The 225,248-nt window shown below is 61.6% G+C and carries 188 protein-coding genes and 7 pseudogenes (1 of these 195 only partly in view); 108 read left to right on the top strand and 87 right to left on the bottom strand.

Annotation, left to right across the window (positions count from 1 at the left end; translation table 11 throughout):
* Positions 1-530: 530 nt before the first annotated feature.
* Positions 531-872, top strand: coding sequence for a hypothetical protein (locus JQ558_RS16215; protein ID WP_212294199.1), 342 nt, complete (start codon positions 531-533; stop codon positions 870-872).
* 723 nt (positions 873-1,595) lie between these two features.
* Here the strand turns inward: JQ558_RS16215 and JQ558_RS16210 are convergent.
* Positions 1,596-1,985 carry a hypothetical protein gene (locus JQ558_RS16210; protein ID WP_212294198.1) on the bottom strand — a complete coding sequence of 130 codons (390 nt, stop codon included), beginning with the start codon at positions 1,983-1,985 and terminating at the stop codon, positions 1,596-1,598.
* A 163-nt stretch (positions 1,986-2,148) separates the two neighbouring features.
* Positions 2,149-2,313, bottom strand: coding sequence for a hypothetical protein (locus JQ558_RS16205; protein ID WP_212294197.1), 165 nt, complete (start codon positions 2,311-2,313; stop codon positions 2,149-2,151).
* A gap of 307 nt (positions 2,314-2,620) precedes the next feature.
* Here JQ558_RS16205 and JQ558_RS16200 point away from each other — a divergent pair, with 307 nt between their 5' ends.
* From JQ558_RS16200 to JQ558_RS16170, 7 genes are all read left to right on the top strand, one after another.
* Positions 2,621-3,052 carry a hypothetical protein gene (locus tag JQ558_RS16200; protein WP_212294196.1) on the top strand — a complete coding sequence of 144 codons (432 nt, stop codon included), beginning with the start codon at positions 2,621-2,623 and terminating at the stop codon, positions 3,050-3,052.
* Between the two features lie 61 nt (positions 3,053-3,113).
* The gene (locus JQ558_RS16195; protein ID WP_212294195.1) at positions 3,114-4,739 is read left to right on the top strand and encodes an arylsulfatase; all 1,626 of its coding nucleotides are present in this window, start codon (positions 3,114-3,116) and stop codon (positions 4,737-4,739) included.
* Between the two features lie 97 nt (positions 4,740-4,836).
* The gene (locus JQ558_RS16190) at positions 4,837-5,865 is read left to right on the top strand and encodes a MoxR family ATPase (protein ID WP_212294194.1); all 1,029 of its coding nucleotides are present in this window, start codon (positions 4,837-4,839) and stop codon (positions 5,863-5,865) included.
* Entirely contained in the window at positions 5,849-7,345 is a 1,497-nt protein-coding gene (locus JQ558_RS16185; protein ID WP_212294193.1) for a DUF4381 family protein, read from the top strand. Before JQ558_RS16190 ends, JQ558_RS16185 begins: the two co-directional genes overlap by 17 nt.
* Positions 7,338-8,336 (top strand): VWA domain-containing protein, encoded by a 999-nt coding sequence (locus JQ558_RS16180; protein ID WP_212294192.1) that lies wholly within the window; start codon positions 7,338-7,340, stop codon positions 8,334-8,336. The genes JQ558_RS16185 and JQ558_RS16180 overlap by 8 nt, the downstream gene beginning before the upstream one ends.
* Positions 8,329-8,481 (top strand): hypothetical protein, encoded by a 153-nt coding sequence (locus JQ558_RS16175; protein ID WP_212294191.1) that lies wholly within the window; start codon positions 8,329-8,331, stop codon positions 8,479-8,481. The genes JQ558_RS16180 and JQ558_RS16175 overlap by 8 nt, the downstream gene beginning before the upstream one ends.
* Positions 8,482-9,758: 1,277 nt before the next feature.
* The gene (locus JQ558_RS16170) at positions 9,759-11,306 is read left to right on the top strand and encodes a porin (protein ID WP_212294190.1); all 1,548 of its coding nucleotides are present in this window, start codon (positions 9,759-9,761) and stop codon (positions 11,304-11,306) included.
* A gap of 1,981 nt (positions 11,307-13,287) precedes the next feature.
* On the opposite strand, the gene JQ558_RS16165 is transcribed toward JQ558_RS16170, so the two are convergent.
* The 3 genes from JQ558_RS16165 to JQ558_RS16155 form a co-directional block, all read right to left on the bottom strand.
* On the bottom strand, positions 13,288-13,632 hold the full coding sequence (locus tag JQ558_RS16165) for an addiction module antidote protein (RefSeq protein ID WP_212294189.1): 345 nt from the start codon (positions 13,630-13,632) through the stop codon (positions 13,288-13,290).
* 299 nt (positions 13,633-13,931) lie between these two features.
* The gene (locus tag JQ558_RS16160; RefSeq protein WP_212294188.1) at positions 13,932-15,464 is read right to left on the bottom strand and encodes a porin; all 1,533 of its coding nucleotides are present in this window, start codon (positions 15,462-15,464) and stop codon (positions 13,932-13,934) included.
* Positions 15,465-16,088: 624 nt separating this feature from the next.
* A complete protein-coding gene (locus JQ558_RS16155) occupies positions 16,089-16,688 on the bottom strand; it encodes an NYN domain-containing protein (RefSeq protein WP_212294187.1) in 600 nt (199 codons plus the stop codon).
* 920 nt (positions 16,689-17,608) lie between these two features.
* Here JQ558_RS16155 and JQ558_RS16150 point away from each other — a divergent pair.
* From JQ558_RS16150 to JQ558_RS16140, 3 genes and pseudogenes are all read left to right on the top strand, one after another.
* Positions 17,609-18,796 (top strand): FIST signal transduction protein, encoded by a 1,188-nt coding sequence (locus JQ558_RS16150; RefSeq protein WP_211996076.1) that lies wholly within the window; start codon positions 17,609-17,611, stop codon positions 18,794-18,796.
* A gap of 699 nt (positions 18,797-19,495) precedes the next feature.
* Positions 19,496-20,395: pseudogene (locus tag JQ558_RS37250) on the top strand (sensor histidine kinase); the annotation flags it as partial.
* Positions 20,392-20,775 carry a response regulator gene (locus tag JQ558_RS16140; RefSeq protein WP_211996078.1) on the top strand — a complete coding sequence of 128 codons (384 nt, stop codon included), beginning with the start codon at positions 20,392-20,394 and terminating at the stop codon, positions 20,773-20,775. The pseudogene JQ558_RS37250 and the gene JQ558_RS16140, both read left to right, overlap by 4 nt.
* A 1,362-nt stretch (positions 20,776-22,137) precedes the next feature.
* Here JQ558_RS16140 and JQ558_RS16135 read toward each other — a convergent pair.
* From JQ558_RS16135 to JQ558_RS16115, 5 genes are all read right to left on the bottom strand, one after another.
* Complete coding sequence (locus tag JQ558_RS16135; protein ID WP_212294186.1) at positions 22,138-23,166, bottom strand: HAD family phosphatase; 1,029 nt, start codon at positions 23,164-23,166, stop codon at positions 22,138-22,140.
* 247 nt (positions 23,167-23,413) lie between these two features.
* Positions 23,414-23,761 carry a hypothetical protein gene (locus JQ558_RS16130; protein ID WP_212294185.1) on the bottom strand — a complete coding sequence of 116 codons (348 nt, stop codon included), beginning with the start codon at positions 23,759-23,761 and terminating at the stop codon, positions 23,414-23,416.
* A gap of 23 nt (positions 23,762-23,784) precedes the next feature.
* Positions 23,785-24,162 carry a response regulator transcription factor gene (locus tag JQ558_RS16125; RefSeq protein WP_212294184.1) on the bottom strand — a complete coding sequence of 126 codons (378 nt, stop codon included), beginning with the start codon at positions 24,160-24,162 and terminating at the stop codon, positions 23,785-23,787.
* 65 nt (positions 24,163-24,227) lie between these two features.
* Entirely contained in the window at positions 24,228-24,842 is a 615-nt protein-coding gene (locus tag JQ558_RS16120) for a response regulator transcription factor (RefSeq protein ID WP_212294183.1), read from the bottom strand.
* On the bottom strand, positions 24,839-27,064 hold the full coding sequence (locus tag JQ558_RS16115) for an ABC transporter substrate binding protein (protein WP_212294182.1): 2,226 nt from the start codon (positions 27,062-27,064) through the stop codon (positions 24,839-24,841). The genes JQ558_RS16120 and JQ558_RS16115 overlap by 4 nt, the downstream gene beginning before the upstream one ends.
* Positions 27,065-27,591: 527 nt before the next feature.
* Here JQ558_RS16115 and JQ558_RS16110 point away from each other — a divergent pair.
* From JQ558_RS16110 to JQ558_RS16090, 5 genes are all read left to right on the top strand, one after another.
* On the top strand, positions 27,592-28,557 hold the full coding sequence (locus tag JQ558_RS16110) for a formylglycine-generating enzyme family protein (RefSeq protein WP_249142498.1): 966 nt from the start codon (positions 27,592-27,594) through the stop codon (positions 28,555-28,557).
* 16 nt (positions 28,558-28,573) lie between these two features.
* Positions 28,574-30,355 carry an arylsulfatase gene (locus JQ558_RS16105; RefSeq protein ID WP_212294181.1) on the top strand — a complete coding sequence of 594 codons (1,782 nt, stop codon included), beginning with the start codon at positions 28,574-28,576 and terminating at the stop codon, positions 30,353-30,355.
* Between the two features lie 89 nt (positions 30,356-30,444).
* Positions 30,445-32,040: an arylsulfatase gene (locus JQ558_RS16100; protein ID WP_249142485.1), complete on the top strand. Its 1,596-nt coding sequence runs from the start codon at positions 30,445-30,447 to the stop codon at positions 32,038-32,040.
* 51 nt (positions 32,041-32,091) lie between these two features.
* Positions 32,092-33,564: an arylsulfatase gene (locus JQ558_RS16095; protein WP_212294179.1), complete on the top strand. Its 1,473-nt coding sequence runs from the start codon at positions 32,092-32,094 to the stop codon at positions 33,562-33,564.
* Between the two features lie 206 nt (positions 33,565-33,770).
* Complete coding sequence (locus tag JQ558_RS16090; RefSeq protein WP_212294178.1) at positions 33,771-34,793, top strand: transporter; 1,023 nt, start codon at positions 33,771-33,773, stop codon at positions 34,791-34,793.
* An 87-nt stretch (positions 34,794-34,880) separates the two neighbouring features.
* Here JQ558_RS16090 and JQ558_RS16085 read toward each other — a convergent pair.
* The 7 genes and pseudogenes from JQ558_RS16085 to JQ558_RS16055 all read right to left on the bottom strand — a co-directional run.
* A pseudogene (locus tag JQ558_RS16085) lies at positions 34,881-35,145 on the bottom strand (response regulator); the annotation flags it as partial.
* Position 35,146: 1 nt separating this feature from the next.
* Positions 35,147-35,350: an FIST N-terminal domain-containing protein gene (locus JQ558_RS38340; RefSeq protein WP_409410528.1), complete on the bottom strand. Its 204-nt coding sequence runs from the start codon at positions 35,348-35,350 to the stop codon at positions 35,147-35,149.
* A gap of 456 nt (positions 35,351-35,806) precedes the next feature.
* A complete protein-coding gene (locus JQ558_RS16075; protein ID WP_249142484.1) occupies positions 35,807-36,466 on the bottom strand; it encodes an LssY C-terminal domain-containing protein in 660 nt (219 codons plus the stop codon).
* Between the two features lie 256 nt (positions 36,467-36,722).
* Complete coding sequence (locus JQ558_RS16070) at positions 36,723-38,360, bottom strand: arylsulfatase (RefSeq protein WP_212294213.1); 1,638 nt, start codon at positions 38,358-38,360, stop codon at positions 36,723-36,725.
* A 121-nt stretch (positions 38,361-38,481) separates the two neighbouring features.
* Positions 38,482-39,468 (bottom strand): formylglycine-generating enzyme family protein, encoded by a 987-nt coding sequence (locus tag JQ558_RS16065; protein WP_409410525.1) that lies wholly within the window; start codon positions 39,466-39,468, stop codon positions 38,482-38,484.
* Positions 39,469-39,769: 301 nt separating this feature from the next.
* Positions 39,770-40,879, bottom strand: a complete 1,110-nt coding sequence (locus JQ558_RS16060) for an HlyD family secretion protein (protein ID WP_212294176.1) — start codon at positions 40,877-40,879, stop codon at positions 39,770-39,772.
* A 109-nt stretch (positions 40,880-40,988) separates the two neighbouring features.
* Positions 40,989-41,177 (bottom strand): annotated as a pseudogene (locus JQ558_RS16055) (SUMF1/EgtB/PvdO family nonheme iron enzyme); the annotation flags it as partial.
* A gap of 22 nt (positions 41,178-41,199) precedes the next feature.
* Here JQ558_RS16055 and JQ558_RS16050 point away from each other — a divergent pair.
* Positions 41,200-42,848: pseudogene (locus tag JQ558_RS16050) on the top strand (DUF1254 domain-containing protein).
* Positions 42,849-42,903: 55 nt separating this feature from the next.
* Positions 42,904-43,155: a hypothetical protein gene (locus tag JQ558_RS16045; RefSeq protein WP_212294175.1), complete on the top strand. Its 252-nt coding sequence runs from the start codon at positions 42,904-42,906 to the stop codon at positions 43,153-43,155.
* 483 nt (positions 43,156-43,638) lie between these two features.
* Here the strand turns inward: JQ558_RS16045 and JQ558_RS16040 are convergent, their stop codons facing one another.
* From JQ558_RS16040 to JQ558_RS16030, 3 genes are all read right to left on the bottom strand, one after another.
* Entirely contained in the window at positions 43,639-44,823 is a 1,185-nt protein-coding gene (locus tag JQ558_RS16040) for an ERF family protein (protein ID WP_212294174.1), read from the bottom strand.
* A 29-nt stretch (positions 44,824-44,852) separates the two neighbouring features.
* Positions 44,853-45,080 carry a hypothetical protein gene (locus tag JQ558_RS16035; protein WP_212294173.1) on the bottom strand — a complete coding sequence of 76 codons (228 nt, stop codon included), beginning with the start codon at positions 45,078-45,080 and terminating at the stop codon, positions 44,853-44,855.
* A gap of 80 nt (positions 45,081-45,160) precedes the next feature.
* The gene (locus tag JQ558_RS16030) at positions 45,161-45,970 is read right to left on the bottom strand and encodes a YqaJ viral recombinase family protein (RefSeq protein ID WP_212294211.1); all 810 of its coding nucleotides are present in this window, start codon (positions 45,968-45,970) and stop codon (positions 45,161-45,163) included.
* A gap of 1,164 nt (positions 45,971-47,134) precedes the next feature.
* Between JQ558_RS16030 and JQ558_RS16025 the strand changes: the two genes are divergently transcribed.
* From JQ558_RS16025 to JQ558_RS37240, 3 genes and pseudogenes are all read left to right on the top strand, one after another.
* A complete protein-coding gene (locus JQ558_RS16025; RefSeq protein ID WP_212294172.1) occupies positions 47,135-47,638 on the top strand; it encodes a hypothetical protein in 504 nt (167 codons plus the stop codon).
* 3 nt (positions 47,639-47,641) lie between these two features.
* Complete coding sequence (locus JQ558_RS16020) at positions 47,642-48,175, top strand: hypothetical protein (protein WP_212294171.1); 534 nt, start codon at positions 47,642-47,644, stop codon at positions 48,173-48,175.
* Between the two features lie 737 nt (positions 48,176-48,912).
* A pseudogene (locus JQ558_RS37240) lies at positions 48,913-49,188 on the top strand (hypothetical protein); the annotation flags it as partial.
* Here the strand turns inward: JQ558_RS37240 and JQ558_RS16015 are convergent.
* Genes JQ558_RS16015 through JQ558_RS38335 form a run of 3 tightly spaced genes read right to left on the bottom strand, consistent with a single transcriptional unit; the run spans position 49,189 to position 50,590 of the window.
* Positions 49,189-50,025 (bottom strand): lipopolysaccharide assembly protein LapB, encoded by an 837-nt coding sequence (locus JQ558_RS16015; RefSeq protein ID WP_212294170.1) that lies wholly within the window; start codon positions 50,023-50,025, stop codon positions 49,189-49,191.
* 54 nt (positions 50,026-50,079) lie between these two features.
* Positions 50,080-50,445 carry a helix-turn-helix transcriptional regulator gene (locus JQ558_RS16010; protein WP_212294169.1) on the bottom strand — a complete coding sequence of 122 codons (366 nt, stop codon included), beginning with the start codon at positions 50,443-50,445 and terminating at the stop codon, positions 50,080-50,082.
* Complete coding sequence (locus JQ558_RS38335) at positions 50,375-50,590, bottom strand: recombinase family protein (RefSeq protein ID WP_409410524.1); 216 nt, start codon at positions 50,588-50,590, stop codon at positions 50,375-50,377. The genes JQ558_RS16010 and JQ558_RS38335 overlap by 71 nt, the downstream gene beginning before the upstream one ends.
* Before the next feature lie 67 nt (positions 50,591-50,657).
* Here JQ558_RS38335 and JQ558_RS16000 point away from each other — a divergent pair, with 67 nt between their 5' ends.
* Entirely contained in the window at positions 50,658-51,233 is a 576-nt protein-coding gene (locus tag JQ558_RS16000; RefSeq protein WP_212294168.1) for a hypothetical protein, read from the top strand.
* Positions 51,234-51,522: 289 nt separating this feature from the next.
* Here the strand turns inward: JQ558_RS16000 and JQ558_RS15995 are convergent, their stop codons facing one another.
* The gene (locus JQ558_RS15995; RefSeq protein ID WP_212294167.1) at positions 51,523-52,401 is read right to left on the bottom strand and encodes a tripartite tricarboxylate transporter substrate binding protein; all 879 of its coding nucleotides are present in this window, start codon (positions 52,399-52,401) and stop codon (positions 51,523-51,525) included.
* A 1,183-nt stretch (positions 52,402-53,584) separates the two neighbouring features.
* Here JQ558_RS15995 and JQ558_RS15990 point away from each other — a divergent pair.
* Positions 53,585-54,466: a DUF2066 domain-containing protein gene (locus tag JQ558_RS15990; RefSeq protein WP_212294166.1), complete on the top strand. Its 882-nt coding sequence runs from the start codon at positions 53,585-53,587 to the stop codon at positions 54,464-54,466.
* A 148-nt stretch (positions 54,467-54,614) separates the two neighbouring features.
* On the opposite strand, the gene JQ558_RS15985 is transcribed toward JQ558_RS15990, so the two are convergent.
* A complete protein-coding gene (locus tag JQ558_RS15985; RefSeq protein ID WP_212209073.1) occupies positions 54,615-54,887 on the bottom strand; it encodes a hypothetical protein in 273 nt (90 codons plus the stop codon).
* Positions 54,888-55,596: 709 nt separating this feature from the next.
* Here JQ558_RS15985 and JQ558_RS15980 point away from each other — a divergent pair.
* Entirely contained in the window at positions 55,597-56,091 is a 495-nt protein-coding gene (locus JQ558_RS15980; protein WP_212209074.1) for a septal ring lytic transglycosylase RlpA family protein, read from the top strand.
* A 56-nt stretch (positions 56,092-56,147) separates the two neighbouring features.
* Here the strand turns inward: JQ558_RS15980 and JQ558_RS15975 are convergent, their stop codons facing one another.
* Positions 56,148-58,850: an AMP-binding protein gene (locus JQ558_RS15975; RefSeq protein ID WP_312014993.1), complete on the bottom strand. Its 2,703-nt coding sequence runs from the start codon at positions 58,848-58,850 to the stop codon at positions 56,148-56,150.
* A 327-nt stretch (positions 58,851-59,177) separates the two neighbouring features.
* Between JQ558_RS15975 and JQ558_RS15970 the strand changes: the two genes are divergently transcribed.
* Positions 59,178-60,566: a hypothetical protein gene (locus JQ558_RS15970; RefSeq protein ID WP_212294165.1), complete on the top strand. Its 1,389-nt coding sequence runs from the start codon at positions 59,178-59,180 to the stop codon at positions 60,564-60,566.
* A 95-nt stretch (positions 60,567-60,661) separates the two neighbouring features.
* Here JQ558_RS15970 and JQ558_RS15965 read toward each other — a convergent pair whose 3' ends face one another.
* On the bottom strand, positions 60,662-61,009 hold the full coding sequence (locus tag JQ558_RS15965; protein ID WP_212294164.1) for a hypothetical protein: 348 nt from the start codon (positions 61,007-61,009) through the stop codon (positions 60,662-60,664).
* Positions 61,010-61,121: 112 nt separating this feature from the next.
* Here JQ558_RS15965 and JQ558_RS15960 point away from each other — a divergent pair, with 112 nt between their 5' ends.
* From JQ558_RS15960 to JQ558_RS15935, 6 genes are all read left to right on the top strand, one after another.
* Positions 61,122-61,787 (top strand): glutathione S-transferase family protein, encoded by a 666-nt coding sequence (locus JQ558_RS15960; RefSeq protein WP_212294163.1) that lies wholly within the window; start codon positions 61,122-61,124, stop codon positions 61,785-61,787.
* Positions 61,788-61,958: 171 nt separating this feature from the next.
* Positions 61,959-62,726, top strand: a complete 768-nt coding sequence (locus tag JQ558_RS15955) for an SDR family oxidoreductase (RefSeq protein WP_212209078.1) — start codon at positions 61,959-61,961, stop codon at positions 62,724-62,726.
* 23 nt (positions 62,727-62,749) lie between these two features.
* Positions 62,750-63,781 carry an L-idonate 5-dehydrogenase gene (locus tag JQ558_RS15950; RefSeq protein WP_212294162.1) on the top strand — a complete coding sequence of 344 codons (1,032 nt, stop codon included), beginning with the start codon at positions 62,750-62,752 and terminating at the stop codon, positions 63,779-63,781.
* Between the two features lie 91 nt (positions 63,782-63,872).
* Positions 63,873-64,778 carry a TRAP transporter substrate-binding protein DctP gene (dctP, locus tag JQ558_RS15945; RefSeq protein ID WP_212209080.1) on the top strand — a complete coding sequence of 302 codons (906 nt, stop codon included), beginning with the start codon at positions 63,873-63,875 and terminating at the stop codon, positions 64,776-64,778.
* Positions 64,779-64,816: 38 nt separating this feature from the next.
* A complete protein-coding gene (locus JQ558_RS15940; RefSeq protein WP_212294161.1) occupies positions 64,817-65,344 on the top strand; it encodes a TRAP transporter small permease in 528 nt (175 codons plus the stop codon).
* Positions 65,341-66,654, top strand: a complete 1,314-nt coding sequence (locus JQ558_RS15935; protein WP_249142482.1) for a TRAP transporter large permease subunit — start codon at positions 65,341-65,343, stop codon at positions 66,652-66,654. Before JQ558_RS15940 ends, JQ558_RS15935 begins: the two co-directional genes overlap by 4 nt.
* A gap of 163 nt (positions 66,655-66,817) precedes the next feature.
* Here the strand turns inward: JQ558_RS15935 and JQ558_RS15930 are convergent, their stop codons facing one another.
* A complete protein-coding gene (locus tag JQ558_RS15930) occupies positions 66,818-67,129 on the bottom strand; it encodes a hypothetical protein (protein ID WP_212294160.1) in 312 nt (103 codons plus the stop codon).
* 642 nt (positions 67,130-67,771) lie between these two features.
* On the opposite strand from JQ558_RS15930, the gene JQ558_RS15925 reads away from it, so the two are divergent.
* Entirely contained in the window at positions 67,772-69,304 is a 1,533-nt protein-coding gene (locus JQ558_RS15925) for a porin (protein WP_212294159.1), read from the top strand.
* 7 nt (positions 69,305-69,311) lie between these two features.
* Here JQ558_RS15925 and JQ558_RS15920 read toward each other — a convergent pair whose 3' ends face one another.
* Complete coding sequence (locus tag JQ558_RS15920; RefSeq protein ID WP_212294207.1) at positions 69,312-70,223, bottom strand: LysR substrate-binding domain-containing protein; 912 nt, start codon at positions 70,221-70,223, stop codon at positions 69,312-69,314.
* A gap of 253 nt (positions 70,224-70,476) precedes the next feature.
* Between JQ558_RS15920 and JQ558_RS15915 the strand changes: the two genes are divergently transcribed.
* The 9 genes from JQ558_RS15915 to JQ558_RS15875 all read left to right on the top strand — a co-directional run bounded on the left by JQ558_RS15915 (position 70,477) and on the right by JQ558_RS15875 (position 78,747).
* Positions 70,477-71,511 carry an ABC transporter substrate-binding protein gene (locus JQ558_RS15915; protein WP_212276630.1) on the top strand — a complete coding sequence of 345 codons (1,035 nt, stop codon included), beginning with the start codon at positions 70,477-70,479 and terminating at the stop codon, positions 71,509-71,511.
* A 105-nt stretch (positions 71,512-71,616) separates the two neighbouring features.
* Positions 71,617-72,660 carry an ABC transporter ATP-binding protein gene (locus JQ558_RS15910; protein ID WP_212294158.1) on the top strand — a complete coding sequence of 348 codons (1,044 nt, stop codon included), beginning with the start codon at positions 71,617-71,619 and terminating at the stop codon, positions 72,658-72,660.
* On the top strand, positions 72,657-73,565 hold the full coding sequence (locus tag JQ558_RS15905; protein ID WP_212276632.1) for an ABC transporter permease: 909 nt from the start codon (positions 72,657-72,659) through the stop codon (positions 73,563-73,565). Before JQ558_RS15910 ends, JQ558_RS15905 begins: the two co-directional genes overlap by 4 nt.
* A complete protein-coding gene (locus JQ558_RS15900) occupies positions 73,562-74,368 on the top strand; it encodes an ABC transporter permease (RefSeq protein WP_212276633.1) in 807 nt (268 codons plus the stop codon). Before JQ558_RS15905 ends, JQ558_RS15900 begins: the two co-directional genes overlap by 4 nt.
* Positions 74,369-74,376: 8 nt before the next feature.
* A complete protein-coding gene (locus tag JQ558_RS15895; RefSeq protein WP_212294157.1) occupies positions 74,377-75,516 on the top strand; it encodes an FAD-binding oxidoreductase in 1,140 nt (379 codons plus the stop codon).
* 35 nt (positions 75,517-75,551) lie between these two features.
* Positions 75,552-75,848 carry a (2Fe-2S)-binding protein gene (locus JQ558_RS15890; protein WP_212001941.1) on the top strand — a complete coding sequence of 99 codons (297 nt, stop codon included), beginning with the start codon at positions 75,552-75,554 and terminating at the stop codon, positions 75,846-75,848.
* Positions 75,845-77,263, top strand: coding sequence for a (2Fe-2S)-binding protein (locus JQ558_RS15885; RefSeq protein WP_212294156.1), 1,419 nt, complete (start codon positions 75,845-75,847; stop codon positions 77,261-77,263). Before JQ558_RS15890 ends, JQ558_RS15885 begins: the two co-directional genes overlap by 4 nt.
* A complete protein-coding gene (locus JQ558_RS15880; protein WP_212209091.1) occupies positions 77,260-78,381 on the top strand; it encodes an FAD-binding oxidoreductase in 1,122 nt (373 codons plus the stop codon). Before JQ558_RS15885 ends, JQ558_RS15880 begins: the two co-directional genes overlap by 4 nt.
* Positions 78,382-78,399: 18 nt before the next feature.
* On the top strand, positions 78,400-78,747 hold the full coding sequence (locus JQ558_RS15875; RefSeq protein ID WP_212294155.1) for a RidA family protein: 348 nt from the start codon (positions 78,400-78,402) through the stop codon (positions 78,745-78,747).
* A gap of 585 nt (positions 78,748-79,332) precedes the next feature.
* Here JQ558_RS15875 and JQ558_RS15870 read toward each other — a convergent pair.
* The 4 genes from JQ558_RS15870 to JQ558_RS15855 all read right to left on the bottom strand — a co-directional run bounded on the left by JQ558_RS15870 (position 79,333) and on the right by JQ558_RS15855 (position 81,632).
* Complete coding sequence (locus JQ558_RS15870; protein ID WP_249142481.1) at positions 79,333-80,073, bottom strand: DUF3750 domain-containing protein; 741 nt, start codon at positions 80,071-80,073, stop codon at positions 79,333-79,335.
* 193 nt (positions 80,074-80,266) lie between these two features.
* A complete protein-coding gene (locus tag JQ558_RS15865; RefSeq protein WP_212209094.1) occupies positions 80,267-80,716 on the bottom strand; it encodes a nuclear transport factor 2 family protein in 450 nt (149 codons plus the stop codon).
* A gap of 306 nt (positions 80,717-81,022) precedes the next feature.
* Complete coding sequence (locus JQ558_RS15860; protein ID WP_212209095.1) at positions 81,023-81,217, bottom strand: hypothetical protein; 195 nt, start codon at positions 81,215-81,217, stop codon at positions 81,023-81,025.
* Positions 81,218-81,299: 82 nt separating this feature from the next.
* The gene (locus tag JQ558_RS15855; RefSeq protein WP_212209096.1) at positions 81,300-81,632 is read right to left on the bottom strand and encodes a hypothetical protein; all 333 of its coding nucleotides are present in this window, start codon (positions 81,630-81,632) and stop codon (positions 81,300-81,302) included.
* A gap of 156 nt (positions 81,633-81,788) precedes the next feature.
* Between JQ558_RS15855 and JQ558_RS15850 the strand changes: the two genes are divergently transcribed.
* On the top strand, positions 81,789-82,856 hold the full coding sequence (locus JQ558_RS15850) for a DUF1236 domain-containing protein (RefSeq protein ID WP_212294154.1): 1,068 nt from the start codon (positions 81,789-81,791) through the stop codon (positions 82,854-82,856).
* A 65-nt stretch (positions 82,857-82,921) separates the two neighbouring features.
* Here the strand turns inward: JQ558_RS15850 and JQ558_RS15845 are convergent, their stop codons facing one another.
* Positions 82,922-84,391: a mannitol dehydrogenase family protein gene (locus JQ558_RS15845; protein ID WP_212294153.1), complete on the bottom strand. Its 1,470-nt coding sequence runs from the start codon at positions 84,389-84,391 to the stop codon at positions 82,922-82,924.
* 187 nt (positions 84,392-84,578) lie between these two features.
* On the opposite strand from JQ558_RS15845, the gene JQ558_RS15840 reads away from it, so the two are divergent.
* The 10 genes and pseudogenes from JQ558_RS15840 (at position 84,579) to JQ558_RS15795 (ending at position 94,565) form a co-directional block, all read left to right on the top strand.
* Positions 84,579-85,313 carry a FadR/GntR family transcriptional regulator gene (locus JQ558_RS15840; RefSeq protein ID WP_212294152.1) on the top strand — a complete coding sequence of 245 codons (735 nt, stop codon included), beginning with the start codon at positions 84,579-84,581 and terminating at the stop codon, positions 85,311-85,313.
* A gap of 64 nt (positions 85,314-85,377) precedes the next feature.
* Positions 85,378-86,370: a sialic acid TRAP transporter substrate-binding protein SiaP gene (locus JQ558_RS15835; protein WP_249142479.1), complete on the top strand. Its 993-nt coding sequence runs from the start codon at positions 85,378-85,380 to the stop codon at positions 86,368-86,370.
* An 82-nt stretch (positions 86,371-86,452) separates the two neighbouring features.
* Positions 86,453-87,028: a TRAP transporter small permease gene (locus JQ558_RS15830; RefSeq protein ID WP_212209101.1), complete on the top strand. Its 576-nt coding sequence runs from the start codon at positions 86,453-86,455 to the stop codon at positions 87,026-87,028.
* A 4-nt stretch (positions 87,029-87,032) separates the two neighbouring features.
* Complete coding sequence (locus JQ558_RS15825) at positions 87,033-88,439, top strand: TRAP transporter large permease (protein ID WP_212276643.1); 1,407 nt, start codon at positions 87,033-87,035, stop codon at positions 88,437-88,439.
* Positions 88,440-88,452: 13 nt separating this feature from the next.
* Positions 88,453-89,493 carry an L-idonate 5-dehydrogenase gene (locus tag JQ558_RS15820; protein WP_212294150.1) on the top strand — a complete coding sequence of 347 codons (1,041 nt, stop codon included), beginning with the start codon at positions 88,453-88,455 and terminating at the stop codon, positions 89,491-89,493.
* Positions 89,494-89,517: 24 nt separating this feature from the next.
* Positions 89,518-90,711, top strand: coding sequence for a mannonate dehydratase (gene uxuA, locus JQ558_RS15815; RefSeq protein ID WP_212294149.1), 1,194 nt, complete (start codon positions 89,518-89,520; stop codon positions 90,709-90,711).
* Positions 90,712-90,973: 262 nt separating this feature from the next.
* Positions 90,974-91,876: a CHAD domain-containing protein gene (locus JQ558_RS15810; protein ID WP_212209105.1), complete on the top strand. Its 903-nt coding sequence runs from the start codon at positions 90,974-90,976 to the stop codon at positions 91,874-91,876.
* A 53-nt stretch (positions 91,877-91,929) separates the two neighbouring features.
* Positions 91,930-93,177: pseudogene (locus JQ558_RS15805) on the top strand (SulP family inorganic anion transporter); the annotation flags it as partial.
* Positions 93,178-93,232: 55 nt separating this feature from the next.
* A complete protein-coding gene (locus tag JQ558_RS15800; RefSeq protein ID WP_212294147.1) occupies positions 93,233-93,868 on the top strand; it encodes an FMN-binding negative transcriptional regulator in 636 nt (211 codons plus the stop codon).
* A 70-nt stretch (positions 93,869-93,938) separates the two neighbouring features.
* Complete coding sequence (locus JQ558_RS15795) at positions 93,939-94,565, top strand: pyridoxamine 5'-phosphate oxidase family protein (protein WP_212294146.1); 627 nt, start codon at positions 93,939-93,941, stop codon at positions 94,563-94,565.
* 9 nt (positions 94,566-94,574) lie between these two features.
* On the opposite strand, the gene JQ558_RS15790 is transcribed toward JQ558_RS15795, so the two are convergent.
* The 4 genes from JQ558_RS15790 to JQ558_RS15775 all read right to left on the bottom strand — a co-directional run bounded on the left by JQ558_RS15790 (position 94,575) and on the right by JQ558_RS15775 (position 99,831).
* Positions 94,575-96,824, bottom strand: a complete 2,250-nt coding sequence (locus tag JQ558_RS15790) for a hypothetical protein (protein WP_212294145.1) — start codon at positions 96,822-96,824, stop codon at positions 94,575-94,577.
* A 278-nt stretch (positions 96,825-97,102) separates the two neighbouring features.
* On the bottom strand, positions 97,103-97,690 hold the full coding sequence (locus JQ558_RS15785; RefSeq protein WP_212294144.1) for a DUF2889 domain-containing protein: 588 nt from the start codon (positions 97,688-97,690) through the stop codon (positions 97,103-97,105).
* A 10-nt stretch (positions 97,691-97,700) separates the two neighbouring features.
* Positions 97,701-98,678, bottom strand: a complete 978-nt coding sequence (locus tag JQ558_RS15780; RefSeq protein WP_212209111.1) for an NADPH:quinone oxidoreductase family protein — start codon at positions 98,676-98,678, stop codon at positions 97,701-97,703.
* A gap of 79 nt (positions 98,679-98,757) precedes the next feature.
* Positions 98,758-99,831: an LLM class flavin-dependent oxidoreductase gene (locus tag JQ558_RS15775; RefSeq protein ID WP_212294143.1), complete on the bottom strand. Its 1,074-nt coding sequence runs from the start codon at positions 99,829-99,831 to the stop codon at positions 98,758-98,760.
* 195 nt (positions 99,832-100,026) lie between these two features.
* On the opposite strand from JQ558_RS15775, the gene JQ558_RS15770 reads away from it, so the two are divergent.
* From JQ558_RS15770 to JQ558_RS15755, 4 genes are all read left to right on the top strand, one after another.
* Positions 100,027-100,896, top strand: a complete 870-nt coding sequence (locus JQ558_RS15770) for an aldose 1-epimerase family protein (RefSeq protein ID WP_212294142.1) — start codon at positions 100,027-100,029, stop codon at positions 100,894-100,896.
* A 136-nt stretch (positions 100,897-101,032) separates the two neighbouring features.
* On the top strand, positions 101,033-101,446 hold the full coding sequence (locus JQ558_RS15765; protein WP_192734938.1) for a DUF3830 family protein: 414 nt from the start codon (positions 101,033-101,035) through the stop codon (positions 101,444-101,446).
* Positions 101,447-102,379 (top strand): allantoinase PuuE, encoded by a 933-nt coding sequence (puuE, locus tag JQ558_RS15760; RefSeq protein WP_212294141.1) that lies wholly within the window; start codon positions 101,447-101,449, stop codon positions 102,377-102,379.
* 144 nt (positions 102,380-102,523) lie between these two features.
* Positions 102,524-102,778 (top strand): DUF3551 domain-containing protein, encoded by a 255-nt coding sequence (locus JQ558_RS15755; protein ID WP_212294140.1) that lies wholly within the window; start codon positions 102,524-102,526, stop codon positions 102,776-102,778.
* A 16-nt stretch (positions 102,779-102,794) separates the two neighbouring features.
* Here JQ558_RS15755 and JQ558_RS15750 read toward each other — a convergent pair whose 3' ends face one another.
* The 6 genes from JQ558_RS15750 to JQ558_RS15725 form a co-directional block, all read right to left on the bottom strand.
* A complete protein-coding gene (locus JQ558_RS15750; RefSeq protein WP_212294139.1) occupies positions 102,795-103,067 on the bottom strand; it encodes a hypothetical protein in 273 nt (90 codons plus the stop codon).
* Positions 103,068-103,198: 131 nt separating this feature from the next.
* A complete protein-coding gene (locus JQ558_RS15745; protein WP_212294138.1) occupies positions 103,199-104,731 on the bottom strand; it encodes an ABC transporter ATP-binding protein in 1,533 nt (510 codons plus the stop codon).
* Positions 104,728-105,411: a cysteine hydrolase family protein gene (locus JQ558_RS15740; RefSeq protein WP_212276654.1), complete on the bottom strand. Its 684-nt coding sequence runs from the start codon at positions 105,409-105,411 to the stop codon at positions 104,728-104,730. Before JQ558_RS15740 ends, JQ558_RS15745 begins: the two co-directional genes overlap by 4 nt.
* 9 nt (positions 105,412-105,420) lie before the next feature.
* Positions 105,421-106,347 (bottom strand): ABC transporter permease, encoded by a 927-nt coding sequence (locus JQ558_RS15735; RefSeq protein ID WP_212209119.1) that lies wholly within the window; start codon positions 106,345-106,347, stop codon positions 105,421-105,423.
* Position 106,348: 1 nt separating this feature from the next.
* The gene (locus JQ558_RS15730) at positions 106,349-107,458 is read right to left on the bottom strand and encodes an ABC transporter permease (protein WP_212268062.1); all 1,110 of its coding nucleotides are present in this window, start codon (positions 107,456-107,458) and stop codon (positions 106,349-106,351) included.
* Positions 107,455-108,564 carry a BMP family ABC transporter substrate-binding protein gene (locus JQ558_RS15725; protein WP_212276656.1) on the bottom strand — a complete coding sequence of 370 codons (1,110 nt, stop codon included), beginning with the start codon at positions 108,562-108,564 and terminating at the stop codon, positions 107,455-107,457. The genes JQ558_RS15730 and JQ558_RS15725 overlap by 4 nt, the downstream gene beginning before the upstream one ends.
* Before the next feature lie 421 nt (positions 108,565-108,985).
* Here JQ558_RS15725 and JQ558_RS15720 point away from each other — a divergent pair, with 421 nt between their 5' ends.
* Both JQ558_RS15720 and JQ558_RS15715 read left to right on the top strand, forming a co-directional pair.
* The gene (locus tag JQ558_RS15720; RefSeq protein ID WP_409410523.1) at positions 108,986-110,254 is read left to right on the top strand and encodes an allantoate amidohydrolase; all 1,269 of its coding nucleotides are present in this window, start codon (positions 108,986-108,988) and stop codon (positions 110,252-110,254) included.
* Between the two features lie 206 nt (positions 110,255-110,460).
* On the top strand, positions 110,461-111,834 hold the full coding sequence (locus tag JQ558_RS15715) for a hypothetical protein (protein ID WP_212294137.1): 1,374 nt from the start codon (positions 110,461-110,463) through the stop codon (positions 111,832-111,834).
* A gap of 748 nt (positions 111,835-112,582) precedes the next feature.
* On the opposite strand, the gene JQ558_RS15710 is transcribed toward JQ558_RS15715, so the two are convergent.
* Complete coding sequence (locus JQ558_RS15710; RefSeq protein WP_212208552.1) at positions 112,583-113,596, bottom strand: formamidase; 1,014 nt, start codon at positions 113,594-113,596, stop codon at positions 112,583-112,585.
* A gap of 173 nt (positions 113,597-113,769) precedes the next feature.
* Between JQ558_RS15710 and JQ558_RS15705 the strand changes: the two genes are divergently transcribed.
* Positions 113,770-114,480: a cysteine hydrolase family protein gene (locus JQ558_RS15705; protein WP_212275444.1), complete on the top strand. Its 711-nt coding sequence runs from the start codon at positions 113,770-113,772 to the stop codon at positions 114,478-114,480.
* Here the strand turns inward: JQ558_RS15705 and JQ558_RS15700 are convergent.
* Genes JQ558_RS15700 through JQ558_RS15690 form a run of 3 tightly spaced genes read right to left on the bottom strand, consistent with a single transcriptional unit; the run spans position 114,467 to position 117,545 of the window.
* The gene (locus JQ558_RS15700) at positions 114,467-115,291 is read right to left on the bottom strand and encodes a carbohydrate ABC transporter permease (protein WP_212294136.1); all 825 of its coding nucleotides are present in this window, start codon (positions 115,289-115,291) and stop codon (positions 114,467-114,469) included. The genes JQ558_RS15705 and JQ558_RS15700 overlap by 14 nt on opposite strands.
* Positions 115,288-116,211 carry a carbohydrate ABC transporter permease gene (locus tag JQ558_RS15695; RefSeq protein WP_409410526.1) on the bottom strand — a complete coding sequence of 308 codons (924 nt, stop codon included), beginning with the start codon at positions 116,209-116,211 and terminating at the stop codon, positions 115,288-115,290. Before JQ558_RS15695 ends, JQ558_RS15700 begins: the two co-directional genes overlap by 4 nt.
* A gap of 5 nt (positions 116,212-116,216) precedes the next feature.
* Entirely contained in the window at positions 116,217-117,545 is a 1,329-nt protein-coding gene (locus JQ558_RS15690; RefSeq protein WP_212208548.1) for a sugar ABC transporter substrate-binding protein, read from the bottom strand.
* Positions 117,546-117,721: 176 nt separating this feature from the next.
* Between JQ558_RS15690 and JQ558_RS15685 the strand changes: the two genes are divergently transcribed.
* Together JQ558_RS15685 and JQ558_RS15680 are read left to right on the top strand one after the other, a co-directional pair.
* Positions 117,722-118,741, top strand: coding sequence for an alpha/beta fold hydrolase (locus JQ558_RS15685; RefSeq protein ID WP_212294135.1), 1,020 nt, complete (start codon positions 117,722-117,724; stop codon positions 118,739-118,741).
* Positions 118,742-118,766: 25 nt separating this feature from the next.
* Entirely contained in the window at positions 118,767-119,720 is a 954-nt protein-coding gene (locus JQ558_RS15680; RefSeq protein WP_212294134.1) for a fatty acid desaturase, read from the top strand.
* Here the strand turns inward: JQ558_RS15680 and JQ558_RS15675 are convergent.
* Together JQ558_RS15675 and JQ558_RS15670 are read right to left on the bottom strand one after the other, a co-directional pair.
* Complete coding sequence (locus tag JQ558_RS15675; protein WP_212208545.1) at positions 119,707-120,318, bottom strand: TetR/AcrR family transcriptional regulator C-terminal ligand-binding domain-containing protein; 612 nt, start codon at positions 120,316-120,318, stop codon at positions 119,707-119,709. The two genes, JQ558_RS15680 and JQ558_RS15675, sit on opposite strands and share 14 nt — an antisense overlap.
* A gap of 39 nt (positions 120,319-120,357) precedes the next feature.
* Positions 120,358-121,209 carry a VOC family protein gene (locus JQ558_RS15670; protein ID WP_212294133.1) on the bottom strand — a complete coding sequence of 284 codons (852 nt, stop codon included), beginning with the start codon at positions 121,207-121,209 and terminating at the stop codon, positions 120,358-120,360.
* 73 nt (positions 121,210-121,282) lie between these two features.
* Between JQ558_RS15670 and JQ558_RS15665 the strand changes: the two genes are divergently transcribed.
* Positions 121,283-122,650 carry an FAD-binding oxidoreductase gene (locus tag JQ558_RS15665; RefSeq protein ID WP_212294204.1) on the top strand — a complete coding sequence of 456 codons (1,368 nt, stop codon included), beginning with the start codon at positions 121,283-121,285 and terminating at the stop codon, positions 122,648-122,650.
* Here the strand turns inward: JQ558_RS15665 and JQ558_RS38125 are convergent.
* A pseudogene (locus tag JQ558_RS38125) lies at positions 122,630-122,870 on the bottom strand (ABC transporter substrate-binding protein); the annotation flags it as partial. The gene JQ558_RS15665 and the pseudogene JQ558_RS38125 sit on opposite strands and share 21 nt — an antisense overlap.
* 54 nt (positions 122,871-122,924) lie before the next feature.
* Here JQ558_RS38125 and JQ558_RS15660 point away from each other — a divergent pair.
* Both JQ558_RS15660 and JQ558_RS15655 read left to right on the top strand, forming a co-directional pair.
* Positions 122,925-123,086, top strand: coding sequence for a hypothetical protein (locus JQ558_RS15660; RefSeq protein WP_212275459.1), 162 nt, complete (start codon positions 122,925-122,927; stop codon positions 123,084-123,086).
* A 128-nt stretch (positions 123,087-123,214) separates the two neighbouring features.
* Complete coding sequence (locus tag JQ558_RS15655; RefSeq protein WP_192734913.1) at positions 123,215-123,514, top strand: HU family DNA-binding protein; 300 nt, start codon at positions 123,215-123,217, stop codon at positions 123,512-123,514.
* A 141-nt stretch (positions 123,515-123,655) separates the two neighbouring features.
* Here the strand turns inward: JQ558_RS15655 and JQ558_RS15650 are convergent, their stop codons facing one another.
* Positions 123,656-124,435, bottom strand: coding sequence for an SDR family oxidoreductase (locus tag JQ558_RS15650; protein WP_212208542.1), 780 nt, complete (start codon positions 124,433-124,435; stop codon positions 123,656-123,658).
* A gap of 276 nt (positions 124,436-124,711) precedes the next feature.
* On the opposite strand from JQ558_RS15650, the gene JQ558_RS15645 reads away from it, so the two are divergent.
* The 6 genes from JQ558_RS15645 to JQ558_RS15620 all read left to right on the top strand — a co-directional run bounded on the left by JQ558_RS15645 (position 124,712) and on the right by JQ558_RS15620 (position 133,324).
* Positions 124,712-125,557: a CmcJ/NvfI family oxidoreductase gene (locus tag JQ558_RS15645; protein ID WP_212294132.1), complete on the top strand. Its 846-nt coding sequence runs from the start codon at positions 124,712-124,714 to the stop codon at positions 125,555-125,557.
* Between the two features lie 81 nt (positions 125,558-125,638).
* The gene (locus JQ558_RS15640) at positions 125,639-126,874 is read left to right on the top strand and encodes an MFS transporter (RefSeq protein ID WP_212294131.1); all 1,236 of its coding nucleotides are present in this window, start codon (positions 125,639-125,641) and stop codon (positions 126,872-126,874) included.
* A 34-nt stretch (positions 126,875-126,908) separates the two neighbouring features.
* Positions 126,909-128,225 carry an aspartate aminotransferase family protein gene (locus JQ558_RS15635; protein ID WP_212275467.1) on the top strand — a complete coding sequence of 439 codons (1,317 nt, stop codon included), beginning with the start codon at positions 126,909-126,911 and terminating at the stop codon, positions 128,223-128,225.
* 58 nt (positions 128,226-128,283) lie between these two features.
* Positions 128,284-129,948 carry a hydantoinase B/oxoprolinase family protein gene (locus JQ558_RS15630; protein ID WP_212294130.1) on the top strand — a complete coding sequence of 555 codons (1,665 nt, stop codon included), beginning with the start codon at positions 128,284-128,286 and terminating at the stop codon, positions 129,946-129,948.
* Between the two features lie 2 nt (positions 129,949-129,950).
* Positions 129,951-131,993 (top strand): hydantoinase/oxoprolinase family protein, encoded by a 2,043-nt coding sequence (locus JQ558_RS15625; RefSeq protein WP_212294129.1) that lies wholly within the window; start codon positions 129,951-129,953, stop codon positions 131,991-131,993.
* A 95-nt stretch (positions 131,994-132,088) separates the two neighbouring features.
* Positions 132,089-133,324 carry an ABC transporter substrate-binding protein gene (locus JQ558_RS15620; RefSeq protein ID WP_212275473.1) on the top strand — a complete coding sequence of 412 codons (1,236 nt, stop codon included), beginning with the start codon at positions 132,089-132,091 and terminating at the stop codon, positions 133,322-133,324.
* Positions 133,325-133,491: 167 nt separating this feature from the next.
* Here the strand turns inward: JQ558_RS15620 and JQ558_RS15615 are convergent, their stop codons facing one another.
* Positions 133,492-134,706 carry a mandelate racemase/muconate lactonizing enzyme family protein gene (locus JQ558_RS15615; RefSeq protein ID WP_212294128.1) on the bottom strand — a complete coding sequence of 405 codons (1,215 nt, stop codon included), beginning with the start codon at positions 134,704-134,706 and terminating at the stop codon, positions 133,492-133,494.
* A gap of 103 nt (positions 134,707-134,809) precedes the next feature.
* Positions 134,810-136,051 carry an amidohydrolase family protein gene (locus JQ558_RS15610; protein WP_212294127.1) on the bottom strand — a complete coding sequence of 414 codons (1,242 nt, stop codon included), beginning with the start codon at positions 136,049-136,051 and terminating at the stop codon, positions 134,810-134,812.
* Between the two features lie 167 nt (positions 136,052-136,218).
* Here JQ558_RS15610 and JQ558_RS15605 point away from each other — a divergent pair, with 167 nt between their 5' ends.
* Positions 136,219-136,638 carry a nuclear transport factor 2 family protein gene (locus JQ558_RS15605; RefSeq protein WP_212275476.1) on the top strand — a complete coding sequence of 140 codons (420 nt, stop codon included), beginning with the start codon at positions 136,219-136,221 and terminating at the stop codon, positions 136,636-136,638.
* 101 nt (positions 136,639-136,739) lie between these two features.
* Here JQ558_RS15605 and JQ558_RS15600 read toward each other — a convergent pair whose 3' ends face one another.
* Positions 136,740-137,498, bottom strand: coding sequence for a GntR family transcriptional regulator (locus JQ558_RS15600; protein WP_212294126.1), 759 nt, complete (start codon positions 137,496-137,498; stop codon positions 136,740-136,742).
* 191 nt (positions 137,499-137,689) lie between these two features.
* Here JQ558_RS15600 and JQ558_RS15595 point away from each other — a divergent pair, with 191 nt between their 5' ends.
* The 11 genes from JQ558_RS15595 (at position 137,690) to JQ558_RS15545 (ending at position 153,413) form a co-directional block, all read left to right on the top strand.
* Positions 137,690-138,556, top strand: a complete 867-nt coding sequence (locus JQ558_RS15595; RefSeq protein ID WP_212294125.1) for an ABC transporter ATP-binding protein — start codon at positions 137,690-137,692, stop codon at positions 138,554-138,556.
* A complete protein-coding gene (locus JQ558_RS15590) occupies positions 138,553-139,329 on the top strand; it encodes an ABC transporter permease (protein ID WP_212208528.1) in 777 nt (258 codons plus the stop codon). The genes JQ558_RS15595 and JQ558_RS15590 overlap by 4 nt, the downstream gene beginning before the upstream one ends.
* Positions 139,330-139,372: 43 nt before the next feature.
* Complete coding sequence (locus JQ558_RS15585) at positions 139,373-140,398, top strand: ABC transporter substrate-binding protein (RefSeq protein WP_212208599.1); 1,026 nt, start codon at positions 139,373-139,375, stop codon at positions 140,396-140,398.
* A gap of 124 nt (positions 140,399-140,522) precedes the next feature.
* Positions 140,523-141,965 carry an amidohydrolase family protein gene (locus JQ558_RS15580; RefSeq protein WP_212294124.1) on the top strand — a complete coding sequence of 481 codons (1,443 nt, stop codon included), beginning with the start codon at positions 140,523-140,525 and terminating at the stop codon, positions 141,963-141,965.
* 140 nt (positions 141,966-142,105) lie between these two features.
* The gene (locus tag JQ558_RS15575) at positions 142,106-144,544 is read left to right on the top strand and encodes a CaiB/BaiF CoA-transferase family protein (protein WP_212294123.1); all 2,439 of its coding nucleotides are present in this window, start codon (positions 142,106-142,108) and stop codon (positions 144,542-144,544) included.
* The gene (locus tag JQ558_RS15570; RefSeq protein ID WP_212208524.1) at positions 144,544-145,623 is read left to right on the top strand and encodes an ABC transporter ATP-binding protein; all 1,080 of its coding nucleotides are present in this window, start codon (positions 144,544-144,546) and stop codon (positions 145,621-145,623) included. The genes JQ558_RS15575 and JQ558_RS15570 overlap by 1 nt, the downstream gene beginning before the upstream one ends.
* Positions 145,620-146,615, top strand: coding sequence for an ABC transporter ATP-binding protein (locus JQ558_RS15565; RefSeq protein WP_212294122.1), 996 nt, complete (start codon positions 145,620-145,622; stop codon positions 146,613-146,615). The genes JQ558_RS15570 and JQ558_RS15565 overlap by 4 nt, the downstream gene beginning before the upstream one ends.
* Before the next feature lie 23 nt (positions 146,616-146,638).
* Positions 146,639-148,186 carry an ABC transporter substrate-binding protein gene (locus JQ558_RS15560; protein ID WP_212294121.1) on the top strand — a complete coding sequence of 516 codons (1,548 nt, stop codon included), beginning with the start codon at positions 146,639-146,641 and terminating at the stop codon, positions 148,184-148,186.
* Positions 148,187-148,190: 4 nt separating this feature from the next.
* Positions 148,191-149,147: an ABC transporter permease gene (locus JQ558_RS15555; protein ID WP_192734894.1), complete on the top strand. Its 957-nt coding sequence runs from the start codon at positions 148,191-148,193 to the stop codon at positions 149,145-149,147.
* Positions 149,144-150,028 carry an ABC transporter permease gene (locus JQ558_RS15550; protein ID WP_212275492.1) on the top strand — a complete coding sequence of 295 codons (885 nt, stop codon included), beginning with the start codon at positions 149,144-149,146 and terminating at the stop codon, positions 150,026-150,028. The genes JQ558_RS15555 and JQ558_RS15550 overlap by 4 nt, the downstream gene beginning before the upstream one ends.
* A 76-nt stretch (positions 150,029-150,104) precedes the next feature.
* The gene (locus tag JQ558_RS15545) at positions 150,105-153,413 is read left to right on the top strand and encodes a carboxyl transferase domain-containing protein (protein WP_212294120.1); all 3,309 of its coding nucleotides are present in this window, start codon (positions 150,105-150,107) and stop codon (positions 153,411-153,413) included.
* A 150-nt stretch (positions 153,414-153,563) separates the two neighbouring features.
* On the opposite strand, the gene JQ558_RS15540 is transcribed toward JQ558_RS15545, so the two are convergent.
* A complete protein-coding gene (locus tag JQ558_RS15540) occupies positions 153,564-155,174 on the bottom strand; it encodes an NAD(P)/FAD-dependent oxidoreductase (protein WP_249142477.1) in 1,611 nt (536 codons plus the stop codon).
* Between the two features lie 193 nt (positions 155,175-155,367).
* Between JQ558_RS15540 and JQ558_RS15535 the strand changes: the two genes are divergently transcribed.
* The 4 genes from JQ558_RS15535 to JQ558_RS15520 all read left to right on the top strand — a co-directional run bounded on the left by JQ558_RS15535 (position 155,368) and on the right by JQ558_RS15520 (position 159,895).
* On the top strand, positions 155,368-156,591 hold the full coding sequence (locus JQ558_RS15535; protein WP_212294119.1) for a cytochrome P450: 1,224 nt from the start codon (positions 155,368-155,370) through the stop codon (positions 156,589-156,591).
* Between the two features lie 137 nt (positions 156,592-156,728).
* A complete protein-coding gene (locus JQ558_RS15530; protein ID WP_212275495.1) occupies positions 156,729-158,330 on the top strand; it encodes a GMC family oxidoreductase in 1,602 nt (533 codons plus the stop codon).
* 7 nt (positions 158,331-158,337) lie between these two features.
* Positions 158,338-158,787 carry a hypothetical protein gene (locus tag JQ558_RS15525; protein ID WP_212208516.1) on the top strand — a complete coding sequence of 150 codons (450 nt, stop codon included), beginning with the start codon at positions 158,338-158,340 and terminating at the stop codon, positions 158,785-158,787.
* An 82-nt stretch (positions 158,788-158,869) separates the two neighbouring features.
* Entirely contained in the window at positions 158,870-159,895 is a 1,026-nt protein-coding gene (locus tag JQ558_RS15520; protein ID WP_212294118.1) for a S1C family serine protease, read from the top strand.
* 194 nt (positions 159,896-160,089) lie between these two features.
* On the opposite strand, the gene JQ558_RS15515 is transcribed toward JQ558_RS15520, so the two are convergent.
* From JQ558_RS15515 to JQ558_RS15495, 5 genes are all read right to left on the bottom strand, one after another.
* Complete coding sequence (locus JQ558_RS15515) at positions 160,090-160,872, bottom strand: alpha/beta fold hydrolase (protein WP_212294117.1); 783 nt, start codon at positions 160,870-160,872, stop codon at positions 160,090-160,092.
* Positions 160,873-160,875: 3 nt separating this feature from the next.
* Positions 160,876-162,171, bottom strand: a complete 1,296-nt coding sequence (locus tag JQ558_RS15510) for an O-acetylhomoserine aminocarboxypropyltransferase (protein WP_212294116.1) — start codon at positions 162,169-162,171, stop codon at positions 160,876-160,878.
* A 55-nt stretch (positions 162,172-162,226) separates the two neighbouring features.
* Entirely contained in the window at positions 162,227-163,531 is a 1,305-nt protein-coding gene (pncB, locus tag JQ558_RS15505) for a nicotinate phosphoribosyltransferase (protein WP_192734885.1), read from the bottom strand.
* A 61-nt stretch (positions 163,532-163,592) separates the two neighbouring features.
* Complete coding sequence (locus JQ558_RS15500) at positions 163,593-167,141, bottom strand: molybdopterin cofactor-binding domain-containing protein (RefSeq protein WP_212294115.1); 3,549 nt, start codon at positions 167,139-167,141, stop codon at positions 163,593-163,595.
* Positions 167,141-167,623 (bottom strand): (2Fe-2S)-binding protein, encoded by a 483-nt coding sequence (locus JQ558_RS15495; protein ID WP_212208511.1) that lies wholly within the window; start codon positions 167,621-167,623, stop codon positions 167,141-167,143. Before JQ558_RS15495 ends, JQ558_RS15500 begins: the two co-directional genes overlap by 1 nt.
* A 261-nt stretch (positions 167,624-167,884) precedes the next feature.
* On the opposite strand from JQ558_RS15495, the gene JQ558_RS15490 reads away from it, so the two are divergent.
* The 8 genes from JQ558_RS15490 (at position 167,885) to JQ558_RS15455 (ending at position 176,222) form a co-directional block, all read left to right on the top strand.
* Positions 167,885-169,369 (top strand): 6-hydroxynicotinate reductase, encoded by a 1,485-nt coding sequence (locus JQ558_RS15490; protein WP_409410522.1) that lies wholly within the window; start codon positions 167,885-167,887, stop codon positions 169,367-169,369.
* On the top strand, positions 169,366-170,274 hold the full coding sequence (locus tag JQ558_RS15485; protein ID WP_212294114.1) for a UPF0280 family protein: 909 nt from the start codon (positions 169,366-169,368) through the stop codon (positions 170,272-170,274). Before JQ558_RS15490 ends, JQ558_RS15485 begins: the two co-directional genes overlap by 4 nt.
* A 15-nt stretch (positions 170,275-170,289) precedes the next feature.
* Positions 170,290-170,874 carry an amino acid synthesis family protein gene (locus tag JQ558_RS15480; RefSeq protein ID WP_192734881.1) on the top strand — a complete coding sequence of 195 codons (585 nt, stop codon included), beginning with the start codon at positions 170,290-170,292 and terminating at the stop codon, positions 170,872-170,874.
* A 26-nt stretch (positions 170,875-170,900) separates the two neighbouring features.
* The gene (locus JQ558_RS15475) at positions 170,901-172,103 is read left to right on the top strand and encodes an ABC transporter substrate-binding protein (RefSeq protein WP_212294113.1); all 1,203 of its coding nucleotides are present in this window, start codon (positions 170,901-170,903) and stop codon (positions 172,101-172,103) included.
* Positions 172,104-172,346: 243 nt separating this feature from the next.
* Positions 172,347-174,245, top strand: a complete 1,899-nt coding sequence (locus JQ558_RS15470; RefSeq protein ID WP_212294112.1) for an ABC transporter permease — start codon at positions 172,347-172,349, stop codon at positions 174,243-174,245.
* The gene (locus JQ558_RS15465; protein WP_212294111.1) at positions 174,242-175,033 is read left to right on the top strand and encodes an ABC transporter ATP-binding protein; all 792 of its coding nucleotides are present in this window, start codon (positions 174,242-174,244) and stop codon (positions 175,031-175,033) included. Before JQ558_RS15470 ends, JQ558_RS15465 begins: the two co-directional genes overlap by 4 nt.
* Positions 175,030-175,734, top strand: a complete 705-nt coding sequence (locus tag JQ558_RS15460; protein ID WP_192734877.1) for an ABC transporter ATP-binding protein — start codon at positions 175,030-175,032, stop codon at positions 175,732-175,734. Before JQ558_RS15465 ends, JQ558_RS15460 begins: the two co-directional genes overlap by 4 nt.
* A gap of 32 nt (positions 175,735-175,766) precedes the next feature.
* Positions 175,767-176,222 carry a MarR family winged helix-turn-helix transcriptional regulator gene (locus tag JQ558_RS15455; protein WP_212208503.1) on the top strand — a complete coding sequence of 152 codons (456 nt, stop codon included), beginning with the start codon at positions 175,767-175,769 and terminating at the stop codon, positions 176,220-176,222.
* A 60-nt stretch (positions 176,223-176,282) separates the two neighbouring features.
* Here the strand turns inward: JQ558_RS15455 and JQ558_RS15450 are convergent, their stop codons facing one another.
* Together JQ558_RS15450 and JQ558_RS15445 are read right to left on the bottom strand one after the other, a co-directional pair.
* Entirely contained in the window at positions 176,283-176,870 is a 588-nt protein-coding gene (locus JQ558_RS15450; protein WP_249142476.1) for a hypothetical protein, read from the bottom strand.
* 86 nt (positions 176,871-176,956) lie between these two features.
* Positions 176,957-178,357: a selenium-binding protein SBP56-related protein gene (locus tag JQ558_RS15445; protein ID WP_212294109.1), complete on the bottom strand. Its 1,401-nt coding sequence runs from the start codon at positions 178,355-178,357 to the stop codon at positions 176,957-176,959.
* Between the two features lie 351 nt (positions 178,358-178,708).
* On the opposite strand from JQ558_RS15445, the gene JQ558_RS15440 reads away from it, so the two are divergent.
* Positions 178,709-179,497, top strand: coding sequence for a DUF4239 domain-containing protein (locus JQ558_RS15440; protein WP_212275518.1), 789 nt, complete (start codon positions 178,709-178,711; stop codon positions 179,495-179,497).
* 268 nt (positions 179,498-179,765) lie between these two features.
* Here the strand turns inward: JQ558_RS15440 and JQ558_RS15435 are convergent, their stop codons facing one another.
* On the bottom strand, positions 179,766-180,695 hold the full coding sequence (locus JQ558_RS15435) for an ABC transporter substrate-binding protein (RefSeq protein ID WP_212208500.1): 930 nt from the start codon (positions 180,693-180,695) through the stop codon (positions 179,766-179,768).
* A gap of 567 nt (positions 180,696-181,262) precedes the next feature.
* Between JQ558_RS15435 and JQ558_RS15430 the strand changes: the two genes are divergently transcribed.
* Entirely contained in the window at positions 181,263-182,852 is a 1,590-nt protein-coding gene (locus JQ558_RS15430; RefSeq protein WP_212208499.1) for an ATP-binding protein, read from the top strand.
* A 388-nt stretch (positions 182,853-183,240) separates the two neighbouring features.
* Here JQ558_RS15430 and JQ558_RS15425 read toward each other — a convergent pair whose 3' ends face one another.
* Positions 183,241-184,167: a hypothetical protein gene (locus JQ558_RS15425; protein ID WP_212208498.1), complete on the bottom strand. Its 927-nt coding sequence runs from the start codon at positions 184,165-184,167 to the stop codon at positions 183,241-183,243.
* 315 nt (positions 184,168-184,482) lie between these two features.
* Entirely contained in the window at positions 184,483-184,620 is a 138-nt protein-coding gene (locus JQ558_RS15420) for a hypothetical protein (protein WP_212208497.1), read from the bottom strand.
* Positions 184,621-184,947: 327 nt separating this feature from the next.
* Between JQ558_RS15420 and JQ558_RS15415 the strand changes: the two genes are divergently transcribed.
* A complete protein-coding gene (locus JQ558_RS15415) occupies positions 184,948-185,232 on the top strand; it encodes a hypothetical protein (RefSeq protein WP_212208496.1) in 285 nt (94 codons plus the stop codon).
* 80 nt (positions 185,233-185,312) lie between these two features.
* On the opposite strand, the gene JQ558_RS15410 is transcribed toward JQ558_RS15415, so the two are convergent.
* Complete coding sequence (locus JQ558_RS15410; protein WP_212294108.1) at positions 185,313-186,377, bottom strand: nitronate monooxygenase family protein; 1,065 nt, start codon at positions 186,375-186,377, stop codon at positions 185,313-185,315.
* Positions 186,378-186,485: 108 nt separating this feature from the next.
* The gene (locus JQ558_RS15405) at positions 186,486-186,869 is read right to left on the bottom strand and encodes a RidA family protein (RefSeq protein WP_212034611.1); all 384 of its coding nucleotides are present in this window, start codon (positions 186,867-186,869) and stop codon (positions 186,486-186,488) included.
* Positions 186,870-187,032: 163 nt separating this feature from the next.
* Here JQ558_RS15405 and JQ558_RS15400 point away from each other — a divergent pair, with 163 nt between their 5' ends.
* The 3 genes from JQ558_RS15400 to JQ558_RS15390 all read left to right on the top strand — a co-directional run bounded on the left by JQ558_RS15400 (position 187,033) and on the right by JQ558_RS15390 (position 197,466).
* Positions 187,033-187,329 carry a hypothetical protein gene (locus JQ558_RS15400; protein WP_212294107.1) on the top strand — a complete coding sequence of 99 codons (297 nt, stop codon included), beginning with the start codon at positions 187,033-187,035 and terminating at the stop codon, positions 187,327-187,329.
* 239 nt (positions 187,330-187,568) lie between these two features.
* Positions 187,569-188,024, top strand: a complete 456-nt coding sequence (locus tag JQ558_RS15395; protein WP_212294106.1) for a hypothetical protein — start codon at positions 187,569-187,571, stop codon at positions 188,022-188,024.
* Between the two features lie 4 nt (positions 188,025-188,028).
* Positions 188,029-197,466, top strand: coding sequence for a calcium-binding protein (locus JQ558_RS15390; protein WP_212294105.1), 9,438 nt, complete (start codon positions 188,029-188,031; stop codon positions 197,464-197,466).
* A gap of 44 nt (positions 197,467-197,510) precedes the next feature.
* Here JQ558_RS15390 and JQ558_RS15385 read toward each other — a convergent pair whose 3' ends face one another.
* Positions 197,511-198,707 carry an amidohydrolase family protein gene (locus JQ558_RS15385; protein ID WP_212294201.1) on the bottom strand — a complete coding sequence of 399 codons (1,197 nt, stop codon included), beginning with the start codon at positions 198,705-198,707 and terminating at the stop codon, positions 197,511-197,513.
* Positions 198,708-198,859: 152 nt separating this feature from the next.
* On the opposite strand from JQ558_RS15385, the gene JQ558_RS15380 reads away from it, so the two are divergent.
* The gene (locus JQ558_RS15380; RefSeq protein ID WP_212208491.1) at positions 198,860-199,633 is read left to right on the top strand and encodes a ferredoxin--NADP reductase; all 774 of its coding nucleotides are present in this window, start codon (positions 198,860-198,862) and stop codon (positions 199,631-199,633) included.
* Here the strand turns inward: JQ558_RS15380 and soxA are convergent, their stop codons facing one another.
* The 9 genes from soxA to JQ558_RS15335 form a co-directional block, all read right to left on the bottom strand.
* Entirely contained in the window at positions 199,634-200,407 is a 774-nt protein-coding gene (gene soxA, locus JQ558_RS15375; RefSeq protein ID WP_212294104.1) for a sulfur oxidation c-type cytochrome SoxA, read from the bottom strand.
* Entirely contained in the window at positions 200,404-200,724 is a 321-nt protein-coding gene (gene soxZ / locus JQ558_RS15370) for a thiosulfate oxidation carrier complex protein SoxZ (protein WP_192734859.1), read from the bottom strand. Before soxZ ends, soxA begins: the two co-directional genes overlap by 4 nt.
* The gene (locus tag JQ558_RS15365; protein WP_212208488.1) at positions 200,724-201,200 is read right to left on the bottom strand and encodes a SoxY-related AACIE arm protein; all 477 of its coding nucleotides are present in this window, start codon (positions 201,198-201,200) and stop codon (positions 200,724-200,726) included. The genes soxZ and JQ558_RS15365 overlap by 1 nt, the downstream gene beginning before the upstream one ends.
* Positions 201,201-201,209: 9 nt before the next feature.
* Positions 201,210-201,647 (bottom strand): sulfur oxidation c-type cytochrome SoxX, encoded by a 438-nt coding sequence (gene soxX / locus JQ558_RS15360; RefSeq protein WP_249119284.1) that lies wholly within the window; start codon positions 201,645-201,647, stop codon positions 201,210-201,212.
* Between the two features lie 7 nt (positions 201,648-201,654).
* A complete protein-coding gene (locus tag JQ558_RS15355; protein WP_409363395.1) occupies positions 201,655-202,929 on the bottom strand; it encodes an FCSD flavin-binding domain-containing protein in 1,275 nt (424 codons plus the stop codon).
* Between the two features lie 20 nt (positions 202,930-202,949).
* On the bottom strand, positions 202,950-203,246 hold the full coding sequence (locus JQ558_RS15350; protein WP_212208485.1) for a c-type cytochrome: 297 nt from the start codon (positions 203,244-203,246) through the stop codon (positions 202,950-202,952).
* 56 nt (positions 203,247-203,302) lie between these two features.
* Positions 203,303-205,495, bottom strand: a complete 2,193-nt coding sequence (locus JQ558_RS15345; RefSeq protein ID WP_212275529.1) for a molybdopterin cofactor-binding domain-containing protein — start codon at positions 205,493-205,495, stop codon at positions 203,303-203,305.
* 9 nt (positions 205,496-205,504) lie between these two features.
* Positions 205,505-205,957 carry a (2Fe-2S)-binding protein gene (locus tag JQ558_RS15340; protein ID WP_212275531.1) on the bottom strand — a complete coding sequence of 151 codons (453 nt, stop codon included), beginning with the start codon at positions 205,955-205,957 and terminating at the stop codon, positions 205,505-205,507.
* Positions 205,958-206,163: 206 nt separating this feature from the next.
* Positions 206,164-207,558, bottom strand: coding sequence for an MFS transporter (locus tag JQ558_RS15335; protein WP_212208481.1), 1,395 nt, complete (start codon positions 207,556-207,558; stop codon positions 206,164-206,166).
* Between the two features lie 268 nt (positions 207,559-207,826).
* Here JQ558_RS15335 and JQ558_RS15330 point away from each other — a divergent pair, with 268 nt between their 5' ends.
* Genes JQ558_RS15330 through JQ558_RS15320 form a run of 3 tightly spaced genes read left to right on the top strand, consistent with a single transcriptional unit; the run spans position 207,827 to position 211,749 of the window.
* Positions 207,827-209,563 carry an iron ABC transporter permease gene (locus JQ558_RS15330; RefSeq protein ID WP_212294103.1) on the top strand — a complete coding sequence of 579 codons (1,737 nt, stop codon included), beginning with the start codon at positions 207,827-207,829 and terminating at the stop codon, positions 209,561-209,563.
* Positions 209,564-209,585: 22 nt separating this feature from the next.
* Positions 209,586-210,617 carry an ABC transporter substrate-binding protein gene (locus tag JQ558_RS15325; RefSeq protein ID WP_249119283.1) on the top strand — a complete coding sequence of 344 codons (1,032 nt, stop codon included), beginning with the start codon at positions 209,586-209,588 and terminating at the stop codon, positions 210,615-210,617.
* A 28-nt stretch (positions 210,618-210,645) separates the two neighbouring features.
* Positions 210,646-211,749: an ABC transporter ATP-binding protein gene (locus JQ558_RS15320; protein WP_212294102.1), complete on the top strand. Its 1,104-nt coding sequence runs from the start codon at positions 210,646-210,648 to the stop codon at positions 211,747-211,749.
* 96 nt (positions 211,750-211,845) lie between these two features.
* On the opposite strand, the gene JQ558_RS15315 is transcribed toward JQ558_RS15320, so the two are convergent.
* From JQ558_RS15315 to JQ558_RS15290, 6 genes are all read right to left on the bottom strand, one after another.
* Positions 211,846-212,634 (bottom strand): ABC transporter ATP-binding protein, encoded by a 789-nt coding sequence (locus JQ558_RS15315; protein ID WP_212294101.1) that lies wholly within the window; start codon positions 212,632-212,634, stop codon positions 211,846-211,848.
* Positions 212,622-213,677, bottom strand: coding sequence for a dihydrodipicolinate synthase family protein (locus JQ558_RS15310; RefSeq protein ID WP_212294100.1), 1,056 nt, complete (start codon positions 213,675-213,677; stop codon positions 212,622-212,624). The genes JQ558_RS15315 and JQ558_RS15310 overlap by 13 nt, the downstream gene beginning before the upstream one ends.
* Positions 213,678-213,685: 8 nt before the next feature.
* The gene (locus tag JQ558_RS15305) at positions 213,686-214,510 is read right to left on the bottom strand and encodes a GNAT family N-acetyltransferase (RefSeq protein ID WP_212294099.1); all 825 of its coding nucleotides are present in this window, start codon (positions 214,508-214,510) and stop codon (positions 213,686-213,688) included.
* Positions 214,497-215,534, bottom strand: coding sequence for an NAD(P)-dependent oxidoreductase (locus JQ558_RS15300; protein WP_212294098.1), 1,038 nt, complete (start codon positions 215,532-215,534; stop codon positions 214,497-214,499). Before JQ558_RS15300 ends, JQ558_RS15305 begins: the two co-directional genes overlap by 14 nt.
* A gap of 15 nt (positions 215,535-215,549) precedes the next feature.
* Positions 215,550-216,320 (bottom strand): ABC transporter permease, encoded by a 771-nt coding sequence (locus JQ558_RS15295; protein WP_212208475.1) that lies wholly within the window; start codon positions 216,318-216,320, stop codon positions 215,550-215,552.
* 233 nt (positions 216,321-216,553) lie between these two features.
* The gene (locus JQ558_RS15290; RefSeq protein ID WP_212208474.1) at positions 216,554-217,201 is read right to left on the bottom strand and encodes a TetR/AcrR family transcriptional regulator; all 648 of its coding nucleotides are present in this window, start codon (positions 217,199-217,201) and stop codon (positions 216,554-216,556) included.
* A gap of 123 nt (positions 217,202-217,324) precedes the next feature.
* Between JQ558_RS15290 and JQ558_RS15285 the strand changes: the two genes are divergently transcribed.
* Entirely contained in the window at positions 217,325-218,329 is a 1,005-nt protein-coding gene (locus tag JQ558_RS15285; protein ID WP_212294097.1) for an ABC transporter substrate-binding protein, read from the top strand.
* Positions 218,330-218,472: 143 nt separating this feature from the next.
* Here the strand turns inward: JQ558_RS15285 and JQ558_RS15280 are convergent, their stop codons facing one another.
* Entirely contained in the window at positions 218,473-218,955 is a 483-nt protein-coding gene (locus JQ558_RS15280; protein WP_212294096.1) for a MarR family winged helix-turn-helix transcriptional regulator, read from the bottom strand.
* 53 nt (positions 218,956-219,008) lie between these two features.
* On the opposite strand from JQ558_RS15280, the gene JQ558_RS15275 reads away from it, so the two are divergent.
* The 3 genes from JQ558_RS15275 to JQ558_RS15265 all read left to right on the top strand — a co-directional run bounded on the left by JQ558_RS15275 (position 219,009) and on the right by JQ558_RS15265 (position 223,345).
* Positions 219,009-219,437, top strand: coding sequence for a DUF1772 domain-containing protein (locus JQ558_RS15275; RefSeq protein ID WP_212294200.1), 429 nt, complete (start codon positions 219,009-219,011; stop codon positions 219,435-219,437).
* Positions 219,438-219,533: 96 nt separating this feature from the next.
* Positions 219,534-221,354, top strand: a complete 1,821-nt coding sequence (locus JQ558_RS15270; RefSeq protein ID WP_212294095.1) for an NAD(P)/FAD-dependent oxidoreductase — start codon at positions 219,534-219,536, stop codon at positions 221,352-221,354.
* A 44-nt stretch (positions 221,355-221,398) separates the two neighbouring features.
* A complete protein-coding gene (locus JQ558_RS15265) occupies positions 221,399-223,345 on the top strand; it encodes an alkyl/aryl-sulfatase (RefSeq protein WP_212294094.1) in 1,947 nt (648 codons plus the stop codon).
* 120 nt (positions 223,346-223,465) lie between these two features.
* Here the strand turns inward: JQ558_RS15265 and JQ558_RS15260 are convergent, their stop codons facing one another.
* Positions 223,466-223,744: a hypothetical protein gene (locus tag JQ558_RS15260; RefSeq protein WP_212276987.1), complete on the bottom strand. Its 279-nt coding sequence runs from the start codon at positions 223,742-223,744 to the stop codon at positions 223,466-223,468.
* 266 nt (positions 223,745-224,010) lie between these two features.
* Positions 224,011-225,248, bottom strand: the 3' portion of a protein-coding gene (gene glgA, locus JQ558_RS15255; RefSeq protein ID WP_212276989.1) for a glycogen synthase GlgA. The gene runs 190 nt beyond the window's last position; the window shows 1,238 of its 1,428 coding nt (coding positions 191-1,428); its start codon lies beyond the right edge, outside the window — the gene reads right to left on this strand; the stop codon is at positions 224,011-224,013.

The raw sequence follows: 225,248 nt of genomic DNA, 5'->3' as shown, positions 1-225,248 counted from the left end.
AAGGCGACAGTAGCAAGGAGGAACTTTTTCATTTTGATCTTTCGTTTTATACTGTGTCTCTGCAGCTAGCGCGCAATGCGCAACATTTGCTGTAGCGCGGATGACACATAGCGCGCCATAATGATGGAGTCAGCGCCAGGCACGGTCGGGAACCTTACGGCGCGGGCCGCGAGCAGAGCGCCAAGAAAGTCCCTCTGCGGAAACTGAACGAAAATTGAGATCCGCGATTTCTCACTACGGTCCCGCGCTTCGGCTTCCTCACGGACATCGCGCGAGGTGTACATCCCTACTGCAGGGGCCGTCGAGTTCAACCGAAAGGCCGCTTCGCAAACCGGACCTTGATGGGTGCGCACTGAGATTGCTAGCCGAGAAGTCTAACGACGTGAGCGCAAGTCGTCGCGTGCGGTTTCAGAAAAGCCGATCGAATCCTTTGCCCGCGCCATCGCCGGGTGCTCTGGGTTCTTCATCTTGTTCCAGTCTGGAAACCTGCCGTCGCGGCCGCGGGATTATGGGCAGGTTGGCGGCCGGTCATGATCGTGAAGCAGCTCCTGTCGGAAGGCGCGCAGGTCGACCTGAACGCAAAATCAAGATTGGAAAGCAACAACCATGCACGACGCCCATCGCGGGGCATGCGTTGTCTTGAGGACGATCGCAAGCTCCGTATTCATTCTGTCATCGATGACGGCGTCGCTCCATCCTGCGACAAGAAACTGGTAGCGATCGGCGATGTCGCGACGCGCGATATCCACAATGTTCTCCGCGCGCGCGGAGCGCGTTCGACGTCGGCCGGAACGATTCAGCAGCAGGAATGCGGTTGCCGTTCCCGAGACGATCAGCATGATCCACAAAGCCAGCAATCGAAATCGAAGTGATCGCATCAGTGTTTCGAGACCGATCCGCGATACCATGCAGAGTTCAAGCCTGTAGGCAATACCATCTCATTAGATCGCCAGGGAAGGATCGTCCTCGATCTGGTCTATTCGGTAGATTTCTCACGTTGTGATATGCCCTGTGACGGCCATTTCTCCGCATAGGCGCCGGCCCCGACGAGGGAAGATTTACTCTGGCGTCTGCCCTTGAGGAGTTCAAGAGCAAGGGAGGGAGGGTTCGCGTAAAACGGTTATGCGATGTCCGCCTATTTGATAGACCGACTCGCGCGTCGTCCAGGGGGCCGGCCCAGCAGCCCTACGAGGGTTTAGGAGTTCTTGGCGGAAGTTTCTCCTTGCCGCCTAGCTCTCTGGGTGGGCTCCTGCGCCTGGCGGCTGCGGCCGCGTTGGAGAAATTCCGGATCCACGTCGCTGCCCCGCGCATGTTCGAAAAAGCGATCGAGAGAGCGGAATGATCGGCAGCGGTCACTTTTGCGCTCGCCTCCCGTCACCGCCCGTGGGTGCGACACGTTGTGATCGCTGTTTCGCGGGACCATGCGCCTCGATCAGGTTGAAGGCGGCTTGCGCGAAATGCAGGATAGTTACTCGAAATCTGGCTAGGAACTACGCGTCATTATCTGCAATTGTAGAGAATAGTTGCCACGGTACAACACCTGCAGACTATTTCTGGTAGTAATCCCTCCCGCCGCAATTAGGTCGCCGAATATTTTATCGTAGAGCAATGCGGTGAATCGGGCTCACTGTGGAGACCGTGCGATGGATGTACCAACGCCAGCCAGAGGTCCGGTCGAATCTGATCGGCGGCATGTGTGCTTGCCCGCTGGTCTCTGGCGGTTCCGCTCGCTTGTGTTGGGGACAGCTGTAACGCTCACCTACGGGCAGGTCGCGGTTGCAGCGGATCGCATCCATCTTGGATTCGATGGCTATCGCCCCGCGACCAATGACTACTGCATCAATGCCAGCAGCGTACAGGGCGATCCGCAGATTGGTTTCATGTGGCGTTTCAGCAAGAGCGGAACGCTCACGGGCGGGCCGACCTTCCTTGACCTTCGAACGGAAACGGCGATCGAGGTTTTTCCGCCGTCGTTCGACGACCATGAGAAGTTCCGGGCCTGGGGCAGCGTCCTCGGACCGCTAACCGGCGACAAGTCGATCTCAAACGAGGTGAATGCATTCACCAACCAGGCATGTTCCATATCGCCGCCGCCTCCACCGGGGCCGCCGCCGCCAATTCCGTGGCTTCCACGGCACTGGAACGGCTTCATACCGATTCCAAATCCGTTCCCGCCTCCGCCACCACCGCCACCACCACCACCGCCACCACCGCCACCACCACCACCACCACCGCCGCCACCGCCACCGCCGCCTCCGGGGCCTCCTCCACCGCCCCCACCGGGACCGCCGCCTCCACCAGCCCCGCCGCCACCACCTATGCCCGTGCCGCACGCGAATCTCGCGCGTGCGCTGGGGACAGACTTTGCGCGCAGCTACTTCATCTCGGACGCGATTCTCGCGGGGGTCGCCAACGCAGGCGTCGCCACCAGTCCTGTCCATGCATCGATGGGCAACGGCTGGCATGCATGGACGACACCGCGCCAAGTCAACTTCACAGACCGGAGTGTCGGGCTCAAGTCGCAAGGCACGCTGTCGGAACTTACATACGGGCTCGATTATCGTATCAGGCCGGACCTCATTGCGGGCTTTGCGTTCAACCCGGAAAGCACCATGCCTGGGTGCATAACCCCGTACATCGCGGCAACGTCGCTTACCGTGACGCCGGCGTTGCGGCGCGGTTCGGCAAGGGCAACACGGCGGCGGCGCGCGAGGCAGCCCGGAGCCGCACTGATATCGGCCAGCGCAATCTGTCGAAGGGCAATCTGTCGAAGGCCGGCGCCGGTGCAAAGAATGTAGCGGCGCGCGGCGGCGGCAAACGTGACGCCAATCTCTCACGCGGCGGCGGCAAAAAGCAAATCACCGGCGCTCGCACGGGCGGCCGCGCCGTCGCCAGCAAGCAAAGCGTCACCCGCGCGCGCATCAGTTCGCGGCCCAACATCGGCGGCGCGCGTGCGCAGGCAATCCGGGCCGGCGGCGGTGCCGCCATGCGCGGCGGAGGTTTTCACGGCGGCGGCGGAGGGCTGCGCGGCGGCGGAGGTCGCCGAAGGTAACGCACCACAGGTGCGAGTGTCGGGTTTTGCGTTGAGGAAAATTTCAACCTGGGAGTGAACGATGAGCGACATGAAAGTGGACCGCAAGAAGTCTGACGACAGGAGGCGAACACTGCTTGGGAGCCTGCTTGCAGTGGCAATGCTCGCAACAAGTCTTTCGCCGCTCGGCCGATCGCCTGCGCTGGCCCAGCAACCAGGTGCGGCCAAACCGAACATCCTCGTGATTTTCGGTGACGACGTGGGCCAGTCCAACATCAGCGCCTACACCCACGGCTTGGTGGGTTACAAGACGCCAAATATCGATCGGATCGCCAAAGAAGGCATGATGTTCACCGACTATTACGCGGAGAACAGCTGCACTGCCGGTCGCTCGACATTCATTACGGGCCAGGTCTGCCTGCGCACCGGGCTCTGCAAGGTCGGCATTCCAGGTGCTCCCGTCGGCTTGCAGGATCGCGATATAACGATCGCGCAGGCGCTGAAGCCGCTCGGCTATTCGACCGGCCAATTCGGCAAGAACCACCTCGGTGACCGCGATGAATACCTGCCGGTAAAGCACGGCTTCGACGAATTTTTCGGCAATCTCTATCATCTCAACGCCGAGGAAGAGCCGGAGCAGCCGTATTATCCGAAGAACGACACGGCGTTCGTCAAGAGTAACTCGCCCCGCGGCGTGCTCAAGGCGTCTGCCGACGGCAAGATCGAAGACACCGGCCCGCTCAACAGGAAGCGGATGGAGACGATCGACGACGAAACCACCGCGGCTGCTATTGATTTCATGCAGCGGCAGGTCAGGGCTAACAAGCCGTTCTTCACCTGGATGAACACCACGCGTATGCATCTGTTCACCCATGTCCGCGAATCGATGCGAGGGAAGAGCGGCATGCCGGGCAACGAATATGCCGACGGCATGATCGAGCATGACGGCGACGTCGGTAAGTTGCTGAAGGCGATCGACGAACTCGGTATCGCCAACAACACGATCATCGTCTACACGACCGATAACGGGCCGAACCAATGGTCGTGGCCGGATGCGGCAACCACGCCGTTCCGCAGCGAGAAGGACACCAACTGGGAAGGCGCATTCCGCGTCCCCGCGATGGTTCGCTGGCCCGGTCGGATCAAGGCCGGCGAGGTATCGAATGAGATGGTCTCTGGCCTCGATTGGTTCCCGACGTTGCTTGCGGCGGCCGGTGATTCCGACATCAAGGATCGCCTTGTCAAGGGCGGCAACGTCGGCGGCAAGACCTTCAAGGTTCATCTCGACGGCTACAACCAGTTACCGTTCTTGACTGGCCAGTCGCCGAAGTCCGCACGCACTGAATTCCACTACTTCAATGATGACGGCGAGATGGTGGCCTATCGCTATAACGATTGGAAGGTCGTGTTCTGCGAACAGCGCAGGCCCGGCGGCTTCGAGGTGTGGTCCAATCCGTTCACTTGCCTGCGTGCGCCCAAGGTATTCAACCTGCGAATGGACCCCTTCGAGCGGGCGGACATCGTTTCCGACCAGTACTATGACTGGCTGGCCAAGAACGCCTACCTGCTGCAGTACGGCGTGTGGCGGGTGGCCCCGTTCCTGCAAACCTTCAAGGAGTATCCGCCGAGCCAGCGGTCCGCCAGCTTCAGCATCGACCAGATGGTCGACGCGCTGATGAAGAATCTGGACAAGACGGGTGCGAAATAGCGGACGCCGGTCCGCGCCACGCTTCAGGCGCGTGACGATGCGATCGACCGGCCGCCGCCCCTGGCGGCCGGGCAATTTTCGGTCCGATGAGTGAAATATGTCTGATCTCGTTGCAACCCCGCAGGCGGCGGTTAACTCCGAAAATCCGAAGCGTTCGACCGCGCGTGAAGGCTTGCTCGATCTGAAGGCGCGGATCGGGAAGTCCGTGCTGGGCCAGGACCACCTGGTCGAGAGCATGCTGATTGGTTTGCTCGCCAACGGCAACATGCTGATCGAAAGTCTGCCGGGCCTTGCGAAGACGCGCGCGGTCAAGACGCTGGCGAAAAACCTGGCTGCGGATCTGTCGCGCGTGCAGTTTACGCCCGATCTGCTGCCATCGGATGTGACCGGCGCCGAAATTTATGTGCAGACCGAGAAGGGTGGCCAGTTCCAGTTCCAGAAGGGTCCGATCTTCGCCAACCTGGTGCTGGCCGACGAGATCAACCGCGCGCCGGCCAAGGTCCAATCGGCGTTGCTCGAGGCGATGGAAGAGCGGCAGGTCACCGTTGCCGGCAAGACCTACAAGATGCCGGACCTCTTCATGGTGCTGGCGACCGAGAATCCGATCGAGCAGGAGGGCACTTATCCGCTGCCGGAAGCGCAACTGGACCGCTTCCTGATGCATGTCGTCATCACCTATCCGGATGAAGCGACGGAAGGCGAGATCATCAAGCTGAACCGTTCGGAGAACGCGCAGAAGAAAGAACACGCCGCGGATCTCGCTCCGGTCCCGCAGCAGGCCATTCTCGATGCCAGGGGCGAGATCGACGGTATCTTCGTCTCCGACCTCGCGCAGAAATACATCGTGGATATCGTCTATGCGACACGTTTCCCGGGCCGGTACGGCGATCCCCTGGGCAAGTGGATTCAGGTCGGCGCCAGCCCACGCGGAAGCCTGGCGCTCGATCGCTGCGCGCGCGTGCGCGCCTGGCTCGATGGCCAAGAATTCGTGACGCCCGACCATGTGCGCGCGGTCGTGCACGATTGCCTGCGCCATCGGCTGATACTCAGCTACGAGGCCATTTCCCAGGGTGTCAACGCCGACCAGGTGATCGACAAGATCACCGAGCTTGTCGCGGCCGCATGAGGGTGCCATGACTGACGGGATAGCCAGTGTGCCAGGTGTCTACGTCAGTCTCGACGATTTGCTCGCGCTTGAACACCGCGCACCCAACGTCTCCTTCAAGCCGCGACAGCCAGTGCACAGCCTGTTGTCCGGCCGCTTCGCCTCGCGCATGCGGGGGCGTGGTCTCAATTTCGAGGAGATCCGCGACTATCGCTCTGGCGATGACGTCCGTTCGATCGATTGGAAGGTGACGGCACGGCTGCAGCGGCCGCATGTGCGTGTCTTCAATGAGGAGCGGGACCGCCAAACCCTGCTGGTCGTGGATCAGCGGATGTCGATGTTCTTCGGCAGCCGTCGCGCCATGAAATCGGTAGCAGCGGCGGAAGCGGCCGCAATCGGCGCCTGGCGCGTTTTGAGTGCGGGCGACCGCGTTGGCGCCATCGTGTTCAACGACCGGGAGATCGTCGAACTCCGACCGCGGCGGAGCCGTTCGACGGTACTGCAAATCCTGACGGCCATCGTCGCCCATAATCGCTTGCTCGGTGTCAACAAAGGCATTTCCGCTTCGCCCGCCATGCTGAACAACGCGCTGGCGCAGGCCCAACGTCGAGCGCTGCACGATGCGGTCGTCATCGTCATCAGCGATTTCGACGGCGCCGATGACGAGACCCACAAGATGGTTGGCGAGATTGCGCGCCACAACGATGTCGTGGCGCTGCTGGTTCATGATCCACTGCAAAGCGAACTGCCGGCCTCGGCGAGCATGACCGTCACCGATGGCGAATTGCAGATTCATCTCGAAGTGGGGCGGGAAAGCGTTCGCAAGAGCATATTGCAGGTATCGCAGGACCGGCTCAAGGGCGTGCTGGCATGGACGCAGGAACTGCGTGTCCCCGTGTTGCCGCTCAGTTCTGCCGAGGACACCGCCCAACAGGTCCAGCGTCTGCTCGGCGCTTTGCCGGGTCGCGGCGGGCGAGGCGGCGGCTCTGGTGGAGGCCATGGTCAGATGGAGCGAGCCTTGGCTGATGCGCAGACCGATCCACTTTCGGGGTTGATCGACTTCCCGTTGCCGCAGGAAGTCAGTTTGTGGCCGCAGACCTGGCCGCTGCGCATCGCCCTCGTGCTGATTGCAGCAGGCGTACTCTGGGGAGGCTGGCGGTTCGTGCACCGCTTCTATGCCGACAAGTATCGGCGCGAGGCGCTGGCGGAACTGGAGCAAATACAGGCTGCCACGGATACTGCGCCAGATCAGGCGGCGACGCGGCTGAGCGTGCTGGTGCGCCGAACCGCACTCTGCGCGTTCTCGCGCGAGGCCGTTGCGCCGCTCGCTGGTCCTGCCTGGCTTGCGTTCCTCGACCGTAGTTATGAGGGAAAGGAATTCTCGGAAGGCGCGGGACGTTTGCTCGTCAGCGCGCCGTATCAACGCGTTTCGCCCGATAGCGATCAGATCGAGGCGCTGGCCGGGCTGGTTCGCCGCTGGATCAGGGGACATCATGCTTGAGTTCGCGTGGCCGTGGATGTTCGCTTTGCTGCCGCTGCCGATTTTGGCCTGGTGGTGGCTGCCGCCATATCGTGCGCGGCAGGCCTCGGTGCAGGTACCGTTCTTCGAGCGGCTGGCGGAAGCGACGGGTCAGACGCCGCAGCGCGGCGCTGTCGTGCTGCAGCGGCGGCGCATCCAAATGATCATTGCTGCGGCGATCTGGATGCTTCTCGTCACGGCGCTGGCGCGACCGCAATGGGTCGGCGATGCCGTGACGCGCGAGGTTTCCGCGCGCGACCTGATCCTGGCGATCGATATCTCCGGCTCGATGGAGCAGGCCGATTTCCGCACGGCTGATGGCGCGACGCTGACGCGCCTCGATGGTGTCAAACGCGTCGTGAACGAGTTTATTGCGCGGCGGCGAGGCGACCGTGTTGCGCTCATCCTGTTTGGCACCAGGGCCTATGTGCAGGTTCCGTTTACCCAAGATCTGCAAACCGCTGCGCAGCTGCTTGATCAGACCCAGGTCGGCATGGCCGGCCAGCAGACCGCCATTGGCGATACCATCGGCCTTGCGATCAAGACATTGGAAACCAGCACGGCGAAACAAAAGCTGCTGATCCTGCTCACCGACGGCAACGACACCGCAAGCCGCGTGCCGCCTGAACACGCGGCCGACATCGCCCACCAGAAAGGCGTCGTCGTTTACACCATCGGCGTCGGAGATCCAGCGGCGTCGGGCGAGAACCGCGTCGATCTTGGTGTGCTGCAATCGGTAGCGGCGATGACTGACGGCCGTTTCTTCCGCGCCGAGGACGGTGCGCAGTTGCAGGCGGTCTACACCGACATCGAACGGCTTGCACCCGCAAAACTGCAGACGCTGTCCTGGCGCCCGAAGCTGCCGCTGTTCCAGTGGCCGCTCGGTGCCGCCGTTGTCCTTGGATTGGCGTTGTGGCTTGGCCTCTGGCTGAGCGGCGAACGCACAGGAAAGGGAGCGCTCCGTCATGCCTGACGCTGCCATACCCTTTCATCTGCTGCGACCGCTGTGGTTGCTCGCGCTGGTACCGGTAGCGGCGATCTTTGCCATGCATCAATTCCTGATTCAAAACATCGTGGAAGTTCTAGGGGGCGGAACAATTCCTGACCTGATCGCTTAATGTGCACTACCGAATGGAAGCAACGTCCCCCCCGCGCTTCATTCGAGGAAATGTCGGCCCCAGTGCTCGCCCACCGGCACGCTGGGGCCGTTATCTTTGGAAGGCGAGGGCGCCAAGCTGCCACCGCGATTGCCACCGGACGGGCAAGTATAGAGCGATATTAGACGGTACGGCGCACGGGCGGAGTATGCAAAAGACCCAATAAAATGGGGCCTATCTGCATCACAAGGGATGGGCCGGGACTGCTCACAGCCCTTTAGCAAACCGCCGCCTTCAGCCACTCGGCCACAGCTCCGTAAGGGCGGATATGCCCGACGCGGGGGCGGGCCGCAAGCGGCAGATTCAGGTTACGCCGGGGCCATTTAAGGACGCTGCCGCCTACTGGCGCGCGCGGTACGCCAATTCGCATCTGGCGGCGCCGGTTTGAGAGCTTCCTGGCGGCCTTCTGGAGCCCCGTGCGGCCAGGCGGCGTCCATACAATAAAGCCGGCCTTGGGCTCATTTCGCGCGTGTGCTGGCTTTGACGTCTTCAAAAGGCGGGATCCGTTCATTCAGGCGACACGCTGTCAGCGTTTCGGCGCCGCTCACCGCGGGTTCGGATGAGACGGGTTGCCCGCAAAGGCAAAGGCGCGTTTCGGCCGCCGGTAGTAGGAACATCTGCAATCCTGGGAGCGGTTTCGCAGAGCCATTTGTGGCCGGACCCGGTCCGGTAAAGGAGCACCGTGGCCCCATTAGCCTTTTTATGGCTGCGATTAGATATATGGTGGCGAACGGGCATTGCGGCGGTCATTTCGCCGATCCTCATTTCACCACGAGTGTGACGGCCTGACGGGGATTCGGTGATTTTGGACGCTCGATTCGACGCCGCCACATGCCCGGAAAGGGAAAACCGTTCGCCGGCCGGCCACCAGCAACAAATCGTGGGTCAAATGGAACTTTCAAAAAATATCTATTTGAAACAATTGGTTACGAAGAAAGTCTGATCACGTCTGCGTGTTATTTGTGCAACACCCTTTGGAAAAGGCGCTGAGTCATGCGTCTGGAAGCGGTTCCTTTGTTGCGTGTGCAGAAGTCCTCGGTAATTGTGATCTCGCGACGGAGGGGGGCATCCCGAGGTCGTCCCGTTAGGTGGTTCGCTTAAGTCCCTCGCGTTCATGCGGGAGTGTCCGAAGGCGCGAAGCGACTAAGCGGGTTTCAAGGGATTAAGGGAACCAACCTTAGGGTGTTTGCACCCGGCGGATCCGGAACCTTCCCTACAGAGCAACTTGGAGGTTTATCATGAAGATGGTTAAGAGCCTTATTCTCGGCTCAGCGGCGGGTCTGATCGCCGTGAGTGGAGCACAGGCTGCCGATCTTCCCGTCAAGGCCAAAGCGGTCGAGTACGTGAGGATCTGCTCCCTGTACGGTGCTGGTTTCTACTACATCCCCGGCACGGACACCTGCATCAAGCTGGGTGGTTATCTGCGCGTTGAAACGGCGTTCAACGCCTCGGTTTACAATGGTGCGTATTCCGCACAGCTGGGCGCGCAAAATCGCCTTTCGAACTATTTCACCACTCGTTCCCGTCAGGACCTGAACATCGATACGCGTACTGCGACCGAATACGGCGTCGTCCGCACGTATTTCGATGCGACGTTCTCCTGGACCACAGGCACCTATGCCGGTACCGGTGCTGGCGGCACCTTCTATTCTGCGGCTGCCCAGTCGGGTGGTTTTGGTGGCGTTGGTAACCCGTCTGACGGTGGTATCGCTGGCGGTTCGCTGGGCGTCTACCATGCGTTCATCCAGTTCGCTGGGTTCACGATGGGTAAGACGATCTCCCAGTTCGACGCTCCCTGGGTCAACTATCCCGCCAACAATTTCGACGGTCTCGTCGGCGGCAGCGGACAGGTCACTGGCGTCAACCAGTTCACCTACACCGCTCAATTCGGCAACGGCGTGTCGGGCACCATTTCGCTTCAGGATCCGACTGCTCACACCCAGAGCAATCTGATCAACGCAAGTGCCGGTCTCTTTACCGGTCCGGGCTTCGCTGGCGGTAGCTATGGCGCCAGCGGCTTCGGTGGAACAAGGGCTCCCGACATCATCGGCGTGCTCAAGGTCGATCAGGCTTGGGGTCTGTTCCAGTTGTCGGCCGTTGCGCATAACAACCACGCTGCCTACTACGGCGGCACTGAAGTGACTGGTCATCCCAGCGACGTGTGGGGTTGGGCTGTTCAGGGTGCCTTGCAGATCAAGAACCTCCCGACTGGAGCGGGTGACACTCTGAACTTGCAAGCTGTCTACACGGATGGTGCGACCCGTTACAACCTGCAGAGCTTGGTTGGTCAGAACTTCGCGATGTACGGCGGCACCGGCGTGCCGGGCGCCTACCAGAGCGTTGGCCTCGCTGCTGCTGCTGACGGCATCTACGCGGCTGGAACCGGCATCGACACGGTTCAGACCTGGGGCTTCCGCGGTGGTTACAACCACAATTGGGATCCCTACTGGAGCACGGGTCTCTATGGTGCTTACGCTGCGGTGAACTACAAAGCCGCTGGCGCCGCTCTGATCTGCGGCGCTCTCGGAGGCTTCGGTGCGGTCACCGCTGGTGTCACCACCTGTAACCCGGACTTCAACATCGCTCAGGCGGGTATCATCACTCGCTGGACGCCTGTGAAGGGCCTGACGTTCTCGGCAGATGTCACCTGGACTCGTCTTGACCAGAAGCACGCTGGAACGATTGCGCCCGGAGCGGTTGCGGGCACGGCCAAGCCGGCAGCTGTGTACGAGCTGAGGGACCAGAACACCGTCAGCGCGCTTATCCGCGCTCAGCGCAACTTCTAATCGAGTTCGTCTGATCAACGTTTAGCTGAAGCCCCGGCGGGAAACTGCCGGGGTTTTTGCTTTGCTGTACGTGCCGAGCGCAAAAAGCAGTTCGCGAGCCAAGGTGCGGGGGCTGTTTTTTGGCCGCTTCTCTAAACCGCTTTGGCCCTCTAGCCGTTCTGGGCGGATCAATATGAAAGAGGCCGGAAGAGCTCAATTGAAGAGCTTGCGAAGCTTTTTGAGGATTGCCCTTAGAGCGTACTCCTCAGCGATCCGCCGCGCCTGTTCCGTGCGGGAAGGCTTGCTCGGCTCACGCCCTGAGGTCGGTTCGTCTTCTTGCGGCATTACGTAGCCTTCAGCTTAACATCGGCTCACCGCTATCTACGCGGACCGCCGCTTTTCGTGGGTTGATCTAGATCAAGGATGGTCGTTGATGTCCTGCGGCGACAGTTGGTCCGCGTCATCGAGTTTGACCGCTGGGTCGCCCTGCATCAAACTGCCTTTTGCAAACTCAATCAGTTTTAACCGGGGGCGTGCATGAAGCAAATAATTACGGCGGCAGCAATTTCGTTTTTCGCCGTCGGATCGTCATTAGCTCTGGCTCAAAGTGGGCCAATGATGGGAAGAGACACTAGCAAAACAGGTGCAATTCCGCCCAACGCAGGCGCGAGTGCGCCCATCGCGGTCGATCCAAAAGCCAAAAAGCCAAGCCCCATGGCAGGCGCGGATACCACCAAAACAGGCGCAGCTCCGCCCAACGCAGGCGCTAGTGCGTCCATCGCGGTCGATCCAAAAGCCAAAAAGCCAAGCCCCATGGCAGGCGCAGATACCACCAAAACAGGCGCAGCTCCGCCCAACGCAGGCGCCAGTGCACCCATCGCGTCCGCTCCCAAGAAAAAGTAGAGAAAGCAGCGTCTGAAGGCCCCATTCCGACGGGGCTTTCTATGTTTGAGGGACGTGCGGCAGCGGCGTCAGCCAGATTTCCGACATAGCCTGATTTTCGCTATCCCCCGAAGGTTTAGATCTGGGAGTCAAAGGCGCTGGTACCCCGCTGATCTGCGGTGCTCTCGGAACCTTTGGGGCGGTCACCGCTGGTATCACCACCTGTAACCCGAACTTCAACGTCGCTCAGGCGGGTGTGATCACTCGCTGGACCCCGTGTGGCAGACGTATTGGAGGCGGGTGAGGGCTGCGGATCAGAATTGGCCGTGGAAAAACAGAGCAGGGGGCGAAGCGCTTTCGATCGCCACTCCTCGGGGAGACATCAATTGCCCAGTAATGGCATGAGCCTGGCTGGTCGCCACGAAGATTGAGACAGGCCAATCTTTCGGCCGATCGATAAGGCGGGGACGGTGCGGCCCCTCACGTCTTAGACGCCGTGCGGTTGCCAATATGCGGAACGGGCCGCTTCGACGTGAAGACCTATTCAGGAGACTCACTCCGTGCCGGCTTTTTTTCATCGGCCGCAGCAAACCGGGCGAACATCTTCAAGATGATGGATCAGTCGGTTCACACGTCTGTCGAGACCATGCGGGGCTATGTGCGGGACAGGGAGTTGTTTCAAGATCATGCGGGCGCCGGCTGCTTTGATCAAAGTGCTAAGTATGCAGGAGATGATTATGGGATTCGAACACTGACGAGAGTCCTTCGGTACTACGAGAGGGTCCGCGAACAAGCCGAGGGCGGACGCACAAAAGCCATTTCACAGCGAGCCTGAACGTACGCGCACGAGCGGACAAATTACGCGAGGAAAAAGCTTGGGGCGACCGGCTGTCCATCTCACAACATCGAGACGTCCCAACGGCCTCGGCGCCCTCTCCTAAACGCTGGGACCGTTGCTTTAGAAGACTTCGCAAATCCCCATCAAATCTCCGCTAAGCTGCAAAGTGCCATACCGGCCGACGACTTTCGCACTCCGCATGTCCGCCTCCCTCGTCCAGATGAAAGACTTTTATATGCTGGGCCAGCCCATCGGAGCCAAAGGCCAAATTGAGTTCTTGCGTCAGGCGATCGATGTTTTGCGTCGAGGTCGTTTAGCGGGAGTAGACGGCTGCGGCTTCACGAGCAATTCGACACCGAGTACTGCAAGAAGCTTTAAGATCCCTCCAAGCCTTGGGTCCTTGTCGCGCTCGAATCTGTGGTAGAGGCTCGCCCGATTTAGCCCAACCTTTTTCGCGAGGACCGTGACATTCTGGGCCCGGACTACATTGCTCATTGCGCGTAAGACGAAGGCGAGATCTTTTTTTGCGAACGCTTCGTTGAGATGTTGGGCAATCATTTCCGGATCATCGCGGTACTTTTCAACATTATCGCGATAGTTTTTAGCCTCGGAGGCTCGTCTGGCCATCGGTCGTCTCCTCAATATGCCGATTTTTAGAGTGATGCACTGATTTAATGAAGCTAGCGACTATGTTCCAGCCGTCTTCACCGAGCATCGCCGGGAACGCGCTTGTGTCCTGAAAAATGCCGTGCGTGAGGCGGGCCTGCCGCTGCCAACGCAAGCAACCAGTGGACGGGTCACGACCTCGAAATCGAGTAGTCGCAAGCTGGGATGCCGTGGTTCCCTGTGGTCAAAGCACGCTTGAAATCTCGGAGATGACGTGCGGCGGTCGCCGCGGAACAGTGCGCGGACGTCGCCTCGTCGTCTTACCAGTTACGCTGGGCGCGGAAGGCGAGTGACAATGTGCCCTGGTCCTTGAGTTCGTACAGGGCTGCCGGCTTGACACTGACGGCTGGCAAGGCGGCGACGCCGGAATATTGCTGATCGACATGCGTGTACATCAGCTCACCCGTGAAAGTGAGGTTCTTCACGGGGGACCAGCGCGTGTTGGTGCCGATCTGCGCGACGTTGAAGTTCGGATTGCAGGTCGAGCCGGGAGTCAGGAAGGTGGTGACGGTGGCGCAGATATAACCTCTTGCCGTGGCATTGTAGCTGACCGACGTGTAGGAGCCGAACAGCGCTGAATTCCACTGGCTGTTCCAGTTGTGCGTGTAACCAGTACGAAAGCCCCACAGTTTGGTCGTCTCGATCCCATTGCCGGTCGTGAAAATGCCGTCAGAAACGCCGCCAATAGTCAGGCTTTGGTAGACACCCGCCAAGCCGCTGCTGCCGTACAGGGCGACCGTGGGTGCGACCAAGCTCTGCCAAACGTAACGGCTCGCACCATCCGAATAGCCAACTGAAATATCGATGTCGTCTCCCGGGCCAGTCGGCAGGTTCTTGATCGTCAAGGCCAGCTGACCAGCCCAGCCCCATTTGTCGCTGGGATGGCCTGAAGTTTCTGTTCCGCCGTAATAGGCCGCGTGGATGTTGTGCGCGGCCACCGAGGCCTGGAACATGCCCCAGGCCTGCTCGACGCGAAGCATGCCGACGATGTCGGGAGCCCGTGTGCCACCGAAAGCATTGGCGCCATACCCGCCGGCCTCGAAGTTGGCCGCGGTGAGGCTGGACGCGTTCCACAGATTGGTCTGGTAATAGGTGACCTGATCCTGCAGCGAAACCGTACCGCTGATGCCCTGACCGAAATCGGCCGTATAGGAAAACTGGTTCACGCCGGTTTGATCGGAGTGGCCGCCGAGGAGCGCATCAGTGATGTTGGCGGGATAGCCGGCGAATGGTGCGTCAAATTGGGATATTGCCCTGCCGATCGTGAAGCCGGCGAACTGGATAAACGCGAAGTTGAGGGCGAACGAACCGCCGGAAAGTCCACCGTCGGAGGGATTGCCAACGCCACCGAGGCCACCGGCCTGGGCAGCCGCAGAGTAAACGGTGCCGCCAGCGCCTGTGGCGGCATAGGTACCCGAGGTCCAGGAGAAATTCGCATCGAAGTAGGTACGGACCACGCCGTATTCGGTCGCGGTGCGGGTGTCGACGTTGAGGTTTTCGCGGGCGCGAGCGAAATAATAGTTGCTCAGCCGGCTTTTTTGACCCGCCAGGCCACTCCAGGCCGGGGTGCCCTGAATACCGCCGCCGTTGAAGGTGACATCGGCGCGCAGGTAACCGCCGATCTTGATGCAGGTGTCGGTACCCGGGATGAAGTAGAAGCCGTTTCCATAGAGGGAGCAGATCCTGACATATTCGACCGCCTTGGCCTTGACCGGAAGGTCCGCTGCCTGGCCTCCGCTCAAGGCGACAAGACATGCTGCTGTGCAGAGCACCGCGCTGTTGATTATCTTCATGGTCCGCTTTCCCTGCTCTTTCGGAAGCAGCCTTCGTCAGGCCGAGCTCCGCAACGATCCGCTAATTTAGCGCTCAGCATCTACGTAACGATCTTCGCAACGCAATGACGGGACATCCGGCAGATGTTTCTTCGGACTTTTTTCTTGGCGACTGTCACGCGAAAGGCACACAGACCGGCTGGTCTCTAAATGGAATTACTGGTCCGCGTTGCTTGCATTGCTGTCATCCCGGTGTCTTGTGATCTCGCGACGGAGTACCGCCAAGTGATTGTTTGAGGGGCTTTCGCAAAAAGCGTTTGAGACCCGTTCTCTGGCGATCCCCTCTAATCTTCTCCCTGTTCCTGTGGTCAGGCTGGGACCTGCTGCCCCCGGCGACCCGACTTCCGCCAGACCGGACATCACCGGCTAGGTAGGTAAAGTCGGTTTCGTGCCAGGAGCAGCGGCTTCGGTAGCGACCTGCGTGACCTCGATCGTCGGATGGATCGGCTCAATGACCAAGTTCCGGATTGTCGTGACCGGACGCGACCTCCGCGCCGGTTTCGTGTCACTATCACCGTAGCGAATGCTCCGCTGAGACCGGTTGTCGCTCAGGCGCCGGGACGAGCCGTTCAGTCGCTAATCTTGTCATCGTCTAGCAGGGCAATTTCGCGGGGCGCTCTGGATTGTGGCACTTGTTGGAGCGCGGAGAGGGCGCTCGGAATGGTCACGGCCGAGCTTGGACTGCAACTCTACAAGGTCCATAAAGACGTCAGCCTGGCGCCGCAATTCGTCGGCGATCATCGGTGGCTGGCTCGCTATAGTCGAAATGACAGTAACCCGGACGCCGCGACGCTGGACCGCCTCCACGAGCGAGCGGAAGTCTCCGTCACCGGAGAATAAAAACATCTCGTCAACTTGGTCGGCAAGCTCCATGGCATTGACGGCAAGTTCGATGTCCATGTTTCCCTTCACTTTGCGGCGACCACTCGCGTCAACAAATTCCTTGGTCGCCTTGGTGACGACGGTGAAACCGTTGTAGCTGAGCCAATCTGTCAACGGGCGGATCGAGGAATACTCCTGATCTTCGACGATTGCCGTGTAGTAGAACGCGCGCAGTAAGACACCGCGCCCATCAAATTCCTTGAGGAGGCGCTTGTAGTCGATGTCGAAGCCGAGCGTTCTCGCCGTCGAATGCAAGTTTGCGCCATCAATAAAGAGCGCGATGCGGTTAGATTGGATGGACATCTGATGTCGACCAGCACTCGTTTGCTAACAGCTGCGAAAGCGAAATTACACCGCGCGCTCTGCTTGGATTAAAAACAAATTTCTAAAGCGCCGCTGTGAGGCAAGACGGTTTAGTCGACCTACAAGTTATACCTAATAACTTTAAGGTTCAAATATTTTTTTGTCGTCTAGACGATGGAAGAAATGTTCCACAATTAATCGCGCGTAATATAAAAATATGCTGTAAGGCCTTGAACCTACAAGGAGAACCGGCCGACCCATGTACAGGGACCTAAATGATCGTAATGCTGCCTCACCTGCCTGTGTTTGAAGTGCGCCTAAAAAGGCGTGGTCGTCGATGGAGGTGGACTGTTTGTACCGCCGACGGGCGGGTAGTGATGGAGGGTTCTGAAAGCCGTCGAATTGCCGCCAGCTACAAAGCCAATAGAGCCATCTTCCTGATGTTGCTGTGCGTTCCTTCCTCCGATGTCCAACCGCGCGATGGTAAAGTTGCAATGCGGCACACCTATTCGGATGACTCTCGCTCCAACATTTAGACCGTGTCTCACGCGAAATCTTGGGGCCTATTGTCCTGCGAGCCGGTCTTCAGGTGAACCAGGGAGTGCATGAAGCGATCCTCCGGCGCGTAAAGCACTTGATGGTATGTGGGCGCCCCTGTAGTAGCGGGGCTCGCCCCAGGGGCGATATTGGACCACGGTCCAATATCTTGCAGAAGTTCGCGCTCTTAAGCTTGAGCGTATGTTGCGTTTTTTGAGGTTATTCCGCTTGCGATGCGCCGCGCTTCTTTCCGGCAAGCTACGGTTGGCGTATCGTCCAAGTCGCTCCGCCTGATCTTAGCGAGCGCTCGTTAATGTCCGCCATCCGAGAGAAGCAGGTAAACCCGGGGAGGCGAAGTCTTCGTCAAATGAAAGGTCGCGCCGATGGGTACGAATGCCGGTGTTGGGATGAGCCATCATCGAAATCCTAAGGTAGCCGGGCGCGAGGCCGCCGAAAGAGCATTGGCGGCAGCCGGGATCGACCGACCCGACTTCGTCTTTATGTTTGCTTCCGTCGGATACGAACAGCGCGCACTCTTAGATGCCGTCCGCGTAGCCACCGGTGGTGCTCCACTGGCCGGCGGGTCTGGCGGGGGAGTCATCGCAGGTTTGGAAGCCGACGAGTCGAACTTCTCAGTAGCTGTGATGACGATCAGCTCCGACGAATTGAATTTCAAGAACGCAATGGCCTCCGGCCTCAAGGCTAATTCGGAAGCAGCGGGAAGAACCATCGCCCAGAGCTTAGCTTGCGAGGTGCAGCCTGACACGCTTGGGCTGATTATGCTCGGCGACGGCTTAACCCTGAATTTTGACCGCTTCGCTGCAGGCCTCAAGAGTGAATTGCAGCTTGATCGTCACCTGCCTTTGTTTGGGGGTACCTCGGCCGACAACATGGAGTTTAAACAAACTTACCAATACTGCGACGATCAGATCACATCCGACGGTGTCGCCTGCGTTCTGCTGTCGGGATCTGCCCGGCTTGCTTGGTCGGTTAACCACGGTTGCCTTCCCATCGGCGGCGAACGGAAGGTAACTCGCTGCTCCGGCAATGTCATCTACGAGATTGACGGTATGCCGGTTCTCGACGTCCTAAAGGAATATCTCGTCGGTGATGAGATCGACAATTGGAGTAAGGCGGTTCTGAGCCTCTGCATGGCATTCAAAGCGCCCGAACAGATCAAGGGCTACGACGACTACTTGATCCGCTTCATGCCGACAAAAGATGACAAGGCCGGCTCAATCACAATTCCGACCGAAGTTGAAGAGGGCACGAGCATCTGGATGAGCCGGCGCGACCACGAAAAGATATCGGCCGGCGTCGAACGCATTGGCGAAGAAATCAAGTCGACATTAGGTAATAACGCGCCGAAGATGGTGTTTCAGTTCGACTGCATAGGACGCGGGAAAGCCGTGTTCCGCGACCAGCAAAAAAGCCAAATACTAGAAAAGCTTCAGCAAAAAATTGGGCCCACCGTGCCATGGATAGGTCTCTACACCTATGGAGAGATTGGTCCGATAGGAGGGCGCGACTATTTCCATAACTACACCGCTGTAGTATTAGCAGTATACTGAGTTAGCCAATGTCCAGTACCGCTATACTTCCGCGTTTGATGGAAAGACCGTAGCGTGAGTGAGATTGATCGGCTTCGGGTCGAAAACCAGCGCCTCTCGGATGAGGTCAAGCGCCTGGTGACAACCGAGGTTCAGCTCTACGAAGTGCAAGAGCATCTCGATGGCCAGATGAGCGCGTATCGCCATCTCTATGAGCTTGGTAAGAAATTCAACACAACCGTCGACCTCACTACGATCCTGCAGCTCGCCGCCAAATTCGTTTTATACGAACTCAATTTCGAGCGCTGCCTCTTTCTTCTGAAGCAATCCGGCGCGAACAGCTTCTCCATCGAGACGATGGATGGTTACTATGACGATGCCGAGAGTACCGTCATCGCGAGGCTGGCACTCCCCACCGCCTCATTGGCGCTCGCACCACTATATGCCGGCGTTGAACGGGTACTGTGTTTGCCCGATTGCCGCCGCAGCGAGCTAACCTCGCTGCGACGTCTCATTGGTATGGACGAGTACGTCGTCTTGCCGTTGGGCGGGGAACCGAAAAACCCAATTCGCTTGCTGGTCGCGGGAAATACAGCGGGGCAAGCGCCTTATCAGCGCCGGGTTGTCCAAGAAGGCGAGGCGCTACTCGGGCTAGCCAACCTGGCAAGCCAGACCTCTACCGCGATTAACAACGCGAACTTCTACCAAGCGCTCGAATGGGAGCGGCAGTCACTCGAAGAGAAAGTCCGCGAACGCACACGGGAACTCTCGCGATCGCTGGAAGAATTGCGCGCGGCGCAGGATCGGCTAATCCAAACCGAAAAACTTGCCTCCCTAGGGCAACTCACCGCCGGCATCGCCCACGAAATCAAGAACCCGCTTAATTTCATCAATAATTTTTCCGCCCTGTCGGCGGAGCTGGTCGACGAACTAGGCGAGGTCCTCAAACCTGCGCCATTGAACGACCTGATGCGCCAAGAAACTGGCGAAATCGCAAAGCTGCTAAAGGGCAATCTTGAAAAAGTAGTGCAGCACGGCAAGCGCGCCGACTCGATCGTCAGGAATATGCTCATGCACTCGCGCGATGGCTCGGGTGACCGGCGCACTGTCGACATCAATGCCCTGGTTGGCGAGAGTCTCAAGCTCGCATACCATGGCGCCCGCGCCGAGAAGCGGATTATTCAGATTAGGCTGGAGCAGGATTTCGATCCGGCCGCCGGCGAAGCTGAGCTGCTGCCGCAGGAGATCACACGCGTGCTGCTCAACCTGATCTCGAACGGTTTCTATGCGGCAATGAAACGCAAGGCGGAAGATGACCTTGAGGGTTATGAGCCTGCGCTTACCGCCGCGACCAGAAACCTCGGTGACCGCGTCGAAATCCGGATTCGCGACAATGGCGCGGGCATTCCTTCCGAGGTGAGGGAGAAGATGTTCAACCCATTCTTCACTACCAAGCCGCCGGGCGAAGGGACCGGTCTCGGGCTTTCGTTGAGCTTCGACATCGTTGTCAAGCAACATGCCGGATTGATTGAGGTTGACACTCAACTCGGCAAATTCACTGAATTCAGGGTCATCCTTCCGCGCTCCGCCCCCGCGGGCAAAGCTGAGGCACATACATGAAGCCTCTTATACTCGTGGTCGATGATGAACCCGACGTCGAAGATTTATTTCGCCAGCAATTCCGACGCGACATCCGTGCCGGCCGCTTTACAATGGAGTTTGTTAAGTCGGGAGATAGCGCCCTTAAGAAAATTGGTGATGCTAATGCGGTGCCTTTGATGCTGATTTTGTCCGACGTCAATATGCCCGGTATGAGCGGGCTTGAACTCCTACCAAAAGCGAAAGCGTCACGACCGGATGTTCCGGTGATCATGATCACGGCCTACGGCGATGGCGACACCAGACGAATAGCTTTGGAAGGAGGTGCAGAGGCCTTATTGACTAAACCAATCGACTTCACGGCGCTCCGTAGCGAAATAGATGGGCGACTTAAAGCCTAAGCAGTAGGTGGTTTGCCATGACCGTTTTGGGTCGAGGCTTTTAGGCAGGCGGATCGCCGGGCCTCCATCGCTTCACACGCGTTGGTTTCAGCTCTGGCAAAGAAAACCGTTCGCTTCGCGGATGAGCGCTTCGCCGGCGGCGCGCTTTCAATCGCGCTTGCAGCCAGGATGTTCGTCATCGCGCGAGTTCTTTCTTGAGCGGAAGGAGAGCGGAGTAGGGTGGAGTTCGGCGCATAGTTTTGCCGTTTTCTAAGTCAGCGCCGGCATCGTAAAGCGGAATGTCCGCGAACAAAGTCACATTCCTCGCTGCTTGGCTCTCCGCCTATTGGGTAGTGGGTCATATTGATTGCGGCGGGGTTTGGCCTGGTATGTTGACAATTTCCACCGCATATTGGGGGATGACGAACGGCACGGTAATCACCGTCCATTTTTCCTGCGCATGTGGGATGCACTATACTGCATCCCAAGTGCAGATGCCCGAAAGGCGAGAAGGGCGCTTTCATTGCGGACGGCTGCAAACAAATTGTCAATGAATGGGCTGGTCATTATCACCTTTTTGATTGGAAACGCGTCATCGCCCAGCCGGGGAGGCCGGGGAGAAGATATGACACCCATACGCCCCGCGACCCCAACCAGTTCGCGAGTCGGTCATAGACATTGCGAGGGAGGATAAGCCTGACCGGACCCTACGCCAGAAGAGCAGGGTACGGGCGGTAATAGGGAGCGCCAAAGGCGGCCGCAACATAAGCAGCCGCGCGCACAGCGCCGGCATACATCGCGCCGCGGAAATCGGAGCGCGGGCGCCCCCCAAAAGACAGCGGCGTGAGCGGCCGGCCGATTGTCGATAAAAACCGCCGCCGGTCCGTCTCCACCGGCGAGATCGCCCTCTAGAATTTGAACGCTGAAACTTGTCGCCCTCAAGCTTCGGATTTCAGTCCAACCACCGCATCCTGACCGAACCCTCCTTGCTCAGGACGGACGGAGACCGTTGCATCGGCGGGTTCTTGGCGAAACTATCGTCACCTGAGACCCAATCAGCAATCACATCGGCGGTGGGCTGGTGTCCCGCGGCGCGAACGGGCGATCGGCAAAATTGATCGAACTCAGCGTCACGCCGGTCAGCACCAGAGTTTCTCCTTGGAGGGGTTGCACCGCGCGAATTGAATACGAATAGCGACGGCACGATCTCGGGCTTGGCAGCGGCGGTCGGGGTACCGATCGTTTTCATGGAGGTCGATGGCGCATTTTGGCCGAAGGCCGCCGGCCGGAGAGCACGGTCAGGCCGAATAAGACCGCCACTATGGTCTTCATATCTGCTTCTCCGGTCGGAATCGTTTTGCATATGAATTGCCGCTAGGCTGGCTAATCAAAAGCGAAGATCCGATTCCAATCCTTCTTCATGTCGACCACCGTCCAATTGTTCACCTTCGCCGCATCGAGCGCCACGTCCAGCTTGCCGAAGTGAGAATGGCGATCGTAGGCATATTCCCGCACCTCGTCGGTATGATGAACGATCAGACCGAACCGCGAACCACTGGCGCCGAGCGTCGACCATTGCAGCATTTCGAGATCGCCATCGGAATTACCGAAGGCGGCGATCGGACGGCGGCCGATGTGCTCGTTGATGCCAACCGGTTTTCCGGCCTTGTCGTCGATGAAGTTGATGTCGGGCAGCCGGAAAAGGGTTGGCGCACCGTCCTTCATTTCAAATCGGGTCTTGATCGACGAACCGATCACCTGCTCCGGCGGCACGCCGTAGATCCGCTCGGTCCACGGCCGCATGAACTCAATTCCGCCGCCCGACGCGATGAAGGTTTTGAAACCGCTGGCGCGCAGGTAGGCGAGCAGTTCCAGCATCGGCTGGTAGACCAGTTCGGTATAGGGTCGTTTGAAGCGATGATCGCGCGTGGTCGCGAGCCAGTCCGAGGAGATCTTTTCGAACTCTGCCGTCGTCATGCCGGCATGAGTTACCGCCACTAGTTCAACCAGTCCTTTTTCGCCTGATGCCGCGAGTGCCTTGAAATCGTTGTCCAGCACCGCCGCGAAAGGCTGCTTGGTCTTCCATTCCGGATGCATGGGCGCCATCGCCTTCACGCGGTCCAGTATGAAGGCCAGTTGCACGTACATCGGCTGCTCGACCCAGAGCGTTCCGTCATTGTCGAAGGTCGCGATGCGCTTGTCGGCCGCTACGAAGTCGGGCCCGCCTTGCGTCGTGACGCGCGCGACGAAGTTGAGGATCGAGGCCTTTGTCGCGCCATCGTTCCAAGAGGGCAGCGGGTCGGATCGTGCCTGCGCCGATGCGAAACGAGACGAAGCAGAAAGGAGAGGGAGGATTGCGAGCGAAGTGAGCAGAAATCGACGATCAAGAAGGGGAAACCGAGATGCAGACATGATAAAGGTCCCTTTGGACATTAACGACGACGGGGCCATCAGGCACTAGCCGGCTGCCAGTTGCCGATTGAGCTTGATGCCTTGCTACAGTTCGCGCTGCATACGTTATGGAAGGAGCCTATCGCGGAATATTGGACCCTGGTCCAATATCGTACCCCACGCATGCTTATCTACCGCGCATAGTTGGCCGTGATCTCGGGCGAGACGAAATTTAACAAAGCGCGAATTGGCAATACGGGGGTACCGGCTATCTCGTCTTCACCCATACATCCATCTGGAGGCAGGTTTGCAGGCTGACGTAGCTCGGCGTGCCTCCAATGCTCTCTTGGGAGACGCAACTCGTTCTGCTGGATGGGGCGAATTTTGGCCATTGGCTTCCGAGCTGCTGCCGGGCCGCCGTTTCATCGTTTATGCAGGACTTCAGCGATTGGACGTCGCTAAGTCCGGCCGTTGCGGCAAGGTCGAGCTTGCAGCTCCGAACAATGTCGAACGTCGGAACGCGATCGGCAACGGTGACGACGAGTTGCGAGCTCAAGGCGATCATCGAAATTGAAAGAGGCATTTTTATATCTCCATTCGTTATGGTTTCGTTCAAGGAGAGCTATCTCGAACCAAACGTTAAAGCTCCTCGCGAGGAACGTTGATTGCTCGATCTATAGCGGCAAGTAAGGTGCTATCCTGAAGGGGCTTCAAGAGAAGATCCGCCAATCGAAGGTTTTCCTGGTGCGCCGCGTCGTGGTGAGCCGTGACCATGATCGTCGGGATGCCGTAGCCATTACGTATTAAATGCTCTTGGAGTGCTTGCCCGCCCATAACCGGCATCTGGAGATCGACAATCAGGCATCTGGGAAGTCCATCGGACAAGGAAGCAAGGAACTCTTTTCCAGATCCGTATGTGTGAACCTTATAGGCGTGGGATCGCAACAGCCTGCTCAACGCCTTGAGCACGGCTGGATCATCGTCGACCACAGCAATCCAGGAAGAAACCTCCGCCATAGAGGAACATTGCGCCCTGTTTGCTCGGCGGTCGAGTTGACCCTTGGGCCAATAGACCCGGATTGCTATTTTGCGATCCCTGCCTTTTCAGCCAGGCGGACCAGGTCGGCAATGCCTCGAACGCCGAGCTTTTCCATCACCCTGCCGCGGTGCACCTTGATCGTCTTTTCGGCTGTACCAAGATCGCCGGCAATTTGCTTGTTGAGCCGGCCGGCGACCACGTGTCCGAGTACTTCCCGTTCTCGCGGGGTCAGCGAGCTGATCATCGCCTGGATTGAGTCCAGTTCAGAGTCAGCCCGTCGTTGCTCCCCGTCCCGGGTTTTTGCGCGCTGGATTGCTTCAAGCAGATCCGTTTCCTTGACCGGCTTGGTCAAAAAATCCAGCGCGCCTGCCTTCATGGCGCGTACACTGGTTGGAACGTCGCCTTTGCCAGTAATGAATATCACTGGTCGGTGCGAGCCTTGAGCAGTCAGCGCTTGTTGCAGGCCGAGACCATTCAGTCCCGGCATAGCAACGTCGAGTACTGCGCAACCAGATGCCGCGGGGTCGTGTTGCAGGAGGAATTCTTGCGGAGATGAATAGGCCTGAACTTCATACCCCTTGGTGCGAAGCAATCGCGACAGTCCTTTCCGCACACCGGCATCGTCATCGACCAAATAGACAGTAAATTCATCTGTCATGACGTCGTAGCCTCCCAGCTCGGTAGCAAAAGCACTGCGATCGCGCCCCCGCTCGCTTCGTTCATAACCGTAAGCTGCCCGCCATGTGCCTCTACGATGGCCGAGCAGATCGCGAGTCCAAGACCGAGGCCGTGTTCCTTTGTAGTATAAAATGGTTCGAATAAACGTCCATTTTCCAAAGGACCAATGCCGTGCCCTCGATCCTTTACGCACACCTCAACCGATCCGCTCTCCATCCCGCGGGTTGAAATCAGAATATGTCGCTGATCGACCGGGATCGCGGCCATAGCATCCATTCCGTTCATGACAAGATTAAGCAGAACTTGCTGCAATTGAACGGAATCTCCCGTTGTCAGGAACAGCCTGTTCTCAAGGTCGAACCTTATGCTGATTTCCCGGCCGATCAGTTCGCTGTGGAGCAGGGCCGCGGTCGAACGGACAAGGTCATTGATGTTGACCGATTCTAGCTTTCGCTCGCCTTTTTTAAGGAGATGACGGAGTCGCTGTATCACTTCTCCGGCGCGGTTGTCTTCGTGAACGATGTCCTGAAGAGCATCCCGGATTTCTTCGAGATCCGGCGATTTTTGTCTCAACAAGTTCAGGGCCGCCTGGGCGTTTGACAGTATCGCAGTGAGCGGTTGGTTGATTTCATGGGCTATCGAACCGGAGAGTGCGCCTAAGACAGACACACGCATCAGGTGCTCAACTTCCTGGCGTTGCAAGGCGGTCTCGGCTTCGGCCGATTTCTGGTCAGTGATATCGACGAAAATGCCCCCTAATTGGCCGGGCTCATCGTCGCCTCCCGCATAGGGGCGAGCGCGTATGCGGATCCAACGCAACTTGCCGTTCGGCAAGACAATCCGCACATCATTGGCGGCAGGCCGTTCCGACCTGTTTGGCTTACAAATTGTGCTGTTTGCGATTTCCAGATCCTCGGGATGAACGGCGGCGAGAAGCACCTCTCGGGTAATCGGCGTTTCCTGCGGCAATTCGAACAGCCTCTTGCAATGGTCGGTGACCCACAGCTCATCCGTAGCCCGGTCAAACTGCCAGAGTCCGATATTTGCCGCAGCGGCGGCAAAGATCATCCGATCGTCGCTAACCTTCAGCAGTTTTTCCGCTTGCTGTCTCCTGCGCCATTGAATCAGCAAGGCGCCCAAGAAGGCCGTTTGCAGACCGAGCACGGAAAGTGCCGCCAGGACGGTGCCCCGATGTTCGTCCCAGATCGTCGGTGGCTTGAACAAGACGACAGTGCCGGGAGGCAGATCTCTTTCCTTCAGATTCCAGCGTTCCATTGCCCGGTAATCGACGCGGTAATGCTGGACCGGATTTGTTCGGGGTGCCAGCGTCGTCGGATCCGCGCCCTTCATAATCTCGATAGCCATTTCAGCAGCTGCGGTGCCAATCGATTCGAACGTCTCAACAAATCCGCCGACTGCGCCGTCTCCGATGAACGTATCGTAAGGCCCGTAAACCGGGGCAGGTGAAAGCTTGGCCAAATCGGCGGCGACCTGCGCCGGAACGAAGGCCTTGCCGTCGCCATCGACAAAAATAGTCAGGACGATCACGATCGAATTTTTAGGTACCTTCGACAATTCAGCAACGAGCTCGGCATAAGGAAGTTCGAACAGGAAAGTCGTCTCGAATTTGGTACCTCGCTGCTCGATGACCCTGCGAGCGGTTGCTTGCCAACGACGATCCGCCTCGCCGCTGCCTGCGATGACGTACAGGCGACGAGCCTCCGGTTGCAACCGTTCCGCCAGCGATAGCGTTTTTGCTAAGTCGAAGCCGGTGATGATCCCGGTAATTCCCGGCGGAGGGCGCAACGCCGCATAGGTCTGAGGCGAGATGGATGCAAAGACCACTGGGACCTTGGGAAGAAGGTCTTGATACTGGATGACAAATGGTAGTGCGGCGCTGCCCAGCGCCATCACTAGGTCCGGAGGATTCGTGCCGTATTTATCGCGAATAAACGTCGCCGTTCGCAGCGCATGAGCTGCGTGGGGATTCCGGGCGAGATCGAGAAACTCCGCATCAATCTCTATTGATCTCGAGTGCTCGATCAGTCGCTTTCGAGCTGATTCCGCAATAAGGCTGGTGGCAGGAAATGAGTAGTTGAAGCCGTGAAGCACAAGAACTCGCGAACGCTCCGCAGCGCGGGCTTCCCCGAGCAAAAATAGCAGTCCAATGCTGCACCATAAAGCAATGTGCGTCGTCTTCATTTTGGAAAGGTCGCACTCAACACTAAATTTCTAAAAAGTACTCGCACGATTCTGCGTTTGCGCTATGCACGATAGCATCCTTTATGACCGTATCCCACTCCTTCCGCGCTAGGAATGTAAGCGGGTTGCTCTGAACGGAGGCGCCTACGATCGTTGCGGCGACCGGTCGCGCATTTGCGGTGCTTCACTAGTCGCTCATCGAGAGCTCCCTATTAAGTTGTGGCACAAATTGCATATCTGCGGTGCGAACGTCACAACCCACGGAAGAAAGGATGATTTTCGAAGCGCGTTGAGCTGTGCGAACGGAATATATTTCGTCAGACGAAACCGATCGACGCTGTCCCTGCAGTCCCCCCATTCGGATGAAGCTCCCGGTTGAGGACAGCTGAATCGTTCAATGGTGGACTACGGTCCAATAGCCTGTGACAGGGCCCCCACGTAACGTGCGCCAATCACGAATGCCGTTTTGGCGATCGATCGGGAGGCAACGCTCGAGAATGTCGGCGCTTTTCTCTGCACCCGCGGCAATGGGCCATGCTTCCGCTGATTCCCCGCAAAGCCAGGGGATGATCTGGATAGCCGGCGGCACTTTTCGCATGGGGTCGGACAAGCATTATCCCGAAGAAGCTCCAGCGCATCGGGTCTCCATCGATGGCTTCTGGATGGACCAGCATCCAGTGACAAACCGGCAATTCAGAAAGTTCGTAAGGGCGACCAAACATGTTACCGTCGCCGAGATTACGCCGGATCCAAAGGATTATCCGGGGGCGCTTCCGCATATGATCTATGCGGGCTCGCTGATGTTCTCTCCCCCCGCTCATCAGGTCAGTCTCCGGGACTTCAGCCAATGGTGGAGCTTCGCCAAGGGCGCCGACTGGCGGCATCCCTACGGCCCAAGAAGCAACATCCGGGGTCTCGATGACCATCCAGTGGTGCACGTGGCCTTCACCGACGCGCTCGCCTACGCGACATGGGCGGGTAAGGACCTTCCGACCGAAGCCGAGTGGGAATTTGCGGCACGAGGCGGGCTTGAAGCTGTCGAATTTGCCTGGGGTGATGAATTCATGCCAGCCGGGCGTCACATGGCCAATACCTGGCAGGGTGAATTCCCCCTTCAGAACGCCAATGCCGACGGGTTCGAGCGAACTTCGCCGGTAACTGCGTTCCCACCCAATGGGTATGGCCTCTACGACATGATCGGCAACGTTTGGGAATGGACCGCCGACTGGTACTCGCCAAAGCATCAGCCGGATGCGACGAAGGCGTGCTGCATACCGCAGAATCCGCGCGGCGGCCGGGAGGTCGACAGCTTCGACCCCGGAACGACAAACGTGAAGATTCCCCGGAAGGTCATTAAAGGCGGCTCGCATTTGTGCGCGCCGAACTACTGCCGGCGCTACCGGCCGGCAGCACGACATGCGGAGGAGGTCGATACGTCAACAAGTCATCTTGGATTTCGCTGCGTCAGGCGAGGAGCGTCCGATGAACCATAAACGGGAGAGCCAAGTCATGTTAGATTTTACCTTCGACGACAAGCAGCTTCTGACCGAAACACCGCGACGGCAACCGGCAGGTTGGCTCAGGCGCTCTTGCGCCGCGCTACTCAGCGCCTCGATGATGATACCGCTGGCCGGCCCGGTCAGCACACCGGCCGCGGCGCAAACGCCCCCGAAGCCCAATATATTGTTCATCATGGGTGATGACATCGGCTGGATGCAGCCCAGCATTTACCATCGCGGCCTGATGGTAGGCGAGACACCCAACATAGATCGCATCGGCAATGAAGGCGCGATCTTCATGGATTATTATGCCGAGCAAAGCTGCACGGCGGGCCGCAACGCCTTCTTCACAGGGATGCATCCGCTGCGAACGGGCATGATTCCTCCTCAGCTCCCCGGCAGTCCGTCCTATCTGCGGCCGGGTACCCCAGCGCTGGCCAAATTCCTGCTCGACCTGGGCTATAACACCGGCGAGTTCGGCAAAAACCACCTAGGCGACCACACCGACGCCCTTCCGACCGCACACGGCTTCCAAGAGTTTTGGGGTTACCTTTATCATCTCGATGCGATGCAGGGAGTAAGCTACCCTGACATCAACAGAACACCCACCCAACAATCGATCGTTCCGCCTTGCAAGAACACGCCGATTCCGGGCCTTGTCGAGGTCCCCGGCGCTGTGGATCCGAGGACAGCGACTTGCCTTACGCCACCACGCCCGGTGATGGCATGCAAGTCATCCGACGGAACTGCCAAGAACCAGACATGCGTAGATGAAGGGCCGCTGACGCTTGAGCGCTCCAAGACGGTGGACGAGGAGATATCTGCCAAGGTCGTCGACTTCCTCGATCGTAATGATCCGAAGAAGACCAACAAACCATTCTTCGCTTGGTACAACCCCGCTCGCATGCACATCACGACGGTGTTCTCGCCCAAATATGAGGCCATGCTCGGCGAGCGCGGCGGCAAGGATTGGGGCATTCAGGAAGTCGGCATGAAGCAGCTCGACGACAATATCGGCGTGGTGCTCAAGAAACTGAGTGACATTGGTGCGCTCGACAACACCATCGTCGTGTTCACCACCGATAACGGCGCCGAGGTGATCACCTTCCCGGATGGCGGCGTGACACCGTTCAAGGGTGGAAAGCTGACCACTTGGGAAGGTGGCATGCGCGCTCCACTCGTTGTCCGTTGGCCGTCCGGCGGCATCAAGGCGGGAACGGTCAAGAACCAGATGTTCGCTGCGCTGGATTGGTTGCCGACACTCGTCGAATTGGCGGGCGGGCCAAAGGGCAATGCGTTGAATGAACGCATTATGACCGGAGGCTACCCAGGCATCGTCAAGACCAAGCTCGACGGCATCAGCCAAGCCGACTACCTGACCGGCAGGTCGGAGAAGTCGGCGCGCGATACCTTCTTCTACTATACCGGCGCGCAACCGTCGGCGGTGCGGTATAAGAACTGGAAGCTCTACTACACCATGGTCGGCGCCGGCCCGATGGACGGACTGACTGGCGCGACGACCTATCACTGGACCCAGATCGCCAATATCAAGCGGGATCCGTTCGAGTATACGGTGGGTGCCGACCAGAAAAGCCTCACGGGATTGGGCGGAGCACTTGCCGCTCCGAGCACCGCTTACCTTTACGACTGGAATATCCTGCCGATCGGTCAGCTGCTCTGGCTGAAGGAACTCGAATCCTTCAAGGAGTTTCCGCCGATGCAGGACCCGGCAAGCTACAACCTCGATCAGGTTCTCGCTTCACTCAAAAAGTCCAAGAATCGCAGCGACTGACAACCGGTGACTGCTAGGCGGCGTCGCTTTTCGACGCCGCCTGCACTGGCGCATCGAGGCCCCCACGCAACAATATGAGAGAGACGATCATGAACATCTTTCGACGCGCGTGCATTGGTCTCCTCGCATCGGTTGGGGCGGCAGCAGGACTTGTCTCGCCGCTATCCGCGCAACAACAAAAACCCAACATCCTTGTCATAATGGGCGACGACATCGGCTACTGGAACATCAGCGCCTACAATCGCGGCATGATGGGTTATCGCACTCCCAACATCGACCGCATCGCCAACGAGGGCGCGATTTTTACTGACTATTATGGACAGCAATCGTGCACCGCCGGACGTGCAGCTTTTATTACGGGGCAGAGTCCGTTGCGCACGGGATTGCTCAAAGTGGGCCTGCCTACTGCAAAGGAAGGCCTATCCACTAAGGATCCGACCATAGCTGAACTCTTGAAGCCGCACGGCTACGCGACCGGTCAGTTCGGAAAGAATCATCTTGGCGATCGCAACGAATTCCTGCCCACGGTGCATGGCTTCGACGAGTTCTTCGGCAACCTTTATCACCTAAATGCCGAAGACGAGCCGGAGCATCCCGACTATCCAAAGACCCCTGCGTTCAGGGCGCAGTTCGGCCCGCGTGGCGTGATGAAGTGCATCGCGGTCGCGACCGACACGCCGGGCGACGATCCCCGCTTCGGTACCTGGGGCAAGCAGAAATGCGAGGACACTGGGCCGCTGACCAAAAAGCGCATGGAGACGATCGACGAGGAATTCCTTGGCGCCACAAACGACTTCATTGAGCGCGCTAATCGCGACAAGAAGCCTTTCTTCGTGTGGTTCAACCCGAGCCGGATGCATATCTGGACCCGTCTGAAGCCTGAATCACAGGGAAAGACCGGGTTCGGTGTTTATCCCGACGGGATGGTCGAGCATGATGGCCAAGTCGGGCAGGTGCTCAAGAAGCTTGACGACCTTGGGATCGCCAACAATACCATCGTCATCTACACCACCGACAACGGTGCGGAGACTTTCTCGTGGCCCGACGGCGGCGCCACCCCGTTCCGGGGAGAGAAGAACACCAATTGGGAGGGGGGCTATCGCGTCCCGGCAATGGTGCGCTGGCCCGGGACCGTGCCTGCCCGAACCGAGACCAACGATGTGTTCTCAGCAGAAGACTGGGCACCCACGCTGCTCGCGGCAGCCGGCGAACCAGACGTCAAGAGCAAGTTGCTGTTGGGCTATGACGCCGCTGGCAAGAACTTCAAGGTTCACCTCGACGGCTACGATCAGCGCGACCTTCTCTCGCGCAAAGGTCCCAATAAGCGCCGCGAGTTTTTCTACTGGACCGACGATGGTAATCTGGCTGGTCTTCGCTACGACCAATGGAAAGCTGTGTTCCTGGAACAAAAAGCCCATGGTTTCGATGTTTGGTCACAGCCGATGATCCAACTTCGGTTGCCGTCGTTGTTTAACCTCCGATCGGACCCGTTCGAGCGAGCTCAGCATGAAGCCGGTGACTACGTTCGGTGGTTCGTCGAGCATGCCTTTGTGCTTGTGCCCGCACAGGCGGTCGTGGGCCAACATCTCATGAGCTTCCAGCAGTTTCCGCCGCGCCAACGTCCGGGCTCATTCTCGGTCGAACAGGCAATGGAAAAACTGCGCAATCCACCTTCGAGCAACTGAGCCTGCCTAACGTAGAGTGTGAGGGCGGCGGGTTGGCACTGGGGAACTCTCATGAATAAGCGCGTCTGGCTTGGCTCAATTGCTTCCCTGGTCGCCTTGACCGTCTCAAGCGGATCAGCGGCCGCGCAGCAGCCCAGAAGGCCCAACATTGTCGTCATGCTGGCGGACAATTTGGGTTATGGCGAGTTGGGCGTCTATGGCGGTGGAATCCTTCGCGGCGCAGCTACTCCGCGGATTGACGCCCTGGCCGGCGAGGGAATGCGTCTGCTCAATTTCAACGTCGAAGCACAATGTACACCGTCTCGGTCAGCTCTGTTGACCGGCCGTTTTGCCATCCGTTCCGGCACTTACGAAGTGCCGATCGGTGGGGTTCCTGATGGACTGACACAGTGGGAAGTCACCATCGCGGAGCTGCTATCGGCGCAGGGGTACGCGACCGGTATTTGGGGCAAATGGCACCTTGGAAGCGCCGAAGACAGAATGCCGACAAACCAGGGATTTGACGAGTGGTATGGCATCCCGCGCACGTACGACGAGGCGATGTGGCCTTCGCTCAACAAAACTAGGAGCATGTGGCCGTCGGTCGGGAACGAGCAGGGCTGGAATGCGAACGTCGTTCATCCCGAGCATATTTATAAAGCGAGCAAGGGTGAGAAACCTCTGCAAGTTGCGGTGCTGGACGTGGATCGCCGTCGCACCATGGACGCGGAAATCACGACACGTGCGGTGGAATTCATCAAGCGCAATGCCAGCGCAGGCAGGCCGTTCTACGCCTACGTTCCGTTCGCGCAGGTTCACATGCCGACGCTTCCAAATCCGGAATTCGCAGGCAAGACAGGCAAGGGCGACTGGGCCGATTGTCTGGCTGAGATGGACCACCGTGCCGGACAAATCCTCGATGCCATCAAGCAATCGGGCATCGAAAACGACACACTCGTCGTGTTCGCCAGCGACAACGGCCCGGAGGCAACCCATCCCTGGGAGGGGGACAGCGGGCCCTGGCGCGGGACGTATTTCACAGCGATGGAAGGCTCGCTGCGAGCGCCGTTCATTATTCGCTGGCCGGGCCAGGTGCGAGCGGGTCGGGTCAGCAACGAAATCGTCCACGTTGTTGACCTTTTCACGACGTTTGCGCGCGTCGGAGGTGCGGATATCCCGAAGGATCGCCCGATCGACGGTGTGGATCAGTTGGACTTCTTTCTCGGCAAACAGGAAGCTTCCAACCGCGAGGGCTTCCCGGCCTACGTCGCCGACCGCCTTTCAGCCGTTAAATGGCGAAATTGGAAAGTGCACTTCATCTGGCAGGAAAACATGTACGCTCCGCCGCAGAAATTGCCGTTGCCAAAGATCATTAATCTACTCACCGACCGGAAGGAGGAGCGCGATGTTGGGGCGCAAAACTCCTGGGTCGCCGATCCCGCAGTGAGGATCATCAGCGAACTGGAAACAAGTTTCAAGAAATACCCTCCGATCAAGGTTGGCACCCCAGACCCCTATAGGCCATCCGAGGCCGGTGCGAGGTGACTTCGCAGGAGATCTGGGTGAGGGAGGCCATATTCTGGGGCGGCGCAATCCGGGCTGTCGCAGCATACCTGACTAGAACAACTTCTGGTGTTGCCTGTGGCTGCAAAACCACAGACTTTCGACAGCTATTCTGATCTAGTTTTGTTTAGGTGTTGGCGCGTACTTGAGAGAGTCGGATAAAAATCGCTTCCTCGAATATTTGTCGAATGACATTCATCGCTGCCGCGACGTTAGCGCTTCAGTCTCAGATATCCAGGGCGGACGAGAACGGTGTCTCTCTTTGGCTTCCCGGCCAATTCGGTAGCCTTGCCGCTGCCCCCGTTACTCCGGGATGGTCGCTCGGGGTAGTGGGCTATCACACCAGCGTCGGAGCATCCGGAAATGTTGCCGCAGCGCGGCAAATCCAGATCGGCCAGGTCCCGGCGACGGCGAACGTCAATCTCAACGCCAATCTGAGCGCCCGCGGCGATCTGATGTTCATTTCACCGACGTACACCTTCGCGACCCCTGTGCTCGGGGGCCAACTCGCCATAGGCGTGATCGGAGTTGTCGGCCATCTCGACACCAGCATTGCGGGCACTCTGACCGCACAGGTCGGTCCCATTGTCGCGACGCGTAATGGCGTTCTGTCGGATTCGTTGACCGGCGTCGGCGATCTCTATCCCCTGGTGACGATGAAATGGAATCAGGGCGTTCACAATTATATGGTCTACGGGTACGGGGATATTCCAGTCGGGTCCTACGAATCCACACGTCTGTCGAACATCGGTATCGGGCACGGCGGCATCGACTTCGGCGCCGGGTACACCTACCTCAACCCAGCGACGGGCGTCGAATTTTCCGGAGTCGGCGGCTTCACGTACAATTTCAAGAATCCAACTACGCAATATCAAAGTGGCATCGACTTCCATTTTGATTGGGGCGCGTCACACTTTTTGTCCAAGCAGCTTTTTGTCGGTGCGGTCGGATATGCCTATCAGCAAGTGACGGACGACTTCGGCGCCGCGGCTTTCCTTGGCGGATTTAAGTCGCGAGTGTTCGGCCTTGGACCCCAGCTTGGCTATCTGTTCCCAGTTGGAGACAAGCAGGGATACCTAAATCTCAAAGGTTACAGGGAATTCGCCGCGGAAAACCGACCCGAAGGGTGGAACGTCTGGTTGACATTCGCGATCTCGAACGCCGCGCCTACGTCGACAGTTACGCCAACGAGGCGTGCGATTACAAAGTAAGATTTCGCGTGGTGATCCGCCGCTCGATGATTCAGGCATCGGTCTGGAATTGAAGTGGCGCGATTGCGCCCCAAACGGACATGGAAACTAATGTCCAGGCTTGAGTCGACCATCTATTTCGCGACGAAGCGCAGTGAAGTCGATTGGTTTAGTCAATAGGGCCGCTGCACCTCCCTCAGAGGCTCTTCGTGGTGCCGCCATCGCCGTAGGCGGTGATCATGATCACCGGGACGTCCGGTCGTGACGCTTTGGCTTTTGGCAGGAGTTCAAGCCCGCTCATACCGGGCATATTGACGTCGGACAGAATCAGGAACAAAGGCGCCGCATTGGCATCATTGATTTTTTGAAGGGCGCTATCGATCTTCAAAGGCGATTGGGTTCGTGAAATTCAATTCGTCGGATCTGATGGTCATCACGGCCACTGCGAAGCTCGACTCGTCGGCTTCGGCACCTGCGATGACTCCCCCGCCAGACCCGCCGGCCAGTGGAGCACCACCGGTGGCTACGCGGACGGCATCTAAGAGTGCGCGCTGTTCGTATCCGACGGAAGCAAACATAAAGACGAAGTCAGGTCGGTCGATCCCGGCCGCCGCCAATGCTCTCTCGGCTGCCTCTGGCCCGGCTACCTTCGGATTTCGATGATGGCTTACCCATCGGCGCGACCTTTCATCGACGAGGGCTTGCCTCCGCCCGCAACAACGTTCAGGCCACGTTCAAATCTGATTGCGACCCGCCAAAAAGAAGAACACTATCCACAGCGCGGACTACGACCACGCCGAGCCCAGAGTTTGGCATCTGTGTCCGAGCCAGCCGGAAGTCCGCTATTGGGCACCGTTGAGATTGTCTGCCTCTCCTGAGAATGCCCGTTTCGAGGGGGTAGGCCGGCACTCGCCGTTGACCAGCCAAACCGTTGCGAATGTTCCTTGAAATGATGTTTACAGAGCCAAGACCCAGAGCGGACATTTCCGCTCGACGAGGAAGGGAAGGCGATTGCTCTCTGTTCGCTCGAATTATCACTTCAGGAAAGAACTCCACGCAAACATCATATCCTTCATCTGAATCAGTGCGGGCGCGGAGGTTATTTTCGCGGGATCCGGTGCTTTCTGGCCAGCCGAAATTAGGGTCGCCACCCATATTTCGCCGTCGGTGTAATAGGGGTCGCCTTCACCGTTGCGACCGTTCAAAGTTGGACCAACACCCCTCACTTGCGAGATACTCAGTACCGTCCGGGCGTTATCCAGTCCCTCAATTAAACGATTGCGTTCCTCATCGATGTTGGGCGCTATCTTGTGGGTGACCTGACCCGTATCGCGGCTCAAAGTGACCCCACTGTCGAAGCTCGCCGATCCCAGCCAAACCGGACCGCCGTCAGCGCCGCTTTGCAAGACTAGCCATAACCGGACGTGCTGCCGACGGTCCGCACTGGTGCCCGCAGGCTTTTCGAACGCCAGATCCTCAGGCCGACCGTCGAAATAGAGCGGGCTCACGGGGGCATTCTTGTATGAACGATCCAATAGAACACTTCCAATGATTTCAAAGCTAGTGCGCAAGGTCACGGGATCGGCCGGATACCAGCCGGCTGCATGGAACGCTGAGACCACGTCTCCCCGAGCTCCGACCAGTCCGACATTAATCGCGTCACCTGGTATCCCCTGAGCCGTCGCGGTTACCATCGCCCGTTTTGAAAGGCCGGGTCGATGCTCGATCCGAGTCCATGTTGCGGGCAATATCAAGTAGCTAACAATCACGTAGATTGAGATTAGGACCCCAACTAGCCAAAAATAGCGAGTGTGGATCGGGAGCCTCACCAGGACGGAACTCCTTCAGGTCGTGGGCCAGAAATATTCACGTCGGAGACGGCACCATTAGAAGGAGCCGTCTGCTCGGCGAGGACGGCGCAGGGCGCGCCGTCCGTTTCCGTCATATCCCTCAGTTGCCCGTAGGCATCGGCAGCTTGATGCCTTCCTTAGCGAGCGCATCGCGGACGCTCTGGAATCTTTCGTACTCCGACAGCGTGAGCGGACCAGTGTAGCTCTCACTTTGCAGCTTGCGAGGGGGATACTGGACGTAGGTTTTCATCAGGTTCTTGATGGCTTCGCTGACGGTTACCATGGTCCAGGTACGCTCAGTGTAGTTGTTCATGAAGATATCGTAGCGCTCCTGCGGATCCTGCCACAGGTCAAACACCTGGGGGACGGTGGCGACGTATTTCTCCGCCCCCTTCCAGCCTAGATTAGTATCGACGGCTAGGCCGCCGGTCGACGAGCCATCGTCTCCGCGCAGATTGAATACTGCCTTGTAGTTGCCAACGCGCGCAGCTCCGGGTGAAAGTTCGTTCTCGGTAAAGTAAAACCACTCGTTGCGCGGTGACTTGCCGGTGCCAAACAGCACGGGCGACATGTCATAGCTGTCGAACATGATCGGCTGTCCGGCGCGATCCTGTGTTGGAAGCTTGGTGCCTCCGACGGCCGCAAAGGTGGCCATCAGATCAAGGCCGCCGATAATCTCGTGGTTCTTTGCGTTCGGCTTAATCTTGCCGGGCATCCACGCAATCGCAGGAACCCGGTTGCCGCCCTCGCGCACGGTGCCCTTGGTTCCACGGAACGGCGTGTAGCCGGCATCGGGATAGACATCCTGCCATGCGCCGTTATCGGTGGTGTAGAACACTAGCGTATTGTTGGCGTTTGGGAGCGAGCGGATCTTGTCCATGATCCGCCCTATCCGAGCATCAAGTTCGACCACGGAATCGGCATACTTGCTCTTGGACAGAGATTTATGGATGTAGTCGGGGTGAGGCATGTTCGGCTGATGGACCTTCATGAAGTTGATACTCATGAAGATCGGTTCGCGCGAGTTCGCGTTACGATCCAGATATTCGATCGCCGCCTTTTCCACGTAACCGTCGAAGAAGGGAATTCCCACCACACCTTCCTTGCCGTTGATCACCGGCGTGTCGACATACTGCCCGTTAATCTTGAATTCCTCTCGCACCGGCTGGCCGGCGTTGCCTGACAGCGCGCCCTTGGTCACGCGCGCAAACATCGCTCGTAATTCGGGAGCCATGTCGGGAAACCACGTGGGGTCGGCGTAAGTGTAGGCGTTGAGATGATAGAGGCCACAATACTTCATCTCATCGTAGCCCTGTGCATTCGGAAGCGCGTAGTCGGCTTCGCCCAAATGCCACTTGCCGGTGAAGAAGGTCTTGTATCCGCCGGTCTTAAGCACGGATGCGAGCGTCCACTCCGCCGCCGGCAGGCCGCCGCCTTGGCCCTGGAAGGCCACGGTCGTCATGCCGCTGCGGTTTGGAATACGGCCGGTCTGCATCGCCGCACGGCCAGGGGTGCAGCTTGGTTGCGCATAGAAGGAATGGAACTGCATGCCCTCGCTGGCCAGCCGGTCGATGTTGGGTGTTGGCATGCCGCGGCCCTCGCCACCGCCATATGGCCCAAGATCACCGACGCCGGTATCGTCGGATATAATCATGATTATGTTCGGCTTGCTCTGCTGCTGCTGAGCTTGTGCCTGACTGAGTTGAAGTCCGTCTAGGGCAAAGGCGGCCGCCAGCATGGTACCCGCGAGCAAAGCATTGCGTCGGCTGACGCTGCGGCCGGTGGCCGCGTTCGCGGCTATTTCTTTAGAAGTTTTCATTCTTTTTCTCCTGTTTGACGACTTCAGTGCGTCTCCGGTCTCACGACGATCTTCTCACACAACGAAATCCGAGATGGCTTGTTGACGTATCAACAGGCTCGGCATGCCGCGCTGCGGGGCGATAGCGGCGGCAATAGTTGGGCGCGCAAAGATGCGAGCCACCCTTAATGACTTTGCGAGGAATTTTGCTAGCTGGGTGATGCGGATCGAAACTTTCCTCTTTGCGGCCACCGCGCGGATTTTGCGGAATGCAGCAGGTCTTCTTGGCATCGGCTTTGTGTTTCGGCGAATACCAGTCGGTGATCCACTCCCAAGTGTTGCCGATCATGTCGTGGACGCCAAAACCATTCGCTGGAAATGCGTTCACAGGCGAAGTACGAGCGAATCCGTCGTTTAGGGAATTCTCGGCAGGAAAGTTTCCTTGCCAAGTGTTGGCCATGTGGCGTCCGCCGGGTACGAATTCGTCACCCCAAGCATATTCCGCGGATTCGAGTCCTCCGCGGGCCGCAAACTCCCATTCAGCCTCCGTCGGTAGAGCCTTGCCGGCCCAATTCGCATATGCCAGCGCGTCATCAAAGTTGACATGAACGACGGGATGGTCATCAAGTCCTTCGATGTGGCTGTCGGGCCCGTAAGGATGTCGCCAGTTGGCTCCTCGCATGAGGCTCCACCACTGGCTCCAATCTTGAGGGTTCGACAGAAGCTTCGGGGGAACGAAAACCAATGAACCTGCGAAAATCAGCTCGGGAAGGGCGTCCGGATAATGCACGGGATCCGGCGCAACTTCCGCAAAAGTAACGTGGCCCGTCGCGCTCACGAATTTGCGAAACTGTCCGTTCGTCACCGGATAGCGGTCTACCCAAAAACCGTCCACGGCGACGCGGTGCGCCGGCGCTTCTTCGGGGTAATGGCTGTCCGATCCCATGCGAAAAGTGCCGCCGGGTATCCAAATCATCCCGGCCGTTTTGGAAGCGGCATTATCGATGGAAGCGTCGACCGTTATCGTAGATTCAGAAAAAAGCGCCATGTTACGGATTGACCTCGATCGCCGAAAACGCAATCGATGCGACCCTACCGGGCGATGTCTTCACCGGATATTGGACCCTGGTCCAATATAGGAATTGATGCGACTCCGAGGTCGATAGAATGAGAGTTGCGCCGAGATAGCCGAAGCTTCGATCACACGAGTTGAGGCAGCGGCCGGATCGCGGCGATCGTCGTCATCCGCACCTTGCTCGAGTGTTACTAGATCGCCACCTGGAGGGCAGCGCCGGCGGCAGGCGCGAGCACCGAATTGACTTTGCGCCACCATTGTCTCCGGCGCGCCCTTAGAGATAAGCAGTAAAAGAACTAATCCAGACGAGAATAGAGGCAAGAAGTCCAATGACACCCGCATTTTGAGCATAGGTCGTGGCATTCCCGGACATTCCGAGCCGCAGCGAATCTCGGCTCATTTGGTCGGGAACGGATATTTCCGCTGGAAAGGCGCTCGTGCCACCGATCGCCGTCGTTCGGGCAAGGGTTCCAGATACAGCGACTTGGCCCTGACCTACGCCCTTTGGGATGGCAGCGATCTTGGCGTGATAGATGCGGCCCGGAGCGTTATCGAAGACAATATCGACCGGCGCTCCGACCTTGATCGTTTCGAAGCCGTTTTGTGAGAACATCCCGATGATTGTGATTTCGTTCTCAACAACAAATGAAAGTAGCGAACGCGCTTGCAGCGCACGATCGCCGACAGTCAATGTTATGAGTGTTACGTAGCCGTCGGCTGGGGCTCGAACCGTAGTCTGTGACAATTCCCACTCGGCATTATCCAACTGCGCCCGAATTTGAGCGACTGTGGTGTTCACGCCCCCAATCTCGGAGTCTAGTGCAAGTTTTGCGCTCTGTTGGGCGGCCTTGGCTGCACCGAGCTGTGCAGACACAGTCTCAAACTGAACCTGGGTGTCTTGCTCCCTGAACTCGGTGTTCGCTCCGCTCTCAAATAGCTTCTGAATGTCCCTCAGGCGCTGCGCATTGAATTTGACCTGAGCTTCCAGTCCGGCCACGGTGGCGCTCGCCTGGTCGTAGGTTGACTTCAATATCTGCGTTTGCTGTTGCGCAGCAGCCAGCACTGCGCGCAGGTGATCTACTTTAAACTGGAACGGGGCCGGGTCGATCTGGAATAGAACGTCACCAGTCTTTACCGGCACGTTTGGTTTGACCGGAATAGCAAAGATCTGGCCGCTCACGTTTGGCGTTACCTCGACGACCCGTCCGGTCACGGTGACCTTGCCGGAAGGCGTCAAATAATTGAAAAGCGCCAGGAACGTGGCAAGGATCAATGAACCGATGGAAATTGAAATCGCTCCCGACAGCCAGCCCCAACGAACGATCTTGAATTTTGAGAACACAAGCCAAAGCGCTACGGCGTAGAGGCACAGAATTATAAGCACGACAGTCCCTATCTTCGTTGATCCGAAACCGGCTGGACGAACTTCGCTATGCGCGGGGAAGGGATCGTGACGCGAATCTTGTCCTAATAAAATTGCCCTTTGGACCTACATCGCCCCAGGCGTACTCGGCGCCATCTAGGCCGCAGCGCGCGGCGAACTCCCATTCGGCCTCGGTCGGCAAGTCCTTGCCGGCCCATTAGAGGTAGGCTTGCGCATCGGCGAACGGGACATGCACGACGGGATGATTATCGAGAGTGTTGATGTTTCTCTTGGGTCCGCAAGGGCGCCGCCCACGCGCGATTCGCGGTGGAGTTAGCAGCATGAAGCATCACGCTAGATTTGCAGCCGGCTTGGCCTGCCCTGCATTGATACTGTCCCACTTCGCAAGCGCCCAGACCACCTCCGCCATCCCTCCTTCACTCAACACGCCCGACCGGGTGGAGACTCGGATCGGCACCCTTGAATTCAAAGACGGCGCGCCGACGGTGGAAACCGCAGAGAAGGTCGCGACACGCTCGACTTCACGCGCGCGCTGAACGTGTACAACAACAGCTTCCGCGGCGCCTCGGCATATGCGCTGGGCAAGGGCTTTCAAAGTATCGGCGCTGAAGACAATATCCCGGTCATCTTCTCCGAGTTAATGGATGCAAAGTCGCTGTTTCTCACGGCCAACGCCGACACCGTCTACTACATGGCGGTGATGAACCTGTCGAAGGGGCCGATGGTGGTAGAGCAGCCACCCAAGGGCCTGGGCACCATCAACGATATGTGGTTTTCGTGGATCGTCGACATCGGCTTTCCTGGACCTGATCGCGGCGAAGGCGGCAAGTATCTGTTCGTGCCGCCCGGTTACGACGGGCCGCTGCCCGAAGGCGGCTTCTATATCGCGCGGTCGAAAACGAATCGCGTGCTGTACGCGGCCCGTTCGTTCCTGGTCAACAACGACCCCAAGCCGACTGTCGAAGTGATCAAGAAGCACCTTAAGATCTATGCATACACGCCAGGTGGCGTGGGCACGAGCATCGCGACAGCTCTCGACGGCACCGTCCGGCTCGCCAAAAATCCGCCAGTTCCTGAAACCAGGTTCATCGAAGGTACCGGCAAGGCGTTCAACATTCCTCCCGGCGACTACGGCTTCTACGAAATGATCAACGAGAACGTACAGCAGGAGCCGGCGACCAGTTACGACCTCGAACTGACCGGTCAACTCGCCGCCATAGGCATCGCAAAGGGCAGGCCGTTCAAGCCTGATGAACGAATGAAGAAGATCCTCACTGACGCTGCCGCCGTAGGCAACGCGACCGGACGCCTGCTAAACTGGCGCACCGCCGTGTCCCATCCGGAATGGTCGTACTATCCCGGCTCGATGTGGGCCAACATGCTGTGGGAAGGTGGCGCCAACTTCGAGACGCCGCCGCCCGAGTTCACCAGGGACGGCATGTTCAAGCCGCTTCCGCCGACCGGCGCGCGAACGCTCGACTCGCGGACGGCGTTCTACTACGGCTACACGCTCGATTCTCCGGGCATGATCATGCGCATTCCCGACGTCGGCTCGCAGTATCTCGTGGGTTTCGTCGATTCCGCCGGCAACCCCTATGATGGCGGTAAGACCTATAAGGTGACGCTTCCTAAGGACATCCCTGCGCGGGCGTTCTGGTCGTTCACACTGTACGACAACCAGACGCGATCGATGCTCGATACGCCACAGCGCTTCCCGCGCGCCGGCAGCCAGACTTATCCGTCACCTGCCGCCGAAGCCAGCGCCGATAGCTCCACGACGATATACTTCAGCCCGACGCAGCCGCAGGGGGTGCCGCGGGGGAATTGGATCCACACCATGCCCGGCAAGGGCTGGTTCACGCTCCTTCGCCTCTACAGCCCGCTTGAGCCGTTCTTCGCCAAGACCTGGCGGCCGAGCGAGATTGAACTTGCTGCCGCTGGACCAGATACGGTCGGGCGGAAGAATTGAATAGACGATCGAGAAGCGAAACGCATGCCGCCAACGGCAAAACAATGGAAGCTGCGTGAGACCAAGCCCGTTCATCGAGAGGCGTGTTCGCTTAACCCCTTTCGTTCAAACCATCAGCACTTCGCTGGTCTATCGCTTCGTGCTGCGACCGGAACGCGGTGCTGATCTCCCGATTGAGCAACTCAAAAGCCCCGGCATCGTCCGGGGCTTTTTGTTGGGCGGCAAGCCAGCCCAGAAATCAGTTGAGGAGAAGTTAAGTTTCGGGGCGCAAGGTTTCTGGAATTGGAACTTCTGTGCTAAAATTTGAAGTTCTAGAAGTTCTAAACGCCGAAGAAGCGCGTCAGATAACCAACCCGGCGGACCAGTTGCGCGTTGTTCGCCATGTTTCGCTCAGCTATCGCAACATTCTTGAGGCACCATTGCCACTCACCGGCGGCGGCCCGTGGCTTGACCTTGGTAAAGCTAAAAGCCCGCCTTAACCGGCGGGTTTTTCTATATTGACGTCGGTAGGCTTCGCAAGGGAGCACGGGCAATGAACATCTTTCGGAAGATGTGGCTACATTTCCGAATTGCGTGGCGGGCTCGCGTATTCAAGCAGGGTGCGCGAGTTGGGCATGACGGTGGAAGAGGCCAACGCCTATATTAATGAGGAACATCCGCTGACCACGGCGAAGCCGCACATGAGCGCGAGATGATGGGTCGAAGGAGCGAAATATCAAACTGAGACACTACCCAAAATCGGTTGTCGCAAGTTCGGGCCCTGCCGTCCCATCACATGAATGATTTGACATCAAGGAAGTTGTTTCCCGACCAGGCCGATGCGACTGGGCGGCGCAGTAGGCGCCCCATCTTCGTCTTGGACGGGTGGAACGTTAGGCAGCGGATGGGTTTCCAGCCAAAGCTCGCGCGCCAAACCTACTGGTTCGAGGCCGGCTGTCACCCACCAATCTCTTTCTTTGCTGGCGCGGTGCAGTTCGCGATGATGCGCCCGGCACAGCGGCACTGTAAATTCGTCGCTGACCTTTTGGCCGAGCCCGCGGGGCTGTGCAAAACGCAAATGGTGTGGGTCACACGGCTCGCGGCCGCAGACAAGGCAGGGGTGGCTAGCAACAAAGCGCAGGTGTTGCCGGTCTCGTTGCCGTTTGGTCTCCGGCAGGGTTAGCACGCTTTTGTCAATGCGCGATCGGGCCTCTGGGGTGGCCGTCGGCTGTTGCAGTTCGCCTGACGCGATACCGGCATGCGACGTCATTCGGTCGAGCCGGATCTGAAACGCCGTCCTGACCTTGGTGCCATCTGCAGGCGTCAGGGAGTTTGCTTTTGGCCAGGCTTGGAGCGTCCAGGCGTCGATATCGTCCTTGAGCCCTAACCCGTCGAGCTCGGCAAGCAACTGGTCCCGCAGCGTTGCCGAGGCTTCGGCAGACAGGACGTTGACATGAGCACCGTTGGCACGCTTGTGGGCGCTCTGGAACGTTTTCGCTTGCGGGGTCTGACCGTTCGTACCGCATTGCGGCGGACTGTTTGTGGGGGCTGGATCCGCCACTTGGGGACCAGCATCGGGTGCATCGAGATCGTCATCGCCGGCGATCCCGACCAGGGTAAAGAGGCCGTAGCGTCGGGCATAGGTGAGGGCGGAGCCCATCCGGTGCGGGGCCGCGGTATCGGTGACGGCACAGACCGGCCAGTCCGAGGCCAGCCATTCGCCGGAAGCATGGAGAAGGGTGGTGGTGAGCTTGATCAGACCCGTCTCAGGCTCTATCGCGGTTGCCTGGACGGTCGCGATCTCGTGCTTACTGAGGCATTTTCGGACGATATCCAGTCCACTTGCCAGCGAGGCATAGCGAAAGGTCCGGCTGTCCTCTCGCGGAAAAGCCGAAGGGATGGTCGCCGTCAGCGACTTCTCGGGGTTCTGGATTTCCGCCTGCGCTTTGGCCAGGGCCGCGCCTATGTTGCTGATCGATTGGCTTGCACGTTGCATCGGTAACTCCGTTAAAATAGGCGAGGTCGCTAATGGGCGGTAAGGAGTTCGACCTGAATCTCCAACAGGAGAGCGGCGGCGACAAGCTGGGTTTCCAGATGGGTGGAGAAGTCGCTCAAAAAGCCATCTTGCGGGCAGGCGGATTGGAGTGCGCGCAGCTCGCACCAGAAAGCGGCCAGCAGCTCAAAGGCTGCGACATATCTCTCCGGAGGATCGCAGGACGGGTCGAGATGAACAAAGTCGAAGGGCGACTCCATGGGCGCATCCACGTCCTAACCTCCTGCGAGGGCTTCGCTCCGGCTTCCAAAACGTAGCCAATCGGAAAGCTCGCCGGCGGCTACTCGGCGGCCTGAAGTTCAAAACTGATGGCGCCCGACTTGGAGCGCTTGGCGCGGACGCCGTGCCCTTTGGCCTCTTTCGCGTCCTCTGGAACGAGCTTTTTGAGCTCGCCCTTGGCGGCTTCGTGATCGAGGAAGGCGGCCCGGGTTCGGCAAAATACCCCCGCGAATTCCGCCCAGGAGTTGGACGCACTCATGTCGACGCTTCTGACCGCTTCGATCCGGGGCCTCGGCGGCTCAACGCCAAACAGGTGAGGGGTCTCGCCGGTCTCGACGCAGTGCCAGAATTTTTTCGCCGCCGTGAGCAACAGGTGCTGGTAGAGCGGATCGGCCGGAATCGTCATTTCCACCCACTTTCCGCCGCCGGTGATGATAGATAGCACCGCCATGCGCGAGGCGGTGACCCACATGTTGTGCTGCAGCTGCGCCATGTGCTTCTCGGCTGCCCCTTCCTCCGAAAACGACCACGGCAGCATAAACTTGGCCTCGAACACCGCGCCCGTCGCCTCGACCATGCCGTCCAATGTTGCTCTCATCCAGCGCTTGACCGAATGAATCACCTGCCGCTGCACCCCGGTCACGACCTGGCCGGTGTTCTTCTCGTACCAGTGTCGGTTGAGGTTCTCGGTCACGGTGCCGAGCTGAACGATCAGGTTGCTCGAGAGATCCTCGGGCTCAATCTCGCCGCGCTTTTCCCGCCAAAGCTGAAGCAGGGCCGTCTCGTCGTCGCTCATGATAATTCGGGCATCCGAGCCGCCGATGAATGAACGGCGGTCGGCGTTTGATTTTGTCCATACGTCCGGTTTCATGCTTTCCTCCAACCTCACTGAGTCGATAAGGCATCAGAGATCAAATGATCTCTAATATATCATACGATAGCAGGAAGTCAAAGTGAAATCTGACCCATTAACCAGCGCCCAAATCAGAGCGGCCCGGGCGCTAGTCCGATGGCGCGCTCAGGATCTTGCACGGGAGTCGTCGGTTGGCGTCGCCACGATCCGTCGTGCAGAACTGACCGACGGCGAAACCTCCATGACGGCCGCAAACGACCTCGCCGTTCGCCGCGCCCTCGAAGCAGCCGGCGTCCAGTTCATCGACGAGAACGGGGGCGGTCCCGGCGTACGCCTACGAAAATCACATCGTGCTAAGCCATGACCGCTAATGTGTGGAGCGGAGAAGGTTGAGAGCCTCTAACATAAGAGGAGTTCGATGCGTGATCTCGACGCTCTCCTGAACTCACTCGTGAGCACGATCGCAAACGTCTTGTTTCGATTCTGATCGCCGAAGCTGGCAGCGATTGGCGAACGCTGCTCGACAGCGTACGGCCTCGCGGCGCGCGCCAGGCGGACGCACGAAATGCAAAATAGCGTAGCTGCGCGTGTCGACTCGATCTTGTCCTTTTTCCAGCACGGCGATCGCACTGGACATCTCCGAGCACGATGTTGAACTCTGCAAAGCAGTTTATCAAAGCTACGTGCTAAGGGCCAAGCCTGGATGGTTAGGTGACCATCTGGCGCGGAACGTAAAAAAAAATGCAGACCGAGCTTCTGTATTAGTGAAGTTGAACCCCGCAATCTCCGCGACCGCAAATACTACGCCGTCCTGTCGTAGCTCGCTTGGCTGATTTGCAGAACAAACCCAATTTCTATCTGCAGAATCAATCTCACGCGTTACCGAGCTGATGTGGTCGCACCGAATTCGGGCTTTCCCGATGAAGCCCGCCAGCCCACGGTAGATCGCCTCTCTGACGGTCGGCATGCGTTAGAGCGTCGTTAATTTTTGTCGTAAATGCTGACGGTGTGGAGCTTGGCTAATCACACCGGCTCCATTTCCCAGAGGCGTATATCGGGAACCTTGTCAGACAACGGTGTCTGTCGCTGCCACTCGTTTTCTTTAAGGAGAAAGCGCATGAAGAGAGTTATGAAAGTACATCGCCTCTGCTCATCACGGAATCAAAAAAAGAATTCGATTCTATGGCCGCCGCGATGCTGGCGTACATCAAGCCCAATAGCATTTTGGAAGAAATCTTGAGCGATGACGTCATTGACTCGACATGGCACATCATCCGGCTGCAGCGGAATCGCACCGCCTTGATTAACATCGCCTACCGCGAGGCGATTGTGAACCTCCTTCATGCGGAGCTCAGCGTTGCCGATGAAGTCAAGGCGCCAAGGCTTGCCGACGGATGGTTCGCGACAAAGACAGGCAAGGACGAAGTGATGGAAATACTCGCTGGTTTTCATCTCGACGAGACGGCTATCGAGGCCGAAGCGATCAAGAGTCTTGGTCCAGGGCTCGAGACATGGGACAGAATGGTAAGTTCGCAAGAGGAGCGCCGCCAAAAGACGCTCGATACTCTCCGGAAGGTTCAGGCCAGCATTGCCAACAGGGCGAGGGAAGTCTCCCAGAGCCTGATTGATGCGGAGAAAAAGGTTAGCCGCGATCGCTCTGGCGATCATTCTGAAGCTGCGGAATAGCCAATGGCCAGCGAGCGACAGGTCACCGCGAACCGTATAAATGCCCGCAAGAGCACCGGACCGAAAACTCGCGCCGGCCGGCAGCGCATACGGACCAACGCTTATCGCCACGGTCTGGCCGCTGTATTCAATCGCGAATCGCGAGCGGAGATTGAAATAATCGCTCGCGAGCTGGCCGGGGACACTACTAATCCAATCATCCTTCAGCATGCGCGGGATGCCGCGTATGCGGTTTTTGTTTTGGCAAGAATAAAGGTTTTGCGGATTGCCTGGGTCCAGCGCGCCTATGAACTTGGAACGGTAGAGTTTCCACCTAAATCCGCAATCCGGAAGAGTTTCTTCGCTTTCCTTGAGGGAAAGGCGGGACTGATGGCGTTGCCGTTTCAGACCATGCCGCCAGAAGGACCCGAACGCCTCTCCGAGGCCATACATCGGGCCCTGACGCAACTCGCCAACCTTGACCGATACGAAGCGCGAGCCGTGGCTTTACGCAACCGCGCTTTTCGAGTGCTCGTTAGCTTGCAGGGCAAGAACTGAAAATAGGGGGTGCCAATGGCAAAACTCGCCAAGCGCTGAAGGGTGGGAACGACGGTTCGTCACTGCCGTGGTTGGCGTGTTCATCTGTCGCCAGTCATCCGGCCTCCTTTATCGCTCTGGTCCGGGCGCGACTGACATTCCTTCCCATCGATCGAAGGTCTGCAAGACTAAGCCATTCCACTTCGCCGGGCGGCGTAACACCATGCGGCGAATGATCGACGAGGGAACATCCAATGCCTTCGCAATGTCTGCCACAGACAGCCGCGAGAAATGTGATCTTCTGCACAGATAACGGTGCCCTCAGGGCAAGATCGGGCAACCAATTTATGGAGGGCGTCATGATCGAATCCAAAAGCCGGAAAATCTCTGACGACGAGCTAGATATCGTTGTCGGATGACGTAAAGCCGGCGAGGGACAGAAGGAATTTTTCGACTGTTTTACCTCCGCCGACGCCAATTCAAACTATTGGATGGTTAATCGCTGTCTTCAAATGAACAACGCTCGGTTTTCGCGGCGCCCTATTGGTAGGATAGGCGCAGCGGCAGCTATAATGATTCCGCGTTCGACGGCTGTGCACAAATTATTGGCTCGTCCCTCTGCTATGCTATTTTTCGCTTCCGAATAATTGGAATCGATGCGCAGTTCGAACGTCCCCGAGGCGTTTCGCCGAACTATTATCGTGGCTTACGTTGCTTCGGAGGATGACCAATGCGATTGCGTCACGTATTCATCAGCTGATCGCTTCGATCTGCCTTTTACCACGCTGAGCGGATTGGTCGATTGCGACCGCTATCACGATACCTGGGTGCACTTTCCGGCGCATTGGCATGACAGAGACTTCGAGGGTGTCGTCCCAAGAGGCACGCCCATCGCGCAGTGCATTCCGGTCAAGCGAGACAACTGGATGGCGCAAATTTCTTCCTTTACGGAAGAAGAGACGCGGCGGGTAAGCGCATTGCAAAAGCAGATAGGCCGAGAGCCCGGATTGTACAGGCGGAATTTCAGGACGTAGCTAACCAGACCGATTCTCGCCCAGAAATTTTGCCACCGCACTTGGCCGGAAAAAGAAGCGGCCATGCGAGGAAGCGGAAAGCGCGTAGGCAGCGCGGCCGAGCATCTGAGGTCGTCCGCGTATTGCAGCACGCAGGGCGGTCTCGCCACCATTGCGCTCCCCCATTTCCAGCAGGCACGCGGCAAGGTTGGCGCGCGCCAACGGATCCTGGGGGCGCAGGCCGAGCGCGTGGCGGAAGGCATCGGCAGCTGCCGCGTATTCGCCGTCAATGAGCAGTGCCCGCCCGAGTTCTGTGAGGATGTCGGGGCGTCCCGGCGCTGCATCGCGTGCGATCATCAGAGTTTCGCGAGCCCTTGCGCGGTCATTGTCCTCAAGCAGCAGGCGCCCCAGGTCGACTTTCAAATCGATGCTTGCAGGAGCCAACGTGAGGGCCTCCTCGATGGTCCTGATCGCTTCGCTGAGTTGTCCAGCTTTGGAGAGCTGGCCTGCCAGCTCCTGAAACGCAGGCAAATATGGCGGGCGCCGCGCAGCGGTGTGCCGTAATTGTTGGATCCCATCCGCAGAACGCCGCGAACCGCACAATACGGCACCAAGCAAGGTTTCGATTTCCGCGTCGCTGTTACGGCGCATCACCCTTTCGAGTGGCGCGATCGCCTCAACGTGACGATTTTGAGCCAGCAAGGCATGAGCCAGAACGAGCACCGCGCTCCTGTCAGTACGGTTCGATTTCAGGATGTCGGTTGCGAGCAGCCTGGCTCGATCGAATTGCTGCATCTGCAGTGCGAGAGAGGCTTGTTGCAGAGCTTGGTCACGGGAACTGTTCTGCTTGCTGGTCATGACGTCGACTTTAAACCACTTCCGCCGAGATCCAACAGTAGCCATAGGTTTTTTTCAGTCGCCTTCAGTCACTTCGGGGGAGCATGTCGCTTCAGCAAGCCGTATGAGTTCGACTTGGGAATGAGTCGCTGTTTTCTTGAATATCTCGCGCAAATGCCAACGAGCGGTAGCCAAAGTAAGGCCCAACTTCTCAGCCGCAATAGTCAGGGTCGTCCCTTCCGCAAGTAGCGCCGTCAACGTGCATTGACGCGGGCTGAGACGAAGAAATTTTGAAAGTTTAACCGAATCGAATTTTCGAATTGATCTGATTTGCTGAGAAACAGCCGGGTATCCGGTTTGCGACGAGCCATCAGCGAAAATCGCCGATGACGGGTGGGTAATAGTCAGGTACGGGATCTCCAACGGGAAATTCTCTCCCATCGATTGTTTGCTTCCTTTGGTATTCGCCGATCGTTGCCCTGCTGCTCAGCATGTTGCGGATCGTCGATTGGTCCCAACGCTTCGAAGTACCAAACGCAGGGATCTGCTTTGAATTCAGTAATTTTGCGATTGTGTAACCGCCCAAGCCGGCAACACTTAGCTCGAAAATCTGTCGTACAATTTCAGCGCGCTCGGGGAACTACATTCAAAGGTTGACGACGGAAGTAGAGCAAATACGCAAAGCCTCTGGTCGCGTGAAATTAGAAAGTGGATCAGACGAGTTGCTCTTCCGCTTCACGGAAGTCAAAGGGAAATTCTGGATAGAGGCTTGGGTTGATGACAAAGCGAAGAATAAGTGGATTGAACGCGATGTCATTGGAAACACGCTGTTCGAGCAAATCGAACAGATAAGGCGCAAATACAATGTGCCGGATGCGTACAACCAGTTGCTCGAACTGGTGAGAGGCGACTACAGCTCTGAAACACCTGGGACTAAAAAAGAGTATCCAATTCACTTCCGGCTCGGAAACGCTGGCGTACACGAAGTGCACATGGCTATCACGCCGGTCGAGACCAAAGATAAATCGCCTTGGACTATAAGGTACGAGATTGTCTTACGGCGTAACAAGGCCGATCAAGTCGTATCGTTAGGACGCATCACTTCCGATGACCCGAAAATGAAAGACAAGTGGGCGTATAATCAAGAGTTCAACAGGCTGCTCGGCGTATTCGATGTCGCATTGCCTGAACCTGCGCGAACGTCCGAGGCCGCAAAGCCGCAACGGTAGTGTTGATGGCGCAGCGACGGTTCGAGATGCAACCCCGCTAACTCATTCTGAACCGGCAGCTAAGTAGTTGATCCTACTAGGGTTGAATTTGGCCTTACATTCAGAATGCTCGTTGAAATTGCTCGGGGTCCTGCCTGATTTTGATTCCGCCATTCGGAGGTTCGATCCTTCCCGCCCCAGCCAGCACTTAAGCTGCTGAGTTCGTTATGTAAGCAACTCTATTCCCGCCAGATTTTTTGGGCGCGTTCAAGTCGCTCTCCCGCCACCAAATCTGCGGTTGTCCGGCGACTCAGGGCACCTTGATCCCGGCACGTTCGATCACACGTGCGTACCCTGCACGCTCCTTGGCGAGCGCCTCGGCGTAGGCCGGACCGGGCAGTTCGGTCTGGAGTACACCAAACTTTTCGAGTGCGGTGCGGACTTCGGGGATCTTGCCGACCGCGACCAGCTCTTCAATGAGCTTCTTCACGATGTCGGGCGGCATGTTGGCGGGGCCGACCCAGCCGAATGCCGGCATCAGTTCGAAGCCCGGTACGGTCGCGGCTGTCGGCGCGATCTCCTTGGCGAGCGGATAGGGCCCAAGAGAGGTGATCGAGACGGTACGCAGCTTGCCGCCTTTCACCTGCTCGTATGCCACGGCGAAGTTGTCGCAGGCGAGCTTGATTTGACCACCAATCAGATCCTGGATGCTGAGGTTTGATGCGCGGTAGGTGACGGGCGTCATCTTGACCCCCACGGCGTCCTCCAGCATCGCGCCGCAGATATGCTGCGTCGTGCCGGGGCCGGATGTCGCATACGGCGTCTCCGGGTTCGCCTTCAGCCAGGCGATGAGCTCCGCCATGGTGTTGGCGGGGACGGACGGGTTGACGAGCCAGATGTTCGGCTGCGCTGCCATGCCATAGAGGTAGGTGAAGTCTTTGTCGACGTCGTAGGGGATCTTGTCCTTGATCAGTATCGGATTGATGGCGATTCCGCCGGAGGTTGCTACCGCAACGGTGTAGCCGTCCGGCGCCGCACGCGTCATCGCGTGCAGGCCGTTGACCCCGCCCGCACCGGGCCTGTTCTCGACGATGAACTGCTGGCCGAGCCGCTTCGTCAGTTGGTCTGCAAAAATGCGCGCCATGACGTCCGTGTTGCCGCCGGCGGCGAACGGCACGATGATCGTCACGGGCCTCGATGGCCACTTTTCTTGCGCCGTCGTAGCACCAGTGAGCAAGCCGAGCGTCACGGCCACCATAGCAAGCCTTGCGAGAATACGGGACGGCATTTCGTTCTCCGGTTTCTGACGGGTGGTAGCGCAGCAAGAAAGTCGGTCAGTCCGAGGCTTCTGGCCGTTGTAGTGTCGGCAAGAAGCATACAGTTGTATAAAAAATTTGGCTACCGCTCGAGCAAGCGAATCCCAGCGCGCGCGATCTGGACGGCGCTCTCCCTCGGGCCCCGGAGGGCATGTCAGGGCTCTGGTTCCGCCAAGAGATGTGGCTGCTTCGCTCAGGGGACGGCGAATGCTGCGAAATTTGATTAACTCGGTGAACCGCCCAGGAGCGGCGTGCCGCAAGTTTGCCTGCGTTCAAGGAATTTGTTCGACTAGCGACCGCACTGTCGCGAGACAGTTCTTTTTCTGGTCGTCCCAACCTTCTTAAATGTCGAGTTCAGCCGCCCGACCGTACCTGGAGTTCGAATCCCGCTCGCTGTACCCGCAATTCTACGGGAATGATGTGGCCCGCAAACCACAATTGCCGTGCGAGCGCTCAATACGGTCGCCCCCCGATTGCGGCGGACCGAACGAATCAACTAGACCGCAAACGGGGCTGGGAAGCGGAGTAGTAGTATGAGAGTAGCTTCCCTAGAAAGTATATTGACGGCGGCCACGCTGGTGTCGGCTGTCGTCGTCGTGGTGTGGGGGATGAAGATTTTCTACGGCACGTAGGCGTGAACTACCGTCCGACAAGCGACCTCCGGCCAAGAAGAGGTTCGTGGTAATGACATTACTTCCGCGGCGGCGGAAGCTTCCTTCTCGAACTGTCAAACGTTTGTAGGGCAGCATGTCGTAAGATCCTTGTTCGAAAGTCTTGTTGCGAGAACAATCAGTTTCAAGAGGGCATTCTGGTTTCAACCCTCATGCATTTCAGCTCCTTTTTGATGATCGTCGCCTTGGCCGTATTGGGCGTGCAGCTGGCCTATGCGCTGTATCAACTGGTCACGTTCGTGATCTGATCGGAAATTGCGAGGCAGCTCGCTGGCCCCCATTTCGTCGGTTTTCCTGTAAAATACTCTGTCAGGAGAGAGTTTGCCTGGAGACGGGTGCGATCGGCACTGCGTCGCCAGCCAGCAACAGGTGAGGGCTTTCGGCCGTGAGGACGCATCCAGCGACGACACGCTCCATTCCCTGCTTTCTGGCGGCAATCGCGGCAGTAGTGCTGCTTGCGCTCCCCGCCGTCGCCGCCGAACCCACGCCACGGCAACCGGGGCTCGCCGACGCGGTAAACGCCATTCCACCGGCAGAACTCTATCGCGGGCAAACCATCGTGACGGGGCAGGGCGAGGCAAACCGTATCCTCGGCTTCGCATCGTGCCTGGAAGACGTTCTCGTCAAGGTAAGCGGCATGCTGCGGCTCGCAGGCGATCCGCGTCTCGACCCATACAAGGCCGATGCTGCGAAACTGGTTCGGGACTTTTCCTACCGCGATGAAAAGGGCGGCAAGCCGAAGAACGACGAGCAGGGCACCCGTGATCGCTCCTTCATTCTGACGGCCGAGTTCGACGAGGCCGCCATCAACGGCATGCTTGCCGAGCTGGGCGTCAAGCCATGGCTTACCCGCCGCCCGGTGCTTGGCGTCTTCGTGGAGATGCAGCCGGGCGCGCGACGATACGTGGTTGCAGGGGATTCGAAAGAGACGGAACTGCAGCGGGCTGCCCTCCTGGCGGCCGCGGCCAAGCGGGGAATGCCCGTCGTGCTGCCCGATGCCGCAGCGCTGGCTGGCGTCGGCACCAATGAGCTTGCGCTTGCGAGCATCGCGCCCGCGAAGATCGCCGAAGCCGTGGCCGGGCGGGGCGGAGAGGTCGTGCTGATCGCCCGCCTCGTGTGGGACGATCAAAAGCTGCGGTGGAACTCGAACTGGCAGCTCGATTGGCAGGGCAGGTCGCAGCAATGGCAGCTTGCGGCTGTCACGTTCGACGAGGCCTTCCGGCAAGGCATCGGCGCTGCCGCGCAAATCATTGCCGGGCACCAATAACGAACCGGAATTCGGCCGGGCAGCGGTGTGGTGACTCGGATCGATGCGCGATAACGGATGCTGTCGACCGAGACGGTTAAACCACCCACGCCGACGACGTCGTGAGTCAGGGCGCTGTCAGCCGATGCGCCCCACCGAACGAAGCCAATCAGCGCGACGAGAACACATTCTTCAACTGCACCAGGAATGTCACCAGCCATGCGCAGGCAAACATGCCCGCGAGACCCAGCGCCGTTCTGCGATCAGTCAAAGACAGGTTTGTCCACCACCATATCCGGTAAAGCCATAACCCTGTCGTGGCGATGCCAAGCAAGCAGACCAGCATCTTGAGAAAGGACGAGTTCGCGACACCTAAAGCGCCAAACAAGAGCGTTGCTGGAATGAGAAACATCGTGCAGGCGGATATCAAGGTCTCGTTCATGGGTCCTCAAGACATCTACGAATCGCGAGATTACAGATGCAGTTTGCAGCAACCGGCATCCTTCTGGAAGTGACACCAAGCGACTGATGATTGGCTTTGCCCGCCTACGATGCAAAGCGGACATTGGCAGACGAGGGCAGCCAAGGACCACCGGAGTGCTCCACTCAGCCAACCGCGGAAACGCCCGTTTTGAGGAGACTTTCAACGGAGACAAATTTCGATCCCGCTGAGCGGTGGGCCGGCAGTGGAATCTGGCCGAAGAATTCCCCGATCATGTGACGCCTCTCAATTCGTCCTCGACCGCTGCTCAATGGACCGAGGCAATCTTCTCTTACTCACATCCGGATTCGACGCTTACCTGATCACGTGTTGCCGTCGCCTCGCATGTCCGCTGGTGAGGTCGAAGCAGACTTGCTCGTAGATTAACCGGAACGTCTGCTGGTGACCCGAGCCGACATCGGTCAGACGCGCGCGCCTGCTCACGCGCTCACCAAGTGCCTCTATTCAGTCATGCTGATGACGCAATTTCTTTCTTAGTCGGTGGGAAAGACACCTGTGGAAGGACCACCCTGGTTCCCACAACGGTTCCGTCGCCAGTGTCGGCACGAACCCGCAAAAATCGGCACAAGCTCGTCAACGCATCCGCGTTCGCTTGACCATTTTCTGCGGGATCGGGAATCGAACGATCCAGAAAATCAATCGAGGAGTTATGATGTTGTTTCGCTCGGGCGCCGCAATTTGCGGTGTCGTAGTGCTGCTTGCCATTTCTGTTACCGTTGCTCGAAGTGAAATGGCTGCAGTTCATTCAAGCGCGGTCGTCAATGCCGCTTCGGGGGACGCGATTGTTGGCGCAGCATCCACGTACAATCCGTTCCGGCCCGGATGGCGGGAGGGCGGTCCGAACACAGCTTCAGGCGAGCGCTATGAGCCCTCTGTCTGGGCAGCTGCCATCAAGACGAGTCTGCGCCAGAAATTTGGTGGGGTCCGATATGGCGCGAGGCCGAAATATGCCCTCGTTGAGGCTGTAGGCAAGAAGGTCATCGTCAAGATAAATGACGTGGGGCCACTAACGCCTGGCCGCATCATTGACCTCAATGAGCGGACGATGCGCCATTTCGATCCAAGCCTGCAGCTCGGGGTAATTTATGGCGTAAGCGTCAGGCCGCTTTTCGGCGACTATTGGATTCCCGGACCGGTTGGCTGATCATCGCAAGGCGCTGGCACGGCGCAATTTGCGTCGCTGCCGTCCTGGTCCGATCCTCAGGTTTCGATGCCCAGTACGGGGCCACCGAATTGCGCTCCGTGAGCGCCGATCGGCGACCTGTGCGGTTCGTCGGCAGAGGGCGCGCCGTCAACCAGAACGTCAATTCTTTGCCGCAGATGACCAACCAGCTGTTCAGCGCCGACAGTCAGGCAGCCATGATGTCCCCATGGTACCTCGACGACGTCGAGTTGAGAACTGAGATGCCGCCACGCCCGGCCGTCGTGTTCGGCCGCGTAGAAAGTCACAGGGACCTCAAGCGGTGCCGGAAGATATTGCGCCATGGCGGCTGAATAAGCGTGCCACAACGCCGGCGGAATCTCGAGCTCGGCGGTCGTAATCGGCGTACTCGTCGACGCCTTGAAGCGACGCTCCAGCTCCGCCATTTTTTCAAATGCCCGGCGTAGAAGGTAAAGCGGAAGCAGCGGCTTCATCAGCCCGATGATCGCCCGCGGTACCGGACGCGCACTGATGGTCGGCGGGTCGACCATCGCAACCATATCAACCTTGTGGCCGGCGGCCATCAGCAGGCGGGCTGTTTCAAACGCCACCATGGCGCCGTTGCATTTGCCACCCAGGAGGAAAGGACCGCTGCTCTGCCTCTCCAGAACAAGCGGCAGGCGGTCGGCGGCCATCTCTTCGATCGACGGCGGAATCCTTTCCCCACGAAGACCATGGGGATCGATCGAAATGATCCGGTAGTCGGGCCCGAAAAGCTCGACCATCCGCCGCATACCCGAGTGGCCGCTGACAATGTCCCCATTGAAGAAGAACAGGGGAGACCGATCGCCGCCGGCACCGAACTGGAGGAACGGCGTCGCCGGGGTGCCTGTCTGCATGGCGATTTTTGGGGCAAGTTGGCGGATCGTTTCCGCCCCGTACAGAATCGTTCCCGGTAGGCGTTGGCCGATCAGCCGCTCGATTTCGATGAGCATTTCCATCGCTAGAAGGGAGTCACCACCGCTGGCGAAAAAATCATCTTCGACCGTCACAGCCTCGGACTTCAGCAGCCTCCGCCACAGGGTCAGCAATTCAGCTTCCAGATCCAATGGCCCTTTGTTCACAACAGGCACGGGCATCGCGCCCTGATCGCCCATCAACCCGTCGAACGACTCGCGCAGCCGTCGGCGCTGCACTTTTCCCGTCGCCCCTTTTGGCAGTTGGTCGAGGATCAGAATGCGCCGCGGAATCTTGAACGAGGCCAACGCGCGTTGCAGGAACTGGCGAAGCTCCGCAGGTGTCGCCTGCGCACCAGGATGGGGAACGATGGCGGCTGCGACGTCCTCGCCAAGGCGTGGATGGGGGATTGCGAAAGCAGCGGCCTCGGCTATGGCGGGATGGCGTAGTAGGGCGGATTCAACCTCAGCAGGGGCGATCTTCTCACCGCCGCGGTTGATCAGTTCGCTCAGGCGCCCGTGCAGCGACAGGAAGCCGTCCTTGTCGAGGCTGCCGATATCGCCCGTGCGCAACCAACCCTCTTTGAAAGCAGCTTGATTGAGTTCCGGCGCATCGAGATAGCCAGAGATCACGGTGGGGCCACGAACCCAGACCTCGCCCCGCTCGCCAGCTGGTAAGGCATGTCCATCCTCACCAACAATGGCCACGGTATCAGGCCACGGTTGCCCGCAAGTCCCTGGCCGGTTTGGACCAGGCGGCGGCAGGTTGGTGGCGATTTGCGCGGCTTCGCTGGAGCCATAATGTTCCAGCACCGGCACGCCCAAAATGCGCTGCAGGTCGTTCTGCACCTCCTTCGGGAGTGGCGCGCCGCCCGATACAACGAACCGCAGAGTGTGCGCCGCCTGTGCATCCTCAAGGCTTTTTGCCTTGTCGAGCACGGCAGTGTGGAGCGTGGGACCCGCCGAGTACCAGGTCGGCCGCAGGACATCGAGCCATTCATCGAGCGCCACGACGGCAAAGTTCGCCGGCACAGCAATGCTGCCGCCCGTCAGCAGTGGTGTGAAGACCGTTACTTTGAGCCCATGGGAGTAGTGAGGCGACGACGCGCTCAGGCAGCGGTCCTCAGGCGTGAGGCCGAACCAGGCCTGAAGCCGTGCGGCCGCCGCCAGCATATTGCCATGACTGAACGGAATGAGCTTTGGCTGCGCGGTCGTGCCCGACGTCTGCAGGATGAAGGCAGGCGAGCCCGGATCGGGCTCAGCGTCGATCGCAGGGGAGTTGGAGGCCTGCACGTCGATATTTAGTCCAAGCTGACCGTGTCCGATCGGAGCGGCTTCGATCACGGCAATCCTTCTCTGCTCAGCGGCCTGACACGCTTCAGAGGCCCTGCCTTGCGGCACGAGAAGCGCGTTCAGGTGCAGCATGTCGAGACGTTGATCGAATTCCGCCTCGGACAGTCGCGGATCAAGAGGAACCGCGATGCTGCAGCAGGCCACTGCCACGATGGCGAGAGCCGCCTCCGCGCCGTTCGGCATGAGTACCCCGATCCGAGCCTTGCAATCGAACCCAGCCAAACGAAGCTGCCGGCGGATGCCGTCCAGCTGGCGCTGAAGGTCGCGGTACGTCAGCGGCGCAAAATTGGTGGAGACAATCGCCGGCTGGTCCGGGAACCGGCTGGCAGTCCGACCGATGACCTGGCCCAGCGTGCCTTGGACCTCGAGCTCTGCGCCGTCGCGGACGGACGAGGCTCCCTCGGACAAGATCACGCAAGCCGAATTCGCGTTCCCCAGGAGCAAATTCGTCACACAAGCCTCCCGTGACCACAACAATGTGACCGCTGTGTGCCGCCGCCGCTACACCAAGCCACTGCAATCGCCAGTGGCAAGATTACACCCACCTCCCCACTGACTGGACAACTGGCAATGATGGGTACCTCGGATGGGTAGGGGAATTCTGCCTATGGAATTCTGTATACTTTGGCAGCGTATCGGGCAGGCGATAGAGCTCTGGACGGCGCATGGCCTTACCTACGAAAATGGTCGCAGGCAGGCGATGCTCGTCTGTAACAGGGGGACGCCCGCCTTGTTCGCTCGCGTGCGGCGGCCAGGGTCCGATGGGCGCGGATGATTGCTATGTCTTTATTCCGGTTTCACCCGCCACCAGCAATTCGCAAGCGAGGCCTGCGAAGCGCAATACTAGCGGGCCTGGGCCGCGGCACGCATAGCTGGCCAGCCCTTCTTGTGTTGAAGGGGCTCAATGCCGCACTCACGGCGGTATCGAATTTCGTCCTGGCGTATGTGCTGGTTCGAACAGTTGGCCTGGAGTCGTATGCTTTTATTGCGGGCTTGCTGGCGGTCGCTGCTCTTGTGGTGCAATGCGATCTTGGAATTACCGTTCTGACATTTTCCGAACTGCGGTCCCACTACCTGAGTGAGGCTGACAGACGTAAGGCGAACCAGGACGACCACGACCTAGTGCGAGCAACCGTGACGATCTACACCGCGATCGCTGCCATCGCCGTCGCAATTCTGGGTGTGGCGTTCGTTTCCGGCATTATTCCTGTCGCACATCATGGCATCGGATACTTCCTGATTTTCGCCGGAGCTGTCTGTCCTTTGCCGCGCATGCCGCTTCGCGCGGCCATCAACGCCAGGGATGGCTTTGTTTGGACCGAGGGCGTTGATCTGGTTAGACGTGTCGCGATCCTGGCGGTGACGATCGCGATGCTTTTCGGCCTTTCGTTTGTCGCATATGGCGCACTGAGCTTGTGCATATGGGTGACGTCGATATCAGCTCTGGTCTGGCTCGCCCGCCCACACGGCTTTGCATTGCAGAGTGGAGTGTTTCTCAAAGGTCTGCTTTTTCTGAGGCGCAAGTTTCGGAAGGCGAGCGCGACGGTCGTGTTGTCGTCGTCCGAGTTTGTGATCAGCATTTTTCCGTACTACCTGCTGGCTGCGACAGGGGATGGAGCGGCAATTGTCGCGTTCGATATGTTCTATAAGGTGTCGCGCTTCGCGATGGTGACCTACCTGATTGGCGCAGAGACGGCCCTCCCTCATCAAACGCGCGCGCTACATAACGCAAATGCGTTCGGATTGGGCAGGGCAACCGCGGCCGGATTCCTGTTGGGTTTATTGCCGATGACCCTTGGCATTGTCGCGGTCTCCATGTTCGGCGAAAGGATATTTGGTACTATTTTGAACGATAGCGGAATAGTCTCGCCGACTATGCGCGCGGCACTTTGTGCAATGCTCGTGTTCATGCTGATACAGACAACGTGCGCATTCGTGCTGGTCGGCGCGGGAAGATTTGAGGCGCTTGCCCGTCGCGCCAGCATCACCCTTGCGGGGATGGCGCTGATCAGCGCTCTTACGTTTCTGTTTCATTGGAGCATCGACACGTTTATCGTCGCCTATGTATGTGTCTATGGAGGAGGCGCTTTGCTTTACGCGGCGTGTCTGTATTCGCTAAGCAGATCCTTGTGGGAAAAGAGCTCTCACGCCTTCAAAATGGGAACGTAAATCGGCGATGGAAATGCGCCAATCTGCGGGCGCCGGCGGCTTCTCAAGAAAGCAGGGAGAGAAAAATTCCCGAACGCCATTGCCGGCAGCGCTCATTAGCGTCGGCGCAGCGGACGTTCGTAGGCGACGATCGCCACATCAGGAAATGTGGTCTCGATTTCAAGGATCTCATCAAGGGCGGCAGGATCCAGACGCGCCGGGACGATCCGATTGCAAAGACCCCGACCGACCTCCGCCTCTTGCCGGGTGCGATAGGCCATCAGATAGACGCCAAGCCGATCTCCGGCCTGCGCCAGGAGGCGACCCTCTTCTGCGCTTGGCACGTACCACTCCGACGCATCGATTTCGGCGAGTTCGCAATCCTCGAATTGATCGAGAATCGGCAATCGCCCGCAAGGACGCCCGACGGGATTGTCGCGCTTATCCGGCCGGGCTTCGATCACGTCACGGGTCTCCTGCGGTTTTGCGTTGACATCAAACTGTGATGCATTGGACCATGGCGCAAGCCTTCATCGCACCCGGTCGCAAACCCGGAATAACAAGAAGTTGGAACTGATGATCCTTTATTCCGCAGCGCTTAGCATGTTTGGTGCCAAGGTCCAGATCGCCCTGATCGAGAAGGCAATCGATTTCCAGCTGGTCATGGTGCCATACGATCGCGATCGCGGCTACGAGCCGAAACATCCCGAGGTGCTACGGGTCAATCCGAAGCGGCAGGTGCCGGTGCTGATCGACGGTGACGTGGAGATTTTCGACTCGACACAGATCTTCGAGTATCTGGAGGACGTGCAACCGGCGCCGCCGCTGTGGCCCCGCAAGCCCGCAGCGCGGGCCGCCGCACGCCTGCTCGAGATGAAGTCCGATGAAGTTTATTTCCCGCACGTCATCAGGTTGATGGGATTGCAGGACGAGCCTGACGACCCGGCCGCGGTCGCAGCACGTGACCGTGCGTCACGCCATTACCTGGAGATGAATGCGCTTCTGACTGATCGCGAATGGCTCGCCGGCGATTACAGCTTTGCAGACATTGCGTTCTACATGGCCGCTTTGTTCGGCGAACGCATGGGAGCGGTGCTGGGGCAGGAGACACCGAGGCTGCTTGCGTGGCGCGAGCGCATGACCTTGCGGCCCGCCGTGATGCCGGTTGTCACCGCGCTGGCGCACTACCTGTCGAGTCAGGGACGACCGGTGCCGGGGTGGCTCGATGCAGCCGTGAGATAGCCGGCAGGCGTTCACCCCAGGCGCCAACGCGCATCATGAGCCGCGATACGGTCCAGGCGCGTTGTCGATCATCTACGTCCATTCCGCCCCTTCCTGCGGCCTGGATTGGGCGGTATCAAGGAGTCGCGCGGGCGGTAAGCTGTCGCCCCCGACGCCAGCAGGGGTCGTTACATGGCATTTGAACTGTTCCAACTGACCGGCCAACGGGCGCTCATAACCGGCTCGTCGCAGGGCATCGGCTTCGCGCTGGCGCAGGGCCTTGCCGAACACGGCGCCGAGATCGTCCTCAACGGCCGCGACGCCGGCAAGCTGGAGGCGGCCGCGGCGAAACTCAAGTCCGCCGGACACAGGGTATCGGTGGCCGGCTTCGACGTCACGAACGCGCAAGCCGCCAGGGATGGCGTCGGGGCGATCGAGCAGAACACCGGGCCGATCGATATCCTGATCAATAACGCCGGCATGCAGTTCCGCTCGCCGCTCGAAGACTTTCCCGTCGAGAGATGGGAGCAATTGCTCGCCACCAACATTTCGAGCGCGTTCTATGTCGGCCAGGCCGTCGCCCGTCACATGATCCCGCGTGGTCGGGGCAAGATCATCAACATCGCCTCGGTGCAGAGCGAACTCGCGCGCCCGGGCATTGCGCCCTACACCGCAACCAAGGGGGCGATCAAGAACCTGACCCGCGGCATGTGTACCGACTGGGCCAAATACGGCCTGCAGATCAACGCGCTGGCGCCGGGTTATTTCAAGACCCCGCTCAACCAGGCGCTAGTGGACAATCCGGAATTCTCGGGCTGGCTCGAAAAGCGAACCCCTGCCGGACGCTGGGGCAATGTCGAGGAGCTGGTCGGCGCCGCCGTGTTCCTGTCCGGAAGGGCGTCGTCCTTTGTCAACGGGCACACGCTCTATGTCGATGGCGGGATCACCACCAGTCTGTAAGCTTCGCGCCGCGGGAGTTCCACATGAAAGCCGTCGTCATCCATGCCGCCCGCGATCTGCGGGTCGAGGAACGTGAAGCCGAGGCCGCCGGCGCGGGACAGGTCGAGATCGCCGTCGAGGCCGGCGGCATCTGCGGCTCGGATCTGCATTATTTCAACCATGGCGGCTTCGGCACGGTGCGGGTGCGCGAGCCGATGATCCTCGGTCACGAAGTGGCCGGGACCATCAAGGCGCTGGGGGCGTCGGTATCCGGGCTCGCGATCGGCGACCGCGTCGCCGTTTCGCCGAGCCGGCCCTGCAATGCCTGCGACTATTGTCTGAAGGGCCAGCAGAACCAGTGCCTCAACATGCGCTTCTATGGCAGCGCGATGCCGATGCCGCATATCCAGGGTGCGTTTCGCCAGCGCCTCGTCGCGGAAGCCTGGCAATGCCACAGGGTTGCCGACGGTGTCTCGATCAACGAGGCGGCCTTTGCGGAGCCGTTCGCCGTTGTCCTGCATGCGGTCAACCGCGCCGGATCGCTGCTCGGCAAGCGGGTGCTGGTGACGGGATGCGGCCCGATCGGCGCCCTGGCGATCGTGGCGGCGCGTCGGCACGGTGCGCGGGAGATCGTTGCGACCGACGTAATGGCCGCGGTTCTCCAGAAAGCGCTTGGGCTCGGCGCCGACCGGGTGATCAATGTCGCTGAAGCCCCCGATCAGCTCGGCGCCTATTCGGCCAACAAGGGCTATTTCGATGTCCAGTTCGAGGCGTCCGGCAACGAACGGGCGGTCCGCTCGGGGCTGGAGGTGCTCAAGCCGCGCGGCGTCCTGGTTCAGCTCGGCCTCGGCGGCGACGTTTCGATCCCGCAAAACATGGTGGTGGCCAAGGAGATCGAAATGCGCGGCACCTTCCGCTTCCATGAAGAATTCGGCCTCGCCGTCGACCTCATCAACCGGAAACGGGTGGATCTGGCGCCGCTGCTGACCGGGGTTTTTGGACTGGAAGAGGCGATACACGCCTTCGAGGTTGCGGGAGATCGCAGCCGATCCATGAAGGTTCAGCTAAGCTTCTGAAGATACCGGAAGATAACAGGGGGAGAAAAAAATGAAACTCGTACGTCTGTTGGGTGCGGTGGCGTGCCTGATCCTGTTTCAGGCCTCGGCCATGGCGCAGGAAGTGTCGCTGCGTCTCGTGTCTGCCTTTCCGGAAAACAGCTTTTACGTTTCCCATCTTTTGAAGTGGGTGAAATCGGTAAACGAGCGCGGCAAAGGGGTCCTGCAGATAAACTTCATCGGTGGCCCCCGTGCCATTCCCACATTTGAAGTTGGCAATGCGGTGAAGACGGGGGTCGTCGATATCGCCATGTCGACCGGGGCTTTTTACACCAACGTCATGCCCGAATCCGACATGCTGAAGCTCGCTGAAAAGCCGGTCGCCGAGCAACGAAAGAACGGAGCCTTCGACTACATCAACAAGGTGTGGAACGAGAAAGCCAACATGCAGTACCTGGCGCGGATGGTGGAGAGCCAGCCGTTCCATCTCTATCTTAACAAGAAGATCGACAAGCCGGACCTTACCGGCCTCAAGATCCGGATCACGCCGGTTTATCGCGAGTTCTTTCAGGCGCTCAATGCGAATGTCGTCACGACTGCTCCAGGTGAAGTCTATACGGCGCTGGAGCGAGGGGTTGTTGATGGCTATGGCTGGCCGATCGGTGGGTTGTTCGACCTGAACTGGCAGCAGCACACCAAATTTCGCGTCGATCCGGGCTTTTACGATGCGGAGGTTTCCATCATCGTCAATTTGGACAAATGGAAGAGCCTTACCGAGAAGCAGCGTGACTTCCTGAACAGCATGGCGTTGGAGCTGGAGGCCGGCAACAGCTTCTGGAAGCAGTATGCCGTCGATGAGGAAAAGCGGCAGGCGGATGCCGGCATCCAGACGATCAAGCTGGATGGCGACAAAGCGAAGGTCTTCGTCGATACCGCCTATAGCGTCGCTTGGGCGGCTGCGATCAAGGCGAGTCCGGCGCATGCGGAAAAGCTGAAAGCATTGTTCGGGAATCGCTGATAACTGCGACGTCCGCCAGTGGCGAGAGAGTGTGCTCTATGGATGTGCTGGATCGGTCGATTGGCAAGCTTTGCCTCGCGTTGGTATCCCTGGCATGTGCGTTACTGTTCGGGATGATGCTGGTCATTTGCGTTGACGTATTCCTTCGCAACGTGGCCGTGCCTGGGATGCCCCGCGGGTTTGCCTTGGCCAGCGACCTGTCTGAGTCTGCGATCTATCTGATGACCTTGCTGGTGGCGCCGTATCTGTTGCGAAGCGGTCGCCATATCCGGATTGATCTCCTGCTCCACATGGTGCCGGCGCGGATCGGCTGGCTCATGGAGTTGCTTGCCGCCTGCGCGATGCTCGTTTGTTGCCTGGCGATTGTCTGGTACGGCTTCATTGTTACCGCGCGCAGCGCGGGCAGCAACGCTATGCTCATCAAGACCGTCGTCTATCCGGAGTGGTGGATTCTGGTGCCGCTGCCGTGTGTGTTCGTGCTGTTGTCGCTCGAGGCGATCTTCCGGCTGCGAAGCCTCATTGACGGGCCCCGACAGCCGCGCAACGAGCAGGTGTCGGTGTCATGATGAGTTGGGAAGCTGCCGCCTGGTTACTGCTCGGCGGATCAACCGTTCTGATGTTCGCCGGATTGCCGGTCGGATTCGCGTTTCTCCTCATCAATCTGATCGGAGCCTACCTTTTTATGGCCGGTGAAGCCGGCCTGTCCCAGCTCGTGCGCAGCTCGGTCTCCTCGATCACCACGTTCTCCCTGACGCCGATTCCGCTCTTTGTCCTGATGGGCGAAGTGCTTTTTCACACCGGTTTGGCGGTCAAGGTCATCGACGGCATTGAGAGGGTTATCAAGCACGTCCCGGGCAGACTTGCGGTGGTCGCGGTCGTGGCCGGAACCGTGTTCAGCGCGATTTCGGGATCGACGATCGCAACGACGGCGATGCTCGGCAGCCTGATGGTGCCGATCATGCTGTCGAGGGGCTATCATCCCACGATGGCAACGGGCCCCATCATGGCGATCGGCGCGGTTGATATGCTGATTCCGCCGAGCGCCCTTGCCGTTTTGTTGGGAAGCCTCTCCGGCATTTCGATCTCCAAGCTCCTCATCGGGGGAGTTATGCCGGGCATCATTCTTTCGGTTCTCTTCGTGGGGTGGATTATCCTGCGCACGCTATCCAAGCCGGAATTGGCGCCCGATAGCGAATTCAAGGAATACAGCGGATGGGCGAGGTTCAGTCCGCTGGTACTCTATGTGGTGCCGCTGGTTTCGATCTTCGGGCTTGTCGTCGGTGCGATGGTGGCCGGCTGGGCAACACCGACAGAGTCTGCGGCGATCGGCGCTTTCGCGACGATCGTCCTCGCGGGCGTCTACCGAGCGTTGACGCCGAAAGTTCTGTGGCAATCCCTGCACGGCACGGTGCTTATTTCCGGGATGATTCTCTTCATCATCATCGGAGCAACGACCTTTTCTCAAATATTGTCGTTCTCAGGCTCCACGAATGGAATCGTCAACATCATCACGCAAAGCGGGCTTTCGGCCAACGCCCTGGTCATCGTCATGTTGTTGATCCTGATTGCGCTCGGCGTCTTCATCGATCAGGTCAGCATGATGCTGATCACGCTTCCCATCTTCATGCCGCTGGTGAACTCACTTGCGATCGACCCCGTGTGGTTTGGGGTGCTGTTCCTGATTTGCATGCAGCTTGGAATGTTGCTGCCGCCCCACGGCCTGTTGCTGATGACGATGAAGGGGGTGACGCCGCCTCAGGTATCGATGGGGCATATCTTCCAGGCGGTCATTCCCTACCTCGTCATCAGCATTGCAGTTCTCGCGCTGGTCTATCTGGTGCCTGGAGTGGCGACCTGGATGACGAAAGCGCTGTAGCGCGGACCTGGCATGATGCTGGCAAGGGATCGTTCTGGCCGCATAGCCAGGCTCTCGGTTGAAGCGAAACGCAATATGACGGATTGGGTACTCAAGAAGGATTACTGAGCCCCCTCGATTTCGGCGGTGTGATTGTTGAGGACGGCAATGGTCCCGCTACAGCTCAGCGCCGGACAGCGGTTTCCAAGAACTCCTGCACCGAGAGCGGCACCTCATCGAATTCAGGAAAGCGCCGACGCAACTCGTCGGCAATATCGACCGTGACGTCGCGCGACCAGCCCTCGGCAGTATTGAAGGCGACGATCCGCACAGGATGGCTAAACTGGTCTTCCAGAAGACGGCGGATCAGTGCCTCGCGGTCTGTGCCTTCCTCGTCTGCCTCGCACCAGGCGCGTCCGAGCCTGCCAAAATCGTTTAGCACCAGATAGATGTCGTGATCGCCGCGATATGGCACGATGGACGGGGAGCGAGGCATACGGAATAACTCTCGCGCGAAAAAGGGTATGGAACCTTACTCTGTTCCAATCCTCTGTGTTTGGAAAATCCGAGGTAAATCAAACGGATGATAGATGAGGGCGCGATCGGAGCCTATGCTCACGCCGCTGGGCTTTCAGCGCATCTGGTCCAGCAAGCCTTGGCCTCAGCTCGCTAGCCTCCGAGCTGGGGCTTTTTCCTTCTGCGAACAGTGGCGCCGCCCTGAGCGTTTCCAGGGCCATAGGTGCCAAAACTATCTCGGTTGCTGAAGTCCCGGTGACGACAACCACGCATCGCGATGAGCGTGTCGACTGCCTGATCTTTTTTGATGGCCTGCTCTGCAGAGGCCAGCGTCGTTGCAACCTGGACCTCCAGCCGTGCCGCTCGGCTTCGATGTTTTCCGTGATCATCGCCAGCGCAAGGCGCGCAGCACTGCAAGCAACGCAGAGCAGTGCATCCATTTTATGAGGGAAGGGCCGGTCCTTGTGCCTTTCGCGTAACACTCTCCAGGAAAGAAGTCTGAAGACACATGTGCCGACTGTCCGGTGCTCGGATCGTTACCTAAATCTGCGACCTAAGATAATCGAATCGTTTCGGAGCGAGGCCTGAACGAGGGCCCTCCGAAAGTGCAGGGAAGCGGACCATGAAGTTAATCAACAGCGCAGTGCTTGCCTCGGTAGCGTGTCTCGTCGCCACGGGCGCAGCCCAGGCCGCGGATCTACCAGTCAAGGCCAAGGCGGTCGAATATGTCAGGATCTGCTCCCTCTATGGAAATGGCTTCTACTTCATCCCGGGTACCGACACCTGCATCAAGCTCGGCGGTTACCTGCGCGCCGATGTCACCTTCAACGGCGGTGGCATTCAGGGCACCCCGGCCTGGAGTGGCGCCGCGGGTCAAAAAAGCCGGTTGAGCAACTACTATTTCGCGCGCGCCCGCGAAAACCTCAACATCGATACGCGTACCGCGACCGAATATGGCGTGCTCCGTACATACTTCGATGCGAATTTTTCCTGGACCTCGGGTACCTATGCCTCCACCGGCGCTGGCGGCACCGTTTACTCTGCGGCCGCCCAGGCCGGCGGCTTTGGTGGTGTTGGTAACCCCTCTGACGGCGGTCTATCCGGTGGTTCGTTCGCCCTCAACTTCGCGTTCATCCAGTTCGCCGGCTTCACGATCGGCAGGGCAATATCCCAGTTCGACGCACCATTCGCCGGCTATCCCGCCAACATCACGGACGCGCTGCTCGGCGGCCACTCCGACCAAACCGGCGTAAACCAGTTTTCCTATACGGCGGATTTTGGTCAGGGCGTCAGCGGTACGATCTCGTTGCAGGATCAGGTCACCTACTACCAGACCAATTTGTGGAACGCGTCCACCCTCACCGCGGCCAACTTCGCGGGCGGCGTGTATGGCGCCAATGCCTTCGGCGGCACGCGGGCTCCCGACATCGTCGGCATGCTTCGCGTCGACCAGGCTTGGGGCATGTTCCAGGCCTCGGTAGCCGCGCACAACATCCACGCGGCCTATTACGGCGGGACAGAAACTTCAGGTCATCCCAGCGACAAGTGGGGCTGGGCTGGTCAACTGGCCATGACGATCAAGAACCTGCCGACCGGCCCGGGCGACGACATCGATATTTCATTTGGCTATTCGGACGGTGCCAGCCGTTACGTCTGGCAGAGCCTAGTCGCACCCACCGTCGCCATGTACGGCAGCAGCGGCCTGACTGGCGTCTACCAAGGCCTGAGTATTGGCGGCGTTTCCGACGGCATTTTCACGACCGGCAACGGGATCGAGACGACCAAACTGTGGGGCTTTCGTACTGGCTACACGCACAACTGGAACAGCCAGTGGAATTCAGCGCTCTTCGGCTCCTACACGTCGGTCAGCTACAATGCCACGGCAAGAGGTTATATCTGCGCCACCGTCGCCACCTTCCTGACGCCCGGCTCGACCTGCAACCCGAACTTCAACGTCGCGCAGATCGGCACCAACACGCGCTGGTCCCCAGTGAAGAACCTCACGTTCACGGGTGAGCTGATGTACACGCATGTGGATCAGCAATATTCCGGCGTCGCCGCCTTGCCGGCGGTCAGTGTCAAGCCGGCAGCCCTGTACGAACTCAAGGACCAGGGCACATTGTCACTCGCCTTCCGCGCCCAGCGTAACTGGTAAGACGAGCCTATGCTTGCGGCGGGTTGCTCATCTTGATGAGCGCCTGCCGCACGGCTTCCACCAGGTCCAGGGCCACTGGCGAGGGACTGCGCTGCGGCGGAAACACGGCAGCGAATTCGAAATCGATCCGCGGCAGGAAAGGCCGCGCCACGACGCCCCGGTTCTCGAACTCCTGCGCTGTGAACGGGTCGCAGATCGCGACGCCAAGTCCGGATGACACCAGCCCGCACATGATTTCCGAGAGGCTGGTCTCGACCCGGAGAACCCGGCGGACATCGTCGCGATTGAAGGCCTGGTCGATCAGATGCCGGCCGGTCGATCCCGACGTCAGCGACACGAAGGTCTCGCCTTCGAAATCGCGCGGCTGCAACGTCGCCTTGGCCGCGAGCCGGTGTCCGGTTGGCAGCACGGCGACGCGGGCCGGCGCCGGCAACCGCACGCTCGATAATCCCGCGTGGGCGATCGGCACTTCGGCGAAGCCGATGTCACATTGGTTGTTCAACACCCAGTCGACCACAATCGGTGAGATCACGCCGAAGAACGACAGATTGAGGTTCGGCCGCTCCATCAGGAATCGCCCGGAGAGCCTCGGCAAATAGCCGTTGGACAGCGCTGGCAGCGCCGCGATCCGCAGCGTGCCGGTCCGGCGGCTGCGGATTTCTTCGGCTGCCGCCGTGATCCGTTCGAGACCGACAAAGGACCGTTCGACCTCCATGTAGAGCGCCGTCGCGGCAGCCCTCGGCACCAGCCCGGTGCCGCGCTTGTCGAACAGCTCCATTTTCAGCAGCGCCTGGAAGTCGCGCAGCAACCGGCTGACGGCTGGCTGCGTCACAGCCATCAGCTTTGCCGCTTCCGTCACGCTGCCCGTCAGCATCATCGCGCGGAAGGCTTCGACCTGCCGCGAATTGATTCGAACCATCTTCTCTCCATCCATAACATTTCGGCATGAAGAGGGTGCCATTATTAATTGGACGACGAAAGCGTGGGTTGCGATCTTTTTCATCAAGGCTGGAGATAGCTGATTTTTTGGGCGACGCCGGTCGGGAGCGGACCGGTGATGGCCAAATCTCCACGCGGATCCGACATAGCGTCGTACCGCGATAGAGAGCCGGACAGAACAAGGATGCGCTCGTGATGTTACCCAGCAAACGGACTATTGGAGATCGATCGATATGAAGCATCTCGCCTTTGTCGGAGCCGTCAGCATTGCCGCGATCGCCCTAGCCCCGTCGGCGGGTTTGGCGCAGCAGAAGACACTCTATGTCGCCGGTTACGGCGGCTCGTTTGAGAAGACGATCCGCGACGAGGTCATCCCGGCGTTCGAAAAGGCGAACGGCGTCAAGGTCGAATATGTCGCCGGCAACTCGACCGACACGCTTGCCAAGCTGCAAGCCCAGAAGGGCAACCAGCAGATCGATGTGGCGATCGTCGATGACGGTCCGATGTACCAGGCCATCCAGCTCGGCTTCTGCGGCAAGCTCGAAGGCCTTCCCGCCGACATATACGAGGCCGCACGCTTCAAGGACGACCGCGCGGTTGGCATTGGTCTGGTCGCAACCGGCCTGATGTACAACACCAAAATCTTCGCGGAGAAGGGCTGGGCGCCGCCGACCTCCTGGAACGATCTCAAGGATCCAAAGTACCAGAAGCAATTGGTCATTCCGCCGATCAACAACACCTATGGTCTGCACACCTTGCTGATGCTCGCCCGGATGAACGGTGGCAGCGAGGCCAATGTCGACGCCGGCTTCAAGATCATCAAGGCCGACGTCAATCCCAACGTGCTGGCCTATGAGCCTTCGCCGGGCAAGATGACCGAGCTGTTCCAGTCCGGCCAGGCCGTGTTGGCCGTGTGGGGCACGGCCCGGGTCCAGAGCTTCGCCAACACCGGCTTCCCCGTCGACTTCGTCTATCCGAAGGAAGGTGCGGCCACGTTGCTGACGACCGCTTGTCCGATCACCAAGCCAAACGCATCGCCGCTTGCATCGGCATTCGTCAAGACGCTGCTCGAGCCGAAAGTACAGCTCGTGCTGTTGAAGGACTACGGCTACGGCCCGGTATTGAAATCGGTCGTGGTCCCGCCTGAACTCGGCAAGATGGCGCCGATCGGCGAGCGCGCCGCAAAACTCTATACGCCCGACTGGACCGTCATCAACGACAAGCGCGAGGAATGGACCAAGCGCTGGAATCGCGAGGTCGAGCGCTGAGAGCTGAGCCACAGCTCAGCGCCGGCGGACACGATTTCGGCGATGGTCCGGCGCGACGCCGCAGGCCATCGTCGCGCTTTGCCACAGCAGCACCCGGAAGCATCCATGTCCTTTCTTGAACTCGACCGTGTCGCAAAACAGTTCGGCGCGCAGACTGTGGTCGATGACTTCAGTCTGACTGTCGGCAAGGGCGAATTCGTCTCCTTCCTCGGCCCGTCGGGCTGTGGCAAGACCACGACGCTGCAGATGATCGCGGGTTTCCTCGATCCCTCGCGCGGCGCGATCCGGCTCGAAGGACGCGACCTGACCGCGGTGCAGCCGGCGAAGCGCGGGCTCGGCATCGTCTTTCAGAGCTACGCGCTGTTCCCGCACATGACGGCGGCCGAGAACGTCGCCTTTGGCCTCGAGATGCGGCGCGTGCCGCGGTCCGAGTGCCGCGAGCGCGTCCACGCCACGCTGGCGATGGTCGGGCTTGCCGGCTACGAGGAGCGTTATCCGCGGCGGATGTCCGGCGGTCAGCAGCAACGCGTCGCGCTTGCCCGCGCGCTCGCGATCCGGCCGAGCGTACTGCTGCTCGACGAGCCGTTGTCGAACCTTGACGCCAAGCTGCGTGAGGAGATGCAGATCGAGCTGCGCCAGATCCAGCGAAATCTCGGCACCACCACCATTCTCGTCACCCACGACCAGAACGAAGCGATGTCGCTGTCCGACCGGATCGTGGTGATGAGCCAGGGCCGGATCGAGCAGATCGGAACGCCGCAGGAAACCTACGAGCGGCCGGCGTCCGCTTTCGTGTCCCAGTTCCTCGGCAAGACCAATGATTTCGCCGCGACCATCGACCGGACCGCCACGCCGGGACGGCTGATCGCGGGCTCCTGGAGCGCGCCGGCACCGGCCGGACTCGCGGGCCCGGTGACGGTCAGCATTCGCCCCGAGCGGATCGGCTTCGGCGACGCCGGGCTCGCGGCGAAGATCGTCACCCGCATCTTCCAGGGCAATCACTGGCTGTTCCAGTGCGAGAGTGAATGCGGCGCGGTGATCGTGATCCGCCAGAACGACGGCCAGCCGCAGCCCGCGGAGGGCGAGGCTGTCCGGCTCGCCTGGCGGCCGGAAGACATGAGCCTGCGCCGCGCCGGAGATGCCGCATGAGCGCGGTCGTCGATGCGGCTCCGCCGAGCGCGAAACCTGCGACGGACGGGCGCGATGCGCGCACGGCGTGGCTGCTGACCGCGCCCGCGCTGATGCTGTTCGTCGGCGTGCTGGTGATTCCGCTTGCCATGACGGTGATGCTCTCGTTCCACGACTGGGGCCAGTACAAGGGCATCGAGCCGGTCTTCATCCTGAAGAACTGGCACGAGGTCGCGACCGATCCCTATTTTGCCGAGATGTTCTGGCGGACGTTTCGCATCGCGCTGCTGACGACGCTGATCACCGCCGTGCTCGGCGCGCCGGAGGCCTACATCCTCAACCGCATGAGCGGACGCTGGAAGAGCTTCTTCCTGCTGGTGATCCTTGGCCCGTTGCTGATCTCCGTGGTGGCGCGCACGCTCGGCTGGGCGCTGCTGTTCGGCGGCAGTAACGGCCTCGTCAACAAGCTGCTGATGTCGCTCGGGCTGATCGGCTCGCCGCTGCCCTTCATGTTCACCGAGACCGGTATCGTCATCGCACTTGCGCATGTGATGATGCCGTTCATGGTGTTGTCGGTCTGGGCCGCGCTGCAGCGCGTCGACCCGCAGATCGAGAACGCCGCGCTGTCGCTCGGCGCCGGCCCGTTCACCATCATCCGCCGCATCGTGCTGCCGCAGATCATGCCGGGCGTGTTGTCGGGCGCGATCATCGTGTTCTCGCTGTCCGCCAGCGCTTTCGCGACGCCCGCCATCATCGGTGGCCGCCGGCTCAAGGTCGCGGCGACGCTCGCCTATGACGAGTTTCTCAACACGCTGAACTGGCCGCTCGGTGCGGCGGTCGCGGTCCTGCTGCTGGTGGCGCTGGTGCTGATCGTCGTCGGCAGCAACGCGCTGATCGAGCGGCGCTACGCCGAGGTGTTCCGATGAGGACCAACGGCCCGCTCGCGCTCACCTTCCATACGATCTTTGTCGTCATCATGCTGGCGCCGATCCTGGTGGTCTGCCTCGTCGCCTTCACGCCCGAGGGCTATTTGTCGCTGCCGACCACCAGCTTCTCGCTGCGCTGGTTCAGGGCGATCGCGAATTATCCCGAGTTCGTCCACGCGTTCTGGGTGAGCCTCGGGTTGGGTGCGCTGTCATCGCTGGTGGCGGTGCTGTTCGCGGTGCCGGCGGCGCTGGCCATCGCCCGTTACAGTTTTCGCGGCCGCGACACCCTCGCGGCGTTGTTCCTGTCGCCGCTGATGATCCCGCATGTCGTGCTCGGCATCGCCTTCCTGCGCTTTTTCACGGCGATCGGCATTGGCGGCAGTTTCGCAGGACTGCTGGTCGCGCATGTGGTGGTGGTTTTCCCGTTCGCACTGCGGCTGACGCTGGCCGCGGCGACCGGCATGGACCGCTCGATCGAAATGGCCGCGGTCTCGCTCGGCGCCGGCGATTGGACGCTGTTCCGCCGCGTGACGCTGCCGCTGATCCTGCCGGGCGTCATCAGCGGCTGGGCGCTGGCCTTCATTCAGTCCTTTGACGATCTGACCATGACCGTCTTCCTGGCGACGCCAGGCACCGAGACGCTGCCGGTTCGCATGTTCCTTTACATTCAGGACAACATCGATCCGCTGGTGACGTCAGTCTCGGCCAGCGTGATCGCGATCACCATGACCGCCCTGATCCTGCTCGACCGCTTCTACGGGCTCGACCGCGTGCTGGCCGGCAAGAACGACCCGGGGCGCTAGGAGTACTTATGTTGAAGGACTATGACGTCGCTGTCGTGGGCGGCGGATTGCTTGGCTCCGCTATCGCCTGGGGTCTTGGCCGGCTCGGAAAGCGGGTCGTCGTCCTCGACGAGGGCGACATCGCCAAGCGCGCCTCGCGGGCAAACTTCGCGCTGGTCTGGGTGCAGAGCAAAGGCCTCGGCATGCCGGCCTACACCGGCTGGACCATGCGGGCCTCCGAGACCTGGGGCAGGCTCGCCGCCGAATTGAAAGACCAGACCGGGCTCGACGTCGCCCTGCAGCAGAATGGCGGTTTCCACCTGACGCTTGGCGAGAATGAGTTTGCGCAGCGCGCGCAGCTTGTGACGCGGATGCACAACCAGGTCGGCGCGGCTGATTACCGGATGGAGATGCTGTCGGCCTCCGAGGTCAAGAAGATGCTGCCGCTGATCGGTCCGGAGGTCTCCGGCGGCAGCTTCTGCCCATGGGACGGGCATGTGAATTCGCTGCGCACCTTCCGCGCCTTCCACACCGGCCTGAAATTGTTCGGCATCGAGTACTTTCCCGAGCGGCCGGTCTCGGCGATCGCGCGGCGCGGCGGCGAATTCCAGCTCTCGACAGCGCAGGGCGAGATCCGCGCCGGCAAGGTCGTGCTCTCCGCCGGCAACGCCAACCAGTCGCTGGCGCCGATGGTCGGCCTGTCGGCGCCGATGGGCCCGACCCGCGGCCAGATCGTGGTGACCGAGCGCACCATGCCGTTCCTGCCGCATCCCCTGACCACCATTCGCCAGACCGACGAAGGCACGGTGATGATCGGCGACAGCAAGGAAGATCAGCTCGACGATCGCACGCTGAACCATTCGGTCAGCGCCGTGATGGCGGATCGGGCGCAGCGCACGTTTCCGCATCTGGCGCGCCTGAACGTCGTGCGCACCTGGTCCGGCATCCGCGTGATGCCGCAGGATGGTTTCCCGATTTACGATCAGTCGGAGAGCGCGCCGGGCGCGTTCGTCACCTGCTGTCATTCCGGCGTGACGCTGGCTTCCAACCACGCCTTCGAGATTGCGCGGATGGTGGCGGCGGGCGCGCTCGAACCGGAACTGGTCGGCGCGTTCTCGGCCCGCCGCTTCGAGGCGAACCATGCCGCGACCGGCAGCGGCTATTACTGACATCGACACGACCCGAAGGGGCGAAGAGGCAGCCAATGTTCAAACGATCCGATCAGGACAGCAGACGATCCGTGCACATCGTCGTGGACGGGGCCGCCGTCGCGGCGCGCGAGGGCGATACGGTGTCCGCAGCATTGCTCGCCTCCGGCCGCGACGTGCGCCGCGCGACCGCGGTGAGCGGCGCGCCGCGCTTGCCCTATTGCATGATGGGTGTGTGCTTCGACTGCCTCGTCACCATCGACGGCGTCGGCAATCGGCAAGGCTGCCTGGTGCCCGTTGCCGAGGGCATGCAGATCGAGATCCAGAAGGGCAAGCGGGAGATCGGCCGATGAACACGACTGCCAGGCGCGACAGCTATGACGTCGTGGTGATCGGGGCAGGGCCTGCCGGACTCGCCGCCGCTGCGACCGCGGCCGAGGCTGGCCTGTCGACGCTGCTGCTCGACGAGAACGCCGGCCCTGGCGGTCAGGTCTGGCGCGCCATCGCCTCGACCCCGGTGACGAAACGCGACCACCTCGGCGCCGAATATTGGGCGGGCGCGGAACTAGTCGAGGCGGTGCGATCGAGCGGCGCCGAGATCATTCAGCGCGCGACGGTCTGGAGCCTCGACCGGAATCTCGAAATCGGCATATCGCTAGGCGGCGCGTCATTCTTCGTTAGGGCGAGTCGGGTGATTCTGGCGACGGGCGCGCTGGAGCGGCCGTTTCCGATTCCCGGTTGGACCCTTCCGGGCGTGATGACCGCAGGCGCGGCGCAGACCATGCTGAAATCATCGGGCCTCGTGCCGGACGGGCCGACGGTGATCGCGGGCCAGGGGCCGCTGCTTTGGCTGCTCGCCGCGCAGATCCTGCGCCTCGGCGGCCGCATCGACCGCATCCTCGATACCACCGAGCGTCGAAATTATCTTGCCGCGCTGCCTCACGCCTTCGCCTTCATGACGTCGCCCTATTTCGCAAAGGGTTTTGCGTTGATGAGGCAGGTGCGCGCGAAAGTGCCTGTGGTGTCTGGCGTCACCGAACTCGCTGCCGCCGGTGCCGGCCAGCTCGCAACCGTAACCTATCTGTCCGGCAGCCGGCGCGAGACTGTTCCGGCCGAGTTGCTGCTGCTGCACCAGGGCGTGGTGCCCAACGTCAACCTGGCGATGGCGGTCGGGATCGAGCATCGCTGGGATGAGCTGCAATTGTGCTGGTCGCCGGTGCTTGATCGCGACGGCAGCACATCGGTCGAAGGCATCGCGATCGCCGGCGATGGTGCCGGGATCGGCGGCGCGGATGCCGCCATTGTCCGCGGCCGTATCGCTGCGCGCGCCGCGGTCGAGGCGCTGGCGCCTGCGGCTGCTTTCAAGCTCGCGCCGATGGCGACCATCAGAGCATCGCTGGTAAAGGCCGAGCGCGGCCGCATTTTCCTCGACACGCTGTTCCGTCCGGCCCCGCAATTTCGCATCCCCTCTGACGACACCATCGTCTGTCGCTGCGAGGAGGTATCGGCCAAGGACATTCTTGACGCCGTCGCGATCGGTGCGACCGGTCCGAACCAGCTCAAGGCCTATCGCCGCACCGGCATGGGTCCCTGCCAGGGCCGGCTCTGCGGCCTGACGGTCACCGAGCTGATGGCGCAGGCCCGTGGCAAGACGCCCCAGGAGATCGGCTACTATCGGCTGCGTGCACCGGTGAAGCCGATCACGCTGGCGGAACTGGCGGCGGTGCCGAAGACAGACGCCGACGTCAATGCGGTGGTGCGCGGATGACGAAGCTTGCGGATGCCATCATCGTCGGTGGCGGCATCCACGGATGCTCGACCGCGCTTCACCTGTGCCTCGCCGGCATGAAGCCGGTGCTGGTCGAGAAGGACTATGCCGGCCGCCACGCCTCGGGCGTCAATGCCGGCGGCGTCCGCCAGCTCGCACGGCATGTCGCCGAGATCCCGCTCTCGATCCGCTCGATGGGAATTTGGGAGCGGATCGAAGCGCTGGTCGACGACAGCTGCGGCTTCGAAAGCCATGGCCAGGTGCTGGTCGCCGAGAACGACACCGAATTTGATGCCTGTCGCGCGCGTGTCGCCGAGCTGAACGCGCTCGGTTTCACCCACGAGGAACTGATCGATGGGCCGGAGCTGCGGCGGCTGGTGCCGGCGGTGGCCGACAGCTGCCCCGGCGGGGTGGTGTCGCGGCGCGACGGCGCGGCCGAACCGGCCCGAACCACCACCGCGATCCGCCGCAAGGCCGAAGCGCTCGGCGCCACCGTCGTTGAGGGCGTCGCCGCGACCAACATTCGAAAGCAGGACGGGCTGTGGCGGGTTGATGTCGGCGCCGACAGCTATGCGGCGCCGGTGCTCGTTAATGCCGCCGGTGCCTGGGCCGGCCGCATCGCCGCTGATCTCGGCGAGCCGGTGCCGGTCGAGACCGTGGCGCCGATGCTGATGATCACGTCCCGCGTGCCGCATTTCATCGATCCCGTCGTGATCCTGCGCGGGCGCAAGCTGTCCTTCAAACAGTTCGCCAACGGCACGGTGCTGATCGGCGGCGGGCATCTGGCGACGCCGGATCAGGATCGCAACGAGACGGTGCTGGACTGGCGCAGCCTCGCCATCAGCGCCCGCACCGTGTTCGAACTATTTCCCGTGATGCGCAGCGCCACCATCGTGCGGGCGTGGGCCGGCATCGAGGCTCGCACAAAAGACGAACTGCCCGTCTTCGGCCCGAGCGCCCGCCACGTGGGGCTCTATCACCAGTTCGGCTTTTCGCTGCACGGCTTCCAGCTCGGTCCCGGCGCCGGCGCCGTGATGACGGAGCTGATCGTGAGCGGCGGCACCCAGACCCGGATCGGCGATCTCGGCATCGACCGCTTTCATTCTTCCCCACCCTGAAACCAAGATGAGGACATCATGAACATCATCCGCAACATCCGTACCCCGATTATGCACCGCGCCGTCGAAGCCAACGATTTCGTCTTTGTCGGCGGCACGATCGCCGACGACACCAGCGTCTCGATGGGCGACCAGACCCGCGACATCCTCGGCAAGATCGCGGGCTATCTGAAGGAGGCGGGCACGGATCGATCGCGCGTCGTCAGCGCCTCGATCTTTGTCACGGATCTCTCGAAGAAAAAGGAGATGGACGCGGCCTGGACCGAATTCTTCGGTGACAATTTGCCGGCGCGCGCCACCGTCGGTGTGGCCGATCTCGGTGGCGGCGCCTTGATTGAGGTCGTGGTCACCGCGCTCAAAGGCTGAGGCGCGCATTTCCCTCTCGTTTCACCGGCTGACCGGTGAAACGAAGGGGACCGTGCGCGGTGCGGTCATTCTTCCGCTGGGCCGGCAAGGCTGCGACGGAGGCGCTGGGTTTCGCGCCACGTCTCACGAGCCTGTTTGCCAAAACGAGCGAGTCTGGTTGCGACCTGCATGATGATGAGTGTGACCATGGCTATCGGCCCGCTCTGGAGAACAAGCGATCGATTTGTCGCTCGGCATCATCTGACAGTTTTTGCAGCCCGTGGTCGGTAACGTACGTCTCAACGGCGCGGGCAGCCCGTCGCTCATTGGATTCGATACGAGCGCGCAACAATCTTGCAAAAAATGAAGTCTTTTCGGTCGGGGCAGAAAGCCAGGCCCCAGTGGTTAATACGTTCGCCATTAGATGGCTCCTTTTCGGAGTTGTCCTTGGGGCGAATTTCCTACCTGAGCCAGAGATAAGGGTTGCTGCGTGCAATGCGAGATCAAATTGCGCGCATCATGCATGAATTTTTGCCGCATCAGCGAGTGATGACGCGGTCACGGCTGACGACGCCAATCCGGTCAGCGGCAAAGGTTAACGGCGGGCTAAATTCCGGCGGCCATGCCCAATCGGCCGATGCCCGGAAATTTCAGCGCCGGCCGGCGAATATCCAATCCCAGCACCGCGCCGAGGAAATTGATTTCGAGGCCTTCGACCCATCCGACGGTGAGGCCGAGATAACCTCCAAGCGACGCAAAAACGCCGGTGCCGGAAGCCGTCAGTCCGAATGACTTGCCCTCGTAGGGATAGTCTTTTCCGATCGCGGTGGGCGGCAGCACAGCCATCAGTTCGGGGACCGCGTTGAGGACGGCCTGCACGAAGGTGTTGGAGTTCGGACCCGGCCACGGGCTGTAGTCGCCATAGGCCCGGAATCGATAATTTTCGACGACGTGACGGATCTTGGGAATGAGGCGGCTTGCTTCCTCGCCATCGACCGCGACGATGGTTTCGGGGGACGCGCCGAACCAGCGCGCATCGGCCGCGAAGCCGTTGGTCCGAATCGGCTCGCCCCAGGCGGTGTAGTCATAGCGGGTGTAGGTCGCGGCGTTCTGCTCCTTGATAACGATCCAGGTGTGGATCGCGAAGATCGCCTTCCAACGCAGCGTGCGCGCGCCATAAATGCGAATGACCGCCTCGGGGTGACGAGACGCCTCGGGCAAAAGCCCGGCGCTGGAGCGGTCCGCTGTCTGCCAGCTTCCACGCGGGTCATCGGACCAATAGCGGGCCGCCGATACACCGATCGGGAAAAAAACCAACGACAGAAAGATGATGACTAGTTTGATCAAGGGGGCGACGGGAGTGATTGATATGGAAACAACGATCCCTGATATAGTTCGACTTTCTGTCTGCGCCAGTTTGGTGCCGAGTCTTTATGAAGGGGGCGCCACTGGCAAGGCAGATTGGCGCGATCCATCGGGAGACATCAGCCAGCGCACCGATGATCCGGCGCGCTGGCTTGAGCGCTGCACTCCGCGGCTGCTACCCGAGCTTGGTCGACGAGCGCGACAGCAGTTTCCAGTCCGACCCCTGCTTTAGCCACGTCATCAGGATGTGGAGGTTGGTGGAGGTCTTCTTGCCGTCGGCGACGGCCTCCTGCTCACCGAGCCAGTTGAACCGGACGGTCGCGACCGGGCCGACGACGCGGATCGCGGGGTCCTTATAGACCAGCGACAGCCACTTCGATTTTCCGCTGGTCGCGCCGGCGAGGAAGGCCGCTTTGTCCTCGACGCGGCCATCCGAGTGGCTGTAGCTGAGTTCGGCTGCGCAAAGCGACGCCAGCCCCTCGGCGTTGGCGGCGGCCTGCGCGGTGCGGAAGGCCTCGAGGTTTTTGGCGACCGCATCTTCATCGGCGCCGGCGAAGGCTGGCATCACGCCGAGAAGTCCGATGGCGAGTACCGGTAACGCAAGCTGACGACGATCGATGTCCATGGATTTCCTCCGTTGTTATCGTTTTGAGACCGTGCGTTGTTTTTGCTGGCCGGGATTCGCGATCGGGACAGGAACCGGCCTGCGCACGCACGCGGTTGCGGCTTCCGCAGGACCGATTGAAACACAGGGTTGTGTCTTCTGAAAGTATTATCAGCGGTGTGCGCTGCAAGAGAAAGCGAGGTCGCTCGCGCAGTCGCGTCAGGTTTGCAATTTGGTGCTTGTAATCTGGCTAGCGTCAGCTTCAGGCGAGCAGAGGCTCTGGAGCAGCCGCCTGGGCGTTAAATGCCGCCGCCATGCAGATCCGAATCAGACCAGCGCCGTCGGCTTTGGCGGATGGGCGGTCCGGGGATGATGATCGTGCAGGTAGGTTGCGAGCGTATTTGCAATGACGCCGTCATCGACGGCAGCCGCAAACAACATTTCCTGGGCGTCGCGCGACAGCTCCGGCCACACCTTCAGTGCTGCGTGACCGAGCAGCGCAGCGAACTTGCTTTCGTCCATCTCAAACCTCACGCGGTGCCGGAAGCCGGGCGCGCCGAAGGCCGCAGATTTCTCTGCGGCCTCGACTTGCGAAATTGAAATCCTAGTAGCGCGGTCCGACGCCAAATCCAACACCGACGCCGCCCGGTCCGACGCCGATACCGACGCTCGGGCCGTCATTGTAATAGCCGCGGCGTTCAATGTATCGCTCGCGCGGAGCGTAATAATTGTAGCTGTCGCCGTATTCGCGCTCAACGACGACGCGACGGCCGCCACGGGTACGGTAGCATTGGCCAAATTCGTCGCAGACCATTCTGACATGTTCGATGCCGTTATCCGGCATCACGGTAATGCCATTCGAGAGCGGTGCGGCCGTTGCGCCGGTAGCGAACAGGGTGCCGGCGCCAATCGCGAGCACTACGATCAATTTCTTCATGACTGAACTCCTTCAGGTCGATGATCACCAACCCCATCACTTACCGAATGTTCCCGGATTTGGAATGTTCCCGGTTCCTCAATATTTGGCGCTGCGGAAATCGGAACCCGGCAGCCTCGGGCTCGTTCATCCCGAACGCAACAGGAGGAGTTCCAAATGAAAACACGTCTTCTTTTAACCACCGCCGTTGGGGTTGTCTTCGCCACCGCGGCATTTGCGCAGTCGCCAAAGGAGCCGTCGACCTCGCCGAGCCCGCAAACCCAAACGCCGCAGAAGGCACCTGACAGGTCAAGCAGCCAGACGCCGTCTTCGTCGCAGGCGCAGACGACGCCTTCCACTTCTTCCCAGTCTGGTGGAACGTCTGCTCCGGCTCAGGCGCAAACCAATGCTCCGTCGCCGTCCAACAACCAGGCCCAGCAGACGCCTGCAACCGGCAGCTCGAGCAATCAGGCGCAGCAGGCGCCGGCAAGCTCCAACACAACAGCGCAGCAGCCGCCGCAGAACACAACAGCGCAACAACCGTCACAGAACACCACCGCGCAGCAGCCCTCGCAGAGCACCACTGCGCAGCAGCCTGCCCAGTCGACCAACCCGCCTTCGAATACGGCGCAATCCTCGTCGACCAACGTGAATGCGTCGGTCAATATCAACGATCAGCAGCGAACGCGGGTCACGCAATCGATCTCGCGGCTGAACGTGCAGCCGCTCACCAACGTCAACTTCTCGCTCTCGGTCGGCACCGCCGTTCCGCGTGACGTGCGGCTGCAGACACTCCCTGCGGACGTCGTGGAAATCGTTCCGCAGTATCGCGGATACAGCTTCTTTGTGGTGCGCGACGAAATCGTGATCGTCGAACCGTCCACCTACCAGATCGTGACGGTTCTGCCGCGTTCGGGCGGCTCGACGGCCGCCGCTCCGGCGCGCTCGCAGTCGAAGGCCGCGTTTACCGACAAGGATCGCGACGCGGTCCGCAAGCACGTCAAGACCAGAACTGAACGTACCGAACGTCAGGCCACCGGCAGCACGGCGCAAACCACCGGCAGTAGCGCAAGGATGGTGATCCGTCGTGGCGAGCGTTTGCCGGAAGCCGTCGAAGTGGACGAGTTTCCCGAGACGGTGTATCGGGACGCGCCCGCGCTGCGCGAGTATCGGTACATTCATCGCGAAAACCGGACCTATCTCGTCGATCCGGGCGAGCGAATGGTGATCGAGGAAATCGACTGACGGCATTCGGATTGAAAGGCGGCCTTCGGGCCGCCTTTCTCACGTCGGTGCGCTCGCCGGTCAGTCTATGCCGGTGCCCAGGCCTGCACCGCCCGACGGGCGCCCAATTCGTAGAGCTGCGCCAGGGCGCGCGTCACGGCGTCGCGCAGGCGGGGGTCGTTTCCAAATTCGCCGAAGATCGAACCAATGTCGAGCAACGCAGGCGCGAGCCGATCTGCGACGGGGCCGGCTTTCTTGGCGATCGCCGCCAGTTCCGCCGCGAGGGGATCGCGCACGTCGATCGGCTGTCCGTTTTCATCGCTGGCCGTGACGTAGCGCATCCAGCCTGCGACCGCGAGCGCGTGCGTATTGATCGGCAAGCCCTGCCGCAGCCGGTCCTGCATCGTGCCGAGCAGCCGCTGTGGCAATTTCTGCGATCCGTCCATCGCTATCTGCCAGGTGCGGTGACGCAGGGCAGGGTTGGTAAAGCGCTCGAGAAGCGAGGCGCTGTATCCCGCCAGATCGGTCCCCTCCGGCATCGAAAGCGTCACGGCGGATTCTTGCATCACACCGTGGGCGAACGCCGCAAAGCGATCGTCGGTCATGGCAGCGGCAATGGTCTCATGGCCCGCGAGATAGCCGAGATAGGCCAGCGCCGAGTGGCTGGCGTTGAGCAGCCGCAGCTTCATGTGTTCGAACGGTGTCACATCAGTGACGAGCTGCACGCCGGCGCGTGCGAAATCGGGCCGGCCGGCCGGAAAATTGTCTTCGACGATCCATTGCGTGAACGGCTCTGATATCACGGGCCATGCGTCGGTCATGCCGAGTTCGGACGAGACCGCCGCGCGATCGGCGTCGGTGGTCTCGGGGACGATGCGATCGACCATCGTCGACGGGCAGGCGACGTGATCGGCGATCCACTTTCCGAGCTCCGGCGATCGCAGGTGAGCGAACTCAGTCAGGATCCGTTTCACGGTATGGCCGTTGGCCGAAAGATTGTCGCAGGAGAGAACGGTGAAGGGCGCGATATCAGCCGCGCGGCGGCGCGCCAGCGCGGCCACGATGAATCCCGGGGCCGATCGCGGTGCATCGGGGTTTGCAAGGTCGTGGACGATATCGGGATGGTCAGCGTTAAGTTCGCCGGTCTGCGGCGTGTGGCAATAGCCCTTTTCAGTGATCGTCAGCGAGACGATGCGCGTGGCGGGATCAGCCATGCGCGCGATCAATTGCGCGGGGTTGTTCCTGGCGACCTGCGTCTGCAGCACCGAGCCGATGATCCGGTGTTCAGTGCCCGCGCCGGAGCGAACGGCAAGCGCATAGAGACAATCCTGCGGGGCGAGGGCGTCGTAGGTGTCCGAACTTCGAAGGCTGGCGCCGATGATTCCCCAGTCCGTCGCGCCGTTTGCGAGCAGGTCGTCGATCACGACCGCCTGGTGCGCACGATGAAAGGCGCCGATTCCGAGATGGACAATGCCTGATGTGACGCGTGCCCGGTCGTAACCGGGGCGTCCGATATGGCTGGGGAGCCGGGCGAGGCTGGCGTTCGAGAGGCGCAAATCAGCCTCCTTTGGGTTGGAATGGCGGAATTTTCGCCATTCGCCTTGACATGGCGCGCCCGTAAGGTCAATATTTGGTCAATTGGTAAGGCCAATTTACCGATTGGCGGTTGACTCAAGGGTCAGCCGATTGGCCAAAGCCGCCCAGAAAAAGAACCGATCCGCGGGATCATTCGGGGGAAGCAGCGTGCCGTTAGAGGCAGTGGAAGCGCGACGCCTATACCGCCAGGTTGCCGATCAGCTGCGCGCCTTGATCGACAGCGGCGAATACGCCGTCGGCTCCAGGCTCCCCACCGAACGCGATATCGCGGAGCAATTGAAGGTCTCGCGTCCCACCGTGCGCGAAGCACTGATCGCGCTCGAAGTCGAAGGACGTGTTCGCATTCGTGTCGGCTCCGGAATCTATGTCAGCGACCCGGCCGCGCTGGCCGCGCCTTTGCCGGCCTCCGCAACGATCGAAGGGCCGTTCGAATTGCTGCGCGCCCGCGAATTCATCGAAGGCGCCATCGCCGAGCAAGCGGCGAGGGTGGCGAAGCCGGAAGATATCGCGCGCATCGACGCCTCGCTGCTGGCGATGGCAAACACCCAGCATCCCGGCGACGCCTCGATGATCCACGACCGCGCGTTCCATGTTGCGGTGGCGGGATGTCTGGATAACGCCGTGCTGGTTCGCGTCGTCGGCGAACTCTTTGACCAGCGGCTCAATCCCTATTTCGCCAAGCTCGCGCATTATTTCGAGAACCCGGAATCCTGGGGCGCCGCGCTCGCCGAGCATCAGGCGATCCGCGACGCCATCGCCGCCCGCGATCCCGACGCTGCCCGCACCGCCATGCGCGAGCATCTGGCGCGTTCGCAGGAACGCTTTGCACAAAACTTTGGAGCCGAAGCCGCATCGCCTCACGCACAGGCAAGGAGCGGCTGATCACGCATTCGAACGGTTCGGCCAAAAAGGCTGAAACGGTTGAGTAACAAAAGCAAATGTAACAATGGAGGAGATTTCCGTGCTGAAGAAATTGACAATTATATTGGCGGCTTCCGCTGCCGCGCTTGTTGCCGCCACCAGCGCCGGCATGGCGCAGACCAAACTGAAATGGGCGCACGTCTATGAAACGTCCGAGCCGTTCCACACCGCGTCGGTGTGGGCCGCGCAGGAGATCGGCAAGCGCACCAACGGCCGCTATGCGATCGACGTCTATCCGGCCTCGCAGCTCGGCAAGGAGGCCGATATCAACCAAGGCCTTTCGCTGGGCTCGGTCGATATCATCATCTCCGGCTCCAGCTTCGCCGCCAAGAGCTTCCCGCCGATCGGCGTGACCTATTATCCCTACACCTTCCGCGATGCTGATCATCTTTTGGCCTACACCAAGAGCGATGTCTTCAAGGATCTCACCAAGGGTTATGAAGACAAGACCGGCCACCGCATCGTGGCGGTGACCTATTACGGCGTGCGTCACACCTCGTCGAACCGTCCGATCAAGGCCTGCGCGGACATGAAGGGCCTCAAGATCCGCGTGCCCGACGTGCCGGCCTATCTGGCGATGCCGCGCGCCTGCGGCGCCAACACCGCGCCGATCGCTTTCGCCGAAGTCTATCTGGCGCTGCAGAACGGCACCGTCGAAGCCCAGGAAAATCCGCTCACCACCATCGAGGCGAAGAAGTTCTACGAGGTGCAGAAGCACATCGTGCTGACCGGTCACATCGTCGACCACCTCAACACGATCATTTCCGGCGGGCTCTGGAAGAAGCTCAGCGAAGAGGATCGCAAGATCTTCACCGAAGTGACCCAGGAAGCCGCTGCCAAGGCCACCGGCGAGATCAAGGTCAACGAAGCCAAACTGGTCGATTTCTTCAAGCAGAAGGGTCTCACCGTCACCGAGGTCGACAAGGCCGCGTTCCGTGACACCGTGATCAAGACCACGAGCTTTGAAAGCTTCGACTACCGCAAGGCCGACTGGGAGCGCATCCAGGCGGTGAAGTAAGCCGACGCCTTTTGCCCCTGCCTGCCGCGTCCTTCGGCGGGCAGGGGCAAGCTATCTCGAGCGCATTTGGAAAGAGACGCCGATGTCGGCTGAAGTGCACAAGCAGATCACGGCGGAAGAGATCGCCCATACGTTCGAGGACGAGGCGCCGAAGGGCGCCGACCTCAGTCCGTATGCGTTCGAGGACTGGCTGGCGCTGGTGATCTTCTGGATCATGGCGCTGTGCGTTTTCCTGCAGTTCTTCACCCGTTACGTCCTCAACGACAGCTACGCCTGGACCGAGGAGATCGCGACCTATTGCCTGATCGGCGTGGTGTTCATCGGCTCGTCGATGTGCGTGCGGCTGTCGCGGCACATCCAGGTCGACCTGGTGTTCCGCTATCTGCCGCATGCGGTGGGGCGCGCGCTCTCGACCGTGATCGACCTGATCCGGATCGCCTTCTTCGGCTACGCGATCAAGCTGGTCTGGGTCTACATCCAGATCATCGGCGAAGAGCGGATGACGACGATCAAGATTGAAAAAGGTTTTGTCTATTACGGCGTCCTGCTCGGCTTCGTGCTGATGTTCGGCCGTTCGATCCAGATCGCGATCGAAAACTGGCGGCGCGGCTATTCGATACTGGAGCGCCCCGGCGCCTTCGACGGAACGGAAGGGTAGGGCGATGCTGCTGCTGCTTGGGGCATTTCTGCTGTTGATGCTGGTCGGCCTTCCCGTTGCGCTCGCGATGGCGGTGTCGTCGCTGTTGTATATTCTCGTCACCGGCATCACGCCCGACGTGACGCTGGCGCAGCGCATGATCGCGGGCGTCGAGAGTTTTCCGCTGCTCGCGGTTCCCTTCTTCATCCTCGCCGGCAATCTGATGAACATCGCCGGCGTCACCGGGCGCATCTACAGCTTTGCGGTAGCATTGGTGGGCTGGATGCGCGGCGGCCTCGGCCACGTCAACATCGTCGGCTCGGTGATCTTTTCCGGCATGTCCGGCACCGCGATCGCGGACGCCGCAGGCCTCGGCACCATCGAAATCAAGGCGATGAAGGACCACGGCTATTCGACCGAGTTTTCGGTCGGCGTGACCGCGGCGTCCGCGACGCTTGGCCCGATCATCCCGCCGTCGCTGCCGTTCGTGATCTACGGCATGATGGCGAACGTCTCGATCGGCGCGCTGTTCCTCGGCGGCCTCATTCCGGGCGTCGTCATGACCTTGATGATGATGGCGACCGTGGCCTATTTCGCCCACAAGAACGGCTGGGGCAGCGATACGCCGTTCTCCTGGCGGCAGATCGGCTCGGCCGGGCTCGAGATCGTGGTCGTGCTGTGCTTTCCGCTCGCGGTCTGGCTGCTGGTGCTCGCCGGGCTCTCGGTCAACATGGCTGTTGGCATCGGGCTCGTGGCGCTGCTGGCGCTCGACTGGTATTTCGATTTCTCCGCCGTGATGGCGCTGATGGCGCCGGTCATCCTGATCGGCGGCATGACGCTGGGCTGGTTCACGCCGACGGAGGCCGCGGTCGCCGCCGTGATCTGGTCGCTGTTCCTGGGGCTGGTGCGCTATCGCTCGATGACGTTGCAGACGGTGGCGAAGGCGACGTTCGACACCATCGAGACCACGGCATCGGTGCTGTTCATCGTGACGGCGGCCTCGATCTTCGCCTGGCTCTTGACGGTGTCGCAGGCGGCGCAGATCCTCACCGACGCGATACTCGGGATCACCCAGAACAAATGGGTGTTCCTGCTGCTGGCGAACATCCTGATCCTGTTTGTCGGCTGCTTCATCGACACCATCGCGGCGATCACCATCCTGGTGCCGATCCTGCTGCCGATCGTCCTGAAGCTGGGCATCGATCCCATTCACTTCGGCCTGATCATGACGCTCAACCTGATGATCGGCCTGTTGCACCCGCCGCTTGGCATGGTGCTGTTCGTGCTCGCCCGCGTCGCAAAGCTCTCGGTCGAGCGCACGACGATGGCGATCCTCCCCTGGCTGGTGCCGCTGCTGCTGGCGCTCGTCGCCATCACCTACATCCCGGAGCTGACGCTCTGGCTGCCGAAATATATGGGACTTGCTAAGTGATAGGACTCGCAAAATGACATCGATGGCTTTGGCTGCAACACTGTTCGGCCCCGAGGATTTGCGCATGGTCGAGCGGCCGCTCGATCCGTTGGCGTCAGGCATGGTGCGGATTCGTTTCGGCGCCGGCGGCATTTGCGGCTCCGACATGCATTACTACCGCCATGCCCGCACCGGCGATTTCGTCGTCACCTCGCCATTGGTGCTCGGCCATGAGATCGCGGGCGAGGTCGTCGAGATCTCGGGCAGCGCGCCCGGCCTGAAGACCGGCGATCGCGTCGCCGTCAATCCATCGCGCTGGTGCGGCCACTGCACACCGTGCCGCGAGGGCCGGCTGAACCTGTGCGAGAACATCTTCTTCATGGGCTCGGCTTCCAAGACGCCGCACATGCAGGGCGGGTTTTCCAGCCTGTTCGACGCCGTTCCCGCGCAGTGCGTCAAAATTCCGGACCATGTGACGTACCAGGCGGCGGCGCTGGCCGAGCCGCTCGCGGTCTGCCTGCACGCGGTCGCCCGCGCCGGCGACGTCAAGGGAAAACGCGCGGTGCTGTTCGGCTCGGGCCCCATTGGCCTGCTGACGATGCTGGCAGCGCGCCGCGCCGGCATTGCCGAAGTCACCGTCGTCGATATCGCCGCCGCGCCGTTGGCGTTTGCCACGCGGCTCGGCGCCAACCATGTCATCGACATCTCCAAAGGCGATGAAGCCCTGAAGGCGGTGGCGCCGTACGATGTGGCGTTTGAAGTTTCCGGCACGGCGGCGGGTCTCGCGAGCGCGATCGGCGCGGTCAGGCGCGGCGGCGTCGTCGTCCAGATCGGCAATCTGCCGGGCGGGCAAATTCCAACGCCGGCGAATGCCGTGATGGCCAAGGAGATCGATCTGCGCGGCTCGTTCCGATTCGGGCCGGAATTCATGACCGCGGTCGAACTGATTTCCGACGGCAGCGTCGATGTGCTGTCGCTGGTGACCGCCGAGCGTCCGCTCTCGGTCGCACCCGATGCGGTTCGTCTCGCACTGGACCGCTCGCAAAGCGTCAAGGTCGTGCTGACGGCGCAGTGACCGGAAGATATTCAGGAGATTTTCATGATGCTGCAGGGATGGCGGTGGTACGGGCCTGATGATCCGGTGTCGCTCGACGATATCCGCCAGGCCGGCGCCACCGATGTGGTCACCGCGCTGCATCAGGTGCCGATCGGCGAAGCCTGGACGCGATCAGGCGTCGAGGAACGCAAGCACATCATCGAGAAAAGCCAGCCCGGCCGTTCGCAGCTGACCTGGTCGGTGGTGGAATCGATTCCGATCCCCGACGACGTCAAGCGGCTCGGGGGCAAGGCGACACGTTCGATCGAGGCCTGGATCGCCAGCCTGGAGGCGGTGGCATCGGCCGGCATCAAGGTCATCTGCTACAATTTCATGCCTGTCGTGGACTGGTGCCGCACCGATCTGGAATGGGAGCTGCCGAACGGCGCCAAGGCGATGCGCTTCGACCAGGAGCGGTTCGCGGCGTTCGATCTGCACATTTTGCAGCGCCCGGAAGCGGGGGCGGAATATTCGGAAGCCGCCCGCGCCCGCGCCAAGCAGCTTCACGCCGGGATGACGCAGGCCGATATCGACGTCCTCGTCACCAACATCGCCAGCGCCTTGCCGGGGTCGACCACCGATCCCCTGACCATTCCGCAGTTCCGCGACCGCCTGCAGCAATATAGTGGCATCAATTCCGCCTTCCTGCGCCAGCATCTGATCGAGTTTCTCGCGCGCGTCACGCCCGTTGCCGAGCAGCTCGGCGTGACGCTAACGCTGCATCCCGACGATCCGCCGCGGCCGCTGTTCGGCCTGCCGCGCATCGCCTCGTCGGCGGAAGACTACCAGGCGCTGTTCGATGCGGTGCCGTCCAAGGCGAACGGCATCTGCTTCTGCACCGGCTCGCTCGGCGTACGTGCGCAGAACGATCTGCCGGGAATCGCAAAACAATTCGCCCCGCGGATCGGCTTTGCGCATCTGCGCGCGACCAAGCGCGAGGCCGACGGCCTGTCGTTCTTCGAATCCGATCATCTCGACGGCGACGTCGATATGATCGCGGTTCTCAAGGCGCTGCTGACCGAAAACCGCAAACGTTCGGCAGGTGAAAAAATCATATTCCGGCCGGACCACGGCCATCGCATGCTCGACGATCTCGCCGAGACCAAGCGCACCAATCCCGGCTATACCGCGATCGGCCGGCTGCGCGGGCTGGCGGAACTGCGCGGCGCCATCCGCGCCATCGAGCACGCCGGCTGATCGCCCAGAACCATCGCGCGATCAAGCGGTTCCCGTCTGGCCGATCTCAACTCCTGATTGGCCTGACACAAACCCTCTATCCCGGCTTGACGGTTGCGGCGATCGTTCTCCGCAAGCCGTGGCCTGCTTTGGGCTGGCCGTACGGGCTGGCGCCGTGCGACGGGTCAGGCCATGTTAGGCGGGATGGACCGGAGCGCGTGACGGGGATGGAAGCTTTGCGGTGCGGTAGCCTGTATGCTCGGCCCGCCATCGGGCGTGGCAGATGAAGGGCGCTGGCAAAACCAAAATCGGCCTGCGCAAGGCCGCTGCGGCGACGCAGTTCGATTGCGCGACGGCGTTCCAGAAAATCGCACAGGACTGTGTCGGCAAGGTCAGGCTGCATCACAGCAGCGCCTGCGCAGGCGATGCCGAAGCCGTGCATCAGATTCGTGTCGCCATTACCCAGCTGCGGTCCGCCGTGTTCTTCTTTGCTTCGATTGTGGTCGATGCGGAATGGCGGCGCCTGAAGAAGGAGCTTGCATGGCTGAACGGCTCGCTCGGCGCCGCGCGCGACAGCGACGTGGTCGTGGAATATGCACGCCGCAAACGGTACCGGGACTGGGCGCAACGCATGATCGGCGAGGATCTCGAGGCGCATCAGACGCGCGATCATCGCCGGATGGTTCACTGCCTGCGTTCGGCGCGATTTCATGACCTGATCGAGGCGATGTCCAGCTGGATCGGGAGTGGGTCATGGCTGCCGCGTTGGGAGCGGATGCTGCGCCGCAAGTCCGCAAGGCCGCTGAAGGCCTATTGCAAGCGCGAGCTCAATCGCTGGCGCCGGCAACTGATCCGAAAAGGCCGGCGGCTCAAAGCCCTCGGCGCATCGGCTCGTCACCGGCTGCGGATCAGGGCGAAGCGCTTTCGCTACATGCTGGAGGCGCTGACGGGCATAGTCCCGGTGTTCGGCCATGGCGAATTCCGTCACGTCCACAAGCCGGCGAAACAGCTGCAACGCACGCTCGGCGATCTTCGCGATCTCAAGCGCTTCGCCAGGCCCGGACTGTCGGCTGAAGGCGATAATCCAGGCCAACGCCGGCCACCGGGCTATCGCCGGCAACGGCAAAAGTTGCGAAGCGCCGCGATATCGGCCTATCGCGGTCTCAAGGAAGCAGGGGCATGCTGACGCACGCTTGATCGTCGGCTATGATGCCTTAAGTCCCAATCGGTTTACCCGCGATGCCCGACGGCTCCGCCTCCGCTCATCTTTATCGTCCGAAACTCGCTACCGTGCTGGCCGAGGGATACCATCTTGGCCACTTCCGCCGGGATATGCTGGCGGCGCTGACGGTTGCGATCGTGGCGCTGCCGCTGTCGATGGCGATCGCCGTCGCCTCGGGGGTTTCGCCCGAGCGGGGATTATATGCCGCCGTCATCGGCGGCTTTTTAGTCTCGGCGCTGGGGGGCAGCCGCTTTCAGATCGGCGGCCCGGCCGGCGCGTTCATCGTGCTGGTCGCGGCCACCGTCAGCAAATTCGGCCTGGAAGGCCTGTTGCTGACCGTCTTCCTCTCCGGGTTCATGCTGACCCTGATCGGCCTGCTGCGGCTTGGCGTGCTCATTCGCTACATTCCGCACGCCGTGACCGTCGGCTTCACCTGCGGCATCGCGGTGACGATCTTTGCCAGCCAGCTGCGCGATCTCGGCGGCCTGAAATTAGCCGGTGTAGAACCCGGACCGTTGCTGCCCAAGCTTGCGGCACTGGGTCAGGCGCTGCCGACCATCAGCCCGGCCGCACTTGCGGTCGGCATCGGCTCGGTCGCCTTGATTTTCCTGCTGCGGCTGATAGCGCCGAACTGGCCGGGCATGCTGATCGCGGTGACGCTGGCCTCGGTGGCGGCATGGCTGTTCGGCTTGCCGGTCGAGACCATCGGCAGCCGCTTTGGCCAACTGCCGGACGGATTGCCGGGACCCCGGTTGCCATCGATCTCGTATGCGTCCGTGCTCGAAGTGTTGCCGGCCGCGCTCTCCTTCACGCTGCTCGGCGCGGTCGAGAGCCTGCTCTCGGCCAAGGTCGCCGATGGCATGACGGGGCGCAAGCACCGCTACAATATGGAAGTCGTGGCGCAGGGTGTCGCCAACGTCGCCTCCGCACTGTTCGGCGGCATCAGCGTCACCGGGACGATCGCGCGCACGGCCACCAATATTCGCGCCGGCGCGGTCAGCCCGGTCTCCGGCATGATGCATGCGCTGTTCGTGCTTGTGTTCATGGTGGTCGCGGCGCCGCTGGCCAGCTTCATCCCGCTGTCGGCGCTGGCGGGCGTGCTTGTCGTGGTGTGCTGGAACATGGCGGAGAAGGAAGAATTCCTTGATCTGCTGCACGACTGGCGCGGCGCCGGCGTGCTGCTCGCCACTTTCGGACTCACGCTGATCGAGGATCTTACGGTCGGCATCATCGCCGGCTGTGCGCTGGCGGCGGCGTTCGCCATTTTCGACCGCGCCAGGCGGCAAGACCCGTCCTCCTGAGTAAAGCAAGGAAGCTGCCGTGCACATCCTTCGTCCAATGTTTGCCTGGGACCGCGACGGCGCGCTGGAGTTTGCCGCCTCGCGTGGATTTGGTGCGATGGTTGCGAGCGGCGGCGCCGGCCCGATCAGTTCGCATGTGCCGTTCAGGATCGACCGGACGGGCGATGCCGTCACGGTGCAGTTTCACCTCACCGCACGAAACAAGCTGGCCGAACTCGCCGATGGAAAGACCCCGTTCCTTCTGATTGTCTGGGGCCCGGACGCCTATGTTTCCAACGACTGGTATGCGACGCCGGATCACGTCTCGACCTGGCTCTATGAGGCCGTGCATCTTTCCGGTCCGGTGCGTCGGCTTTCGATGGAAAGCAATCGCAGCCATGGCGACGTGCTACTGTCGACCTTCGAGGAGCGGTTGACACCGAAGCAGCCATGGTCGCTGTCGACCATGGAGGCGACCAAGCGCGAGTCCATGCTGCAATCGATCGTCGTGCTCGAAATGGACGTGAAGCAGGTGGAAGGGCAGCGCAAGCTGAACCAGCACAAGTCAGATGAGGATTACGCCTCGATCACGCGGCATCTTTCGCAGTCGGAGGACGCCGACGCCCGCGAACTTGCGGCCAAGCTGAAGGCGCTTCGTCCCCATCTCGAATATTAGCCGTCCGGCCACGGCTGGCGGCTGCGCTGGATCGGCGTTAATGTCTCCCGAGAAAAAAGGGAGCAGGCCGATGTGGCAGCGGGCGTTCTATCACGAGGGCATGAGCGAACTGCAGGACCGGTTCGACGGGCGGCGTGTGGCCGAGGCGATCGAGCGGCACCGCAAGCATTACGAATTCTGGGATGACGAGAAGGCGCTGATCGAGAGTTCGCCGTTCTTCTTCATCGGCACTTCCTTTGCGGATTATGTCGACTGCAGCATCAAGTCGGGAGATCCCGGCTTCGTGAAAGTCGTTGGCCCGAACATCATCGAGTACCCGGAGTATGACGGCAATTCGATGTACCGCACGCTCGGCAACCTGTCGAAGAATCCGAATGTCGGGCTGTTGTTCGTGCGCTTCGACGGCAAGAGCCGGCGCATGCGCATCAACGGCCGCGCCGAGATCCTCGACGACGCGGCGGCGATCGGCCGGCATTACGGCGCGCAGCTCGTGGTGCGGATCGAGTGCGAGATCTATCCGAACTGCCCGCGCTATGTGCCTGACCTCGCCGGCGCCAGTCCGTCGCCCTATGTTCCCCGCGAAGGCGAGGGGCCACCGCCGCCGCCGGAGTGGAAGGGCCGCGATTACATCCGCGACATCCTGCCCGCCGGCGATCCGCATGCGGAGGTCGTCAAGACGGGTCCGCGTGAGAGCTGAACGTTTGCCCTAAGGCCGCGGCCGGTCGGCGGCCGACACCGTCACGTCAGGGCCAGGCTTGATGGGCCCGCTGATATACTTGTGGGAGTCGAGCGGATCGCACGTGACCGTGCGTATCTTGTCGATTTCCTCGCCGACTGTTTTCGTCATCGGCGCGAAGCTGCCGTCTTCTGTCTTCAGGATGATCGGTTCCCCCTGCAGGCAGAAATCGGGGAATGCAATGCCGTGTCCGTCCTGACCTGCGAATTTTCCGACCAGTAGTTGGGATGCCTGCATTCTGGCGGCCGCCGATGCCCGCATCGGGCGTTTCGGATCGAACGGGCGATAGCAGGGGTAATCAGGAAGCGATTGGAACTTGTACTTTACCGTGCAGGCCGCCCCGCCGGTCTTCACGAATGGCGCGTCGGAGGGGCCGTCCGCAGCGCGCTCGAATACCAGCGTTTCCAGACTCAATGATTCGGCATTGGGACTGGCAGATTCGCCCGCAATTTCTGCTCGCGAAAAAACAAGTTTGGTTTTTGGGAGCCCCTCGCGCGTTTCGAGCACTAGGACAGGTCGCGAGGCCCAGGACCGGTGCAGGTTTACGTCACTTCCATTCATCATGAGCTTCACATCGCCGACGGCAGGGCTTTCTTTCTCAAAATCAATCATGCGGACACCGACCCCTTCCATCGAAGACTCCAGACTGAGGAAGCGGAGATCGTCTCGTTTGCGCGTGATCGGCATCATCGGATCAAAACGGTCGTCGATGTCAAACTTCACCGTCTTCCTGATTCTTGATCCCGAAGCCTTTTTTTCCTGGGAGTGCGCGGTGACATCGATTACCAGCATGGTTCCTTTAGACGAGTATTTGACGCCCAGTGCATTCTGGAGAAGCCTGACCGGCAGCAATGCAGGTGATGGTGCAATGTCACGCGCGAACAGGATTTGCTGCCCTGGACGGATGACTGCAAAGTTCTGAAAGGCGCCGAGGCCGGCGCCGCCGGAAACTTCCGGTCCGGAGAGGAGAATGCAATCGGCCTGGTCGTCGTTCTTTACCGTTTCTCGCTCGACCTTCCTGGACGCGGACCGCAGACAGAAGCTCAGGCTGCGATCATCTTCCCGCTTCGCGCTGATTGCGGCTGCAAAAATGCCATTTGCACTTGGTATCTCCATTGGAAGTGGTGAGCTCGCATACATATCGACCTCAACCATGGTAAGTTGGGAACCCGCCTCCTCGGAGCAGAGGTCACGCTTTGGCAATGTGTGGGTCAACAACTTCGCGGCATCCGCCAGGACCAGGCAGGAGATGGTGTCTCCCGGATTGTTCCGCGTCACCCAGATGAGATGATTCTTGCCCGCACCATCGACCAGCAGATGCGGTGCGGCGTGATGACGTCGCGGCGGCAGCCAAACCGGATTGGTGTTGGATAGGATTTGATCTTCGCGCTTGAGCAAGGCGTCGGGAAGCCGCTCGATCCCGACCGATCGGAGTTCCGCGCTGACGTCGCTGCGTCGTTCGGTGGTTTGAAAGACCGGTACGGCCTTGCAGGTGACGCAGGTCACCGTAAGGTTTGATCGCTTGTTCTCGAATGTCAGAATGACTTGATCGGGCTCGTCGTGGTACTTCTCCCGATCGATGGATTTAAAGGGATGATCGACCACCCGGCTGACCAGGAATCCGCTGGACCGCCAGGGATCCGAATCGAATTCGAAGTAGGTCGACCGGTCCCAGGCACGATAGGCGTCGGCGCCGCCGATGCTCACGCCCGCCAGAACCATTTTTGAATCGGTCTCGCAACGTGCCGCCTGATCCGCATCGTCGCCGTTCCGGATATAGAGGCAGAGCCGGAAAGCCGCATTCTGCATGATGCGATCGCAGTCGTTCTGGTTATAGCCGTAGGTAGCCAGGCCATGGCGATAGCAAAGATCGTGAAACACGCACGCCTGCCGGAACCGTTGCAACACGAGATGGCGTCTGCCTTTATCGTCTGCGCGATGGTCGAAGAAAATGTTCGTCAGGGCAGGGAGGCTGCAGTTCAATCCTTCGCCGCTGCCGCCGATGGTGCTGACGACGTCAGGGCCGGATTGGAAGGAAGCAACGGTGGGTGGCATCTCGCTGTCGGAAACGTCATCGACGTTCTTGTAGATGGAGTTGACCATCGTCTGGTGAAGGAAAATCATGTCAACGAGGACGACCAGCACCGGAAGCAGAAGTGCCGCAACGCAGGCGAGCAATAATCCAACTCCAAAACGCTTCGACACAAAACGCTTCGACATGAGATCCCCCGCGCGCAAGGAGCGAGAAACGGCCGGACAGGCGTTTGGCTTCGAGCGCGATGTCCGTTCAGAACGCCGTTCGCGACTTCGCAAAATAAGAGACGTATATCGGTGGAGAGATGACAACCATAGGTTAGTGGATTGTCAAGCGCGTGGCTTCACAAGGTATCGCAGCCCGGCGGTTGCAATTTCGTGATCAGGGCCCGCGCTGGATCGTTGCGCCCTAGAGCGACGCGTTTTCTTCACGCGAACCGGTATCCACTTCGCTTGAAAACGCTCTAATCCCGCGCGGCCGCCTTGGTCGCAAATTGAGGAAACTTGTCGGCGACGATGGGGCCGTCGGTGCGCCAGGAATAGCAGCCGCCGATGAAGAACGGCCGCTTGCCGGAGTTCTGCTGGGTTTCCAGCGAGCCGCGCCCTTCCGGAGCGTCGCCGTGCGACATGGTCTGAAACAGCGTGGTTACCGCCGGGCCCAATAGCTCCGACAGATGGGTGCAGCCCTCGAGCCGGCCGATCTTGCGACGGACCACCTCGCGCCAGCCCTTGCCGATGCTCTCGCCGACCAGCCGCTGCAGGATCGGCTCGACGTCGATGCAGGTGGGATAGGGTGTCGCCTGCATGGTGGCTTCGGCCTCGTGGATTTTCATGGTGTCGTCGATCGCCAGCCGCAGGCGGATATCGTGCACGGGATCGCCGGGCTTCAGTTCCTCGCGATAGCGGTCGGCCGCTTGCGTGAACGGCTTTGTGTCGACCAGCCGCGCCTCGACTTCCCAGAGCCCGTCGTCCCTGATGTAGCCGTTGCATTCGACCGTTCGCGTATGCATCAGGCGACGCCCGGTTCCGTCGGCGGCCTTGTCTTGGGGCATGTTGCTGTCCTCAGGCGAATTTGACGATCATTTTACCGAGTGCGGATCGCGACTGCATGGTCTTGAACGCCTCGCGGAAATTCTCGAACGGCACGACCTTGCCGACCACGGGGCTCAATTGGCCCGAGGCGAGCCAGTCGAACAACTGCGCGATCAGGCGGGTATGCGTTTCCGGCTCGCGCTTCTGGATCTGCGCGAGGTCGACGCCGAGCAGGGCGCCGCCCTTGAGCAGCGGAAGGTTGAAGGCCAGCGCCGGAATGGTGCCGGAGGCGAACCCGACCACGAGGTGCCGCCCGCGCCAGGCGATCGAGCGAAACGCCTGCAGCGCCACCTCGCCTCCAACCGGGTCGAAAATAACATCCGGGCCGTTGCCGCCGGTCAGCGTCTTCAGGGTCTCGCGCCAGTCCGCCTTGGTGTAGTCGATGGTTTCATCGGCGCCGTAACCTTTGGCGAATTGGCGTTTCTCCGGTGTCGAGGCCGCGGCGATGACCTTCGCGCCCATCAGCTTGCCGAGTTGTACCGCCGCGATGCCGACGCCGCCCGCGGCGCCCAGCACCAGCAGCGTTTCGCCCTTGCGCAGTTCGGCGCGCGCATCCAGCGCGTAAAGTCCGGTCAGGTAATTCGCCTGAAAGGACGCTCCGGCCTCGAAGGCAATTTTTGGCGGCAAATGCTTCAGCGCCGCTGACGGCACGCAGATGTATTCGGCGAGCGCGCCGGATCTGACCATGCCGACCACGGGCATGCCCGGCTTGAACGCGGCGACGTCGCCTGCGGCACCATCGACCACACCGGCGAATTCCGTGCCCGGCACGAACGGCAGCGGGTCCTTGGTCTGATACAGCCCTTGCACCTTCAAGCCGTCGACGAAGCCGATGGCGGCCGCGCCGATCCTGACGCGGACACCGCCGGGCGGGATATCCGGCATCGCCATCTCCTTGATGGAGATGCCGTCAATCGAATCGTAATTCTCGACCACCACGGCTTTCATGCAATTGGTCCCAAGGTCTTTCCTGGCGCCGTGCTGTGACCCGGCCTGTTGATGTGTTTGCAGATTCTGGGGGCCAACGCTACTCGGCCGCCTCGGCCTGCCGGTCGATCGCTTCTGAACCGGCCTTGATCAATGGAATGAGGTCGCGGCCGATCGCCATCGTGTCGTGCGGATTTTCGAATCCGCGCAGCAGGAACGAATGGATGCCGAGCCGGTAATATTCCAGCACCGCAGCCGCGATCTGTTCCGGCGTTCCCACCAGGCAGGACGTATTGCCGGGCGCACCGGTGGCGCGCGCAATGCCCATCCACAGCCGTTCGTCGTGGACGTCGGCCCGCGCGGCGTAGCCGAGCAGACGTTCGGCGGATTGGTTGGTCGGTTGCGGCGCTTCGCCCGTTTTGCGCTCGACGTCCGCCAGCAGCGCGTGCGCCTTGTCCCAGGCTGCGCCCTCGGTGTCCGCCATGATTGGACGCAGCGACATGTTGAAGCCGACCCGGCGCCCGAACGCGGCGGCGCGACGGCGGAAATCGTCGACGCGGGCGCGGGTCTCGGCGAGCGGCTCACCGAAGATCGCGAACACGTCGCAATGTTCGGCGCCCATTTTCAGCGCACCGTCGGACGAGCCGCCGAAGAACAGCTGCGGGTAGGGCTGCTGAAACGGTTTGATGTCGCTGAACGCGCCCTCGACCCGATAGAACTCGCCCTTGTGGTCGAGCGGGCTGTCGCTGGTCCAGATCCGGCGCATCACATCGAGATATTCGCCGGCGCGGCGGTAGCGGTCGTTCTTGGGTAGGAAGTCGCCTTCGCTGGCCTGGTCCTGGTCGCTGGTGCCGGCGATGACGTGCAGCGACATCCGTCCCTGCGTCAGCTGGTCGAAGGTCGCGATCTGCCGTGCCGCCAATGCCGGTGCCACCGAGCCCGGGCGATGCGCGATCAGGAATTTTATTCGCTCGGTATGATCCGCGGCATACAGGGCAATCGCAAAACCTTCGGCGGCCGAGGCGTAATATCCGACCAGCACGGAATCATAGTTCCACTGCTCATGCAGGCGGGTGAAATCGATCACCCATTGGCGCGATATCTGGCCCTTGATCAGGTGAACTGCGACGCCCTCCTGCTGGGTGCCGATCATACCGATGATTTTTGCTGGCATGGTTGTTTCCCCAGGGTATTCGTTCGTTGTCTGAATGAAACGCGCAACAACAGGGGAAATCAAGCGCTTCACAGGCCGGAAGCTGTGTCAGCCTTGCAACCATGCCATCAGGAAATGACGCCGCCAGGGCATCTCCGTTGCTGGGGGCAATGCCATGACTTATGAGAGGGGCAGGGGCACTTCGCGTGGTGAAGTATGAGCATGGACAAGCATACGCTTCGCTGCGGCGCGATTGAGGCGACCATCAAGGCCGATGGCGCTGAATTGTGCTCGCTCCGAAATGAAGGGATCGAGCTGCTTTGGCAGGCGGGGCCGGCATGGCCGCGCCACTCGCCGTTGCTGTTTCCGATCGTCGGCCGCCTCAAGAGCGATCAACTGCGCCACCGTGGCAAAACCTATCCGATGACCCAGCATGGCTTTGCGCGGGATGTCAGGTTCGAGTGGCTGGAACAGGGGGCCTCGTCGTGCAGGCTGGTGCTTGTCGATAGCGAGGCGACGCGCGCCCGCTATCCCTTTGCGTTCCGGCTCGAGGTTACCTACAGCGTTGAAAATGCCGGCCTGAAAGTGGCGTTCGACATCATCAATACCGGCGACGAGACCTTGCCGGCTTCGATCGGCGCGCATCCGGCGTTCAACTGGCCGTTGCTGCCGGGGCTGGAAAAGGAAGCCTACGCGCTCACCTTCTCGGACGAAGAGCCGGCGCCGATCCGCAGGCTGGCAGGTGGCCTGATGCGCGCCGAGGCGGAGCCGTCGCCGGTTCGCGGCAACAGCCTCTCCCTCTCGGAGCGGCTGTTCGAAGACGATGCGGTTATCATCGATCGGCTCGCGAGCGGTTCGGTTCGCTATGCAGCCGATCGTGGGCCTTCGATCGAGATGTCCTGGGAAGGATTTTCCGAACTCGGCGTCTGGTCGAAACCATCAGGCGCGGCGTTTCTCTGCATCGAGCCCTGGCATGGATTCGCCAGCCCGTCGGAGTTCGACGGCGAATTCACCGGCAAGCCCGGATTGATGCAGATTGCGCCGGGCGAGAAGCGGAGCCTTTGCTATCGGATACGCGCGGGTTGAGGACGGCATTTTCGGCTGATTTTGTCGGCAGGCGCCCCACAAACCGCATTTTCTGGCTTGAATGGTCCTTGCTTCCGCTTTTGGCGGCTGCAATGGATATGGCTGAACCCTCCTAGCCACCCAAGAGAAGAGATCGATGAGCCAACTAATTGTCCGCGCCGGCGACTTCACCTTTGAGGCCCGTTTTGAAGAGCAACTGGCGCCCAAGACGGTTGCCGCCTTTCGCAAGGCGATGCCGTTCGAGAGCCAGGCAATCCATGTCCGCTGGAGCGGCGAGGGGGTCTGGATGCCGCTCGGCGATCTCGATTTCGGCGTCTCCTACGAGAACCACACCAGCTATCCCGCGCCGGGCCAGATCATCCTCTATCCCGGCGGCATCAGCGAGACCGAAATCCTGCTCGCCTATGGCGGCGTGCATTTCGCCAGCAAGATGGGCCAGCTCGCCGGCAACCACTTCATCACCCTGACCTCGGGGCTGGAGAACCTCACCGCGTTCGGCAAGACCGTGCTGTGGAAGGGTGCACAGAAGATCCGCTTCGAGGAAATCTAGGTGACGGGCTACCCCCGCGACCTCCGCGGCTATGGCCGCAATCCGCCCGATCCGCGCTGGCCGGGCAATGCGCGGATCGCCGTGCAGTTCGTGGTGAATTTCGAAGAGGGCGGCGAGAACAACATCCTGCACGGTGATCGCGCCTCCGAGGCGTTCCTGTCGGATGTGCTGGGCGCGCAGCCCTGGCCCGGCAAACGCCACGCCAACATCGAATCGATGTTCGAATATGGCTCGCGCGCCGGCTTCTGGCGGCTGTGGCGGATGTTCACCGAGCGCAAGATGCCGGCCACCGTGTTCGGCGTCGCGACTGCGCTGAAGCGCAATCCCGACGTGGTCGCTGCCATGAAGGAGGCCGGCTGGGACATCGCCAGCCACAGCCTGAAATGGATCGAGCACAAGGACATGTCGGAGGCCGAAGAGCGGGCCGAGATTGCCGAGGCGATCCGCGTTCATACCGAGGCGACGGGAGAACGTCCGCTCGGCTGGTACACCGGGCGTTCCTCGATCAATACGCTGCGGCTTCTGATGGAGGCTGGCGGCCTGCTCTACCTCAGCGATTCCTATGCCGATGACCTGCCATACTGGATCAAGGCAGGCGGATTGCAGCCGCATCTGGTGATCCCCTACACGCTCGACGCCAACGACATGCGCTTTGTGAACCCGCAAGGCTTTGGCGGCGGCGATGAATTCTTCACCTACCTGAAGGACAGTTTCGACGTGCTCTATGCCGAGGGCGCGACCTCGCCGAAGATGATGTCGGTCGGCCTGCATTGCCGTGTCGTCGGCCGCCCCGGCCGCGCCGCATCGCTGATGCGCTTTCTCGATTACGTCATGAAGCATGACGCCGTCTGGGTGCCGACGCGGTTGCAGATCGCGCAGCATTTTCACGCCAATCTCAGGCATCTCGCCGAAAGCGCCGCTGAGATCGGATAGGCCAGCGGCGCTGTTCGACCGCTGTTTTCGGATGCGAAATGCGGCTTCAATTGTATCGCGCGCGAATGTGAATTGACTGCCGGCGGTATGGCTTGTCTGGTTCGGTGGGTTGATGCTGTGACGTCAATCCCGAAGGAGGTCCCGATGCGCACTCCGGCTTTGATGATACTGACGGCCCTCACTGTGCTGGCGTCTGCGCCGGCTTCGGCCCAGACCTATGGCGGCAATTATCCGGTCTGCATCCAGAACTACCGCTGGGGAGGAAGCGACATCGATTGCCGCTTTACCTCGATGGGGCAGTGCGCCGCGTCGGCATCGGGCCGCGCCGCCCAGTGCCTCGTCAATCCATATTATGCGAATGCGCAAATGCCCCGTGGGTCGTCGCGTCGCGCGTATTGATTGATCGTGCCGTTGTTTACTGGAACGAACGGCGCCGATTGCTTTGGGCGCTGGCTGAAGGCACGGCGCCTCCCAGTCCGGCGTTGGCTCTATTTATCGCATAGAGCGCGGCGGCAGCGTCGCCGGGCTGCTCCCGCGCCAGTCTGCCTGCAGGCGTGAGCACGCCGCCATTCAGCACATCCCGGTCCGGATTCTGTGCCGCATAAGCCGCCGGCTCCTGCGCAAGCGCGGACGTGGCAAGTATGGCCGAGCCCAGCACGCTCGCGACGAGCGCCTTGAGCCGTGTCATGATCGTTCTCCTGCGGAGTGCTGCCTTCGCGGCGCTCTCTTCCGGACTTTTCCGGGTAAGGCCCATCTAGGCATTACCGCGGGGAATGCGTGGTGCAGGTAGATCACACTTCCGCGAATGCGGTCGGGCGGTTAATGCCCAGCCATATGCCGCCCGATCTCGGTGAGATCGGCCTCGCTGGCGCGGGCTTCATGGACGAACTGGCCGTGGAACATCACCACCAGACGATCCGACAATTCGAGCAGTTCATCGAGGTCCTCGCTGACCAATAGCACCGCGGCGCCGCGGTTGCGGGCGGCCATGATCTCGGCATGGATCTGGGCGACCGCGGCGAAATCGAGCCCGAAGCAGGGATTGGCGGCGATCAGCACCTCGACCTCGCCGCCGAGTTCGCGCGCCAGCACCGCGCGCTGCACGTTGCCGCCCGACAGCGCCGCGATCGGCGTATCCGGCGAGCGGGTCTTGATCTTGTAGAGCCCGATCTTGCGCTCGGCATCCTTGCGGAACGCGGAGCGATTCAGCCACCAGCCGCGCGTGGCGAACGGCGCGCGGTCGAATTCGCGGAACGCGATGTTGTCGGCAACGCTCATGCCGCCGACGCAGGCGTTCTTCAAGGGCTCCTCGGGCAGCAGCGACATCCTGTGCCGGCGCATCTCCTCGCGGCTCGCCGAATAGAGCTCGCCGCGAATGCGGATTTCGCCGCTTTCGGCCTCGCGCTGGCCGGCCAGCACTTCGACGAGCTGCCGCTGGCCGTTACCGGAGACGCCGGCGATGCCGACGATCTCGCCGCCGCGCACGGTGAGCGAGACATTTTCGACCGCGACCGCGCCGGCATCGTCGATCGCGCAAAGCTTGCTCAGTTCTAGCCGCGCCTCGCCCAATTGTCCGACGCGCGGCGGCTGCACCGTCAGTTCTTCGGCGCCGATCATCATCCGCGCCATGCTGTCCGGCGTCAGATCGGCGACCTTGCCGTTGCCGGCGAGCTTGCCGCGGCGCAGGATCGTCACCTCGTCGGCGAACGCCATCACCTCGCGGAATTTATGCGTGATCATCAGGATGGTCAGGCCGCCATTCACGACCATGTCGCGCAGCATGCCCAGCACCTCGTCGGCCTCGCCCGGCGTCAGCACCGAGGTCGGCTCGTCGAGAATGAGAAAGCGCCGCTTCAGATAAAGCTGCTTCAGGATCTCGCATTTCTGCCGCTCGCCGGCGGAAATGTCGGAAACCCTGGCGTTGAGCGGCACCTTGAACGGCATCCGCGCCAGGAACGCTTCCAGCTCCTGTTTTTCCCTGGCCCAGTTGACGACAGCAGGAACGTCATCGCGCGCCAGCACCAGATTTTCCGCAACCGTCATCGCCGGCACGAGCGTAAAATGCTGGTAGACCATGCCGAGCCCGAGCGCATGCGCATCCTTCGGGTTGGCGATCGCCTGTTCGCGGCCGCCGACCATGATGTCGCCCTCGGTCGCGTGATGGTAGCCCATGATGCATTTCACGAGCGTGCTTTTTCCTGCGCCGTTCTCGCCGAGCAGCGCGTGGAACGAGCCCGGCCGCACCTTGAGTGCGACATTGTCGAGCGCAAGAAAGTCGCCGAACTTCATCGTCACCGCGACCGCGTCGACGCCGAGCGGGCCTTCGGGCAGCGGTGTCTCACCGATGATCATGAGACGGCCTTGATGAACGCGCCTGAGGTCGCGACCGCGCCGAACACGCCGCCCTGCATCTTGATCATCTTCAGCGCGTGGTCGTGATTGCTCTTGTCGGTGGCGGCGCAGCAATCCTCGATCAGCACGCATTCAAAACCGCGGTCGTTGGCTTCGCGCATTGTGGTGTGGACGCAGACGTCGGTGGTGATGCCTGTGAGAACGAGGTTCTGGATTCCGCGCAGCCGCAGCATCAGTTCGAGGTCGGTGGCGCAGAACGAACCCTTGCCGGGCTTGTCGATGATGGGCTCGCCGGGCAGCGGCGCGAGGTCGGGAATGATCTCCCAGCCGGCCTCACCGCGCACCAGCACGCGGCCGCACGGGCCGGGATCGCCGATCCCGGCGCCGATCTGCCGCGAGCGCCACTGCTTGTTGGCGGGCAGGTCGGTGAGGTCAGGGCGATGGCCTTCACGGGTGTGGATGATGTGAAAACCCTGCGCGCGCATTACCGAAAGCAGCTTCTTGATCGGCTCGATCGGCGCGCGGGTCAGCGAGAGGTCATAACCCATCTTGTCGACATAGCCGCCGACGCCGCAGAAATCGGTCTGCATGTCGATGATGACAAGTGCGGTGTTTTGCGGGCGCAGGTCGCCATTGTAGGGCCAGGCATAGGGTTCGGATGAGATATAGCGCTCGGGCATGGCACGTCCTTATCGGGTGATGGACAGTTCGGCCGGCGCGCCGGTCAGCGTGCGCTTCGGCGAACAGGTGATGATCATGATCGCGAGCGTCAGGATGTAGGGCGCGGCGTTGAACAGATGATAGCCCGAGGTGACGCCGACCGATTGCAGCGCCGGTCCGAGCGCCGCGGCGCCGCCGAACGCGAGCGACGCCCACAGGCACAGCATCGGATCCCAGCGCGCGAAGATCACCAGCGCCACGGCCGTGATGCCCTGGCCGGAGGACAGGCCCTCGTTCCAGCTGCCGGGATAGAACAGCGACAGGAACGAGCCGCCGATCCCGGACAGAAAGCCGCCGACCATCGTGGCGCGCAGCCGGATCGCCAGCACCGAATAGCCCATGGCGCGGGCGGCGTCCGAACTCTCGCCGGCGGTGCGGATGAGCAAGCCCCAGCGCGTGGTCTTGAAGGCCCAGTATAATATCGGCGCCAGCGCAAGGCCGATCAGGAACAGCACGTTGATCCGTAAGGCGGCGCGCACCTGCGGCACGTCGCTCCACCAGCCGAAATCGATCGCCGGCAACCGCGCCGCGGTCGGTTCGATCAACGGCTTGCCGAGATAGAACGCCAGCCCCGTTCCGAACAGCATCAGCGCAATGCCGACCGCGATGTCGTTGACCCGCGGCAGCGAGCAGATGCCGGCATGCAGGGCGCCCAGCATCGCGCCGGCGATCCCGGCGGCGAGCACGCCGAGCCAGGGCGAGCCGGAGAGATAGGAAATGCCGTAAGCGCTCATCGCGCCCATGACAAGCGTGCCTTCGAGGCCGAGGTTGATACGGCCGGAACGCTCGGTGATGCATTCGCCAAGACTCACGAACAGAAACGGCGTCGAGACGCGGATGGCGCCGCCGAACACGGCGAGCGGAACGGTCCAGAGTCCGAGCGATCCGTCCGACATGTCAGGATTTTCCTTTCAGGAAGCCGATCCGTCCGTACAGCGCGTCACTCGCCAGCACGAAGACGAAGATGATGCCTTGCAGAACCAGCACCGAGGCATCGGGCAATCCGAGCCGCCGCTGTAATAGCCCGCCGCTGGCGCTGATGCCGCCGAGCAGGATCGCCACGGGAATGATCGCCAGCGGATTGTGCCGCGCCAGGAAGGCGACCAGGATGCCGGTAAAACCATAGCCGGCGGCGAGATTGGCGTTGGTGCGGCCCTGCACAGCGGCGACTTCGACCATGCCGGCAATGCCGGCGGCGCCGCCGGCGAGAAAGCAGATGGTCAGGATCAGTTTGTTGACGCCGAGGCCGACAATTTTTGCCGCGCGGATGTTGCCGCCGGCCACCCGCGCCGAGAAGCCGAATACGGTATGATAGATCAGGATGTACGACGCGAACGCCGCGACCAGGCCGAACGCCAGCCCCCAATGCACGTCGGTGCCGGGAATGCTGCCGATCATGTTGGCCGCGCCGATTTCGCGGGTCGAGGGCTTGTTGAGGCTGGCGGGATCGCGCATCGCGCCTTCGACCAGATGGTTGAGCACCGCAAGCCCGATATAGACCAGCAGCAAACTCGAGATCGTCTCGTTGACGCCACGGTATTGCCGGAGCGCGCCCGCCAGCGTGATCCAGAGACCGCCGCCGATCACGCCGGCGCACACCATCGCGGTCTGCACCACCAGCGGCGAGGCCCACGGCATCGCCAGCGCGACCGAGGTCGCCGACAGCGCGCCAATGAGCAGCGCGCCTTCGCCGCCGATAATGACCATACCCAGTTGCGCCGGCAGCGCCGTGCACAACGCGGTCAGGATCAGCGGCGCGGCACGCGTCAGCGTGTTCTGCCAGGAGAACCAGGTGCCGAACGCGCCCTGGTACATGTAGAAATAGAGATCGAGCGGGTTCTTGCCGAACAGCGCCACGAATAGCCCGAAGGTTGCGAGCGCGCCGACCAGCGCCGCGCCCGGGATCAGGATGTATTCGATGGTGGCGCCGTAGCGTTGGAGGAAGCCGGGATCAGCGGCCGGCGCAACGCCGACCGCCTCCACCGGATCCGCCGAACCTGTTGTCACGAAGTCGCTCCGAGCACGCCTTCCACCAGATAGTTCATCTTCTCGAGCTCGGGATCGGTCTGGCCCCGATCGGTGCCTGCGGTAATGACCGCGTTGCCCTTGTTGTCCATGATCGGGCCCTTGAAGATGGTGTAGGTGCCGGCGACCAGCTTGGCCTTGATGTCGTCGGCGTGCTTGCGCGCCTCGGCCGAGACCGCCTCGCCATAGGGCGAGCACTTGACGATCTCTTCCTTGAGGCCGCCGCGATAGAAGTTCGGAATGGATTCGCCGGCCGCGATCATCTTGACGAATTTCGGGTAGAGCGCTTCCCAGTTCCACTCCGCGCCGGTGAGATACGCCTTCGGCGCCAGCGGCGACTGGTTGACGTGATAGCCGCACACCATCGCACCGCGGCGCGCGGCGTTCTCGACCATGGTCTTGGGACCGTCGACGTGACAGGTGAGGACGTCGACGCCCTGGTCGATCAGGCTGTTGGTGGCCTCGGCTTCCTTGACCGGCATCGACCAGTCACCGGTGAAGATCACCTGCGTGGTCGCCTTCGGGTTGGCGAGCCTTGCGCCGAGCGTGAAGGCGTTGATGTTGCGCAGCACCTGCGGGATCGGTTTCGCGGCGACGAAGCCGAGCTTGCCGCTCTTGGTGGAGTAGCCGGCAACGATGCCGGAAATATACTGCGCCTCGTCGATATAGCCGAAATAGCTGCCGGCATTGGTCGGGTCTTTCTCGCTCCACAGGCCGCCGCAATGCTCGAAGCGCAGTTTTGGAAATTTCTTCGCCATCTTGATAACGTGCGGGTTGTAGTAGCCGAACGAGGTCGGAAACAGCAGCGACGCGCCGTCGAGGTTGATCATGGACTCGATGGTCTTTTCGACCGCATCGGTCTCAGGCACTTTTTCTTCCTCGATCACCTTGAAGCCGGGCAGCTTCTTCACCGCCGCCGCGCCCTGCGCGTGGGCCTGGTTGTAACCGTAGTCGTCGCGCGAGCCGACATAGACGAAGCCGATGGTGGTGCCGGCTGCGCGCGCGGCGCCCGCGCCGAAAGCGGTGCCGAGTGTCAGCGCCGCACCGCCCTGCAACAGATGCCGTCGTGAAATCCTGCCAAATTCCATGTGCCTGCTCCCTCTGGCGGCTGGACCGCCCCCTATTTCGTGGCCGCGCCGATGCGGCGGGCTCGTGGAGGGATGTCGCAATCTTCATGCCAGAGCGTGTGCGGCGGGCATCTCTCAATAAACCAATGAATATATTGAGTTATCCTGTTGTCTCACTTGTCCTGTGGGATTCGTTCGTTGCCGATATGACTAATTTTTAGGCGGCATTTCATGATTGTATGCAAGGTCGTTAAGCAATTGTTAGATCCCGCAGCGCTTGTCAGCCGGCCGAATTGGCGGCGGATTTCTTGCCTTGCCGGCTGGTCAGGCGAATTGGGGCTGCTACCAGTCAGGGGTCCGCAGCGGCTTGCGTCGAAGCCGCCGGCATTGAACGTATTGATCGGCCGGCGCTGGAAACGACACGGCGCTGTACAGGAAAAGCATGAGCAAGACAGAAATGGGCAGCAGCGGATCGAGCCGGGCAGCGCTGGGCGATGAAATCGTCGGCCGGATCGACCAGCTGGCGGCGATCTCCGAGACGCCGGAGCAACTGACGCGAATCTTCCTTTCGCCCGAGCATCGCGCCGCTGCCGATCTCATTCTTTTCTGGATGCGCGAGGCCGGCATGACCGCGCATCTCGACGCCATCGGGAATGTCTGCGGCCGCTATGAAGGCGACCGGCCGGGCCTGCCGTGCCTGATGCTGGGCTCGCATTACGACACCGTACGCGACGCCGGCAAATGGGACGGCCCGCTCGGCTTGATCACGGCAATCTCCTGCGTCGCCGATCTGAACCGGCGCGGGCGGCGGCTGCCGTTCGCGGTCGAAGTCGTCGGATTTGCGGACGAGGAGGGCGTGCGGTTTGCGTCCACGCTGCTCGGCAGCCGCGCGGTCGCGGGCACCTTTGTCGAGAGCGCGCTCAATTCACGCGACCATGCCGGGATTTCGATGCGCGATGCGATGGTCACATTCGGCCTCGACCCCGAGCACATCGGCGCGGCCGCGCGCACCCGCCGCGAACTCCACGCCTATGTCGAGCTGCACATCGAGCAGGGCCCGGTGCTGGAAGAGAATAATCTGCCGGTCGGCGTCGTCACCGCGATCGCGGGCGCGACGCGGCTGGCGGCAAAACTGACCGGCATGGCCGGTCATGCCGGCACGGTGCCGATGGCGTTCCGGCGCGATGCGCTGGCGGGCGCCGCCGAATGCATCTGCATGGTGGAGGAATTCTGCAAGACCGACCAAGCCGGCCTCGTCGGCACCGTCGGCTACATCGACGCGATGCCCGGCGCCACCAACGTGATCCCCGGCCTCGTCTCCTTCACGCTCGACATCCGCGCGCCATCCGATCCGCACCGCAAGATGGCGGTCGCCGACATCGTGCGCCGCATCGAAGCGACAGCCAAGCGCCGCAATCTCGCGCTGCAGCTCGACGTCACCCACGAAAACCGCACCGTGCCCTGTGCGCCCTGGCTGAAGGCGCAGGTCGCGGACGCCGTCGCCGCCGAAGGTTTTGGCGTGTTCGAACTACCGAGCGGCGCCGGCCATGACGGCATGGCGATGATCGACATCTCAGACGTCGCGATGCTGTTCGTCCGCTGCCGCGGCGGCATCAGCCACAATCCGGCGGAGCATGTCGAACTTGCTGATGCGGATGCCGGGGCGCGGGTATTGTTGCGGCTGGTGGAGAATTTCAGGCCGAACACGTAGGTTCGTAGGATGGGTTGAGCCCTTGCGAAACCCATCAGCTCCGTCGCTTTCATCGATGGGTTTCGCGAAGGGCTCAACCCATCCTACGCCTACATGACAATTCGATGACATCTTTCCCCCGCACTGTTGCGGAGAGACGAATCAATGATGTCTGGAGTACCAACGCGTGATATCTGACTCGCCGGACATTGCTCTCATCCTTGCCTATGAACAGCCAGATCACATTTTCATCGCATCGCGAATACCGCTTTCATCAGGGCATGTTGTCCAGCCTTGTCGCCAACGGCATTCAGGCCGTCAATTTTCTCGGCGATCGTTTCCTTCGAAAATATCATCTGTCGGCAGGCATCGAGGAGTTGTACCGGCACTCGGTCAACGCGGCGTTTGCCGAGGAGGAAGCCTTTCTCGTCACCGGGGCGCCGCACGCCTCTGCCTATTATCCGCGCGACTTTGCCTGGTTCTATCCTGATGTCCTCGACCCCGAGACCATCATGGATGCGCAGGATGCCGTGCGCAGGGTTCGGCTGCTGGAGAAAAGCGTCCGCCTGATGCTGGAAGCGGTGCGCGCCGGCGTCGTCACCACGACGATCGTGCCGGCGGGGCGCAACCGCTACATCGGCATCAACTATTTTTCGAGGCCGTCGGACACGCTGCTGGGCATCCTCGCAGGTCTGGAGCAACTGCTCTCCGCCGAGCAAAGGCCGGCTTCGTATTTGGCGATGTCGCAAGGTGCGCATGCCGGCCGCCTGTTGCTGTCCGAATATCGCGAGAACCTGAAACGGGCGATCGTTGAACTCGCCAGGTCGTTGCAACGGTTCGATGACAACGGGCTTTCGGCGCTTTTGTGCGACGTCAGCGCGCCCCGTTCTGCGGCGACCGATACCCGTGCCGAACGCCGGCGGTTCGTCACCAATGCCTGCGTCTACGCGACGTTCCTGCGCGGTATCAAGCTTGGTGTCATCGAGCGGACTGAGCTGGAGCAGCTGCTTGGACGCGCGCTTTCACAGTACAAGCAGGAGCTGCTGCTGCTGTTCGGCAGGCACGGCTATATCAGCCATTCCCTGGACTCCCGGCAGCAGGCGCCGGTCTATTCCATCGCGCTCGATTTCGTGAACGTGCATCAGGGCTTTTGGGATTTGAACGACGCGGAAGAACGCGCGCTGTTCGCGGCCACGACCGACTTCATCCTTGCCGAGCCGCGGTTTCGGGTCCCGGATACATCGCACTTCCTGGTGTCGGCGGATAATCCGCTGAACAAGCTCATTCACAAGATCGCGGCGCCGGCCTATCAGGGCCGTTCGTCCTGGCCGACGTTCAACGTCGAATTCGCCGATCGCATGCTGGACTACGATGAATGTTCCGGCACCGAAACCTATCGGGCTTATGCCTGCGATATATTGCGCGATATCCGTACCGTGACCGAAACCCACGGCGGATATCAGGAACTGATCTCCGAAAACGGCCTCAAATATCGTACCTGGGCCTATCAGAGCGCCGTCGCGCATTCCTGGTTTCCGCGCTTCCTGACGGTCTGGCGGCGTGCGTTCGGGACGTCGCTGCTGGGAGCCTGTAGACCGTAGGATGGGTAGAGCGCAGCGAAACCCATCGCCAGCGGATGGTGGGTTTCGCTGCGCTCGCAATGACGGTTAGGTGCGACAAATCAACCCGACGGGCAAATCAGTTCGGAGTTTCAGAAATCGTGTCAAGTAGAAAATTTCCGTAAATCAAAAATATTTCTGTTGTCGGCCGACCCAAATCAGTGCGCATCTATCGCCATCCCGTCCTGGTCAGAAGGGCGTCGGCCGTCGTCACGGACGTTGGGCGGGTTGCGGTGGACGCTGGTTTGCGCTGAGACGACGACGTGGACTCAAGCGTACGGCAAAACCGTGTGGTCCTGGCGCCCGTTGCAGGCGTCAAGCTGTCGGAGAAGCGCAAGCGGGAACGGCAGCGACGGAGTCAACTAAGAACTCGTCTCCGGGGAGAGCACGGCATAAGCCGTAAAGCCATTGCGCAGGGAAGGCCGGGTGTTCTCCGCTGCCCTGTATGCTCGTGTGCAACTTTTTCAGTGCTAACCGCACACGAGACCGCGGGTGCAGCGCGCACCCGGTCTTCCCTGCGCCCTCTGTTTGAAGAGGGCGGGAAGTTTCTGGCAAACCTCGGGCGCAATGCGTCGCGAGAATGTCGAAGTGTGTGTCACACCCACAATTGTCGTCCCCGCGAAGGCGGGGACCCAGTATCCCAGAGACGCCAATGCCAGAACCGAGAGGCCGCGGCGTACTGGATCCCCGCATGCGCGGGGATGACAACCGGAAAGATTGGCGCGACGCGCTACTCCGCCGCCTTCGCCGTTTTCCCGAACATCCGTGTCGGCGCCGGAAAACCGCACGACGTTCCGTCCGTCACCTTGACCTGATCCTCCCACGGCAGCCGGAACGTGCCCGCCACCATGTCCTGCATGAACGTATACGGGCAATCCATCGCGCCGCCCTTCACCGCGACGTAGCCGCGGTGCCAGAGCTGGTAGATGTTGTTCTCGACGCCCCAGTGGATCCGCGCCTCACGCACCAGGTCAGGGCGGACTTCGGCGGTGATGATTTCGTCGGCGCGGCCGGTGGTGCCGTGGGCGATGATGCTACCATCGAAATTCACGATCATGCCTTCGCCCATGGAATCGAACGAGCCGTCCGAGCCGCACATGCAGACATTCGCGGTCACCATCAAATTCTGGAACGCGTTCGCTTGATTTGTAAAACGCCAGCTTTCGCGGATCGGCGCGGTGTAGCCGGCCGTGCGGATCATGATCTCGGCGCCCTTGTAGGCGCATTCGCGCGCCATCTCCGGGAACATGCCGTCATGGCAGATGATCAGCGCGAGCTTGGCGCCTTTCGGTCCCTCGATCACGGGAATGCCGATATCGCCGGGCTCCCACGGCTCGACCGGAATCCACGGATGGAATTTCCGGTAATAGAGCTTGATCTCGCCGTTGTTATCGATGATCAGGCCGGAATTGTAGGGATTGCCGTTCGGGTTGAACTCCATGATGGAGAAGCAGCCCCAGATCTTGTGGTCGATGCAGGCCTGCTTGAAGGCGGCGACCTCAGGGCCGTCGAGCCGGCACATGATCTCCGGGTTGGTGTCCATCGACAGGCCATGCAGCGAATATTCCGGAAATACGACGAGATCCATGGTGCCGAGATTGCGCCGCGCCTTGCCGACCATGGTGACGATGCGCTCGGTCTGCCGCGCGAGGTCCGCCTTGGTCACGACAACAGGCAATTGCAGCTGAACCAGCCCGATCACGACGCCCTCCGGCGATTTGTTGAGGCCTCCGAGTCCGTTCATGTGTTCCTCCCGAATTTGTGGCGCTGCGCCAGACCGCCAGCGTTTCGACGTTGCGATACCGCGATATTTTGCAACAAGCGTGCCAACTCATTCCCGGCTTGCGCAAGAATTGTACAATGGCATGCGCCTTGCTTAATCTCTTCGAAAATTACTCTCGGTCGGGCGCTTGCATCATGACGAACTCAAAGAGGCCATCCATCGGCAAGGTCGCCGCCGAGCCGGAGCCGATCGCGCTTGAGTGGGCGGCCACCGCGCTCCTCATCATCGACATGCAGCGCGACTTCATGGAACCCGGCGGCTTCGGCGAGACGCTGGGCAATGACGTGTCGCAGCTGGCGCGCGCGGTGAAGCCGATCGCTTCGGTGCTGTCAGCGGCGCGCGAAACCGGCATGCTGGTCATCCACACCCGCGAGGGACATCTGCCCGACCTGTCCGACGCGCCGCCGGCCAAGGTCGAACGCGGCGCGCCCTCCTTGCGGATCGGCGATCCCGGACCGATGGGGCGCATTCTCATTCGCGGCGAGGCCGGCCACGACATCATTTCCGAACTCTATCCGCTCGACTCCGAGATCGTGATCGACAAGCCGGGCAAGGGCGCGTTCTACGCCACCGAGCTTGGCGACATCCTGGAGAAATATGGCATCGAGAATTTGCTGGTGTGCGGCGTCACCACCGAAGTCTGCGTCAACACGACCGTGCGCGAGGCCAACGACCGCGGTTATCGCTGCGTGGTGCTGGCCGACGGCTGCGCCTCCTACTTCCCCGAATTCCACGAGATGGGCCTGAAGATGATCAAGGCCCAGGGCGGCATTTTCGGCTGGGTCACGGACTCAGCCGCGGTACTGGAGGCGCTTGCACCGGAGCTTGCGGCTAACCGCCCTTGACGGCGCCTGCGGTCAGTCCGGCCACGATCTGCCGCTGCGCGAGCACCGTCAGCAACAGAACGGGGAAGGTCACGATGAGCGCGGCCGCCGCAAGCGGTCCCCAGCTCAACTGGTCGAACGAAATCATGTTGTAGACGGCGACGGGCAAAGTGCGCGTCTCCCGTCCCGCCAGCACGATGCCGAACACGAAATTGTTCCAGGAGAAGATCACCGCGAGAATGAAGGCCACCGCAAGCCCCGGACGCGCAATCGGCAGCGCCACGTGAAGGAACACCTGCCAGCGGGTGGCGCCGTCGATCAAAGCGGCTTCCTCGAGCTCCAGCGGCGTGGTCTCGAAATAGCCGATCATGATCCAGATCACGATCGGCACCGTCACCACGAGGTGGATGATGATCTGCGGCACAAGCGTGCCGAGCAATCCGAGCCACTGGAACAGCAGGAACAGCGGGATGAGATAAGACAATCCCGGAGTGATGCGGGCGATCAGGATCACGATCGCGGATTTATGCGCGGCCATCCGCGCGATGCCGTAGCCGGCGGGCACGCCGACCAGCATGGCAAGGCCGGTCGCGGTGCCGGTCACCACGAGGCTGTTGATGAAGTAGGTCAGGAAGCGGTTGGAGGCGAGCACGTCGGCATAATTCTTCCAGGCAAAGCGCTCGGGGAAAAACACCGGCGGGTAGGCCGCGTTGTCGACCTCGAACTTGACCGACAGCGAGGCCATCCAGAGAAAGAACAGGATCGCGGGTGACACGACCACGAAGACCGCAAACCACAGCCCGATCTTGCCGAGGATCTGACGCAGATTCATGCGCCGCTCCCGATCTCGGTCCACATCATGCGCTGGCGCAGATGCAGCATCAGCGCCGCCATGGCGACGATCAAGAGGAAGAAGATCACCGCGATCGCCGAACCATAGCCGAGGTCGTAATAGATGAAGGCGACGCTGTAGAGATAGAGGTTGATGGTCTCGGACGCCGAGCCGGGCCCGCCTTGCGTGATGGCGAAGATGATGTCGAAGCTCTTGACGGCATCGATCATGCGGATCATGCCGGCGATAAACAGGAACGGCGTGATCAGCGGCAGCGTGATGTAGCGGAACACCTGCCAGACGCTGGCGCCGTCGATCTGCGCACTCTCATAGGGCTCGGTCGGGATCGCGGCGAGGCCGCCGAGCACGATCAGCATCACCAAGGGGGTCCATTGCCAGGTCTCGACCAGCACCAGCGAGGGGATCACGGTGCCGGGATGGAACACCCACAATTGCGGCGGCAGGCCGACCAGCGACAGCAGGTAATTCAAAATGCCGAGCTGCGGGTGGAACATCATGGTCCAGACCAGCGCGATCGCCACCGGCGTCGCCATCATCGGCATGATGAAGACCCCGCGCAGAAAACCGCGGCCGGGAAATTTGGCGTGAAACACCACGGCGGCAAAGGTGCCGAGGATCAGCGGCAGCAGCACCGACAAGGCGGTGTAAAGCAGGGTGTGTCCGACCGCTTCGACGAAGCGTGGATCGTTCGGCATTCGAAGATAATTGGCGAAGCCGACAAAGGTGGTCGGCGAGCCGACCTTCCACTCGTTGAGGCTCATCCAGATCGTGAACACCCATGGGAACACGATTACGGCGAGCACGACGACCAGCGCCGGCACCACGAACGGCCAGTAGGACGGCGGCCGCCATTCCTGCTCCGGCGCGGCATCAGCCGCGGCCGGAGTGACTTCTGCTATGGCCTTCACGCTTTTTCGCTGCGCTCCAGGATCGGGCGGAACTGCTCATGAGCCTTCTTCAGCTCCGTTGCCGGATCAGCGCCCGCAAGGGTGGAGGTGAGGGCTGCACCGACGAGATCTCGGAATTCGGCGACCGGAATGATCACGGGCAGGCCGAGCTTGCTGATCTTGGCGGAATCGATCACCGATTGCAGCCATTCCTTCGGCATCTTTACGCCGGCCTGGATCTCCGGGTCGTTGAGCACGGAGTTGCGGAACGGCACGCCGCCGCCGGCCTGCAGCAGCCGCGCGCCTTGCTTCTTCGAGACCGCCCATTGGCAGAGCAGATAGGCGGCTTCCTTGTTCTTGCTGGCGGCCGCGATGCCGATGCCGTCGCCATAGGTTGCCGAATATTGTCCCTTGGATCCCTTGGGCACGACGGTGTAGCCGACCTTGCCGACGACGCGCGAGGCGGCCGGGTCTTCCAGCGGGGGGGCCCAGCCGACGCCGTCGATCCACATCGCCGAACGGCCTTGGGTGAACGAGGCCATCGACTCCATCCAGTTGAAGCCGGCGACGCCGGGAGGCGCGACCTTGGTCAGCAGCGTCTGGTAAAGCTTGGTGGCTTCGATCGCCTCCGGGCCGTCGGTCAGGATGCCGCCCTTGGCATCGAGGAATTCGCCGCCGGCGTTAAGGAAGAAGTTGGTCCACAGCGTCATGTTGGCGTTGCGCAGGCCGCGCCCGACGAAGCCGAAGGTGCCTTCCTTGGCGTCGGTGAGCTTTTCGGCCGCCGCGACCATCTCGTCGAAGGTCTTCGGCACCGCGACGCCCTTCTTCTGGAACAGCTCCTTGTTGTAATAGAGGATGAAATAGTCGACCGACCACGGCAGGGAGTGCATCTGCCCCTTGTCGTTCTTGGCGTATTGCAGGCCGCCGGCCGAGAAATCGCTTTCGACGAGGTCGGGCGCGGTGAGGTTCGGGTCCTTCATGTAGCCGGAGATGTCGGCGAGCCAGCCGGCCTTCTCGAACTGGCGCTTCTGCACGTGGTAGCTCAGATGAACCACGTCGAAGCTCGGCTTGCCCGAAGCGAGTTCGATCACGGCCTTCTGGCGCTGTTGCTGTTCGGGGATCTGCTCCGACTCGACCTGGATGCCGGTGAGTTCGGTAAATTCCTTGATGTTCTTTTGAAAATTGTCGCCGCGCGGACCCTTGGCGAGGATCACCTCAAGCTTGGTGCCGGCGTACTTCTTCCACTGCGGTTCGGCCGCGCGGGCCGGGAAGCCGGTCAGGCTCAGCGCCCCTGCGGCGGCGGTGCCGGCCAGAACGGAACGGCGCGAGATCAGATGATTCTTCATTATTTTTCTCTCCCTGGGTCGGCTTGTTTTGCGGCGATAGTAACGTCCGTGCGTGGCCTGCCTAGCCCCCTTCGTGCGGTATTATGGCGGAGCGCAGGCGATGCCATTGGTTGATCGCGCTTGCAATCGAACTAATATAGTGTACAAACAGTACAGTTAATGTCGGAGCCGGGCGAATGACGACGAGCGGCGACTATCAGGTCTTCGAGGCGGGCGACGTTCCGCTTCAGTCGGGCGTCATGTTCCCTTCCATGCGTCTCGCCTACAAGACCTATGGCAGCCTGAATGCGCGGAAGGACAATGTGATTGTCTATCCGACATCGTTCAGCGCGCAGCACTTCGACACCGAGTGGCTGATCCAGCCCGGCGGCATTCTCGATCCCGAGCGCTACTTCATCATCATTCCGAATCTGTTCGGCAACGGCCTGTCTTCCTCGCCGTCGAATTCCGACATCACACCGTTTCCGGCGATCAACTATAACGACGCGGTCGCGGTGCAGCGCCGCCTGCTGGTAGAGCAATTCGGCATAGCGAAGATCGCGCTGGTCTATGGCTGGTCGATGGGCGGCATGCAGGCCTATCACTGGGCGGCCTGCCATCCTGACATGGTGGAGCGCGCCGCCATCGTCTGCGGCAGCGCGCGGTGCTCGCCCTACAACCACGTATTCCTGGAGGGCGTGAAGGCGGCGCTGACCACGGATCCGAATTTCCGGGATGGCCGCTTCATCGCCAAACCTTCCGCCGGCCTTCGCGCCATGGGTCGCATCTATGCGGGATGGGCGATGTCGCACGCCTTCTACCGGGATGAGGTCTGGCGCGAGGCAGGATTCAAATCGCTGGAAGACTATCTGGCAGGCTCGTGGGATGTCGCCTTCGCACGGCGCGACGCCAACGATCTGCTGGCGCAGATCGGCATCTGGCAGCGTGGCGACATCAGCCAGTGCCCGGAATTTGGCGGCGACATTACCCGCGCGCTCACGGCGATCAGGGCGCATGTGCTGCTGATGCCGGGGCAGACCGACCGCTATTTCGATGTCCGCGACAACGAGGCCGAGATCGGCCGGCTGGTCAACGCCAAGTCGGCCGAGCTTCATCCCATCCCGTCGATCCACGGTCACCGTGCCGGCAATCCGATCAACAACCCCAGGGATCGCGACTTCATCAAGGCCGAGATATCGGCCCTTCTAGAGCGTTGAAAATCATCTTGGAGGCAGTGCGATCATGAGCACAGCGATTACGGCAACGGGCGAGAAGCTCCTGAGTTCGGCTGAGCTCCGCGACCTATCGGTGCGATCGAACCTTCCCGGCATCGTTCGCGCGATCAGTCACTACGGCGCTATCGTCGTTGTCGGCACGCTGATCTGGCAGGTCGCCTCGAGCTATGGCCTGCTCTGGGCGATACCGCTGATCGTCGTGCAGGGATACTTCGTCGCCTTCCTGTTCATGGTCGTGCACGAGACCGCTCACAAGACGGCGTTCCGGAGCCGCGCACTCAATCTCGTGTTCGGCCATCTGTCTTCGTTCGCGATCGGGCTGCCTTACGAATATTATTGCCTGTTCCACTGGGACCACCATCGCTACACGCAGGATCCGGCGAGGGATCCCGAACTGCTGGTCGGCCCGATGCCTGCCTCCGATACGCAGCTTGCAATCGCCTATAGCGGTCTTCGGCAGGTCGGCTTCCGGCTAGGTCTGATGCTTCGCCATGGCCTGACGGGCAACGCCTCCGCGCCCTGGATACCGGAAGCCAAGCGCCACATCGTGGTGAGGGAGGCGCGCCTCTATTTGCTCGGCTATGCGGTGCTACTGCTCGCCTCACTCGCATTGCAGACCACGATCCTGCTCTGGGTATGGGTCGCGCCGCTGGTGGTAGGGCAGCTATTCCTGCGTCCTTATCTCTATGCCGAACATACCGGCTGCGATCGGACGCGCAGCGCTTTCCAGAACACCCGTACGACCTATACCGGCATATTCACGAAGTGGTTTGCCTGGAATATGCCCTACCATGTCGAGCACCATGCCTATCCTTCGATTCCGTTTCATGCGCTGCCGAAGCTGAACGGTATCGTCGACGAACAGATCGTGTACCGGGGCCGGGGTTATCTCGCTGTGACGCGGGAAACGTGGAATTGGTTCCGGCGCGAGCGACGTAAGGGAGCCGTCACCGAACCTTGATCATCAACAGCGTGTCGACGAGGTTACGCGCTTGCGCCGGCGAGATCGGCTTGATGCCGAAGATGTAGCGATAGAACAGGCTGCCGTAGATCGCGTCATAGAGGTCTTCGGGCGTCCCGGCGGCGCCAACGCTGCCGTCCTGCTGGCCGGCCGCAATCAGTTCGACCAGCGCTGTCCTTCGATACCGGAGATAGCGCTCGTAGAAAATCTCCGCGGAACCGGTGTTCGAAATGCATTCGGAGATCACGGCGAGCTGCACCTTGCCGAACTCACCCTGCAGCGCCTTCGCATAGGCGGCCGCGTGGCTTCTCAGGCGGTCTGCCGGCGTGCCGGTGCTCGGCAGCGGCAGCATCAACGAAGCATGGTGCAGGAACGCATCGATCAGCAGCGCCTCGCGCGACGGCCACCATTTGTAGATGGTCATCTTCGAGACGTTCGAATCCCGCGCCACCGCATCGATGCTGGTGGCGGCAAGGCCCGTGGTGGCCATCAGGGTGTAGGCGCTCTGCAGAATGGCGTTGGTCGTCTCGGCGGAACGGGGACGACCACGGCGGGTCGTTGCCGTGTCGCCGTCCGGTTCGATCTTGCCCTTCGCCATGATCCGGCTGTCCCTCGATACAGCGACAAGCGCGGTCGGCTACGCCTCGACGAAGGCGAGCAGGGTGCCGTTGCCGGCTGCCGGTGGCACGATGACGCCGCCACCGCTGTGAACACCAGTGCCACCGAGCGCCTTCTCGGCTGCAGCGACGTCGGCCTCAATCACCAATCCCGCGCCGCCACGCTCGGGCAGACCGGTCAGCGATACCTCGGGATAGCGCTTGCTCAGTTGATCCCTGGTCAGGAACACGAAGTCGGCGCGATCGGAGCCCGAGGGCACGGCGATGGCGCCGTCCTGCTCGCTCACGTCGCGATCGATCATGCGCGACATATGCGCGGCGTCGTTGGCGGGCTCCGGCGAAACGATCAGCACCTGCCGCAGGCGCTTGGCGCCATTGGCGTGCTTCATCAGTTCGGGAATCCACACCGTCTCGCGGGTCTTGTGCTGGCAGGCGAAGATACGCACGCCGCCCGGCGCTTCCGCGGTCGGCCACTGGAAGGTCCGGAATTTTGCTGCAGAGACGGTGCCATCGGGCATCGTCACCGGTCGTTCGAAATCGGTCGGTCCAACCGGCGGATAGCCGCGCGCGCGAATCTCTTCGGCGCCGTCGGCGGAATCCACTGCGGTAAAAGCGATGCGCTCGATACCCTCGCCGCGCTTTTCCAGAAACGCGCGCGCCGGAGCGTTATGTTCTGTCGGCGTCAGGACGCCGAGCAATTCCATATAGTCAGGGTCGAACATGATGGTGTAATTGCCCGATCCCATATGCGCGCTGTGGGTGCCGCGCGGCGACACAGTAAAGCCGAGCCGCCTGTAATTTTCAGCTGATTTGTCGAGGTCCTTCACCATGACCACGGCGTGATCTATTCCGACGACGTTCTTGAGTGCCACTCTGCTATTTCCCGGGGCTGATGATGCGTACTAAGCTAACCATTCGATCTGCCGCCCGCAAGAAAGGATCATGATGAATAGCGCTGAAGTCCGCTGGCCGCCTTCGCTGTGGACCGCGGTGACGCCATCAGGGCCTGAGCTTCCGGAATTGATCGGGACGCAGCAGGCCGATGTGATCGTGATCGGCGCGGGCTTCACCGGACTATCGACGGCGCTGCATCTGCGCGAGGCCGGCGTCGATGTCGCGATCGTGGAAGCCGCGGAGCCGGGGTGGGGCGCGTCGGGTCGTAACAACGGCCAGGTCATTCCGACCCTGTCGCGGCCCGATCCGGAAGACATCATTGCCAAACACGGTGTGGTCGGCGAGCGCTTCGTCGGCATGCTGCGCGACAGCGCGTCGACGCTGTTCGAGGTGGCGCGGCGTTACAAGATCGAGGCCGAGCAGGAGCAGGCCGGATGGGTGCAGCCGGTACATTCGCCTGGCCGCATCAAGGTCGCGGAAAGGCGTGTGAGCCAATGGTCGAAGTTCGGCGCGCCAGTTGAACTGCTGTCGCGCGAACAGACGCGCGACATGACCGGGTCGGATGCCTGGTACGGCGGCTTCTGGAACAAAACCGGCGGCCACGTCAATCCGCTGGCGCTGGCGTGCGGGCTGGCGCACACGGTGCTCGGCCTTGGCGCACGCATCTACGCCCGTTCGCCGGCAATCAGTTTCGAGCGTCGCGGCGATCGCTGGGTGGTGAAGGCCGAAAAGGGCGCGATCAGCGGCCGTGCGCTGGTGGTTGCGAGCAACGCCTATAGCGGCGAGTTCTCGAAATCGCTGGTGCCTGACATGGCACACGAGGTCATGCCGGTGTTGTCCTGGCAGATGGCAACCCAACCGCTGTCCGACAATGTGCGCAAGACCATCATCCCCGGCCGCCAGGCGCTGTCCGATACCCATGGCGAACTGTATTTTGCGCGTTACGACGTGCGCAATCGGCTGGTCACCGGCGGTGCGGTGCTCGGCCCCGGCAACAAGGTCGAACGGATCAAGGCTGTCGTGACGGAGCGCTTGCAGCGGCTGTGGCCACAGATCGGCGAGGTCTCGTTCGACTATGTCTGGAACGGCTATGTGGGGATGACGGCGGACTTCTTGCCGCGCATCCACAAACTCGGGCCCAACGCTTATGGCTGGACCGGCTGTAACGGCCGCGCGGTCGCGCTGACGATCCCGCTTGGCAACGAATTGTCAAAGGCGGTCCGCGGCGTGCCGGAAAGCGAACTGGCGTTGCCGTTTACCGAACCTGTGCCGTTCGTGGCGCACGGATTGCTGCGCAAGATCGCGCCCTGGATGCTGCTGCTCTATCGGCGCCGCGATGCGCAGGAACTGATCAAGGGCGACCGTTTCGAGCTGCTGCGATGGGCGGAGTATTTTCTCGCCTCGCGGCGTCCGCAGTGATATCGCCACACAGATTTCTACGGCGCGCGAACTCTCGGCGAGTACGCCGACGGGTTTGCCGTTGGCGTCGAGGTCAACCAGAATTTCCTGAATCTTGCCGCTGATGATGTAGACGCCGGTGGACGCATGAAGGCTTGGATTGAGCTGGCGCTGCTCGGCGCCGTATGAGCGTTGAGCACGCCGCCCTTCTTCGGGGGGCCTGCGCGAAGGTCCGCATCGGAACTGGAGTCATTTTCTAATCGCCGGTTCGGAAAATCCTTCCGGAAATCCGGACATGCGCATCAGCGTTGCGATCGCCGCCGTTTTATTCGGCATCAAAACCATCGCTCGCCATGGCGCGATCAGGCGCGGGGAGTGGTCGGAGATCGTCGAAAAAGGCTGTCTGGCAAGGCATTTCGCCGCATTCAGCTGGTTTAATGCACCGCCAAAGCCTTAAAAACTAGCCTATTTCCCGCGAATCAGTGCAAGTCAAATAGCGATATAGTTGTGCAGAATGTCGAAAAGCCTGTTTTTTTAGGCAATTTCCGCCATATCGTGCCTCTTCCAGAATCAAATGGAGCAACCATGGCTACCCAAATGTCTAAGTCGCAGCTGATCGAGAAGATCGCGACGTCCACCGAAGTTTCGAAGAAGGAAGTCAAGGGCGTGATGGACGCGCTCGTTGACGTTGGTCACAAGGAGCTGAAGAAGAACGGGGTGTTCCTCGTCCCCGGCTTCGCCAAGTTCGTCGTGGTCAAGAAGCCCGCGACCAAGGCTCGCAAGGGCACCAATCCCTTCACGGGCGAAGAAATGATGTTCAAGGCCAAGCCGGCGCGCAAGATCGTCCGCGCCCGCCCGGTCAAGGCCGCCAAAGACGCGGTCTGATAGCGAAAAGGCCTCCGGCGACGGAGGCCTTTTTTGCCCGGGGCCATTGCGCTTTCGAGCGAAGTGGTCACCGGTTCGCGCAAGCGAAACGCGAAGGATAAAGCGGGTTCCGGTTCTGAGCCCATCAGAGCCGGGGTGCCGCTAGACCACCGGCGACCGGCCGCCATCGACATTGATGGCTGTCCCGGTGATGTAAGAGCCCTGCTCCGAGGCGAGGAAGCAGGCGAGGTTGGCGAATTCCTCCGCCGTGCCCATCCGCCCGAGCGGGACGCCCTTGGCGAGGTCGCGGGTAAAATCGTCGAAATCCGTATCCGGCGCCTTCTCGGCGTGCCGCTTGACCCATTGATCGCTCACGATCAGCCCGACCAGCATCGCATTGACCAGGACGTTGTGCGGGCCGCCTTCGTTCGCCATGGCCTTGGTCAGCGCCATGCCGGCTGCCCGGGAGACCGAGGTCGGGGTTGACGCGGCAGCCGGCGCCTTGGCTCCGATGTTCAGCACGTTGATGATGCGGCCCCATTTGCGCGCCTTCATGCCCGGCCAGACCAGCCGGCTGAAACGGATCGCGGCGAACAGTTTCAGGTCAAGGTCGTCCTGCCACATTTCGTCGGTCACGGTCTCGAACGCCATCGCGCGCGAGGTGCCGGCATTGTTGACGAGGACGTCGACCGGGCCGAGATCGGCGGCGATCGACTCATGCGCCTTGGCGATATCCGCCGCCTTCGAGACGTCGCAGACATAGTCGCGGACCTCGACGCCTTCCTTGGCGAGTGCCTCGCGCGCGGCCTGCAAGTCCTGTGCGCCGCGCGCCAGGATCGCGACCTTGGCGCCTGACTCGGCAAAGCGCCGCGCGACGGCAAGCCCGATGCCCTTGCTGCCGCCGGTGACGGCGGCAACGCGGCCCTTCATGGTGACGTTCATTTTCTCCTCCCTGGGTGCGGCGGTTCTGCGGCCGTTCAGTGCTGTAACGCTGGACGGGAGTAGATCAACCCGGACATGGCAAGGCGTGCGTTTTGCGGGCTAACGAACCTGTGAAGTGCAGAAATATCCATCCGGGAGAACCGGTGCGCGCGACAAGGATCTTTCCCGCATCGCACCTGCGGGAACGGCAATTTTGCTATTTCCAATGCGGTCTTGTGGGGAACGGCCAGCCAGCCAAAATCAAATCGAACCAACAATAGAGTCCAGGAGAATGCCATGGGCCTGCAACAAGCAAAACTCGAGTCGCTCCCCTTCGTCACCGGTGAGCTCAACTACCTCGCGCCCACCCCCGGAAAGCCGCGCACCTACGCCTTCGATCCGCCGCCGGGCGAGCCCAGATCGACGGCGCTGCCCGAACCCCATCAAGTTCCGATCTTCGACGCCCGCCTGATCGCAGGCAGTCTTTCGCTGGACCGCGAGGGTTTTGCCCTGGTCCGCCACCCGACCAGCGTCCGGAATTTCTACGATGATAAGGAGGTGCGGAACGTCTACTATCCCGCCGCCGAAGCTTTTCTCCGCGCTACGCTGAAAGCCGATCGCGTCGTGATATTCGACCATACCGTTCGCAAGCGCGTCGACGGTGCTGCCGATGTGCGGGGCGCCGGCCCGCGCCAGCCGGCCACGCGGGTCCATGTCGACCAGACTGATTTATCAGGGGCGAACCGGGTCCGCGAACATCTGCCTGACGAGGCGGACGAACTCCTCAAGGGCCGGGTCCAGGTGATCAATCTGTGGCGGCCGATTCGCGGACCGCTGCGCGATGCGCCGCTCGCGATGCTCGATGGCCAGACCGTGGCGCCCGGCGATCTCGTCGCCTCCGACCTGATCTATCCGAACCGGCAGGGCGAAACCTATTCGGTGAAGTACAACCCGGACCATCGCTGGTACTACATTCCGGAGATGACCTCGGACGAAGCGCTGCTGCTGAAGTGCTACGATTCGGCGACCGACGGGCGTACGCGGTTCGGACCGCACACCGCCTTCATCGATCCGACGACGCCGAAAGACGCAGCGCCGCGCGAAAGCATCGAGTTGCGGACGCTGGTGTTCCACAAGCACTGATCGCGTCGCCGGGAATACCATTTGGTATTCCCGGTGTATTGGTGTTACCCCGGCTGCAACAAGGCCGGGAAGAAACGAAACATGGACGGCGGCAAGGCCGACGACGCGGATGTCAACATTCGCGCACTGATTTTTGCGCTTCTGGCGCTGGCCTGCGGTCACATGCTGTCGACCCTGCTGCGCACGATCCCGGCCGTCAGCCTCGACGTGATGGCCGCCGATTTCAAGACTTCGCCGCAGGTGCTGGCGAGCCTGACCTCGATCTATCATTTTTCGTTCGCGGCATCGCAGATACCGGTCGGCGCCGCGATGGATCGTTTCGGCGTGCGGCCGGTTTCGCTTAGTCTGCTGATTGGAACGATTGTCGGCGCGTTGGCGTCCGGCCTGGCAACCGGGCCGGAGAGTTTTCTGTTCGGGCAATTCCTGCTCGGGGTTGCGAACTCGGGCATGTTGATGTGCCCGATGACGCTGGCCGCAAAGCAATTATCTCCGGCGCGGTTCGGCCTGTGGTCCGGACTGATCCTGTCGATCGGCAATATCGGTATGCTGCTGTCGTCGAGCCCGCTCGCCTTCGTCGTCGAACTCTGGGGATGGCGGGCAGGATTTTGGATTTCCGCCGGCTTCGGCCTGATGGTTGCACTGGCCGTCTACGCCCTGGTGCCGAACCAGCGGGCTGAACATGCCGATCGTTCGTCGCCGCTGTCGCAGATGGCCAGCGTCCTGCGCATCGGCGTGTCGTATCGGCTGCGCGGCCTGATTGCCATTGCGCTGGTCTCGCTGGCGGCCGTGCTGGTGCTTCGGGGATTGTGGGGCGGGCCGTGGCTGATGGAGGTCAAAGGGCTCAGCCGGATCGGGGCAGGCAACGCGCTTGGCCTGTTCACGATCGCGCTGATCGTTGGGCCGGCTCTGATCGGTCTTTTCGACCGAAGCTTTGGTCATCGCCGCGAGGTGCTCGCGGCCACGCATTTCCTGGCGGCGCTGCTGCTCGCCTTCATGGCGGCGGGCGCGTCTCATTTTCCGGTCTCGGACCTGTTCGGCGTAGCGGCGATGCCGGCTCAGTATGACATTGTCCTGCTGGTGTTGATCGGTTTTGCCATGTCGGCCCAGCCACTGGTGTTCGGCATGACGCGGCAACTCGTCGACGAGCAGAATACCGGTAAGGCGCTGTCAGCGGTCAATCTGGCGTTCTTCCTGGGAGCGGCGCTGATGCAATCGGCAACCGGCGTGGTCGCGGCGCTCCTTGGACTGCCTGCCGTGCTGCTGTTCATGGCCGCGGCGCTGATCATCGGGACAATCGTATTTTTGTTGTATACCTAGATCAGGTTGAGTTCGAGCACTGGTGGAAGATCGCATGTATCCGGATCCAAATTCCTCGTCGCAAAAAATGTACAACCGCGCACTGGCGAGTCTACCCGGTGGCAATACGCGCACCACCGTCTTCATGAAACCGTATCCGATCTACGCCGCGCGCGGCGAGGGATGTCGGGTGTGGGACCTCGATGGCAACGAGTACATCGATTGCATCAACAATTTCACCTCGCAGATTCACGGCCATGCACACCCGGTGTTGATCAAGGCCGCGACCGCGCAACTTGTGCTGGGATCGGCGTTCGGGATGCCGACCGAATCCGAGGTCGACCTTGCCGAACTGCTCGCTGCGCGATTGCCGTCGGTCGACCAGGTGCGCTTTTGCAATTCGGGTACTGAAGCTGTCATGATGGCGTTGAAGGCCGCCCGCGCCCATACCGGCCGCCCCAAAATTGCAAAGTGCGAGGGCGCGTATCATGGCTCCTATGACTACGCCGAGGTCAGCCTCGATCCGACGCCGGAAGCCTGGGGCCGCAACGCGCCGGTTTCCGTCGCCTATGCCAAGGGTACGCCCGACAATGTGCTGGCCGATGTCCTGACCATTCCGTTCAACGACACCGAGGCCGCGGTCAGCCTGATCCGCGAGCATGGCCCTGAACTCGCCTGCGTCCTTGTCGATCCCATGCCCAATCGCGCCGGGTTGGCGCCAGCTGATCAGGCCTATCTGGAGGCGCTGCGCAAGGTGACGCGCGAGGTCGGCGCGCTGCTGGTGTTCGATGAAGTGATCACTTTCCGGCTCGGCTATCGCGGCGCGCAGGGTCTGTTCAATATCGACCCCGATCTGACCACGCTCGCAAAAATCATCGGCGGCGGGTTTCCGGTTGGCGCGGTGTGCGGTCACAAGGAATTCATGGCGGTGTTCGACCCCCGGCCGGGCAAGCCTGCGCTGCCGCATGGCGGCACGTTCTCCGCCAATCCGGTGACGATGCGCGCCGGTATCGCCGCGATGGAACTGCTGGACGAGGCGGCGTTCGCGCGGCTCGATGCGATGGGGGAGGCGGTCCGATCAGGGATCGACGCAGCGTTCCGCCGCCACAATGTTCCCGGCCGCACGGTCGGGCTCGGGTCGCTGCTGAAGATACATCTCGTCGATCGTCCGGTGCGCGACTATCGCTCGGCCTATCCGACCGAAGCGGAAGCCAGGCGTCAGGTGGTTTTCAATCAGGCGCTGCTCAATCGTGGCGTGCTGGCGGCGGGCAATGGATTGATGGCATTGTCGACCCCGATGACGGATGCCGATATTCATGCGATCATCGATGCCGTATCGGGCGCGATATCGGAAGTGTCGGCCTCGCTCTAGGTTCAAGAACAACAAGGCAAGCAAGAACAACAAGGCAAGCAAGAACAACAAGGCAAGAATGTCCGCCAAGATCGATCCCATCACACGGTCCGTCGTCCAGCATCGGCTCAGTTCGATCGTAAAAGAGATGGGCGAGGCCATGCTTCGCACCTCCTATTCGCAGATCCTCAATTCCAGCCGCGATTTTTCGTTAGGGATTTGCGATACGCGCGCCCGCCTGATCGCCCAGGCCGATCATCTGCCGGTGCATGTCGGCGCGTTGCCATGGGCGACGATCGCGGTGGAGGAGCGGTTCAAGGACGTCAAGCCGGGCGACGTCTTCCTGCTCAACGATCCCTATTATGGCGGCAGCCACCTGCCGGATCTCACCGTCTTCGTGCCGGTGTTCGACGGCGACAAGCGGTTGCTCTGGACCATCGTCCGCGCCCACCAAAGCGATATCGGCGGCGCGACGCATGGCGCCTACAATCCCGGGGCAACGGAAATCTGGCAGGAGGGCCTGCGCATTCCGCCGATCAAACTCTCCGAGGCGGGGCGGCCGCGCGAGGATCTGCTCGAGATGCTGGCACTGAATGTGCGAAACCCGCGCGAGTTTCGCGGCGACCTTGCTGCGATGCTGGGCGCGGCGCATCTCGGCGAACGTCGCGTCGCAAAACTGTTCAGCGAATTCGGCGCGCCGGTCGTCGAAGCCGCGATCGAAGCAATTCTGGACGCGACCGAAGCGCAGACCCGCGCCGTGGTCTCGACCTGGAAGGACGGCGTCTTCCACGGCGAGGCGTTTCTCGACGATGACGGCCATGGCCGCACGGATATCAGGATCGCGGCCAAGGTTACCAAGAAGGGCAGCGATGTCGAGGTTGATCTGTCGGAGTCCGATCCGCAGTCGACCAGCTTTGTGAATTCCTCGCATGCCAACATGCAGGCCGCGGTCGCGATGGCCTTTGCCTATCTGATCGACGCTGACATCCCCAAGAACACCGGCGCGCTGCGCCCGTTAAAGGTGATCGCCAAGCAGGGGACGATCGTCTGGGCCGATCCGGGCCGGCCGGTGACGTTGTGCACCAGCCATCCCTCCAACGAGATCGTTGAAGCGATCGTGAAGGCCATGTCCGCCTCCTGTCCGCAGCGCGCGATGGCCGGATGGAGCCGCAGATTCCGGATCGCGATTCAGGGCGAGGATCCGCGCACCGGAAAGCAGTTCATCTGGCATTTGTTTCAGGCTCGACCGGGCGGCGGTGCTTCGTCCGGCGGCGATGGTTACTCGTCGATCGGCGAATGGCACAGCGTCGGTGGATTGAAGTTCGGAAGTATCGAGGTCGCCGAGGCGCGCTTTCCGTTGCACTTCCGCCAGCATGAATTCCGACCGGGCTCCGGCGGCGACGGCCAGTTCCGCGGCGGTCTCGGCGTTGCCCTCGATCTGGTGCTGGAAACCGAAAAGCCGTCGCGCGGCAACACCGCGGGCGATGGCGCACGCCATGGTCCGTGCGGCATGCTCGGCGGCGAGGACGGCGAGCCGCATCATTATCGCCTGCTGTCCGAAGGCCGCGAGCCGCGCGTGTTGCGCACCAAGGAAGTCGGCATCGACCTCCATCCCGGCGATTGCCTCGAGATCCGCTCATCCGGCGGCGGTGGCTGGGGGCCACCGTCGAAGCGATCGGCGGAGGCGCGGCGGCGCGATGCCGAGCAGGGATTGACCAGTGTTTCCGCGGAGCGACGTGGCTGACGATGTACACGATCGGGGTTGACGTCGGCGGAACCTATACCGACCTGGTGGCCACGGATGCGTCCGGGCGCACGATATTCGCAAAATCACCATCCACGCCGGCCGACCAGTCGATCGGCGTCATGACCGGGCTGGAAGAACTGGCGCGGCGATTGAACACGACGCGTGCGGAGATGCTAGCCGCCACAGATCGGCTGGTGCACGGAACCACGGTTGCGACCAACGCGTTGCTGGAGCGCAAGGGCGCCAAGGTCGCGCTCTTGACCACCGAGGGCCATCGCGACGTCATCGAAATGCGCGAAGGCCTCAAGCCCGATCGCTACGATCTGCTCTCGCCGCCGCCGGAGCCCCTGGTGCCGCGCGAACTGCGTTTTGGCGTTCGCGAGCGGCTCAAGGCGAATGGCGAGGTCTTGATTGCACTGGACCAGCCCTCGCTTGATGAGGCCATCGCTGGCATCCGGAAATCCGGTGCAACTTCGGTCGCGATCTGCTTCCTGCATGCCTATCTCAACCCGGTCCATGAACTCGCCGTGGTCGAACGGCTCGCCAGGGAACTGCCTGACGTCAGCGTGTCGCGCTCCAGCGACGTGCTGCCGCAGATCAAGGAATATGAGCGCGTCTCGACCACGATCGTGAACGCCTATGTCGAACCGATCGTGCGGCGTTATCTCACCAATCTCGAACGGCGGCTGAAGGAGGCCGGCCTCAAGGGCAGCCTGTTCGTCATCCTGTCGCATGGCGGCATGGCGCCGGTCGAGGAAGCCTCACGCCTCGCCGCGGGCACGGTGCTGTCAGGGCCGGCGGGCGGGATGTCAGGCGGCCGAAGCTGTGCTGAGCTGCTCGGCATTCCCGATCTGGTGCCGTTCGACATGGGCGGAACCAGCACGGATATCTCTCTCATTTCGGACGGACAGGCCTCGCTCTCCGCTGACGGCCTGCTCGCGGGCCAGCGCATTGCGTTGCGCAGCCTCGACATTGCGAGCATTGCGGCTGGCGGCGGCTCGATCGCCAGCGTCGATGGCAGCCGCACGCTGCGGGTTGGTCCGGAAAGCGCCGGCTCGATTCCGGGCCCGGCCTGTTACGGCAATGGCGGGCAGGCGGCTGCTGTCACCGACGCCAATGTCGTGCTCGGCTATCTCGATGCGGCGGCCTTCATGGGCGGGCAGCGCCCACTCGACCGCGCGGCGTCGGAAGCGGCTGTCGATCGTGTCGCCGCAGCCATGGAGCTCTCGCGCGTCGAGGCCGCGGCCGGCATTTACCGCATGATCAATTTGAACATGGCCGACGGCATCCGGTTGATGACGTTGCGCCGCGGCGTCGATCCCAGGAAATTCGCGCTGCTGAGTTTCGGCGGCGCGGCGGGTCTGCACGCGGCCGAAGTCGCGCGCGAACTGGAGATCAAGCGCATCATCGTGCCGACGGTGGCCTCCGTGCTGTCGGCATGGGGAATGCTGACCAGCGATCTGCGCTATGAGATGAGCCGCACGCATTATGGTAAGGCAGCGCGCATTTCAGCCGGCGAAGTGCGTGAGCTGTTCGCCGAACTGGAACAATCGGCTACCGGTCGGCTGCGCTCATGGTTCAACGGTCCGCTGTCGATCGAACGCTCCGCTGAAATGCGTTACGGCGAGCAGATTTTCGAGATCGACGTATCGCTGGACGGTCTCGACTGGAATGCGCCCGATCTCGTCGACCGGATCGAGCAGCGCTTCCATCGCAAGCACGAGGAACTCTATACCTACGCATCGCCCGGCCAGGAGGTCGTGTTCGTCAATGCGCGGGTCGCGGCGGTCGGTGCGGTGGCGCCGAACGATCAGAACACGCGGCCGGCAGCATCCGCCAGCGCTTGCGTGCCACGCGGCAAGCGACAGGCGTTCTTTGGCGGCTGGCGCGAAGTGCCGGTCTACGCGCTCGATGCGCTGCAGCCCGGGCATTCGCTGACCGGCCCTGCCATCATTGAGGCGGAAACCACCACGGTGCTGGTCGATACCGGCGACCGTGTCAGCGTCAATGCGCTGGGGTGGCTGGATATTACGCTGCGCTGAACACAAAAATTGATTTCAACAGCGCCGGACTGGGCAGTATGGTCGCCAGCACTGGGTTAGGCGTCACAAGCTTGAGTTAGCGTGAGGCCATGCTGATGAAAACAATAAAGGCAACTGGAACTATCCTGGCCCTGTTAGCCGCCGCGCTGTTTGCCGGGATGCCGATATCAGCGCGGCAAGCCCATGGCGGCGGCGTCACCGATACCGAAATCCGCATCGGCAACATCATGCCCTATAGCGGGCCGCTGGCTGCATTCGCGGCGATCGGCAGGGCCGAAGCTGCCTATTTTGACATGATCAACGACCGCGGCGGCATCAACGGCCGCAAGATCAAATTCATCTCCCGCGACGACAGTTCCAATCCAAGGATGGCAGCCGAGCATACAAGTCAACTGGTGGAGCAGGAGAACGTGTTGCTGATGTTCGGCTCGTTCGGGACGCCGAGCAATCTGGCGACGCGGACCTATCTCAACGAGAAGAAGGTGCCGCAACTCTTTGTCGCGTCCGGCGACGAGGAGTGGGCGCATCCCAAGCGATTTCCTTGGTCCATGGGCTGGCAGCCGACGTTTCGCGCCGAGGGACGGATCTACGCCAACTACATTCAGGCCTCCTATCCGGATCGCAAGATCGCGGTGCTCTGGCAGAACGATCAGTTCGGACGCGATCTGTTCAGGGGATTGCAGGAAGGGCTCGGCGTCACGGCCCGCATGATCGTGGCTGATATCGCCATCGAGGCCGATATGTCGATCGATGCCCAGGTCGACATTCTCAAGAATTCCGGGGCTGAGGTGCTCGTGCTCAATTGCGCGCCGCCAATCTCGGCGCGCGCCATCCGCAGAGCGGCCGAACTGGGTTGGTATCCGGTGGTGGTGCTGGTCAATGCGGCGGCTTCGATCGCGAATGCGCTGAGACCTGCCGGGCTTGCGAACGCCACGGGCGTGATCTCGACCTCGTTCCTCAAGGACGCCGGCGACACCACCTGGACGGAAGACCCTTCGATCAAGGCGTGGCTGTCATTCATGGACAAGTATTATCCCGACGGCGACAGGGAGGACAGTTACGCCATCTTCGGCTATGCCGCGGCCGAAACCCTGGTCCAGGTCTTGACCCAGTGCGGCGACGACCTGTCGCGCGAGAACATCATGCGGCAGGCCGCGTCGCTGAAGAATTATCAGAGCCCAATCATTCTGCCGGGCATTGCCATCAACACGGGACCTGCGGATTTTCACCCCATCAAGCAGATGCGGCTGGTGCAATTCGACGGCAGCGCCTGGCAGCCGATCGGCGACGTGATCGAGAGCGCGTTTGCGAGCAAGCCGGGCGATAATTGAACTATCCCTCCGTCGTCCCGGCGAACGCCGGGACCCATACCGCGTGATCTCTCGATGAAGCGATATGGTCGATGCCTTCCGCAAAATGAAGGCCGGTGGTTATGGGTCCCGGCTCAAGGCCGGGACGACGTAAGCTAAGGCTGCCGCTACCCATCCTACACCAGCGCCTACTTCTTCTGCCCGTAACTCAACAGCCCGCCCTTGCTCTTTGCCGGATGGGCGCGCAGGCCTTCCTCATTGGGTTCGGTGCCCCAGCCCGGCCGGTCCGAAATCACGAGGTGGCCGTCGACGATCTCGGGCAGATGGGTGAACAATTCGTGGTCCCACGCCAGCCGGTCGATATCGGTTTCCATGATCCGCAAATTCGGCACCGCGGCGCAGAAATGCGCGTTCATCATGGTGCAGAGATGGCCGTAGAAATTATGCGGGGCGACGTTGACCTCGAAATGCTCGGCGGCGGCCGCAATCTTCATCGACTGCCACACCCCGTTCCAGGGCGTGTCGATGATCGCGACATCCATGGCCTGTTCGTTGAAGTAGGGCAGGAATTCGCGGAGGCCCAGCAGCGTCTCGCAGGATGAGATCGGGTGCGGGCTCTGGCGGCGGATATAGCCCAGCGCCTGCGGATTGAAGGTGTCGATCTCGACCCAGAACATGTCCATATCCTTGATCGCGCGCAGGATCTTCAGATAGCCCTCGGTCTTGGCGTTGAAGTTGAGGTCGAGCAGCAGATCGACATCGGGCCCGGCGCCGTCCCTGATAGCTTCGAGGTGCGTGCAGAGATTGCGAATCACCGTGCGATCGACGTTGATCTCCGGCTCGAATGGCGAGCCGAAGCCGGGCCGCCAGCCTTGCGGCTTGCCGTCGGTGTAGACGAAGATGTTGGTCTTCATCGCGGTGAAGCGCTTTTCGCGGACTTCGCGGCCCATCGACTTGACGCCGTCGAGATCTGATATCGCCGGCTTGTACCAATCGGGATGATTGATGCGCCAGGTCGCGCAATGCGACCAGTAGACCCGGATGCGATCGCGGATCTTGCCGCCGAGCAACTCATAGCAGGGCACGCCGAGCGCCTTCGCCTTGACGTCGAGCAGCGCGTTCTCGATGGCGCCAAGCGCCAGCGCCACCACGCCGCCGGCGGCCGGCCGCGTTGCGGCAAACAGCTCTGCGTAAATCCGCTCATGCTGAAAGGCATTCTTGCCGACCACCCGCGCCGACAGCCGTTCGATTGCCGCCGTGACGCCGGGCGCGCCAAAACCCTCGTCGTACTCGCTCCAGCCGACGATGCCGTCTTCGGTCATGATCTTGACGAAGTGATAGTTGCGCCAACCGGCGTCGCAGGAGAGCGTTTCAACGCTTCTGATCTTGGATGATTTAGTCATGATTTCCTGCCCGGCTGTTGTTTTCGTTGACCGATAACAACAACGGATTGGCAGGGGCGTCAATCGCGCGTAGCGCGATGCCCGTATGCGGCGGATGCGCTGCCTAAGCCTGCGGTGGAAACAGCGTCGGTTGGCGTCGCTCGAATACCTGACGCCCGTTCTTGAAGCCCATCAGCACATCGGGCAGTTCCGCGATCGCGTTCGGGCCGGTGTCGGTGTCGAGGATGACAAGATCGGCGGGATTGCCCGGCGCGATGCCGTAATCCCGCAGGTTCATCAGGCGCGCCGGCAAGTCCGTCACCAGATCGAGGCAGGCGTTGAATTCGCTGATCCCGGCGTGGGCGACATTGGCGTAGAAATTGGCCATCCGCAGTAGCGACGCATCGCCGAACGGCGTGAAGGGATTGAGCACGTTGTTGGTTGCGACCGAACACAGCACGCCGTTTTCCACCAGCCGATGCGCCGCGGTGAGGCCGCGTGGTGCATTGTGAGTGGCGTCGCGCCCCATCAAATAGAGATCGGTTGCCGGCAGCACGGTGACGGCGACGCCAGCCTTCGCCAGCCGTTCGGTCGCGGCTTTCAGACGATCCGGCGGCAACGCCGAGAGTTTGGTGGCGTGCCCGATCGCGACACGGCCGTGATAGTTGCGCCGCTCGGTTTGCCGGCAGACTTCCTCCAGATGCCACCAGGACGGATCGAGATCGAAGTCGAGATGCAGGTCGACATCGACGTCGAATTCCTGGGCGAGATCGAACAGTCTTTCGAGATGTGCGTTCGGGTCGGTGTCCATATAGGGACAGCCGCCGATCGCTTCGCCGCCGTCGCGCAGCGCCGCGACCAGGAGTTCATCTGCGCCGGGATCGTTGGTCAGGCCTTCTTGCGGGAACACGCAGATCGACAGATCGATCGCCCAGGCATAGTCGCGCTTCAGCGCCTTGATCGCCTCGAAACCGCGCAGCGCGATGCGCGGGTCGATCTCGACATGCGTACGCATCCGCGTGGTGCCGTGCACGATGGCGCACTCGAGCACCCGCGCACCGCGGGCATAGACGTCCTCGACGGTGAAATCCCGTTTCATGGCGGCGACCGCAGCGATGGCCTCGCTGACCGTGGCATGGTCGTGCCCGCAGCGGCCGAGCAGGCAGGCCTTGTCGAGATGGATGTGGGTGTCGACAAAGCCGGCGAGGGCGAGCTTGCCGCCGACATCGATCTCGGGCGCGTTGCAGGCAAGCCGCGGCTCGATGGCGGCGATCCGCCCCTCGGATACGCCGATATCGACCGGGAGGGCCGAGGCCCGGGTCCGGGCGTTGCGGAAGATCAGGTCGAAGGCGGCGCGCGCGGTCATCAGGACTTTAGCTGTTTCTTGGCTGGTTCGAGGTGAGGGAGCCTAGCGGAAGAGAGGTTTAGAGGCAGCTCCAGATTGTGTGCAGTTTATAGGCCAAACTGTTCAAAATATGTGCATGCAATTCGGGGCCCCGATTGTAGTATTCCGGGGATCAGGAGCAGCCAGCCATGACCATTGCCGCCAAAGCCGAAAGCAAACCGATGTCGGACGCCGAGGTGGTCGAAGCCTATCTTACGGCCTCGATGATCCCGGATCCGGATGCGGCGGCGGCCTATATGAGGCCGGGCACCATCATCACCTTCACCGGCGGGCGCGAGTTCGATCATCCGCGCGGACCGACCGGCTTCAACGCAGGGCGCTATCGCTGGGTCAAGAAGAAGATGGATCGTTTTGATGTCTGTCCGGGGGCGGACGAGACCGTAGTCTACAGCATCGGCACGCTCTACGGCGAATGGATCGACGGCACTCCGTTCGAGGGCAACCGCTATGTCGATCGCTTTGTCGTGAGGGGCGGCCAGATCGTGAAGATGGACGTTTGGAACGATAGCGCCGAGAGAATTCTGGTGCAGCGGGGGATCGAGGCGTGAGGTCGTCATTGCGAGGAGCGAAGCGACGAAGCAATCCATCTATCTGTTATGCCGCGCTATGGATTGCTTCGCTGCGCTCGCAATGACGGTCATAGACCGCGCTACCTAACCCTCACCACCTTCGGCATTTTCACCACGTGGTCGCTCTCGCCCTCATCGGCGTAGGGTGCCAGAATATCCAGCAAATCGCGGCCGCGTTGCGGGGCCGGCGCGACCAAAGCCCGGTTCGCCACGGAATCCAGATGGCTGTGCATCAGGCTCATCACCTTGGCCTCGTCGCCCTTGACCAAGGCTGCGATAATTCCGCGGTGCTCATTGATGGCGCATTCCGACGAATGCGGGCGGCTGTACAGGGATAGCGTCAGGCAGCAGCGATAGGCGACTTCGCTGACGTAACGCACCAGGATCGGGCTGTTCGTCATGTGCGCGAGCAGGATGTGGAATTCGGTCGCAAGCCGGATCGATACCGCGTCTGTGCCGTCTCGCGCGCCATCCTCGGCGTCGACATGCGCGTTCAACGTCGCGATCTGGGCTTTGGTCAGCTTGCCGGCGAGCTGACGCACCACGAGCCGTTCGAGCTCGATCCGGATATCAAAGGCGTCGCGGGCTTCCTGCCAGCTCGGCGTTGCCACGACCGCGATCCGGTTGCGGCGAAGTTCGACGAGGCCTTCCGCGGCGAGTTGTCCCAGCGCGTGGCGGGCAATGGTACGGCTGACGCCGAAGCGTTCGCCGAGCGAATCCTCAGGCAGTTTCGCGCCGGGCTCCAGCGCCTGCTCGATGATGGCGCGGCGCAGCGCGCGGCAGATCACCCCGACCTTGTCGGATGATTCCGCATTCTTGCCGACCGAACGAGGCGCCATGGGCGAATCCTGAAGGAGTGCTTCGAATGCGCCCTCATATCACAATGGACGACAATTGAGCGCCTGAATTGCATGCAGTTTGGCGGCCGAATTGCCTAAAAGGAATCCGCTGGTTTGGGCGGCCTTTGCGATGCCATTGATTTCAAACGCGAGTTCTGCTGGCATCCGGCTTGCATGCACTTGTAGCCATGATGCGCATGCAACCAGATTCCGAATTCTCCGGCGCGCCGGTTTCGGCCTCCGCCGCCCCCATCGCCATTGACCTCTCTGACGCCTCCGTCACATTCGGCCGCGGCGAGCGGGCGGTGCCGGCGCTGTCGAAAACCACCCTTCGGATTGCCGACGGCGAGTTCGTCGCGCTGGTCGGCCCGTCCGGCTGCGGCAAGTCCACTATCCTGCGGCTGGCCAGCGGGCTCGTCCAGCCGACCACCGGCGTCGTGATCGTCGGCGGCCGGGAAGTCGCGGCGCGGGCGATGCGCGTCGGCATGGCGTTCCAGAATCCGACCATGCTGCCCTGGATGACGATCGAGCGGAACATCATGCTGCCGCTCAAGATCGTCGAGCCGTTTCGCTCGCAATTCCGCAAGCTTCGCAAGACCGAATTCCGCGACAAGGCCAACGCGCTGCTGGAGCAGGTCGGCCTCAAGGGATTCGGCAGCCGTTATCCCTGGCAGCTCTCCGGCGGCATGCTTCAGCGCGCCAATCTGTGCCGCGCGCTGATCCACGAGCCGCGCATGCTGCTGCTCGACGAGCCCTTCGGCGCGCTGGACCAGTTCACCCGCGAGGAACTTTGGTCGATCCTGCAGGACCTCTGGATGACCCACAAGGCGACCGTGCTGCTGGTGACGCATGATCTGCGTGAAGCCGCTTTTCTCGCCAGCCGCATCTGCGTGATGAGCGCGCGCCCCGGCCGCATCGTCGACGACAGCCCGGTCACCTTCAGCCGCCCGCGCACGGTGGCGATGACGTTCGAGTCCGATTTCGTAGCCCTGAACCAGAAGCTGCGCACCTTCATCGTCGATGCGCGCAGCGCGCCAGCCGAGGGAGCGGCATCATGACCGCAAGGGATATCAGACAAAAGGCCTGGTCGGCGGCACTGATCGTGCTGTTCTTTGTCGCCTGGGAACTGTTTTGCGTGATGACCGGGATGTCCGACCTGGTGCTGCCGCGGCCGTCGGAAGTCTTCGTGACGCTGTACCAGAAATTCCCGCTGCTGTGGCCGCATATCCTGCAGACGCTGGCGACGACGATGATCGGCTTCGTTCTCGGTGTCGGTCTTGGCGTCGTGCTCGGCGCGGTCATCGGCGTTTCCAAGACGGCTTACGACACGGCGTATCCGCTGCTGGTCGGATTCTCCTCGATCCCGAAAGTTGCTGTCGTTCCGATCTTCGTGCTGTGGTTTGGCTCCGGCTCGGTGCCGGCGGTGCTGACCGCGCTGTCGATCTGCTTCTTTCCGATCGTCGTCAACATCGCGACGGGGCTTGCGACCACCGAACCCGAACTCGAAGACGTGTTGAAAGCGCTCGGGGCCAGCAAGCTCGACATCCTCTGGAATGTCGGTCTGCCCCGCACCATGCCGTTCTTCTTCGCGTCATTGAAGGTTGCGATCAGCTACGCCTTTGTCGGCGCCGTTCTCTCCGAAACCGTGGCGTCGAACCGCGGCATCGGCAACGTGATGATGACCGCGTCCTCGAATTTCAACGTGCCGCTGGTGTTCGCCGGCCTGTTCGTGCTCGCCGGTCTCGGCGTCGCGCTCTACGTGATCTTCTCGCTGATCGAGGGCCGCGTCACCGGCTGGGCCACCCGAAAGAACGACATGATCGCGACATGACGATTTCACCAAACGCCATCCAACCCAGTCGAGGAGGTTCATGATGTTAACGAGAATAAGCGCCGCGCTGTTGGGACTATCTTTGTTCGCGGGTGCCGCGAACGCCCAGGAAACCACCATCAAGCTGACGCTGGGCTGGAAAACCCAGGGCAGCGACGCCGCGTTCTTCTATGCCAAGGACAATGGCTACTTCAAGGAAGAGGGTCTCAACGTCGTGATCGACCAGGGCGAGGGCTCCGGCGCAACGGTGACGCGGATCATGTCGGGCGCCTATGACGCCGGTTTCGGCGACGTCAACGCCATCATCCAGAACGCCTCGACCAAGCCGCAGGACGCGCCTGTGATGGTCTACCAGATCTGGAACCAGCCGCCCTTTGCGATCGTGACGAAGAAGACCAGCGGCATCAACACCATCAAGGATTTCGAAGGCCGCACCCTCGGCGGCGCGCAGGGCACGCCAACCACGCGGCTGCTGCCGGTGTTCGCGCAGAAGAACAAGCTCGAGGGCGAGAAGATCAAGATCTCCAACATGGCGCCGAACCTGCAGGAGCCGATGCTGATCAAGGGCGACATCGATGCCGCGCTGGTGTTCAACATCACCAGCTATTTCAACCTGGTGCTGAACCGCCAGGATCCCGACAAGGACTATAAGTGGTTCTCGTTCGGTGATTACGGCCTCGATCTCTATTCCAACGGCCTGATGGTCTCCCGCAAGCTGATCGCGTCCAATCCAAAGGCGGTCGCCGGGCTCGTTCGCGCCGTCAACAAGGGCATGATCGCGGTCGCAAAAGACCAGAACGCCGGCATGAAGGCGGCGCTGAATTACGACAATCTGATCAATGTCGACGTCGAAAAGCGCCGGCTGCAATATTCCTTCGACAAGCTGATCGTCTCGGCCGAGATGAAGGAAATCGGCGTCGGCGACGTCAAGGACGACCGCATGACCCGCGCGATCGGCATCATCGTCGAAGGCTATCAGCTTGCCCGGGCGCCGGCGGCATCGGAAATATTCTCGCGCGAATTCCTGCCGCCACGCGCGGAGCGTGAATTGAAGTATACCGCGAACTAACCGCGTCATTGCGAGCGCAGCGAAGCAATCCATGCTATCACGCGGAGAAAGATGGATTGCTTCGTCGCTTCGCTCCCTTGCACAAACGCCTTGCGTTTGTTGCAGGCAATGACGGAGTGCTATAATGCCAATAGCCGTTGCCGCACACAGCCTATTCTCTGGCCCTGACGCCGGTCTAATCGAAAACGCCGTGCTGCGGCACGATGATGGCCTGATCACTTCCATCACCGAGGGCGCGCCGCCCGCCGCCGGGCCGCGCTCCCTCATCCTTCCCGCCTTCGTCAACGCCCACGACCATGCACGGCCGGCCGCGTCTTCCTTTGGTGCGATCGGGATGCCGCTGGAAAGCTGGATCCTGCGATCCGCGCTCGGCACGCCGGTCGATCCCTATCTCACCGCGGCCTCCGCGCTGGCGCGTTCGGCGCGGGCGGGGTGCGCCTCGATGATGGTGCATTACACGCGGCCGAGCGGGACCATGCCGCTGGTCGACGAAGCCAAGGCGATCGCGCGAGCGGCCTCCGATGTCGGCATCCGCATCGCGTTCGCCCTTGCGGTGCGCGACCAGAATCCAATCGTCTATGGCGATAGTGAGCCAGTACTGTCGGAGTTACCCATTGACGATCGCAAGACGATCGAGGAATTGTTCGTCCGCGCACCGATGTCGCCCACGGCCTATATAGAGCTGACCGATGCGATCGCCGCGGCAATTGCATGTCCCAAGGTCGACGTGCAGTTGGGTCCTGCGGGCGTGCAGTGGTGTTCAAAACCACTGCTCGAGGCGGTCGCCGAAAATTCGGCGCTGACCGGCCGCCGGATCCACATGCACCTGCTGGAAACGATCTACCAGCGCGCCTGGGCGGATGAGCATTTCCCTGATGGAATCGTTCGCTACCTCCGCGACATCGGCTTCCTGTCGGAGCGGCTGACACTGGCGCATTGCATTCACGCGCGGCCGGACGAGATCGAGATGATCGCGACGTCAGGCACGCGCATCGTCACTAACTTCAGTTCCAACATGCATTTGCGCTCGGGCCTAGCGCCGATCGCGGCCGCGCACCAATGCGGTTGTGCCATCGCCGTCGGCGTCGATGGCCTGGCGCTGGACGAGGATGACGACGTGCTGCGCGAGATGCGGCTGGTGCAAATGTTCCACGGTGGTCTCGGCTTCAAGCGAACCTGGACGCCAGTGGAGTTTTTCGGCGTTGCCGTCGCCAACGGCCGCAGGGCGACCGGCGCGCCGGGTACGGGCGCGTTGACGCCCGGCGCGCCGGCAGACTTTGTGACGATCGATCTCGATCGCCTCGATCGCGACGAGATCATGCCGGTCGATCCGATTGAACTGCTGTTCGCGAGAGGCAACGCGTCGCTGTTGCGCGAGGTGGTTGTCGACGGACGCACGATCGTCAGCGAAGGCCGTTGCACCGGCGTCGATCTTCCCGCGATCGAGAAGGAGTTGCGCGGCATCTACCCGGTCAATGCCGGCAAACTCGGAAATTTCCGGCGCGCGTGGCCGCTGCTTTCGACTTCGCTTCAAAACTGGTTCGAAGCGCAACTGGATTGCAGTTAAGCGCATCGCATCGTTCGCCAATTCCGTATCACGGAAGAAAATTCCGCTTGCATCGACAGGCGGGCAAGGTTTCATGGTCAGCAACAAGAAACTGAACCGGCGCGCGCACGACGTCGGTCGTTTGGCCATGAGGAAGCGTGATGGGCGCGTTGGCGCATCTGCGGATTGTCGAGATCGGAAGCGCTGCGGCGACGAGCTATTGCGCGCGGCTGTTCGCCGATTTCGGTGCGATGGTGCAGAAGATCGAACCGCCCACGGGTGATCCGCTTCGCCGCGCCGCGCCGTTGACGCCAAAAGGTCACAGTGCCTGGTTTGCGTTTCTTAATTTCAACAAGTCGAGCGTGGCGCTCGATTCCAGCAACGTCGACGCTTCATCGCGCCTGACCGAACTGATCGCGGCGTGCGACATTTTGCTCGATGGCCGCGACATCAATGTGGCGGATTGTCCGGCCTTCGATCTTGCGGCGATCAAGCAGCGCAACCCCGGCCTCATTCATCTCGACGTGAGCTGGTTCGGCCGTGAGGGGCCGTATGCAGAATTCGATGCGACGGACTCGACGATACGTGCACTGACCGGACTGGTAAAATTGGTCGGGCCGGTTGAGGGACCGCCGATGCATGCGCCGGACTTCCAGACGGGCATCTTCGCCGGCCTCTGGGGGTTCATCGCGGCGGCTTCCTCGGTGCTGGGCCGGATGCAGGACGGGCGGGGACGGTCGAACTCCCTGAGCATTTTCGAATCCAGTATCGCGGTGACCGAATACATCATGTTCGAATCGTTCGTACGCGGCGACATCATGCGGCGCATCGGCGTCAACCGTTTCTGGCCGACGTTCCCGGTCGGCATCTACGACACGAAGCAAGGCTGGCTCGGCGTTACCACGGTGACACCGGCGCAATGGCACGCCTTCTGCGACATGCTGGGGGTGCCGGAATTGCGCGACGACCCGGCGCTGTTCATGGGCGTCGATCGCCTGCAGCATATCGACTTGATCGAGGGCAAGATCATTCCGAGACTGAAACAGCGCACCGCGCAGGAGTGGTTTGCCGAGGGCATGCAGCGCAAGATTCCGATCGTGCCGGTGCCCGACATCAGCGACCTCATCGCCGACGAGGAGAAGAAGGCGCGTGGCGCGATCGTGCCGGTTATGATCGGCAACGAAACCGGCTTTACGGCAGGCTCGATGCATCGCTTGACCGGAACACCGCCACGCCGCGGCGGCGCGGTTCCCGATATCGGCGAGCAAATGCTCGGCTGCGCGCATGTCAGCGAGGCCGCGAAACGGGTGCCGGTGCCTGCAGAGCAGGGATCAGGCCGCCTGCCGCTGGAAGGCATCCGCGTGATCGATTTCTCGATGGGCTGGGCCGGGCCGATCTGCACGCGCACGCTGGCCGATCTCGGCGCCGACGTCATCAAGATCGAGGCCACGCAATATCCGGATTGGTGGCGCGGGGTGGACCGGCGGCCGGCCTATGTTCTCGAACAGATGTACGAGAAATCGGTGCGCTATTGCATCATGAACCGCAACAAGCGCGGCATCACGCTCGACCTGACTCGCCAGCAGGGCCTCAATCTCGCAAAACGACTGTTGGCGGATTCCGACGTCGTCGTCGACAATTACTCCGTCGAGGTATTGCCGAAGCTCGGGCTCGGCTATGAGGTGCTGAGCAAGCTCAATCCAAAGCTGGTCATGATGTCGATGTCGGCATTCGGTGCGGGCAGTGTGAACCGCGACTGCCGCGCCTATGGCTCGACGCTCGAACAAGGCTCGGGCCTGCCTAGCGTGGTCGGCGATCCCAGCGGTCCGCCTGTGATGAGCCACACCGCGTTCGGCGATGCGGTCGGCGGCTTGAACGGCTGCGCCGCGGTGCTCACCGCGCTGATCCATGCCAAACTCACCGGCAAGGGCCAGTTCATCGATCTGGCGCAGATCGAATGCATGATGCCGTTTGCGGCGCCCTGGATCGTGGCGCATTCGATCGACGGCAAGGAGCCGGTCAGATACGGCAACCGCCATCCGGACTTCGTGCCCCATGGCTGCTTTCCCTGCGCCGGCGCCGACAGCTGGATCGTGATCGCGGTTTCCAGTGATGCAATGTGGCCAGGGCTTGCGAAGCTGCTCGGCCGGGCCGATTGGGCCACTGACGCCTGGCTGAAGAGGGCGGCGGGACGGCGCGCCATCGAGCGTGAGATCGAGGCCGCTATCACCGCATGGACGTCAACGCGCGACCCCGAAGCGGCGATGAACGCATTGCAAGCCGCGGGCATCGCATCAGGCGTGGCGCGATTGCCGATCGAACTGTTGCAGGATCCGCAACTGCATGCGCGCGGCTTCATTCAGGAGGTCGACCGCGCCTTTATCGGAAAACATCCGCAACCCTCGATGCCGTTCCGTGAGGGCGCAAAGCCGTTTCCGATCCGAACGGCGCCGCCGACGCTCGGCGAACACAATCAGGAAATTCTCGGCGCGCTGCTCGGGCTTTCCGATGCCGAGATCGATCAGCTGGTCCGCGATGGCATCATCGGAACCGAGATGCTGATGGAGGAACAGCTTGTGAAGAAGCGGGCGGCGGGTTGATGGCAACGGCTCAGCCGGCACAGCGCGGATCGGAAGCGGTTGCGGGCGGCCCGCAGGCGCTGATGTCGGTGCGCGGCCTCGGCATCCGCTTCAAGACCTCGCTCGGTGTCTGGCAGGCGACCCGCAAGATCGATTTCGACATCGCCCCTGGCGAGCGCGTCGGCATTGTCGGCGAAAGCGGCTGCGGCAAGACCATCACCGGGCTGTCGATCCTGCGGTTGTTGCCGAACAATCTGGCCGGGCTCGACGGCTCGATCCATTTCGATGGCACCGATCTGGCGTCCTGCAGCACACGGGAGATGCGTGCGATCCGCGGTCGGCGCATCGCGATGATCTTTCAGGAGCCGATGAGCGCGCTCGATCCGGTATTCACGGTCGGCCATCAGATCGCCGAGACGCTACGCGTTCATACCAACGTCACCAGGGAAGAGGCGAGGGAGCGCACGCTCGAGATGCTGCGCCGAGTCGGCATCGCCTCGCCGGAGCGCCGCATCGACGATTATCCACACCAGCTTTCCGGTGGCATGCGCCAGCGCGTGATGATCGCAGCAAGCCTGATCTGCGGACCGCAGCTGCTGATCGCGGACGAGCCGACCACGGCGCTCGACGTCACCGTGCAGGCCCAGATCCTGGAATTGCTGCGCGACCTCAGCGAGACGTCGAATACCGCGCTGATGCTGATCACGCATGATCTCGGCGTCGTCGCCGAGACCTGCACGCGAATGATCACGATGTATGCGGGCGAGGTGATCGAGGACGCCGCTGTCGATGACGCGCTGGTGCGGCCGCTGCATCCCTACACGTCCGGCCTGCTGCGCTCGCTGCCGCATCTGAGCCCGCGGCACGGCAAGCTGCCGTCGATCCCGGGCCGGGTACCGTCGATCATGGACATGCCCAACGGCTGCCGCTTCAAGGCGCGCTGCGCGCATGCGGTCGCCGGCTGCGAGAAAGAGCAAGCGCTGCTCGATGCCGGCAACGGCCGCAAGGTGCGTTGCTGGCGTTTTCGCGAGCTCGAGCTGCCCGGCGCCTTGCAGCACGCAGCGACGTCGCCAATCGCGGCGATGGTGGCCAGCCCATGACGCCGCAGACCGCCGATAATGCCATCGTCTCGGTGCGCGATCTGCAGGTGGGCTTTCAAACCACCGATCGCCGCGCCGTCGTGAAGGCGGTGGACGGCGTGAGCTTCGACGTTCGCCGCGGCGAAACCTTCGGCATCATCGGCGAATCCGGATCGGGCAAGACCACGATCGGCCGCGCGCTGGTGTTTCTGCTGAAACCGAGCGGCGGCGCGATCCTGCATAATGGCGTCGATCCGCTGGCGATGCCGCGGCAACAGTTCCAGAACCATCGCCGCGACTACCAGATCATCTTCCAGGATCCGAATGCCGCGCTAAACCCGCGCATGACGATCCTCTCGTCGGTGCTGGAGCCGCTCGAACTGGCGCGCGCCGGATCGAAGGCCGAGCGGCTGCAGCGGGCGCATGAGGCGATGGATCGGGTCGGGTTGCCGCTGGACCTTGGCGAGCGCTATCCGCACCAGTTGTCCGGCGGCCAGAAGCAGCGCGTGGTGATCGCCCGGGCGCTCACGCTACGCCCGAAGATGATCGTTTGCGACGAGGTGGTGGCGGCGCTCGACATGTCGATCCGCGGCGACGTGCTCAATCTGTTCGCCGAACTGCAGCGCGACCTCGGTCTCACTTACGTCTTCATCACCCACGATCTCGCCGTGGTATCCCACATCAGTGAGCGCATCGCCGTGATGTATCTCGGCCGCTTTGTCGAATTGGGACCGACGGAGAAAGTCTCGGAACATCCGCTGCATCCCTATACCCGGGCGCTGCTGTCGGCCGAGCCACGGCCGCTGCCGTCGACCATGCGCGGCAACAATCGCATCGTCCTGCAGGGCGAAATCCCAAGCCCGATCGATCCGCCGTCGGGATGCCGCTTCCGCACCCGCTGCCAGTATGCGCAAGCCGTCTGCGCCGAAAAGACGCCGGACTGGCGCGAGCTGATGCCCGATCACTGGGTCGCCTGCCATTTCGCCGACCGCCCGAATTTTTCACCGAACTAACAAAAACCGCCGGAGGAATTGCCATGACACAGACGACGCGACGCGAGGTAATGGCGCTGATATCGGGCGCGCTGGCCGGTGCAACCCTCGGCGGCCCTGCATTTGCGCAAGGCGCGCCGAAGCGCGGCGGTATCCTGCGCATTTCGGCGCCGGCGAACCCATCAAGCCTTGACCCCGCGACCGGCGGCGCCGGTTCGGACCATGCCTTCCTGTTCACGATGTACGACACGCTGACCGAATGGGATTTCGAGACGCTCAAGCCCAAGCCCGGCCTCGCCGAGAGCTGGAGCTTTTCGGACCCGACCACCCTGGTGCTCAACATCCGCTCCGGCGTGACCTTCCACGACGGCACGCCGCTCGATGCCGAGGCCGTCAAGTTCAACCTGGAACGCAACAAAAGCGATCCGAAATCCAACATCAAGGCTGATCTTGCCGCGATGGAATCGGCTGCGGTAACCGGTCCGTTGCAGGTCACGTTGAAGCTGAGCACTCCCGACGCAGCATTGCCCGGCATTCTCTCCGACCGCGCCGGCATGATGGTGTCGCCGGCCGCGGTCAAGGCCAGTGCGGCCGGCAATGTCGCGCGCACGCCGGTGGGCGCCGGCGCCTATACTTTCGTCAGCTGGGCGGACGGCGAGAAGATCGTCATCAAGCGCAACGAGAAATACTGGAAGCCGAACCGTCCCTATCCAGATGGAATCGAGTTCTCGATCATTCCGGAATTGACGACCGGATCACGCTCGGTGACCGCCGGCCAGAACGATCTGATGTACCAGCTGCCGCCGCGGCAGAAGGCGATCGTGGAGCGCGCCAGCAACATCAAGATCTTCAACGGCCCGACGCTGTACGTCTTCCAGATCTTCCTGAACTGGGCAAAACCGCCGTTCGACAACATCAAGGTGCGTCAGGCCTTCAATTTTGCGATCGATCGCGAAACCTTCGTCAAGGCGGCGCTCGCAAGCCTTGCCGAGCCGGCTTACATGAACCTGCCGAAAGCGCATTGGGCGTACGACAAGTCGGTCGCGGGGCTTTATCCTTACGATCCCGACAAGGCGAAGAAGCTGCTCACTGAGGCCGGTTTCAAGGACGGCTTGCCGATCGAGCTGGTCGGTTATCCCGATCAGGATTCGGTGCAGCGCCAGGAAATCCTGATCGAGCAGTTCCGCAAAGCCGGCATGAATGTGCGGTTCCTGAATGCGCCGATCGCGGAAGCCTCTGCCGCGTTCTTCGGCGCCGAGAAGCGTGGCTCCGGCATTCTCGCGGCATGGACCGGGCGGCCCGATCCGAGCCTGACCTATTCGCTGATGTTCACCAAGGACGCCTATTACAATGGCGGCCGGGGCGCGGTTCCGCCGGAGCTCGAAGCCGCGATCAAGGAATCGCGCGCGTCGGAAGACATCGAGCTGCGGCGCAAGGCGTTCGCGACCGTGCAGCGGCTGGTGATGGAAAACGCTCTTGTGGCGCCGCTCGCGTTCCAGTTCGAACTGGTCGCCATGAACAAGAAAGTGCAGGGCTACAGGCCGAACCTGCTGGGCAAGCCGAAATACGACGACGTCTGGCTGGAGAGCTGACCGAATGGCGCGACGAAGTCCGACAAGGGTCATCGGCGGCCGCCTGCTGCAGGCGCTGCCCGTGATCCTGCTCGCGACCTTCATGGTGTTCGCGCTGCTCAAACTGGTGCCCGGCGACATCGCGGTGACGCTGGCCGGCGACAACGCCACCGACGCGCGCATTACCGAAATCCGGAAGATCTACGGCCTCGATCGGCCGTTCCTGGTGCAGTACGGCGCGTGGCTGGCGAATGTTGTGCAAGGCGATCTGTCGCAATCGCTGCTGACGGGCGAGAAGGTCGCGACCTCGATCTCGCGGGCCTTTCCCAATACGCTCTTGATCGTGGCGATCGCGCTGGTGCTGGCGCTGGTCACGGGAATTCCAATGGGGGTGATCGCCGCGATCAAGCCCGATGGCTGGGTCGACAAGACGGTGAGCATGATCGCCTCGCTCGGTGTCGCTATACCCGGCTTTTGGCTGGCGATGATTCTGGTCGCCGAAATTTCCCTCAAGCTGAACTGGCTGCCGGCGACCGGTGCGAAATCCTTCAGCGTTTCGCCCATCGAGGCGATCCGGCATGCGCTGCTGCCGGGCATTGCGATTGCCGCCTACGGCATGGCCGAGGTGGCGCGGCAGTTGCGGGGATCGCTGCTGGAAGTGCTGTCGTCGCAATATGTGCGCACCCTGCACGCCAAGGGCCTCTCGATGACGCGCATCCTGTGGCAGCACGGGCTGAAGAATGTCAGCGTCAATCTGTTCACGATCATCAGCATCCTGGTCAACCGCATGCTGGCGGCGACCGTCGTGATCGAAGCGGTATTTGCGATTCCCGGCCTCGGTAGCCTGATCGTGCGCGGCGCCATCCAGCGTGATTTTCCGATCGTGCAGGGCGTGGTCTTTACGATGGTGATCGTAGTCATTCTGGTGAACCTGATCGCGGACTTGCTGTGCGCGGCCGTTGATCCCCGGATCGAACAATGACGGACATGGCGCTCGAAACCCCCAAGCGACTGGTCCAGCCGAGCCGGCTGCGGCGGTTTTTCCGCTGGCTGGCGGGCGATCTGCGCGCCGCGCTGGCGATCCTGGTGCTGCTGGTGCTGGTGATTGTCGCGATCGGCGCGCCCTGGATCGCGCCCTATCTGCCGACCGCGCAGGACGCCAACAACATGCTGGCGGCGCCGGGCCCCGGGCATCTGCTCGGCACCGACGATCTCGGCCGCGACATCTTCAGCCGGCTGATCTACGGCGCGCCGGCAACTGTCTATGCCAGCCTGCTCGCGGTCAGCGTCGCGGTTGCGATCGGCCTGCCGGTCGGCCTCGCCGCCGGGTTCTTCGGCGGCTGGACCGACGACATCATCAGCCGTGTCATCGACACGTTCCTATCGTTCCCGGCGATCGTGCTGGCGATCGCCGTCACCGGCGCGCTCGGCATCGGCCTCACCAACGGCATGATCGCGGTCGGGATCGTGATGTTTCCGGCGCTGGCGCGAATCGTCCGGGCGCGGACGCTGATCGTGCGGCAGGAGCTCTACGTCGACGCCTCCAGGTGCTTTGGGGCGCCGGCCTGGCATATCCTGTGGAAACACGTGCTGCCGAACGCCCTACAGCCGGTGATCGTGCAGGTCACGCTCTTGCTGGCGGCAGCCCTGCTGGCGGAGGCCAGCCTCAGCTTCCTCGGGCTCGGCATCCAGCCGCCAAACCCGAGCTGGGGGGCGATGCTGGCCCGTGCCTACCAGTATATGGAAATCGCGCCGGAGCAGATGTATGCCCCGGGGCTTGCCATTCTGGTGGTCTCGTTGGCATTCAATGCGCTGGGAGAGTCCTTGCGTATCGTGCTCGATCCGACCATGAAGGATCGATAGGGCATGACCCGGAAAAGTGGGCACCGGTTTTCCGATAAGGTCATGCTCAAATGAAAAGTCTTTTGCGGAAGTTCTTATGCCTTTCAATAGACTCCTGATCGCCAACCGCGGCGAGATTGCCATTCGAATCGCGCGGGCTGCGGGCGAGACCGGCCTTGCCACCGTTGCGATCTATCCCGCCGATGACGCCCTGTCGCTGCACGTTCGCTCCGCCGACGTGGCGCATGAAATCCCGGGGCGGGGCGCGCGGGCCTATCTCGACATCGAAGCCGTCGTCGCCGCCGCCAAGGCCACCGGCTGCGACGCACTGCATCCCGGTTATGGCTTTCTCAGCGAAAATGCCCTGCTGGCCCGGCGTTGTGCGGAAGAGGGCATCACCTTCGTCGGCCCGTCGCCGGAGGCGCTGGATCTGTTCGGCGACAAGGCCAAGGCCAAGGCGCTGGCGAAAGAGACCGGCGTGCCCATCATAGAGGGTACCAGCGGCCCGACCTCGCTCGACCAGGCCAGGGACTTCTTCGCGTCGCTGGGGTCTGGCGCCGCCGTCATGATCAAGGCCATCGCCGGCGGCGGCGGGCGCGGCATGCGTATCGTGGACGATGCGGCAAAGCTGGAAGAGGCCTATGCGCGCTGCCAGTCCGAAGCCAAGGCGGCCTTCGGCAGCGACGGCGTCTATGTCGAGCGCCTGATCCGAAACGCCCGCCACATCGAAGTGCAGATCATCGGCGACCACCATGGCGCGATCAGCCATTTGTGGGAACGCGAATGCACGATCCAGCGCCGGAACCAGAAGCTGATCGAGGTGGCGCCAAGCCCGTCGCTGAGCAACAGTCTGCGCACGCGGATCATTGACGCCGCCCGGGAACTCGCGGGCGCCGCAAACTACGACAATCTCGGCACCTTCGAATTCCTTGTCGATGGCGATGCCAAAGGCGATGCGCAGGCCTTCGCCTTCATCGAGGCCAATCCGCGGCTGCAGGTCGAGCACACCGTGACCGAGGAGGTGCTCGGCGTCGATCTGGTGCAGGCGCAGCTCGCCGTCGCCGGCGGCGCCACGCTGGGCTCGCTCGGCCTCGCACAGGCCTACATCCCAAGACCGCGCGGCTACGCGATGCAGCTCCGCGTCAACATGGAGGTGATGGACGAGCACGGCGTCACCAAGCCGACCGGCGGCACGCTCTCCATGTTCGATCTGCCGGCCGGCCCCGGTGTCCGCGTCGATACGTTCGGCTATTCCGGCTACAGGACCAGCGCCGCCTTTGACTCGCTGCTCGCCAAGGTCATCGTGCACGCGACCGGCCCGAACTGGGCCGATGTGGTGCAGAAGGCCACCCGCACGTTGCGCGAATTCCGCATCGGCGGCGTCGCTACCAATATTCCGTTCCTCGGGGCGGTGCTGGCGCATCCGGATTTCGTCGCCAACCGGATCAATACCGGCTTTATCGATACCCATGTCGCTGCATTGGTGCACGCGGCGAACGATCTTTCGGCGCCCGAGCTGCTGGAGGCGGGCGCGGCCGTGTCGATTCCCGAGGCCCCCGAAGCCTCGGCCGGTCCGGCCGGCTCCGTCCCGGTACCGGCGCCGCTGCAGGGTACGATCGTTGCGATCGAGGTGCGGGAAGGCGATCTCGTCCGGCCCGGCCAGCAGATTGCGGTGCTCGAATCCATGAAGATGGAGCATCTGGTGACCGCGCCGCATGGCGGCAAGGTGACGAAGATTGCTGCCGACGCCGGCGTAACCCTGATGCAGGACGAAGCCATCCTGTTTCTCGAACCGGCCGAGATCGATGCCCACAATGTGGCGGAGGAAGAGGATGTCGATCTCGACCACATCCGCCCTGACCTCGCCGAACTGATCGCGCGTCACGCCATCACGCTGGACGAGAACCGGCCGGCCTCGGTCGAGCGCCGTCGCAAGACCAACCAGCGCACGGCGCGCGAAAACCTCGCGCAGCTCGTCGATGAAGGATCGTTCGTCGAATATGGCTCGCTGGCGATCGCGGCGCAGCGGCGGCGGCGCAAGGTCGACGACCTCATTCAGAACACGCCGGCTGACGGCCTGATCTCCGGCGTCGCCACCGTGAATGCGGAAAAATTCGGCGCGGAAGGCGCGCGCTGCATGGTGATCTCCTATGACTACACCGTGCTGGCGGGCACCCAGGGTCATATGAACCACAAGAAGATCGACCGCATGCTGGGGCTCGCCGAACAATGGCGGATGCCGCTGGTGTTTTATGCCGAGGGCGGCGGCGGCCGTCCCGGCGATACCGACCGGCTCGGCATGACCGGCCTCGACGGGCCGTCCTTTGTGCAATTTGCAAAACTGTCGGGGTTGGTGCCTGTCATCGGCGTCGTCTCCGGCTATTGCTTCGCCGGCAATGCCGCGATGCTCGGCTGCTGCGACGTGATCATTGCCACCAAAAATGCGTCGATCGGCATGGGCGGTCCGGCCATGATCGAGGGTGGCGGCCTTGGCGTCTATCACCCGGCCGAAGTCGGCCCGGTGTCGTTCCAGTCGCCGAACGGCGTCGTCGATATCCTCGTCGAGGACGAAACGGAGGCAACAACCGCCGCGCAAAAATATCTGTCCTATTTCCAGGGCGCCGTCGCCGACTGGAAGGCGCCGGACCAACGCTTGCTGCGGCGGGCGATCCCGGAAAATCGCCTGCGGGTCTATGACATCAGGACCGTGGTCGACCTTCTCGCCGACGAGGGATCGGTGCTGGAAATCCGCCGCGATTTTGGCGTAGGCATGATCACGGCGTTCATCCGCATCGAGGGAAAACCGTTTGGCTTGATCGCCAACAATCCAAAACACCTCGGCGGTGCGATCGATGCCGCGGCCGGCGACAAGGCCGCGCGCTTCCTGCAGCTCTGCGATGCCTTCGACATTCCGATTGTTTCGCTGTGCGATACGCCGGGCTTCATGGTCGGGCCCGAAGCCGAAAAGACCGCGATCGTGCGCCACGTGGCGCGGATGTTCGTGACCGGCGCCAGCCTCACGGTGCCGCTGTTCGGTGTCGTGCTGCGCAAGGGTTATGGCCTTGGCGCGCAAGCCATGATCGGCGGCGGCTTTCATGCCTCGTTCTTCACGGTGGCGTGGCCGACTGGCGAATTCGGCGGCATGGGCCTGGAAGGCTATGTCCGGCTCGGCTTCCGCAAGGAAATGGAAGCGATTGCCGACCCCGAGGAGCGCGAGAAATACTACAAGGCCAAGGTCGCCGAACTCTATGCCAACGGCAAGGCGGTCTCGATCGCTTCGGTGCTGGAGATCGACGAGGTCATCGATCCCGCTGATACCAGACATTGGATCATGTCGGGGCTGCGCTCGGTGCCGAAGCCGGAGCCGCGGAATGGACGGAAGCGGCCGTGTATTGATGCGTGGTGAGAGAGCCGAAAATCCGTCCACGTCGTCCCGGCCTTGAGCCGGGACCCATAACCCCGGTCATCTATTGTTGAGCCAAGGTGTCTGCCACATCTGCTATCGATAGATCACGCGGTATGGGTCCCGGCTCAAGGCCGGGACGACGTTAGAAGTCTACCCCAATCGCAACTCATCATACCCCTTCGCCGCGACCTCATCGCATCGCGCGCGATAGGCCGGGGCGCTGCCGCTGTAGCGGGCGATGATGCGGGTCTGCTTGCCTTCGACGTTGGAGTTGATGCCGGTCATCCAGGAATCGATCTCGTTGGACAACAGCCCGACGCCGAGCGCCTTGACGTGATCGGTCCATGACTGCACACCGGCGGTGGTCGCTTCCAGTCGTGTCAGTTTGTTGTCGTACGCAAAGCGCACCAGCCCGGTCACCCAATCGACGCTGTATTCGATGCTGCGCGGAATGTTGCCGAGCGCGGTGTGCGGCCCCATCAGCATCATCATGTTGGGGAATTCGTGGACCATGATGCCCAAGTAAGTCTGCGGCCCGTGCTTCCACTTCTCCTTCAGCCGCGCATCATTGACGCCGCGGAAGTCGATCTTGTCGAAGCTGCCGGTGAGCGCGTCGAACCCGGTCGCATAGATGATGATGTCGAACTCGAATTCCCTTGCGCTGGTCTTGATGCCCTTGGTTGTGATCCGCTCGATCGGCGTCTCCTTGATGTCGACCAGCTCGACATTGTCCTGGTTGTAGACCTCGAAGTAAAACGTCTCCAGCGGCAGCCGCCGCGTGCCGAATCCGTGGTTCTTCGGGATCAGTTTCTCGGCGACCTCGGGGTTTTTAACCCGCTGGCGGATTTTCCGCGCGACGAAATCGCTGATCGTCGCATTGGCTTTGCGGTCGATCAGGATGTCCTTGAAATTGCCTTGCCAGATGCCAAAACCACGCTCGCCGTAGAGCCGCTCGTAATTGGCTTCGCGCTCCTCGTCGGATACCTCGAAGGCGCCGCGCGTATCAGGCGTGTGAACGAAGCAGGCAAATGTCTCCTGGCAGCGGGCAAATATCTCGGGATAGCCGGCCTTGATTTTCTTCTGCGTCTCGGCGTCGATCTTGCCGTTGTGCAGCGGCGCTGCCCAATTCGCCGTTCGCTGGAACACCGTCAGATGTCCGACCTCTTTGGCGATGGTCTGGATGGTCTGGATGCCGGTTGCACCGGTGCCGATGACCGCGACGCGCTTGCCGGTAAAATCCACCGGCTCCTTGGGCCAGCGGGCGGTGTGGAACGATGCGCCCTTGAAATCGCCAAGACCTTCGATTCGCGGCAGCGTGGGCGTCGAGAGCGGCCCGATCGCCGTAATCAGGAAGCGGGCGTTGAAGCGGCTGCCGTCTTCCAGCGTAATCGTCCAGCTCCGGCTTTCTTCCTCGTAATGGGCGGCCTTGACGCGGCTTTCAAACTGGATGTCCCGGCGCAGATCGAACTTGTCAGCGACGTAGTTGCAGTAGCGCAATGTTTCCGGCTGGCCTGCAAAATGCTCGGACCAGTCCCACTCCTGCAGCAACTCCTTGGAGAAGGAATAGCCATAGGAATAACTCTCTGAATCGAAGCGGGCGCCGGGATAGCGATTCCAGTACCAGGTACCGCCGACATCGGTGCCCGCCTCGAATACGCGCACGCGCAAACCCAGTTCACGCAGCCGGTAGAGTTGGTACATGCCGGAAAGGCCGGCGCCGATGATGATGACGTCAAGATTCGGAATCGGCGTTGCTCCCAAGTATGCACTTTATGTATGTCCTTGGACCTAAAACTATCCGTTCTTGCGCCGGTGGACAAACCCCGCCTGGACGCGTGGCAGGGTTGCAGGTTTGCCGCCGGGCGGCCTCTCGCGCCTTTACTCCTGGCCATATCTGCCCCTATCGTCGGAGGCAGGAGCGCCCGGCAAGCGGCGACGGAAACAGGGGGACACGATGGTGCAGGCGCTGCGCAAGCTGGCCTCGATCGACGTCAGCGATCCCCATTTGTACCAGGACGACAATTGGCGGCCGCTGTTCGCGCAGCTGCGCCGCGACGATCCCGTGCATTATTGCGAGGCCTCGCCGTTCGGGCCGTATTGGTCGGTAACGCGCTACGACGATATTTTTACCGTCGAGCTCGACCACGAGAATTATTCGTCGAGTTCTGAACTCGGCGGTATCCAGATCACCGACCAGCCCCTCGGCCAGGAGTTTGCCAACTTCATCCGGATGGACCCGCCAGGCCATACTGCGCATCGCCGCACCGTTTCCCCCATCGTGGCGCCGTCGAACCTCGCCAACCTTGAGGCGCTGATCCGCAAGCGGACGTCGGAAGTGCTGGACGCATTGCCCCGCAACGAGCCATTCGACTGGGTCGAGCGGGTCTCGACCGATCTCACCAACATGATGCTGGCGACGTTGTTCGACTTTCCCTGGGCGGACCGCGAGAGGCTGACCTGGTGGTCCGATGTGGCGATCGCCAATGTCGAAGCGTCAGATGCGGTCGTGCATTCGGCGGAAGAACGTATCGCCGAACTCACCAAAATGGGTGAATATTTCCGAAGGTTGTGGGATGCCCGCGCGAATGCCGCGCCAACCTTCGATTTGATCTCGATGCTGGCGCATTCGGAAGCGACGCGTAATCTGCAGGCGCGCGAATTCATCGGGACGATCGCGCTTTTGATCGTCGGCGGCAACGATACCACGCGCAATTCCATGACCGGCGGGCTGATGGCACTGGTCGAAAACCCCGAGCAGTTCGAACTGGTGCGCAGCAGGCGCGAGTTGATTCCCAACCTCGTTTCCGAAACCATCCGCTTCCAGACGCCGGTGCTGCACATGCGGCGTACCGCGCGCAACGATGTCGAATTGGCCGGGCGCCGAATCGCAAAGGGTGACAAGGTCGTGATGTGGTACATATCCGGCAATCGCGACGAGGATAAGATCGATCGCGCCGACGAGTTCATCATCGATCGCGCCAAACCCCGGCAGCATCTCGCCTTCGGCGCCGGCATCCACCGCTGCGTCGGCGACCGGCTCGCCGAACAGCAAATCCGCATTCTCTGGGAGGAAGTGTTGGCAAGGGAGCTTCGTTTTGAGATGGTCGGTCCGCCGCAGCGGCTCTATTCGAATTTCATACGCGGCGTTCGTTCGCTACCGGTAAGGATTGTGAGTTAAGCCGTCATTGCGAGCGCAGCGACTTGTCCGCCGTAGCTCAACGAGCGAAGGCGGAAGCAATCCATCCTACCGCGCAAAAAGTATGGATTGCTATGCTGCGCTCGCTATGACGAAAGAGAGACCTTCAAGGAAATAGAATGAAGAACGATCCCGTTGACGTCCTGATCATTGGCGCCGGTGCTTCCGGTGCAGCCGTGGCCTGGAGCCTTGCCGATACCAAGATGCATATTCTCTGCCTCGACCAGGGCGGCTGGATGAATTCGTCGGAATATCCGAGCACCGGGCGTGACTGGGAAGCAAAATTCTACGGCGACTGGTCGACCAGCCCGAATATCCGTGGCCGGCCCGAGGACTACCCGATCAACGACGACAACTCGCCGATCAAGGTTGTGAACTTCAACGGCGTCGGTGGCTCGACGGTCATGTACACGGCGCATTGGCCGCGGCTGCATCCGTCGGATTTCAAGGTGAAGACACTCGACGGCGTCGCTGATGACTGGCCAATCGATTACGACACGCTGACGCCGTTCTTCGAAGAGAACGACCGGATGATGGGCGTCTCGGGCCTATCGGGCGACCCGCGTTCGCCGCTGACGCGCCCGCCGATGCCGCCGCAGCCGCTTGGGCTCTCCGGCCCGCTGATCGGCAAGGCCATGAACAAGCTTGGCTGGCACTGGTGGCCGTCGGACACCACGGTCGCGACGATGGACTATGAGGGCAGGGCGCGCTGCATCAATCTCGGCCATTGCACGCCGGCCTGCGCGCAAGGTGCCAAGGCTTCGACCGACATCACCTATTGGCCGCACGCGATCCGCGCCGGCGTCGAACTCAAGACCCATTGCCGGGTGCGCGAGATTCTGACCAACGAGCACGGCATGGCTTCGGGCGTCGTCTATTACGACAAGGATGGGGTCGAGCAGTTCCAGCCGGCCGAGGTCGTGATCATCGCCTGCAACGGTGTCGGCACACCGCGGCTGCTCTTGAACTCGGTCTCCGGCCGTTTTCCGAATGGCCTCGCCAATTCCTCCGGCTTGGTCGGCAAGAACCTGATGTTCCATCCCTATGCGCAAATCTACGGTTTCGTGAAGGAGCCGACTGACTCTAACCGCGCGCCGCCGACCTGCCTCTGGAGCAAGGAGTTTTACGACACCGATCTGTCGCGCGGCTTCGTCCGCGGCTACGGGATCCAGTTCGGCCGCGGCGCAGGGCCGGTGTTCGAAGCCGTCGCGAGCGAGCAGAAGGGCATTCTGCCATGGGGCGCGGATCACCACCGCGTCTTCCGCAGGCTCAATGGCCATCGGCTCGGGGTGTCAGCGATTTGCGAGGATCTGCCCGAGGAACACAACCGCGTCACGCTCGATCCCGTGCTGAAGGACAGCCACGGCATTCCCGCACCGAAGATCGACTACACGATCAGCGAAAACAGCCGGAAGATGATGGCGCACGGACTGGCGCGGGGTAGGGAGATCCTCGAAGCCGCGGGTGCCACGGACCTCTGTATCAACGACCCGATCCCATGGGGCGGCTGGCATCTGCTGGGTACGGCGCGGATGGGGACCGATCCGGCGCGCTCCGTCGTCAACGAATGGGGCCGGTCGCATGATGTGAAGAATCTCTTCATCGTCGACGGCAGTGTGTTCGTGACGTCAGGTGGCGTGAACCCGACCTCGACGATCCAGGCGATCGCGCTCTACGTCGCCGACCAGATGAAACAACGTCTAGCCAATCTCTTCGACTGAGGCCGCCATGTCCGTGTCAAATGAACTGACCTCAGCCCAGCGCGACGATCTCCGCATCGTCGCTGCGATGATCGTCCCCGCCAGCGACGAGTACAAGGTGCCCGGCGCAGACGACCCTGCGATCCAGGCCGACATGCTGGCGACGCTCGGGCGCGACACCGCACTGGTAGCACAGGCGCTCGATCACCTAGCGCAGCTTGCCGACAAGCCGCTCGCCGACCTCGATCCGGTGCGTCGCGATGCGGTGGCGCAGGAGTTCCGCGCATCGGGTGGTGCTGCGGCAGCAACCCTCGTTCGCGTCGTGCTGCAATGCTACTACCGCGACGATCGTGTGCTGCGATCGCTCGGGCTGGAGCTCCGCGCGCCGTTCCCGCAAGGTTACACGCTGGAACAAGGCGACTGGTCGCTTCTCGATCCGGTCAAGGCGAAGCCGCCGCATCTGCGGCGGGCCACGTAAGCCTCAGGGCAGGTTTACGCGGAGGTTGAGGCTCTTGCGGCGAGGTAATCCCGTAACCATCTGATCGGCGAAGGAATTCGCCATGTTGGATTTTAGCCCAGATAACGCCGATGACGGATCGTCATCGCGCGCGACCGAACACGCCCCCGCCAACGACCAGGCGCTGCTGGACGCCTATTCCAACGCCGTGATCGGCGTGACCGAACGCGTCGGCCCTGCCGTCGTGCGCGTCGAAACCGGCCCCAAGGTGCGCACCGCGCGGGAGCGCGGCGGGCTTGGCTCGGGCATCGTCATCTCGCCCGATGGTTTCGTGCTGACCAACAGCCATGTGGTCGGGGCGTCGAAAGAAATCCGGTTGCGGGATACCGAAGGTTTTGTCACCGACGCGCACGTGCTTGGCGTTGATCCCGACACCGATCTCGCCTTGCTGCGCGCCGACGGCGCGCGCGATCTGCCCTATGCCTCGCTCGGCAATTCCAAGAGCCTGCGCCGCGGCCAGCTGGTGGTCGCGATCGGCAATCCACTTGGATTTGAGTCGACCGTGACCGCCGGCGTGGTGTCGGCGCTGGGCCGTTCGATCCGCTCGGTGAGCGGGCGGACCATCGAGGACGTGATCCAGACCGACGCTGCGCTCAATCCCGGCAATTCCGGCGGGCCGCTGGTGTCGTCGGCAGCGGAAGTGATCGGGATCAACACCGCGATCATTCAGGGCGCGCAAGGTATCTGCTTTGCGGTCGCCAGCAACACCGCGCAGTTCGTGCTGTCGGAGATCATCCGCCACGGCTATGTGCGCCGCGCCTATATCGGTGTGTCCGGCCAGACCGCCCCGATCCCGCGGCGACATGCAGTGGTGGCCGGTGTCGACAACACAATGGGCGCGCTCTTGGCGCAGATCGAGGCTGACAGCCCTGCGGCGCAGGCCGGCCTGTTGCCGGGAGATGTCTTGATAAAACTGGATGGCGTCGAGATCAACGGCGTCGACGACCTGATCCGCGCACTCGACCGCGACCGCATCGATCGCAAGCTGGAAATGGACGTGCTCCGCATGGGAAGGTTGCGGGCGGTGGATATTCATCCGGTGGAGCGGAAGAGGGCGGCAAGGCAGTAATTATTGTATCAGCGGGGGCCGCTCTTCCCCTCTCCCCTTGTGGGAGAGGGTGGCTTCGCGAAGCGAAGACGGGTGAGGGGTTCTCTCCTCACGGCAAGATGAGCGATGTGGATAGAACCCCTCATCCGGCGCGCCTTGCGCGCCACCTTCTCCCACAAGGGGAGAAGGAAGAAGAGACACCCATGTTCGCGCCGTTACCCCCGCAACGCCGCCAGCAATTCATCCGGCGCTTCGGCCATCATCATGTGGCCGGCGCCTGATAGCACCACGACGCGCGCGTTCGGCGTTGCCGCTGCCAGCGTCTTGCCGGCTTTTGCCGGGGTCATCATATCGCGTTCGCCGAGAATGAATGTCGCTGGCACCTTGACCGCCGCTGCGGCAGCGAGCGCGCCCTCGTAGGAATTGCAGGCGTTGAGATCGTTGTACAGCACGCCCGGACGGGTCTGCTGCAGCACCCGCTGCGCGCCCTGATGCATCCATAGTCCCGGCGCGAGGCTGCCGCCGAGTTCGGCCTTGAAGCCGAGACCCCAGATCGAGACCATGTCGATCGCATCGGGATTGTTGAACTCCGCGGCCTTGAGCAGGTCGGGGCCGACGGTCATCGTGGCCGCGGTTCCGATCAGGCTGAGCCCTGAGACCTTGTCCGGATGACGCGCCGAGGTTTCCAGCGCGATCAGCGATCCCATGGAATGTCCGACCAGTTTTGCCTTGGGCGCGCCGGCCGCATCCAGCAGTGCCGCGGTCCAGTCGGCCATGTCCGATATCGTCGGCAAGGCGTTGCCGGCCGAACGGCCATGGCCCGGCAGATCCGGCGCCAGCACGGCATAGCCGTGATGGGCGAACCAGCGGCTGTGCAGCGCCCAGGTCGAATGATCAAAACCCGCGCCGTGCAGCATCACGACAGCGGGCAGGGATGGATCGAACGGACGCCCACCGGTCGCAACAAAAATATCGGACCCTTTAACTGACAGTTGCATGGCTCACACCTTCTGCGATGCGCGAAGCGCCTGGCCGAGATCGTCGATGATGTCAGCCACAGCTTCAATCCCGACGGATAGCCGCACCAGTTCCTCGCCGACGCCGGCGGCCTTGAGTTGCGCCGCGTCCATCTGCTGATGCGTCGTACTGGCGGGATGGATCACCAGCGTCTTGGCGTCACCGACATTGGCGAGGTGGCTGACCATGCGCAGCGTCTCGATGAATTTCTTGCCCGCGGGACGGCCGCCCTTGATGCCGAAGCTGACGATCGAGCCGGCGCCCCTCGGCAGCAGCCGCAAGGCCAATTGATGGTCGGGATGATTTTCCAGCGCGGGATGCAGCACCCACTCGACCGCCTTGTTGCCTTTGAGGAATTCCAGTACCGCGAGCGTATTGCTCATATGGCGTTCCATGCGAACACCCAGCGTTTCCACGCCCTGCAGCAGCTGGAACGCATTGGTCGGCGACAGGCACGCGCCGAAGTCGCGCAGGCCTTCGGTGCGGGCGCGCATGATGAAGGCGGCCTGGCCGAATTGCTCGTCGAAGACGATGCCGTGATAGCCGGCATACGGCTCGGTCAGGACAGGGAATTTGCCGGAATCGTGCCAGTCAAAATGCCCGCCATCGACGATGACGCCCCCGATCGCGATGCCGTGGCCGCCGATCCATTTGGTCGCCGAGTTCATCACGATGTCGGCGCCGAGCTCGATCGGCCGGCTGAGGAACGGCGTGGCGAAGGTGTTGTCGATCAGCAGCGGGATCTTGGCGTCATGGGCGATTTCCGCGACCGCCGGAATATCCAGCACCTCAAGGCCGGGATTGCCGATGGTCTCGCCGATGACAAGCCTTGTGTTCGGCTTGATCGCGTCGCGGAACTCGTCGAGCGCGCGCGGTTTCACGAATGTCGTCGTGATGCCGAAGCGCGGCAGCGTGTGCGCCAGCAAATTGATGGTGCCGCCATAGAGCGAAGAGGAGGCGACGATATGGTCGCCGGCATTGAGTAGGGTGGCGATCGCCAGATGCAGCGCCGCCATGCCGCTCGCGGTGCAGATCGCGCCGACACCGGCTTCCAGCGCCGCAAGCCGCTCTTCGAGCACTGCGGTCGTCGGATTGGAAATCCGCGTATAGATATGCCCGGCGCGTTCGAGGTTGAACAGCGCGGCGGCGTGGTCGGAATCCTGGAACACGTAGGACGTGGTCTGGTAGATCGGCACCGCGCGGGCGCCGGTGACGGGGTCCGGGCGCTGGCCGGCATGCAGGCTCAGGGTTTCAAAGGCAGGCGGCTTGGGTGCGGGCATGCGGGCCTCGTCAGATCGTTGGGTGGCCAGGGATTGCGTGTTGCGTGTTGCCGGTTCAGACGTGCACGGCGGCGCGGACGCGGCCGGCATTTCCGAATACGCGTATGTATCGCTCGACCTCGGAGGGCGAGCCTGTCGCCTTTTCCGGATTGTCCGACAGTTTGACGGCCGGCCGTCCATCGACCGACGTCACCTTGCACACGATCGAGATAGGATCGAGATCGGCCGATCCGTCCGGCGCGCAGCCGACGAAATCATTGGTGAGGTTGGTACCCCAACCGAAGCTGACGCGGACCCGCCCGGTAAAATGCCGATAGGTCTCTTCGATCGAGCCGACGTCCATGCCGTCGGAGAACACCAGCAGCTTCTCCCGGGGATCACGGCCCTTCTGCTTCCACCACTTGATAATGTCTTCGCCGGCCGCGATCGGCGGCGCGCTGTCGGGTCGAAAGCCGGTCCAGTCGGCGACCCAGTCCGGCGCATCGCGCAGGAACGGCTTGGTGCCGAAGGCGTCGGGCAGGGCGATCAACAAATTGCCGCCATAGGTATGGCGCCATTGATCGAGGATGCGATAGGGCGCCCAGCGCAATTCGGTATCGTCATTCGCAAGCGCCGCCGCGACCATCGGCAATTCATGCGCATTGGTGCCGATCGCTTCGAGATCATTGTCCATCGCGAGCAGCACGTTGGAGGTGCCGGTGAACGATGAGCCGAGGCCTTCCTTGACCGCCTCGACGCACCAGCGTTGCCACAGAAAACCGTGACGGCGGCGGGTACCGAAGTCGGACAGCCGCAAGCCTTCCAATTTGCGCAGCCGCTCGACCTTGGTCCAGAGTTTTGCCTTGGCGCGGGCATAGAGCACGTCGAGCGCAAATCGCCCCTGTCCCTTCAGCGCCTGGCGCGAGCGCAGTTCGTTCAGGATCGCGAGCGCCGGGATTTCCCACATCGTGGTGTGGGTCCACGGCCCGTGGAAATGCAGTTCATACTGGCCGTCCACCTTGCGCAGCTCGTATTCGGGCAGGCGGAAATTGGCGAGCCAGTTGATGAAGTCGGGCGAGAACATCTGGGTCTTGCCGTAGAACGTATTACCGGCGAGCCAGATCAGTTCCTTCTTGGTGAAGCGGATGGAGCGGGCGTGGTCGAGCTGGGCGCGCAACTCGCCCTCATCGATGATCTCGGCCAGCCGCACATGCTTGCTGCGGTTGATCACCGAAAACGTCACCTGCTGATCCGGGTAGAATTCCCGAATCATCTGCAGCATCAGCAGCTTGTAAAAGTCGGTATCCAGCAGGCTGCGAACGATCGGATCGAGCCGCCAGCCGTGGTTGTAGGTCCGGGATGCAATATCTGTGACTGCCATGCCGGAACTCTATCGCGCCCGCGGCGGCCCAACCAGTGGCTTTTGGCGGCAGCATGCCAGCTCAGCGCGCCATTTCCTGCCGGATTCGCCCAACGGTTGCGTGGATATCGCCCCATCCCGGCCTCTCCGGGGCAAATTGTCGCCGCAGGTAGGCGGCGAGTTCAGCGACCTGGCCGTCGGTCAGGCTGTCCTTGAAGGCGGGCATATAGCCGAGGTCGCTGGTCACGGGGGCTTTGATGCCGTGCAGGATCACCTGGATCAGATTGTCAGGCACGGCGCTGTGCAGGTTGCTGTTCAGCGCAAGCGACGGCCGGCTGCCGAACAGGGGCGCGCCGCCGACCTCGTGGCAGACCGCGCAGGCACCCTGGTAGATCCGCGCGCCGACGCTGGAGGCCGCAACGAGCCGGGTGCTGGTCGCCGCCTCGAGTTTGGCGGCGAGGGCATCCTGTGCCCGCTTGTCGGCGGCGGTCTCATTGAACGAGCCGAGATAGACGGCCATGGCGCGGATATCCTGATCGGGCAGCGCAGCGAGTTCCTTCACGACCGGCGCCATCGGTCCCGCGGCGACGCCGTGCAAGCGCGACTCGCCGGTCCGCAAATAGGCGTAGAGCTCATCTTCGCTCCAGGGGATCGGCGCCTGCGACAGTGACGTCAGGGCGGGTGCTTCCCAACCTTCGGCGAAGCCGCCCGCGAGGTAAGCACTTTGCTTTTCCGCTCCCAGCGCATTGCGCGGCGAATGGCAGGCGCTGCAATGGCCGAGGCCTTCGACCAGATAGGCGCCGCGATTCCACACGTCCGATTTGCTCGGGTCTGCCTGGAACGGCTTTGGCTGATGGAACAGCGCGTTCCAGCCGGCCAGCAGCGGGCGGATGTTGAACGGGAACGCCAACTTGTTTTCCGGATTTTCCGCGCGCACCGGCGATTGCGCCATCAGGTAGGCGTAGAGCGCCTGCAGATCGGCATCGGTCGTCTTCGCGAAGTGCGTATAGGGAAACGCCGGATAGAGGTGCCGTCCATCGCGATGGATGCCTTCGCGCATCGATCGCTCGAAGGCGGGATAGGACCATGCGCCGATGCCGGTTTCCACGTCGGGCGTGATATTGGTGCTGTAGATAACCCCGAACGGCGTATCGAGCGGCCGGCCGCCGGCATTGAGCACGCCATTGATGCTGGTGTGGCAGACCGCGCAGTCACCGAGCGCCGCGAGTTGCTGGCCGCGCGCGATGGTCGCCGCCGAATAGACTGACGCATCCGGCCGCGCGATCGGCCCGATCGCGCGCCACGGCAGTACAGCAGCGCCGATGCCGACCACCGCCGCGCATAATGCCGCCGCCGTCGCCAGCACGCCGCGCCGTCCGGCAAACGGGTTTTGCCATTTGGTGAGATCGGGTACGGGCGGCGGCGCAGGCAATGCCTCCGGCACCGCCGCCGCGTCGCCGTGCAATCCCCGCAAAATGCGCTCCGGCGTGAACGGCAATTCGCGAAAGCGCACACCGGTCGCATCATAGATCGCGTTGGCGATGGCGGCAGCGCTGGGGACCGAGGCGGACTCGCCGACGCCGAGCGGTGGCTGGTCCTGCCGCGGCAGCATCAAGACATCGATCTTCGGCAGGTCAGGAAATTTGACGATGGGGTAGGCGCCCCATTCGCGCGCCGTCACGGACGCGCGGTCGAACGAGACTTCTTCCATCAGCGCGCGGCTGGTCGACTGGATCACGTTGCCGTGGATCTGATGACGCACCCCTTCCGGGTTGATCATCAGCCCGGAATCCTGGCCCGCGACCACGCGGGTGACGCTGACATCGCCGGTCGCCTTGTTGACGGCAACATCGGCGATCCACGCCGACCACGCCGCGCCATAGCCCGGGAATTTGCTGTGCACATAGAGCGCATAAGCAAAGCCGCGCCCGCGCACGATGTCGCCCTCGGCTTCAGGCTCCTGCCGTACCGGCCGCGGTTTCCAGCCCGCGCGCTCGGCGACCGCATTGACGAGATCGACGGCGCGCGCGTCCTTCAGATAACGCAGCCGATATTCGATCGGATCGACACCGGCTTCAGCGGCGAGTTCGTCGATATAGGATTCATGCGCGAAAGTATTGGGCAGCGCCGAGACGCCGCGGAACCAGGAGGCGCGCACGATCGGCGGCATGTCGTGCGCCACCACGCGCATGTTCTCATAGTCATAAGGCGGGATCGCGGTGCGATCGCCCATCTCGAACACGGCGGGCTCCGGCGCGATCCGCCCGGTGAGCAGCAGCGCCAGTGTCGGCGCGCCGTTCGACGGATAGCGCGTCGCAAAATCATAGGCCGCGACGCTGCCGTCGGCGTTCAACCCGCCATTGACGTCCATCAATTGCCCGGTGCCCTTTGGCTCCCAGGCGTGTTCCTGCTCGCGGGTCAATTGCACGCGGACGGGACGCCCGACCGCGCGAGACAGCAATAGCGCATCGGCGGTGACGTCGTCGGCGCAGTTGCGGCCATAGCATCCGGCGGCTTCCATCCTGATCACATCGATCTCGGCTTCGGGCCGCTCGATCAGCAGTGCTAGATCGGTGCGCAGGATGTGCGGGTTCTGCGTGCCGGACCACACCCGGATTGCGCCGTCTTGATAGTCGGCGACCGCGCAGGAGGGGCCGATCGAGCCGTGCATCTGATACGGCCAGACATAGGTGCGCGCCATCGGCTTGGCGGCGGACGCGATGGCGGCGTCGACGTTGCCCTTGTCGATCAGCGTCCGCGGCGTCGATGGGTTGGCACGCAGCGCCGTTTGGAGATCGCCGAGATCGGGCAGGACAGGCACCGGCTTCCAGCTCACCTTGAGCTGCGCCGCCGCCTTGATCGCGTTCTCCTCGCGCTCGGCAACGACACCGATGAAATCGCCGATCCTCACCACGGCCACCAGCCCCGGGATATCGCGCATCGAAGCTTCATCGACCGCGATCAGGCTGGTGCCGACGAACGGCCCGGCATCGATGCCGGCATAAGGCGGCCGCACGACGCGGCCATGCAGCATACCGGGCACGCGCATGTCGTGAACGTAAACGAGTTCGCCGGTGGCCTTCGCCGGCAGGTCGACGCGGGGCACCGATTGCCCGACGATTGAATAGGCGCTGACGTCCTTCACCGGTACTTCGTCGGTGAGTTCGAGCCGAATGATCTCGCCGGCGATCAATTCTCCATAACTGATAGTGCGGTTATCCTTGCCGCGGATCAGCCCGTCTTCGATGTTGAGATCACTGGCCGCTACCTCCAGCCGTTCCGCCGCACGCGCGATCAAAAATTGCCGCGCCTGCGCTGCAGCCTTGCGCAGCGGCACCGCCGTGATCTGGATGGTTTCGCTGGCGATCGTCGCGCCCTGGTTGGGAACGACAGAGGTGTCGCCCAGCACCACGACGACGCGGGCAAAGGACACGTCGAGTTCCTCGGCGACGATCTGTCCGAGTGCGGTGCGGATTCCGGTGCCGAGATCGACGTGGCCGTTGTAGGCGGTGACCGAACCATCAGCGGTGATCTTGATGAAGGTTTCGAACGCACTCGCCTCTGCCGGACGAACCACCGACAGCGATCCCTGCGCTCGTTCACTGCTCGCTGGCGTCTCCGACGTTGCCATCAGTCGTGCGCCTCGACGGCGTGGCCCGCGGCGCGCATCGCGGCACGGATGATCTCGATATGTGCGCCGCAGCGGCACAGATTGTAGCGTAGTGCTTCCAGCACTTCGGCCTCAGAAGGGTGCGCGTTGCGCGACAAGAGCGCCTTGGTGCTGATGATCATGCCGTTCAGGCAGTATCCGCATTGCGCGGCCTGCTCGCGGATGAAGGCCTCTTGAACCAGATCGGGGTGCTCGCGCGAGCCGAGGCCTTCAAGCGTCACAATGTCGCGCCCGGCGCAGCCTTCGATCGGGATCACGCAGGAACGCGCCGCCTCACCGTCGATCAGCACCGCGCAGGCGCCGCACTCGCCGAGCCCGCAGCCATATTTCGGTCCGTTCAAGGCGAGGTCGTTGCGCAGCACATAGAGCAATGCGGTGTCGGGCGCGGCGTCGACATCGCAGCTTTTGCCGTTGACGGTCAGGCGCATCGTGCTCTGCGTCATGCTGTGCGTTTTGATCCCTGGGCCCCGGTTGCGCTGCAAAATTTGGTGCGGACGTCCTTCGAAGATACCGTTTGTATACAAACGTGCAAGCGGGCGTTCCATGACGCAATGCCTTGCCCGCTTTATAAACACGGCGCGAGGCAAATGAGTTTTTATGCGGCAATGGCGGTTTTTCGCTTGGGGCCCCGCTTGACAGGGTTTCCGTCCGCGCGCAACATCGTTCGTGTACGAACAAAATGATCGTCTCGCAGGAGTGCGGGTATGATCGACGCCTCCCAGCGAGCAGGCTTGTTCACGATGACGGATACAACGACTGCCGGTGGCGACAAGATCCGCTGCGATGCCTGTCCGGTGATGTGTTACATCAAGCCGGGCGCGGCGGGCGCGTGCGATCGCTATGCCAATCATGACGGCGTATTGGTGCGCGTCGATCCGCATATCGTGCTGGAGCGAACGGTGTCGCATGGCGGACGGCTGGTGCCGTTCCAGGCCGGCGGCGGCGATTGGGACGGCAAGCTGGTCCGTGAGCCCAATGTGTTCGTGACCGCGATCGGCGCCGGCACGACGTACCCCGACTACAAGCCGGCGCCCTTCATCGTGTCGTCGGAGATCGACGGCGTCGACATGGTCACCGTCGTGACCGAAGGCATTTTCAGCTATTGCGGCGTCAAGGTGAAGATCGACACCGATCGCCATCTTGGCCCCGAGACCGCGACCGTCCGCGCGCAGGGCGAGGCGATCGGCCATGTCACAACAGGCGAATATGGTTCGCAGATGCTTTCGCTCGGCGGCGTGCATCATCTGACCGGCGGTTCCAAGAAGGAGGGGCGCGTCACCTGCGACGCGCTGATGGACCTCTCCAATTGCAAGCCGGTCGAACTGACGATCGATGGCGGCGCCACCGTGGTGGTGCAGGCGGGATACCCGCCGATCGTCAATGGCGTCGCGGAAGAGCGGATGCGGGTCGGCTGTGGCTCGGCCACCATCGGCATGTTCGCCAAGCAATGGCACGGCAAGGTCGATGAGGTCGTTGTCGTGGACGACCACATCACCGGCGTTCTCTCGGAGCACCAGGCCGGCAAGCTGCTCGATATTCCCGATACCGGGATCAAGATGAAGGGGCGGCGCTCGACGCCGGGGCGTTATTTCCAGGTCGCCGAACCCGGCACCGGCTGGGGCGGCACCAAAATTTCCGATCCGCTGTCCGTGCTGGGCCCGTTCAATCCGAAGGAGGCGCGGCCGGGCCTGACCATGCTGATGGTTTCGACCACCGGCGAGCACGCCGCCTACTACGTGCTCGACGAGGAGCTCAAGCCGGTTGAGACGCAGATGCCGCTCGATCTGAAGCTCTCGGTCGAGCGTATCCAGGAAAATTGCGAACCGGCGCTATGCACGGTGTTGTTCATGGGCGGCGCCGGCGGCTCGCTGCGCGCCGGGGTCACCGACAATCCGGTGCGGCTGACGCGGTCGGTCAAGGATGCGCTGACGCGGGTCACCAGCGGCGGTGCGCCGGTTTACGTCTGGCCGGGTGGCGGCATCACGTTCATGGTCGATGTTACCCAAATGCCAGCCGGCGCCTTCGGTTATGTGCCGACGCCTGCCTTGGTGGCGCCGATCGAATTCACGCTGCGGCTTTCGGACTATGCGGCGCTCGGCGGCCACATGGACTACGTCCGGCCGCTGGCCTCGCTCAAGGACAACACCGAAGTCCGCCCGATGCCTTACATTCCGGGACGGCACGCATGAAACGCCTGCCGCAAATAGCGCTTCTTCCTGACGGCAAGCGGCTGCATTTGCAGGACGGTCCAATCGATCTGATCATTGAGGCCAAGGGGCAGGAGGCGGAGGTCCGCGCCGCCTATGACGCCGCAGTGCGTCGCTTCACCGGTTTGCTCGATGAACTCTGCGAGGAATTGACGACGCTGCGTCAGCCGGTAAATCCCGCGCAATGCGCCCTGCAAGGCGTGGTCGCGTGCCGCATGCATGCGGCGGTCGCTCCGTTTGCCGCTCATCATTTCATCACGCCCATGGCAGCGGTGGCCGGCTCCGTCGCGGAAGAGATTCTCGGCGCGATGCTGGACGCGGCCCGTCTCGAGCGCGCCTATGTCAATAATGGCGGCGACATCGCGCTGCATCTGACCGGCGGCGAACAATTCACCGTCGGCCTGATGGACCGGCCGGACCGGCATGGCCTGATGCGCACGATGATCGTCGATGCCGACGGCCCGGTCCGGGGCATCGCGACCAGCGGCCGCCATGGCCGCAGCTTCTCGCTCGGCATTGCGGATGCCGTCACCGTGCTGGCGCGAACGGCGTCACAGGCCGATGCCGCCGCCACCATCATCGCCAATGCCGTCGATTTGCCCGGTCATCTCGCGATTGTCCGCTGGCCGGCCAATGAATTGCAGCCCGACAGCGACCTCGGTCCGCGCCGCGTCACCCGCGATGTCGGGCCATTGACCGAAGACGAGGTCGAAGCCGCGCTGGAGGCGGGGGCTCTCCGCGCGCAACAATTGTTCGCAGCCGGGTTGATTGAAGGCGCGGCGTTACGCCTGCTTGGCGAAACGCTCGTGGTCGGAACTACTGGCTGTGCGACGCCTGCGTTGCATGCCCATCACGGAAGCGCGATAGAAAGTGAAGTTCATGCTTGAGCGGGAAAAAGGCCAATGAGCGCCATCATTCGCAAGATCGTCACGGTGGTCGAGGAAACCCATCTGGAGATGGGAAAGACCATCGCGCCGCCGACGCGGCGTGCCGCGGCGATTGCCGTGATCGAAAATCCGTTCGCCGGAAAATATGTCGAAGACCTTTCGCCTTTGATCGCGATCGGCGAGGAACTCGGCGAATTGCTGTCGAAGCGGGCGGTGGCGGCGCTTGGGATCGACGGCGCCAAGGCGCAGAGCTACGGCAAGGCCGCAGCGGTCGGCGAAAACGGCGAGCTCGAGCACGCGGCCGCGATCCTGCACCCGAAGATGGGCGCGCCGGTGCGCAAGGTGCTGAGCAAGGGCGCGGCGCTGATCCCGTCCTCGAAGAAGCGCAGCGGTCCGGGCACGACGCTGGATATTCCGCTCGGCCACAAGGACGCGGCCTTCGTGCGCAGCCATTTCGACGGCATGGAAGTGCAGATCAACGACGCGCCGCGCGCCAACGAGATCATGGTCGCGGTGGCCGTCACCGACAGCGGCAGGCCGCTGCCGCGTGTCGGTGGATTGACGGTTGCTGAAGTCAAAGGTGAAGACGGATTAAGGTAATTTCTTCAACATTGGAGGGTGAGGGTATGCGACGGAGTTATTTTCTGGGAGCAGGATTGGCGATCGCGGTTACGGGGATGGCGAGCTCTGCTTTTGCCCAAAGTGAGATCAAGATCGGTGAGATCAACAGCTATTCGCTGCTGCCCGCCTTCACCGAGCCCTACCGCAAGGGCTGGCAGCTCGCGGTCGAGGAAGTCAACGCCGCCGGCGGCATCAACGGCAAGAAGCTTGTGGTCGTCTCCAAGGACGACGGCGGCAAGCCGGCTGACGCCACCACCGCCGCCAACGAACTGGTGTCGAGCGAGAACGTCGCGATGCTGACGGGCACCTTCCTGTCCAACATCGGCCTTGCCGTCAGCGATTTTGCAAATCAGAAGAAGGTATTCTTTCTCGCGGCGGAACCCCTGACCGACGCCATCACCTGGTCGAAGGGCAACCGCTACACCTTCCGCCTGCGTCCTTCCAATTACATGCAGGCGGCCATGCTGGTGGAAGAAGCCGCCAAGCTGCCGGCCAAACGCTGGGCCACGATCGCGCCGAACTATGAATACGGCCAGTCGGCCGTTGCCGTGTTCAAGAAGCTGATGTCGGAAAAGCGTCCCGATATCGTCTGGGTCGACGAGCAGTGGCCGCCGCAGGGCAAGATCGATGCGGGCCCGGTGGTGCAGGCCGTGGCCGCCGCCAATCCCGAAGCGATCCTCAACGTCACCTTCGGCGCCGATCTCGTGAAGCTCGTTCGCGAAGGCAATACGCGAGGCCTGTTCAAGAACCGTTCGGTGGTGTCCTTCCTCACCGGCGAGCCGGAATATCTCGATCCGCTGAAGGACGAAACGCCTGAGGGCTGGATCGTAACGGGTTACCCCTGGTACGACATCAAGACGCCGGACCATGATAAATTCCTGAAAGCGTATCAGGCCAAATTCAACGACTATCCGCGCCTCGGCTCGATCGTCGGCTACCAGACGATCAAGGCGGCCGCAGCGATCCTCGCCAAAGCCAACTCCACCGATCCGGAGAAGCTGATCGCCGCGACCGAAGGGCTGTCGATGCCGTCGCCGTTCGGCGAAATCACCTTCCGCAAGATCGACCACCAGTCGACGCTCGGCGCTTACGTCGGCAAGACCGCGCTGAAGGACGGTAAAGGCGTGATGGTGAACTCGGTCTATCGCAAGGGCACGGATTATCTCCCGAGCGATGCCGAAGTCGAAAAGCTTCGCCCGAAGGATTGAGATCGTCGGTTACTTCTCCCTCGCCCCGCTCTTGCGGGGAGAGGGTCGGGGTGAGGGGCTCTCACCGCGCGTCCTGTGCTCGTGGTTAGACCTGTACCCCCTCACCCGAATTGCTTCGCAATTCGACCTCTCCCCGCAAGCGGGGCGAGGTAAGAACAGACCTCATCCTGAGGAGCCACGCGTGAGCGTGGCGTCTCCAAGGATGATGCCACCGACCTGACCAACGCGAGCAAAAGACCGCCCATGGCCTTCTACTTCGTTCAGTTCCTGACCGGTCTCGCCAGCGCGGCGTCGCTGTTTCTGGTCGCGTCGGGTCTGTCGATCATCTTCGGCGTGACGCGGATCGTGAACTTCGCCCATGGCGCCTTCTATATGCTCGGCGCCTATGTCGCGTTCACGCTGACCGAGCGCTTCTCCGGCGCGCTCGGCTTCTGGGGCGGCATCGTGGTCGCGGCGCTGATCGTGGCCGTGGTCGGCGTGATCGTCGAGATGGTGCTGCTGCGGCGGATCTATCACGCGCCGGAATTGTTCCAGCTGCTCGCAACCTTCGGCCTGACCCTGATGGTCGAAGATCTCGTGGTGCTGATCTGGGGGCCCGATGATCTCCTCGGCCGCCGTGCGCCGGGTTTCAAGGGCGCAGTCGATTTCTTCGGCCAGAACATTCCGACCTACGATTTGTTCCTGATCGCAATCAGTCCAATCGTGCTCGGCGGGCTTTGGCTGCTGTTCCAGCGCACGCGCTGGGGCGTGCTGGTGCGCGCGGCGACGCAGGACCGCGACATGGTCGCAGCGCTCGGCGTCAATCAGAAATGGCTGTTCACCAGCGTGTTCGCGCTCGGCGTCTTTCTGGCAGCGCTGGGCGGCGCTCTGCAGATCCCGCGCGATGCGGTGCATCACGCGCTCGATCTGCGCATTATCGTCGACGTGTTCGTCGTGGTCGTCATCGGCGGGCTCGGCAGCATCATCGGCGCCTTCGTGGCCGCGGTGCTGGTGTCAGAGCTCAACGCCTTCGGCATTCTGATCTTCCCGAAGATTTCCATCATCCTGGTATTCCTGGTCATGGCGGTGGTGCTGATCGTCCGTCCGTGGGGCCTGTTCGGCAAGCCGGAGGCAGCCGCGCGTCGCACGCCGGGGCTGACTGTCAATCCCTGGCGGCCGCTGACGACAAACGAGCGCTGGCTGGCGATGGCCGGGCTTGCGGTTGCGGCGATGCTGCCGCTGTTCGCCGGCAATTATGCGCTCACCGTCGGTTCGGAAATCGCGATCTTCGTGATCTTTGCCGCCAGCCTGCATTTCCTGATGTCGGTCGGTGGGCTCGCCTCGTTCGGCCATGCCGCCTATTTCGGGCTCGGCGCCTATGGCGTTGCGTTCCTCGCCAAGATGGCGGGGCTACCCATGATCGTGTCCCTTCTCATCGGCCCGCTGCTCGGTCTGCTCGGCGCAGCCATCTTCGGCTTCTTCGCCGTGCAATTGTCCGGCGTCTATTTCGCGATGCTGACGCTGGCGTTTGCGCAGATCGTCTGGTCGATCGCGTTCCAGTGGGTCACGGTGACCGGCGGCGACAACGGCATTTTGGGCGTCTGGCCGGAGAAATGGGCGGCGGGTCCGGCGAGTTTCTACTGGCTGTCGCTCGGCATCGCCGCGATCGCGGTGGCCATATTGCGGGTGATCGTGTTCTCGCCGTTCGGTTTTGCGCTACGCGCAACGCGGGATTCGCTGCTGCGCAGTGAAGCTATCGGCATCAACGGCAAGCGCGTGCAGTGGACCGCCTTCGTCATCGCGGGCACCGTCGCCGGATTTGCCGGCGCGTTGTTCGCGTACCTGAAAGGCAGCGTGTTCCCCGACAGCCTCGGCATCTCGCTGTCGGTCGATGCGCTGGTGATGGTCCTGCTCGGCGGCGTCGAGACCGTGTCCGGCGCCGTGGTCGGCGCCATCGTCTTCAAGGCGCTCAACATCTGGCTGGTGAGCCAGACCGATTTGTCCAAGCTTGTGCTCGGCGGCTTCGTCGTGCTGATCGTGGTGGCGTTCCCCAAAGGCATCGTCGGGGTGCTGGAGACGATCCGCAATCGCCGCAAGTCTTCGACGTCTGAATCATCGTCTAAGTCGTCCCTAGCCACTTCCCGGATCGAGACCGCCGAATGAGCATGGTCCCCACATTGCTGTCGGTCGAGAACCTGAGCAAATCCTATGGCGGGGTCCACGCCGTGCGGAGCGTTTCGTTTGCGCTGCGCGCCGGCGAAATCCTGGCGCTGATCGGGCCCAATGGCGCCGGCAAGAGCACCTGTTTCGACATGCTCAACGGCCAGAACACCCCCGACAGCGGCCGGATCAATCTGCTCGGCGAAGAAACCGTCGGCAAAAAGCCGCGCCAGGTCTGGCGGCTCGGCGTCGGCCGCACTTTCCAGATCACCGCGACGTTTCCGACCATGACCGTGCGCGAGAACGTGCAGGTCGCACTGGTGTCGTACGGGCGGCAGTTATTCAATCTCTGGGGCTCGACGGCGCGTTACGCCCGCAAGGAAGCCGGCCGGCTGCTCGACCTCGTCGGCATGGGCGCCTATGCCGGGCGTCCCTGCGGCGAGCTTGCCTATGGCGATCTGAAGCGGCTCGAACTCGCAATCGCCCTCGCCAACCAGCCAAAACTTCTGTTGATGGACGAGCCGACCGCGGGCATGGCGCCGCGCGAGCGCATCGAACTGATGCGGCTCACCGCGCAGATCGCCCGTGAAAAATCGATCGGCGTGCTCTTTACCGAACACGACATGGACGTGGTGTTCGAGCATGCCGACCGCATTCTCGTGCTCAACCGCGGCAGCCTGATCGCCGAGGGCACACCCGAACAGGTCCGCGGCAATCCGCAGGTCCGCGCGATCTATCTCGGCGAGGGCCTGGTCTATGATTCGCGGCACCGCGAGGGAGCCGGCGCATGAAGCTCTCGGTGCAGGACCTCAACAGCTATTATGGCCCGGCGCATATCCTGTTCGATATTGCGCTCGAGGTCGGCGAGGGCGAAGTCGTGGCACTGCTCGGCCGCAACGGTGCCGGCAAGTCCACCACCTTCCGTTCCATCGTCGGTCTGGTCCAACAGCGCTCCGGCCGTATCCTGTTCGAAGGCAGAGACGTCTCCACCGAGCCGACGCATGCGATCGTGCGCGGCGGGCTCGGCTATGTGCCTGAGGAGCGGCGCATCTTCACGGACCTGACGGTCGAGGAAAATCTCGAAGTCGGCCGCCAGCCCAAGCGTCCCAATGCGCCGCATTGGACCCGCGAAAAGTTGTTCACGCTGTTTCCGAATCTGGGCGAGATGCGCGGGCGCCCTGGCGGGCGCATGAGCGGCGGCGAGCAGCAGATGCTGACGATCGCGCGGACGCTGATGGGCAATCCATCCCTCGTGCTGCTGGATGAGCCTTCCGAAGGGCTGTCACCGAAGATCGTGGAGCAGATGGTCGACGCCATCCTGGCCATGAAGAAGGAAGGCGTCAGCATCCTCGTCTCCGAACAGAATTTGCATTTCGCCCGGCTGATTTGCGACCGTGCCTACATCATCGAGCGCGGCAAGATCTGCTATGGCGGCACGATGGCTGAACTCGACGCACGTCCGGACATCCGCGACGCGCATCTGTCGCTGTGACCGGCGGCGGCAAACAAGAAGAGAGAGCGTAGATGGGCAGGAGTGTTTCGGCGAAACGGAGCGTCAAGCCTGCGCGGCCGTCCTACATTCTGGACGAGCAGGTCGGCTTCATCCTGCGCCAGGTCTGGCAACGCCATTCGACGATTTTCGCCCGCGAGATCGGCATCAATCTGACCCCGACGCAATGGGCGGCAGTTGCGAAGCTGACCGAGACCGGTCCGTGCTCGCAAAATCTTCTGGGCCGGCTGACCGCGATGGACGTTGCCACCATCAAGGGTGTGATCGACCGCCTCACGGCGCGCGGCCTGACCGAGACCAGCCCGGATCCCGAGGACGGCCGCCGTCTGCTGGTCAGTCTCACGCGGGCAGGGCAGCAGCTCGCCGAGAAAGCCGCGCCCAATGCACTCGCGATCACCCGGGAAACGCTGGCGCCGCTCGACGCCAAGGAGCGCGAGATGCTGATGGCGCTGCTGGACAAGCTGCGCTGACGCGGAGGCGTGCCTTCCGATCGAAGCGAATTCACGCCGCAGCGCCGCACGGTGGTTGCGCTACTCCGCAAGACTGAGCACCAGTGCAATTGCTCCCACCAGAATGAGGCTGATTGCCCATGACGTATCCAGGTTGAACCAGCTCCGCGATACGAATTTGAGGCCAAGATAACGGTACACCAGCCATGCCAGGCATCCGCCGGCCGCGATCATCGCGATGGCGTGGACGACGGCGACCAGTCCGGCCATACCGAGATTGGCGTTGATGAGGCTCAACGCTGCCTCGTGGCCCTTGTCGAGGTCGGCCTCCCGGCAGAGCCCGAGATAGATCGGCACCAGCATCAGCCCCGCGCCGTGCGCGATTGCCACGGCAAAGGACCACAGCCCCAGTTGCGTCGGCCGTATCCGCGCCAACCCTCTTGGATGGCGTCGATCGACAAGGCGGAAGATACCGAACCCGATAACCAGGAGACTGGCGCCGATCTGGATCTGGCGTTGCCATTCGACGAGGGTGACCAGCAGCGCGAAGGGGAGGAGCACCAGCAGCATCGCCAGCAGATGGCCGGCCGTCAGCGGCACCAGCGCGGCGCCGAGGGCACGCGTCGTCCTTTCCATCAATCCGGCGGATACAGCGAGCGGCCATCCCATTCCCGGATTTACGCCGTGGTAGAAACCGCTCGCGATGACAGCCAACCAGAGCCAAGCCGGTGTCCAATCCGCCGTAGTGCTCACATTCAAGCCGACGGATAACAGAATGAATCGGTCGAACAGTCTCCTCCATCGAGCCTGATCTGATGCGCGCGGTATCCGTCGGGGAAGCTCACGCAATAGTCCTTTGCCAGTTCGAGGCCGCCTTTCGGGTTTGCATTGGCCATCACCTCGACGCCCGGAATGCCCTGCGGATAAAATTGGTCGTCCCAGGTCGAGTAGAGCGAGTTGGTCCAGTAGACGCGTTTGCCGTCGCGGCTGATCTCGACCATCTGAGGTCCGCCGGCGTAGGCCTTGCCGTTCGGATGAGGCGTGCGGCGTGCGATGCCGCCGATATGGACCGATCCGGCGAGTTCCGGCTTTCTGGGGTCACTGACATTGTATTGACGCATCTCGCCGGTGCCCCAGCAGGCGACGTAGAGAAACTTGTCATCCATCGACAGGTCGATGTCGGACACCAGCGGCGGCACGGCGCCAAAGCCCTGCAGAAGCGGCGGCAACTGGTCCTTCGCCGCGGGCTCGGGCGGGATGGTCGCCGTCTTCTCGATGTGAAATTTTCCGCCATCGCGCCACCAGGTCCAGATCGAACCTTCGAGGTTTGTGGTGTCGACCACGACGCCCAGGAAGCCGTACTCCTTGACGGGATCATGCGCGGGACGCACCTCCAGCGCCATTTGATGGTTGGCGCCGAGATCGATGGTCTGGACGTTTCGCCGGGCCCGCAGATCCCAGAAGTGGACCCGATGACCGTATTTGTTCGAGAGCAGATCCTCGGGCACGATTCCGTTCTCGAACTGCGGCGGCAGCGCCCACTCGCTGCTCACCATGTAATCGCGGGGCAGATTCCACCAGAAATCATAGTGCTTCTCTTGAGGACCGCGATCGATCTCCCACCGTCCGAGCACTTCGAATGTCTCGCAATCCATGATGAAGATGCCGGGCGGTCCATCGGTGCCGTCCTTGCCACCGCCGCCGAGCGTAGAAACGTAAATACCATCCGGCCCGCAATGGATCGTGTGCGGCCGGGAGTACCCGGTCTTTTTGAAGACCTCCTCGGGCTCGATGATTTTGTGAATCTTCGCCTGGGTGGGATCGGGTTTGGTATCGACGATGTAGATCCGGGAGGACCGCATACCGGGGATGATGAGGTAGCGGCGCTCGAGGAAGGCGTGCCCGGTGAGCGGCGACAAGGCCGATGAACAGGCGTTCCATCCGAAATGGTGAAACTCGTCGCCCTTGTTGGGCATCGTCACGGTGTGGACGATCTGACCGAAACGCGGAGAGCCGGGCTTGACGTCGATCACGGCAAGCGCGTCGGGTTTTGAAAAGTCCGGGCTGAGCAGCAACGTGTAGGCGAAGCTCTCTGGCGGAGCTTCCATCGCAAGCTTCGGCGACGCGTGAAACGTGGGGTCTGGTCTCATCGTCATCGTACTGCCTCCCTGTTTGCCTTGGTGGGTACCAACATGGCTCAGCGGCATGCAGCAGAACTAACCCGGCTCGTTGAGTCCTCTTAGACTGTGCCGCCGGCGGGGTTCGCTGACGGTGACCATACACCTCAATGCCATCAGGTGAAAGAAACGATCCGGGCTCCGATCTCGCGGCGGCCGGGAAGGCCGCACCGCACGCGCGCGCCATCTCGAGACAAATGCCGGCGTCGCTCAACGCCAGGGAGCGCACGATGCTGATGGATTTGTTGAACGAGATGCGGTGATTGCGGATAGCCCGGGAATTTCACATAATTGCGTCGGGCTGGATCCGGACACGGGGCGGGGAGCGCAATGAGCGACTGGTTGCACAATCTGCCTGTGCCAGTGATGGCGCTTTCCATCTTTGCTTTCACCTATCTGCTTGCCATCATCATCTTCGCAGCGGTTGCGGCGCTCGCGACGGGAGAACGCGCAAAATCATTCCAGGCGATTTCGCCGGGCATGCTGCCGGTGCTGGGCATCATCTTCGGCCTGTTCGTCGCCTTCACCGCCGCCCAGGTCTGGAACGACAATGATCGCGCCAGTGCGGCGGTGAGCCGTGAAGCCAGCGCGCTGCGGGCCATCGTGCTGCTCGCCGCCGGCCTGCCGTCCGAACAGGAGGGCCGGGTGCGCAATCTCGTTCGCGGCTATATCGAGCAAGCCGCCAAGGTTGAATGGCCGATGATGGCAGGGCAGACAGCCTCGCTGAGGCCAGCTCCTCCGGCTCTCACCGAGGCGCTGCAACTCGTTGTCTCGATGTCGCCGCAGGGAGCGGGCCAGCAGACCGCGCAGCGCGAGATCATCAACGCATTGGGAGTAGCGCTCGATGCGCGCCGGCAGCGGATCATCATCAGCCAGGCGGAAGTCAATCCGGTTAAATGGTGGAGCCTGTATTTGCAGGCGATTTGCGAACTCTTCGTGATCGCGCTCGTTCACTGCGGTAACCGGCTGGCATCGGGGATCGCGATGGCGCTGTTCGCGACCGGCGTCGCCGCCTCGGTGTTGCTGATCGCCGCCCACGACCGGCCATTCACCGGTCAAATTTCGGTCGGACCGGAGCCGCTTCTGCAGATCATGCCGGATGCGTCGACGGGCCGGTGAGCGCTGTAGTCTGCGAGCGGGAGATCAAACGAGGCCCGGAGTGCCTAGGAGTCCGGGCCTCGTGATCAAACAACCCCTGGACATCGGTGTGATGACCGAAGTCCATCCCCCAGCTGTTCGCGAACGCTTTATAGGCAATGTCGCTTAAGGTGACTAACCCGGAGAACTACGGGGCGCGCACTTCTATCGCCACAACTGTGGGCGCACTTGCGCTTGCGTCAGGGCCGGTCGCCATGTCTCAAAGGTGCCATAAGCGAACGTCGGCACTTCACTCGATCACCTCGTCGGCGCGCGCGAGGACGGTCGCAGGCAGCTCGATGCCCAGTTGTTTTGCGACGCGGAGATTAATCCTGAGATAGAATTTGGTAGGTCGTTCGAAAGGCAGGTCGCCCGGCTTCGCGCCTTTCAGAACGCGATCAAGCTGCGAGATCAAGTGACGGTTAGCGTCGGAGAAATCCGGCCCGAACGACATAAAGCCGCCGTTAGCGACCCAGTCGGGCGAAGGAAAGATCGCGGGTTTGTTGCTCGCGCCGACCAGCTTGATGACCTCGGCCATGTGAGCACTGATCAAGGCATCTGGGACAAACACGAGGGCGTCTAATCTGGTCAGGACTTCCGGGCCTAATGCCTTCGCAAGATTAGCGGGGTCATCGATGTTGATGGACTCGACCGTAAAACCGAGCTTACGGCCGGTCTCCAGGACAGGCGCCAGGCTCTGCGCACCGCTGCTTAGCTTTGTCGTCACCGTCCCGAGGCGGAGGGCGCGCGGGACAACCTCCCGCATCAGTTCGACGCGCTTTTCTGTGGTTTCCTCGGAAAAAACCGCGATACCGGTTACGTTGCGGCCGGGACGCGCGAGGCTATCCGCCAATCCTGACCCGACCGGGTCAACGGCGGTGAGCGCGACAATCGGAATTGTTTGAGTTGCCTTGTAAGCAGCCAGCGCGGCTGGCGTGCTTATCGCGAGAATGACGTCGATGCCGTCCTCTCGTATCAACTCTTGCGCCAGCCGAGGGAGCGCATCAACATTCCCCGCCGCGTCCCGAAACTCAAGACGAATATTGCGTCCTTCGACGTAGCCGAGCTCCCTCAAAATCCTGCGGGTTCCTTCCGCCTGCGACGCAACGTGAACCGGGGCGAGACTTATGACGCGCGGTATTCTTGCCGGCTGTTGTGCTCTTGCGGCAAGCGGCCACATCACCGCTCCGCCCAGAAGACTTACGAACTGGCGTCGTCGCATGTGACCTCGCTGGTCGCTCTCCGCGCTATCGCCGAACTATAGCAGGCTAAGGCTGTGCGGCGAACGGCATGTGACCACCAACTCGGCGATAGCCACGCCGGCAATCCAAGTGCCGACAGGTGAAATGTCGCGTTGGGTCAAACTCGGAAGTCTGAGTGCGCAAGTGGGAAGTCCGCTTTGCCCTCAGCAAGAGGCATCTTCAGCCAGACCTTTCAGGTCCGAAAAAGCGCGCCAATACCCGACATCATCCGCCGGTCAGGACAGGGAGGTGGGACCGCGGGGGCGGGTGTACCACGGATTATCTCCCACGCCGCAGAGCCCCTGCGTGCTATCGTTCTGGGTATCGAAAATATCGGCCTTAGCCCGGGACGGAGTTGCGATGAACCGGCGCGATTGCTCGGCGTTCTCGGCGGCGCGGCCATCGCGTGGTCGCTCGCCTTCCCTGATGCGAATGGGCAGGAATTGAGAAAGGTCTATCGAGTGGGCTTTCTAACATTGTCTCAACTCAAATAGGACATTCTGGACATGTCGACGCTCACCCCGCATGGCGCGTGCCTGCTGTGGAAGCCGGAATTGATCTGGCTGAATGCCGTTTCCGACGCCATGCTCGCCAGCGCCTTCTTTGCTACCGCGTTCGTCCTCGGGTTTTTCGTGTGGCGGCGCCGCGATGTTATGTTCCGCGGCGTATTCTGGACATTCGCCGTCTTTGCCGCAGTCTGCGGAGTGACCCGGCTGCTGTCGATCCTCACGTTGTGGGTGCCGGCCTACGGCATCGAGGCCTTTACCAAAGGCTTCCTGGCGCTGATATCGGTCGTGATCACGGCGGCACTGCTGCTAATGCTGCCGCGAATCCTGGTGCTGCCGACACGCAGGCAACTTCAGCAAGCCAATGCGGCGCTTGAGGAGGAAATCCGACAACGGCGCAAGGCCGAGGCCATGGTCAAACGCTTTCAGGAGATAGAGGCGAGCGAGGCCCAGGTCCGGCAAGCGCAGAAGATGGAAGCCATCGGCCAACTCACCGGTGGTGTCGCGCACGACTTCAACAACATTCTGACCGTGATCACCGGAACCATCGAAATCCTCGGCGAGGCGGTCAAGGATCGTCCGCATCTCGGCCAGATCACCGATATGATTAGCGCCGCCGCAGCGAGGGGGGCCGACCTGACGCGGCATCTGCTGGCCTTCGCCCGTCGACAACCGCTGCAGCCGCGCAACACCGACGTCAACGTCCTGGTCATCGATGCAGTACGCTTGCTACGACCGACCCTCAGCGAGCAGATCGAAATCGAATCGATGCTGGTGCACGATTCCGCGCCGGCCCTGATTGATCCCAGCCAGCTCTCGACTGCGATCCTGAACCTTGCACTGAATGCGCGTGACGCCATGCCGAACGGCGGCAAGCTGACGCTCGAAACCAAGAATGTCGTGCTCGACGAGAACTACGCCAGCATGAACAGCGAGGTTAATCCGGGCAACTACGTCATGATCGCGGTGAGCGACACAGGGGCGGGAATTCCCGGCAGCCTGCTCGACAAAGTGTTTGAACCATTCTTCACCACCAAGGAGGTCGGGAAGGGATCGGGGCTCGGTCTCAGCATGGTCTACGGCTTCGTCAAACAGTCGAACGGACATATCAAGATCTACAGCGAAGAGGGCCACGGCACCACCGTGAAGCTTTACCTTCCGCAGGCGGCAGGTATTACGGACGCGCTGGCCGCCGAGACCGGCATCCCGGGGGTCGAGCACGGCGACGAATCCATCCTGATTGTCGAGGACGACGCGCTGGTGCGCGAATACGTCGTGGCGCAGATCAGCCGTTTCGGATACCATACACAGGCCGCCGGCAATGGCGCCGAGGCGCTGGCAATCATTGATCATCCCGGACGCATCGATCTGTTGTTCACCGACGTGATAATTCCCGGGGGACTGAACGGCCGTCAGCTCGCGACCGAGGCGTTGAAACGCCGTCCTGGACTAAAGGTGCTTTATACGTCCGGTTACACCGAGAACGCCATCGTCCACCATGGCCGGCTCGATGCCGGCGTGCTGCTACTGCCGAAGCCTTACCTCAGCTCCGATCTCGCGCGGATGATTCGAACCGCGCTGGCATCGTGAATTCCCTGGGATGGGGAGGCGATCCTTGGATCCAGGGGGCGGCGTCGCGCGGCCGGCACCGGACCGGCATTGGCCGATGAGGTTGGCCGGCTTTGGCGCAATCACATCGCTCTGACCGTCGACCGGTGAGGCCCGGTTTACCCTATGAGCGGACTTCTCAGCAAAGACGGGTATAGCCACAACCGGATGTCATGGCCCTGTGGCACGAGGCGTGCAGTCTATGCAGTGCTGGGAATTTTAGTGTCCCAGTTCAGGAATAAGCGCCGCCGGGCGATACATTTTGATCCCGGCGGCGTGTCTTTTTGATACTGGCGCCGGCCAGGCCGCCAGCCACGGCCGTCGACCGCGCGAGATGGATGATCATCTCTGCGTTCGTAGCTTGCTGTGGTTAATGATGGGATATCTGAGGCTGCCGTTCCTTAGCCTCGTAGTATTCGGCCGAGAACTGAATTGACCATCGCGAGAAGAACGAACGCAACTTCTGCGTGGGCTTTTCCACGCCGAACCGTTCGGCGACATGCACCCCGCGCAGCCACCTTACCGCCGATGTGAAGCCGGCAGTGCGCTCGAGCCTCTCAACCGCCGCGATGCCGGCGGTCTCTGCCTGCCGATAGCGAAAACCGATCTTCTTGATCACATACAGGCGCCTGATGGTTTCATAGCTCTTGAACACGCGCTGCACGAACGGATGTTTCCTGGCCTGTGGCCAGGCTGCCGGGTACACCGGCAGCACCAGCAGCTTGCTCTTGGCGATGACAGTTGCCAGCGGATGCAAGAGCTGCATCCAGGCCGGCCAGGACGCGACCTTGGCAAACAATACCGCGTGCATCGCCGTTGCAGCCCCGAAGGAGATCGGCAGCCAAAGCACCGCGCCCACGAGCACGAGCAACGCGGTGTTCGGCGTCAGGTGCCGGCATTTTCGGAACACCCATGCCATACCGCTTTCAAAGGCAAGGTACACAGCATGTTCGAACGTCCGATAGCTGATCTTCCGCCGCAGCCACGACCAGTTCCGGCGGATCGATATACCCCACTGTCGACGTTTCGTCTCGGAAACGGGCAGGAAGTGCAACGCGCCGTTTATGACAGTAACGATGACATTGCCGAGAACCCTGACAGCGAAGAGCGGAAGCCAGACAACCTGCATTGCCAATGGGAAGGCGTAGTCGAGCAGCCGCATCAAGATCGAAAGAATGAAACGCAGGATCTTGTTTGCGGCGAGCGCGACAGAAACAATTGGTATGATGATCACATCGTCGAGTGCACCGGAGAAGCGGCTTTCCTCGTTCCATGCCGGGTTATGATCATGGGTCACGGTGCAACGGCTCCGGGCCGAAGACAGGGGATCGTGCCGGCTCAGACTAGCACACTGCAAGGGCCAGCGGGTGGCCTCAGATGCGGGTCCGGGTCGTGGGAGCGATGGCCCTATGCCCGCTAAGGGTCAAAAGCGCCGATAGCCGGTGGGATGAAGCGAGCATTTCATGCCCATCGACGATCTCTGGCACCGTCGTCGCCGGCGGCGTGTTGAGGCTGCGCTGGCGTATTACGGTGAAGTATCAAGGGTGCACTGGTCCGGCGATGATCTCTTGAGCCGAACTTTGAGTGCACCGTCGCTGCAATGTGGGCGCGCTCATTCCCTGCGGTCATGCTCCGTGCTGCCGACGGCATGATCCGAAGGGAATATGCTTTCGTAGATCGCACGGGCTTCCCGGATCAAGCGGGCTCGCTCGAGTTCGGATTTCGGAACAAAACGGATGACTTCGCCCACGGGGCTCTCCAGGGTTGGAAAAACATTCCTCCAACAGTTGGTTCGGATATTCATGGTTGTAAGATCCACTCCGATCACAAGAACTTATTTCTCGATGGATATTGCGCTGTGAAAATCCCCTCTCTTTTCGGGGTCACTGGGGGAAAACTGTGAGTGCAGGTTCCTTTCCGATGCAGGCGGCGCGAGGCCGCAGGGCCCCGGGGGGCCGATGGGTTCCGGTCACCGTGTTCTTACGGGTCGCAATTGGCAAACAGCTTGCGACGGGTGTGTCAGCTGTTCGGCATCCATGCACATTGTGTGCCGAACCAGGCCATAGGGAGCATGCAAATGAACATACAAGCTCGTTTTGAGACAGCACGCGAAAGCGCAATACGAGAGGTCGCAGCAATCAGCAAGATGCTGGCGGATCTTGTTCGCACCGTTCAACTGATCGAATTCGAAATCGCAGCCGAGGAAGAGCGCGCCCGGGTTTCCGACCAGTCCGACGTCAAGTATCCGATACTGGCGAGGACGCTGATCGAGCGGCGCGACAATCTTAAGGTGACCATTGCCGCCCTTGAACAGCGTCACACCGAGCGAGCGCTGCACGAGCAGATGGCACCCGCGGCTTAACGGCACCGCCGCCGAGAGGCGCGGCGGCGGCGTCGTCCGATACGAAACCGCGGGTCGTAACGAAGGGAAGGCATCACGCGCTAGGAACGCGAGAAAACGCGCAAGCACTCTGACGTCGCTTCCGCAAGCTGCTCGACCAACGCGCCGGCAGTCGTGTCGCTGGCGAGTGCTGCGGATTGACCGGCAAATAAAGCGGTAAGCTCCCTGTCTCCCGTGCCCCCGAGCGGCGCGGTGAGACTGAGCTGGCCGGGAAATGCCACCGGCCTCAGCTCCGAGGCCACGAGGTCGTCGATCAATCCGTTTTTCACATAGCGCGCCGGCCGGCCGGTGATCACGTCGGTGACGACAGTACAGGCGTCGGTGGGCTCGCGCAGCGCCGCGCGATGGGCATCGAGCACGTTGGCCTCTTCGCAGCGCAGGAAGGCCGTGCCCAACTGTACGGCGCTCGCGCCAAGGACAAAGCTAGCGGCCACCGTTCGCCCATCGGCCACGCCCCCGGCGGCAATGACGGGAACCCTCACCGCATCCACCACTTGCGGCAACAGCGCGAACAGGCCTGGCTGCATGCTGATGTCGACACCGGTGAAGGTGCCGCGATGTCCGCCGGCTTCGGTACCCTGCGCGATGATGGCGTCGACACCGCGCTGCTCAAGCATCCGTGCCTCAGCCACGGTCGTGGCGCTGGATATGATGAAAATTCCGGCGTCCTTGATGGCGTTGATGACCTCCTGATCAGGCAGGCCAAAATGGAAGCTCACCATCTGTGGCTTGGCCCGCATCAGCATCGAAAGGTGTTCGTGGCTCACTTCACCCGCCGCACCTTTCGGCTCGGGCACCGCTCCGAGACCCTTTGCGTCGAAGTGCGCCTGCAGACGCGTCCGCATCGGCTCGCTGACGTCAGGGGTAATCCTGGGCGCCGGCCAGAGCGGATAGTTGACGTTGAGGCCGCCGCCGCTCAGCTGTTGGAAGCCGGCGATCCGCCGCTCTGCCTCCTCGGCTGAAAACCCCCACATGCCGAGGCCGCCCAGACCACCAGCATTGCTGACCGCCGCGGCAAGTGCAGGAGTACTGAGCGAGCCCATCGGCGCCTGAAGGATCGGCCACTTGAGATTGAGCCTGTCGGTGAACGCGTTTTGGGACCACATCAATCGTTTTCCCATTCGTTATAACTGTCGTAGGTGTTCTGTAATTGGCCGAAAGTCTCTCGCCATCCGATACGCGCCAGGTGCCATCGCTGCCGGCGGCACGCGCCGTTAGTCAACGTAGGCCTGGCACTCGATCTCGACCTTCATTCGTGGATCGACCAAGCCCTTCACCTCGACGAGCGTGGAGGCCGGCAGATTTTCGCCGAAATACGCGATGCGGCGCGGGTTGATTTTCGGTCGTTCCGTGATGTCGGTCATGAAAACCTGCACCTTGACGACATGCTCGGGCCCGGCGCCGGCCGCCTTCAGGCACTTGTCCATCACAGCGATGGCGATGTCGAATTGGGCAACAACGTCGGACGGTATGCTGCCGTCCTGCGCCTGGCCGACGACGCCAGCGACCCAGACATGGGGGCCTGCACGGGTCACGTGGCAATAGTGGCTGACCGGCTTTGGAATGTCGGGAACGATGATGCGCTGGATTTTTGGCATGCCTGGCTCGCGAGTTGGGATCGACGCCCGGAGGTTAGCTGCAATTGGCCGGGCCGGCCAGCACTGCCGCTCCCCGTGGTTTGGCGGCTGCAGGCCCTAGTCCAGCAGCGGCCCGATATGCTTTGATGCGCGGGAGCTGGAACTGAAACGCGTGGGTGTCCTCATGTACATAGTCATTCGAAAGTACACCAAGGTTCGCTCGGTTGCGGATGCTGCTCGCCGCGCCAAAAGCGGCGTCGGTCAGATGCTAAGGGAATCGCACGGATTCAGATCCTATTATGTACTGGATGGGGGCGACGGTGTCGGTGTCGCTGTCATGATGTTCGAGGACCGCGAAAGCGCCAATGCGGCGAATGAAAAGGTGCTGGAGTTTGTCCAGGCAAGCCTGCATGACCTGAATCTTGGAGATCCCGAAATCATCGCCGGGGAAGTTCTGGTGAATATAGAATCTGATGCGTAATTGCGCTTGGCGATGGCGCTATGATTTAACGAAAGCCTCTAAAGGTCGAACTCACAGAAATTCTAATCTAAACTGAGTTAGTCATAAAATATTCGTTTGCAACTGTTGAGAGTGCTGGTACGCTTTGCATTCGATCGTTGATGTCATGCTAAGAGTGTGACTTGCGGGTATTGGGGTTAGAACTTGAATGAGCATGCCGGGGTGTGGTGTCTAGGATAAGCAACTACCTGAACACCATAATGTTCGGTGCCCGCATCTCCTCCGACCCGGACGTCGTTTCGCAATGGGGCACCATTGCCGTCTCATACATATTGAATTTAATTCTGATCCTTGCTGTTGTCGTTCCCGTTTTCACAATCGCCGGGTACTATGAGCCGTTTGCGGCACCATTCGCCGATCCCGCACTGCGGATTGTACTAGCGACAGCGAATGTCTTGACATTTGCATTGACGTACGTTGCGTCGCTCAGTTGGCGCGCAAGCTTGAACGCCATCGAACGTCAGCGCGCCGCAAATCGTTCTAAGGCGGAATATATTATCCTGATCTCCCTCATCGCGGGGGCTTCGTTCGTCTTTCTGTCGGTTTTATTCTTGGTTCTCAATATTGCGGCCCTTATAGCAAGTGCGTGTATAAATTCTGCTTTGTTGCAGATGCTGATCTCTCGTCGAACCTTGAAATCCCCAAATCCGGAGTAAGAACATGAGCATCGATTTAATTGCGGCTGCCATGCAACTCAACCGAGGGTTTCATCAATTCGGTGAGAATATGTTTCCGAGTGGGAATGTCCCTGTTGCTATGGCCGAATTCTTCACGGCTTCTTCCTCGCTCTTGAATTTGGTGACACTCAGTGCTGCTGCCGGTTCGCAATGGGGCACCGGCGCGGCGATGCTGGCTCAAGTGCAGCCGCTGACCCAGACGTTGTCCGGAATTAGCTTATTCGGCAATGGCCTCGCGGATGTCTTCAGGCTCGCGTCGGCGATCGATAGTGGCAACCAGGAGGCAATTGACGCGGCGGCCTTGACGTTAATGCTTTCAGTAACTGGCTCACTGCTAGCCACTGCTTATGTGATGGCTTACGGCGCGGGCACGATGGCCTTAATGGGTCCTGCCGGGTTGGGCTATTTGGCTGGTGGATTGTTGGCCGGGGTCCTTCTCAAGATTGTCAAAGACCCCCTTGTGATTGATCTCGATGGTGACGGGATTGAGCTTTCGTCACTATCGAACTCGACCGTTCATTTTGACTATGCAGGTGACGGTTACGCCGAGCAGACCGGTTGGGTATCTGCCAACGATGGAATGCTGGCCATTGATGATAATGGAAACGGCCTTATCGACAGTGGGCTTGAGTTGTTTGGATCGTCAACCCAGGATGGATTTGCCGTACTGGAGAAGCTTGACAGCAATGGCGATGGCTCAATTAACGCGCAAGATGCTGATTTTAGCAAACTTAAGGTGTGGCAAGATGCCAACCAAAACGGTGTTACAGACGCTGGTGAGCTAAAAACACTCAGTGAACTAGGGATCGTTTCGTTTTCCCTTGACCGTAACTTTGTGGGAAGCGTCGATCAGGGAAATGTTGTTGGCTATGAGGCCGTGTTTGCTCGGGCTGACGGAACAACTGGGGCGACCCAAACCATCTACTTTCAAACAGATCCCCGACAATCATTGTCTGACAATACACCGGAATTTACACCGGCTAACGGCGTAGAGTTACTGCCTGAGCTTTCGGGTTCCGGTCTGATAGACAGTATTTCGTATAAAGCAACTATTGACGCGGATTTCCGTGCGGCGTGGACCGCGTTGACGGATAACGCGGGGGAAATGAGCGTCTCTGAGCTGCGCGCGTCGTTTCAAGCGCTTCTATTGCGATGGGCAAATGTCGATACGGTCGACGTCGCGAGTAGGGGCCAGTTCGTTAATGCCCAGCATCTTGCATTCCTGGAAAAATTCTTAGGGGATACCTATCGTGAGATTCAGCGTGGCGAAGAACTTCGCACATATCCGAGTACAGCGCAGTTAGGGCTTTCCGTTGAGACGGCGTTCCAACAAATCGTGGGCGCGCTGGAGTTGGGATTCCTAGCGCAAGTCGGTCATAGCGTCGTCGCCCGGGGTCAAGACCTCGATGTAGCAATTACAAATCCATACTATTTCTACAGCCTTTTGGACCTCGCGGCGCACGAACAAGGCGATGAGGTTCCGGATACGCCCGCCAATATTGGCGACGTTGTCGATATTCTCATTGCCACATCACTTGTGCAGCCGGGCAAAGAGATGGATTTTCTTGTTAAAGCACTTACCGGATTGGATGGGATCGTTTCGACTGTTTTCGGAGGTGATCGCGCCGCGTATGCCACGGTCGTGACGCCGCACCTCAACGTCATACCTGACGAAATTGCGCTAGAGATAGCTACCCACATCATCGCTGGTACCGCAAATGTCGGAACCACAATATCTGAAGGTATAATCGGTACTTCCAACGCTGATGTCGTCATCGCTGGAGGTGGTGGCGACGTCGTCAACGGCGGTTCAGGAAGCGACATTTACGTCTACGAAAAGCATGACGGCGATCTCTGGGTTAAGGATGACAGCGTAGCGCTTGCTGATAGCGACACGCTCGTTCTCACCGATCTGAATTCATCCGATCTGAGCTTCGTTCGCATTGGCAGCGACCTGCTCATCAAGGTCGCCGAGACTGGGAAGTCGGTGGCGATCGAAGGCTTCTTCGCTGGCAACGGCATTGAGGTACTGCGTTTCGCGGACGGTACCGAGTGGAATCGTACGCAGATCAAAGACGCCAGCGTTTACCAAGGAGACGGCCACGGCAACGTGATCATCGACTCGGCCTCCGACGATGTCATCCATGGCGGCCAAGGTGACGATGTCATCCAGCTTAGCGCCGGCAATGACACGATCTTTTATGGAAAAGGCGATGGCTACGACATTGTAAGTGATCTATCGAATTCACCGACCGAACATGGCAGACTCGTCCTCACTGATCTGAACGCCAGCGATATCGAGCTTTCGCGCGCGGGAAGCCATCTTTTCGTGACGGTGAAGTCTACCGGCGAGTATGTCGATTTCACCAATTTCTTCTATAGCGGCGATTGGAACATCGACGAGATCAAGTTCGCGAACGGCGAATCCTGGAACAGGACGCAGATACAAAATAATGTCTGGTATCGCGGGACTGATCGCGGCGACAGCATTTTTGGCTCCGATCTGGGCGAGACTATCCAGGGAGGCAAAGGCGACGACATTCTGGACGGGTGGAAGGGGAGCGACACCTATATCTGGAGCAAAGGTGACGGCAACGACCAGATTACGGATGCCAATTTCAATGATGGTGACGTCGACACGCTTTGGCTGAAGAATGTGTCCGCTAACGATGTTGCCTATTCCTATCACGGCAGCACGCTGCTGCTGACGATCAAGTCGACCGGCGAAATCTTGACCGTGCCGCAGTTCTTCGCGGGCGTCACCGATCTATTGACCGGGGCAGGCGACGACCAATTCGGTATTGACGTCATCAGGTTCGAGAACGGCACGACCGTCGACCGACTGCAGATCATGCATAACGCGGGCGTGGACTATCTCGGCTGGAAGCCGGTCGTCTCTACGTTCATCGATGGCGGCTTGATCATCTGGCAGGTCTTTGTCGATGAGTTTGGGCATGCAGGCAACATTGTCAGTCACTTTGTGAATGACATAAACGACATCTGGAACGCTGGAAGTTACGGTGGTCTTGGCGGCATCCTGGGGGGAGGCGGGGCAAATGTTCCGGGTCCTTTTCATGGGGCCGGCAAGAACATACTCAATGGCCACATCGGGAATGACATTCTGGCGGGAGGAGATGCCCAGGACGTCCTGGTGGGCGCCGATGGAGACGACATCCTCTTTGGCGATTACGTCGATGAGAATGTCGGCTACGGCAATGACATCATCGATGGCGGACCTGGGAACGACGTGCTCTATGGCGGTCGTGGAATGGACCTGATCTCCGGCGGCTATGGAAATGACTATATCTCGGGCGGGGATGGCAAGGACTACATTTCCGGTTCGTCAGGAAACGATACCTTCGTCGGCGGTAAAGGGGACGATGTTCTCACGAGTGATGTGAGCGGAAACGACGTCTTCATCTACTCCAAGGGGGACGGTAATGATATTATCAACGAACCCGGAAGCGTGGATGCACAGCTTGATCAGGATACGCTCGTCCTGACGGATATTGATTCCAGCGGTGTTGAGTTGTCGCGGTCGGGTGATAATCTCCTCATCCTGGTTAAATCCACGGGCGATATCATCACCGTCCTTTCCCATTTCTCGAGTCGTGGATCCAACAACAACGTCTCCGGTGGCGGCCTTGAGATCATCCGCTTCGCCAACGGCGAGTGGGACCGGCAGCGGATTCAGGAGGCTGCCTGGATACGCGGCGCCGATGGCAGGGACATTCTCGGCGATACATCGTCGGATACACCCAACAGCACCTTTGATGGCGGCAAGGGAAACGACGTCATCTTTGCAGGCCAGGGCAACACCACTTTCGTTTACGCCAGTGGGGACGGTAACGACGTCATCAACGACAGCTCGTCGCATACCTTCGCTCCGAACGCCATTGATACGCTGGCGTTCTCCGACCTGAACGCCGAAGATGTGGAACTGAGCCGCTCGGGCGACGATCTACTGATCAAAGTGTTGGCGACCGGCGACATTATCACCGTCAACTCGCAACTCTCGGGAAGCCTCACCCAACCTGACACCGGCATTGAGGTCATCAAGTTTGCAAATGGCGAAGAATGGGGCCGTCTCCAGATCCAGCAGAGCGCATGGTACCGCGGGACTGACGGGCGCGACCAGCTGACGCTTGATTATATGAACGATACCGTCGAGGGCGGCAAAGGCGACGATATCATCCTCTCGGGTTACTTCAGCGCGAGCGGCAACGATACCTTCGTGTATGCGAAAGGCGACGGCAACGATGTCATTCGCGAGGAGACCCGGAGTTACTACGAAGCTGCCGAGATCGATGTTCTCAAGTTCAGGGATGTCGATAGCTCAGATGTCCAACTCACCCGCTCGGGCGACGATCTCCTGATAAAGATCATCTCGACCAACGAGACGATCACGATTCTGAAGCAGTTCGTGGAATCGCAGAATGCTCCAGGCGCTGGACTGGAGTACATTCAGTTTGCCAACGGCGACCGATGGGGTCGCGAGACGATCTTCGGCATTGCCACGAGTTCATCCCCGTTCATGGCGGGTACCAGCGGCAACGACACGCTTGTTGGCTCTTCGGTCGCTCAAAACTTCTATGGCGAGGCGGGTAACGATACGCTCGACGGGCAGGGCGGCAGCGACCTGCTTTACGGCGGACTGGGCGACGATAAGCTCATGATCAGCGTCAGCACGCCGGGCGACCTCGTTACCGCGGATGGTGGAGTCGGGACGGATACACTGGATCTGTCCGGTTTTGGGGCGGGCGTGTGGGTCGACCTGGTCACAAACGGTGCCGAGGCAAGGACCACCGATCAAGTCGATCTGGCCAGCGGGACCTGGCGGGATATCGCCGATGTCGCCCGGGTGGAAAACATCGCTGGCACCGCGTTCTCAGACCAGATTTCGGGCGACGCCGGAAACAACATTCTCATTGGTGGCGCCGGAGACGACATTCTGGATGCCCGTTCCGGTGACGACATCCTCCTTGGCGGTGCGGGCAACGATAATCTGACGGGTGGGATGGGGAACGACCAGCTGGATGGCGGGGATGGCACCGACGTGCTCAACGGCGGCATCGGGACCGATACGTTGATCGGCGGGGCCGGGAACGACGCGCTGACCGGTGGAACCGCATCAGACATTTTTGTCGTCAACGCGGGTGCAGGATCTGACACCATCACAGATTTCGCGGCAGGCAGCGACATTGATCACGATGTCATTAAGTTCGACCGCTCCCATTTCAGTGACTATGCCTCGCTTCTGGCTGCAGCCACCCAGGTCGGATCGGATGTCGTCATTTCGCTGGCCGGTGGCGATAGTCTCACCCTTCAAAATGTCGATCTGTCCTCATTGACGGCCGACAATTTTGAATTCCGCCGCCTGGACAACACGGCTCCCACCGCTATTTCCGTCACTGGTGGGGCGGTCATCGAAGGTGCGGCCGGCGGTACTGTCGTGGCCAGCTTGGCTGCCATCGATACCGGCGATATGGGAGCGCACACCTTCAGCATAGTCGGAAGCGATAGCCTCTTCGAGATCATCGGTAACGAAATCCGCGTGAAGGACGGCGCCATTGTCGACTTCGAGGCGGCTGCCCAGCATCAGCTCAGCGTGAAGGCCGTCGACGATGACGGTTTGTCGGTCACGTCCACGATCACCGTGAACATTACCGATCAGATTGAAACCCTGACGGGTACGGCGGGTAGCGACGTTCTGACCGGAGGGGGCGGCTCCGATGTCCTCATCGGCGGCGCGGGCAACGATCGCCTCGTGGGCGCCGGCGGCTCCGACGAGTATCAGTACAACCAGGGTGACGGGCACGACCGGATTGTGGATGCCGGGAGTGCGTCGAATGCCGATCGGCTGGTCCTTGGAGCCGGCATCGATCCTTCAAGCGTCACTGTCGGACGTTCGTCCTTGGCCAGTTCCGACGTGGTGTTGTTGCTCGCGACCGGTGAAACCATTGTCTTGCAGGACCAGCTGTCTGGTTCGACGGGCGCCGGGCTTGAGGAGATCAGGTTTGCCGACAACACCATCTGGACCCGATCGGAGATTCTGAGCCGCCTCGATGCCCATCTGGTCATTGGCAGCAACGGAACCGAAGCGCTGACCGGAAGCGGAAGCGCCGACGTGTTTGTCGCCGGCACGGGCAACGAGACGCTAACCGGTTACGCTGGTTCCGACACCTATCGCGTGGGACAGGATGCCGGCAACGACATCATTGTCGAAGGAAGCGAGGCGGGCACGGATCGGATCGAGCTTGTCGGACTCACCAGCGGCGATGTTCAATTTACACGGAGCAATGCCGATCTGGTCATCAAAATTACCGCGACAGGCCGCACCATCACGGTGGTCAGTCAGTTCGGCCTGACCTCCGCTGGCATTGAGCAAATTGCGTTTGCCGATGCGACCGTCTGGGACCGGACGCAAATTGCGAATAATTCGTCGACACAAGGGACAACTGGCGCCGACACGGTTGTCGGTACGCCAGGGGATGATGTTCTTCAGCCCGGGTTGGGAAGTGACCTGATTCAGGCCGGCGCGGGCAGCGATACCATCATCTATGCTCTCGGCGACGGTAGCGACACAATCAACGATGGTGCTAATTCAGCACAGCAGATTGATTCCCTGCGCTTCGTCGACCTGAACATCGCGGATGTGTCGTTCGTGCGACAGGGGAATAACCTTGTCATCAATGTCCTGAGTTCGGGCGATGCCATCACGGTACAGCAGCAATTCACATCCCCGACGGATTTCTGGGGATTGGAGCAGGTTCAATTTGCCGACGGAACGGTCTGGAACAAAGCCGCAATAACCGCGGCGGCTTTGATACGTGGCACGAGTGGCGCCGAGACGTTGAACGGAACGTCGGAGGCCGATGTGCTCGACGGATTGGGCGGCAACGACGATCTGCGTGGCGGCAACGGCGGCGATACGTACCTCTACCGTGTCGGATCCGGCAACGACTGGCTCTATGAGAACGGTAGCGACACCGGAACAGATACCGTCAAGCTGGAAGGTTTGACGAGTGCGGACGTCGAACTTAGCCGCACCGGCGTCGATTTGACCATCCGTATTCTGTCGTCGGGCGAGACCCTCAAGGTCGATGATCAGTTCAACGGTAGCTACGGCATCGAGCAGATTATCTTCGCGGATGGGATCACCTGGGACCGTACCCAGATAACCGATAACGCATGGTTTCGTGGCTCGTCGAACGGAGAGACGCTCAATGGCAGCACGGGTGCTGACACGCTCGATGGCAAGGCCGGCAACGACTACCTGATCGGCGGTGACGGCGGCGATACCTACATTTTCGCCACGGGTTATGGCAACGACACCGTTACCGAGTATGACATCGGCACCGGTACCGACCAGATCAGGCTCGTTGGGCTCAACCCGGCGAATGTCACATTCGGTCGCAGCGGCAATAATCTTCTCATTCAGATCAGTGCGTCTGGCGAGACGCTGAAGGTTGAAAATCAATTCAACGGATCCAATGGCATCGAGCAGGTCGCGTTCGCAGATGGATCTACGTGGGACCGCGCGCAAATTGCCGATGCTGCTTGGTTTCGCGGAACATCCGGTAACGACTCGATTTCTGGTATGTCATCGAACGATGTGTTGTTCGGCGATCTAGGGAACGACTATCTTCGAGGCAACAATGGCGCCGACACCTATGTTTATGTGTCAGGCCACGGCAACGATGAAGTGGATGATGAATCGGGCTCTGTCACGGATATCGACGTACTCAAGTTCACCGATTTAAACGCGGGTGATATCACACTGGACCACGTGGGCAATAACCTCGTCGTCGGAATAATTTCGACCGGCGCAACTATCAAAATCGACTATCAATTCTATTCGCTGACCAGTAACTGGGGCATCGAAAAATTTCAGTTTGCCAATGGAGATAGTTGGGATCTAGCCACCATCAATGCCCATGCCTGGATTCGAGGTACCACTGGAAATGATACAATTGCAGGGTCTTCCTGGAACGACACGTTCTTGGGCGGGCTCGGAAACGATCGTTTCAACAGCGGGGCTGGAAGTGACACTTACATTTATGCGCTTGGAGACGGCAACGATTACATCAATGATGACTCCGGATCGACCGCGGATATTGACGTCCTGCATTTGACGGACCTAAACGCCACCGACCTGACGTTCAGCAGAGTCGGCGTCAATCTCGTCGCCACGGTGAACTCAAACGGTCAGACGATCACATTCGATGAACAGTTCTATTCGCAGACTGCAAACTGGGGAATCGAGAAGATTGAATTTGCAAACGGCGTCACTTGGGATCTGGCCACCATCAATGCCCATGCCTGGATTCGAGGCACAACCGGCAACGATACAATTGCCGGATTCACCTGGAGCGATACGTTCCTGGGCGGGCTCGGAAACGATCGTTTCAACAGCGGGCCAGGAAGTGACACTTATATCTATGCGCTCGGAGACGGTGACGACTACATCAACGATGAATCCGGATCGACGACGGATATCGATGTTCTTCGTTTGATCGACCTGAATGCCAGCGATCTCACATTTAGCCGCACAGGCGTGCATCTGGTCGCCACGGTCAACTCGAACGGTCAGACGATTACGTTCGATGAGCAGTTCTATTCCCAAACAGCAAACTGGGGAATTGAGAAGATCGAATTCGCAGATGGTTCCAATTGGGATCTCGCCACGATCAATGCCCAGGCTTGGATTCGAGGCACCACCGGTAATGATACAATTGCCGGATCTACCTGGAACGACAAGTTCTCGGGTGGGCTGGGCAATGATCGCTTCAACAGCGGGGCAGGTAGTGACACCTATATTTATGCGCTTGGGGACGGGAACGATTACATCGACGATGAATCCGGTTCGACCACGGACGTGGATGTTCTGCGCTTGACTGACTTGAACGCCAGCGACCTGACGTTTAGCCGGGTTGGCGTGCATCTGGTCGCTACCGTCAACTCGAATGGTCAGACGATTACGTTCGATGCGCAGTTCTATTCACAAACGGCAAATTGGGGCCTTGAGAAGATCGAATTTGCGGACGGGTCATCCTGGAATCTGCAGACGATCAATGCCAATGCCTGGTACCGGGGAACGTCAGGAAATGACACGATTTCGGGATCAGCCTGGAATGACACCATTGCGGGCGGGGCCGGCAACGACGTTCTGTCCGGTGGGGCTGGAAGTGACACGTTTGTTTTCCGGGCCGGTCTTGGTCAAGACACGGTAACCGGCTTTACGCCGGGACAGGACGTTCTTGATATCGGAGATGGGATTTTTGCGGATGCCACGGCGGCGCTTGCTGCTGCAACCGCTTCAGGCAACAACACACTGATCACGATCGACGCCAATAACAGCATCCTGCTTCAAAACGTGGCTCTCGCAAGCCTTCACACCAGCGATTTACTTATCGTGTAGGGAAACCGTCTGCGTCGGGTCGTCCTAATCCGCCGACGCGCCGATCAATGCCCGACGATCTCCGGCAGCCGTGTCGCCGGCGGTGTGTTGCGGCTGCGCTGGGTGCGGACGATGCCGTCGATGATGGTCATGCCGATGCCGGGCAGGTCGCCGAGCTGCACGCTGTGCAGCAGGCTCTTTCCCGGTGAGTGCTGCGCCATGTCCATGATGACGAAGTCGGCGGAGCGGCCGACCTCGATCAGGCCGCAGTCGAGCGCGCGCATGCGGGCGGTGTTGCCGGTGGCGAGGCAGAAGGCGATTTCGGCCGGCAGTTCGCCGAGCGATGACAATAGCGACACCATGCGCAAAATGCCGAGCGGCTGCACGCCGGAGCCGGCCGGCGCGTCGGTGCCGAGGATGACGCGGTGCAGGTCGCCCATCTCGCGCGCGGTGCGCAGCGTGAACAGCGCCGAGCGTTCGTTGCCGTTGTGAACCAGCTCCAGGCCGCGCTTGCAGCCCTCGCAGATGCAGCGGATCTGGTCGTCGGGTAGCGCCGTGTGGCCGCCATTGATGTGGCCGACCACATCGGTGTCGGCTTCCAGCACCACGTCCTTGTCGATCAGGCCGGAGCCTGGGATCGAAGGCCCGCCGGTGTGGATCGTGCTCTGGATGCCGTATTTGCGCGCCCATCCCACCATCTTGCGCGCGGTCGGGCCGTCCTTGACGCCGCCGAGGCCGACCTCGCCGAGCAGCTTGACGCCGGCCGCGGCGAGCTCCTTGAAATCGTCCTCGACCATTTCGTTTTCGATCACGGGCGCGCCGGCATGGATCTTCACGCCGCCGGGCCGCAGCGTCCAGAACGCGCGCTGCGCGAAAATCGCCATCGCCTTGACGCCGACGACGTCGCGGGGCCGGCCGGGCATGTGCACTTCACCGGCTGATATCATCGTGGTGACGCCGCCGTGCAGGTAGCTGTCGATCCAGCCCATCTGGTTCTGCCGCGGCGTCCAGTCGCCGGCGACGGGATGGACGTGGCTGTCGATCAGGCCGGGCGCGACGGTGGTGCCGTTGGCGTTGACGACAGTCGTGGCGCCTTCGGTGTCGACCTCCTTGAGGCGGCCGATCGCGGCGATCTTGCCGTTCTCGGCCACGATGGTGTCGGCATCCAGGATCGGCTTTTCCAGCATCCCCGACAGCAGCAGCCCGATATTGCGGATCACCAACTTGCTCGGGCTGCTTGCCTGGGGTGCATCGTGCGCCATGGATTCTTCCTTGTTGTTCAATGCCTTCAGGGCGTTGCCGGCCATCTTGCCCGCGGCTTGACGGCGGGATCAAGAAGGATTATTCATTCGTACACGAATGATCGTATACGAATGATTTTGCCGACGCAATCTGCCTCCAATCGGATCGAAAGATGAGCAATTTCAATCAGGAAAGCGTTCTCAGCGTCCATCACTGGACCGACACCCTGTTCAGCTTCACCACCACGCGCGACCCCTCGTTCCGTTTTCGCAACGGCGAGTTCACCATGATCGGGCTGAAGGTCGGCGAGAAGCCGCTGCTGCGCGCCTACAGCGTCGCCAGCGCGAATTATGAAGACCGGCTCGAATTCTTCTCGATCAAGGTGCCGGACGGGCCGCTGACTTCGCGCCTCCAGCATCTGAAGGAAGGCGATGAGATCATCGTCAGCCGCAAGGCCACCGGCACGCTGGTCATCGACAATCTGCAGGACGGCCGCAACCTGTATCTGATCGGCACCGGCACCGGGCTCGCCCCGTTCCTCAGCGTGATCAAGGATCCCGAGACCTATGAGCGGTTCGAGAAGGTGGTGCTGCTGCACGGCTGCCGCCGCGTCGCGGAACTGGCCTATGGCGAGATGATCACCAAGGAACTGCCGAACGACGAATTGATCGGCGAACTCGTGCGCAACCAGCTGATTTATTATCCGACGGTGACGCGCGATCCCTTCCACAACCGCGGCCGCATCACCGATCTAATCAATTCAGGAAAGCTGTTCGCAGATATCGGGCTCGCGTCGCTCGAGCCTGCGCATGACCGCGTCATGATCTGCGGCAGCCCGGCGCTGGTGGCGGATACGCGCACGCTGCTGGGGGCTAAGGGCTTCGTCGAAGGCAATCACGGCGAGCCGGCGCAGTTCGTGGTCGAGAAAGCGTTCGCGGAGCGGTAACTAAGGCCGCACCGCCGGCGCTTCCAGCGGCATGCCCTTGGCGCGCGACATCAGGTAAAGCTCCAGCTCGACTAGTTCAGGCGCGCCGTAATCATAGGCCTGCGCGCGGATGCCCGTCATGCAGGCGCGTAGCCGGCGCTGCAGCGATCCCAGCGATTGCCACTCCAGCCGGTAAAGCGGGTAACCCGTCGGGTGTCCTTGCGTGATCGCCGATCCCGCCAGGCGCTTTTCCCAATTCTCATCGTGGCAATTGGTGCAGCCGAGATTGAGCTGGCCCTGTCGCTGCATGAACAGTTCACGGCCCCTGGCGACGAACGGCGCCAGCTGCGGATCGCTGCCGGGCTCGATTGCGACGCCGCGCGATTGCTGCGCGACAAAAGCGGTCAGCGCCAGCAATTCGCGACTCTCGAAAGCAAGCGGCGTCGCCTGCTGACGATTGACGCGGCACAGATTGATGCGCTGTTCGAGGTCGACGGGACGGCCGAGCGCCTTGTCGAAAGCGGGATAATGCGCCGCGACGCCCTTCATGCTGACGCGAGCGTCGTTGTGACAATCGCTACAGGCCTTGTTCGCGGTGCCCAGCTTGCGCGCCCATAATTTCTCGCCGTCGAGCACCCACAGCATGCCAGGATTGGCGGTGTCGTCGTCCTGCATCGTCCTTGTGTCCGGCGCCATGAAGCTATAGCCGGAGCGGCGTTCTGCTTGCGGGATTTCAGCGCCGGCGGCGTCCACCACGAACAGAGCAGACAGAACGATGAGGCCGGCCAACCTCATTCGACTGTTATCGAGGCCGACGCGGTTTCGGAAAAGCCGTTATCGCCGATCCATTCGAACTCGAACTTGCCGCTCGCGGTCGCCGTGGTGAAGAAGGTGATGAAAGGGTTGGCGGCGATCGCAGGAAACAGATCGGCACGAAAGATCTCGGTGCCGTTATAGCGGCAGGCAAAGCTCGTGATGATGTCGCGCGGCACCACCTCGCCGGTGGCGGTGTGCCGATAGCCGGTTTCCATGATGTGCGACATCAGCGTCTTGATCTCGATGATGTCGCCGCGTTTGGCCTTGGCGGGAACGTTGATCAGCGCGGAGGTCATCAGATCACCTCATCGGTGCAGGCCGCCAGCGTCACCACGACGTCGACGCTGGCCGACCAGAACGAGCCGTCGGACAACCGCGCGATGGCGACGATCTTCTGGCTGTCGGCGAGGCGAATCCGCGTGGACACCTGCGCGCGGCCGCAATGCGGGCCGAGATGGAAATTGCCGATATTGGGCTGCGGGTTCTTCTCGTTGAAGATGTGGATGCTGCGGACGTGATCCTCCGGCGCCATCGGGCTTGCGACGTTGACGGTCAGCGGCACCGTGTTGCCGTTCTCGACCAGCGGCGGCACGTCGAGCTTGACCTTGCCGGTGCGCACTTGCGCGCCATTGGTGACGCTACGAATCGCGGATGCGAGTTCGGCGGGTGTCGCTTCGCCCGGTCGCACCGTGACGATCGGGACGGCGCCGAGCACGGCCACGCCGCCGGCGAGGCCGAGGAACTGGCGACGTGTGGAATCCTTGTGTTGCATCGTCACTTCCTATTCGCGCAGTGTCACCAGATAAGCCACGATATCTTCGATCTGTTCCGCCGACAGGATCGGCTTGCCGCGCCATGCCGGACCAACACGATGCAGGCCGTCCACGCGATAATAGGACGGCATGATCGTCGCTTCATTGAGGCGGCTCGCGTCCACCAGCCGCAGCCGTAGCTGGCCCTCCGACCAGCGGCTACCGGAACCGGCGAGGTTGGGCGCCAGATCGCCCTGAAATTTCTCTTCCGGAAACGGTCCGTTGTGGCAGAGGATGCAGGTGCTTTGGCGGTTGAGGAGTGTCATCCGCCCGCGCACGGGATCGCCGGGCGCGCCGGTCAGCGACATCGCAATGGCATCGCCGGTCACGGCATAGCCTCGCAGCTCTTGCGCGGCAGCGAGGCCGGGCAAAGCGAGCAGTGCGCCCGCAAGGATCGGACCCGACATGTAAAGCTTAGCCAAAGACTTCCGCCGTGATGGTCGCGAACCAGGATTGCGCATAGTCGGCCTCGCGCGCGCGGAAGTCGCGCGGCACATCCGCCGGGCTGACGCCGCCGGCGCCTTCGACGTCGGCGAACAGCCCGTTTTTCGGCTGGTAGACGCCGGCGACCGAGAAGCCGTAGCCGGGGGCCGCCAGGCTGTAGCAGGTATTGATCAGCTTCGGCGCCTCGGGCGCTCGGCCCGCGATCAGCGTGGCCACCGCGCTCGCGCAAGCCTTGGCCTGGGAATTCGCGGAGAACGCGGATTTCGGCATCGAGCCGGCAATACAGGCATCGCCGATGACGTGGATGTTCGGCGCCGATTTGGATTCGAAGGTGAGGGGATCGATCGCGCACCAGCCGGTATTGTCGGTCGCGCCTGCGATGGTGGCGATGCGGCCGGCGCGCTGCGGCGGAATCACGTTCGCCACCTGCGCGGTGTGGTTGCCGAAATCGGTAATCAGCGTGTTGGTCGCCGGGTCGACAGAGTTCACCTTGCCGCCCTGTGACAGCGACACCCATTCGATCATTCCCGGATAAAGTTCCTTCCAGGCGTTCTGGAAAAGCCGCTGCTTGGAGAAGGTGTCCTTGGCATCGAGGATGATCAGCTTCGAACGTGGCTTCTTGGTTTTCAGATAATGTGCGATCAGGCAGGCGCGTTCGTAAGGTCCCGGCGGGCAGCGGAACGGATTGGCAGGCGCGGCGATAACGACAAGGCCGCCATCGTCCATGGCTTCGAGTTGCTTGCGCAGCAGCAGCGTCTGCTCGCCGGCTTTCCAGGCGTGCGGCATCTTTGCAGCGGCAGCTTCGTCGTAGCCGGGCAGCGCTTCGAAACGCAGATCGACGCCGGGAGACAGCACCAGCCGGTCGTAGGCCAGCGACGTGCCGTCGGCGAGCCCGACGGTCCGCGCCTTGGCATCGACCGCCGTTGCCGCCTGTGCCACCACGGTGACGCCGCCGGCGGCGATCTTGTCATAGCCGAATTGCTGTTCCTCGAGCGAACGCAGTCCCGCGATGACGTTGTTGCTGAACGGGCAGGCGGTGAAGGTCCGGTTCGGCTCGACCAGCGTGACCTGCAGTTTCGGCTCGATCTGTTTCAATGCGCGGGCGCAACTGGCGCCGCCGAAGCCGCCACCGATCACGACGACGCGCGCCGCGGCTTGCGCGAATGCGGGCAGTGGAAACGCCAGCGCCGTCACGGCGGCAGCACCGGCACCAACGAATTCCCGCCGGCTCATGCGATGGTTGATGCCCATGGCTTGCGGCCCCCTTACTTCTGTGCTGCGAGCCACGCCGCAATCGCGCGCAACTCGTCGTCGGAGAAGCCTTTGGCGATGCGGGTCATCACCGTGCCGGGAAGCGAACCGTCGCGGAATCCCGTCATCGCGGTCATGATATCGCCGGCGTCACGGCCGTACAGCCGCGAAATCGGCGAGGCCGCCACGGCTCCTGCGGCGTGACAGCCGGAACAGGCCGCTGCACCAGGCGGAGGGATGGAAGCCGCCAGCAGCGGCGAACTCCACGCCACGGCCGTTGCAATTCCGATGGCAACGCAAAACGTTCTCATCCGCGGATATCCCCGAAGTTGGGGGCGGCGGCCGGTGAAGGCCGCCGCCCGCGTTGTCAAGCGAAGCTGATATCCTGGTCCTTCAGCGGCACCGAGCGGATGCGTTTTCCCGTTGCCGCGAAATACGCATTGAGCACGGCGGGCGCCGCGACGCAGATCGTCGGTTCGCCGACGCCGCCCCAGAAGCCGCCGCTCGGCACGATGACCGACTCCACCTTCGGCATCTCCGCGATCCGCATCGAATTGTAGGTGTCGAAGTTGGACTGCTCGATGCGGCCGTCCTTGACGGTGCAATTGCCGTAGAACAGTGCGGACAGGCCATAAACGAACGAGCCTGCAATCTGGCGCTCGATCTGCGCCGGATTGACGACGTGGCCAGGGTCGGTGGAAGCGATGATACGGTGTACCTTGATCTTGTTGCCGTCCGTCACCGAGATTTCGGCAGCACCCGCGACGTAGCTGCCGTAGCCCATGTGCTGGCAGATGCCGCGGTAGACGCCCTTTGGCGGCGGCTTGTCCCAGCCGACTTTTTCCGCCACCGCATTCAGCACCGCGAGGTGCTTGGGATGCTTCGACATCAACTTACGCCGGAACTCGACCGGATCCTGGCCGACCGAATGCGCCAGCTCGTCGATGAAACACTCGAGATAGATCGCGTTCTGATTGACGTTGACGCCGCGCCAGAAGCCCGGCGGGACGTGGGGGTTGCGCATCGAATGCTCGACCAGCAGGTTCGGAAAACTGTATCCGATCGCCCAATCGCCGGTGGGCGCGAGGCCCTGGAATGCCGCCGTGTCCATGCCGTTGACCAGTGCCGCCGGCCGCACGGTGAACAGGATGGATTGGCCGGAGATCCGCACATGCAGCGCCGTCAGATTGTTGTCCTTGTCGAAGGCGCCGGTCAATTTGCATTGGGTGACCGGATGATAGGTGCCGTGCTGCATGTCGTCTTCGCGCGACCACAACAGTTTGATCGGCGTGCCCGGCATCTGCTTGGCGATGGAGACGGCCTGCCGGACATAGTCGGTCATGCCGCGACGGCCGAAGCCGCCGCCGAGGATCAGCTTGTGAACCTCGCATTTGTCGGCAGGCAGGCCGGAGGTTTCCATCACCGCGGCGAATGCCGCTTCGCCGTTCTGCGTTCCGGTCCAGACTTCGCACTTGTCGGGTGTGTAAAGCGCGGTGGCGTTCAACGGCTCCATCGCGGCGTGGTTCTGGTAGGGGTAGTTGTACACCGCCTCGAGCTTCTTGGCGGCGCCGGCGATGGCGGCTTTGGCATCGCCGTTCTGGTTGCCGATGAAAGCGGGCTGCGAATTGTCGAGGCCCTCGGCCAGCCATTTGGCGATCGATTCGCTCGACACCTTGGCGTTCTCGCCTTCATCCCAGACGATCGGCAACGCGTCGAGCGCGGTCTTGGCGTGCCACCAGGTGTCGGCGACGACGGCGACGGTAGAGTCGTTGACCCGCACCACCTTCTTGACGCCCTTCATGCCCATGACCTTGGCTTCGTCATAGCTCTTCAGCTTGCCGCCAAAGACCGGGCATTCCTTCAGCGCGGCGTTCAGCATTCCCGGCAGCTTGACGTCGATGCCATAGATCATCTTGCCGGTGGTCTTGTCGGCGGTATCGAGCCGCAACACGCTCTTGCCGGCAATTTTCCAGTCCTTCGGATCCTTCAGCTTGACGTCGGCATCGGCGGGAGGCGACAGCCTGGCCGCGGCTTCCACCACCTTGCCGTAGGTCGTCGTCTTGCCAGACGGCGTGTGTGTAATGGTGCTGTTGGCGGCGGTGCATTCAGAAATCGGCACCTTCCACTCATTGGCTGCGGCCTGGACCAGCATCATGCGCGCGGTGGCGCCGCCCTTGCGGACGTAGTCCTGCGAGGTGCGGATGCCGCGGCTGCCGCCGGTCGAGAAATCGCCCCAAGCGCGCTTGCGTGCGACACTTTGACCCGGTGTCGGATATTCGGTGGTGACCTTCGACCAGTCGCATTCGAGTTCTTCCGCGACGAGCTGGGCGAGGCCGGTGAGCGTGCCCTGTCCCATCTCCGAACGGGCGATGCGGATCACGACGGTGTCGTCGGGGCGGATCACCACCCAGACGTTGACCTCAGGCGATCCATCGGCAGCGCGGACCACGGTGGGGCCACCGAAGGGGATGTCGAGACCGACCGCGAGGCCGGCGCCGGCAGCGGCGGTACCGATGACGAAGGCGCGGCGGCTGAGTGCAGGTGTGATGTGCTTGTTCATGACATCCCCTCAAGCGTTCGCGGCGGCGTGGATTGCCTCGCGCACCTGTTGGAAGGTGCCGCAGCGGCAAATATTGGTGATGGTCTCGTCGATGTCCTTGTCGGTCGGCTTCGGCTTTTCCTTTAGCAGGGCCGCTACCGCCATGATCATGCCGGTCTGGCAATAGCCGCATTGCGGCACGTCGTTCTTGATCCAGGCCTGCTGCACCTTGTGCAGTGCGCCATCGCTGGTGGCCAGACCTTCGATCGTGGTGATCTGCTTGCCAACGGCTTCGCTGACAGAGATGCCGCAGGAGCGCATCGCGACCCCGTCAATATGGATCGTGCAGGCGCCGCATTGTGCAATGCCGCAACCGTATTTGGTGCCGGTCAGTCCGACATTCTCCCGGATCGCCCACAGCAGCGGGGTATCGTCCTCGACGTCCACATTGATTGATTTTCCGTTGATAGTGAGGTTTGCCATCGCGTTTCCCCTGTTAGCTCAATTCATCAATTGAACCCGGCACGGACAGTGGACCGCAATTTGGAACAGTTCAAATCAAGAAAATGCGTTTGCGATGCGGGAAGAAAATTGACCAGCCGGGGTTTGGTGGGCGCAGGGCGCCACATGGCCGTCACGTTCGCCAGGTGCGGCCAGGGTTTGCCTGTCTTATAGGCACAGTCCTTCAATCAATCTCGCGATGGAGCCACCGCCAGACGCAGGAAACTCATTACGCACCCGAGCGCGGCAAAGCCGGCGCCGAGTGTCAGTGCAAGCGTCGCGCCATCGTGGCCGCCGAGCGCAAAGCAGAGTGCGGCGAACGCAGCACCCAGCGTTTGTCCGGTGAGCCGTGCGGTCGCGACGATGCTGCTGGCGCTGCCGCTGCGATGCGACGGTGCGCTCGACATCAATGCACGCAAATTTGGAGTTTGAAAGAAACCGAAACCGATCCCGCACACCACCATGCGCCAGACGATGTTGGCGACGCCGGGATCCGCCGGCAGCGTCGCCAGCAACACCATCCCCGCGCATAGCAAGGCGAGGCCGATGCCGCCGAGAATGCCGACGGGATAGCGGTCGGACAGCCGGCCGCCGATCGGCGCCATGATCGCGACCACCAGCGGCCACGGCGTCATGAAGAAACCGGTCTCGACCTGGGTGCGCATCAGCACGTCTTCGAAATAGAACGGCAGCGAGACGAAAGCGATCCCCTGAACCGCAAAGGTACATACCGACGTCGCCGCCGATAGCGCAAACATCGGCCGCCGGAACAAATCGATCGGCAGCATCGGCGCCGGGTGATCCGCCTGCCGCCGCATCATGATCCAGCCGAGGATGATGGCGCCAACCAGTTCGGCCGTTACCAGCACCGGCGGTGCGCTGTGTGCCGCACTTCCGATCCCGATGATGAACAGGCCGAGGCAGCCCGTGGTCAGCGCCGCGCTCGCAAAATCGAATGCGTGCGTCGCACGTGGCGTCGGCGGCAGCGTCTTTAGTCCGATCCACACCGCGATCAGGCCGAAGGGAATGTTGATCGCGAACAGCCAGGGCCAGGGGCCAAGCGCTAGAATGCCGGATGCGATCGTCGGTCCAAGAGTGAAGGCGGTGCCGACCACCAGCGCGTTGTGACCAAAACCGCGGCCCAGCATGTGCGTCGGGTAAACATAACGAACCAGCGCCGCATTCACGGCCATGATGCCGCTGGCGCCGAGCCCCTGCAGCGCACGCGCCGCCACGAGACTGGGCAGCGACCACGCTAACGCGCAGCCGATCGAGGCAATCGTGAACAGCAACAGGCCGCCGATATAGATGCGCTGATGGCCGACGATTTCGCCAAGCGCGCCGAGCGGCAGCAGCGTCGCCACCAGCGCGATCTGATAGACATTGACGACCCAGACCACATCGGCCGGGCTGACATGAAGGTCGGCGGCGATGGCGGGCAGCGCGATGTTGGCAATCGCGGTATCGAGCGAGGCCAGCGCCAGCGCGGTGAAGATCGCCGCGACCGCCCAGCGCCGGAGTTCCGGCGGCAAGCCGTCGATACCGGGCGTGGCAGGCGGCTTGGCGGTCGCAACTTCTGACATCGAGATCGGGGTTCTCCACAGCCGGCGCGGGTAACGGCCTTAAGGGGCGTGTACTACGGACGCGAGGTGTTCCACAGGCACGCCGCTGCATGATGCGTATGCGAAGGCCGGCTTCCGCGGCATTTTGAGCGCCGACTTTGTGCTACTTCCCGCCCGCCGCCTGATCGACTAGGCTCGCGGCGCATTGCGGGCGCAAGATCCGAAAACGGACGGTCGCAGGCCAAGGGGAAGCGCTTTGGACGGACAGGGGAACCGGCGCAGCGAGGTCATGCGTAGCGCCAGTGAGGGGATGCGTCGGCGCGTGTGGGCGAACCTGTGGGTTGTGCTCCTGCTGGCTATTCTCGGCTTTCTCGTCATCTATCCAATCCTGATGCTGCTGCTCGGTTCGCTCACCGACACCAACCCGGTGGTCGAGGGCATCAGCCTGCGCCATCTTTCGATCGCGAATTTTCTCGTGGTGCTGGCGAATCCCAATGTCGGGGAGGCGCTGGTCAACACGTTGATCGCCTGCGGCGGCGGCACCGCGATTGCGATCGTGATCGGGTTGCTGTTCTCCTGGATCGTGGTTCGCACCAATACGCCGTTCAAGGGCTTTATCGCCGCCGCCAGCATCCTGCCGCTGTTTGCGCCGCCGCTGGTCGCAGGCGTGGCATGGGCGATCCTCGGTTCGCCCAAGACCGGCCTGATCAACACCATGTTCAAATGGATCGGTCTCGACTGGCGCGTCGATTTCTATTCGCTGTGGGGCCTGGTGTTCGTGTTCGGCATCTATTACGCGCCTTACGTCTACATGTTCACTTCCTCGGCGCTGCGTAACATGGACCCGAGCCTGGAGGAGGCCGCCGAGATTTCCGGCGCCAGCGCGTTCGCGACATTGTTCTCGGTGACTTTCCCGCTGATTATGCCGGCGATCATCTCAGGCATGCTGCTGTCGTTCATCGTGATGCTCGGCATCTACGGCATTCCGGCGGTGCTGGGGTCGTCGACCAATCTGGCGCTATTGACGACTTATATCTTCAAGCTCACCAACTGGTCGCCGCCGCTCTACAACACGGCCGCAGCGGTTGCGATCATCCTGATGGTCGTCACCGGCGCGCTGGTGTTTTTGCAAAACAGGGTGCTCAGCGGCCGCAGCTACACGACGGTGGCCGGCAAGGCGTTCCGCCCGCGCAGCCTCGATCTCGGGCGCTGGCGCTGGTTCACGTTCGCCATCGGTATCGTCTATCTGCTGATCGTGGTGGTGCTGCCGCTGCTCGCATTGATCGTGGCGGCGTTTCGCAAGTTCATGTTCATCCGCGACGTCAGTAGCCTGTTCGACATGCGCCAATACTCGATGGTGCATTTCAACAGCATCTTCGACAATCCGCTGACGCTGCGGTCGATCTACAACGCGGTCGAGGTCGGCGTGATCACGGCCGTGGTCGGCGGCGCGCTGGCGTTTGCGATCGGCTACACCATTCATCGCACGCAGCTGACGGGCCGGCGATGGATCGATCTGATCTCGACCGTGCCGGTCGCGATTCCCGGCCTCGTGGTCGGCGTCGCTTATTTATGGGCATGGATCGGCATACCCGGCGGGCTGTACGGCACGATCTGGATCCTGGCGCTGGCGTTCATCGCGCGCTTCATGCCGGACACCGTCAAGGCGTTGTCGACCTCGTTCATGCAAATCCATCGCGAGCTGGAAGAGGCCGCCTGGGTCTGCGGCAGGGGGATGTTCGCCACCATACGGACCATCGTGCTGCCGCTGGCGCGGCCCGGCGTGATCGCGTCGATGACGCTGTTGTTCGTGCTGGCGATCCGCGAACTCGGCTCGTCGCTGTTTCTCTACACCAGCAACACCATGGTGATGTCGGTGCTGCTGCTCGACTATTACGAGGGCGGAAATCTCGGCAAGACCGCCGCATTCAGCCTGGTCCAAACGGTACTGCTCGGCGTTCTCATCGGCGGCGCCAACTGGCTATCGCGCGAGGCGACGCAGAGCGGGGTCGCCCGCACCGGATAAAAAAACTCGAGGGAGGATTGCTATGAATAGACGGATCTTCACCAAAATGGCGCTGGCTGGCGTCGCCGGTCTCGGCATCCTGTGGGGCGCACCATCGCAGGCGCAGGAGTTCGGTTCGCCCGAACTGATAGCGGCGGCGAAGAAGGAGGGGAAACTGGTGTTCTACACGGCGAATTTCGCCGAGGTCGAGCAGCAGGTGATCAAAGAGTTCCAGAAGCGCTATCCCGAGATCAAGGTCGAGATGGTGCGCGCGCCGGGCGGCCAGCTCATCACCCGCGTCAAGACCGAGGCCGCTGCCGGCAAGCTGATCGCCGACGTGGTCGATCATTCCGATCGCGCGCTGATGCAGCCTTTGGCCGACCTTTTCCAGGACTACGCGCCGCCGAATGCCGCGGATTACAATCCCGATTCCCTGATTTCTCCCAAACTGTGGCCGCGCGTGACCCTGGTCTGGTCGATCGCCTACAACACCGAACTCGTCAAGAATCCGCCGAAGTCGTGGATGGATCTGACCAAGGCGGAATACGCCAAGCAGACCGGGCAGGTGTTCGCCCGGTCCGGCGGCACCACCTGGACCCGCGTGATGTTCGAGCGCCAGGTGCTGGGCGAGGACTATTGGGCCAAGCAGGCGGCGACCCGTCCGATCCTTTATCCGTCGGGCGCGCCGATGTCGGACTCGCTGGTGCGCGGCGAAGTCGCGATGGGGCCGCTGCTCTACAATGCGATCTATCCGAAGCAGAAGGACGGCGCGCCGATCAAGATTTTCTTCCCGCCCGAAGGCGCCCCGGTCAATCCCTACGCCACGGGAATTCCCAAGACCGCCGCCAATCCCAATGCCGCAAAGCTGTTCCTGAACTGGTGCCTGTCGAAGGAGGGGCAAACCTTCATGATCAAGGAGCTCGGCAATCTGACCTCGCTCAAGGTGGCGCCGGTCTACCCCGAGGGTTTCGATCCCAAGGTGGTCAAGGTCTGGTTCCCGAAATTCGACGAATACGTCAAGCTGCACGAGCCATGGGTGGCGGAATGGGACAAGACCTACGGTCACCGGCAGTGAGCGATCTACGCATGACGCGGGCTTCTTCATGACGGCGACTCTTGAGGTAACCGACCTGCGCAAGCAGTTTGCGGTCGGCCGCCCGGCGATCGATGGCGTCAGCTTCGCCGTGCCGGCCGGCGAGATCGTCGTGCTGCTGGGACCGTCCGGCTGCGGCAAGACCACGACGCTGCGATGCGTGGCGGGGCTGGAGCATCCAACCGACGGCGAGATCAGCATTGCCGGCCGGATCGTGTCGGCACCCGCCAGCGGCATTCTTGTGCCGCCGCGCCTTCGCGAGCTCGGCATGGTGTTCCAGTCCTACGCGGTGTGGCCGCATATGACGGTGCGGCAGAACGTGGTCTATCCGCTCAAGCATCGCAAAATCTCGCGCGCCGACGCCCGCCGCAAGGTCGATGAAGCGCTCGAGCTGGTCGGCTTGTCGGAATATGCCGAGCGTCCGGTGGTCGCACTGTCCGGCGGCCAGATGCAGCGCGTCGCCTTGGCGCGCAGCATCGTCTACCGGCCGCAATTGCTGCTGCTTGATGAGCCGTTGTCGAATCTGGACGCCAAGCTGCGGTTACGTTTGCGCGACGATCTGCGCGTCATCCTCAAGCAGACCGGCATGACGGCGCTCTATGTCACCCATGACCAGGCCGAAGCCGTGGTGCTCGGCGACCGCATCGGCGTGATGCGCGACGGCAAATTGCTGCAGATGGATACGCCGGACGCGATCTATAACCGGCCGGCGGATCTGTTCGTCGCTAATTTCACCGGCGCCACCAACGAACTTCTGGGCACGCTGGTGTCGCGCAACGGCGAATTTGGCACGGTCGATTTCGGCGACGGTCGCCGCGGCGAGGTGGCGTTGCTGCATTCGCTGGGTCCGGACGAGAAGGTGCGCATCGCGCTGCGACCGGAGAACATCACGATCGGCCAGCACAACGGCGCCAATACTTTTCCCGCTCGCGTGCTCCATCGCCGCTACCAGGGCACGCAAACCGCCTATGGTATCGAACTGTTTGGCCGCCGGCTGGAGGTGGTCGAACTCGGCACCGCCGCCCGGCACCAGGTCGGCACCGAGACCCCGGTGTCGCTGCCGCGCGAAAGCTGCTGGGCCTATCGCGACACCGGGCCGGTGTCGTATGAATAGCGGCCCGTCATTGCGAGCGAAGCGAAGCAATCCATTATCACCTCGCGTGCCGAAGGATGGATTCCTTCGCTTCGCTCGCAATGACGCGGATAGATTCTACCCGCTCGGCCCCATCCCCAAACTCCCGTAAATCCGCCTTGCATAGGCGCCGAACTCGTCCGTGGTCTTGATCGGCAGATCGCGCGGAAACGGTAGGTCAATCGCAAAGTATTCCGCCATTCGTGCCGGGCCCGCGGTGAGCACCGCGCAATGCGAGGCGAGGAACACGGCTTCCTGGATGCTGTGGGTGACGAAGATGATGGTCTTGCCGCTCTCGCGCCAGATCCGCAGCATTTCCAGATTCATCTGTTCGCGCGTCAGCGCGTCCAGCGCACCGAATGGCTCGTCCATCAGGATCAGTTTGGGATCGTGGATGAAGGCGCGCGCGATCGCAGTGCGCTGCTGCATGCCGCCGGACAGTTGCTGCGGATATTTGTCCTCGTAGCCGCCAAGGCCGACGAGATTGAGCAGATCGCGGGCGCGGGCGCGGGCGGCCTTCATCGGCAGCCCGACGATTTCGGCCGGCAGCAGCACGTTGTCGAGAATAGTGCGCCACTTCAGCAGCAACGCCTGCTGGAACACCATGCCGATGTCGCGCGCGGGGTCGAACGGCGTTTTGGCATTGCCGATCTTGACGGTGCCGCCATCGGCCTCGTGCAGGCCGGCCAGAATCTTCAGCACCGTGGTCTTGCCGCAGCCGGATGGTCCGACGAGCGAGACCAGCTCGCCCTCGCTGACGTCCATGGTGACGTCGGAGACAGCCAGAAACTCCGTGCCCTTCGACCGGTAAACCTTGCGGACGTTGCGCAGGCTGATAAAGGGCTCTTCCGCCGTCATGCCAGCCATTTCTGCAAGTTGCCGGCGACGAAGGCGTCGTCGGAAAGATCGGCGTGCTCGCGGCAGACCCGGTCGATCTCCTGCATCTGGCCAGGGCTCAGCCCCTCGGCCGGATCGAGGCACCATAGCCCCTGCATCAGTCCCTGCCGACGCAGGATTTCGTGACAGCCGGCGATGCAGCCATGGAAATTGTTGGCGACATCGAAGAAGGCGCTGTTGCAATCGGTCACTCGGGCATCAAGTGCCAATAGGTCCGCCGGCACGGTGTCCTTGTAGCGCGCCGCCTTGCACACCTCGAACTGCTTGATCGCGGCCGCCGTCCACACCGACCAATGGCCGAGCAGGCCGCCCTTGAAGTAAGTGCGGGTGGTAACGCCGTTGTCGCGCAGGTCGAACGGCAGCATCAGATCGAGCAGGATATGGTCGTCATTGCCGGTATAGAGCGCGACGCGGTCGAGCGCACCGGCGGCGGCGACGCCGCGCAGCACGTCGAGGGTGCGGTAGCGGTTGAACGGCGCGATCTTGATCGCGATGACGTTGTCGATCGCTGCAAAGCGCCGCCAGAAGTTCGCGCTGAGAATGACGCCGCCGACCGCGGGCTGCAGGTAGAATCCGACCAGCGGAATCTCGCGCGCCACCGCCTCGCAATGCGCGATGATCTCGCCTTCTGAGGCCGATTTCATCGCGGCAAGGCTGAGCAGGCCGGCATGGTAGCCGACGCCGCGCGCAATCTGTGCTTCCGCAACGGCCTGCTGCGTCGGACCGGCGAGGCCCGCGACCATCGCCAGCGGCCGCTTGGTCCAGCCGGCCGCGGTCTGCGCCGCCAGTTCCAGCACGGGCTTGTAGAGTCCGACATCGCGGATCGCGAACTGCGTGGTATGCACGCCCACCGCAAGGCCACCGGCGCCGGCATCGATATAGTAGCGCGACAGCGCGCGCTGGTGCCTTGTGTCGAGCGTGCGGTTGGCATCGAGCGCCAGCGGATGCGCGGGGATCACCGTGCCCTCGGCGATCAGTTGTCGCACTTCGGATTTGATCTCGCTGTGGTGCATGAAAATCCCTATCCAAATTCCGGGCCGGCGACCGCGAACGGCAATTCCCCGGCCAGCATGGTGGCGCGGCCGAACCGCATGCGCTGGAACGGCCGCTCGATGGTCCAGCCGTTGTGGGTGAGGCCGCGCAGGAAATCTTCCTGCGAATGCACGGCGTCAAGCAGCCACGGGCCTTGCTCTGACCGTACGATGGCATCGACCAGCGTCAGCGCGCTTTTGCCGGCGTCGGCAAAGACAGGGCCGACATGGCGGGCAGCGCGGCCGTCCCGGACCAGCGCAACGGCGTTGCCTGATGATACCATGCGGGAGCCGGCGCGGCCGCCGAACTCGGTCAGCAAAGCGCCGCGGTCAAACCCCATGGCGCTGACATCGCGCGCGATGAAGTCGGCGACGCTGCAATTCGATAGCGATTGCGCGGCGCTCACGCCTCTCGGGGCTTCCAGCCGCAGCCGCCGCAATTGCAGCGTCGGTGTGAAGCCGAGCGGGCCATAGACGTTGGCTCCATCGGGCGTCGCGTCGAGCCAGGTGGTGAGGCCGCGCTTTGTCGCTATCTTGAGGCAGGCGTCGACCAGCCGGGTCGCGACACCGCGGCGGCGCCAACTCGGTGTCACCAGCACCATGCTGATCCAGGCGTTGCCGGCGGAGTAGGGCAATAGCGCCGCGGTCGCGACCAGTTGCTTGCCGTCACGCACCCCGAGCATGGCTCCCTTGCTCAGGAAAAATCGCCAGTCGGCCTCGTTCTGGTCCCAGTGCGCCTCCGTCGACAACAGCAATCCAGCCGGCGCATCGCCGACGCCGAGTTCGACGAGCTCGATGTGCTCAGTACCGGCCATCGCGCACCTCATATTTGGTGGGCTTGCCGAGGCTCGGCATCGACCGCGACACCCAGTCGGCGGTCCAGCGGATCAACTGATCGGTATCGACAACAGGCAGGCCGAACAAGCTTACGGCTTGCGACGTATTGGTCAGCCACGCCGTCGGCTCTTCCTTGCCGATGATGACAGGCGCAATTCCAAACCGTTGGCCGAATCTGGCGGCGAGATCGCGCACCGCGAGAATTTCGTGGCCGCTGACATTGATCGGCGAGGTCGGCGTGTCGCAATGCGCGAGGCAGCGCAGCGCCTGCGAGGACGCATCGCCCTGCCAGATGAAATTGACATGGCCGAGGCTGACGTCGATCGGCTTGCCCTGCAAGACCTTGCTCGCGATGTCGTGCAGCACGCCGTAGCGCATGTCGATCGCGTAGTTCAGCCGGAACAGCCGGCCCGGCGTGGAATGCTTGCGCGAGAAATACTCGAACATGCGCTCGCGCCCGACGCAGGATTGCGCGTATTCGCCGGGCGGATTGGGTGCAAGGTCCTCGTCGGCGCCCTTGCCGTTCACGGGCACGAAGGGATAGACGCAGCCGGTCGAGAACGCCACGATCCGCGAACCGGCAAAGGCCTGAGCCACCAGTGCCGGGACGTGCGAATTCATCGCCCAGGTCAGCGACAGATCGCCCTCGGCGCCGAACTTGCGGCCAGCCATGAAGATGATGTTTTGAATTTTCGGCAGCGCCTTGATCGCGGCTTCGTCGAGCAGGTCGCAATTGATGGTCTCGACGCCACGGGCCTGCAGCCAGTCCTTGACGTCAGGCTCGCTGAAGCGTGCGACGCCGATAACCCGGCGGTCAGGTGCGGCGGCCTTGGCAAGCCCCGCCAGCGTCGGCCCCATCTTGCCGGCAACGCCCAGGATCATGATGTCGCCATCGACCTTGCGCAGGTCGTCGATCAGCGCCTGGCTCGGCAGGCACAGCAGTTCATCGAGGGCGGCGATATCCGGGATCGTCTCCGGCAATTGGTCGCGTGTCAGCAGCATGCCTGTTCCCTTGTATTATTGCAGCCTGACGTCACGGACCACGAACAGCCGCTCGAGGCCGAGCACCAGGCCGTACAACGCCACGCCGAGCAGGGTCAGAAGAATGACGGCCATCACCATCGCCGGCGTATCGAGCGAGGCCTGCACCTGGATCATGAGATAGCCGAGCCCGCGCTCGGAGGCGATGAACTCGCCGACGATGGCGCCCGCGACCGCCAGAATGGCGCCGACCTTCATGCCTGAGAATACGTAAGGCAGCGCGCCCGGCAGCTGGATCTTCCGGAACAGCGTCCAGCGCGAGCCGCGCAGCGATTTCACCAGGTCCAGCAGATCAGGCTCGACCTCGCTCAGCCCCCGCGCGGTCGTCAGCAGGATCGGGAAGAAGCAGATCGAGAACGCGATCAGGATGTTCGGAAAGATGCCGTAGGAGAACCAGACGATGAACAGCGGTCCCAGCGCCACTTTCGGAATCATGTTCAGCGTGACGAACAGCGGCAGCAGCAGCAGGCTGATCAGCGGCGACCAGGTGAACATGACCGCCAGCATGACGCCGACCAGCGCGCCGAGGCAGAAGCCGCCGAGGATTTCGGCGCCCGTCACCCAGAGGTTCGAGAGCCAGGCGTACTTGGCCGACGTCAGGGTCGAGAGCGCGGCCAGCGGCGAGGGCAGGATGAATTTCGGCACCTGGAAGGCGTCGACCAGCACCTGCCAGAGCACGATCACGGCAAGATGCGCGATCAGGATGATCGCCACCGTCCTCGCCGATCGCCCTGCATCGCCAGACACCGCATACTCCTTGTTGAGGCGCGTCCGGTTCCCGGGCGCGCGGTGGCAGTCTATCGCGGGGCGTCCCAGGTTTCAACCAGTTGGTTGATTAGGGAAGCTCCCCGCCGTCGTCCCGGGCTTGACCCGGGACCCATACTCCGCGGCCTATCGGTGAGGGCGCGAACGTTAGATACCGTTCGTAAAATAACCGCCGCGGCGTATGGGTCCCGGCTCAAGGCCGGGACGACAGACCATCACGGCCGCAGCGACTGCATCACCAAATCGACCACGTGCTTCCGGCGGGCGCGCCTCGCCGTCGGGCTCGACAGGTCCTTGCCGAAGATTGCCGACAAAGTGGGCGTGTTCGAAAAGTAGAAATAGCTCAGCCCGGCGATCGAGATGTAGAGATGCACCGGATTGATTCCCTTGCGGAACACGCCGGCGCGGACACCTTCGCTCAGGATGGCCGAGACCATGCTGACCAGCGGCGAATGCATTGCCTCGAGCTTGCGGGAGCCACGCACATGGCGGGCGCCGCCGCGGTTTTCGTCGTTGAGCAGCACGATGAAATCGGGATGGGCGGCGAGGTGGTCGAAGGAGGCCTCGATCAGCCGCTTGATGGCCTGCTGCGGCGGCAGGCCTTCGAGGTTGAGCTTGCGTTCCTGGGCGCGGATTTCCTCATAGACCCACTCCAGCACCGCCAGATACAGCGCGTCCTTGTCGCCGAAGTAATGATAGACCAGCTGCTTGTTGACGCCGGCGCGCGCCGCGATCTCGTCGACCCGGGCACCGGCGAGGCCACTATCGGCAAATTCACGGCGTGCCGCCGTCAAAAGCTTCTCCCGCGTCGCGGCCGGATCGCGCCGCTTTGGCCTGGTGCTATCAGCTCGTCTTATAGGCATTTCCAACCAAACAGTTGACAATTCGTCTCGTCCTTGTTGCATTGGTAGCGTCACGGGCGTGCAACGACAAGGCCGGCCTTGCGATCGACATCGATGACCGGTTTGCAAACCAGGAGAGATGCCATGAAGGGTTTGAGGATTGCGTCACTGGCGCTTGCGCTTGCGGTCCAGGCGGCTCCCTCTCATGCCGGCGAGGCCGTCAACCTGATCCTGAACTGGGCGCCGACCGCGGATCATTCGCCGTTCTATTACGCCAAGGCGCAGGGCTGGTACGAGAAAGCCGGCATCGATCTCATAATCGAGACCGGCAAGGGTTCCGGCGTCTCGTCGCTGAAGGTCGGCTCCGGCGGTTCGTCGTTCGGCATCGCCGATCTCGCGACCATGCTGGTGGCGAAGAGCAAGGGCGCCGACGTCGTGGCTCTGATGAGCATCTACGCCAACACCGGGCAGACGTTCTATTGGCTGAAGAGCTATGGCGTGAACAGCGCCAAGGACTTTCCGGGCCACAAGATCGGCAATCCACCCGGCGACGCTTCGCGGGTGATGTGGCCGGCGTTCGCCAAGGCCGCCGGCATCGCGCCCGACGCGGTCAGTTTCGTCAATGTCGGGCCGACCGCCAAGATCGCGGCGCTGAAGAGCCATACGGTCGATATCATCAGCGATTTTTACAACGAACACGATCTCAAGGTGATCGAGTTCGGTGCCGACCTCGGCTACGTCAATTGGAAGGATATCGGGCTCAACCCGTACGGCAACTCGCTGATCGTCAACGGCGCCTACCTGGAAAAGAATCCAAAGATCGCCGACGCCTTCGTCAAGGTCAGCCAGAAGGCGTTCGCCGCCTGCGTCGCCGACGTCGCGCCCTGCCTGAAGGCGCTGCTCGATGCCGCGTCGGGGCTCGACAAGGAGAACCAGGAGCGCCAGTGGGAGCGCATCAAGTTCCTGATGACGGACGATTTCACCACCACCAAGGCGCTGGGCTGGATCGACGCCGAGCGGATGAAGAAGGACTATGAACTGGTGCAGACTTATCTCGGCATGGAAAAGCCGTTCGAGGTCGGCACCGCGTTTTCGACTAAGATGCTCGACACGAGCATCAAGATGGATGCGAGCAAGGTGAAGAAATAGAAAGGCGTCGTTCGGGGGCGATGTCTCTCCTCGTCATGGCCGGGCTTGACCCGACCATCCACGTCTTGGTTGCGTCGATACTGGAAAGAAAGACGTGGCTGCCCGGGACAAGCCCGGGCATGACGGAAATCGCGGCCGAGAATTCAACCGCGCTCACTAGCGTCATCATTCAGCCCTGACTCCAGCCGCTCGCACAACTCCGCAACCACCTTCTGCGTGGTCGCAAGATCCTTCAGGCGGACGCCGTCGGCGAGCGCGTTCACCCACGGCACCTGAAGTTTTGTCGCGGCCTCAAACGCTTCCTTTCCCCGCTTGGTCAGCACGACCAGATGCGCGCGGCGGTGATGCGGGTTGGGCTGCAGCTCGAGCAGGCCCTCATCCCGCATTTCGTTGATGATGCGCTGAACGCCCTGACGGTTGAGTCCCATGTTGCGCGCCAGCCACGCCACAGGCTGCGGCCGCTCCGCCAGCGCAATGGCGCCCAGCACCTGCCAGCGCGCGCTGGTGAGCTCGAGGCCGGCGACCAACCGGTCGCCGGCCAGCAGCAGCCGGCCGTTGAGCCGGAATATGGCAAGGATCAGCCCGGTCAGGGCCTGTCCGGCTGGCGTATGTGGCTTGCTTCTCATTGGCAATGAGTATACGAAATGACAATATATTGTCAATATGGGGGTGCGTCATGATGCTGATCGGACAACTGGCCACCGTCGTCGCCGCCGCCTTCGCCGGCGCGGCCTTCTTCATCAATTTCGCCGAACAGCCAGCGCGTCTGCTGCTCGATGACAGGAGTCTGCTGACGCAATGGAAACCCAGCTATGCGCGCGGCTTTGCGATGCAGGCGAGCTGCGCGGTGATATCGGGAATTTTGGGATTGACCGCGGCGTGGCAGACCGGCGATTGGCGCTGGACCGTCGGCGCCATTCTCATACTGGCCAACTGGCCCTACACGTTGTTCGGCATCATGCCGACCAACCGCAGGCTGAATGCCATCGCCGCCGCCGATGCCGGCCCGGAATCGCGCCGCCTGATCGTGCGTTGGGGAGGGCTGCATGCCGTGAGAACCGCGCTCGGCTTCGCGGCGACTGCAGCCTATCTCTGGGCGCAGCACTGACGGCTTGGTGATCGCCTGGTTGATCTTTTCGCCGTGCGGACGCTTACTGCGTGTCGGCTACGGGGTATATCGGCAGCAGATCAGAGGCAATTTCGGATGACGGTCACGGACGAACCGCAAAACCAGCGCAGCCGCGCTTTCGACAAGGAGCAACTGCGGGCGAAGTATATGGAGGAGCGCAACAAGCGGCTCCGCGCCGACGGCAACGACCAGTACATCGAGGTCAAGGGACAGCTCGCGCATTATCTGGACGATCCCTATACGCCCGTCACCCCGCGCGATCCCAGGACCGACCACGTCACCTTCGCCTTCATCGGCGGCGGCTTTGCGGGCCTTGCCACCGCCGCGCGGCTGACGGAAGCCGGAGTTAAAGACGTTCGCATCATCGAGAAGGGCGGCGATTTCGGCGGCACCTGGTACTGGAACCGCTATCCCGGCGCGCAATGCGATACGGCCTCGATGGTTTATATGCCCCTGCTCGAAGAAACCGGGCACATGCCGTCGGAGAAATACGCGCACGCGCCGGAAATTCTCGCGCATTGCCGGCGCATCGGAAAGCAATACGGCCTCTACGACAACGCGTTGTTCCATACAGAGGTCACCGATCTGACATGGGATGAAGCGCATTCGCGCTGGATCGTCACCACCAACCGGGGTGATGCCTTCACGGCGCAGTTCGTCGGCATGGGCACGGGCCCGCTGCACGTGCCGAAACTCCCGGGCATTGCGGGCATCGAGGCCTTCAAGGGGCATTCGTTCCACACCAGCCGCTGGGATTACGATTACACCGGCGGCGATCCCTCGGGCGCGCCCATGGACAAGCTCGCCGACAAGCGCGTCGGCATCATCGGAACCGGCGCCACCTCCGTGCAGTGCGTGCCGCATCTCGCGCGCGCGGCCAGGGAACTCTACGTTTTCCAGCGCACGCCGTCCTCCGTCGACGTCCGCGCCAACGTGCCGATCGACCCGGAGTGGTTCTCGGGGATCGCCACGCCCGGATGGCAGCAGCGCTGGCTCGAGAACTTTACGGCGAACCAGGCCGGCGGCAATGCCGAGGAAGATCTGGTTCAGGACGGCTGGACCGATCTGTCGCGGCGGATCCGGGCGAAGATCATGCAGCTGCCGCGCGAGCAGCGCATCCCCAAAAACATGCTGGCGGCGTTTGAGGATTCCGACTTCGAAAAGATGGAGGAGATCCGATCGCGGATCGACACCATCGTTGATGACCGCGAGACCGCGGCAAAGCTCAAGGCCTGGTACCGCCAGCTCTGCAAGCGGCCATGCTTCCACGATTCCTATCTGCAAGCGTTCAACACGCCGGGCACGCACCTGGTCGATACCGACGGCAAGGGCGTCGAGAAGATTACTGAGAAAGGCGTGGTCGTCGCGGGCAGGGAATACCAGCTCGACTGCATTATTTACGCCTCGGGCTTCGAGGTCGGGACCGAATACAAGCGGCGGTCCGGCTTCGACATGGCGGGCCGGGGCGACGTCAAGCTGTCGGAGCATTGGGCCGAGGGGATGCGATCCAAGCACGGGATCCACGTCCACGGTTTTCCGAACGCCTTCTTCGTGCAGCCGACGCAGGGCGCCAACCTGATCTCCAACGTGCCGCACAACCTGACCGAAGCCGCAAAGACCATCGCGGTCATGGTCACACACGCGCAGCAGAACGGCTTCAGGCAGATCGAAGTTACCAGGGAAGCCGAGGACAAATGGGTCGAGCTGCTGTTGACCGGCGCCGGGCGGATGATCGGCGCACCGGACTGCACCCCCGGCTATTACAACAATGAGGGGCGCGAACCCGGTCCGGCGGCCAAGCTGAATGTCGGCCATCCCGCAGGCCCGCTGGCCTATTTCAAATATATCGACACGTGGCGCAGCAGCGGTGATTTCGAAGGGTTGGAGTTCCGATGAAGCAGTTCCCGGATTCTTTTTACGACGCGAGGGAGTGAACCAGTATGACCCAAACAACAAGTGCGGAAGCACCGAACGAAACTCCCAAGCAGGCTTCCGCGCCGGTCATTGCGCAGCACGCGGCGACGCTCAAGGCGCTGCCGTTTTCGGACACGCGCGATTTCGACGACGCGGCGCGGGGCTTCCTCGGCACGATCGAAAACGCGAAGGTGACGTCGCCGCAGGGCAGGGTGGTCTGGAGCCTCGAGCCCTATGGATTCCTTTCGGCCGAGGAAGCGCCCGCGACCGTGGATCCGAGCCTGTGGCGGCAGTCGCGCCTCAACATGCATCACGGCCTGTTCGAGGTGGTATCAGGCGTCTATCAGGTGCGCGGGCTCGATATCGCCAACATGACGCTGATCGAGGGCGACAGCGGTGTGATCGTGGTGGACACGCTGACCTCGATCGAGGGCGCCCGCGCCGCGATGGAATTGTACTTCCAGCACCGGGGCAAGCGCCCGGTCGCAGCCGTGATCTTCACCCACACCCATACCGATCATTGGGGCGGTGCGCGCGGCGTGCTGGACGACGAGACGCTTGCGAGCGGCCGGGTGCCGATATTAGCGCCGAATTTCTTCATGGAGCACGCGGTCTCCGAAAACATCATCGCCGGGCCCGCGATGCTGCGGCGGGCGCAATATCAGTTCGGGCCGCTGCTGGCCAAGGGCGTGCACGGGCAGGTCGATTGCGGTCTCGGCAAGTCGATGGCGGCGGGATCGGTTGCGCTGCTGCGCCCGACCGACCTCATCATCGCAACCGGCGACAGGCGCACCATCGACGGGCTCGAGTTCGAATTCCAGATGGCGCCGAACTCGGAAGCGCCGGCCGAGATGCATTTCTTCATCCCGCGCTACAAGCTGTTGAATCTCGCGGAGAACTGTACGCATAATTTCCACAATCTGCTGCCGTTTCGCGGCGCCGACGTCCGCGACGCGCTGGCCTGGTCGAAATATCTCGGCGAGGCGCTGCAAATGTGGGGCGGCAAGGCCGATGCAATGTGCGGCCAGCACCATTGGCCGGTGTGGGGCCATGAGCGGATCGACACCATGATCCGCCAGCAGCGCGATCTCTATAAATTCGCACATGACCAGACCATTCGCCTGATGAACCATGGCCTCACCGCGGCCGAAATCGCCGAGACGATCAAATTGCCGGCGAGCCTCGACGGCGCTTGGCACGGGCGCGGTTATTACGGCCATATCAGGCACAATGTGAAGGCGATCTACCAGAAATATCTCGGCTGGTACGACGCCAATCCCGTCAATCTCGATCCGCTGCCGCCGGTCGAATCCGGCAGGAAATATGTCGAGTATATGGGCGGCGCGGAGGCGATCCTCGATCGCGCCCGAAAAGATTTCGCCAACGGCGAGTTCCGCTTCGTGGCGCAGGCCGTCAGCCATCTGGTGTTCGCCGATCCCGACAATCAGGCCGCGCGCGCGATGCTGGCCGATACGTTCGAGCAACTTGGCTATGCCTCGGAAAGCTCGACCTGGCGCAACGCCTATTTGTTCGGCGCGCAGGAATTGCGGCTAGGCATGCCGAAGGTGCCGGCACGCGCGGCGATGCCGCGCGAAACGCTGGCCGCGCTGCGCACCGAGCAGCTATGGGACGTGCTCGGCGTGCGCCTCAACGGCCCCAAGGCCGAAGGCAAGCGCATCGTGCTGAACTGGCATTTTACGGACACCAACGAAAACTTCGTGCTCAATCTGGAGAACAGCGCGCTGACTTACGTGGCGGGCGCACAGGCGGCGGGCGCCGATGCGACGTTCACGTTGGCGCGCAGCGTGCTCGACGGAGTCATCGCCAAGCTGACGACGTTTCCGGAAGCGGTCGGCAGCGGAGCCATCAAGGTTACCGGCAATCCGATGCGGCTTGGTGAACTGATGATGCTGATGGATGAATTTCCGCGCATGTTCGAGATCGTCGAACCGAAACGCGCGGCGGTGACCTGAGAGGCCCGCCGGCGCCGCGTGTAAGTATCGGTCGAGGCGGCGTTCGCCCCGGCTTCGGGAATCGACGCGCCGCCGGGTCACCCCGGCGGCGACTTACTCAATCTGCGAGGTCAGTAGAGGTTATCGGCCACCGCCGCCACCACCACCACCACCGCCGCCACCGCCGCCTGCATTGAGCATGGCATCTTCGCGGCTACCGAAGGCATGGTGACGCGGGGGAGTTGGTTGTCGCTTGGAGCGTCCCTCCTCCTGGTAGAACGAGGTACTCCCACAACCCAGCTTCGGCGATGTTTCGTCACAAACCCGGAGCGAAAAAGCGCTGGCGCTGGTGGTTGCCAGGGCGCTGATTGCGACGAGGCCGGCGAGAGCGGCCAAAGATAATTTCGACTTCATCGACATCTAAAACTCTCCATTTCTCGGTTCGGCGAAACCGGAATGGTTCGCACATGAGTTCGACGATGCCGGATGGAAAGCGGTTCGAGCGCGCCACCTAAAAAAGTGCTTTGAACCATGTGAGGACCTGCTGCGACGGTGTCGCCGGCCCCCTCCGGGAAGCGGCGCGGCCGGGTGCAGGGTATGCGGCGGGAAGGTGCTTCCGGGGCCGACTATCGGGCGTCGGGGCTGATCACGCGCCGTGTGGTCAACAGCGCTGCCGGCAATCGCGCTCAGGCGCTAGCGTGCGAGCCCACCGTCTTGCGATACAGCGCGTTATAGAGCGAGGCCGAAAGATCCCAGCTAAAGGACCGCGCCATGGCGCTGCGGCGCATCAGGTCGAGGCGGTCTTTCGCCATGAAGGCATCGAATGCGCGGCGCACGCCGCCGAGGAAGGACTCCGCCGAAGGCTGCGAGAACAGGAAGCCGGTCTCGCCGTCCCTGATGGTCTCCGCCAGCCCGCCGGTCTGGTGACCGATCGGCAGCGATCCGAACCGCTGGGCATACATCTGGCTCAGTCCGCACGGTTCGAACCGCGAAGGCATCAGCGTGAAATCGCTGCCGGCGAAAATTCGTCGCGCCTGTCCATCGTTGAAACCGATGACGACGCCGATCGCGTCCGGCCTGCGGCGATGCGCATCGACCAGCGCCTGCTCGATATACGGCTCGCCGCTGCCGGTGACGACGATTTGTCCGCCGGCCTCGACGATCGCGTCGGCGGCGGACAGAACGAGGTCGATGCCCTTTTGATGCACGAGGCGGGCGACCAGACCGAAAATCGGACCGCGCGATACCGCAAGACCAAACTGCTTGCGGACATAGTCGGCGTTGGCTTGCTTGCCTTGCCAATCGCCGGCGCCGAACTGCCGCGCCAGTTGCGCGCAGGCGCGCGGATCCCAGCTTTCGTCGATGCCGTTCAGGATGCCGGTCAATTCCGAGGCGTCCGAGCGTTGCCGCAGCAGGCCCTCGAGCCCGCAGCCAAGCTCGCGCGTCGTGATCTCTTTTGCGTAGGTCGCGCTGACCGTGGTCAGATGCGAGGCGTAAACGATGCCGCCCTTCAAGAACGACATCTGATCGTAGAACTCGAGACCGTCGATGTGGAAGGAGGCTTCGGGCGCGCCGATCCGCCGCAGCGACTCCCGCGGGAACAGCCCCTGATAGGCCAGGTTGTGAATGGTCAGGATCGAGGGGACCTGGACGCCTTTCCAGGCGAGGTAGGCCGGTGTGAGAGCGGCCTGCCAGTCATTGGCGTGGACCAGGTCCGCTGCCCAATTCCTGTCCAGACTGCCTGCGGCGAGTTCGGCCGCGGCAGATGCAAATCGCGCGAAACGGATGTCATTATCCGGCCAGTCGCGCCCGGATTCGTCGCCGTAGGGGTTACCCGGCCGGTCGTAGAGTTGTGGGCACAACAATACATAAACCGGCAGGCCGTCCCGTGTCGACGCCCGGCCGAGCGAGCAGGCCGGCATCT

Origin of the sequence: Bradyrhizobium sp. AUGA SZCCT0160 (assembly GCF_018130105.1) — a bacterium.
Classification (GTDB): domain Bacteria; phylum Pseudomonadota; class Alphaproteobacteria; order Rhizobiales; family Xanthobacteraceae; genus Bradyrhizobium.
The sequence above is the reverse complement of the archived record's forward strand: the minus strand, read 5'-3'. Positions and strand labels throughout refer to the sequence as shown.

Excerpts from the sequence above, each read along its gene's own strand:
- JQ558_RS16215 (WP_212294199.1), top strand. The coding sequence starts at position 531 with ATGATCGTGAAGCAGCTCCTGTCGGAAGGCGCGCAGGTCGACCTGAAC.
- JQ558_RS16210 (WP_212294198.1), bottom strand. The coding sequence starts at position 1,985 with ATGGTCGTCGAACGACGGCGGAAAAACCTCGATCGCCGTTTCCGTTCG.
- JQ558_RS16195 (WP_212294195.1), top strand. The coding sequence starts at position 3,114 with ATGAGCGACATGAAAGTGGACCGCAAGAAGTCTGACGACAGGAGGCGA.
- JQ558_RS16190 (WP_212294194.1), top strand. The coding sequence starts at position 4,837 with ATGTCTGATCTCGTTGCAACCCCGCAGGCGGCGGTTAACTCCGAAAAT.
- JQ558_RS16180 (WP_212294192.1), top strand. The coding sequence starts at position 7,338 with ATGCTTGAGTTCGCGTGGCCGTGGATGTTCGCTTTGCTGCCGCTGCCG.
- JQ558_RS16175 (WP_212294191.1), top strand. The coding sequence starts at position 8,329 with ATGCCTGACGCTGCCATACCCTTTCATCTGCTGCGACCGCTGTGGTTG.
- JQ558_RS16170 (WP_212294190.1), top strand. The coding sequence starts at position 9,759 with ATGAAGATGGTTAAGAGCCTTATTCTCGGCTCAGCGGCGGGTCTGATC.
- JQ558_RS16165 (WP_212294189.1), bottom strand. The coding sequence starts at position 13,632 with ATGGCCAGACGAGCCTCCGAGGCTAAAAACTATCGCGATAATGTTGAA.
- JQ558_RS16160 (WP_212294188.1), bottom strand. The coding sequence starts at position 15,464 with ATGAAGATAATCAACAGCGCGGTGCTCTGCACAGCAGCATGTCTTGTC.
- JQ558_RS16155 (WP_212294187.1), bottom strand. The coding sequence starts at position 16,688 with ATGTCCATCCAATCTAACCGCATCGCGCTCTTTATTGATGGCGCAAAC.
- JQ558_RS16150 (WP_211996076.1), top strand. The coding sequence starts at position 17,609 with ATGGGTACGAATGCCGGTGTTGGGATGAGCCATCATCGAAATCCTAAG.
- JQ558_RS16140 (WP_211996078.1), top strand. The coding sequence starts at position 20,392 with ATGAAGCCTCTTATACTCGTGGTCGATGATGAACCCGACGTCGAAGAT.
- JQ558_RS16135 (WP_212294186.1), bottom strand. The coding sequence starts at position 23,166 with ATGTCTGCATCTCGGTTTCCCCTTCTTGATCGTCGATTTCTGCTCACT.
- JQ558_RS16125 (WP_212294184.1), bottom strand. The coding sequence starts at position 24,162 with ATGGCGGAGGTTTCTTCCTGGATTGCTGTGGTCGACGATGATCCAGCC.
- JQ558_RS16120 (WP_212294183.1), bottom strand. The coding sequence starts at position 24,842 with ATGACAGATGAATTTACTGTCTATTTGGTCGATGACGATGCCGGTGTG.
- JQ558_RS16115 (WP_212294182.1), bottom strand. The coding sequence starts at position 27,064 with ATGAAGACGACGCACATTGCTTTATGGTGCAGCATTGGACTGCTATTT.
- JQ558_RS16110 (WP_249142498.1), top strand. The coding sequence starts at position 27,592 with ATGGGCCATGCTTCCGCTGATTCCCCGCAAAGCCAGGGGATGATCTGG.
- JQ558_RS16105 (WP_212294181.1), top strand. The coding sequence starts at position 28,574 with ATGTTAGATTTTACCTTCGACGACAAGCAGCTTCTGACCGAAACACCG.
- JQ558_RS16100 (WP_249142485.1), top strand. The coding sequence starts at position 30,445 with ATGAACATCTTTCGACGCGCGTGCATTGGTCTCCTCGCATCGGTTGGG.
- JQ558_RS16095 (WP_212294179.1), top strand. The coding sequence starts at position 32,092 with ATGAATAAGCGCGTCTGGCTTGGCTCAATTGCTTCCCTGGTCGCCTTG.
- JQ558_RS16090 (WP_212294178.1), top strand. The coding sequence starts at position 33,771 with ATGACATTCATCGCTGCCGCGACGTTAGCGCTTCAGTCTCAGATATCC.
- JQ558_RS38340 (WP_409410528.1), bottom strand. The coding sequence starts at position 35,350 with ATGTTTGCTTCCGTCGGATACGAACAGCGCGCACTCTTAGATGCCGTC.
- JQ558_RS16075 (WP_249142484.1), bottom strand. The coding sequence starts at position 36,466 with ATGGTAACCGCGACGGCTCAGGGGATACCAGGTGACGCGATTAATGTC.
- JQ558_RS16070 (WP_212294213.1), bottom strand. The coding sequence starts at position 38,360 with ATGCTGGCGGCCGCCTTTGCCCTAGACGGACTTCAACTCAGTCAGGCA.
- JQ558_RS16065 (WP_409410525.1), bottom strand. The coding sequence starts at position 39,468 with ATGGCGCTTTTTTCTGAATCTACGATAACGGTCGACGCTTCCATCGAT.
- JQ558_RS16040 (WP_212294174.1), bottom strand. The coding sequence starts at position 44,823 with ATGCAACGTGCAAGCCAATCGATCAGCAACATAGGCGCGGCCCTGGCC.
- JQ558_RS16035 (WP_212294173.1), bottom strand. The coding sequence starts at position 45,080 with ATGGAGTCGCCCTTCGACTTTGTTCATCTCGACCCGTCCTGCGATCCT.
- JQ558_RS16030 (WP_212294211.1), bottom strand. The coding sequence starts at position 45,970 with ATGAAACCGGACGTATGGACAAAATCAAACGCCGACCGCCGTTCATTC.
- JQ558_RS16025 (WP_212294172.1), top strand. The coding sequence starts at position 47,135 with ATGGCCGCCGCGATGCTGGCGTACATCAAGCCCAATAGCATTTTGGAA.
- JQ558_RS16020 (WP_212294171.1), top strand. The coding sequence starts at position 47,642 with ATGGCCAGCGAGCGACAGGTCACCGCGAACCGTATAAATGCCCGCAAG.
- JQ558_RS16015 (WP_212294170.1), bottom strand. The coding sequence starts at position 50,025 with ATGACCAGCAAGCAGAACAGTTCCCGTGACCAAGCTCTGCAACAAGCC.
- JQ558_RS16010 (WP_212294169.1), bottom strand. The coding sequence starts at position 50,445 with ATGGGAGAGAATTTCCCGTTGGAGATCCCGTACCTGACTATTACCCAC.
- JQ558_RS15985 (WP_212209073.1), bottom strand. The coding sequence starts at position 54,887 with ATGAACGAGACCTTGATATCCGCCTGCACGATGTTTCTCATTCCAGCA.
- JQ558_RS15980 (WP_212209074.1), top strand. The coding sequence starts at position 55,597 with ATGATGTTGTTTCGCTCGGGCGCCGCAATTTGCGGTGTCGTAGTGCTG.
- JQ558_RS15970 (WP_212294165.1), top strand. The coding sequence starts at position 59,178 with ATGTCTTTATTCCGGTTTCACCCGCCACCAGCAATTCGCAAGCGAGGC.
- JQ558_RS15960 (WP_212294163.1), top strand. The coding sequence starts at position 61,122 with ATGATCCTTTATTCCGCAGCGCTTAGCATGTTTGGTGCCAAGGTCCAG.
- JQ558_RS15955 (WP_212209078.1), top strand. The coding sequence starts at position 61,959 with ATGGCATTTGAACTGTTCCAACTGACCGGCCAACGGGCGCTCATAACC.
- JQ558_RS15950 (WP_212294162.1), top strand. The coding sequence starts at position 62,750 with ATGAAAGCCGTCGTCATCCATGCCGCCCGCGATCTGCGGGTCGAGGAA.
- dctP (WP_212209080.1), top strand. The coding sequence starts at position 63,873 with ATGGCGCAGGAAGTGTCGCTGCGTCTCGTGTCTGCCTTTCCGGAAAAC.
- JQ558_RS15940 (WP_212294161.1), top strand. The coding sequence starts at position 64,817 with ATGGATGTGCTGGATCGGTCGATTGGCAAGCTTTGCCTCGCGTTGGTA.
- JQ558_RS15935 (WP_249142482.1), top strand. The coding sequence starts at position 65,341 with ATGATGAGTTGGGAAGCTGCCGCCTGGTTACTGCTCGGCGGATCAACC.
- JQ558_RS15930 (WP_212294160.1), bottom strand. The coding sequence starts at position 67,129 with ATGCCTCGCTCCCCGTCCATCGTGCCATATCGCGGCGATCACGACATC.
- JQ558_RS15925 (WP_212294159.1), top strand. The coding sequence starts at position 67,772 with ATGAAGTTAATCAACAGCGCAGTGCTTGCCTCGGTAGCGTGTCTCGTC.
- JQ558_RS15920 (WP_212294207.1), bottom strand. The coding sequence starts at position 70,223 with ATGGTTCGAATCAATTCGCGGCAGGTCGAAGCCTTCCGCGCGATGATG.
- JQ558_RS15915 (WP_212276630.1), top strand. The coding sequence starts at position 70,477 with ATGAAGCATCTCGCCTTTGTCGGAGCCGTCAGCATTGCCGCGATCGCC.
- JQ558_RS15910 (WP_212294158.1), top strand. The coding sequence starts at position 71,617 with ATGTCCTTTCTTGAACTCGACCGTGTCGCAAAACAGTTCGGCGCGCAG.
- JQ558_RS15905 (WP_212276632.1), top strand. The coding sequence starts at position 72,657 with ATGAGCGCGGTCGTCGATGCGGCTCCGCCGAGCGCGAAACCTGCGACG.
- JQ558_RS15900 (WP_212276633.1), top strand. The coding sequence starts at position 73,562 with ATGAGGACCAACGGCCCGCTCGCGCTCACCTTCCATACGATCTTTGTC.
- JQ558_RS15895 (WP_212294157.1), top strand. The coding sequence starts at position 74,377 with ATGTTGAAGGACTATGACGTCGCTGTCGTGGGCGGCGGATTGCTTGGC.
- JQ558_RS15890 (WP_212001941.1), top strand. The coding sequence starts at position 75,552 with ATGTTCAAACGATCCGATCAGGACAGCAGACGATCCGTGCACATCGTC.
- JQ558_RS15885 (WP_212294156.1), top strand. The coding sequence starts at position 75,845 with ATGAACACGACTGCCAGGCGCGACAGCTATGACGTCGTGGTGATCGGG.
- JQ558_RS15880 (WP_212209091.1), top strand. The coding sequence starts at position 77,260 with ATGACGAAGCTTGCGGATGCCATCATCGTCGGTGGCGGCATCCACGGA.
- JQ558_RS15875 (WP_212294155.1), top strand. The coding sequence starts at position 78,400 with ATGAACATCATCCGCAACATCCGTACCCCGATTATGCACCGCGCCGTC.
- JQ558_RS15865 (WP_212209094.1), bottom strand. The coding sequence starts at position 80,716 with ATGGACATCGATCGTCGTCAGCTTGCGTTACCGGTACTCGCCATCGGA.
- JQ558_RS15860 (WP_212209095.1), bottom strand. The coding sequence starts at position 81,217 with ATGGACGAAAGCAAGTTCGCTGCGCTGCTCGGTCACGCAGCACTGAAG.
- JQ558_RS15855 (WP_212209096.1), bottom strand. The coding sequence starts at position 81,632 with ATGAAGAAATTGATCGTAGTGCTCGCGATTGGCGCCGGCACCCTGTTC.
- JQ558_RS15850 (WP_212294154.1), top strand. The coding sequence starts at position 81,789 with ATGAAAACACGTCTTCTTTTAACCACCGCCGTTGGGGTTGTCTTCGCC.
- JQ558_RS15835 (WP_249142479.1), top strand. The coding sequence starts at position 85,378 with ATGGAGGAGATTTCCGTGCTGAAGAAATTGACAATTATATTGGCGGCT.
- JQ558_RS15830 (WP_212209101.1), top strand. The coding sequence starts at position 86,453 with ATGTCGGCTGAAGTGCACAAGCAGATCACGGCGGAAGAGATCGCCCAT.
- JQ558_RS15825 (WP_212276643.1), top strand. The coding sequence starts at position 87,033 with ATGCTGCTGCTGCTTGGGGCATTTCTGCTGTTGATGCTGGTCGGCCTT.
- JQ558_RS15820 (WP_212294150.1), top strand. The coding sequence starts at position 88,453 with ATGACATCGATGGCTTTGGCTGCAACACTGTTCGGCCCCGAGGATTTG.
- uxuA (WP_212294149.1), top strand. The coding sequence starts at position 89,518 with ATGATGCTGCAGGGATGGCGGTGGTACGGGCCTGATGATCCGGTGTCG.
- JQ558_RS15810 (WP_212209105.1), top strand. The coding sequence starts at position 90,974 with ATGAAGGGCGCTGGCAAAACCAAAATCGGCCTGCGCAAGGCCGCTGCG.
- JQ558_RS15795 (WP_212294146.1), top strand. The coding sequence starts at position 93,939 with ATGTGGCAGCGGGCGTTCTATCACGAGGGCATGAGCGAACTGCAGGAC.
- JQ558_RS15790 (WP_212294145.1), bottom strand. The coding sequence starts at position 96,824 with ATGTCGAAGCGTTTTGTGTCGAAGCGTTTTGGAGTTGGATTATTGCTC.
- JQ558_RS15785 (WP_212294144.1), bottom strand. The coding sequence starts at position 97,690 with ATGCCCCAAGACAAGGCCGCCGACGGAACCGGGCGTCGCCTGATGCAT.
- JQ558_RS15780 (WP_212209111.1), bottom strand. The coding sequence starts at position 98,678 with ATGAAAGCCGTGGTGGTCGAGAATTACGATTCGATTGACGGCATCTCC.
- JQ558_RS15775 (WP_212294143.1), bottom strand. The coding sequence starts at position 99,831 with ATGCCAGCAAAAATCATCGGTATGATCGGCACCCAGCAGGAGGGCGTC.
- JQ558_RS15770 (WP_212294142.1), top strand. The coding sequence starts at position 100,027 with ATGAGCATGGACAAGCATACGCTTCGCTGCGGCGCGATTGAGGCGACC.
- JQ558_RS15765 (WP_192734938.1), top strand. The coding sequence starts at position 101,033 with ATGAGCCAACTAATTGTCCGCGCCGGCGACTTCACCTTTGAGGCCCGT.
- JQ558_RS15755 (WP_212294140.1), top strand. The coding sequence starts at position 102,524 with ATGCGCACTCCGGCTTTGATGATACTGACGGCCCTCACTGTGCTGGCG.
- JQ558_RS15750 (WP_212294139.1), bottom strand. The coding sequence starts at position 103,067 with ATGACACGGCTCAAGGCGCTCGTCGCGAGCGTGCTGGGCTCGGCCATA.
- JQ558_RS15745 (WP_212294138.1), bottom strand. The coding sequence starts at position 104,731 with ATGATCATCGGTGAGACACCGCTGCCCGAAGGCCCGCTCGGCGTCGAC.
- JQ558_RS15740 (WP_212276654.1), bottom strand. The coding sequence starts at position 105,411 with ATGCCCGAGCGCTATATCTCATCCGAACCCTATGCCTGGCCCTACAAT.
- JQ558_RS15735 (WP_212209119.1), bottom strand. The coding sequence starts at position 106,347 with ATGTCGGACGGATCGCTCGGACTCTGGACCGTTCCGCTCGCCGTGTTC.
- JQ558_RS15725 (WP_212276656.1), bottom strand. The coding sequence starts at position 108,564 with ATGGAATTTGGCAGGATTTCACGACGGCATCTGTTGCAGGGCGGTGCG.
- JQ558_RS15720 (WP_409410523.1), top strand. The coding sequence starts at position 108,986 with ATGAGCAAGACAGAAATGGGCAGCAGCGGATCGAGCCGGGCAGCGCTG.
- JQ558_RS15715 (WP_212294137.1), top strand. The coding sequence starts at position 110,461 with ATGAACAGCCAGATCACATTTTCATCGCATCGCGAATACCGCTTTCAT.
- JQ558_RS15710 (WP_212208552.1), bottom strand. The coding sequence starts at position 113,596 with ATGAACGGACTCGGAGGCCTCAACAAATCGCCGGAGGGCGTCGTGATC.
- JQ558_RS15705 (WP_212275444.1), top strand. The coding sequence starts at position 113,770 with ATGACGAACTCAAAGAGGCCATCCATCGGCAAGGTCGCCGCCGAGCCG.
- JQ558_RS15700 (WP_212294136.1), bottom strand. The coding sequence starts at position 115,291 with ATGAATCTGCGTCAGATCCTCGGCAAGATCGGGCTGTGGTTTGCGGTC.
- JQ558_RS15690 (WP_212208548.1), bottom strand. The coding sequence starts at position 117,545 with ATGAAGAATCATCTGATCTCGCGCCGTTCCGTTCTGGCCGGCACCGCC.
- JQ558_RS15685 (WP_212294135.1), top strand. The coding sequence starts at position 117,722 with ATGACGACGAGCGGCGACTATCAGGTCTTCGAGGCGGGCGACGTTCCG.
- JQ558_RS15680 (WP_212294134.1), top strand. The coding sequence starts at position 118,767 with ATGAGCACAGCGATTACGGCAACGGGCGAGAAGCTCCTGAGTTCGGCT.
- JQ558_RS15675 (WP_212208545.1), bottom strand. The coding sequence starts at position 120,318 with ATGGCGAAGGGCAAGATCGAACCGGACGGCGACACGGCAACGACCCGC.
- JQ558_RS15665 (WP_212294204.1), top strand. The coding sequence starts at position 121,283 with ATGAATAGCGCTGAAGTCCGCTGGCCGCCTTCGCTGTGGACCGCGGTG.
- JQ558_RS15660 (WP_212275459.1), top strand. The coding sequence starts at position 122,925 with ATGCGCATCAGCGTTGCGATCGCCGCCGTTTTATTCGGCATCAAAACC.
- JQ558_RS15655 (WP_192734913.1), top strand. The coding sequence starts at position 123,215 with ATGGCTACCCAAATGTCTAAGTCGCAGCTGATCGAGAAGATCGCGACG.
- JQ558_RS15650 (WP_212208542.1), bottom strand. The coding sequence starts at position 124,435 with ATGAACGTCACCATGAAGGGCCGCGTTGCCGCCGTCACCGGCGGCAGC.
- JQ558_RS15645 (WP_212294132.1), top strand. The coding sequence starts at position 124,712 with ATGGGCCTGCAACAAGCAAAACTCGAGTCGCTCCCCTTCGTCACCGGT.
- JQ558_RS15640 (WP_212294131.1), top strand. The coding sequence starts at position 125,639 with ATGGACGGCGGCAAGGCCGACGACGCGGATGTCAACATTCGCGCACTG.
- JQ558_RS15635 (WP_212275467.1), top strand. The coding sequence starts at position 126,909 with ATGTATCCGGATCCAAATTCCTCGTCGCAAAAAATGTACAACCGCGCA.
- JQ558_RS15630 (WP_212294130.1), top strand. The coding sequence starts at position 128,284 with ATGTCCGCCAAGATCGATCCCATCACACGGTCCGTCGTCCAGCATCGG.
- JQ558_RS15625 (WP_212294129.1), top strand. The coding sequence starts at position 129,951 with ATGTACACGATCGGGGTTGACGTCGGCGGAACCTATACCGACCTGGTG.
- JQ558_RS15620 (WP_212275473.1), top strand. The coding sequence starts at position 132,089 with ATGAAAACAATAAAGGCAACTGGAACTATCCTGGCCCTGTTAGCCGCC.
- JQ558_RS15615 (WP_212294128.1), bottom strand. The coding sequence starts at position 134,706 with ATGACTAAATCATCCAAGATCAGAAGCGTTGAAACGCTCTCCTGCGAC.
- JQ558_RS15610 (WP_212294127.1), bottom strand. The coding sequence starts at position 136,051 with ATGACCGCGCGCGCCGCCTTCGACCTGATCTTCCGCAACGCCCGGACC.
- JQ558_RS15605 (WP_212275476.1), top strand. The coding sequence starts at position 136,219 with ATGACCATTGCCGCCAAAGCCGAAAGCAAACCGATGTCGGACGCCGAG.
- JQ558_RS15600 (WP_212294126.1), bottom strand. The coding sequence starts at position 137,498 with ATGGCGCCTCGTTCGGTCGGCAAGAATGCGGAATCATCCGACAAGGTC.
- JQ558_RS15595 (WP_212294125.1), top strand. The coding sequence starts at position 137,690 with ATGCGCATGCAACCAGATTCCGAATTCTCCGGCGCGCCGGTTTCGGCC.
- JQ558_RS15590 (WP_212208528.1), top strand. The coding sequence starts at position 138,553 with ATGACCGCAAGGGATATCAGACAAAAGGCCTGGTCGGCGGCACTGATC.
- JQ558_RS15585 (WP_212208599.1), top strand. The coding sequence starts at position 139,373 with ATGTTAACGAGAATAAGCGCCGCGCTGTTGGGACTATCTTTGTTCGCG.
- JQ558_RS15580 (WP_212294124.1), top strand. The coding sequence starts at position 140,523 with ATGCCAATAGCCGTTGCCGCACACAGCCTATTCTCTGGCCCTGACGCC.
- JQ558_RS15575 (WP_212294123.1), top strand. The coding sequence starts at position 142,106 with ATGGGCGCGTTGGCGCATCTGCGGATTGTCGAGATCGGAAGCGCTGCG.
- JQ558_RS15570 (WP_212208524.1), top strand. The coding sequence starts at position 144,544 with ATGGCAACGGCTCAGCCGGCACAGCGCGGATCGGAAGCGGTTGCGGGC.
- JQ558_RS15565 (WP_212294122.1), top strand. The coding sequence starts at position 145,620 with ATGACGCCGCAGACCGCCGATAATGCCATCGTCTCGGTGCGCGATCTG.
- JQ558_RS15560 (WP_212294121.1), top strand. The coding sequence starts at position 146,639 with ATGACACAGACGACGCGACGCGAGGTAATGGCGCTGATATCGGGCGCG.
- JQ558_RS15555 (WP_192734894.1), top strand. The coding sequence starts at position 148,191 with ATGGCGCGACGAAGTCCGACAAGGGTCATCGGCGGCCGCCTGCTGCAG.
- JQ558_RS15550 (WP_212275492.1), top strand. The coding sequence starts at position 149,144 with ATGACGGACATGGCGCTCGAAACCCCCAAGCGACTGGTCCAGCCGAGC.
- JQ558_RS15545 (WP_212294120.1), top strand. The coding sequence starts at position 150,105 with ATGCCTTTCAATAGACTCCTGATCGCCAACCGCGGCGAGATTGCCATT.
- JQ558_RS15535 (WP_212294119.1), top strand. The coding sequence starts at position 155,368 with ATGGTGCAGGCGCTGCGCAAGCTGGCCTCGATCGACGTCAGCGATCCC.
- JQ558_RS15530 (WP_212275495.1), top strand. The coding sequence starts at position 156,729 with ATGAAGAACGATCCCGTTGACGTCCTGATCATTGGCGCCGGTGCTTCC.
- JQ558_RS15525 (WP_212208516.1), top strand. The coding sequence starts at position 158,338 with ATGTCCGTGTCAAATGAACTGACCTCAGCCCAGCGCGACGATCTCCGC.
- JQ558_RS15520 (WP_212294118.1), top strand. The coding sequence starts at position 158,870 with ATGTTGGATTTTAGCCCAGATAACGCCGATGACGGATCGTCATCGCGC.
- JQ558_RS15515 (WP_212294117.1), bottom strand. The coding sequence starts at position 160,872 with ATGCAACTGTCAGTTAAAGGGTCCGATATTTTTGTTGCGACCGGTGGG.
- JQ558_RS15510 (WP_212294116.1), bottom strand. The coding sequence starts at position 162,171 with ATGCCCGCACCCAAGCCGCCTGCCTTTGAAACCCTGAGCCTGCATGCC.
- pncB (WP_192734885.1), bottom strand. The coding sequence starts at position 163,531 with ATGGCAGTCACAGATATTGCATCCCGGACCTACAACCACGGCTGGCGG.
- JQ558_RS15500 (WP_212294115.1), bottom strand. The coding sequence starts at position 167,141 with ATGGCAACGTCGGAGACGCCAGCGAGCAGTGAACGAGCGCAGGGATCG.
- JQ558_RS15495 (WP_212208511.1), bottom strand. The coding sequence starts at position 167,623 with ATGACGCAGAGCACGATGCGCCTGACCGTCAACGGCAAAAGCTGCGAT.
- JQ558_RS15490 (WP_409410522.1), top strand. The coding sequence starts at position 167,885 with ATGATCGACGCCTCCCAGCGAGCAGGCTTGTTCACGATGACGGATACA.
- JQ558_RS15485 (WP_212294114.1), top strand. The coding sequence starts at position 169,366 with ATGAAACGCCTGCCGCAAATAGCGCTTCTTCCTGACGGCAAGCGGCTG.
- JQ558_RS15480 (WP_192734881.1), top strand. The coding sequence starts at position 170,290 with ATGAGCGCCATCATTCGCAAGATCGTCACGGTGGTCGAGGAAACCCAT.
- JQ558_RS15475 (WP_212294113.1), top strand. The coding sequence starts at position 170,901 with ATGCGACGGAGTTATTTTCTGGGAGCAGGATTGGCGATCGCGGTTACG.
- JQ558_RS15470 (WP_212294112.1), top strand. The coding sequence starts at position 172,347 with ATGGCCTTCTACTTCGTTCAGTTCCTGACCGGTCTCGCCAGCGCGGCG.
- JQ558_RS15465 (WP_212294111.1), top strand. The coding sequence starts at position 174,242 with ATGAGCATGGTCCCCACATTGCTGTCGGTCGAGAACCTGAGCAAATCC.
- JQ558_RS15460 (WP_192734877.1), top strand. The coding sequence starts at position 175,030 with ATGAAGCTCTCGGTGCAGGACCTCAACAGCTATTATGGCCCGGCGCAT.
- JQ558_RS15455 (WP_212208503.1), top strand. The coding sequence starts at position 175,767 with ATGGGCAGGAGTGTTTCGGCGAAACGGAGCGTCAAGCCTGCGCGGCCG.
- JQ558_RS15450 (WP_249142476.1), bottom strand. The coding sequence starts at position 176,870 with ATGGGATGGCCGCTCGCTGTATCCGCCGGATTGATGGAAAGGACGACG.
- JQ558_RS15445 (WP_212294109.1), bottom strand. The coding sequence starts at position 178,357 with ATGACGATGAGACCAGACCCCACGTTTCACGCGTCGCCGAAGCTTGCG.
- JQ558_RS15440 (WP_212275518.1), top strand. The coding sequence starts at position 178,709 with ATGAGCGACTGGTTGCACAATCTGCCTGTGCCAGTGATGGCGCTTTCC.
- JQ558_RS15435 (WP_212208500.1), bottom strand. The coding sequence starts at position 180,695 with ATGTGGCCGCTTGCCGCAAGAGCACAACAGCCGGCAAGAATACCGCGC.
- JQ558_RS15430 (WP_212208499.1), top strand. The coding sequence starts at position 181,263 with ATGTCGACGCTCACCCCGCATGGCGCGTGCCTGCTGTGGAAGCCGGAA.
- JQ558_RS15415 (WP_212208496.1), top strand. The coding sequence starts at position 184,948 with ATGAACATACAAGCTCGTTTTGAGACAGCACGCGAAAGCGCAATACGA.
- JQ558_RS15410 (WP_212294108.1), bottom strand. The coding sequence starts at position 186,377 with ATGTGGTCCCAAAACGCGTTCACCGACAGGCTCAATCTCAAGTGGCCG.
- JQ558_RS15405 (WP_212034611.1), bottom strand. The coding sequence starts at position 186,869 with ATGCCAAAAATCCAGCGCATCATCGTTCCCGACATTCCAAAGCCGGTC.
- JQ558_RS15400 (WP_212294107.1), top strand. The coding sequence starts at position 187,033 with ATGTACATAGTCATTCGAAAGTACACCAAGGTTCGCTCGGTTGCGGAT.
- JQ558_RS15395 (WP_212294106.1), top strand. The coding sequence starts at position 187,569 with ATGTTCGGTGCCCGCATCTCCTCCGACCCGGACGTCGTTTCGCAATGG.
- JQ558_RS15390 (WP_212294105.1), top strand. The coding sequence starts at position 188,029 with ATGAGCATCGATTTAATTGCGGCTGCCATGCAACTCAACCGAGGGTTT.
- JQ558_RS15385 (WP_212294201.1), bottom strand. The coding sequence starts at position 198,707 with ATGGCGCACGATGCACCCCAGGCAAGCAGCCCGAGCAAGTTGGTGATC.
- JQ558_RS15380 (WP_212208491.1), top strand. The coding sequence starts at position 198,860 with ATGAGCAATTTCAATCAGGAAAGCGTTCTCAGCGTCCATCACTGGACC.
- soxA (WP_212294104.1), bottom strand. The coding sequence starts at position 200,407 with ATGAGGTTGGCCGGCCTCATCGTTCTGTCTGCTCTGTTCGTGGTGGAC.
- soxZ (WP_192734859.1), bottom strand. The coding sequence starts at position 200,724 with ATGACCTCCGCGCTGATCAACGTTCCCGCCAAGGCCAAACGCGGCGAC.
- JQ558_RS15365 (WP_212208488.1), bottom strand. The coding sequence starts at position 201,200 with ATGCAACACAAGGATTCCACACGTCGCCAGTTCCTCGGCCTCGCCGGC.
- soxX (WP_249119284.1), bottom strand. The coding sequence starts at position 201,647 with ATGTCGGGTCCGATCCTTGCGGGCGCACTGCTCGCTTTGCCCGGCCTC.
- JQ558_RS15350 (WP_212208485.1), bottom strand. The coding sequence starts at position 203,246 with ATGAGAACGTTTTGCGTTGCCATCGGAATTGCAACGGCCGTGGCGTGG.
- JQ558_RS15345 (WP_212275529.1), bottom strand. The coding sequence starts at position 205,495 with ATGAACAAGCACATCACACCTGCACTCAGCCGCCGCGCCTTCGTCATC.
- JQ558_RS15340 (WP_212275531.1), bottom strand. The coding sequence starts at position 205,957 with ATGGCAAACCTCACTATCAACGGAAAATCAATCAATGTGGACGTCGAG.
- JQ558_RS15335 (WP_212208481.1), bottom strand. The coding sequence starts at position 207,558 with ATGTCAGAAGTTGCGACCGCCAAGCCGCCTGCCACGCCCGGTATCGAC.
- JQ558_RS15330 (WP_212294103.1), top strand. The coding sequence starts at position 207,827 with ATGCGTAGCGCCAGTGAGGGGATGCGTCGGCGCGTGTGGGCGAACCTG.
- JQ558_RS15325 (WP_249119283.1), top strand. The coding sequence starts at position 209,586 with ATGAATAGACGGATCTTCACCAAAATGGCGCTGGCTGGCGTCGCCGGT.
- JQ558_RS15320 (WP_212294102.1), top strand. The coding sequence starts at position 210,646 with ATGACGGCGACTCTTGAGGTAACCGACCTGCGCAAGCAGTTTGCGGTC.
- JQ558_RS15315 (WP_212294101.1), bottom strand. The coding sequence starts at position 212,634 with ATGGCTGGCATGACGGCGGAAGAGCCCTTTATCAGCCTGCGCAACGTC.
- JQ558_RS15310 (WP_212294100.1), bottom strand. The coding sequence starts at position 213,677 with ATGCACCACAGCGAGATCAAATCCGAAGTGCGACAACTGATCGCCGAG.
- JQ558_RS15305 (WP_212294099.1), bottom strand. The coding sequence starts at position 214,510 with ATGGCCGGTACTGAGCACATCGAGCTCGTCGAACTCGGCGTCGGCGAT.
- JQ558_RS15300 (WP_212294098.1), bottom strand. The coding sequence starts at position 215,534 with ATGCTGCTGACACGCGACCAATTGCCGGAGACGATCCCGGATATCGCC.
- JQ558_RS15290 (WP_212208474.1), bottom strand. The coding sequence starts at position 217,201 with ATGCCTATAAGACGAGCTGATAGCACCAGGCCAAAGCGGCGCGATCCG.
- JQ558_RS15285 (WP_212294097.1), top strand. The coding sequence starts at position 217,325 with ATGAAGGGTTTGAGGATTGCGTCACTGGCGCTTGCGCTTGCGGTCCAG.
- JQ558_RS15280 (WP_212294096.1), bottom strand. The coding sequence starts at position 218,955 with ATGAGAAGCAAGCCACATACGCCAGCCGGACAGGCCCTGACCGGGCTG.
- JQ558_RS15275 (WP_212294200.1), top strand. The coding sequence starts at position 219,009 with ATGCTGATCGGACAACTGGCCACCGTCGTCGCCGCCGCCTTCGCCGGC.
- JQ558_RS15270 (WP_212294095.1), top strand. The coding sequence starts at position 219,534 with ATGACGGTCACGGACGAACCGCAAAACCAGCGCAGCCGCGCTTTCGAC.
- JQ558_RS15265 (WP_212294094.1), top strand. The coding sequence starts at position 221,399 with ATGACCCAAACAACAAGTGCGGAAGCACCGAACGAAACTCCCAAGCAG.
- JQ558_RS15260 (WP_212276987.1), bottom strand. The coding sequence starts at position 223,744 with ATGTCGATGAAGTCGAAATTATCTTTGGCCGCTCTCGCCGGCCTCGTC.